Origin of the sequence: Streptomyces sp. NPDC028635 (assembly GCF_040637635.1) — a bacterium.
Taxonomy (GTDB): domain Bacteria; phylum Actinomycetota; class Actinomycetes; order Streptomycetales; family Streptomycetaceae; genus Streptomyces.
Genome location: NZ_JBEZWX010000006.1, coordinates 1 through 225,973, shown reverse-complemented (window position 1 = coordinate 225,973; position 225,973 = coordinate 1). Strand labels below are relative to the sequence as shown.

205 protein-coding genes, 4 pseudogenes and 1 riboswitch (1 of these 210 cut by a window edge) are annotated in these 225,973 nt (G+C 73.4%); of the genes and pseudogenes, 101 read left to right on the top strand and 108 right to left on the bottom strand.

Annotation, left to right across the window (positions count from 1 at the left end):
- The 3 genes from AB0E88_RS09580 to AB0E88_RS09570 form a co-directional block, all read right to left on the bottom strand.
- On the bottom strand, positions 1-670 hold the 5' portion of the coding sequence (locus AB0E88_RS09580; RefSeq protein WP_361626568.1) for an undecaprenyl-diphosphate phosphatase. 206 nt of this gene lie to the left of the window's left edge; 670 of the gene's 876 nt are visible here — the first part of the coding sequence; its start codon is at positions 668-670; its stop codon lies off the left edge, out of view.
- A 136-nt stretch (positions 671-806) separates the two neighbouring features.
- On the bottom strand, positions 807-1,583 hold the full coding sequence (locus tag AB0E88_RS09575; protein WP_361626565.1) for a VTT domain-containing protein: 777 nt from the start codon (positions 1,581-1,583) through the stop codon (positions 807-809).
- 56 nt (positions 1,584-1,639) lie between these two features.
- A complete protein-coding gene (locus AB0E88_RS09570) occupies positions 1,640-1,774 on the bottom strand; it encodes a hypothetical protein (protein ID WP_361626562.1) in 135 nt (44 codons plus the stop codon).
- A gap of 36 nt (positions 1,775-1,810) precedes the next feature.
- Here AB0E88_RS09570 and AB0E88_RS09565 point away from each other — a divergent pair.
- The 3 genes and pseudogenes from AB0E88_RS09565 to AB0E88_RS09555 all read left to right on the top strand — a co-directional run.
- A pseudogene (locus AB0E88_RS09565) lies at positions 1,811-2,377 on the top strand (DNA alkylation repair protein); the annotation flags it as partial.
- 288 nt (positions 2,378-2,665) lie between these two features.
- On the top strand, positions 2,666-3,835 hold the full coding sequence (tuf, locus tag AB0E88_RS09560; protein WP_361626559.1) for an elongation factor Tu: 1,170 nt from the start codon (positions 2,666-2,668) through the stop codon (positions 3,833-3,835).
- A 149-nt stretch (positions 3,836-3,984) separates the two neighbouring features.
- Entirely contained in the window at positions 3,985-4,830 is an 846-nt protein-coding gene (locus tag AB0E88_RS09555) for a fused MFS/spermidine synthase (protein ID WP_361626556.1), read from the top strand.
- Here the strand turns inward: AB0E88_RS09555 and AB0E88_RS09550 are convergent.
- Together AB0E88_RS09550 and AB0E88_RS09545 are read right to left on the bottom strand one after the other, a co-directional pair.
- Complete coding sequence (locus AB0E88_RS09550) at positions 4,792-6,087, bottom strand: MFS transporter (protein ID WP_361626553.1); 1,296 nt, start codon at positions 6,085-6,087, stop codon at positions 4,792-4,794. The two genes, AB0E88_RS09555 and AB0E88_RS09550, sit on opposite strands and share 39 nt — an antisense overlap.
- A gap of 119 nt (positions 6,088-6,206) precedes the next feature.
- Positions 6,207-7,274, bottom strand: coding sequence for a hypothetical protein (locus AB0E88_RS09545; RefSeq protein ID WP_361626550.1), 1,068 nt, complete (start codon positions 7,272-7,274; stop codon positions 6,207-6,209).
- A 152-nt stretch (positions 7,275-7,426) separates the two neighbouring features.
- On the opposite strand from AB0E88_RS09545, the gene AB0E88_RS09540 reads away from it, so the two are divergent.
- From AB0E88_RS09540 to AB0E88_RS09525, 4 genes are all read left to right on the top strand, one after another.
- On the top strand, positions 7,427-7,879 hold the full coding sequence (locus AB0E88_RS09540) for a DUF4442 domain-containing protein (RefSeq protein ID WP_361626547.1): 453 nt from the start codon (positions 7,427-7,429) through the stop codon (positions 7,877-7,879).
- A 393-nt stretch (positions 7,880-8,272) separates the two neighbouring features.
- Positions 8,273-10,087: an RICIN domain-containing protein gene (locus AB0E88_RS09535; protein WP_361626544.1), complete on the top strand. Its 1,815-nt coding sequence runs from the start codon at positions 8,273-8,275 to the stop codon at positions 10,085-10,087.
- A 214-nt stretch (positions 10,088-10,301) separates the two neighbouring features.
- Complete coding sequence (locus tag AB0E88_RS09530; protein WP_361626541.1) at positions 10,302-12,776, top strand: beta-glucosidase; 2,475 nt, start codon at positions 10,302-10,304, stop codon at positions 12,774-12,776.
- Between the two features lie 140 nt (positions 12,777-12,916).
- Positions 12,917-13,561 (top strand): DedA family protein, encoded by a 645-nt coding sequence (locus tag AB0E88_RS09525; RefSeq protein ID WP_361626538.1) that lies wholly within the window; start codon positions 12,917-12,919, stop codon positions 13,559-13,561.
- Positions 13,562-13,621: 60 nt separating this feature from the next.
- Here AB0E88_RS09525 and AB0E88_RS09520 read toward each other — a convergent pair whose 3' ends face one another.
- Entirely contained in the window at positions 13,622-14,149 is a 528-nt protein-coding gene (locus AB0E88_RS09520; RefSeq protein WP_361626535.1) for a gamma carbonic anhydrase family protein, read from the bottom strand.
- 107 nt (positions 14,150-14,256) lie between these two features.
- Between AB0E88_RS09520 and AB0E88_RS09515 the strand changes: the two genes are divergently transcribed.
- Positions 14,257-15,054 carry a DapH/DapD/GlmU-related protein gene (locus AB0E88_RS09515; protein ID WP_361626532.1) on the top strand — a complete coding sequence of 266 codons (798 nt, stop codon included), beginning with the start codon at positions 14,257-14,259 and terminating at the stop codon, positions 15,052-15,054.
- Positions 15,055-15,222: 168 nt separating this feature from the next.
- Here the strand turns inward: AB0E88_RS09515 and AB0E88_RS09510 are convergent, their stop codons facing one another.
- A complete protein-coding gene (locus AB0E88_RS09510; RefSeq protein WP_361626529.1) occupies positions 15,223-16,080 on the bottom strand; it encodes an EamA family transporter in 858 nt (285 codons plus the stop codon).
- A gap of 109 nt (positions 16,081-16,189) precedes the next feature.
- On the opposite strand from AB0E88_RS09510, the gene AB0E88_RS09505 reads away from it, so the two are divergent.
- Both AB0E88_RS09505 and AB0E88_RS09500 read left to right on the top strand, forming a co-directional pair.
- Positions 16,190-16,762 (top strand): XRE family transcriptional regulator, encoded by a 573-nt coding sequence (locus AB0E88_RS09505; RefSeq protein ID WP_361626526.1) that lies wholly within the window; start codon positions 16,190-16,192, stop codon positions 16,760-16,762.
- A gap of 43 nt (positions 16,763-16,805) precedes the next feature.
- Entirely contained in the window at positions 16,806-17,363 is a 558-nt protein-coding gene (locus AB0E88_RS09500) for a YbaK/EbsC family protein (RefSeq protein WP_361626523.1), read from the top strand.
- Between the two features lie 60 nt (positions 17,364-17,423).
- Here AB0E88_RS09500 and AB0E88_RS09495 read toward each other — a convergent pair whose 3' ends face one another.
- Positions 17,424-18,554, bottom strand: coding sequence for a cation diffusion facilitator family transporter (locus AB0E88_RS09495; protein WP_361626520.1), 1,131 nt, complete (start codon positions 18,552-18,554; stop codon positions 17,424-17,426).
- Positions 18,555-18,615: 61 nt separating this feature from the next.
- On the opposite strand from AB0E88_RS09495, the gene AB0E88_RS09490 reads away from it, so the two are divergent.
- Complete coding sequence (locus tag AB0E88_RS09490; RefSeq protein WP_361626517.1) at positions 18,616-18,975, top strand: metalloregulator ArsR/SmtB family transcription factor; 360 nt, start codon at positions 18,616-18,618, stop codon at positions 18,973-18,975.
- 48 nt (positions 18,976-19,023) lie between these two features.
- Here AB0E88_RS09490 and AB0E88_RS09485 read toward each other — a convergent pair whose 3' ends face one another.
- Together AB0E88_RS09485 and AB0E88_RS09480 are read right to left on the bottom strand one after the other, a co-directional pair.
- Positions 19,024-20,232, bottom strand: a complete 1,209-nt coding sequence (locus AB0E88_RS09485; protein WP_361626514.1) for a 4-hydroxybenzoate 3-monooxygenase — start codon at positions 20,230-20,232, stop codon at positions 19,024-19,026.
- Positions 20,233-20,260: 28 nt separating this feature from the next.
- A complete protein-coding gene (locus AB0E88_RS09480; RefSeq protein ID WP_361626511.1) occupies positions 20,261-20,668 on the bottom strand; it encodes a CoA-binding protein in 408 nt (135 codons plus the stop codon).
- A 115-nt stretch (positions 20,669-20,783) separates the two neighbouring features.
- On the opposite strand from AB0E88_RS09480, the gene AB0E88_RS09475 reads away from it, so the two are divergent.
- The 5 genes from AB0E88_RS09475 (at position 20,784) to AB0E88_RS09455 (ending at position 27,115) form a co-directional block, all read left to right on the top strand.
- Positions 20,784-21,518: a hypothetical protein gene (locus AB0E88_RS09475; protein ID WP_361626508.1), complete on the top strand. Its 735-nt coding sequence runs from the start codon at positions 20,784-20,786 to the stop codon at positions 21,516-21,518.
- A gap of 16 nt (positions 21,519-21,534) precedes the next feature.
- Positions 21,535-22,080, top strand: coding sequence for a histidine phosphatase family protein (locus AB0E88_RS09470; protein ID WP_361626505.1), 546 nt, complete (start codon positions 21,535-21,537; stop codon positions 22,078-22,080).
- Positions 22,081-22,120: 40 nt separating this feature from the next.
- Positions 22,121-22,747: a YigZ family protein gene (locus AB0E88_RS09465; protein WP_361626502.1), complete on the top strand. Its 627-nt coding sequence runs from the start codon at positions 22,121-22,123 to the stop codon at positions 22,745-22,747.
- A gap of 107 nt (positions 22,748-22,854) precedes the next feature.
- Entirely contained in the window at positions 22,855-24,015 is a 1,161-nt protein-coding gene (locus AB0E88_RS09460) for an exonuclease SbcCD subunit D (protein ID WP_361626499.1), read from the top strand.
- Positions 24,016-24,133: 118 nt separating this feature from the next.
- A complete protein-coding gene (locus AB0E88_RS09455; RefSeq protein WP_361626496.1) occupies positions 24,134-27,115 on the top strand; it encodes an SMC family ATPase in 2,982 nt (993 codons plus the stop codon).
- Between the two features lie 22 nt (positions 27,116-27,137).
- Here AB0E88_RS09455 and AB0E88_RS09450 read toward each other — a convergent pair whose 3' ends face one another.
- A complete protein-coding gene (locus AB0E88_RS09450; protein WP_361626493.1) occupies positions 27,138-27,584 on the bottom strand; it encodes an Lrp/AsnC family transcriptional regulator in 447 nt (148 codons plus the stop codon).
- A 145-nt stretch (positions 27,585-27,729) separates the two neighbouring features.
- Here AB0E88_RS09450 and AB0E88_RS09445 point away from each other — a divergent pair, with 145 nt between their 5' ends.
- Positions 27,730-28,209: a rhodanese-like domain-containing protein gene (locus tag AB0E88_RS09445; protein ID WP_361626490.1), complete on the top strand. Its 480-nt coding sequence runs from the start codon at positions 27,730-27,732 to the stop codon at positions 28,207-28,209.
- 21 nt (positions 28,210-28,230) lie between these two features.
- Here AB0E88_RS09445 and AB0E88_RS09440 read toward each other — a convergent pair whose 3' ends face one another.
- Together AB0E88_RS09440 and AB0E88_RS09435 are read right to left on the bottom strand one after the other, a co-directional pair.
- Entirely contained in the window at positions 28,231-29,919 is a 1,689-nt protein-coding gene (locus AB0E88_RS09440; protein ID WP_361626487.1) for a DUF885 domain-containing protein, read from the bottom strand.
- 117 nt (positions 29,920-30,036) lie between these two features.
- The gene (locus AB0E88_RS09435) at positions 30,037-30,525 is read right to left on the bottom strand and encodes an Lrp/AsnC family transcriptional regulator (protein WP_361626484.1); all 489 of its coding nucleotides are present in this window, start codon (positions 30,523-30,525) and stop codon (positions 30,037-30,039) included.
- On the opposite strand from AB0E88_RS09435, the gene AB0E88_RS09430 reads away from it, so the two are divergent.
- On the top strand, positions 30,487-31,857 hold the full coding sequence (locus AB0E88_RS09430; protein ID WP_361626481.1) for a PLP-dependent transferase: 1,371 nt from the start codon (positions 30,487-30,489) through the stop codon (positions 31,855-31,857). The genes AB0E88_RS09435 and AB0E88_RS09430 overlap by 39 nt on opposite strands.
- 293 nt (positions 31,858-32,150) lie before the next feature.
- On the opposite strand, the gene AB0E88_RS09425 is transcribed toward AB0E88_RS09430, so the two are convergent.
- The 3 genes from AB0E88_RS09425 to AB0E88_RS09415 form a co-directional block, all read right to left on the bottom strand.
- On the bottom strand, positions 32,151-33,620 hold the full coding sequence (locus AB0E88_RS09425; RefSeq protein ID WP_361626478.1) for a GNAT family N-acetyltransferase: 1,470 nt from the start codon (positions 33,618-33,620) through the stop codon (positions 32,151-32,153).
- Between the two features lie 213 nt (positions 33,621-33,833).
- The gene (locus tag AB0E88_RS09420; protein ID WP_361626475.1) at positions 33,834-35,417 is read right to left on the bottom strand and encodes an alkaline phosphatase D family protein; all 1,584 of its coding nucleotides are present in this window, start codon (positions 35,415-35,417) and stop codon (positions 33,834-33,836) included.
- A gap of 213 nt (positions 35,418-35,630) precedes the next feature.
- Positions 35,631-36,464 (bottom strand): alpha/beta fold hydrolase, encoded by an 834-nt coding sequence (locus AB0E88_RS09415; RefSeq protein WP_361626472.1) that lies wholly within the window; start codon positions 36,462-36,464, stop codon positions 35,631-35,633.
- Positions 36,465-36,695: 231 nt separating this feature from the next.
- Between AB0E88_RS09415 and AB0E88_RS09410 the strand changes: the two genes are divergently transcribed.
- Complete coding sequence (locus AB0E88_RS09410) at positions 36,696-37,457, top strand: GntR family transcriptional regulator (RefSeq protein WP_361626469.1); 762 nt, start codon at positions 36,696-36,698, stop codon at positions 37,455-37,457.
- Between the two features lie 174 nt (positions 37,458-37,631).
- Here AB0E88_RS09410 and AB0E88_RS09405 read toward each other — a convergent pair whose 3' ends face one another.
- The 4 genes from AB0E88_RS09405 to AB0E88_RS09390 form a co-directional block, all read right to left on the bottom strand.
- Positions 37,632-38,414, bottom strand: a complete 783-nt coding sequence (locus AB0E88_RS09405) for an endonuclease/exonuclease/phosphatase family protein (protein WP_361626466.1) — start codon at positions 38,412-38,414, stop codon at positions 37,632-37,634.
- Between the two features lie 143 nt (positions 38,415-38,557).
- A complete protein-coding gene (locus tag AB0E88_RS09400) occupies positions 38,558-39,715 on the bottom strand; it encodes an ROK family transcriptional regulator (RefSeq protein ID WP_361626463.1) in 1,158 nt (385 codons plus the stop codon).
- A 108-nt stretch (positions 39,716-39,823) separates the two neighbouring features.
- Entirely contained in the window at positions 39,824-40,486 is a 663-nt protein-coding gene (locus tag AB0E88_RS09395; protein WP_361626460.1) for a response regulator transcription factor, read from the bottom strand.
- A gap of 14 nt (positions 40,487-40,500) precedes the next feature.
- Complete coding sequence (locus AB0E88_RS09390; RefSeq protein WP_361626457.1) at positions 40,501-41,682, bottom strand: histidine kinase; 1,182 nt, start codon at positions 41,680-41,682, stop codon at positions 40,501-40,503.
- Between the two features lie 109 nt (positions 41,683-41,791).
- Here AB0E88_RS09390 and AB0E88_RS09385 point away from each other — a divergent pair, with 109 nt between their 5' ends.
- The 3 genes from AB0E88_RS09385 to AB0E88_RS09375 all read left to right on the top strand — a co-directional run bounded on the left by AB0E88_RS09385 (position 41,792) and on the right by AB0E88_RS09375 (position 43,972).
- A complete protein-coding gene (locus AB0E88_RS09385) occupies positions 41,792-42,712 on the top strand; it encodes an ATP-binding cassette domain-containing protein (protein ID WP_361626454.1) in 921 nt (306 codons plus the stop codon).
- A 2-nt stretch (positions 42,713-42,714) separates the two neighbouring features.
- Positions 42,715-43,437 carry an ABC transporter permease subunit gene (locus AB0E88_RS09380; protein WP_361626451.1) on the top strand — a complete coding sequence of 241 codons (723 nt, stop codon included), beginning with the start codon at positions 42,715-42,717 and terminating at the stop codon, positions 43,435-43,437.
- Between the two features lie 88 nt (positions 43,438-43,525).
- Positions 43,526-43,972 carry a hypothetical protein gene (locus tag AB0E88_RS09375; RefSeq protein ID WP_361626448.1) on the top strand — a complete coding sequence of 149 codons (447 nt, stop codon included), beginning with the start codon at positions 43,526-43,528 and terminating at the stop codon, positions 43,970-43,972.
- 212 nt (positions 43,973-44,184) lie between these two features.
- Here AB0E88_RS09375 and mug read toward each other — a convergent pair whose 3' ends face one another.
- The 9 genes from mug to AB0E88_RS09330 all read right to left on the bottom strand — a co-directional run bounded on the left by mug (position 44,185) and on the right by AB0E88_RS09330 (position 54,902).
- Complete coding sequence (mug, locus tag AB0E88_RS09370) at positions 44,185-44,730, bottom strand: G/U mismatch-specific DNA glycosylase (RefSeq protein WP_361626445.1); 546 nt, start codon at positions 44,728-44,730, stop codon at positions 44,185-44,187.
- 13 nt (positions 44,731-44,743) lie between these two features.
- Positions 44,744-46,186, bottom strand: a complete 1,443-nt coding sequence (purB, locus tag AB0E88_RS09365; RefSeq protein ID WP_361626442.1) for an adenylosuccinate lyase — start codon at positions 46,184-46,186, stop codon at positions 44,744-44,746.
- 425 nt (positions 46,187-46,611) lie between these two features.
- A complete protein-coding gene (locus AB0E88_RS09360; protein WP_361626439.1) occupies positions 46,612-47,394 on the bottom strand; it encodes an SGNH/GDSL hydrolase family protein in 783 nt (260 codons plus the stop codon).
- A gap of 159 nt (positions 47,395-47,553) precedes the next feature.
- Positions 47,554-48,567, bottom strand: a complete 1,014-nt coding sequence (locus tag AB0E88_RS09355) for a hemolysin family protein (protein WP_361626436.1) — start codon at positions 48,565-48,567, stop codon at positions 47,554-47,556.
- Entirely contained in the window at positions 48,564-49,907 is a 1,344-nt protein-coding gene (locus AB0E88_RS09350; protein WP_361626433.1) for a hemolysin family protein, read from the bottom strand. Before AB0E88_RS09350 ends, AB0E88_RS09355 begins: the two co-directional genes overlap by 4 nt.
- A 143-nt stretch (positions 49,908-50,050) precedes the next feature.
- Entirely contained in the window at positions 50,051-50,476 is a 426-nt protein-coding gene (locus AB0E88_RS09345) for a GNAT family N-acetyltransferase (RefSeq protein WP_361626430.1), read from the bottom strand.
- Positions 50,477-50,588: 112 nt separating this feature from the next.
- A complete protein-coding gene (locus AB0E88_RS09340; RefSeq protein ID WP_361626427.1) occupies positions 50,589-51,479 on the bottom strand; it encodes an LLM class F420-dependent oxidoreductase in 891 nt (296 codons plus the stop codon).
- A 36-nt stretch (positions 51,480-51,515) separates the two neighbouring features.
- Positions 51,516-54,083, bottom strand: a complete 2,568-nt coding sequence (locus AB0E88_RS09335; RefSeq protein WP_361626424.1) for an ABC transporter permease — start codon at positions 54,081-54,083, stop codon at positions 51,516-51,518.
- A 3-nt stretch (positions 54,084-54,086) separates the two neighbouring features.
- Positions 54,087-54,902: an ABC transporter ATP-binding protein gene (locus tag AB0E88_RS09330; RefSeq protein ID WP_361626415.1), complete on the bottom strand. Its 816-nt coding sequence runs from the start codon at positions 54,900-54,902 to the stop codon at positions 54,087-54,089.
- A gap of 146 nt (positions 54,903-55,048) precedes the next feature.
- Here AB0E88_RS09330 and AB0E88_RS09325 point away from each other — a divergent pair, with 146 nt between their 5' ends.
- A complete protein-coding gene (locus tag AB0E88_RS09325; protein ID WP_361626412.1) occupies positions 55,049-55,315 on the top strand; it encodes an antitoxin in 267 nt (88 codons plus the stop codon).
- A gap of 4 nt (positions 55,316-55,319) precedes the next feature.
- Complete coding sequence (locus AB0E88_RS09320) at positions 55,320-55,694, top strand: fic family toxin-antitoxin system, toxin component (RefSeq protein WP_361626409.1); 375 nt, start codon at positions 55,320-55,322, stop codon at positions 55,692-55,694.
- A 9-nt stretch (positions 55,695-55,703) separates the two neighbouring features.
- On the opposite strand, the gene AB0E88_RS09315 is transcribed toward AB0E88_RS09320, so the two are convergent.
- The 4 genes from AB0E88_RS09315 to bioB form a co-directional block, all read right to left on the bottom strand.
- Positions 55,704-56,384, bottom strand: coding sequence for a class I SAM-dependent methyltransferase (locus AB0E88_RS09315; RefSeq protein WP_361626406.1), 681 nt, complete (start codon positions 56,382-56,384; stop codon positions 55,704-55,706).
- A gap of 214 nt (positions 56,385-56,598) precedes the next feature.
- Positions 56,599-57,315 (bottom strand): dethiobiotin synthase, encoded by a 717-nt coding sequence (bioD, locus tag AB0E88_RS09310; RefSeq protein ID WP_361626403.1) that lies wholly within the window; start codon positions 57,313-57,315, stop codon positions 56,599-56,601.
- Between the two features lies 1 nt (position 57,316).
- Complete coding sequence (locus tag AB0E88_RS09305) at positions 57,317-58,597, bottom strand: adenosylmethionine--8-amino-7-oxononanoate transaminase (protein ID WP_361626400.1); 1,281 nt, start codon at positions 58,595-58,597, stop codon at positions 57,317-57,319.
- Positions 58,590-59,846, bottom strand: a complete 1,257-nt coding sequence (gene bioB / locus AB0E88_RS09300; protein WP_361626397.1) for a biotin synthase BioB — start codon at positions 59,844-59,846, stop codon at positions 58,590-58,592. The genes AB0E88_RS09305 and bioB overlap by 8 nt, the downstream gene beginning before the upstream one ends.
- A gap of 147 nt (positions 59,847-59,993) precedes the next feature.
- Between bioB and AB0E88_RS09295 the strand changes: the two genes are divergently transcribed.
- Positions 59,994-61,121 carry an 8-amino-7-oxononanoate synthase gene (locus AB0E88_RS09295; RefSeq protein ID WP_361626394.1) on the top strand — a complete coding sequence of 376 codons (1,128 nt, stop codon included), beginning with the start codon at positions 59,994-59,996 and terminating at the stop codon, positions 61,119-61,121.
- Positions 61,122-61,163: 42 nt separating this feature from the next.
- Here AB0E88_RS09295 and AB0E88_RS09290 read toward each other — a convergent pair whose 3' ends face one another.
- The gene (locus tag AB0E88_RS09290) at positions 61,164-61,394 is read right to left on the bottom strand and encodes a DUF397 domain-containing protein (protein WP_361626391.1); all 231 of its coding nucleotides are present in this window, start codon (positions 61,392-61,394) and stop codon (positions 61,164-61,166) included.
- Between the two features lie 9 nt (positions 61,395-61,403).
- Positions 61,404-62,261: a helix-turn-helix transcriptional regulator gene (locus AB0E88_RS09285; RefSeq protein WP_361626388.1), complete on the bottom strand. Its 858-nt coding sequence runs from the start codon at positions 62,259-62,261 to the stop codon at positions 61,404-61,406.
- A 212-nt stretch (positions 62,262-62,473) separates the two neighbouring features.
- Here AB0E88_RS09285 and AB0E88_RS09280 point away from each other — a divergent pair, with 212 nt between their 5' ends.
- Positions 62,474-62,947, top strand: coding sequence for an ATP-binding protein (locus AB0E88_RS09280; RefSeq protein ID WP_361626385.1), 474 nt, complete (start codon positions 62,474-62,476; stop codon positions 62,945-62,947).
- Positions 62,948-63,445: 498 nt separating this feature from the next.
- Here the strand turns inward: AB0E88_RS09280 and AB0E88_RS09275 are convergent, their stop codons facing one another.
- Positions 63,446-63,919, bottom strand: coding sequence for a C40 family peptidase (locus tag AB0E88_RS09275; protein WP_361626382.1), 474 nt, complete (start codon positions 63,917-63,919; stop codon positions 63,446-63,448).
- 3 nt (positions 63,920-63,922) lie between these two features.
- Positions 63,923-64,134, bottom strand: a riboswitch (cyclic di-AMP (ydaO/yuaA leader).
- Positions 64,135-64,755: 621 nt separating this feature from the next.
- Between AB0E88_RS09275 and AB0E88_RS09270 the strand changes: the two genes are divergently transcribed.
- The 7 genes from AB0E88_RS09270 (at position 64,756) to AB0E88_RS09240 (ending at position 71,141) form a co-directional block, all read left to right on the top strand.
- A complete protein-coding gene (locus AB0E88_RS09270) occupies positions 64,756-65,058 on the top strand; it encodes an urease subunit gamma (RefSeq protein ID WP_361626379.1) in 303 nt (100 codons plus the stop codon).
- A 13-nt stretch (positions 65,059-65,071) separates the two neighbouring features.
- Positions 65,072-65,383: an urease subunit beta gene (locus AB0E88_RS09265; protein ID WP_361626376.1), complete on the top strand. Its 312-nt coding sequence runs from the start codon at positions 65,072-65,074 to the stop codon at positions 65,381-65,383.
- Complete coding sequence (locus tag AB0E88_RS09260; protein WP_361626373.1) at positions 65,376-67,097, top strand: urease subunit alpha; 1,722 nt, start codon at positions 65,376-65,378, stop codon at positions 67,095-67,097. The genes AB0E88_RS09265 and AB0E88_RS09260 overlap by 8 nt, the downstream gene beginning before the upstream one ends.
- A gap of 11 nt (positions 67,098-67,108) precedes the next feature.
- Positions 67,109-67,783, top strand: coding sequence for an urease accessory UreF family protein (locus tag AB0E88_RS09255; RefSeq protein WP_361626370.1), 675 nt, complete (start codon positions 67,109-67,111; stop codon positions 67,781-67,783).
- 73 nt (positions 67,784-67,856) lie between these two features.
- Entirely contained in the window at positions 67,857-68,534 is a 678-nt protein-coding gene (gene ureG / locus AB0E88_RS09250; RefSeq protein WP_361626367.1) for an urease accessory protein UreG, read from the top strand.
- A 74-nt stretch (positions 68,535-68,608) separates the two neighbouring features.
- Positions 68,609-69,415, top strand: coding sequence for an urease accessory protein UreD (locus AB0E88_RS09245; protein WP_361626734.1), 807 nt, complete (start codon positions 68,609-68,611; stop codon positions 69,413-69,415).
- 130 nt (positions 69,416-69,545) lie between these two features.
- Positions 69,546-71,141: an alpha/beta hydrolase gene (locus AB0E88_RS09240; RefSeq protein WP_361626364.1), complete on the top strand. Its 1,596-nt coding sequence runs from the start codon at positions 69,546-69,548 to the stop codon at positions 71,139-71,141.
- Between the two features lie 53 nt (positions 71,142-71,194).
- Here AB0E88_RS09240 and AB0E88_RS09235 read toward each other — a convergent pair whose 3' ends face one another.
- Positions 71,195-72,223, bottom strand: a complete 1,029-nt coding sequence (locus AB0E88_RS09235) for an NAD(P)-dependent oxidoreductase (RefSeq protein ID WP_361626361.1) — start codon at positions 72,221-72,223, stop codon at positions 71,195-71,197.
- A 58-nt stretch (positions 72,224-72,281) separates the two neighbouring features.
- Positions 72,282-72,998: a lysophospholipid acyltransferase family protein gene (locus AB0E88_RS09230; protein WP_361626731.1), complete on the bottom strand. Its 717-nt coding sequence runs from the start codon at positions 72,996-72,998 to the stop codon at positions 72,282-72,284.
- 264 nt (positions 72,999-73,262) lie between these two features.
- Between AB0E88_RS09230 and AB0E88_RS09225 the strand changes: the two genes are divergently transcribed.
- The 3 genes from AB0E88_RS09225 to AB0E88_RS09215 are packed head-to-tail and all read left to right on the top strand — an operon-like array spanning position 73,263 to position 75,690.
- Positions 73,263-74,066 carry an alpha/beta hydrolase gene (locus AB0E88_RS09225; protein ID WP_361626358.1) on the top strand — a complete coding sequence of 268 codons (804 nt, stop codon included), beginning with the start codon at positions 73,263-73,265 and terminating at the stop codon, positions 74,064-74,066.
- Entirely contained in the window at positions 74,066-75,355 is a 1,290-nt protein-coding gene (locus AB0E88_RS09220; RefSeq protein WP_361626728.1) for a SpoIIE family protein phosphatase, read from the top strand. Before AB0E88_RS09225 ends, AB0E88_RS09220 begins: the two co-directional genes overlap by 1 nt.
- Positions 75,352-75,690 carry an STAS domain-containing protein gene (locus AB0E88_RS09215; RefSeq protein WP_361626355.1) on the top strand — a complete coding sequence of 113 codons (339 nt, stop codon included), beginning with the start codon at positions 75,352-75,354 and terminating at the stop codon, positions 75,688-75,690. Before AB0E88_RS09220 ends, AB0E88_RS09215 begins: the two co-directional genes overlap by 4 nt.
- A 41-nt stretch (positions 75,691-75,731) precedes the next feature.
- Here the strand turns inward: AB0E88_RS09215 and AB0E88_RS09210 are convergent, their stop codons facing one another.
- From AB0E88_RS09210 to AB0E88_RS09165, 10 genes are all read right to left on the bottom strand, one after another.
- Positions 75,732-76,958 (bottom strand): SpoIIE family protein phosphatase, encoded by a 1,227-nt coding sequence (locus AB0E88_RS09210; RefSeq protein WP_361626352.1) that lies wholly within the window; start codon positions 76,956-76,958, stop codon positions 75,732-75,734.
- Between the two features lies 1 nt (position 76,959).
- The gene (locus AB0E88_RS09205) at positions 76,960-79,422 is read right to left on the bottom strand and encodes a SpoIIE family protein phosphatase (protein WP_361626349.1); all 2,463 of its coding nucleotides are present in this window, start codon (positions 79,420-79,422) and stop codon (positions 76,960-76,962) included.
- Positions 79,423-79,655: 233 nt separating this feature from the next.
- A complete protein-coding gene (gene rocD / locus AB0E88_RS09200) occupies positions 79,656-80,876 on the bottom strand; it encodes an ornithine--oxo-acid transaminase (protein WP_361626346.1) in 1,221 nt (406 codons plus the stop codon).
- Positions 80,873-81,694, bottom strand: a complete 822-nt coding sequence (ddaH, locus tag AB0E88_RS09195) for a dimethylargininase (RefSeq protein ID WP_361626343.1) — start codon at positions 81,692-81,694, stop codon at positions 80,873-80,875. Before ddaH ends, rocD begins: the two co-directional genes overlap by 4 nt.
- A gap of 123 nt (positions 81,695-81,817) precedes the next feature.
- A complete protein-coding gene (locus AB0E88_RS09190) occupies positions 81,818-82,321 on the bottom strand; it encodes an Lrp/AsnC family transcriptional regulator (protein WP_361626340.1) in 504 nt (167 codons plus the stop codon).
- Between the two features lie 56 nt (positions 82,322-82,377).
- The gene (locus AB0E88_RS09185) at positions 82,378-82,560 is read right to left on the bottom strand and encodes a hypothetical protein (RefSeq protein WP_361626337.1); all 183 of its coding nucleotides are present in this window, start codon (positions 82,558-82,560) and stop codon (positions 82,378-82,380) included.
- Positions 82,561-82,692: 132 nt separating this feature from the next.
- Positions 82,693-83,643: a cytochrome c oxidase assembly protein gene (locus AB0E88_RS09180; RefSeq protein WP_361626334.1), complete on the bottom strand. Its 951-nt coding sequence runs from the start codon at positions 83,641-83,643 to the stop codon at positions 82,693-82,695.
- Positions 83,644-83,745: 102 nt separating this feature from the next.
- Positions 83,746-84,771 (bottom strand): 6-phosphofructokinase, encoded by a 1,026-nt coding sequence (locus AB0E88_RS09175; RefSeq protein WP_361626331.1) that lies wholly within the window; start codon positions 84,769-84,771, stop codon positions 83,746-83,748.
- A gap of 190 nt (positions 84,772-84,961) precedes the next feature.
- Positions 84,962-85,690, bottom strand: a complete 729-nt coding sequence (locus AB0E88_RS09170) for a glutamine amidotransferase (protein WP_361626328.1) — start codon at positions 85,688-85,690, stop codon at positions 84,962-84,964.
- A 17-nt stretch (positions 85,691-85,707) separates the two neighbouring features.
- Positions 85,708-86,946 (bottom strand): MurT ligase domain-containing protein, encoded by a 1,239-nt coding sequence (locus tag AB0E88_RS09165; RefSeq protein ID WP_361626325.1) that lies wholly within the window; start codon positions 86,944-86,946, stop codon positions 85,708-85,710.
- A 162-nt stretch (positions 86,947-87,108) separates the two neighbouring features.
- On the opposite strand from AB0E88_RS09165, the gene def reads away from it, so the two are divergent.
- A complete protein-coding gene (gene def, locus AB0E88_RS09160; protein WP_361626322.1) occupies positions 87,109-87,648 on the top strand; it encodes a peptide deformylase in 540 nt (179 codons plus the stop codon).
- Between the two features lie 46 nt (positions 87,649-87,694).
- On the opposite strand, the gene AB0E88_RS09155 is transcribed toward def, so the two are convergent.
- Positions 87,695-88,342 carry a TetR family transcriptional regulator gene (locus tag AB0E88_RS09155; protein ID WP_361626319.1) on the bottom strand — a complete coding sequence of 216 codons (648 nt, stop codon included), beginning with the start codon at positions 88,340-88,342 and terminating at the stop codon, positions 87,695-87,697.
- Positions 88,343-88,514: 172 nt separating this feature from the next.
- On the opposite strand from AB0E88_RS09155, the gene AB0E88_RS09150 reads away from it, so the two are divergent.
- From AB0E88_RS09150 to AB0E88_RS09140, 3 genes are all read left to right on the top strand, one after another.
- A complete protein-coding gene (locus AB0E88_RS09150; RefSeq protein WP_361626316.1) occupies positions 88,515-89,741 on the top strand; it encodes an acyl-CoA dehydrogenase family protein in 1,227 nt (408 codons plus the stop codon).
- 181 nt (positions 89,742-89,922) lie between these two features.
- Positions 89,923-91,026, top strand: coding sequence for a hypothetical protein (locus AB0E88_RS09145; protein WP_361626313.1), 1,104 nt, complete (start codon positions 89,923-89,925; stop codon positions 91,024-91,026).
- 34 nt (positions 91,027-91,060) lie between these two features.
- The gene (locus tag AB0E88_RS09140; protein WP_361626310.1) at positions 91,061-91,723 is read left to right on the top strand and encodes a transcriptional regulator; all 663 of its coding nucleotides are present in this window, start codon (positions 91,061-91,063) and stop codon (positions 91,721-91,723) included.
- Between the two features lie 25 nt (positions 91,724-91,748).
- Here AB0E88_RS09140 and AB0E88_RS09135 read toward each other — a convergent pair whose 3' ends face one another.
- The 5 genes from AB0E88_RS09135 to AB0E88_RS09115 all read right to left on the bottom strand — a co-directional run bounded on the left by AB0E88_RS09135 (position 91,749) and on the right by AB0E88_RS09115 (position 96,671).
- Entirely contained in the window at positions 91,749-91,982 is a 234-nt protein-coding gene (locus AB0E88_RS09135; protein ID WP_361626307.1) for a DUF6213 family protein, read from the bottom strand.
- Between the two features lie 16 nt (positions 91,983-91,998).
- Entirely contained in the window at positions 91,999-93,393 is a 1,395-nt protein-coding gene (locus AB0E88_RS09130) for an NADP-dependent succinic semialdehyde dehydrogenase (RefSeq protein WP_361626304.1), read from the bottom strand.
- A 75-nt stretch (positions 93,394-93,468) separates the two neighbouring features.
- Positions 93,469-93,933, bottom strand: a complete 465-nt coding sequence (locus tag AB0E88_RS09125) for an NUDIX domain-containing protein (protein WP_361626301.1) — start codon at positions 93,931-93,933, stop codon at positions 93,469-93,471.
- Positions 93,930-95,468, bottom strand: a complete 1,539-nt coding sequence (locus tag AB0E88_RS09120) for an ATP-dependent DNA ligase (protein ID WP_361626298.1) — start codon at positions 95,466-95,468, stop codon at positions 93,930-93,932. Before AB0E88_RS09120 ends, AB0E88_RS09125 begins: the two co-directional genes overlap by 4 nt.
- 240 nt (positions 95,469-95,708) lie before the next feature.
- Positions 95,709-96,671 (bottom strand): NAD(P)/FAD-dependent oxidoreductase, encoded by a 963-nt coding sequence (locus AB0E88_RS09115; RefSeq protein WP_361626295.1) that lies wholly within the window; start codon positions 96,669-96,671, stop codon positions 95,709-95,711.
- Positions 96,672-96,756: 85 nt separating this feature from the next.
- On the opposite strand from AB0E88_RS09115, the gene AB0E88_RS09110 reads away from it, so the two are divergent.
- The 6 genes from AB0E88_RS09110 (at position 96,757) to AB0E88_RS09085 (ending at position 102,026) form a co-directional block, all read left to right on the top strand.
- Positions 96,757-97,329 carry an XRE family transcriptional regulator gene (locus AB0E88_RS09110; RefSeq protein ID WP_361626292.1) on the top strand — a complete coding sequence of 191 codons (573 nt, stop codon included), beginning with the start codon at positions 96,757-96,759 and terminating at the stop codon, positions 97,327-97,329.
- Positions 97,330-97,413: 84 nt separating this feature from the next.
- A complete protein-coding gene (locus AB0E88_RS09105) occupies positions 97,414-98,379 on the top strand; it encodes an NADPH:quinone oxidoreductase family protein (RefSeq protein WP_361626289.1) in 966 nt (321 codons plus the stop codon).
- Positions 98,376-99,572, top strand: a complete 1,197-nt coding sequence (locus AB0E88_RS09100; RefSeq protein ID WP_361626286.1) for an acyl-CoA dehydrogenase family protein — start codon at positions 98,376-98,378, stop codon at positions 99,570-99,572. The genes AB0E88_RS09105 and AB0E88_RS09100 overlap by 4 nt, the downstream gene beginning before the upstream one ends.
- Complete coding sequence (locus AB0E88_RS09095) at positions 99,569-100,651, top strand: acyl-CoA dehydrogenase family protein (RefSeq protein WP_361626283.1); 1,083 nt, start codon at positions 99,569-99,571, stop codon at positions 100,649-100,651. Before AB0E88_RS09100 ends, AB0E88_RS09095 begins: the two co-directional genes overlap by 4 nt.
- 177 nt (positions 100,652-100,828) lie before the next feature.
- Positions 100,829-101,692 carry a phosphatidylinositol-specific phospholipase C/glycerophosphodiester phosphodiesterase family protein gene (locus AB0E88_RS09090; RefSeq protein WP_361626280.1) on the top strand — a complete coding sequence of 288 codons (864 nt, stop codon included), beginning with the start codon at positions 100,829-100,831 and terminating at the stop codon, positions 101,690-101,692.
- A gap of 139 nt (positions 101,693-101,831) precedes the next feature.
- Positions 101,832-102,026, top strand: coding sequence for a hypothetical protein (locus AB0E88_RS09085; RefSeq protein ID WP_361626277.1), 195 nt, complete (start codon positions 101,832-101,834; stop codon positions 102,024-102,026).
- A 13-nt stretch (positions 102,027-102,039) separates the two neighbouring features.
- On the opposite strand, the gene AB0E88_RS09080 is transcribed toward AB0E88_RS09085, so the two are convergent.
- A complete protein-coding gene (locus AB0E88_RS09080; protein WP_361626274.1) occupies positions 102,040-103,278 on the bottom strand; it encodes a phosphodiester glycosidase family protein in 1,239 nt (412 codons plus the stop codon).
- A gap of 158 nt (positions 103,279-103,436) precedes the next feature.
- Positions 103,437-103,859, bottom strand: a complete 423-nt coding sequence (locus AB0E88_RS09075) for a PaaI family thioesterase (protein WP_361626271.1) — start codon at positions 103,857-103,859, stop codon at positions 103,437-103,439.
- A gap of 68 nt (positions 103,860-103,927) precedes the next feature.
- Between AB0E88_RS09075 and AB0E88_RS09070 the strand changes: the two genes are divergently transcribed.
- Positions 103,928-104,353: a MarR family winged helix-turn-helix transcriptional regulator gene (locus tag AB0E88_RS09070; protein ID WP_361626268.1), complete on the top strand. Its 426-nt coding sequence runs from the start codon at positions 103,928-103,930 to the stop codon at positions 104,351-104,353.
- Between the two features lie 121 nt (positions 104,354-104,474).
- Here AB0E88_RS09070 and AB0E88_RS09065 read toward each other — a convergent pair whose 3' ends face one another.
- From AB0E88_RS09065 to xylB, 3 genes are all read right to left on the bottom strand, one after another.
- Positions 104,475-105,074, bottom strand: coding sequence for an N-acetylmuramoyl-L-alanine amidase (locus AB0E88_RS09065; protein ID WP_361626265.1), 600 nt, complete (start codon positions 105,072-105,074; stop codon positions 104,475-104,477).
- A 420-nt stretch (positions 105,075-105,494) separates the two neighbouring features.
- Positions 105,495-106,703, bottom strand: a complete 1,209-nt coding sequence (locus tag AB0E88_RS09060; RefSeq protein ID WP_361626262.1) for an ROK family transcriptional regulator — start codon at positions 106,701-106,703, stop codon at positions 105,495-105,497.
- Between the two features lie 28 nt (positions 106,704-106,731).
- Positions 106,732-108,171: a xylulokinase gene (gene xylB / locus AB0E88_RS09055; protein WP_361626259.1), complete on the bottom strand. Its 1,440-nt coding sequence runs from the start codon at positions 108,169-108,171 to the stop codon at positions 106,732-106,734.
- Positions 108,172-108,361: 190 nt separating this feature from the next.
- Here xylB and xylA point away from each other — a divergent pair, with 190 nt between their 5' ends.
- Positions 108,362-109,528 carry a xylose isomerase gene (xylA, locus tag AB0E88_RS09050; RefSeq protein WP_361626256.1) on the top strand — a complete coding sequence of 389 codons (1,167 nt, stop codon included), beginning with the start codon at positions 108,362-108,364 and terminating at the stop codon, positions 109,526-109,528.
- Positions 109,529-109,723: 195 nt separating this feature from the next.
- Here the strand turns inward: xylA and AB0E88_RS09045 are convergent, their stop codons facing one another.
- From AB0E88_RS09045 to AB0E88_RS09035, 3 genes are all read right to left on the bottom strand, one after another.
- The gene (locus AB0E88_RS09045) at positions 109,724-111,064 is read right to left on the bottom strand and encodes an esterase-like activity of phytase family protein (RefSeq protein WP_361626253.1); all 1,341 of its coding nucleotides are present in this window, start codon (positions 111,062-111,064) and stop codon (positions 109,724-109,726) included.
- Positions 111,065-111,355: 291 nt separating this feature from the next.
- Positions 111,356-112,576, bottom strand: coding sequence for an SWF or SNF family helicase (locus AB0E88_RS09040; RefSeq protein ID WP_361626250.1), 1,221 nt, complete (start codon positions 112,574-112,576; stop codon positions 111,356-111,358).
- A complete protein-coding gene (locus AB0E88_RS09035) occupies positions 112,573-115,506 on the bottom strand; it encodes an SNF2-related protein (protein ID WP_361626247.1) in 2,934 nt (977 codons plus the stop codon). Before AB0E88_RS09035 ends, AB0E88_RS09040 begins: the two co-directional genes overlap by 4 nt.
- Positions 115,507-115,744: 238 nt before the next feature.
- Here AB0E88_RS09035 and AB0E88_RS09030 point away from each other — a divergent pair, with 238 nt between their 5' ends.
- A complete protein-coding gene (locus AB0E88_RS09030) occupies positions 115,745-115,927 on the top strand; it encodes a hypothetical protein (protein WP_361626244.1) in 183 nt (60 codons plus the stop codon).
- A 33-nt stretch (positions 115,928-115,960) separates the two neighbouring features.
- On the opposite strand, the gene AB0E88_RS09025 is transcribed toward AB0E88_RS09030, so the two are convergent.
- The 3 genes from AB0E88_RS09025 to AB0E88_RS09015 all read right to left on the bottom strand — a co-directional run bounded on the left by AB0E88_RS09025 (position 115,961) and on the right by AB0E88_RS09015 (position 119,064).
- Positions 115,961-117,346 carry a tannase/feruloyl esterase family alpha/beta hydrolase gene (locus AB0E88_RS09025; RefSeq protein WP_361626241.1) on the bottom strand — a complete coding sequence of 462 codons (1,386 nt, stop codon included), beginning with the start codon at positions 117,344-117,346 and terminating at the stop codon, positions 115,961-115,963.
- Positions 117,347-117,624: 278 nt separating this feature from the next.
- Positions 117,625-118,620 carry a hypothetical protein gene (locus AB0E88_RS09020; protein ID WP_361626239.1) on the bottom strand — a complete coding sequence of 332 codons (996 nt, stop codon included), beginning with the start codon at positions 118,618-118,620 and terminating at the stop codon, positions 117,625-117,627.
- A gap of 147 nt (positions 118,621-118,767) precedes the next feature.
- Entirely contained in the window at positions 118,768-119,064 is a 297-nt protein-coding gene (locus AB0E88_RS09015; protein WP_361626237.1) for a hypothetical protein, read from the bottom strand.
- 115 nt (positions 119,065-119,179) lie between these two features.
- Between AB0E88_RS09015 and AB0E88_RS09010 the strand changes: the two genes are divergently transcribed.
- Positions 119,180-120,076: an oxygenase MpaB family protein gene (locus tag AB0E88_RS09010; RefSeq protein ID WP_361626234.1), complete on the top strand. Its 897-nt coding sequence runs from the start codon at positions 119,180-119,182 to the stop codon at positions 120,074-120,076.
- On the opposite strand, the gene AB0E88_RS09005 is transcribed toward AB0E88_RS09010, so the two are convergent.
- A complete protein-coding gene (locus AB0E88_RS09005) occupies positions 120,062-120,586 on the bottom strand; it encodes a PadR family transcriptional regulator (protein ID WP_361626231.1) in 525 nt (174 codons plus the stop codon). The genes AB0E88_RS09010 and AB0E88_RS09005 overlap by 15 nt on opposite strands.
- Before the next feature lie 120 nt (positions 120,587-120,706).
- On the opposite strand from AB0E88_RS09005, the gene AB0E88_RS09000 reads away from it, so the two are divergent.
- Complete coding sequence (locus AB0E88_RS09000) at positions 120,707-121,462, top strand: alpha/beta hydrolase (RefSeq protein ID WP_361626228.1); 756 nt, start codon at positions 120,707-120,709, stop codon at positions 121,460-121,462.
- A gap of 4 nt (positions 121,463-121,466) precedes the next feature.
- Here AB0E88_RS09000 and AB0E88_RS08995 read toward each other — a convergent pair whose 3' ends face one another.
- Positions 121,467-122,066: a class I SAM-dependent methyltransferase gene (locus AB0E88_RS08995; protein WP_361626225.1), complete on the bottom strand. Its 600-nt coding sequence runs from the start codon at positions 122,064-122,066 to the stop codon at positions 121,467-121,469.
- 160 nt (positions 122,067-122,226) lie between these two features.
- Between AB0E88_RS08995 and AB0E88_RS08990 the strand changes: the two genes are divergently transcribed.
- From AB0E88_RS08990 to AB0E88_RS08970, 5 genes are all read left to right on the top strand, one after another.
- A complete protein-coding gene (locus tag AB0E88_RS08990; RefSeq protein ID WP_361626222.1) occupies positions 122,227-123,000 on the top strand; it encodes an MHYT domain-containing protein in 774 nt (257 codons plus the stop codon).
- Between the two features lie 102 nt (positions 123,001-123,102).
- Positions 123,103-125,649: a nitrate- and nitrite sensing domain-containing protein gene (locus AB0E88_RS08985; RefSeq protein WP_361626219.1), complete on the top strand. Its 2,547-nt coding sequence runs from the start codon at positions 123,103-123,105 to the stop codon at positions 125,647-125,649.
- Positions 125,646-126,083: a roadblock/LC7 domain-containing protein gene (locus AB0E88_RS08980; RefSeq protein ID WP_361626216.1), complete on the top strand. Its 438-nt coding sequence runs from the start codon at positions 125,646-125,648 to the stop codon at positions 126,081-126,083. The genes AB0E88_RS08985 and AB0E88_RS08980 overlap by 4 nt, the downstream gene beginning before the upstream one ends.
- Positions 126,084-126,105: 22 nt before the next feature.
- Complete coding sequence (locus AB0E88_RS08975) at positions 126,106-126,516, top strand: DUF742 domain-containing protein (protein WP_361626213.1); 411 nt, start codon at positions 126,106-126,108, stop codon at positions 126,514-126,516.
- 61 nt (positions 126,517-126,577) lie between these two features.
- The gene (locus AB0E88_RS08970; protein WP_361626210.1) at positions 126,578-127,177 is read left to right on the top strand and encodes an ATP/GTP-binding protein; all 600 of its coding nucleotides are present in this window, start codon (positions 126,578-126,580) and stop codon (positions 127,175-127,177) included.
- Between the two features lie 165 nt (positions 127,178-127,342).
- On the opposite strand, the gene AB0E88_RS08965 is transcribed toward AB0E88_RS08970, so the two are convergent.
- Positions 127,343-127,771 (bottom strand): PPOX class F420-dependent oxidoreductase, encoded by a 429-nt coding sequence (locus AB0E88_RS08965; RefSeq protein WP_361626207.1) that lies wholly within the window; start codon positions 127,769-127,771, stop codon positions 127,343-127,345.
- 93 nt (positions 127,772-127,864) lie between these two features.
- On the opposite strand from AB0E88_RS08965, the gene AB0E88_RS08960 reads away from it, so the two are divergent.
- Both AB0E88_RS08960 and AB0E88_RS08955 read left to right on the top strand, forming a co-directional pair.
- Positions 127,865-128,278 carry a roadblock/LC7 domain-containing protein gene (locus AB0E88_RS08960; protein ID WP_361626204.1) on the top strand — a complete coding sequence of 138 codons (414 nt, stop codon included), beginning with the start codon at positions 127,865-127,867 and terminating at the stop codon, positions 128,276-128,278.
- 126 nt (positions 128,279-128,404) lie between these two features.
- A complete protein-coding gene (locus tag AB0E88_RS08955; RefSeq protein ID WP_361626201.1) occupies positions 128,405-129,289 on the top strand; it encodes a DUF6397 family protein in 885 nt (294 codons plus the stop codon).
- 1 nt (position 129,290) lies between these two features.
- Here AB0E88_RS08955 and AB0E88_RS08950 read toward each other — a convergent pair whose 3' ends face one another.
- Positions 129,291-130,157 carry an acyl-CoA thioesterase II gene (locus AB0E88_RS08950; protein WP_361626198.1) on the bottom strand — a complete coding sequence of 289 codons (867 nt, stop codon included), beginning with the start codon at positions 130,155-130,157 and terminating at the stop codon, positions 129,291-129,293.
- A gap of 19 nt (positions 130,158-130,176) precedes the next feature.
- Positions 130,177-132,690, bottom strand: a complete 2,514-nt coding sequence (locus tag AB0E88_RS08945; RefSeq protein ID WP_361626195.1) for a DUF3516 domain-containing protein — start codon at positions 132,688-132,690, stop codon at positions 130,177-130,179.
- 145 nt (positions 132,691-132,835) lie between these two features.
- Here AB0E88_RS08945 and AB0E88_RS08940 point away from each other — a divergent pair, with 145 nt between their 5' ends.
- Positions 132,836-133,630 (top strand): metal-dependent hydrolase, encoded by a 795-nt coding sequence (locus AB0E88_RS08940; RefSeq protein WP_361626192.1) that lies wholly within the window; start codon positions 132,836-132,838, stop codon positions 133,628-133,630.
- 71 nt (positions 133,631-133,701) lie between these two features.
- On the opposite strand, the gene AB0E88_RS08935 is transcribed toward AB0E88_RS08940, so the two are convergent.
- The 4 genes from AB0E88_RS08935 to AB0E88_RS08920 all read right to left on the bottom strand — a co-directional run bounded on the left by AB0E88_RS08935 (position 133,702) and on the right by AB0E88_RS08920 (position 138,794).
- A complete protein-coding gene (locus AB0E88_RS08935) occupies positions 133,702-133,956 on the bottom strand; it encodes a type B 50S ribosomal protein L31 (RefSeq protein WP_361626189.1) in 255 nt (84 codons plus the stop codon).
- 78 nt (positions 133,957-134,034) lie between these two features.
- Entirely contained in the window at positions 134,035-134,505 is a 471-nt protein-coding gene (locus AB0E88_RS08930) for a DUF5709 domain-containing protein (RefSeq protein ID WP_361626186.1), read from the bottom strand.
- A 537-nt stretch (positions 134,506-135,042) separates the two neighbouring features.
- On the bottom strand, positions 135,043-136,824 hold the full coding sequence (locus AB0E88_RS08925; RefSeq protein WP_361626183.1) for an ABC transporter ATP-binding protein: 1,782 nt from the start codon (positions 136,822-136,824) through the stop codon (positions 135,043-135,045).
- Positions 136,821-138,794 carry an ABC transporter ATP-binding protein gene (locus tag AB0E88_RS08920; protein ID WP_361626180.1) on the bottom strand — a complete coding sequence of 658 codons (1,974 nt, stop codon included), beginning with the start codon at positions 138,792-138,794 and terminating at the stop codon, positions 136,821-136,823. Before AB0E88_RS08920 ends, AB0E88_RS08925 begins: the two co-directional genes overlap by 4 nt.
- A 225-nt stretch (positions 138,795-139,019) precedes the next feature.
- Here AB0E88_RS08920 and AB0E88_RS08915 point away from each other — a divergent pair, with 225 nt between their 5' ends.
- Together AB0E88_RS08915 and AB0E88_RS08910 are read left to right on the top strand one after the other, a co-directional pair.
- On the top strand, positions 139,020-139,760 hold the full coding sequence (locus AB0E88_RS08915) for a L,D-transpeptidase family protein (protein ID WP_361626177.1): 741 nt from the start codon (positions 139,020-139,022) through the stop codon (positions 139,758-139,760).
- Between the two features lie 394 nt (positions 139,761-140,154).
- Positions 140,155-141,675 (top strand): annotated as a pseudogene (locus AB0E88_RS08910) (peptide-N4-asparagine amidase); the annotation flags it as partial.
- A 14-nt stretch (positions 141,676-141,689) separates the two neighbouring features.
- Here the strand turns inward: AB0E88_RS08910 and AB0E88_RS08905 are convergent.
- A complete protein-coding gene (locus AB0E88_RS08905) occupies positions 141,690-142,139 on the bottom strand; it encodes a MarR family transcriptional regulator (RefSeq protein WP_361626174.1) in 450 nt (149 codons plus the stop codon).
- Between the two features lie 176 nt (positions 142,140-142,315).
- Here AB0E88_RS08905 and AB0E88_RS08900 point away from each other — a divergent pair, with 176 nt between their 5' ends.
- Positions 142,316-144,145, top strand: coding sequence for an ABC transporter ATP-binding protein (locus tag AB0E88_RS08900; RefSeq protein ID WP_361626171.1), 1,830 nt, complete (start codon positions 142,316-142,318; stop codon positions 144,143-144,145).
- A gap of 52 nt (positions 144,146-144,197) precedes the next feature.
- Positions 144,198-145,112: an endolytic transglycosylase MltG gene (mltG, locus tag AB0E88_RS08895; RefSeq protein WP_361626168.1), complete on the top strand. Its 915-nt coding sequence runs from the start codon at positions 144,198-144,200 to the stop codon at positions 145,110-145,112.
- A gap of 24 nt (positions 145,113-145,136) precedes the next feature.
- Here the strand turns inward: mltG and AB0E88_RS08890 are convergent, their stop codons facing one another.
- The 5 genes from AB0E88_RS08890 to AB0E88_RS08870 form a co-directional block, all read right to left on the bottom strand.
- Positions 145,137-146,222: an NAD(P)-binding domain-containing protein gene (locus tag AB0E88_RS08890; protein WP_361626165.1), complete on the bottom strand. Its 1,086-nt coding sequence runs from the start codon at positions 146,220-146,222 to the stop codon at positions 145,137-145,139.
- A gap of 161 nt (positions 146,223-146,383) precedes the next feature.
- Positions 146,384-147,535, bottom strand: coding sequence for an LLM class flavin-dependent oxidoreductase (locus tag AB0E88_RS08885; protein ID WP_361626162.1), 1,152 nt, complete (start codon positions 147,533-147,535; stop codon positions 146,384-146,386).
- 1 nt (position 147,536) lies between these two features.
- The gene (locus AB0E88_RS08880; protein ID WP_361626160.1) at positions 147,537-148,565 is read right to left on the bottom strand and encodes an ABC transporter substrate-binding protein; all 1,029 of its coding nucleotides are present in this window, start codon (positions 148,563-148,565) and stop codon (positions 147,537-147,539) included.
- A gap of 42 nt (positions 148,566-148,607) precedes the next feature.
- Positions 148,608-149,348 (bottom strand): ABC transporter ATP-binding protein, encoded by a 741-nt coding sequence (locus AB0E88_RS08875; RefSeq protein ID WP_361626157.1) that lies wholly within the window; start codon positions 149,346-149,348, stop codon positions 148,608-148,610.
- A complete protein-coding gene (locus tag AB0E88_RS08870; RefSeq protein ID WP_361626154.1) occupies positions 149,321-150,196 on the bottom strand; it encodes an ABC transporter permease in 876 nt (291 codons plus the stop codon). The genes AB0E88_RS08875 and AB0E88_RS08870 overlap by 28 nt, the downstream gene beginning before the upstream one ends.
- Before the next feature lie 314 nt (positions 150,197-150,510).
- On the opposite strand from AB0E88_RS08870, the gene AB0E88_RS08865 reads away from it, so the two are divergent.
- Positions 150,511-150,933: a secondary thiamine-phosphate synthase enzyme YjbQ gene (locus AB0E88_RS08865; RefSeq protein WP_361626151.1), complete on the top strand. Its 423-nt coding sequence runs from the start codon at positions 150,511-150,513 to the stop codon at positions 150,931-150,933.
- A gap of 161 nt (positions 150,934-151,094) precedes the next feature.
- Positions 151,095-152,420, top strand: coding sequence for a glycoside hydrolase family 3 N-terminal domain-containing protein (locus tag AB0E88_RS08860; protein ID WP_361626148.1), 1,326 nt, complete (start codon positions 151,095-151,097; stop codon positions 152,418-152,420).
- 145 nt (positions 152,421-152,565) lie between these two features.
- Here the strand turns inward: AB0E88_RS08860 and AB0E88_RS08855 are convergent, their stop codons facing one another.
- From AB0E88_RS08855 to AB0E88_RS08845, 3 genes are all read right to left on the bottom strand, one after another.
- The gene (locus tag AB0E88_RS08855) at positions 152,566-153,267 is read right to left on the bottom strand and encodes a triacylglycerol lipase (RefSeq protein WP_361626145.1); all 702 of its coding nucleotides are present in this window, start codon (positions 153,265-153,267) and stop codon (positions 152,566-152,568) included.
- 185 nt (positions 153,268-153,452) lie between these two features.
- On the bottom strand, positions 153,453-153,656 hold the full coding sequence (locus AB0E88_RS08850) for a cold-shock protein (RefSeq protein WP_361626142.1): 204 nt from the start codon (positions 153,654-153,656) through the stop codon (positions 153,453-153,455).
- A gap of 179 nt (positions 153,657-153,835) precedes the next feature.
- A complete protein-coding gene (locus tag AB0E88_RS08845) occupies positions 153,836-154,435 on the bottom strand; it encodes a TetR/AcrR family transcriptional regulator (protein ID WP_361626139.1) in 600 nt (199 codons plus the stop codon).
- A 315-nt stretch (positions 154,436-154,750) separates the two neighbouring features.
- On the opposite strand from AB0E88_RS08845, the gene AB0E88_RS08840 reads away from it, so the two are divergent.
- From AB0E88_RS08840 to AB0E88_RS08825, 4 genes are read left to right on the top strand one after another with little or no spacing between them, the layout of a single operon-like run.
- The gene (locus AB0E88_RS08840) at positions 154,751-155,338 is read left to right on the top strand and encodes a 2Fe-2S iron-sulfur cluster-binding protein (protein ID WP_361626136.1); all 588 of its coding nucleotides are present in this window, start codon (positions 154,751-154,753) and stop codon (positions 155,336-155,338) included.
- Entirely contained in the window at positions 155,335-156,327 is a 993-nt protein-coding gene (locus AB0E88_RS08835; RefSeq protein WP_361626133.1) for a xanthine dehydrogenase family protein subunit M, read from the top strand. Before AB0E88_RS08840 ends, AB0E88_RS08835 begins: the two co-directional genes overlap by 4 nt.
- Entirely contained in the window at positions 156,324-158,450 is a 2,127-nt protein-coding gene (locus AB0E88_RS08830; RefSeq protein WP_361626130.1) for a xanthine dehydrogenase family protein molybdopterin-binding subunit, read from the top strand. The genes AB0E88_RS08835 and AB0E88_RS08830 overlap by 4 nt, the downstream gene beginning before the upstream one ends.
- On the top strand, positions 158,443-159,735 hold the full coding sequence (locus AB0E88_RS08825) for an XdhC/CoxI family protein (RefSeq protein WP_361626127.1): 1,293 nt from the start codon (positions 158,443-158,445) through the stop codon (positions 159,733-159,735). Before AB0E88_RS08830 ends, AB0E88_RS08825 begins: the two co-directional genes overlap by 8 nt.
- 89 nt (positions 159,736-159,824) lie before the next feature.
- On the opposite strand, the gene AB0E88_RS08820 is transcribed toward AB0E88_RS08825, so the two are convergent.
- The 4 genes from AB0E88_RS08820 to AB0E88_RS08805 all read right to left on the bottom strand — a co-directional run bounded on the left by AB0E88_RS08820 (position 159,825) and on the right by AB0E88_RS08805 (position 164,533).
- The gene (locus AB0E88_RS08820) at positions 159,825-161,342 is read right to left on the bottom strand and encodes a glycoside hydrolase family 3 protein (protein WP_361626124.1); all 1,518 of its coding nucleotides are present in this window, start codon (positions 161,340-161,342) and stop codon (positions 159,825-159,827) included.
- Positions 161,343-161,348: 6 nt separating this feature from the next.
- Entirely contained in the window at positions 161,349-162,179 is an 831-nt protein-coding gene (locus AB0E88_RS08815; RefSeq protein ID WP_361626121.1) for a carbohydrate ABC transporter permease, read from the bottom strand.
- On the bottom strand, positions 162,176-163,171 hold the full coding sequence (locus AB0E88_RS08810; RefSeq protein ID WP_361626725.1) for a sugar ABC transporter permease: 996 nt from the start codon (positions 163,169-163,171) through the stop codon (positions 162,176-162,178). Before AB0E88_RS08810 ends, AB0E88_RS08815 begins: the two co-directional genes overlap by 4 nt.
- 87 nt (positions 163,172-163,258) lie before the next feature.
- Positions 163,259-164,533 (bottom strand): extracellular solute-binding protein, encoded by a 1,275-nt coding sequence (locus AB0E88_RS08805; protein ID WP_361626118.1) that lies wholly within the window; start codon positions 164,531-164,533, stop codon positions 163,259-163,261.
- A gap of 316 nt (positions 164,534-164,849) precedes the next feature.
- Between AB0E88_RS08805 and AB0E88_RS08800 the strand changes: the two genes are divergently transcribed.
- The 8 genes from AB0E88_RS08800 to AB0E88_RS08765 all read left to right on the top strand — a co-directional run bounded on the left by AB0E88_RS08800 (position 164,850) and on the right by AB0E88_RS08765 (position 175,953).
- Positions 164,850-165,617, top strand: coding sequence for a GntR family transcriptional regulator (locus tag AB0E88_RS08800; protein ID WP_361626115.1), 768 nt, complete (start codon positions 164,850-164,852; stop codon positions 165,615-165,617).
- 213 nt (positions 165,618-165,830) lie between these two features.
- Positions 165,831-167,111, top strand: a complete 1,281-nt coding sequence (locus AB0E88_RS08795; protein ID WP_361626113.1) for an amidohydrolase family protein — start codon at positions 165,831-165,833, stop codon at positions 167,109-167,111.
- A 225-nt stretch (positions 167,112-167,336) separates the two neighbouring features.
- A complete protein-coding gene (locus AB0E88_RS08790; protein ID WP_361626110.1) occupies positions 167,337-168,818 on the top strand; it encodes an NCS1 family nucleobase:cation symporter-1 in 1,482 nt (493 codons plus the stop codon).
- Positions 168,819-168,865: 47 nt separating this feature from the next.
- Positions 168,866-169,591, top strand: a complete 726-nt coding sequence (locus tag AB0E88_RS08785; protein WP_361626107.1) for an aspartate/glutamate racemase family protein — start codon at positions 168,866-168,868, stop codon at positions 169,589-169,591.
- Positions 169,592-169,707: 116 nt separating this feature from the next.
- A complete protein-coding gene (locus AB0E88_RS08780; protein ID WP_361626104.1) occupies positions 169,708-170,358 on the top strand; it encodes a GntR family transcriptional regulator in 651 nt (216 codons plus the stop codon).
- A gap of 25 nt (positions 170,359-170,383) precedes the next feature.
- Positions 170,384-170,569 carry a hypothetical protein gene (locus tag AB0E88_RS08775; RefSeq protein ID WP_361626101.1) on the top strand — a complete coding sequence of 62 codons (186 nt, stop codon included), beginning with the start codon at positions 170,384-170,386 and terminating at the stop codon, positions 170,567-170,569.
- A 221-nt stretch (positions 170,570-170,790) separates the two neighbouring features.
- Positions 170,791-172,344 (top strand): MFS transporter, encoded by a 1,554-nt coding sequence (locus AB0E88_RS08770; protein WP_361626098.1) that lies wholly within the window; start codon positions 170,791-170,793, stop codon positions 172,342-172,344.
- Between the two features lie 234 nt (positions 172,345-172,578).
- Positions 172,579-175,953, top strand: coding sequence for a pyruvate carboxylase (locus tag AB0E88_RS08765; protein ID WP_361626095.1), 3,375 nt, complete (start codon positions 172,579-172,581; stop codon positions 175,951-175,953).
- 140 nt (positions 175,954-176,093) lie between these two features.
- On the opposite strand, the gene AB0E88_RS08760 is transcribed toward AB0E88_RS08765, so the two are convergent.
- Positions 176,094-178,265 carry a TerD family protein gene (locus tag AB0E88_RS08760; protein ID WP_361626092.1) on the bottom strand — a complete coding sequence of 724 codons (2,172 nt, stop codon included), beginning with the start codon at positions 178,263-178,265 and terminating at the stop codon, positions 176,094-176,096.
- Positions 178,266-178,351: 86 nt separating this feature from the next.
- Positions 178,352-178,738 (bottom strand): DUF5997 family protein, encoded by a 387-nt coding sequence (locus tag AB0E88_RS08755; protein WP_361626089.1) that lies wholly within the window; start codon positions 178,736-178,738, stop codon positions 178,352-178,354.
- 59 nt (positions 178,739-178,797) lie between these two features.
- Here AB0E88_RS08755 and AB0E88_RS08750 point away from each other — a divergent pair, with 59 nt between their 5' ends.
- A complete protein-coding gene (locus AB0E88_RS08750; RefSeq protein WP_361626086.1) occupies positions 178,798-179,634 on the top strand; it encodes a LysR family substrate-binding domain-containing protein in 837 nt (278 codons plus the stop codon).
- Between the two features lie 300 nt (positions 179,635-179,934).
- Here the strand turns inward: AB0E88_RS08750 and AB0E88_RS08745 are convergent, their stop codons facing one another.
- Entirely contained in the window at positions 179,935-180,411 is a 477-nt protein-coding gene (locus AB0E88_RS08745) for an Lrp/AsnC family transcriptional regulator (protein ID WP_103785646.1), read from the bottom strand.
- A gap of 262 nt (positions 180,412-180,673) precedes the next feature.
- On the opposite strand from AB0E88_RS08745, the gene AB0E88_RS08740 reads away from it, so the two are divergent.
- Positions 180,674-182,170: an FUSC family protein gene (locus AB0E88_RS08740; protein ID WP_361626082.1), complete on the top strand. Its 1,497-nt coding sequence runs from the start codon at positions 180,674-180,676 to the stop codon at positions 182,168-182,170.
- A 273-nt stretch (positions 182,171-182,443) separates the two neighbouring features.
- On the top strand, positions 182,444-183,472 hold the full coding sequence (locus AB0E88_RS08735; RefSeq protein ID WP_361626079.1) for a lactonase family protein: 1,029 nt from the start codon (positions 182,444-182,446) through the stop codon (positions 183,470-183,472).
- 183 nt (positions 183,473-183,655) lie between these two features.
- On the opposite strand, the gene AB0E88_RS08730 is transcribed toward AB0E88_RS08735, so the two are convergent.
- From AB0E88_RS08730 to AB0E88_RS08715, 4 genes are all read right to left on the bottom strand, one after another.
- Positions 183,656-184,579, bottom strand: a complete 924-nt coding sequence (locus AB0E88_RS08730) for a hypothetical protein (protein ID WP_361626076.1) — start codon at positions 184,577-184,579, stop codon at positions 183,656-183,658.
- A gap of 152 nt (positions 184,580-184,731) precedes the next feature.
- Positions 184,732-185,751: a BadF/BadG/BcrA/BcrD ATPase family protein gene (locus tag AB0E88_RS08725; RefSeq protein WP_361626073.1), complete on the bottom strand. Its 1,020-nt coding sequence runs from the start codon at positions 185,749-185,751 to the stop codon at positions 184,732-184,734.
- A gap of 407 nt (positions 185,752-186,158) precedes the next feature.
- On the bottom strand, positions 186,159-186,836 hold the full coding sequence (locus AB0E88_RS08720) for a uracil-DNA glycosylase (protein WP_361626070.1): 678 nt from the start codon (positions 186,834-186,836) through the stop codon (positions 186,159-186,161).
- Positions 186,837-186,948: 112 nt separating this feature from the next.
- Entirely contained in the window at positions 186,949-188,034 is a 1,086-nt protein-coding gene (locus AB0E88_RS08715; RefSeq protein WP_361626067.1) for an exo-alpha-sialidase, read from the bottom strand.
- Between the two features lie 268 nt (positions 188,035-188,302).
- On the opposite strand from AB0E88_RS08715, the gene AB0E88_RS08710 reads away from it, so the two are divergent.
- Positions 188,303-188,872, top strand: a complete 570-nt coding sequence (locus AB0E88_RS08710) for a hypothetical protein (RefSeq protein ID WP_361626064.1) — start codon at positions 188,303-188,305, stop codon at positions 188,870-188,872.
- Positions 188,873-189,199: 327 nt separating this feature from the next.
- Here the strand turns inward: AB0E88_RS08710 and AB0E88_RS08705 are convergent, their stop codons facing one another.
- Complete coding sequence (locus AB0E88_RS08705) at positions 189,200-190,864, bottom strand: acyl-CoA dehydrogenase family protein (RefSeq protein WP_361626061.1); 1,665 nt, start codon at positions 190,862-190,864, stop codon at positions 189,200-189,202.
- Positions 190,865-190,937: 73 nt separating this feature from the next.
- Between AB0E88_RS08705 and AB0E88_RS08700 the strand changes: the two genes are divergently transcribed.
- The 3 genes and pseudogenes from AB0E88_RS08700 to AB0E88_RS08690 all read left to right on the top strand — a co-directional run bounded on the left by AB0E88_RS08700 (position 190,938) and on the right by AB0E88_RS08690 (position 196,930).
- Positions 190,938-191,702, top strand: a complete 765-nt coding sequence (locus AB0E88_RS08700; protein WP_361626058.1) for a PaaX family transcriptional regulator C-terminal domain-containing protein — start codon at positions 190,938-190,940, stop codon at positions 191,700-191,702.
- Positions 191,703-191,883: 181 nt separating this feature from the next.
- A pseudogene (locus tag AB0E88_RS08695) lies at positions 191,884-192,138 on the top strand (hypothetical protein); the annotation flags it as partial.
- A 487-nt stretch (positions 192,139-192,625) separates the two neighbouring features.
- Positions 192,626-196,930: a cation-translocating P-type ATPase gene (locus AB0E88_RS08690; protein ID WP_361626055.1), complete on the top strand. Its 4,305-nt coding sequence runs from the start codon at positions 192,626-192,628 to the stop codon at positions 196,928-196,930.
- A 265-nt stretch (positions 196,931-197,195) separates the two neighbouring features.
- Here AB0E88_RS08690 and AB0E88_RS08685 read toward each other — a convergent pair whose 3' ends face one another.
- Positions 197,196-198,275, bottom strand: coding sequence for an NADH:flavin oxidoreductase/NADH oxidase (locus AB0E88_RS08685; protein WP_361626052.1), 1,080 nt, complete (start codon positions 198,273-198,275; stop codon positions 197,196-197,198).
- A 121-nt stretch (positions 198,276-198,396) separates the two neighbouring features.
- Between AB0E88_RS08685 and AB0E88_RS08680 the strand changes: the two genes are divergently transcribed.
- A complete protein-coding gene (locus AB0E88_RS08680; protein ID WP_361626049.1) occupies positions 198,397-198,756 on the top strand; it encodes a helix-turn-helix domain-containing protein in 360 nt (119 codons plus the stop codon).
- A 225-nt stretch (positions 198,757-198,981) separates the two neighbouring features.
- The gene (locus tag AB0E88_RS08675; protein ID WP_361626046.1) at positions 198,982-199,467 is read left to right on the top strand and encodes a DUF6214 family protein; all 486 of its coding nucleotides are present in this window, start codon (positions 198,982-198,984) and stop codon (positions 199,465-199,467) included.
- 64 nt (positions 199,468-199,531) lie between these two features.
- On the opposite strand, the gene AB0E88_RS08670 is transcribed toward AB0E88_RS08675, so the two are convergent.
- Positions 199,532-200,185, bottom strand: a complete 654-nt coding sequence (locus tag AB0E88_RS08670) for a DUF305 domain-containing protein (RefSeq protein ID WP_361626043.1) — start codon at positions 200,183-200,185, stop codon at positions 199,532-199,534.
- 120 nt (positions 200,186-200,305) lie between these two features.
- Between AB0E88_RS08670 and AB0E88_RS08665 the strand changes: the two genes are divergently transcribed.
- Positions 200,306-201,805 (top strand): hypothetical protein, encoded by a 1,500-nt coding sequence (locus AB0E88_RS08665; RefSeq protein WP_361626040.1) that lies wholly within the window; start codon positions 200,306-200,308, stop codon positions 201,803-201,805.
- On the opposite strand, the gene AB0E88_RS08660 is transcribed toward AB0E88_RS08665, so the two are convergent.
- A complete protein-coding gene (locus AB0E88_RS08660; protein ID WP_361626037.1) occupies positions 201,793-202,467 on the bottom strand; it encodes a helix-turn-helix domain-containing protein in 675 nt (224 codons plus the stop codon). The genes AB0E88_RS08665 and AB0E88_RS08660 overlap by 13 nt on opposite strands.
- Positions 202,468-202,733: 266 nt before the next feature.
- On the opposite strand from AB0E88_RS08660, the pseudogene AB0E88_RS08655 reads away from it, so the two are divergent.
- Positions 202,734-202,983: pseudogene (locus tag AB0E88_RS08655) on the top strand (DUF2630 family protein).
- A 15-nt stretch (positions 202,984-202,998) separates the two neighbouring features.
- On the opposite strand, the gene AB0E88_RS08650 reads toward AB0E88_RS08655, so the two are convergent.
- The 4 genes from AB0E88_RS08650 to AB0E88_RS08635 all read right to left on the bottom strand — a co-directional run bounded on the left by AB0E88_RS08650 (position 202,999) and on the right by AB0E88_RS08635 (position 205,992).
- Positions 202,999-203,688, bottom strand: coding sequence for an HAD-IA family hydrolase (locus AB0E88_RS08650; protein WP_361626034.1), 690 nt, complete (start codon positions 203,686-203,688; stop codon positions 202,999-203,001).
- Positions 203,689-203,721: 33 nt separating this feature from the next.
- The gene (locus tag AB0E88_RS08645; RefSeq protein WP_361626031.1) at positions 203,722-204,393 is read right to left on the bottom strand and encodes a phosphatase PAP2 family protein; all 672 of its coding nucleotides are present in this window, start codon (positions 204,391-204,393) and stop codon (positions 203,722-203,724) included.
- Positions 204,394-204,442: 49 nt separating this feature from the next.
- Positions 204,443-205,378, bottom strand: coding sequence for a M56 family metallopeptidase (locus tag AB0E88_RS08640; RefSeq protein ID WP_361626028.1), 936 nt, complete (start codon positions 205,376-205,378; stop codon positions 204,443-204,445).
- A gap of 71 nt (positions 205,379-205,449) precedes the next feature.
- Positions 205,450-205,992: a DUF5134 domain-containing protein gene (locus AB0E88_RS08635; protein ID WP_361626025.1), complete on the bottom strand. Its 543-nt coding sequence runs from the start codon at positions 205,990-205,992 to the stop codon at positions 205,450-205,452.
- A 147-nt stretch (positions 205,993-206,139) separates the two neighbouring features.
- Between AB0E88_RS08635 and AB0E88_RS08630 the strand changes: the two genes are divergently transcribed.
- On the top strand, positions 206,140-207,753 hold the full coding sequence (locus tag AB0E88_RS08630; protein ID WP_361626022.1) for an FUSC family protein: 1,614 nt from the start codon (positions 206,140-206,142) through the stop codon (positions 207,751-207,753).
- A complete protein-coding gene (locus tag AB0E88_RS08625; protein WP_361626019.1) occupies positions 207,750-208,280 on the top strand; it encodes a MarR family transcriptional regulator in 531 nt (176 codons plus the stop codon). Before AB0E88_RS08630 ends, AB0E88_RS08625 begins: the two co-directional genes overlap by 4 nt.
- A gap of 470 nt (positions 208,281-208,750) precedes the next feature.
- On the opposite strand, the gene AB0E88_RS08620 is transcribed toward AB0E88_RS08625, so the two are convergent.
- Positions 208,751-211,843, bottom strand: coding sequence for an NPCBM/NEW2 domain-containing protein (locus tag AB0E88_RS08620; RefSeq protein ID WP_361626016.1), 3,093 nt, complete (start codon positions 211,841-211,843; stop codon positions 208,751-208,753).
- A gap of 172 nt (positions 211,844-212,015) precedes the next feature.
- Positions 212,016-212,780: a VOC family protein gene (locus AB0E88_RS08615; RefSeq protein ID WP_361626013.1), complete on the bottom strand. Its 765-nt coding sequence runs from the start codon at positions 212,778-212,780 to the stop codon at positions 212,016-212,018.
- A 137-nt stretch (positions 212,781-212,917) separates the two neighbouring features.
- On the opposite strand from AB0E88_RS08615, the gene AB0E88_RS08610 reads away from it, so the two are divergent.
- Positions 212,918-213,373, top strand: a complete 456-nt coding sequence (locus AB0E88_RS08610; RefSeq protein WP_361626010.1) for a MarR family transcriptional regulator — start codon at positions 212,918-212,920, stop codon at positions 213,371-213,373.
- Between the two features lie 30 nt (positions 213,374-213,403).
- Here the strand turns inward: AB0E88_RS08610 and AB0E88_RS08605 are convergent, their stop codons facing one another.
- The gene (locus tag AB0E88_RS08605; protein WP_361626007.1) at positions 213,404-213,796 is read right to left on the bottom strand and encodes a VOC family protein; all 393 of its coding nucleotides are present in this window, start codon (positions 213,794-213,796) and stop codon (positions 213,404-213,406) included.
- 137 nt (positions 213,797-213,933) lie between these two features.
- Between AB0E88_RS08605 and AB0E88_RS08600 the strand changes: the two genes are divergently transcribed.
- Positions 213,934-214,473, top strand: a complete 540-nt coding sequence (locus tag AB0E88_RS08600; RefSeq protein WP_361626004.1) for a GNAT family N-acetyltransferase — start codon at positions 213,934-213,936, stop codon at positions 214,471-214,473.
- Between the two features lie 219 nt (positions 214,474-214,692).
- On the opposite strand, the gene AB0E88_RS08595 is transcribed toward AB0E88_RS08600, so the two are convergent.
- On the bottom strand, positions 214,693-215,376 hold the full coding sequence (locus AB0E88_RS08595) for a glycerophosphodiester phosphodiesterase family protein (protein WP_361626001.1): 684 nt from the start codon (positions 215,374-215,376) through the stop codon (positions 214,693-214,695).
- A gap of 197 nt (positions 215,377-215,573) precedes the next feature.
- On the opposite strand from AB0E88_RS08595, the gene AB0E88_RS08590 reads away from it, so the two are divergent.
- The 4 genes from AB0E88_RS08590 (at position 215,574) to AB0E88_RS08575 (ending at position 219,482) form a co-directional block, all read left to right on the top strand.
- On the top strand, positions 215,574-216,971 hold the full coding sequence (locus tag AB0E88_RS08590) for a DUF6421 family protein (RefSeq protein WP_361625998.1): 1,398 nt from the start codon (positions 215,574-215,576) through the stop codon (positions 216,969-216,971).
- Positions 216,972-217,009: 38 nt separating this feature from the next.
- Positions 217,010-217,765, top strand: coding sequence for an SDR family oxidoreductase (locus AB0E88_RS08585; RefSeq protein ID WP_361626722.1), 756 nt, complete (start codon positions 217,010-217,012; stop codon positions 217,763-217,765).
- Positions 217,762-218,832: a low specificity L-threonine aldolase gene (locus AB0E88_RS08580; protein WP_361625995.1), complete on the top strand. Its 1,071-nt coding sequence runs from the start codon at positions 217,762-217,764 to the stop codon at positions 218,830-218,832. The genes AB0E88_RS08585 and AB0E88_RS08580 overlap by 4 nt, the downstream gene beginning before the upstream one ends.
- Positions 218,833-218,909: 77 nt before the next feature.
- Positions 218,910-219,482: a transglutaminase domain-containing protein gene (locus AB0E88_RS08575; RefSeq protein ID WP_361625992.1), complete on the top strand. Its 573-nt coding sequence runs from the start codon at positions 218,910-218,912 to the stop codon at positions 219,480-219,482.
- 22 nt (positions 219,483-219,504) lie between these two features.
- Here the strand turns inward: AB0E88_RS08575 and AB0E88_RS08570 are convergent, their stop codons facing one another.
- Complete coding sequence (locus tag AB0E88_RS08570; protein WP_361625989.1) at positions 219,505-220,233, bottom strand: lysophospholipid acyltransferase family protein; 729 nt, start codon at positions 220,231-220,233, stop codon at positions 219,505-219,507.
- A 207-nt stretch (positions 220,234-220,440) separates the two neighbouring features.
- Positions 220,441-220,857 (bottom strand): DUF4395 domain-containing protein, encoded by a 417-nt coding sequence (locus AB0E88_RS08565; RefSeq protein WP_361625986.1) that lies wholly within the window; start codon positions 220,855-220,857, stop codon positions 220,441-220,443.
- Between the two features lie 76 nt (positions 220,858-220,933).
- Between AB0E88_RS08565 and AB0E88_RS08560 the strand changes: the two genes are divergently transcribed.
- The 5 genes from AB0E88_RS08560 to AB0E88_RS08540 all read left to right on the top strand — a co-directional run bounded on the left by AB0E88_RS08560 (position 220,934) and on the right by AB0E88_RS08540 (position 225,583).
- Entirely contained in the window at positions 220,934-221,347 is a 414-nt protein-coding gene (locus tag AB0E88_RS08560; RefSeq protein ID WP_361626719.1) for a thioredoxin family protein, read from the top strand.
- 207 nt (positions 221,348-221,554) lie between these two features.
- Positions 221,555-222,064, top strand: coding sequence for a flavin reductase family protein (locus AB0E88_RS08555; RefSeq protein WP_361625983.1), 510 nt, complete (start codon positions 221,555-221,557; stop codon positions 222,062-222,064).
- A gap of 220 nt (positions 222,065-222,284) precedes the next feature.
- Complete coding sequence (locus AB0E88_RS08550; RefSeq protein ID WP_361625980.1) at positions 222,285-223,073, top strand: electron transfer flavoprotein subunit beta/FixA family protein; 789 nt, start codon at positions 222,285-222,287, stop codon at positions 223,071-223,073.
- Positions 223,074-223,154: 81 nt separating this feature from the next.
- Positions 223,155-224,117, top strand: a complete 963-nt coding sequence (locus AB0E88_RS08545; RefSeq protein ID WP_361625977.1) for an electron transfer flavoprotein subunit alpha/FixB family protein — start codon at positions 223,155-223,157, stop codon at positions 224,115-224,117.
- A 170-nt stretch (positions 224,118-224,287) separates the two neighbouring features.
- A complete protein-coding gene (locus AB0E88_RS08540; protein ID WP_361625974.1) occupies positions 224,288-225,583 on the top strand; it encodes an aldolase/citrate lyase family protein in 1,296 nt (431 codons plus the stop codon).
- Positions 225,584-225,973 lie beyond the last annotated feature (390 nt).

Below are 225,973 nucleotides of genomic sequence, written 5' to 3'. Positions count from 1 at the left end.
TCTCCATGGCGTCCTTCAGCTCGAACACCCCGGAGGCGAGCACCGCGGGGACGGCGAGAAGGAAGGAGTAGCGGGCGGCGGCCTCGCGCCGGTAGCCCATGAACAGGCCGCCGCTGATGGTCGCGCCGGAGCGGGAGACACCCGGGACGAGCGCGCACGCCTGGCACAGGCCGAAGATCAGGCCGTCCTTCACACCCAGGTCCTGCAGCGTCTTGCGCTGCTTCGGCGCCCGGTGCCGGCCGCCCGTCTCGTCGCGGGCCGCCAGCCGGTCGGCTATGCCGATGACCACGCCGACGACCACGAGCATCGTCGCGGTGACCCGCAGATCGCGGAACGGCCCCTCGATCTGGTCCTTGAGCGTCACACCCAGCACGCCGATCGGGATCGAGCCGACGATGACCAGCCAGCCCATCTGGGCGTCATGGTCGCGCCGCATGGTCCTGTCGAACAGCGAGCGGAACCAGGCGGACAGGATGCCCGCGATGTCCTTGCGGAAGTAGATCAGCACCGCCGCCTCCGTACCGATCTGGGTGATCGCCGTGAAGGCCGCGCCCGGGTCGTGCCAGCCGGAGAAGGCCGCGGTCAGCCGCAGATGCGCGCTGGAGGAGACGGGAAGGAACTCGGTCAGCCCCTGGACGAGTCCGAGGACGAGCGATTCAAACCAAGACATGAAGTTACGTCAGTCCAAGTGCCGGTCGTGGAGGGGCGACGGGGCACCGGGCCGCCGTACGCGATGATCATGTGTCGAGGGCAGCGTAGCGCCCCCGGATGACGGGCTCCTGGCGGGGGCGGCGGGCCCGGACGCGTCAGCCGCGGCGCAGCTGGTGCCGTTTGCGCCAGGCCACCACGGCCCCCGCGACGGCCGGCAGCGCGATGCCGGCCATCGCGACCAGGAAGGCCGGGGAGGTCGGGGAGCCGGCCCGGGCGCCGGCGAGGGCGTACGCGGCGGTGTTCGGGACCGAGCCGATCCCCGTCGCGAGCAGGAACGGCAGGCAGCGCATCCGGGAGACGGCGGCGCAGTAGTTCGCGGCCCAGAACGGCACCCCCGGGAACAGGCGGGCCATCAGCATCGAGCGGAATCCGTGCCGGCTGAGCTGGCCGTCCGCCGCCTTCAGCAACCGGCCCCGCAACAGCGGGCGCAGCGCGTCCTGGCCGAGGGCCCGGCCCAGGCCGAAGGCGATCCCGGCGCCCAGCACGGTGCCCGCCAGCGAGGTGGCGAGCCCCATCGACGTGCCGAACAGCGCGCCGGCCGCCAGGTTCAGCAGCGGCCGCGGCACGAACGCCACCGTGCACAGCCCGTACGCCACCGTGAACACCACGGCCGCCGCCGCACCGCCCAGCTGGGGTGGCCAGCCGTGCGCCAGCAGCCGCTGCGGCTCGAACAGCAGCACCGTGCAGCCGGCCGCCGCGAGGAGCGCGACCAGCAGGGAGAAACGGGACCAGGGTGAGCGCAGGACACGGGTGCAGCGCGCGCCGAGCGTGCCGGGCACGGGCACGGGCGGCGCGGGGATCGCGAGCTCCATGGCGGGGGCCGGGGGAGAGGCCACAGCGGTGCCCCCAGAGCGGTTGGGTGCATCGGGCATCCGGCGACAGTAACCGACGCGGGTGTCTGATCGCCGTATGGTCTGTCTCATGACCGTCACAGGTACGCGCCGATGACCGTGACAGACAGGGGCGCGGCCACCGGGCCGCACAGCGGGCTCGCCGACATCGTCCTGCCGCGGCTCATCGAGGTGTACGGGGCCGCGGCCGACCCCGAACGCGCCCGGGTCATGCGCGCCTACATGAAGAACGTCGCCCCCTTCCTCGGCATCGCCCCCCCGAGCGGCGAGCGCTGTCACGCACTGTTCTCGCGGGCACCGCACGCCCCGGCGAGGACGACTGCACGGCGATCGCCCTGCGCTGCTGGGCCCTGCCCGAGCGCGAGTACCACTACTTCGCCGTCGACTACCTGCGCCGCCACGTCGGCCGCTGTTCCTCCGCCTTCCTGCCGGTGGTCCGGCGGCTGATCACCACCGTTCCCTGGTGGGACACCGTCGACCTGCTCGCCGTCCATGTCGTCGGCCCGCTCGTCGCGGCCGACCCGGCCCTCGCGGCCACGATGGACGTCTGGATCGCCGACGACGACCTGTGGCCGGCCCGCGCCGCGCTGCTGCACCAGCTGCGGTTCCGGCAGGACACCGACTCCGAGCGGCTGTTCGCCTACTGCCTCCGGCGCAGCGGCCACCCCGACTTCTTCATCCGCAAGGCCATCGGCTGGGCCCTGCGCGAGTACGCCAGGACCGACCCCGACGCCGTGCGCGACTTCCTCGCCCGCGAGCGGGACCGGTTCGCGGCGCTGACGGTGCGTGAGGCGCTGAAGAACACCGGCGCCTGAACCGTCGTCGGAACACGTCGCGAGGACCTCCCGGCACCCACCGTACGGCGATAAATCGTTCGACGGCGGGCCGTGGCCCGGCGATGATCGACGCCATGTTCCGGTACGCCTTCCCTCTCGCGGCATCCGCGCTCGCGGATGCGCCGAAGGCTGCCGTTCCCGTCCTCCTGGCCGCTGTCGACGGCGCCCGAAGCTGACCCTCCCCGGATCGTCCCGCGGACCCCGCAGGGGGAGGGTCGGCGGTTCTCCGGGGTTCCCTTCCCTCCTACGAGGCTTCGAGGTACCGCCATGCCCAAGACGGCTTACACGCGCACCAAACCGCATCTCAACATCGGCACCATGGGCCATGTCGACCACGGCAAGACGACGCTGACCGCCGCCATCACCAAGGTGCTGGCCGAGCGCGGCACCGGCACCTTCGTGCCGTTCGACCGCATCGACCGGGCCCCGGAGGAGGCCGAGCGCGGCATCACCATCAACATCGCGCACGTCGAGTACGAGACCGACACCCGCCACTACGCCCACGTGGACATGCCGGGTCACGCCGACTACGTCAAGAACATGGTCACCGGCGCCGCCCAGCTCGACGGGGCGATCCTCGTCGTCTCCGCGCTCGACGGAATCATGCCGCAGACCGCCGAACACGTGCTGCTGGCCCGTCAGGTCGGCGTGAACCACATCGTGGTCGCGCTCAACAAGGCCGACGCCGGCGACGAGGAGCTGACCGACCTGGTCGAGCTGGAGGTCCGCGACCTGCTCACCGCGCACGGCTACGGCGGCGACGCCGCGCCCGTCGTACGGGTCTCCGGGCTGAAGGCGCTCCAAGGCGACCCGCGCTGGACGGCGTCCGTCGAGGCGCTGCTCGACGCGGTGGACACCTATGTGCCCGTCCCGGAGCGGTATCTGGACGCGCCGTTCCTGCTGCCGGTGGAGAACGTGCTCACCATCACCGGCCGCGGGACCGTCGTCACCGGCGCCGTCGAGCGCGGCACGGTGCGGGTCGGCGACCCGGTCGAGGTCCTCGGCGCGGGTGTCGACACGGTCGTGACCGGCCTGGAGACCTTCGGCAAGCCGATGGAGGAGGCGCAGGCCGGGGACAACGTGGCGCTGCTGCTGCGCGGGGTGCCCCGGGACGCCGTGCGGCGCGGGCACGTGGTCGCCGCGCCGGGCAGCGTCGCCCCGAGCCGGCGGTTCACGGCACGGCTGTACGTGCTCTCGACGCGTGAGGGCGGCCGTGCGACGCCGGTCACCACCGGGTACCGGCCGCAGTTCTACGTCCGTACCGCCGATGTCGTCGGCTGCCTCGACCTCGGCGAGGCGGCACTCGCGCGGCCCGGGGAGACGGTCGAGGTGACCGTGGAGCTGGGGCGCGAGGTGCCGCTGGAGCCGGGGCTCGGGTTCGCCGTCCGTGAGGGTGGCCGCACGGTGGGCGCGGGGACGGTGACCTCGGTCGGCTGAAGTGCCGGCTGAGGTGCCCGCCGGGGTGGGGCGTGAGGTGACGGCGGAGGCGCCGGCCGGGGTGAGGCGTGAGGTGACGGCGGAGGCGAGGGGGTGACGTGGCGGCCGGAGGTGACGGATGCGGTGGCGGCCGAGGTGACAATGGTGTCGTGAGCGATGCCATACCCGTCACCCGGACCACCGACCACGGGACCGCCAAGCTGATGCCCGACGTCGACCGTGAGCGGGCCTGGCTGCTCACGGTCGACGGCGCGCCCCAGTCGTACGTCGACCTCGACGACCCCGCCCACCTGGAGTTCGAGTACGCGCGGCGGCTCGGGCACGTGCTGGACACCGTCGCGGAGCCGGGGCGTCCGATGGACGTGCTGCACCTCGGCGGCGGCGCGCTCACCCTGCCGCGGTACGTCGCCGCGACCCGGCCCGGCTCCCGGCAGGACGTCGTCGAGGCCGACCGGGGGCTGCTGGAGCTGGTCGTGGAGCACCTGCCGTTGCCGGCCGGTTCGGGCGTCGCGCTGCACACGGCGGACGCGCGGGCCTGGCTGGAGGCGGCGCCCCCGGACAGCGCCGACGTGCTCGTCGCCGACGTCTTCGGCGGCTCGCGCATCCCCGCGCACCTGACGACTGTGGCCTACGCCCGCGAGGCCGAGCGGGTGCTGCGCGCGGACGGCGTCTACGTCGCCAATCTGGCCGACGCGGCGCCCTTCCCCTTCCTGCGCTCCCAACTGGCCACTTTGGGCGCACTCTTCGAGGAGACGGCACTGATCGCCGAGCCGGGCGTGCTGCGCGGACGCCGCTTCGGCAACGCGATCCTCGTCGCCGCGCACCACTCCCTCGACACGGCCGCGCTGGCCCGGCGGGCCGCAGCGGACGCCTTCCCGGCGCGGGTGGAGCACGGGCGGGCGCTGCGCGACTTCACCGGCGACGCCCGCCCGGTCACGGACGAGGACGCGGTGCCCTCACCCCTCCCGCCCGACGGGGCTTTCGGCATCGGCTGAGGCGGTGCTCACCGTCACGGGCCTGCCGCGACGGCGCAGGGTGCGTACGTCCTTGACGCCGAGCACGGCCGCGGTGACCGCCACGACCAGGGCCGCGCACCCCCACAGGGCCGCGGTCCGCCCGAACGCGCTCTCCGCGGGGCCCGCCAGGGCCATGGCGAGGGGGACCAGCGCGATGGACCCGAACCAGTCGTAGGCCGACACCCGCGACAGCTTCTCCTCCGGGATCTCCTGGTGCAGCGCCGTCATCCACGACACGCCGAAGACCTCCAGGGCGATCCCGGTGGCGAACATCACCGCGCACAGAACGCCCAGCGGCACCGGTACGGCGAGGGCGGCCGAGGGCAGGGCCAGCGGGAAGACGCACAGGGTGCCGGCGAGCAGCAGCCGGCGCGGCCTCCACCGGGTCATCAGCAGCGCGCCGGCGACCGTGCCGGCGCCGAAGAAGCCGAGCGCCACGCCCCAGGGGCCCGGCCCGCCGAGGTGGTCGCGGGCGACGAGGGGACCGTAGACCGCGTCGGCGGCGCCGACGACGGCGTTGGCGACCGAGAACTGCGCGACGACGCCCCACAGCCAGGGCCGGCCGGCGAACTCCCGCCAGCCCTCCCGCAGATCGGCGACGATGCCGCCGCCCGGAGCGCGCGGCGGGATGTGGCGCACGTCGAGGAAGGAGCGCAGGGCACCGGCGAGGGCGAAGGCGGCCGCGTCGGCGGCGAGGACCCAGCCCGGGCCGACGGCGGCGACCAGCGCGCCGCCCGCCGCCGCGCCGCCCAGGGCCGCGCCCTGCATCGCCATCCGGAACACGGCGAACGCGCGCCCCGCGTGCTCACCCTCCACGGAGGACATCAGCATGCCCTCGGCGGCCGGGCTGAAGAACGCCTGCCCGGCGCCGCCGAGCGCGGTCAGCAGCATCATCTGCCACAGCCGGGGCTCGCCGGTCAGTACGAGGACGGCGAAGGCGCCCTGGGAGACGCAGTTCACGGCGTTGGCGGCGACCATCACCCGGTGCCGCGGCAGCCGGTCCGCCACCGCACCGCCGATCAGCAGGAACACCACCAGCGGCACGGTCCGGGCGGCCGCCACCAGACCCACGTCACCCCCGTCCCCGCCCGCGCCGAGCACGGCGAACGCGGAGGCGATGAGAGCGGCCTGACTGCCGCCGTTGGTGAGGAAGGCGGCAGCGGTCAGCAGCCGGTAGTTCCGCCCGGCCCACACGGGCCGGCGCGGGGGACGGGGGGTGTCGGAGGGGGTGGTCACCGGGTGACTATGACCCACCGGCTCCGCGCACGCCAAGTCGCCGCCGGGCGTCCCCGCCCGCCGCGGGGCGGGCGGGGAACGCGCCGGTCAGCTCGCGATCGGGTCAGCTCGCGATCGGGTCAGCTCGCGATCGGATCGCCGTGCAGGCGCACGGTGCTGAGGATCTGCTGGATGGTGGCGTCCGGCAGCTCGCCCTTGACGCCCTTGGCGGCGTACATGCTCCAGGAGACGAAATTGCCCGCGGAGTTCTTGAACGCGAACGTGATCGCCTTGCCGTCGCTGTCGCACGTGCCGTGCTTGGGCACGCCCTGCGTGTAGGAGACGGCCACGCTGCCCTGCACACCGGACTTCGTCTTGTACGGCTTGGCCTGGCCGATCTTCAGGTACTTGCGGGAGGTCTTCTCGTTCTGGTCGGTGTAGCCGCCGAACGCGAACGCGGCCGCGTCACCGCGGGCGACGCTCGCGGTGTCCTTGGCGCCGTTCTCGCCCTTGGTGCCGGTGGCCGCGAGCTTCGTCGAATCCTTGCGGCCGTCCTTGTCGTCGTCGGACACGCACCAGTCCGGCTTGAGGACGGCGGGCGCGGAGAACCCGATGTACGGCGAGCCGTCGCCCTTCTGCGTGTCCTCGAAGCCCATGAAGGTGCCGGGGTCCTCCACGTGCCAGTCCGCGGGTACGTCGAAGGCCGTGCCGTACTTGGGGTTCACGACGACCTTCCACCCCGGGACGGTCGCCTTCTCGGCCTCGCCGCCCCGCGGGTTGTCGCCCCCGCCGGACGCCGGCGGCTGCGTCGACGGCGTCGGCGACGGGGACACCGACTGCGCGGTCGTGGGCTTGTCCGAGCCGCCCTTCGCCGTGTCGTCCTCGTCACCGCCGAGCACGAGGAACCCGGTGACGGCGGCCGTCAGCACCACCGCGCCGGCCGCGATGATCGCGACGAGCTTGGTCCGGTTCCCGCCACCGCCGTTGCCGCCGCCGAGGTTCCCGGGCGGCGGCGTCACCGGCTGCGGAACACCGGCCGGCGTGGGCGTCCCCCACTGCTGCTGCGCATAGGGGTTGGGCTGCTGGTAACCGGCCTGCTGATACGGATTCGGCTGCTGGTACCCCGGCTGACTCGGCTGCTGATACGGGTTGTTCTGCGCGTTCGGGTTCGGCTCGCCCCCGGGCGGCTGCTGCTGTCCTGGCCACATGGCGCCCCACCCTAGTGCCGCCCCGGACACGAATCGGTCACCGGGCCTTGTCAGGGACGTACCGAAAACCGTCGCCGGGGGACGACCGGGGGAGACCGAGTTGCCGGGCCGGATGCCTGGCCCCGAAGGCTACTCATGGGTAACATGTCGCCATGAGCGCAGATCAGATGTCGATCGGCGAGATGCTCGCCGCCACCGTGCCGATGGCCCGGACCTTGAAGCTCGAGTTCGTCGAGACCACTGCGGAGCGGGCGGTGGTGGCCCTGCCGGATCAGGGGGAGTTCCACAACCACGTGGGCGGGCCGCACGCCGGTGCGATGTTCACGCTCGGGGAGTCGGCCAGCGGGGCGATCGTGCTCGCCGCGTTCGGGGAGCAGCTCGCGCGGGCCGTGCCGTTGGCCGTGCGGGCCGAGATCGCCTACAAGAAGCTGGCCATGGGTGCCGTCACCGCGACCGCGACGCTGGGCCGGCCGGCCGCCGAGGTCGTCGCGGAGCTGGACGCGGGGCAGCGCCCCGAGTTCCCGGTCGCCATCGAGATCCGGCGCGAGGACGGAGCCGTCACCGGGGAGATGACCGTCGTGTGGACGCTGCGGCCCAACGGCTGAACGGGCGTTTCCCGGACTGCGGCCGAGGCCCCGCGTTGGTGCGGGGCCTCGGCCTTTGTCGTGCCCGACCGGCGGCCGGCCAACGCCCGGACGGCGCCCCGCCGGTGGCCCGCCGGCCGTCGTTCGAGGCCTTTGCCGCCCATCGCAGGCGAATTCGGAAAGTGATACCGGCGGTAACCGATAACGAATCGCTGTCTTCTGAGGGGACGTCATGCGAACTGCTTGTTTCCCCTGAGTCGCCTGTGCGAAAGTGAGCCCCCCCGCGGGAACGCAGTGCCACCCTTCAGCTCGGAAGGAATTGGTTCCGTGCAGTCCCCACACCCCCCACGCCCCCCATATCCGCCCCGCCCGGGAGGGACGCCCGGAGAGTCGGACCGCGCCCTCGTCGCCCGGTTGGCCACTCCGGACGGGCACGGCCGCGCCGTCGCCCTGCTGCTCGCCCGGCACTGGTCCGCCGCCCGCGACTACGCCGCCGTCTGCCTCGCCTCGCCCGGCGAAACCGCCCAGCTCGTGGCCACCGCGGCGGTCCATCAGGTGCTCGACCGGCTCGCCGTCGGCGGGGCCGGCGGCGCCCTGCGCCCCCTCGTCCTCGTCGCCGTGCGCGACACCGTCCGCGCCTGGGCCGCGGACCACGGTATTTCCGTACTCCTGCCGGAATTGCGCAAAACCACCGGTGGTCGCGGTCTGCGTGCGACCGGAGGCGGAACCCCGGAAAAGCGACAACTCGCCGAACGCGCATTCCGCGCCCTTCCCGGCGCCGCCCAATGCCTCTTGTGGCACACCGAGGTCGAGGCCGAACCGATATCCATACCCGCCGGTCTGCTGGCCGTGTACCCCGCCACCGCCGCCGCCTCTCTGGAACAGGCCAGGGAACAATTCCGCGCCGGCTGCGTCCGCGCCCACCGCGAACTCGCCCCCACCGACGAGTGCCGCTTCCACACCCGCCTCCTCGACGTCCCGCTGCGCCGCGGCGGACAACTGCTGCCGGACGTCCGCCGGCATCTCGCGGAGTGCCGCTACTGCCGTCACGCCGCCGAACAGCTCAGCCACTTCGACGGCGCGCTCGACGTCCTGCTCGCCGAGACCGTGCTCGGCTGGGGCGCCCGGCGCTACCTCGACTCCCGGCCGGGGCGCGGCACGAGCACCGGTGCCGTGCACGCCCGTCCCGGCGGGCGGCACCGCGGGGCACCGCCGCCCGGCCGTCCCGCCGCCTCCGCGCGGCGCACCACGGCCGTGGTGGCCGGCGTCGGACTGGCCGCCCTGGCCCTGCTCGCCACGGTGCTCGCCATGCAGAGCCGCTCCGCCGACAACGCTGTCCCCGGTTCCGGACCCGGCCGCCGGTCCGTGCGTACATGGGGTCCGCCCGCCGCCGGGACCGGGGCCTCAAGCCGCACGCTCGGGCCCGTGGCCACCCCGCCGGCACCCGGTTCGCCCTCCGCCGCGCGCCCGCTCCCGGCCCCGCTCCTGAAGGGCCGGCTGCGCAGCGCCGCCACCGGCCGCTGTCTCGACGCCGACGCCGGCCGGGTGCGGCCGCAGGCTGCCGCCGAGCTCGCCGACTGCTCGCCGGCCGCCTCCCAGCGCTGGACGTACGGCGCCGACGGCCGGTTGCGCAGCACCGCCGACCCCGCCCTCTGCCTCCGCGCCGACCCGTCCGACGGCCGCGTCACCCTCACCGACTGCGCCGAAGCGACCGTGTACGACCTCACCGTCCGCGGCGAGTTGCTCCTGCGCGGACGGACCGGACTCGGCCTCGCCTCCCCGGAGGGCTTCGCGACCACGGTCACCGTCGCGCCACGGGACGCGTCGGCGCGCGGGCGATGGGTGTTCGACACCGGGACCGCGGACGGCCCGCGGCGGCCGCGGTCGGACGGCGACGGTGCCGTCCCGCCCGGCGCACCGGCCGAGCCGGCCGAGCCGGGTGAGCCGGGTGAGCCCGGCGGGACCGGCGGGACGGCCGACCGGCCGCTGCCCTTCTACGTCCCCGGCGCCCGCCCGGCCACGCCACGGTTCGCCCCGGTCGGCTGCTGCGCCGGCCCCTCACCGGGCGTGCCCTCGCCGGTCACGCTCGGCCGGCCGCCCGCCCCCGTCGCCGCGGTGGCCTCCGCCCTCTCCGGTGTGACCACCGTCGTGTCCGTCACCGCCGCCGCCCCGCGCCTCACGTCGGCGGCCGCAGCGACCGCCCCGCTCCCTCTCACACCGGCGCCCTGACCCGACCACCCCTCGCGGGGGCCACCCGTCCGGCGGCCCCCGCCCCTCCTTCCCTCCCCGCCCCGCCGTCGCCATCCGGCGTCGACCCGCCTCGCCTCGTTGACTCGGTCCATCCCGAGCCGTACGTTGCCGACGCGCACGGCATTTCTGACGGTTCGTCACCATGCGTACCGGACGCCCTCGTCGTGCCCGTGCACCGAAGGAGCGACGGCCCATGTCCGACACGGTCCCCCGGCGGTCCGCCCTGACCCTGCTGAGCGGCACGATCGCGGTCGTCGCCGCGGCCGCCGGATCCCTCTCCCTCGCCCCCCGCGCCGCCGCGCGGAACAGATCCGGCGCCCGCACCCACGGCCGCCGCGTCGACCACCTCCTGGGCGCGCTCACCCTCGACGAGAAGATCAGCCTGCTGCACGGCGCCACCGACCCCGACACCCTCGGCGAGGCCGGCTACGTCCCCGGCGTCCCCCGCCTCGGCATCCCGCCGCTGCGCCTGGCCGACGGCCCGGCCGGGGTCCGCGTCACCCGGCACGCCACCGCGCTGCCCGCCCCCGTCCTCCTGGCCTCCGCCTTCGACCCCGAGCTGGCCCGCCGCTACGGCCGGGTCATCGGCCGCGAGGGCCGCGCCCTCGGCCAGGACGTCCTGCTCTCCCCGATGGTCAACCTCATCCGCACCCCGTACGCCGGGCGCAACTTCGAGACGTTCAGCGAGGACCCGCTGCTCGCCTCCGACCTCGTCGCCGCCGAGATCGAGGGCATCCAGCGCGAGGGGCTCATCGCGACGGTCAAGCACCTCGCGCTGAACAACCAGGAGAAGGACCGCATGTCCGTCGACGTACGCGTCGACGAACGCACCCTGCACGAGGTCGAGCTGCGGGGCTTCGAAGCCGCCGTACGGGCCGGCGCCGGAGCCGTGATGGGCGCCTACAACAAGGTCGACGGGACCTGGGCCTGCGAGAACAAGACCCTGCTCACCGACATCCTGCGCGAGCGGTGGGGCTTCGACGGCTGGGTGATGACGGACTGGTACGCCGCGCACAGCACGGAGAAGGCCCTCACCGCGGGGCTCGACATGGAGATGCCGAACGGCGCGTACTTCGGTGCGGCGCTGCGGACGGCGGTCCGCGACGGCCGGGTCTCCGAGACGTACGTCGACCGCGCCGTACGCCGGGTCCTGGCCGTCATGGACCGCTTCGGGCTGCTCGACGGCAGCGCGCCGCCCCGCCCCGAGCGGGACGCCCCGGCGGGCGCCGCCGTCGCCCTGGAGGTCGCCAAGGCCGGGGCCACCCTGCTGCACAACCCGCACGGCACCCTCCCGCTCGCCGCCGGCAGCGTCGCGGTGATCGGCCCGACCGGCGCCCTGCCCTTCGTCAGCGGCGGTGGCAGCGCCCACGTCGCCCCCGACCATGCCGACAGCCCGCTGGCCGCCCTGCGGTCCCGGGCCGCCGGGGAGGTCACGTACGCCCTCGGCGAGGACGTGTTCGGCAAGCCGCTCCCGGCACACGCGCTCACCCCCGGCTTCACCACCGAGGGCACACAGGTCGACGCCGGGAAGGCCTGGACGTACGACGGGACCCTGAGCGTCGCCGAGGACGACGAGTGGACCTTCGTGCTCCACTTCTCCGGGCCCCCCACCGGCCGGCCGAAGGTGCGGCTCGACGGCGCCGAACTGTTCCCGATCGCGTCCGGCTGGGGTGAGGCCTTCGTGGGCGGGCTGCTCGGCACCGCCCCCGACGGCCTCGCCGTACGCCGCGCGACCCTCCGCCTCACCGCCGGCGCCCACCGGCTGCGCATCACCGCACAGGGCGGAACGGCCGGCCTGCGGTTCCGGCTGCGGCACAGCACCGGCGCCACCCGGGCCGCGGACGTCGCCGAGGCGGAACGGGCCGCGCGCGCCGCCCACCAGGTCGTCCTGTTCGCCTACGAGGACGCCACCGAGGGCCAGGACCGGACCACCATCGCCCTGCCCGGCCACCAGGACCGGCTGATCGAGGCCGTGACCGCGGCCAACCCGCGCACCACCGTCGTCCTGAACACCTCCGCCGCCACCGCGATGCCCTGGCTGGAGCGCACCGGCGCGGTGCTCCAGATGTACTACCCCGGCCAGGAGGGCGCGGCCGCCACCGCCGCCGTCCTCTTCGGCGACTGCGACCCCGGCGGCCGGCTCACCCAGTCCTTCCCGGTCGACGACGACCACCATCCCGTCGCCGGCGACCCCCGCCGCTACCCGGGCGCGGACGGCGTCGAGGAGTACTCCGAGGGCGTCCACGCCGGCTACCGCTGGTACGACGCCGCGGGCGTGCGCCCGCTCTTCCCCTTCGGCCACGGACTGTCGTACACGTCCTTCGTCTACGGCGATCCGGCCGCGCGCTGGACCGGCGACGGTCTCGAGGTGGTCTTCACCGTCCGCAACACCGGCCGGCGCAGCGGGATCGACGTGCCGCAGGTCTACGTCGGACCGTCCCGGGACCTGTCGCTCGACCAGCCGGTGCGGCTGCTGGGCGGCTACCGGCGGCTCACCCTGGCGCCGGGGGAGCGGCGCCGGGTCACCGTGCGCGTCGCCCCGCGCACCCTGTCGTGCTGGGACACCGCCCGCCACGACTGGGTGCTCGGCACCGGCCGCCGCACGGTGTGGATCGGCGCCTCGTCGCGTGACCTGCGGCTGCGCACCAGCGCGGTGGTCAGCGGGTGAGAGCGCCGGTGCCCGCCCGGTGCCGCGGGCGCGATCCCACGGCTCGACGCCGTCGCCCGCCGACCCGGTAGGCTTCCCGACGTGCGCCTTCGCGGCGCGCACGGGGACAGGCAGGGCAGCGGAAACGGGAGGGACCGGCAGTGCACGTCCAGGAATGGCTCGACACGGTACCGGCCGGCGCCGTCTATGCGATGGTGGCCCTCGTCATCGGCCTCGAGAGTCTGGGCATCCCGCTGCCCGGCGAGATCGTCCTCGTCTCGGCGGCGCTGCTGTCCTCGCAGAGCGGCGGCATCAACCCCGTCGTGCTCGGCGCATGCGCCAGCGCCGGAGCCGTGATCGGCGACTCCATCGGCTACGCGATCGGCCGCAAGGGCGGACGCCCGCTGCTGGCCTGGCTCGGGAAGAAATTCCCGAAGCACTTCAGCGAGGGCCACATCGCGACCGCCGAGCGGTCCTTCGAGAAGTGGGGCATGTGGGCGGTCTTCTTCGGCCGCTTCGTGGCCCTGCTGCGCATCTTCGCCGGGCCGCTCGCGGGTGTGCTGCACATGCCGTACTGGAAGTTCCTCACGGCGAACTTCCTCGGCGGGGTCGTCTGGGCGGGCGGCACGACCGCCGTCATCTACTACGTCGGTGTCGTCGCCGAGTCCTGGCTGAAGAAGTTCTCCTGGCTGGGCCTCGTCCTCGCGGTACTGATCGGCCTGGCCTCGATGCTGATCCTCAAGCGCAAGGCGCGGGTCGCCGCGCGGGACGCCGAGGCGGAGAAGGCCGTGGTCACGGTCGACTGACGCCGGCCCAGGGCCGCCTGTGGCTCTCGCGCGGTTCCCCGCGCCCCCGGATGTCCCGCCCTAGCCGTGCACGTCCCCGTGCGCCCTCGCCAGCTCGGCGTACATCGTTCCGTTGAGCGTCACTCCCTGCCGCTCCTCCTCGCTCAGCTCCCGCCGCACCTTCGCCGGGACGCCGGCCACCAGGGACCCCGGCGGTACGACCATCCCCTGCGGTACCAGAGCCTGCGCCGCGACCAGCGAGCCGGCGCCGATCACCGCGCCGTTCAGGACCGTCGCGCCCATGCCGATCAGGCAGTCGTCCTCGACGGTCGCGCCGTGCACGACGGCGTTGTGGCCCACCGAGACGCGCTCGCCGATCGTGACCGGGAAACCGGGATCGGCGTGCAGGGTGCAGTTGTCCTGGATGTTGCTCTGCGCGCCGACGCTGATCCGCTCGACGTCGCCCCGCAGCACCGCGCCGTACCAGACGCTCGCCCCCGCCCGCAGCGTGACGTCGCCGATCACCGAGGCCGTCGGCGCCACGAACGCCTCGTCCGCGACCTTCGGTTCCTTGCCGCCGATGCCGGTGATCAACGCCTGGTGCGTCATGGGTGCCTCCTCGATCGTCGTCCGGGAGCACCGTACGCCACCCGGTGGGGTGAAGATCACAGGGCATGGACGTGAGGGGCGCCCGGCGCGAGGTTTACGGTGAGCGGGTGCTTATGCGCAAGAACACGTTCTCGTCCTGGCGGCGCCGCGTCGCGCAGCGCGCCGTCCACGCCGGCTGGGCCTGGGTCCAGCGCACCGGCTCGGTGACGGCGGAGCACCCCGGGCGCTTCCGCTTCGGCGCGATGGGAACAGGTACCAGGCTGGCCTTCCCCCTGGGTACGGTCTTCGGTGAGCCGTGGATCCATCTGGGCTCCCACTGCATCATCGGTGAGCAGGTCACCCTCACCGCCGGTCTGATGCCCGACCTCGACCTCGGCCCCGAACCGATCCTGCGCCTCGGTGACGGCGTGGTGCTGGGCCGCGGCAGCCACGTCATCGCCGACACCACCGTCACGATCGGCAGCGACTGCTACTTCGGGCCGTATGTGTACGTGACGTCCACGAACCACTCCTACGACGACCCGCACGAGCCCATCGGACGGCAGTGGCCGCGGATGGAGCCGGTGCAGATCGGACCGGGCTGCTGGATCGGCACCGGCGCGGTGATCCTCCCGGGCGCACGGATCGGCCGCAACGTCGTGGTCGCGGCGGGCGCCGTGGTCCGCGGCACGGTCCCCGACCACGCGGTGGTGGCGGGCGCGCCCGCCCGGGTCGTACGCCGCTGGACGCCCGAGGACGGCTGGCAGCCGCCGCTGCGCACTCCGGCCCCGGTGCCCATACCGGAGGGGGTCACGCCGGAGCAGCTACGCGCACTGTCCGGCATGGACGAGGAGACGGCGGCGCGCCTCGCCGAACTGGACGAGGAAGAGGCGGCGGGCCTGGCGCGTCTGGAGACGGACGCCTGAGCGCGGGCGCCCTGCGGATGCCTGAGCCGCGGGCGGCCCGCTGATCGCGGACGGCCCGCGGGCGGCCTGCTGGTGCCCGCGCCGGAGCAGGCGCCCTGCGGGTTGCGGATGCCCGCGCCGGTGCGCGCGGCCTGCCGGTGACGGGTGTCCGACGTCGTGGCGACGGGTTCAGCCCGTCGCCAGCAGCAGCGTGCCCAGCAGTGCGAGTCCCGCTCCCGCCGTCTGTATGCCCCGCAGGCGTTCGCGCAGGAAGCCGCGGGCGGCGAGCGCGGTCACCACCGGGTAGAGCGAGGCGAGCACCGCGGCCACGGTGACCGGGCCGTGCTGGGCGGCGACCGAGTAGGTTCCGTTGGCGGAGACGTCCGCCAGTCCGACGAAGGCCAGCGCAGGCAGCGCACCCCACGGAAAGCGGCCCTCGGGCAGCGCGGGCGCGCCCCGCTTGACCGAGACGTACAGCGCGGCGCCGCCCGCGGCGACGTTGGTCAGCCGCTGGACGAACAGCGCGAGGAACAGACCGGTGACGGTGGTCGACGCCTCCGCGATCAGCGCGAACACCGCGCCGAAGCCGAGCGCCGCGACCAGCGTCAGCACGATGGTCTGCCGCTGCACCGGTGCCCCCTTGCGCTGGGGTCCGCCCGCCAGGACGACACCGGCGACGGCGACGGCGGCACCCGCCGCCTGCATCCAACCGGGCCGCTCGCCGAGTGCCAGCCCGACGCCGATCGGCACGGCAACGCTCAGCGACGCGAGCGGGGAGACGACGCCCATCGGGCCGCGGGCGAGCGCCTGGTAGAAGCAGATCATGGCCACCGGACCCACCAGCCCGGCCGCGAAGGCGAACCAGAGCCGCGGTCCGGCCTCGCTCCAGCCGCCCGTGGCGACCACGATCGCACCGAGAACGGCTGCCGCGACGGTCTGCGAGACCACCACCACGGTCAGGGCGGGTGCGCGTCGCGTCAGCACGCCGCCGCCGAAGTCGGCCAGGCCCCACAGGAGGCTGGTGGCCAGGGCGAAGAATGCTGTCACGGGACGCCTCGCAGTACAGTTCGGTGAACGATCGGGTGCAACCCACCGTAGTTCAGCGCAGTGAACTCTGTCATTCAGAATATTTGACTTCTCGGATATTGGACGGAATGTGTCGGACCTCGACCTGCTGACCCAGTCCCTGGCGCGCAACGTCAAGCGCTGGCGCACCGAGCGCGGATTCACCCTCGACGCGCTCGCCGCACGGGCCGGCGTCAGCCGCGGCATGCTCATCCAGATCGAGCAGGCCCGCACCAACCCGAGCATCGGCACGGTCGTCAAGATCGGCGACGCGCTGGGCATCAGCATCACCACCCTGCTCGACTACGAGCAGGGCCCGACGGTGCGGATCGTCCCCGAGGAGCAGGCCGTACGGCTGTGGCACACCGAGGCGGGCAGCTACAACCGCCTCCTCGCCGGTGCCGAGGCCCCCGGCCCGCTGGAGATGTGGGACTGGCGGCTGATGCCGGGCGAGTCCAGCCCGTCCGACCCGCACCCGGCCGGCACGGTCGAGCTGGTACACGTCACCGCGGGTGAACTGACCCTCACCGTGGACGGTGTCGCCCACCGCGTTCCGGCCGGAGCCAGCGCCTCCTTCGAGGCCGACACCCCGCACACCTACGGCAACGACGGCGACGAGCCGATGGAGATGATCATGGCCGTCTCGGTGCCGCCCGTGCGCTGAGACGCCCCCGCGCCGCGGCCGCCCCACTTGCTAGCGTGCGGTCATGCAGGCACCCATCGGACACTTCGACCAGGCCACCCCCGCCCCCGACTGCCTCGACGAGCTGGTCCGCCCCGTCGCCGACGCCGTACGGAACTGGCGCGGCAGCGTCCCCGCCGAGCAGATCGTCCACGTCGACACCGACCCGCAGTGGGCCGACACCGCCGTCTTCGTCGAGCACTACGGCCGTGAGCTGCTGGAGCAGAGCGCGAACTGCGTCGTCGTGGCCGGCAAGCGCGGCGGCGAGACCACGCTCGCCGCGTGTCTCGTCCTGTCCACCACCCGCGTCGACGTCAACGGCGTCGTCCGCCGCCACCTCGGCGTGCGCAAGGCGTCCTTCGCGTCCATGGACACGGCGACCGGGGAGACCGGCATGGAGTACGGGGGCATCACGCCCGTCGGACTTCCCGCCGACTGGCCGCTGCTGGTGGACGCGGCCGTCGTCGACCTGCCGTACGTGCTGGTCGGCAGCGGGCGGCGGCGCGGCAAGCTGCTGGTACCGGGCAAGGCGTTCGCCGAACTGCCCGGCGCGGTGGTGCTGGAGGGGCTGGGCGTCGCCTGAGCCGCCGCTGCCCCGGTGTCAGGCGGCCCGGACGTCGCCTGAGCCGCCACCGCCCCGGTGTCAGGCGGCCCGGGCGTGGTGGGCCAGCGCCAGGTGCGGGTCCGCCTCGCCCGGCACCGGCGCGGGATCCGCGTGCACCAGGGCCGCCGTCAGCCGCGGCACCGCGTGCAGCAGCGCGTGTTCGGCGTCCACGGCGATCGCGTGCGCCCGGCGCACCGACACCTCGCCGTCCACCACGACCGCCACCTCGGCCCGCAGCCGGTGCCCGATCCAGCGCAGCCGCAACTCGCCCACCTCACGTACGCCGGACACCGTGCGGAGCGCCGCCTCCGCCCGGTCCACCAGGGCCGGGTCGACGGCGTCCAGCATCCGCCGGAACACCTCGCGGCCCGCGTCCCGCAGCACCAGTGCGATCGCGGCCGTGATCGCCAGTCCCACGAGCGGGTCGGCCAGGTCCCAGCCCAGCGCCGAGCCCCCGGCACCCGCCAGTACGGCCAGCGACGTGAACCCGTCCGTGCGGGCGTGCAGCCCGTCGGCGACCAGCGCGGCCGAGCCGATCTCCCGTCCCACCCGGATCCGGTACCGGGCCACCCATTCGTTACCGGCGAACCCGACCAGGGCGGCCACCGCCACCGCACCGACATGGGACACGGGCCGCGGATCGAGCAGTCTGCCGAGCGCCGCCCACCCGGCGAACGCCGCCGACGCCGCGATGGTCAGCACGATCACCAGTCCGGCCAGATCCTCGGCGCGCCCGAAGCCGTAGGTGAAGCGCCGGGTGGCGGCGCGGCGGCCCAGCACGAACGCGATCCCGAGCGGTACGGCCGTCAGCGCGTCCGCCGCGTTGTGCACCGTGTCGCCGAGCAGCGCCACCGACCCGGACACCGCCACCACCAGCGCCTGCGCGAGCGCCGTCACCCCGAGCACGGCCAGCGAGACCCACAGCGCGCGCATCCCGCGGGCGGAGGACTCCAGGGCGGCGTCCACCTTGTCGGCGCTCTCGTGGGAGTGGGGGGTGAGGAGATGGGCGAGGCGGTGGCGGAGGCCGGGGCCCGGGTGCCGGTGAGGTGCGTGCCCCGCCTGCGGGTGGCCCGCGTGCCCCTCGTGGCTGTCGCCGTGGCCGTGGCCGTGGTGGTGGGGGTGCTCGCCGTGCCGCTCGGGCCGGTGCTCGTGGTGGTGCCGGTCGCTCACGCCTGTCCCCTTCCGGTGTGCGGAGGTGGACGTACCCCGTCCACGGCGCCATTATGTGCGTATGAGCGCACGCATGCACCTCTCATCTGCGAACGATGCGCACCCGCGCACCCCCGGCGAGGAACAGTTCGCGCTCGCGGCCGAGTTGCTCGCGCTGCTCGGGGACCGCACCCGGCTGGCGCTGCTGCACGCCCTGGCGACCGAGGAGGCCGACGTCACCACGCTCACCGAGGCGTGCGGGGCCGCCCGCCCGGCGGTCAGCCAGCATCTGGCCCGGCTGCGCCTGGCCGGACTGGTGACCACCCGCAAGGAGGGACGCCGGGTGATCTACGCCCTGCGCGACGGCCATCTGCGGCGCCTGGTCGACGAGGCGCTCAGCGTCGCCGACCACCGGCTCACCGACCGGCCCCCGCACGACTGAGCCACAGAAGTCGGCAGCGCTCCGCGGGGTGAGCGGCGCTGGGCCGCTTCAGTAGTGCTCCGCGCCGCCCAGGTACTGCTCCGCGAACGCGGCGGCCGCCACCGGCGAGCGGAACAGACGCCGCAGCCGGGCCAGCGAGGTGCCCGCGCGGAACGCGTCGCCCGCCGCCGCTCCGTGGTACACCTCGGACAGCCACTGCGAGAACTCCTGGTAGTCCCACACCCGGCGCAGACACGCCTCGGAGTAGCCCGCGAGCCCGCTGTCGTCGCCCCTCATCAGCCGCGCGACCAGCGCGTCGCCGAGCAGGAACGCGTCGTGCAGCGCGAGGTTCATGCCCTTGGCGGCGATCGGCGCGACGAGATGGGCGGCGTCCCCGGCCAGGAACAGCCGGCCGGACGCCATCGGCTCCACCACATAGTCGTGCATGTCCAGCACGCGCTTCTCGATCAGCGGCCCCTCGACCGGCTCCGGCGCCCCCTCGGCCGCCAGCCGCAGCCGCAACGCGTCCCACACGCGCGCGTCCGACCAGTTCCCCGGGTCGTCGCCCGGCGGGCACTGCAGGTAGTAGCGGGTCATCCGCGGGCTGCGCGGCATCTGCCCGGCGAATCCCTCAGGGTGGACGCCGAACAGCACGCAGTCCGTGGACGGCGGCGCCTCGGCGAGCAGTGCCAGCCAGCCGATGCCGTAGTCGTGCCGGGCCACCCGGGCCCGGCCGCCCGCCAGTGCCGCCCGCGTCACCCCGCGCGCCCCGTCGCACCCGGCGACGAAGTCGCAGCGCAGCAACCGGCGTTCACCCGTGTCGCCACAGGTGTACGACACCGACGGCCGGTCGGAGTCCACGTCGTGGACGGCGACGTCGCGCACCGCGAACCGGACATCCCCGCCGCGCTCGTCGGCGTAGGCGCGCAACAGGTCACTCACCAGCATGGGCTGCGGATACACCCAGTGATGACGCCCGGTCAGCTCACCGTAGGCGAAGCGGTGGCGGCCGCCGTCGAAGCGGAACTCGCACGCCGTGTGCCGCTGGGCACCGCCCAGCAGCCTCTCGCCGAGGCCTCGCTTGTCCAGCTCCCGGACCGCCCACTCCTCCAGGACCCCCGCTCTGGGCCGCCGTTCGACGAACTGCCGGGTCTCGGTCTCCAGCACCACGCAGCGCACGCCCGCCGCCGCGAGGAGGTTGGCGACCGTCAGGCCGGCGGGTCCGGCGCCCACGACGACGACGGGAACGTGCTGTATGTCAGGGGAGTCGGGGGTCACGCCGTCATTATGGCGGGGGCCCCGACGGTCAGCGCAGCCTGGGGATCTCGATGGCGGGGCAGCGGTCCATCACCATCTCCAGGCCCGCGTCGCTCACGCGCGCGTAGGCGGCCTCGTCGATCACCCCCAGCTGGAACCAGACCGCCCGGGCGCCCTTGGCGACGGCCTCGTCCGCGACACCCCCGGCCAGGTCGCTGTTGACGAAGACGTCGACGACGTCCACGTCGAAGGGGATGTCCGCGAGCGTGGCGTACCCCTGCTCGCCGTGCACCGTCTCCGCCTTCGGGTGCACCGGCACGATCCTCTTCCCGAACCGCTGGAGCACCTGCGCCACGCCGTACGCGGCGCGGTCGCGGTTCGCGGACAGGCCGACGACGGCCCAGGTGTCGCCCAGCTCGGTGAGGATCGTGCGGATGGTTGCCTCGTCGCCGTGCACCGGCGGCCTCCCTCGGTCTCGGAAAGGGAAAGGAAACGGTTCTGCGAACGACAACCGACGAGGGGCGGCCGGGATTCCACCTGCGCGCGGACGGCGACGGGCCTAGGCTCGCTGCGTGCTGCGCATCACCGACGCCCGAACCGGCAGGACCCTCGAGGCCGCGCCCGTGCGCCGCGGGCTGACCCGCATCGAGGCGCACGCGCCCGCGCACGACTCCGCGTCCCTGCGGGTCCTGCTCGTCACCGACCTGCTCGTGCGCGCCCTCGAACTGGGCGGCACGCCCGTGTGGGCGCTGCTGGCCGGCCGCGGCGGGCAGGCGGAGCTGCGTGCGAGCGCGTCGGCCCTGGGGATCAGACCGCTGGAGGACAGCCACGACGTGGGGGCCGGCCTGGGCGAGGCCCAGGTCATCCATGTCGTGGCGGAGGGCGGTGACGCACCCGACGGCGTCCGGCTCGCCGTCGGACCCGTGACGCCGGCGGCCCTGCCCGCCGACTGCCTGCGGAGCGACGGCGACCCCGCGGCTGTACGCCTCGCGCTGCTGTCCGAGCCACGCACCGCGCCGGCCCGGCTGGACCCGGACACCCTGGCCGCCGCCCGCGGCACCCTCACCCGCTGGCGCCGCGCCGTCGCCGACTGGGCGCGCCACCCCTCGCGGCCCGTCCCCGAGGACGTGCGCGGCGACCTGCGCACCGCGTGGGAGGACGACCTGGACATGCCCGCCGTGCTGGACGTGCTGCGCCGGGTGGAGGCGGCCGGGCCCGAGCTTCCGGAGGGCGCCCGCTTCGAGACGTACGTCTACGCCGACCGGCTGCTCGGCCTCGACCTCGCCCGCGATCTGGGGGCGGTGTGAGCGCGCGGCGGCCGGGGTGACCGCCGCGCGCTCCGGTGCCGGGCCGCTGCGCCGGCTGGTCGTCCTGCGGCACGCGAAGTCGGCGTGGCCGGAAGGCGTCCCCGACCACGCCCGCCCGCTCGGCAAGCGCGGCCGGCGCGACGCCCCCGCCGCCGGCCGGGCGCTCGCCGAGGCGGACCTGCTGCCGGACCTCGCCGTGTGCTCCACCGCGCTGCGCGCCCGGCAGACCTGGGAGCTCGCGGCCACCCAGTGGGGCACCCCACCGCCGGTGCGCCACGACGAACGCCTCTACGCGGCCGACGCGGCCGACCTGCTCGCGGTCGCCCGCGAGACCCCGCCCGACGTTGAGACCCTGCTGCTCGTCGGGCACAACCCGGGCCTCGAGGACCTCGTCCTGGCGCTGGCCGCGGACTGTGTCGACGACACCCTGGAGCGGGTCCGGGTGAAGTTCCCCACCTCGGCGATCGCCGTCCTGACCTGGCACGGCCCCCACTGGTCCCGCCTCGCCCCGGGCATCGCCCTGCTCACCTCGGTGACCGTGCCCCGGGGCGCGGGGAAGTAGCGCGGCCGAGCGCGTCCCGCCGTGCGCATAGGCTGGCCGGATGCAGGACGAGTACCGCACGATCGGCCGCGCCGGGGTGCACGAGACCGAGGTCAACCGCTCCCGCTTTCTGTGTGCGCTGGCCCCGGCGGCCACCGAGCAGGAGGCACAGGCCTTCATCGCCGCGGTCCGCAAGGAGCACGCCGACGCCACCCACAACTGCTGGGCGTACGTCATCGGAGCCGACGCCTCCACCCAGAAGGCGAGCGACGACGGGGAGCCCGGCGGGACCGCGGGCGTGCCGATGCTCCAGATGCTGCTGCGCCGCGACATGCGCTATGTCGTCGCCGTCGTCACCCGGTACTACGGCGGCGTCAAGCTGGGCGCCGGCGGACTGATCCGCGCCTACGGCGGCGCGGTCGGCGAGGCCCTGGACACGCTGGGGACGATCACCCGCCGGCGGTTCCGCCTGGCCACCGTGACCGTCGACCACCAGCGGGCCGGCAAGGTGCAGAACGACCTGCGGGCCACCGGCCGCGAGGTGCGGGACGTGCGCTACGGCGAGGAGGTCACGATCGAGATCGCTCTGCCGGACGCGGACGTGGACGCCTTCCGCGCCTGGCTGGCGGACGTGACGGCGGGCACAGCCGGGTTCGAACTGGGCGGGGAGGCGTACGGGGACGCCTGACAATTCGGGCAAAAAGGATGTAACTGGCCTGCTGGGGAACGGTCATGGCGGGCCGTTACGGGAGTAACCGCCCGTGATGTCAGACCCGGCCGTTAGTCTCGGGGATCATGAGGCTGCTGCACACTTCCGACTGGCATCTCGGCCGGGCGTTCCACCGGGTGAACATGCTCGACGCCCAGGCCGCCTTCGTCGGTCACCTGGTCGCCACCGTGCGCGAGCGCGGCGTCGACGCGGTGGTCGTGTCGGGAGACGTGTACGACCGCGCGGTGCCGCCCCTCGCCGCGGTCGAGCTGTTCGACGACGCCCTGCACCGGCTCGCCGGTCTCGGCGTGCCCACGGTGATGATCTCCGGCAACCACGACTCCGGCCGCCGCCTCGGCGTGGGCGCCGGACTCATCGACCGCGCCGGCATACACCTGCGCACCGACCCGGCGGGCTGCGCCGTCCCGGTGGTGCTGCGCGACGCGTTCGGCGACGTCGCCCTCTACGGGCTGCCGTACCTCGAACCGGCCCTGGTCAAGGACGAGTTCGGGGTCGAGAAGGCGGGTCACGAGGCGGTGCTCGCCGCCGCGATGGACCGCGTCCGCGCCGACCTCGCCGGCCGCGCGCCCGGCACCCGCTCCGTCGTCCTCGCGCACGCCTTCGTCACCGGCGGCCAGGCCAGCGACAGCGAGCGGGACATCACCGTCGGCGGGGTCGCCGCGGTGCCCGCAGCCGTCTTCGACGGGGTGGACTACACGGCCCTCGGCCATCTGCACGGCTGCCAGACCATCACCGAGCGGGTGCGCTACTCCGGCTCACCGCTCGCGTACTCCTTCTCCGAGGCCGACCATCGCAAGAGCATGTGGCTGATCGACCTCGGCGAGGGTGGCGCGCTCACCGCCGAGCGGATCGACTGCCCGGTGCCGCGCCCGCTCGCCCGGCTGCGCGGCACCCTGGAGGAACTGCTCGCCGACCCCGGCCTCGAGCGGCACGAGGAGGCGTGGGTCGAGGCCACCCTGACCGACGCGGTCCGCCCCGCCGACCCCATGGCCCGGCTCACCGAGCGCTTCCCGCACACCCTCAGCCTGGTCTTCGCACCCGAGCGGGTGCCCGAGGACCAGGTGACCTATGCCCGCCGGCTCGCCGGACGCAGCGACCAGCAGATCGCGGAGGACTTCGTCGCCCATGTGCGCGGCGCGGGGCCGGACGCCGACGAACAGGCCGTCCTGCACGAAGCGTTCGACACCGCGCGCGCCGACGCGACGGTGCGCGAGGCCGCACGATGAGCGAGCGTGCGGTGACGGCCGGAACCCATGCCGCGACGGGCGGCCGGCGCGCGGAGACGGGTGGCCGGCCCGTGGTGACGGCGGGCTTGTGTGAGGCGATGGCGGGGGAGGGGGCCCGGTGAGACTGCACCGGCTGGACATCACGGCCTTCGGGCCGTTCGGCGGCAAACAGAGCGTCGACTTCGACGCCCTCTCCGCGGCCGGTCTCTTCCTGCTGCACGGCCCGACGGGCGCCGGCAAGACGTCGGTGCTCGACGCCGTCTGCTACGCCCTGTACGGCTCCGTGCCGGGGGCCCGCCAGGGCATGGCCCTGCGCAGCGACCACGCCGACCCGCGCACCCGCACCGAGGTCACCCTCGACCTGACGGTCGCGGGCCGGCGGCTGGAGATCACCCGGCAGCCGCCGTGGGAGCGCCCGAAGCTGCGCGGCAAGGGCAGCACGGTCGACAAGGCGCAGACCTGGCTGCGCGAGTACGACTCCGTGGCCGGCGCCTGGAAGGACCTCAGCCGCTCCCACCAGGAGATCGGCGAGGAGATCACCCAGCTGCTCGGCATGAGCCGCGAGCAGTTCTGCCAGGTCGTCCTGCTGCCCCAGGGCGACTTCGCCCGCTTCCTGCGCGCCGACGCCGAGGCCCGCGGCCGCCTGCTCGGCCGGCTCTTCGACACCCAGCGCTTCGCCGACGTCGAGAAACGGCTCGCCGAGCGCCGCCGTACCACCGAGGCGCGCGTGCGCGACGGTGACGCGGCGCTGCTCGCCGACGCCCACCGCATGCAGCAGGCCGCCGGCGACGCCATGGAGCTGCCCGAGCTGACGCCGGGCGAGCCGGGCCTGGCCGACGCCGTGTTGAGCGCCGCCGCCGTCGCCCGCTCCACCGCCCGCGAGCAGCTCGCCGTGGCCCGCTGCCGCCTGGCGGCCGCCGAGTCCGCGCAGGCCGCCGCCGGCCGCGCACTGGAGGACACGCGCGAACTCGCCCGGCTCCAGGCCCGGTTCACCCAGGCCCGCGAGCGGGCCCGGCTGCTGGAGGAGCGGGCCGGGGCCTACCACGCGGCACAGGCGCGCATGCAGCGCTCCCGCAAGGCGGAGGCAGTGGCCCCGGCGCTGCAGCTGCGGGACGACGCCGAGGCCGAGCACGACCGCTGCGCCCGCCAGGAGACACACGCGCGTGCCCTGCTGCCCGAGACGTACGCGGACGCCGGGGCGGCCGGGCTCGCCGCCGCGGCGCGCCGGGCCGCCGAGGAACTGGGCGGGCTGGAGTCCGCCCGCCGCGCCGAACAGCGCCTGGCCGCACTCCTCGCCGAACGCGCCGGGCTGGACCGCCAGGAGCGCGCCGACGACGACGTCCTCGCCGACGCCGAGCAGTGGCTCGCCGGGTGGCAGCAGACCCGGGCCGGCCTGCAGAGCCGTATCGACGCCGCCCAGGAGGCCGCGACCCGGGCCGAGCAGCTCGCCGAGCGGCGCGAGCCCGCCCGGCGCAGGCTGCGCGCCGCCCGCGAACGCGACCGGCTCACCGAGGAGACGGCGACGGCGGCCGACCTGGCCCGCCGGGCCGGGCAGGCCGTGCTCGCGGCCAAGGAGCACTGGCTCGACGTCAAGGAACAGCGGCTCGAGGGCATCGCCGCCGAACTCGCCGCCCGCCTCACCGACGGCGAGCCCTGCGCCGTGTGCGGCGCCACCGAGCACCCCGCGCCCGCCCGCAAGGACGCCGGGCACGTCGACCGGGAGGCCGAGGAGGCGGCGCTGGCCGCCTACCAGCAGGCACAGCAGCGGCAGGGCGACGCCGAACGGCACCTGGCCGCCGTACGCGAGGCGCTGGCCGCCGCCACCGCCGAGGCGGGCGACGACCCGGCCGACCGGCTCGCCCGGGAGGCCGACGAGGTGGAGCGCCTCTTCGCCACGGCCCGGCGGGACGCCTCCGCGCTGCACGCCGCCCAGGAGGAACTGCGCGCGGCGGAGCAGGAACGCGAGCGCCGCAGCGCCGACCGGCAGGAGGCAGCCGTGCGCGCCGCCGCCCGTGTCGGCCACCGCGAGCGCCTGGAGCGGGAACGGGCGCTGCTGGAGGAGGAGCTGGCGCAGGCCCGGGGCGCCGCGGGCAGCGTCGCCGCGCGCGCCGCGCAGCTGGAGCGCCGGGCCGCCCTGCTCACCGACGCCGCCGAGGCCGTACGCGCCGCCGAGGACGCCGCCCAGCGGCTCAAGGACGCCGACGCGCGACTCGCGGACGCGGCGTTCCGCGCCGGGTTCGACACCCCGCAGGCCGCCGCCGAGGCGCTGCTCACCGACCTCGAGCACCGCGAGCTGCAACGGCGCCTGGACGCCTGGCAGGCCGAGGAAGCCGCCGTCCGCGCGGTGCTCGCCGAGACCGACGCCGCGGCCGCCGACCGTCGGCCGCCCGCCGACCTCGCCACCGCCGAGCGAGCCGCCGCCGCGGCCGCCGAACGGCTGCGCGCCGCCGCCTCCGCGTGCGACGCCGCCGCCCGCCGCTGCACCGAACTGGACCGCCTCTCCGCGCGCGCCGCGCAGGGCGTGCGCCGGCTCGCCCCGCTGCGCGAGGAGTACGACCGGGTCGCCCGGCTGGCCGCCCTCGCGGCCGGCACCTCCGCCGACAACGAACGCCGGATGCGCCTGGAGTCCTATGTGCTCGCCGCCCGGCTGGAACAGGTCGCCGCCGCGGCGACCGCACGGCTGCGGCGCATGTCGTCCGGCCGCTACACCCTCGTCCACTCCGACGACCGCACCGGGCGCGGCCGCAGCGGTCTCGGCCTGCACGTGGTCGACGCCTGGACCGGCCGCGAACGCGACACCGCGACCCTGTCCGGCGGCGAGACCTTCTTCGCCTCCCTCGCGCTCGCGCTCGGCCTCGCGGACGTCGTCACCGACGAGGCGGGAGGAGTGCGGCTGGACACCCTCTTCATCGACGAGGGCTTCGGCAGCCTCGACGACCAGACCCTGGACGAGGTCCTGGACGTGCTCGACTCGCTGCGCGAGCGGGACCGCAGCGTCGGCATCGTCAGCCATGTCCCCGATCTGCGCCGCCGCATCCACGCCCAGCTCGAGGTGGTCAAGGGCAGATCCGGCTCGGTGCTGCGGCGGCGCGGTCACTGACCGGGCGCGCGGAGGGGCGCGGCTACCGGCCGAGCGCGCGGCGGGCGAGCGGCGACGAGTACACCACGCTCGTCGTCACCGAGCCGAGTGCGCCGATCCGGCCCGACACCTCCTCCAGGTGCTGCATGGACCGGGCGGCGACCTTGATGACGAAACAGTCGTCGCCCGTCACGTGATGCGCCTCCAGGATCTCCGGCGTCGCGGTGACCAGGTCGTGGAACGGCTTGTAGTTGCCGTTGGGATAGCGCAGGCGCACGAACGCCAGGATCCCGAGCCCCAGCCGCTCGGGGTCCACGACCGCGGCGTACCCCTTGATCACCCCGGCCTCCTCCAGCCGGCGCACCCGCTCGGTGACCGCGCTCGCGGACATGGAGACGGCGCGGGCCAGCTCGGCGAAGCTGGCGCGCCCGTCGCGCTGGAGGACGTCGAGGATGCGCCAGTCGGTGGCGTCCGGGGAAAACGCGGTCATCCCCGAGGGATAGCAGGGGAATCGACGGTCGCACAAGGTGCACACCGGGGAACGCCCCTTCAGGAAGATGATTGACCAGCCGTAGATTTCAGGACATCGACGACCGTTGCCGTCGCCTCGACCTCCTTCGCTGAAAGGCCGGCCCATGACCACCACGACGACCGCCAATCCCGTCCTGCGCGTCGCGCCCGCCGCCCCCGCCGAGGCGGCCGCCTACTTCCGTGCCTCGCTCGTCTTCCACGCCGACGTCTCCGACGTCGCCGCCGCACTCGCGGCCGGCGGCGACCCCGGCTTCGTGGTCCTGGACTCCCGCTCCACCGCCTCCTGGGACCAGGGCCACGTGCCCGGCGCGGTCCACCTGCCCACCGCGCTGATCGCCGAGCAGGCCGAGCAGCTCCTCGACAGGAACACGCCGGTCGTGACGTACTGCTGGGGCCCCGGATGCAACGGCGCGACCCGCGCCGCGCTCGCCCTCGCCGAACTCGGCTACCAGGTGAAGGAGATGCTCGGCGGCTTCGAGTACTGGGTGCGCGAGGGGTTCGCGTACGAGACCTGGGAGGGCGGCGAGCAGCGCGCCGCCGACCCGCTCACCGCGCCGGTGGACGGCGACGACTGCGGCTGCTGACGCCGCCCCCGCGGCGGCCGGTCACAGCCGGGACAGCTCCTCGACCAGGTCGTCCAGGCCCAGCGAGCCCTGGGAGAGGGCGGCCATGTGCCACGCCTTGAGGTCGAAGGCGTCACCGTGCCGCGCGCGGGCGTTCTCCCGGCCGGTGAGCCACGCCCGCTCACCCAGCTTGTAGCCGATGGCCTGGCCCGGCATCGTCAGATAGCGGGTCAGCTCGCTCTCCACGAAGTCCGCCGGCCGGCTGCTGTGCGCGCCGAAGAACTCCTGTGCCAGCTCCGGCGTCCAGCGCTCACCCGGGTGGAACGGCGAGTCCGCCGGGATGTCCAGCTCCAGGTGCATGCCGATGTCCACGATGACCCGCAGGGCCCGCATCATCTGCGCGTCCAGGTAGCCGATGCGCTCCTCGGCGTCCTTGAGGAAGCCCAGCTCGTCCATCAGGCGCTCCGCGTACAGCGCCCAGCCCTCGGCGTTGGCGCTGACCATGCCGACCGAGGACTGGTAGCGGGACAGGTTCCCGGCGACGTGCGTCCACTGGGCGAGCTGCAGATGGTGGCCGGGGACGCCCTCGTGGTACCAGGTCGACACCAGGTCGTACACCGGGAAACGGGTCTGGCCCATCGTCGGCAGCCAGGTGCGCCCGGGGCGGGAGAAGTCCTCGGACGGGGACGTGTAGTACGGCGCCGCCGCACCGCCGGGCGGCGCGATGCGGGACTCCACCCGCCGCACCCGCTCGGCGAGTTCGAAGTGGGTGCCGTCCAGCGCGTCGATGGCCTCGTCCATCAGCCCCTGCAGCCACGCCCGGACCTCTTCGACGCCCTCGATGTGCCGGCCGTGCTCGTCGAGGTGCGCGAGCGCCACCCACGGGGTCGCGGCGCCGGGCAGGATCTTCTCCGCCTCCTGCCGCATCTCGCCCAGCAGGCGGTGGTACTCCGCCCAGCCGTACGCGTACGCCTCGTCCAGATCGATGTCGGTGCCGTTGAAGGAGCGCGACAGGACGGCGTAGCGCTCGCGGCCCACCGTGTTCGGTGCGCCCTCGACGGCGGGGGCGTACACGTCGCGCATCCAGTCGCGCAGTCCGGCGACGGCGGCGGTCGCCTCGCGGGCCGCCGCATCCAGTTCCGCGCGCAGCGCGTCCGGCCCGGCGGCCGCGAAGTCCTCGAACCAGCCCCGGCCCTGCCCGGTGTCCGCCCACTCGGTGAGCTGCCCGGTGAACGTGGCGGTCGGACGGGGCGCGGCGTACAGCTTGCGCTCCAGGCCGAGCGTCAGGGACTCGCGGTACCCGGCCAGCGCGCGCGGCACCGCCCGCAGCCGTTCGGCGATCGCCGCCCAGTCCTCCTCGGTCTCCTGCGGGGTCACCGTGAACACCTCGCGCACCTGGTGCGGCATGGTGTGCAGGTTGCCGACGGCGCGCAGGTGCTCGTCCGCCTCGTGCACGGCGAGTTCCGCGGTGAGCCGCTCGCGCAGCAGCCGCGCGCAGCGCCGCTCGATGTCGCTGTCGGCGCCGGGCCGGCGCTCCGCCTCGTCCAGCTTCGCCAGGGTGGCCCGCGCCAGATCGGCCAGCGCGTCGGCGCCCGCCGGGGACGTGTCGGGCATCCGGCGCGAACTCTCCGGTACGCCGAGGTAGGTGCCGGTGATCGGGTCGAGGGCGATGAGCTCGTCGACGTAGGCGTCGGCGACCTCGCGGGGCAGCGGGCTCTTGGTCTCTGACATGCCGCCATCCTCGTACGCGTGCCGCCACCGCGTCTGCCGGGTTTCCCCTACGGCTGCCGGCGTCGGCCGGATTCCGACCGCCGGGACACCGGAGCCCGCCGCCTCCCCGGCCCCACGTCAGGGCGTCCCCGGGCGCTCCGGCGGCAGCAGAGGTCCGCAGTCCCACTGCTGGAAGATCAGCCGGGTCTCCACGCGGGCCACCTCGCGGTGGGCCGTGAAGTCGTCCAGGACCAGGCGCTGCAGATCCGCCATGTCCGCGACCGCGACATGGACGAGGTAGTCGTCGGGGCCCGTGAGATGGAAGACGGTCCGGGATTCCGGCAGCGCCCGGATCCGCTCGACGAACGGTCCCACCAGCTCCCGCCGGTGCGGTCTGACCTGCACCGACAGCAGCGCCTCCAGCCCGCGGCCCAGCTTGGCCGGGTTCAGCCGCAGCTGATGGCCGAGGATCACGCCGGAGCGGCGCAGCCGCGTCACCCGGTCCAGACAGGTCGACGGCGCGACCCCGACCTGCGCGGCGAGGTCCCGATAAGTGGTCCGGGCGTCGTTCTGCAGCAGCCGCAGCAGATGCAGATCGACCGGATCCAGTACGACGGATTCGGCCATGCGCCGAACGTAGCACGGCTTTCGGCCACACAAACCCGGCCGGTGTTCACCCTTCCCGTCAGGGCCGAGCTGATCGAGAGCCGTCCCGCCCGGGGGACCCCTGGAACGGCCAGGGGTGCCCGCGTGGACCCCGAGGAGATCCCTGTGGAGGCGCCCGTGGACACCGCCCGTACGACGCGCAGAGCACTGGCCACCGAGGCCGTGCACGCCGGCCGTGACGACCTCGCCCGCCAGGGCCTGCACGCCCCGCCCATCGACCTGTCGACCACGTACCCGTCGTACGACAGCCGTGGTGAGGCCGCTCGGATCGACGCCTTCGCGACGACCGGCGCCGAGCTGGACGGCCCGCCCGTGTACGCCCGGCTCGGCAACCCGACCGTCGCCCGCTTCGAGACCGCGCTGGCGAAGCTGGAGGGCACCGAGGCAGCGGTCGCGTTCGCCAGCGGCATGGCCGCGCTGAGCGCCGTGTTGCTGGTGCGCGCCTCGATGGGCCTGCGGCACGTCGTCGCCGTACGGCCGCTGTACGGCTGCAGCGACCACCTGCTCACCGCCGGACTGCTCGGCACCGAGGTGACCTGGACCGACCCGGCGGGCATAGCCGACGCGCTGCGCCCCGACACCGGCCTGGTCATGGTCGAGACCCCGGCGAACCCCACCCTCGCGGAGATCGACCTGAGGGCCGTCGCCCACGCCTGCGGCTCGGTGCCGCTGCTCGCCGACAACACCTTCGCCACCCCGGTGCTCCAGCGGCCTGCCGAGCGGGGCGCGCGGCTAGTGCTGCACAGCGCCACCAAGTACCTCGGCGGCCACGGCGATGTGATGGCGGGCGTGGTGGCCTGCGACGAGGAGTTCGCCGGGCGCCTGCGGCAGGTGCGGTTCGCCACCGGTGGTGTGCTGCATCCGCTGGCCGGCTATCTGCTGCTGCGTGGCCTGTCCACCCTGCCGGTCCGGGTGCGCGCCGCCTCCGCGAACGCCGCCGAACTCGCCGGCCGGCTCGCCGCCGACCCGCGCGTGGCCCGCGTCCACTACCCGCGCATCGGCGGCGCGATGGTCGCCTTCGAGGTGCACGGCGACCCGCACGAGGTCATCGCCGGCGTACGGCTGATCACCCCTGCGGTGAGCCTGGGCAGCGTCGACACGCTCATCCAGCACCCGGCGTCCATCAGCCACCGCATCGTGGACGAGGGCGACCGCCGCGGCGCCGGCGTGAGCGACCGGCTGCTGCGGATGTCGGTGGGCCTGGAGGACGTGGACGACCTGTGGGCGGATCTGGACGGGGCGCTCGCCGGGGCGTCGGACCGGTCCCGGACGAGCGCGGCCGCCGCGCACTGACCTGGGCGGCGCGAGCGCGCGCTGACGCCGAAGGCCGCCGGGGAGGCTCGGCGGCGCATGGCGCAGGCCGTCGGGGGTGGCTGGGCGGTGCACGGCGGAGGCCGCCGGGAGCGGCTGGGCCGCGCATGGCGCAGGCCGTCGGGGGGCGGCTGGGGGTGCGCGGCGCAGGCCGTCGGGGGCTGCTGGACGGTGCGCGGCGCAGGCCGTCGGGGGGCGGCTCAGACGTGCACCGCGGCGGCTGTCGGGGATGCGGCCCGGCGGGGGACACCGCCGGGCCGCATCGCCGGGGGGCCTCAGTCCCGTGTCACGCTCGCGTCGTACCGTGCGACGCTCCCGCCGTACGACTCCACGCCCGGCCGCTGCCGGTCGTACGGCCGCCGGGAGCCGGCCGGGATCGCGTCCAGGCGGGCGGTGATGACCAGGGTGCCCTCTTCGATCTGGTAGTCGAGGGGCAGCCCGAGGCCGCGCATCGCGGCGACCATCCCGGTGTTGGAGGCCTGCGTGACCGCGTACACGCTCTCGCAGCCCGCCTCGACCGCCATGGCCACCAGCCGGCCGAGCAGTTCGCCGCCGATGCCGCGCCGCTGCCACTCGTCCTCGACGAGCAGGGCGACCTCGGTCTCGTCGCCGTCCCACAGCAGATGGCCGAGGCCGACGATGCGGCCGGAGGCGGTCTGCACGGCGAGCGTGCGCCCGAAGCGCGGGCTGAGCAGGTGGTTCAGATAGCGGTCCGCGTCCCGGACCGGCCCGTGGTAGCGCAGGGACAGCGTCCGCGCCGAGCACCGCTCGTGCATCGCCTTCGCCGCCCTGAGGTCCCCGGTGCCGGCCCGCCGCACGGTGATCGGGTTGCCCTCGGGCAGCGTCAGCACGTCGGTGCCGACCGGGACCCGCGGCCCGAGCCGCGCGTCCAGCTCCACCAGGGCGCGGGCCCGCGCGAACTCCGTCGGCGTGAACGGCAGATACGGCCGCTCGACGGTGAGGACGCCGCCCTCGGGCGCCCGCAGCCGCAGCACGGTGTCCTCCAGCACGCCCTCTTCCGGGACGGCGTCGGCGCCGCCGGCCGAGGCCGCGGGCAGCGACCGGATGGTGCAGCGGCCGAGCAGCTGGCGCAGGGCCAGGGGCAGTTCGGCGGTGTCCAGGGCGGTACGCGTGGCCAGGGCGAGGACCCGGGTGGGCGCGTCCACCAGATCGTGGGCGTCGGCGCGCTCGAGCCAGGTGCCGGTGCCGCCGGCCAGGGCCACCACCCGGGTCAGCTCGGCGGCCGTCAGCGTGCCGGGGGAGCGCAGCAGGAACTCGTCCACGGCCGTGTCGCCCAGTGGGTGCGCCTGCAGGCTCAGGATGTCGACCCGGTGCCCGGCCAGGGCCGTGCACAGCGCGGCCAGCGAGCCGGGCTGGTCCCGCACGGTCGTACGCATCCGCCACAGGGTGCTCTCGGCGCCCGCCGGGTCCGCGTTCCGCTGTGCCGGGGAGTCCTGCCCGGCCGGCGGCTCGGCGGAGCCCGGCCGGGCGCCGGTATCACCGGTCGGCGGCGCGTGTCCGTGCCTGCGTGACCACCATGTGTGGAAGCCGGCCGTGGCCGTCAGCACCACCGCCGACGCCACCAGCAGCACCGGTCCGTCGGGGCCGTGCCCGATCAGGTTCGCCACGCCGTCGGCCACCGCCACGGCCGTGAACATCGCTGCCAGCTCCACCACGTCGCGTCGCCAGTGGTGGACGGGCCGGCCGTGCCGGGCACGCTTCACATCGGGAATCTCTCTCCTCATGCACCCACTGTGAAGGAACGGTGTTGCGTGATCACGAACGTCTTGTGACCGATGGGTAAAGCGTGCTTCCAGGGATTTTGTCCGTTATGTCACAACCGTGTTGCACCGGCGCCGACGGCCGCCCGCCACCGGCGAGTTGACCGCGCCGCGCTCCGGGGGATGACGCCGGGGCGCGGCGCGGACACCGAGGGTACGCGAGACCTCACACCGTCCTCACTGGCCGACGCGGCCCGGCTGGAGGACCTGTGTGAACAGCACGGTGCCGTCCTGCTCGCGCAGCCGGACCGTCAGCTCGCCGCTGTCGCCGTCGATGTCGACCTCGCCGAAGAACTGGTAGCCCTCGGCCGGCGAGACGTTCCCCCTGGCCGGCGCCTTGACGAACACCCGGTCGGGGCCGAAGGTGCCGTCGAGCGCGCTGGCCGGGAAGGCGCCCGCGTTCAGCGGCCCGGAGACGAACTCCCAGAACGGCTCGAAGTCCTTGAACGCGGCCCGCGACGGGTCGTAGTGCTGGGCCGAGGTGTGGTGCACATCCGCGGTCAGCCACACCGTGCCCGTGATCCGGCGGTGCTTGACGAACCGCAGCAGCTCGGCGATCTGCAGCTCACGGCCGAGCGGGGCGCCCGGATCGCCCTGCGCCACGGCCTCGAAGTTCGGCCTGCCCTCCACTCCGTCCGGCACGACCAGGCCGAGCGGCATGTCCGCGGCGATCACCTTCCACACCGCGCGCGAGCGGGCCAGCTCGCGCTTGAGCCACTCCAGCTGCTCACGGCCGAGGATGCCCTGCGGGTCCGTGGTCTGGTCGTCGGGGGAGTTGGCGTTGCGGTAGGTCCGCATGTCCAGCACGAACACGTCCAGCAGCGGGCCGTGGTGGACGACCCGGTAGATGCGGCCGTCGCCGCGTGCGCCCACGGTGGAGACCGGGAAGTACTCGGCGAAGGCACGCCGGGCGCGCTCCGCCAGGTCGTCCAGCCGGGTGCCCGCCGGGTAGGGGGTGCCGGAGGCGATGACCTCGCCCGGGTACCAGTTGTTGCGGACCTCGTGGTCGTCCCACTGGATGATGTTGGGCACCTGCGCGTTGAACCGGCGCAGCGCCGCGTCGAGCAGGTTGTAGCGGAAGTTGCCGCGGTAGTCGTCCAGTGTCACGGCGACGTGGGACTTCGCCTCGCTGGTCACGGACCGGTACACCGAACCGTCCGGGAGCGCTGCCGTGGCCGCGATGGGTCCGTCGGCGTAGATGTTGTCGCCGCTGCACAGGAAGAAGTCCGGGTCCAGCTTCGCCATCGCGTCGAAGATGCGGTAGCCGCCGATGGACTCGTTGATGCCCCAGCCCTGGCCGGCCAGATCGCCGGACCACACGAACCGCACGCCCTGCCGCCGCCGCACGGGCGCCGTACGGAAGGTTCCGGCCACCGCCTCGCCGGTACGGCGCGGGTCGTCGGGGTCGGCGAGCCGCACCCGGTAGTGGATCTGCTCGCCGGGCGGCAGGCCGTGCAGCCGGGTCGTGCCGGTGAAGTCGCTGTCCGGGCCGAGCAGCGGGCCCTGCCAGCGGCGCGGGTTGCGGAACGACTCGGTGGGGGACGTCTCCACGATCATGCGGGCCGCGCGGTCCGAACGCACCCAGATCAGCCCGGAGTGCGAGGTCACGTCTCCCGCCTGCACGCCCCAGCCCGCCTCGGGGCGCCCGGAGAGGGCGAAGGCCGGCGCGGCGCCGAGCCCGGCCGGCAGGGACAGGGCCGCGGACGCGGCCAGCGAACCGCGCAGCACGCTGCGGCGGCCGGGATGCGGACGGTGCGACATGGAGGGCCTCCAGGGGCGTCAATCAGCCGATGTGCACGCACACACCTACTGGCGCTCCCCGGCGCACACGGAAACCACAAGTGAACAACTGACCGTGGCGCGGCGGCGGCAGGCGACGCCGAGGCGGGTTCGACCGTTCGTGACGCGGCCTTTCCCTGGGCACGGAAAAGGGGCTGACGTCGTGTCAGCCCCTCAGCCGGTGCCCGTGTGACGTCAGTCTCGGCTGCCGTCGAGGATGACCCGCGCGACCAGGGCCGGGTCGTCGTTCATCGGGCAGTGCCCGCAGCCGGGCAGCCGCACCAGCCGGGCCCGCGGCATCACCTGCTTGGCGCGCACACCCTGACGGGGCACCAGCAGACGGTCCCGGCTGCCCCAGGCCACGGTGACCGGGATGCCGGGGATGTCCTCGTCGAACCGGACCGTCGCGCCCGCCGCGAGTGTCGCGGCGAACCCCGTCGCCTCGGCCAGCGCCCGGGTCTCGGCGAGCACGGCCTGCGGGGCGCGGCGGCCGGGCCGGGCGTAGATCGTGCTGGTCAGGACCGTGCGGCCGGCCGCCGAGCGGGACAGCTGCTCGACCAGCGGCAGGGGCAGCCGGCGGGAGATGCCGCGCATGGCCAGCAGGACGCCGAACGCGTACCGCCGCTCGGCCTCGGACCAGAAACCGGCCGGGGACAGCGCGGTGACCGACCGCACCAGCCGCTCGCGGCCGAGTTCCAGGGCGATGAGCCCGCCCAGGGAGTTGCCCGCCACGTGCGGGCGGTCCAGTTCCAGCGCCTCGCACAGCGCGCCGAACACGGCGGTCGTCGTCGTCAGGTCGTACGCCAGCGTCCGCGGCAGCGCGGGGGAGGCGCCGAAGCCCGGCAGGTCCACGGTGATCACGTCGCGGTCGGCCGCGAGGATGTCCACCACGGGGTCCCAGGCCTGCCGGTGATGGCCGATGCCGTGCAGCAGGAGCAGCGGTGCGCCGCGGCCCACGCGCGCGTAGGAGACGGTCACCGGCTGCGGGCCGTGCGGGGAGGGGACCTTGAAGGAGAGCGTGGCGGACATGCGGGGCTCCTCGGGGACTCACGGACGGACGCCGAGTAGACAGCTTGTCAGCAATTACTACTGACCGGTAGCCCCTGCGGGCGGCTCCGCGGCGCGCCGATGGGCCCGGCGAGAGATCGAGGATTGGTCTTGACCAAGGGTGTGGGCCGTCCTATGGTCGCAGACAAGTGCAACAACCTTTAATAAACAAGGGCGCCAAAACGCCGCCGAGCAGGCATCGCGGAGGACAGGGTGGGGACCACGCAGCTGGAGACGGTGCCGGAACCCAAGTACTGGCATCTCAAGACCGTGCTCACCGAGGCCCTCGACTCGGAGTTCGCGGTCGGTGAGATCCTGCCCAACGAGCGCGAGCTGGCCGCCCGCTTCGGCGTCGCCCGCGCCACCCTCCGGCAGGCCCTGGAACAGCTCGAGCTCGAAGGCCGGCTGCAGCGCCGCCGCGGTGTGGGCACCACCGTCGCGCCGCCCCGCATGGGTGTGGCCGTGGGTACCGAGGAACACGCCTGGCCGAGCGTCGGCGGCGACGCCTGGCAGCCGGCCGACTGCGACCTGGCCGTGCCGCCCGCCGCGGTCGCCGACGCCCTGGAGACCGGCCGCGACGAGGCGGTGCACATCGTGCGCCGCACCCGCGTGAACAACGGCCAGACGGTCGCCGCCGAGCTGCTCTACATCCCGCGGGCCTCGGTGCCCGAGCTGAGCGGCATCGACGCGCCCTCCGGGCCCGCCCGCGCGCGTGCCGTGCTGCGCGAACTGCAGCGGCGGGAGGCGGCCGGCCAGGACCGAGCCGTCGAGCTGGGCTCCGCCGGGGCCGACGACGCAAAGGCGCTGGACCGGCTCCCGGGGGCGCCCGTCCTCGTCGTCACCACCCGCTACTTCGCCGAGGGCCGCACCGCCGCGCTGTCCGTCGCCACATACCGCGCCGACACCTGCCGGCTCACCTTCGGCGACTCGGGCGGCGTCGAGATCCACCACGACCCGGAGCGCCGGGCGTCCTGACCCACCGTCACCGCACGCGCGCCCGGCCGCACGGGGAGTGCCGGCCGACCGGCGCGCGCCGGATCGAGCCCGGTGGGGTGCGCGCCGGCGCGTGGTGCGTGCCGTCATGGCCGGCCGGGCTGTGAGGGCGCGCGGTTAACTGCTCGGCGACGAGGCGTTCCCCGGGGGCCCGCGTCACGCGGCGGGCACGCGCAGCGCTGCCAGCACCGGAAGATGGTCCGTGGCTGCCCGCAGGTCCCGTTCGGCGATCCCGGGCAGCCCCATCGGCACTCCGCAGCCCAGCACCTGGATCCCGGCCGTCGCGAAGACCGCGTCGATCCGCTGCAACGGATCGCCCAGCCGGGTGGTGTGCTCCCGCCCCCACGGCTTCGTCGCCCAGCAGTCCTGCAGGGCATCCGCGAGCAGCCCGAACGTGCGGCCGTCGGGCCGGTCGTTGATGTCGCCCGCGGCGACGGCGTGCGGCACGTCCAGGGCGGACAGCCGCTCGAGGAGCAGCCGGCCCTGCTCGTAGCGCTCCTGGTCCTGGATGCTCAGGTGACAGCTGAGCACTCCGAGCCGCGCCCGTCCGAACCGCAGGACGGCGGTGGCGAAGCCGCGCTGGTGCAGGCCGGGCGTGCGGGGCAGCAGGACGGCTTCCGCGTGCTCCACATGGGCGCGGAGCGAGGAGAGAATCATGGGGCCGGAGGCCGTGGCGCCGCCCGAGACGTACACGAGTCCGGAGGAATGGGCGAGGCGGGCCGCGGCCTTGCGCCAGCGGAAGAACCTCGGTGCCTCCTGAACGCAGACGACGTCGGGCCGGCAGGCCCGGATCACCCGGGCGAGGGCCGCGACGTCGTCGCGCATGGAGCGGACGTTGTAACTGAGGACGCGCACGACCGCGGAGCCGTCGGGCTCCGTGGCGGACTCGGGCAGATCCCGCACGCTTCCCCTTTCGCCGTGCACCAGGACGTCTTTCATCCTGAGGTCTCCACGGTGAAGTCTCGCACCGACACGTCTTCCACTTGGACGTCTTCCACTTGGATGTCTTGCACCTGGGCGTCTTTCACGCGGACGTCTTTCACGGGGCAGTCTTCCAGCGGGACGTCGCCTTCACCCAGGGATCACCGGCGGGCGGTCACCGTGCCGTCCACGGCGAACAGCTGCTCCTCCACGTGGTCCAGTGCGAGCCGCAGCGCGCCCGTGGCCACCGCCGCCTCACCGAGCAGCGACAGGGTCACCTTCGGCGGCCGCAGACAGTAGCGGGAGAGTTCCTGGCTCAGCGGCGCGAGCACCCCGTCCAGGCCGGCCGCCCAGCCGCCGATGACGACCAGCTCCGGGTCCAGGGCCAGCACCAGCGCGGCGACGTCGTGCACCAGGCGCTGGATGAAACGGTCCACCGCCGCACGGGCCCGGCGATCGCCCTCGCGGGCCTGCGTGAACACCGCGGCCACGGCCCGCTCGTCCAGCGGGTGCAGCGGCTCGTCGGTCGTCGACAGCAGCGTCTCCGGCGTCGCCTCACGCCCCAGCAGATGCAGCGCGCCGATCTCACCGGCCGCGCCGCCGTACCCCCGGTGCAGTCGCCCGCCGATCAGCGCGCCCGCGCCCGGGCTCAGTCCCGCCAGGACGAACACGATGTCGTCGGACTCGGTGGCGGCGCCCTTCCAGTGCTCGGCCACGGCGGCCGCGTTGGCGTCGTTCTCCACCAGCACCGGGCACTTGAAGGAACGGCTCAGCCGCTCACCCAGCCGCAGTCCCGTCCACCCCGGCAGCGCGGTGCCCAGCCGTACCGTCCCGCCGGCCTCCACGATCCCCGGTGTGGCCACGCCGACGGCGCGCAGCGAGCTGCGCGGCACCCCGGCGCGGCGCAGCAGCTCCGCCACGGTCGTCCGCAGCCGCTCCAGCCGCTCGTCCGCCCCGGCGGACTCCTCCACGTCCTTGGCCTGCGCGCCGACCACCCGTCCGTCGAGGTCCGCCAGCAGCGCGGCCACCCGGTGCGCACCGATCTCCACGCCCAGCAGATGCCCCGCCTCCGCACGGAACCGGAACCTCCGCGCGGGACGTCCCTGGCGCCGTGCCGTGCCCTCCTCGGCCGCCTTCTCGACGACCAGGCCCGCCTGGATGAGATCGTCCACGACGCCCTCGACGGTCGGCCGGGACAGCCCGGTCACCCGCGTGACCTCCGTCAGCGTCGCGCAGTCCGTGGCCCGCAGCGCGTGCAGCACCACCGCGGAATTGATCCTTCGCAGCAGCGAGGGATCCCCGCCGGTCAGCCGCCCCACCGTCCGTCCTCCCAGCTCGTGCGCGTGTTGGCGGGATCGTACTCGGCACGGCGGGCACCGGCGAGACGCGGGCCGCAAGGGATCGGACCCGCAGTGCCCCGGCCGGACTCAGCCCGGGGTGACGAAGCCCGACTCGTAGGCGAGGATCACCGCCTGCGTGCGGTCCCGCGCCCCCAGCTTCGCGAGGACGCCGCTCACATGCGATTTCACGGTCTCTGTGCCGACGACCAGCCGTGCGGCGATCTCCGCGTTCGACAGCCCGCGGGCCATCAACCGGAGCACCTCGCCCTCCCGCTCGGTCAGCCGCGCCCGCTCCAGCAGATCGCGGGCCGCGCGGTTGCCGCCGCTGTCGCCGTACTCGGCGGCCATGCGCCGCACCGAGGCGGGGAAGAGCAGTGACTCGCCCTCCGCCACGAGCCGCACGGCGTGCACGATCTCCGCCGGCCGGGCCCGCTTCAGCAGGAAGCCGTCCGCGCCCGCGCGCAGCGCCCCGTACACGTACTCGTCGTTCTCGAACGTCGTCACCACGAGGATCTTCGGCGGATCGGTCACGGTGCGCAGCACCGCGCGCGTGGCCTCGATGCCGTCCAGCAGAGGCATCCGCACGTCCATGGCGACCACGTCGGGCCGCAGCTGCCGCACCAGCGGGATCACGGCCGCCCCGTCGGCCGCCTCCCCGACGACCTCGATGTCGGACTGGGCCTCCAGCACGGCCCGCAGACCCGCGCGGACCAGGGGTTCGTCGTCGACGAGGAGAACGCTGACCGGCATCCGGCCAGCCTAGATCACCCCACCGGCAACTCGACGTGCACCTGCCAGTCGGGTCCGTCGGGGCCCGTGCGGGCCCGGCCGCCGAGCAGGGCCGCACGCTCGCGGATGCCGCGCAGGCCGCTGCCGCGCACACCGCTGCCCCGGCCGGGCCCGGGTATCTCGCCGGGCAGTGGATTGCGCACCTCCAGCAGGAGCCGGGCGTCGTCCGCGGCGACCCGCACCCGGACCGGCACCGAGCCCGCGTGGCGCAGCACGTTCGTCAAGGACTCCTGCAGCATGCGGTACCCCTCGCGGGAGACCGGGCCGGGCACCGTCTCCAGCGGGCCGCTCAGCTCGGCGTCGACCTCGGCGCCCGAGGCGCGGGCGGACTCCAGCAGCCGCCCGGCGTCCACGAGCGTCGGCCGGCCGCTCACCGGTCGCTCCTCCTCCCGCAACACACCGAGCACCCGCTCCAGGTCCTCCAGCGCCGCCCGGCCGGTGTCCTCGATCGCGGCCAGCGCCCGGCCGGTGAACTCCGGATCCCCCGCCGCCCGGGCCGCGCCCGCCTGGACGACCGCCACGGTCAGGGCGTGCCCGATCGAGTCGTGCAGCTCGCGGGCGATGCGGTTGCGTTCCAGCAGTTGCTCGGTGCGTTCCTCCAGCGCGGCGAGCCGCTCGGCGGGGGAGGGCCCGAGCAGGCGCAGCGCGACCCGGGTGATGAGCTCGCCACCGGCGAGCACGACGGCCGGCAGCAGGAGCAGGGGGACCGGCGCGAGGGCCGCGTACCACCAGTGGTGGCCGGTCACGGGCAGCCATCCGCCGCTGTCCGGCCGGCCGCCCAGCGCCGCCCGGACCAGGTCCAGGGTGATCAGGGGCAGTTGGAAGGTGAGCTGGGAGACCACGGCACCCAGCAGCAGCCGCGTCTCCAGCCAGAGCACCGTCCGCCCGCGGTCGCCCCACGTCCTCGCAGGACCGGTGACGATCACCGGCGCCTCGCCGTCCCGGCGGCCGAGAAGCAACAGCCGGGCCTGGAAGCCCTCCACGGTCCGCATCGCGGGGATCAGACCGGACAGACCGAGCACCACGGCCGCGCCGGCCGGCGCCCACCAGGCTTCGTCGATGAACAGCCACATCGCCGGCCACACGACGGCCACGAACAGATGCAGCCACCGTGTGTACGTGACCGCCCGAGCGAACGGGCGCAACCAGCGGATCATGACGTCATCGTGCCAGCCACCACTGACAACGGACCTCCCCCGCACGGGGGAGACGATCTCCACCGGCGGGGGAGGAGCCCGACCCCGACGCCCCGTCAGGGTGGGGGACATGACCCGCATCGACGTCCTCGACCTCACCAAGGAGTACGGCTCCCGGCGCGCCGTCGACCACCTCACCTTCCGCGTCGAACCCGGCCGTGTGACCGGCTTCCTCGGCCCCAACGGCGCCGGGAAGTCCACCACCATGCGGCTCGTCCTCGGCCTGGACCGGCCGACCTCCGGCACCGCGATTGTCGGCGGCCGCCCCTACGCCACGCTCGGTGAACCGCTCCGCGAGGTCGGCGCGCTGCTGGACGCACAGTCCGCGCACGGCTCCCGCACCGCCCGCGCCCACCTGCTCGCCCTCGCCGTGAGCAACCGCATCGCGCCGCGCCGGGTCGAGCAGGTGCTGGAGGAGACCGGGCTCGCCCCGGTCGCGCACCGCCGGGTGAAGACGTACTCCCTGGGCATGCGTCAGCGCCTCGGCATCGCCGCCGCGCTGCTCGGCGACCCACCGGTGGTGATGCTCGACGAGCCCGCCAACGGCCTCGACCCCGAAGGGATCGTCTGGATCCGGCACCTGCTGCGCCGGCTCGCCGACGAGGGCCGCACCGTCCTGGTCTCCAGCCACCTGATGAACGAGACGGCGTCTTTCGCCGACCATCTCCTGGTGCTCGGCCGGGGGCGGCTGCTCGCCGACATGCCGATGCGCGCGTTCATCGACGCACGCGTACAGCCCCGCGTGCGGGTGCGCACCTCGGACGGCGTCGCGCTGAAGGAGGCGCTCGCCCGGCACGGCCACGACGCCGCCGAGACGGACGACGGGGCGTGGAGCGTGGCCCACGCTCGCGTGGAGGACATCGGCCGGATCGCGTCCGCGGCGGGCGTACCCCTCCTCGAACTGGCCGCGGAGGCGGGCACGCTGGAGCAGGCCTACCTCGATCTGACCGCGTCCGAAGCCGAGTTCACCGCACCCCGACAGGAGGCCTGACCATGGGATTCGCCCCCGCCCTGCACGCCGAGTGGATCAAGATCCGGACGCTGCGCTCGCAGCTCGCGAGCCTCGGCGCGGTCCTGGCCGCCACCGCCGCCTTCTCCGCGCTCGCCGCGCTGGACACCGGCGGATCGGACTTCGACCCCCTCTTCTCGGCCTTCTTCGGCGTCAGCTTCGGCCAGATCGCCGCCATCGCCTTCGGTACGACGGCCATGGCGGCGGAGTTCCAGGGCGGCGCGCTGCGCGTCTCCCTGGCCGCCGTGCCCCACCGGGGCCGGTGGTTCACCGCGAAGGCGACCGCGGTGGCCGTGCCCGCGCTGGCCGTCGGCCTGGTCACCGGGCTGCTCACCCTGGCGGTGGGCCGGGCCGCCCTGGGCGACAAGGCGGCAGGGCTGTCGGCGGGTGAACAACTGCGCGCCGTCGTCGGCTGCGGGCTCTATCTGACGCTCATGGCCCTGTTCGCGACCGGGCTCACCGCGGTGCTGCGCAGCGGGGTCGCGACCCTGAGCATTCTCATCCCCTTCCTGCTCATCGTCTCCTTCGTCGTCGGCGACGTGTCCGGCGGTGTCGCCGACTTCCTGCCCGACCGCGCCGGTCAGGCCGTGCTGCACCACGGTTCCGACGGGCTGCTCGGCCCCTGGCCGGGGCTCGCGGTGACGGCGGCGTGGGCGTCGGCCGCGCTGGGAGCGGGCGCCTGGAGCGTGCTGCGCCGGGACGCCTGAGGCTGAAGGGCCCTGTGCGCGGCCTCCGCAGCCGGGCCGCGTACTGACGCCCCGCCAATTGTCAGTGGGGGCCGCTTTACTGGATCACATGGACAGCGCGCAGCACCTCGCCGTGATCGACCGGCTGCGCTGCCGGGTGTTTCCCGGGCAGCGCGGCCGGACGGACGTGGGCACGGCCGGGCCGGGGTACTTCATAGCGGAGTTGATGACCAGCCACGGGCTGCGGGAGGGCGACCCGGCGGAGCGGGCGCCGACGGCCGCGGACTTCCATGCCCTGAAGGACCGTGTGGCGCGGGAGCTGGACGAGCGCAGGGGCGCGCATCCGCCTCCCCTGGGCATGCAGGGCCTGCGGGTGCGGGCCGCGCGGGGGGAGGAGATACCCGAGCCCTGGGGCACGGTCAGTGTCCGGGTGGACGAGCTGGACCTGTGGGACCCGGACGAGTCGGGCCGCTGGGTCGCCCTCGGGGTGGCCGACCGGGACGCGCACGACGAGATCCAACTGCTCGCCGTCGTCACCGAAGTCGACCCGCCGTGACCGACGGGCGCGGCACCGGAGCGTCGTGACCGAGACCGAGACCGAGACCAAGACCGAGACCAAGACCAAGACCGACCCGCCTTGACCGGCCGGGCGGCCACCGGCGCCTCGCCTCCGCCGGGACGCCGGTCACCGGTGCTGTGCCCTCGTCGAGACGGGCCGGACGGCCACCGGCGCTTCGCCTCCGCCGAGACGGGCCGGGCCGTCAGTGGTTACTCCTCGGCGGCCCGCCGCAGCCGGGCGAACTCCTCGGCCATCGTCGCCACGGTCCAGTGCGCGTTCAGCCCGCTCGGATTGGGCAGCACCCACACGCGGGTGTCCCCGATCGTGCGCTCCTGCGGGCCCACCCGCGCGGTGCGGTCCGCGAAGGCGGCGCGGTAGGCGGTGATGCCGACGACGGCCAGCCAGCGCGGCCGCAGCCGCTCGACCTTGGCGGTCAGCAACCGGCCGCCCTCCCGGTACTCCTCGGCGCTCAGTTCGTCGGCGCGCGCAGTCGGCCGGGCGACCACGTTGGTGATGCCCAGCCCGTACTCCGGCAGTTCGTGCTGCTCGGCGGGCTTGAGCAGGCGGGGTGTGAAGCCGGACAGGTGCAGCGCGGGCCAGAAGCGGTTGCCGGGACGGGCGAAGTGATGGCCCGTCGCGGCGCTCATCAGCCCGGGGTTGATGCCGCAGAAGAGGACACGGAGGCCGTCCGCGACCACGTCCGGTACGGGACGGTCGCGGGCGGCCTCCAGCTCCGCCTGAGTGAAACGGGGCATCGTGCGGCGCAGGTCAGAGGATCGCGCCGGGCGTGTAGCCCGCGGCCTCGGGGTGCTGCTTGACGATCTCCTCGATGCGGCCGACGACCGCGGCGACCTGGTCGGCGGCGGCGCCCGTGAACGACAGCTTGTCCGCCATCAGGGCCGCGAGCTGCTCGCGGTCCAGCGGCAGGCGCTCGTCGGCGGCGAGCTTGTCCAGCAGGTCGTTGCGCTCGGCGCCCTGCTCGCGCATCGCCAGCGCGGTGGCGACCGCGTTCTCCTTGATCGCCTCGTGCGCGACCTCACGGCCGACGCCCCCGCGCACCGCGCCCATCAGTACCTTGGTGGTGGCGAGGAACGGCAGGTAGCGGTCCAGCTCGCGGGCCACGACCGCAGGGAAGGCGCCGAACTCGTCGAGGACCGTCAGGAACGTCTCCAGCAGGCCGTCCAGCGCGAAGAACGCGTCCGGCAGCGCGACGCGACGCACCACGGAGCAGGACACGTCGCCCTCGTTCCACTGGTCGCCGGCCAGCTCGCCGGTCATCGAGGCGTAGCCGCGCAGGATCACCATGAGGCCGTTGACGCGCTCGCAGGAGCGGGTGTTCATCTTGTGCGGCATCGCGGAGGAGCCGACCTGGCCCGGCTTGAAGCCCTCCGTGACCAGCTCGTGCCCGGCCATCAGGCGGATCGTCTTGGCCAGCGAGGACGGCGCGGCCGCCAGCTGGACCAGCGCGGTGACGACCTCGTAGTCCAGCGAGCGCGGGTAGACCTGGCCGACGGAGGTGAAGGCCTGCGCGAAGCCGAGGTGGCCGGCGATGCGGTTCTCCAGGTCGGCCAGCTTGCCGGCGTCACCGCCGAGGAGGTCCAGCATGTCCTGCGCGGTGCCCACCGGGCCCTTGATGCCGCGCAGCGGGTACCGGCCGAGCAGCTCCTCGAGGCGGCCGTGGGCGACGAGCAGTTCGTCGGCGGCCGTCGCGAAGCGCTTGCCGAGGGTGGTGGCCTGGGCGGCCACGTTGTGGGAGCGGCCGGCCATGACCAGCTCGCCGTACTCGCCCGCGAGCTTGCCGAGGCGCGCCAGCACCGCCACCGTGCGGTCGCGCATCAGCTCCAGCGAGAGCCGGATCTGCAGCTGCTCGACGTTCTCGGTGAGGTCGCGGGAGGTCATGCCCTTGTGCACGTGCTCGTGCCCGGCGAGGTCGTTGAACTCCTCGATACGGGCCTTCACGTCGTGCCGCGTGACCTTCTCGCGCTCGGCGATGGAGGCCAGGTCGACGGTGTCGAGGACGCGCTCGTAGTCGGCGATCGCCTCGTCCGGAACCTCGATCCCGAGGTCCTTCTGGGCGCGCAGCACGGCGAGCCAGAGCTGACGCTCCAGCTTCACCTTCTGCTCGGGCGACCAGAGCGTGGCGAGCTCGGCGGAGGCGTAGCGTCCGGCGAGGACGTTGGGGATGCGGGGCTTGGCGGGCGCAGAAGTCACGTGTCCAGATTCTACTGGCGATTCCTGCAGGCCAGCGCCGCGGTACCGCTAGGCGGAACCTACGAGACGCCGGTCACGCCCGCGCGCCACGCCGCGCCCGGCCATCCCGGCCGACGACACCGGGGCGAGGCGCGGCCGCGAGCAGGTCAGGCAGGGTGCGGGGCGGCCCCGCGCCTCCTCGCCGCCCAAGCCGCACGGAACCGTCCAACACCGGGCGCGGTGGCCGACCAAAAAGGGGCGCGGGGAACTGCGCGACCAGGCCCCACCGGGCCGCACCCGGAAGACCACCTCACGCGGCAGGACCGTCGCCGGAGCGGGCGGCACCCTCCGGTGCCGGGCGCGGTGGCCGACCAAAAAGGGGCGCGGGGAACTGCGCGACCAGCCCCCACCGGGCCGCACCCGGAAGATCACCCCGGCGGAGCCGCCTACGATCCCGTCTCGTCGTACGGCAGCAGCTCCGGACGCTTCGGGGGGCGGCCGTCGCCCGAGGAGCGGCCGGTGAGGCGGCGGCCTATCCAGGGGAGCAGGTGCTGCCGCGTGAAGCGGGCGTCGGCGATGCGGCGGGCGACCCAGTTCGGGGGAAGCGCCGTGGGCAGCGCGGCGTGCCAGTCGGGGTCCTCCGCCTCGTGACCGAGGGCCTGCCACACCGCCTCCGCGACCCGCCGGTGCCCCTCGGCGGTGAGGTGCAGGCGGTCGACGTCCCACATCCGCTGGTCGCCCAGCCCGGGCGCCCGGTACAGATCGACCACCAGCGCGCCGTGCCGCGCGGCCAGGTCGTCGACGCAGGCGAAGAGTTCCTCCATGCGCGGCCGGAAACGCTCCAGCACCGGGCCCTGGCGGCCGGGGCTGTGCATCAGCACGAGCTGCTTGCAGGACGGCGCGAGGCGCTCCACCGCCTCCGTCAGCAGCCCCTTGACCCGCCCCATGTCGCACTTGGGCCGCAGCGTGTCGTTGAGGCCGCCGACCAGGGTGATCACGTCGGCGTCCATCGCGGCCGCCACGGGCACCTGTTCCTCGACGATCTGCCCGATGAGCTTGCCGCGCACGGCCAGGTTGGCGTACCGGAAGCCGGGCGTGCGCGCGGCCATCCGGGCCGCGAGGAGGTCGGCCCAGCCGCGGTAGGAACCGTCCGGCAGCAGGTCCGACATGCCCTCGGTGAAGGAGTCGCCGACGGCGACCAGGCTGGTGTAGGCGGGGTTCGTGTCCATGGCGTCAGCGATGGTAACCCGCGCGGCATACCCAGCGGTCGGTCACCCTCCCCCCGGGGACGCCGCTCCGGCGCCCCGGGGTGGCCAGGTGCCGGCCCCGCTGTCCGAACAGCGGGCACGGCCGGCCCGGCGCCACCGGCGTCCGCGCCGCCCCATGAGTCAGGCCCGCTGGCCGAACAGCTCCCTCAGGACGTCCTCCATCGTCACCAGACCGGCCAGCCGCCCGTCCGCGCCCAGCACCGCCGCCAGATGGGTCCGGCTGCCCCGCATCGCGGTGAGCACGTCGTCCAGCGGCGTGGTCTCCCGCACCCGGGCGATGGGCCGCATGTCCCGCAGCCGGAACGGCAGGTCCCGGGGTGAGGCGTCCAGCGCGTCCTTCACGTGCAGGTAGCCGACGATCCGCCGCCCCTCGTCCACGACCGGGAAGCGGGAGAACCCGGACTCGGCCGACAGCCCCTCCAGCTGCTCCGGCGTGACGCCCACGCGCGCGTAGACGACCCGTTCCAGCGGCATCACCACGTCGCGCACCGGGCGGCTGCCCAGCTCCAGCGCGTCGTGCAGCCGCTCCGTGGCGCGGTCGTCGAGCAGACCGGCCTCACCGGCGTCCTTGACGATCTGCGCCAGCTCGGCGTCCGAGAAGGTCGCGGTCACCTCGTCCTTGGTCTCGACCCGCATCAGCTTCAGCAGCGCGTTCGCGAAGGCGTTGATGGCGAAGATCACCGGCTTCAGCGCCCGTGCGAGCGCGACCAGCGGCGGCCCGAGCACCAGCGCGCTGCGCACCGGCTCCGCCAGCGCGATGTTCTTCGGCACCATCTCACCGAGCAGCATGTGCAGGTAGGTCGCGAGGGCCAGCGCGATCACGAAGGACACCGCGTGGCCGGCACCCTGCGGCACGCCCAGCGCGTGGAACACCGGCTCCAGCAGATGCGCGATCGCCGGCTCGGCGACCACACCCAGCACCAGCGTGCACAGGGTGATGCCGAGCTGCGCGGCGGCCATCAGCGCCGACACGTGCTGCAGCCCCCACAGCACGCTGCGCGCGCGCCGGTCGCCGGCCTCCGCGTGCGGTTCGACCTGCGAGCGCCGGACCGAGATCAGGGCGAACTCGGCGCCGACGAAGAAGGCGTTGACCACCAGCGTCGCCAGACCGATCAGCAACTGCACCGCGGTCACCGCGGCACCTCCTTCTCGCCGTGCGGCTTCTCGTCGTCCAGCGGCGCGTGCAGCAGCACCCGCGCCGCCCGGCGCCCGGAGGCGTCCACCACGTCCATCCGCCACCCGGCCACGTGCAGGACGTCGCCCACGGCCGGTATGCGGCCCAGCTCGGCGGCGACGAGCCCGGCCAGCGTCTCGTACGGCCCGTCCGGTGCCCTGAGGCCCACCCGGGCCAGCTGGTCGATGCGGGCGGCGCCGTCGGCGGAGAACACCGCGCGCCCTTCCTCGTCGGTGCCGGCCGGGGCCAGGTCGGGCGTCTCGTGCGGGTCGTGCTCGTCGCGGACCTCGCCGACGACCTCCTCGACGATGTCCTCCAGCGTCGCCACCCCCGCCGTACCGCCGTACTCGTCGATGACCACGGCCATCGTCCGCTTGCCGGACAGCCGGTCCAGCAGCCGGTCCACGGTCAGCGACTCGGGGACGAGCAGCGGCTCGCGCATCAGTTCCGACACGGGGACCCGGTGGCGCCGGTCGGCCGGGACGGCCAGCACGTCCTTGACGTGGGCGGTGCCGACGACCGTGTCGAGGCTGCCGCGGTAGACCGGGAAGCGGGACAGGCCCGTCGCCCGGGTCGCGTTCGCCACGTCCTGGCAGGTCGCCTGCGCGTCCAGGGCGATGACCTGCACGCGCGGGGTCATGACGTTCTCCGCGGTGAGGTCGGCGAGGTTCAGCGTGCGCACGAACAGCTCGGCGGTGTCCGGCTCCAGGGCGCCCGCCTTGGCGGAGTGCCGGGCCAGCGCGGCCAGCTCCTGCGGCCCGCGCGCCGAGGCCAGCTCCTCGGCCGGTTCGATGCCGAAGCGGCGCACCACGCGGTTGGCGGTGTTGTTCAGATGGGTGATGAACGGGCGGAACGCGGCGCTGAACAGTCGCTGCGGGGTCCCCACCCGCTTGGCCATGGCCAGCGGCGCGGAGATCGCCCAGTTCTTGGGGACCAGCTCGCCGACGACCATCAGGAACACGGTGGACAGGGCCGTGCCCACCACCAGCGCGACCGAGCTCGCCGCCGACCGGGACAGGCCGAGCGCCTCGATCGGCCCTGCGAGCAGCTTGGCGATCGAGGGCTCGGCGAGCATGCCGACGACCAGGTTCGTGACCGTGATGCCGAGCTGCGCCCCGGACAGCTGGAAGGTGAGGTTCCGTACGGCCTTCAGCGCGCCGGCGGCGCCCCGCTCGCCGCGCTCCACGGCCCGCTCCAGCTCGCTGCGTTCAACGGTGGTCAGCGAGAACTCGGCCGCCACGAAGGCACCGCAGGCGAGCGACAGCAGCACGGCGACGAGCAGCAGAAGCACTTCGATCATCGGGTCACCTCCGTCCCATGGTCGGACAGGGCAGGAAGGATCGCGCGATGTCGGCTACTGGGGGGCTCGCCCATGGGCGGACGCTCACAACCTTTCATGGAGGACCGAGTGGTCCACCAATAGTAAAGGATGGGCAAAAACGCTCAGGAGGGGAGTGGCTTGACCCAGCGCCGCCACTGTTCCTGCGGCCCGTACCCGGCCGCGCCCCACGCGTGGTGGGCGGTCTCGTTGCGCACCAGCACCATCGCGTCCGCGCGCCGGCCGCCCAGCGCCGTGAACCGCTCCTCGGCCGCCGCGAGCAGCGCCGAGCCGATGCCCCGGCGCCGCCGCTCCGGGTGGACCGCGAGCCGGTACAGATGGCAGCGCCAGCCGTCGAAGCCCGCGATCACCGTGCCGACCAGCTCGCCGTTCTGCTCGGCCAGGATCAGCGCCTCGGGGTCGCGGGTGACGAGCCGCTCCACACCGTCCCGGTCGTCGCTGATGCTCGTGCCCTCGGCGGCCGCCTTCCAGAAGGCCAGCACGGTGTGCACATCGTCGGGCGTCGCGGCCCGTATCCGGAGATCAGACATGCGGTGATCACATCAGGCAGCGGGGCGCCTCGACCCGGAATTCCACCATCCGGACCGTCACCGGGCCGCACGGCAGGACCGCCGGCAGCCGTGCACCCCGCAAGCCCCCTCCTCACCGCCCCCGCAACCGCGCCATGACCGGTGCGAGTGCCTCCATGGACGGCTCCAGCACCGTCAGATAACTGAAGCCGTACCGCTCCCGCAGTGCGAGGATCCGCGCGACGATCTCCTCCTCGGTGCCGAAGAGGAAGATGGGCAGCGCCAGCAGCTCCTCCACCGTCGTCCCGGGTATCCGTTCCAGCAGCGGCCGGGCCGCCGCCTCCGGGTCGTCGGTGATCACGACCGACTGGATCAGCAGGTTCAGCTCCGCGGGCTCCTCGCGGCCGGCCGCGAACGCGTGGTAGCGCGCGACCCGTTCGTCCAGCTCCTCGGCGCCGACCGGCGCCAGCTGCCCCGTCGTGCTGCCCGGCACGGTCCGCGAGCCCGTGAACGCGGCCACGTCGGCGTGCTCGGCCGTCAGCCGCAGCATCCGGTCGCCGTTGCCGCCGATGAGCAGCGGCACCCGCGGCTGCTGCGCGGGCCGCGGCCGGTGCCCGGCCGAGCCCAGCAGCCGTTCCAGCTCCTCCACCGTCCGCCGCAGGTGGTCCACCCGCTCGCGCGGCGAGCCGAACGGCAGCCCCGCGCTCTCGTGCTCGGACTGCACATATCCCGTGCCGAGGCCCAGTTCGAGACGGCCGCCCGTGAGCGCGTCCGTCGTCGCCACCTCCCGCGCCAGCAGCGCCGGGTTCCAGAAGCCGGCGTTGAGGACGAAGGTGCCGACCCGGGGCCGTTCGGTGGCCTCGGCCGCCGCGACCAGCGCCGGGAACGGCGCGACCATGCCGAGGTGATCGGGGACGAGGATCACGTCGTAGCCGGACTCCTCGGCGCGGCGGCACTTCGCCCGCCACTCGCCGGCGGACGACGGATCGAGCAGATTGACACCGAAGCGGAACGGACGGGACACGAACTCTCCTCAAGATCACGGGACTTCGTGATTCCATCACTCGTGCGCGATCGCCGCCAGCACATTCATGCGTGAGGCACGCAACGCCGGGAGCAGCGCCGCGACGACCCCGACGACCGCCGAACCGATCACCACCGCGACGATCGTGGACCACGGCACCGCCAGCGCCTTCATGCCCTGCAGGGCCAGCACCCGCTGCATGCACAGCCCCCACACCAGCCCGAGCCCCAGCCCCAGCACCGCACCGAACACCGCGATGACCACCGACTCCAGGCGGATCATCCGCCGCAGCTGACGCCGGCTCAGCCCGATCGCCCGCAGCAGCCCGATCTCCCGGGTGCGCTCCACCACCGACAGCGCCAGCGTGTTCACCACACCCAGCACCGCGATGACGATCGCCAGCCCGAGCAGCGCGTACACCAGGTACAGCAGCACCGCGATCTGGTCGTGCACCAGCTTCTTGTAGTCGGCCTGATCGCGCACCTGCACCTGCGGATACGGCGTCAGCGCCCGCTCCAGCCGGGAGCGCAGCTGGTCGGGGCCCGTTCCGGGGGCGGCGTTGACGTACAGCGCGGCGTCCTGCCCGCCGGGCACGTACCGCTCCACGGTGCCGATGCCGAGGAACAGTCCGCCGGTCATGCCGAAGCCCTCGGTGGCTTCCTGTTCGGTCAGCGCGCCGACCCGCAACCGCGCGCGCTGCCCGCCCGGGAACTCCACCGGCAGCACACTGCCCAGCCGGACACCGTGGTCGCGGGCGAACCCGGCGTCCATGCCGATGCCGCCCGGGGCCAGCGCGCCCGCCGTGCCGCCCGCGCCGTACGTCAGGTGCGCGACGTCGTCGAGCCGCGGGTCGTACCCGGAAGCGGTCGAGACGACGCGCCGCCCGTCCGGCAGCCGCACCGCGACCGGCGCGAAGCGCTGCCGCACCACCAGGCCCACGCCCTGCGTGGCACGCACCTGGGCGGTGACGTCCTTGGAGAACGCCGTGTACCGGCCGCTCTGCACCACGAAGTCGGCGCCGAGCGTCTTGTCGATCCGCTCGTCGAACGAGCGGGACATGGAGGCGCTCGCCACCGACAGCCCGCCCACCAGGGCCAGCCCGACCATCAGCGCGGCCGCGGTCGCCCCCGTCCGGCGCGGGTTGCGCAGGGCGTTGCGCTGGCTCATCCGGCCGACGGAACCGAACACGGCCGGGAAGGCCGCGCCGAGCACCCGGATCACCGGGCGCACCAGCAGCGGCCCCGCGACGACGGTCGCGATCAGGGTGAGGACGACCCCGAGGCCGAGCAGCGAGGCCGCCGTCGCCGTCCGGGACGCCGCCGCGCAGCCCGCGAGCGCCGCCGCGCCCAGCGCGCCCACCACCGCCCCGGCGATCGCGCGCGCCTTCAGCGGCCGGCCCACCCCGGCGACCTCGGCGTCCTGCAGCGCCGCCATCGGGGAGACGGCGGAGGCCCGCCGCGCCGGGAGATACGCGGCGACGAAGGTGACCCCGACCCCTACGGCGTACGCCGTCACCGGGGTCACCCAGCCGATGGCCATCTCGGCCGTCGTCAGACGCATCCCGAAGGCGGCCATGAGATGGATCAGCCCGGCCGCGAGACCGATCCCGGCCGCCAGACCCAGCGTGGAACCGACCAGGCCGAGCAGCACGGCCTCGGTCAGCACCGAACGGCGCACCTGCCGCCGGTCGGCGCCCAGGGCGCGCAGCAGCCCCAGTTCGCGGGTGCGCTGGGCGATCAGCATCGAGAACGTGTTGACGATCAGGAAGACGCCCACCAGCACGGCGACCCCGGCGAAGCCCACCATGACGTACTTGATGACCTTCAGGAAGGTGCCGAGTTGCTGCGCCGCCGACTTCGCCTGCTCACCGGCCGTCTTCACGGTGTACGGCCCGGTGCCGAGCGCCGCCGCGACCCGGTGCTTGAGCACGGTGTCCGACACGCCCGGGGCCGCCGTGACGGAGATGGCGGTGGCGCGGGCGGCGGACCCGAGCAGCAACCGGGCCGCGTGCGCCGGGTCGAGGTACAGCAGGGCCGAGCCCGGGTTGGTCGTCGTGAACGTGGCGATGCCGCTCACCCGGACCGTGAAGGTGCCCGGCTGGGCCAGCACGGTCAGCGTGTCGCCGATCCGCACGTGCCTTGTGCGGGCGGTGTCGGCGTCCAGCAGCGCCTCGTGCGCTCCGTGCGGGGCGTGCCCGGAGGTCAGCTCCACCGGGCTGCGGTCGGTGAGGTGCCAGTCCCGCGCGAGGGTGGGCGCGCCGGTGGTCGGGCTCACCGAGCGGCGCCGGCTGTCGACGACGGTGATGTTCTGCACGCTCACGTCCGCGTGCGCCGAGGCGGCCCCGGGGGCCTTCGCCGCGCGGGCCGCGAGCGAGGCCGGCAGGGTCTGGACCGCGCCGCTGGGGCCCGATGTGCGCAGGTCCTCCTTCGGCGCCACGGTGACGTCGGCGGCGGTGGAGGCGAAGAGCCGGTCGAAGGTGCGGGTGACCGTGTCGGAGAAGATCAGGCTGCCCGCGACGAACGCGACGGACAGCACGACCGCCAGCGCGGACAGCAGCAGGCGGCCCTTGTGGGCGAGGAAGCTGCGCAGGGTCGCGCGGAGCACGCGTCAGCCCTCCTCGACGGGAAGGGCGGCGCCGTCGGCCTGGGCGCGCAGCACGTCGAACCGCTTCATGCGTTCGAGCACCGCCTCCGCCGTCGGATGCTCCATCCGGTCCACGATCCGTCCGTCGGCGAGGAAGAGCACCACGTCGGAGTGGGCGGCCGCGCCCGGGTCGTGGGTGACCATGACGACCGTCTGCCCGAGGGAGTCGACGGCCTCCCGCAGGAATCCCAGCACCTCCAGGCCGGCCCGTGAGTCGAGATTGCCCGTCGGCTCGTCCGCGAAGATCAGCTCCGGCCGGGAGAGCAAGGCCCGCGCACACGCGACGCGCTGCTGCTGCCCACCGGAGAGCTGTGCCGGACGGTGGCCGAGCCGGTCGCGCAGGCCGAGGGTGTCCACGACCCGGTCCAGCCACTCCCGGTCCGGACGGTGGCCCGCGATGTCCATCGGCAGGGTGATGTTCTCCAGCGCGTTCAGTGTCGGGATCAGGTTGAACGACTGGAACATGAACCCGATCCGGTCCCGCCGCAGCCGGGTCAGCTCCCTCTCCCGCAGGCCCGTGATCTCGGTGTCGCCCAGCCACACCCGGCCGGCCGAGACGGTGTCGAGCCCCGCCAGGCAGTGCATCAGCGTGGACTTGCCGGAACCCGAGGGGCCCATCACCGCGGTGAAGCGGCCCCGGGCGATGTCGACATCCACCGCGTCCAGGGCGAGCACGGCGGCCTCGCCCTGGCCGTACGCCTTGGTGAGCCCGCGGGCACGGGCCGCGGTGACGTCGGCCGGGGCGGAGCCGGGCGGGTGCTCCGCAGCAGTTCTGGACACGCTGCCTCCTCGTGGGTCCCGGAGCGGCGGTACGGCCCGGGCGGTCGTCCCCGGCCGAGCGTAGTGTGACCCGGCGCACACGCGGTACACGTGCGGCCTTCCGCGCGCCCTTGCCGCTGCTAGCGCATCGGCGCTAGCGTCGAGGCATGGCGAAGACCCAGCTGAACGTGCGGGTGGACGAGGACACCGCCCGCGCCGCCCGGGAGCGCGCGCTCGCGCGCGGGATGAGCGTCAACCGCTACATCGAGGAACTGGTCCGGCAGGACGCCGGTGAGGCGGGGCGCACGTTCGTGGAGGCCGCCGCCGACTTCATGAAGAGCTACGCGTCGGTGTTCGCGGAGGAGTTCGGCGCCGACCGGGACGGCGCGCGGCGGGAGGGCCCCCTGGACGGGGCCCGGGACGGACGCAGCTGATCCGTTGAGCAGCCTCCGCATCGATCTCGCCTGGCTGCTGATGCTCGCCGAGCAGCACACACCGGGAGACCCGCAGGTCACCGACTGGGGCGCGCTGGTCGCCGCCGTCGCCCGCCATCAGGCCGAGATCTTCGACGTCCCCGTCTACGACACCCCGTACGACCGCGCCGCCGCCCTGCTGCACCTGCTGATCCACGTGCCCGCGCTGGAGCGCTCCAACGCGCTGTTCGCCTCCGCCGTGGCCTACGCCTACCTGGTCGCGAGCGGACTGAAGGTGGTCACCTCGCCCGAGCAGGTCCGCGAGCTGGCCCGGCTCGCCAAGAGCGGTGAGGCGTCCGTCGACGACATCGCGCGCGAGCTGCGGCAGTGGAGCGCGTGAGTCACTCCGTCACTCCAGCGGCCGCCACGCGGTGCCCAGCACGCAGTACGACGGAGGCAGCCGCAGCCCCTGCTCCGGCATCAGCACCCGCCGGTACGGGCCCAGTTCGAACCCGGCGGCGCGCAGCGCGGCCACCGGGTCGCGCGAGAGGTGGCAGCCGCCGTTCACCGCAGGCCACACCGTGCGGTCCAGGGCCCGCTGGGTCAACCGCATCGCCGTACCGCCGCCGGCGCCGTGCTCGAAGAACCGCACCACCCCGCCCGGGCGCAGCACCCGCCGCACCTCGGCCAGTGCGCGCGGCACGTCCCGCACGCTGCACAGCACCAGCGAGACCACCGCTGCGTCGAAGGCCTCGCTCTTGACCGGCAGCGCCTCCGCCGCGCCCGGCGCCACGTCGACCGGCACCTCGGCCCGCAGGGCCGCCTGCTGCGCCAACTGCCGCAAGGTGCGCTCCGGTTCGATGGCGACGACTTCCGCGACCGCCGCCGGGTAGTGCGCAAAGTTCAGCCCGTTGCCCGCGCCGACCTCGATCACCCGCCCGGACAGCCCCGCCAGCAGCCGCCCGCGGATCCCGGCCATACCGGCCCGGGACTCCATGGCGACGCTCACGCGGGCGTAGTAGCGGGCGAACAGCGGATGGTGGACGGCGTCCGGTGGCGCCTTGCCGGAGCCGGCGGCTCGCAACGGCATGGGAGACCTCCTCGGCAGGACGGGCCTTACGCCGATTCTCCCCCGCCCCGCCCGGACCCACCCCTTCGTGAACGCGGCGACAGCAGCACCCCGGAAAGGGACGCGGGGACCTGCGCGACCGGCCACACCGGGCCCGGGCCGGAACCACGCCCGGACGTGGTGAAGACCCGGGCCCGAACGACGACCGGACGTCGTGAAGACCCGGGCCCGCCCGTCAGGGCGCCTGGTGCGCGCGGAACGCCTCCGCGTCCCACGTGCCGTCCAGGCGCGGGGCCAGCCAGCCGGGGGCCGTCGTGCGGAATTCGGCCGGGGGCAGGGCGCCCGCGCCCTCCGGCAGGGCGCCGAGCAGGGGGGCGCCGGCCACGACCGGCAGGTCCTCCAGATTGCAGCGCATGGCCAGGTCGGGCGTGCGCGGCCAGCTGCCGATCACCACGCCGAGCAGCTCCACGTCCCGTCGCCGCAGTTCCCGCGCGCTCAGCTCCGCGATGTTGAGTGTGCCGAGCGCCGGCGAGGCCACGAGCAGCACCGGCGCGCGCAGCAGCGCCGCCGCGTCCACGAGCGTGCCGCCCGCCGTGTCGAACCGCACCAGCAGCCCGCCCGCGCCCTCCACCAGCACCAGATCGTGCTCGGTGGCCAGCTTGGCGGCCGCCTCGGCGATCTCCTGCGGATGCAGCGGCGCCCGTCCGGACCGTCGCGCGGCGGTGGCCGGCGCCAGCGGCTCGGGGTAGCGGGCGAGTTCGGCCACCGTCACGCCGCCCGAGAGCCGCGCCACCTCGTCGGCGTCACCGCGCTCGTCGGGACCCACCCCGGTCTGCGCGGGCTTCAGCACGGCCACCGAGCGGCCGGCCCTGAGCGCCGCGGTCGCCACCGCGGCGGTCGCGACCGTCTTGCCGACATCCGTGTTCGTGCCCGAGATCACCAGTACCGGCATGTCATCCCTCCTCGGCCGCCGCGTACACCGCACGGCAGATCCGTGCCACGTCCGCGTCCGACGTGACGTACGGCGGCATCGTGTAGATCAGGTCGCGGAACGGCCGCAGCCACACGCCCTCCCGCACCGCCGCACGGGTCGCGGCGGCCATGTCCACCGGGTGGTCCAGCTGGACGACGCCGATCGCGCCGAGGACCCGCACGTCCCGCACGCCCGGCAGGTCCGAGGCCGGCGCGAGACCCTCGCGCAGTCCCGACTCGATCCGCTTGACCTCGGCGAGCCAGTCCTGCCCGAGCAGCAGCTCGATCGAGGCGCAGGCGACGGACGCGGCGAGCGGGTTGCCCATGAACGTCGGCCCGTGCGCCAGCACCGGCACCTCGCCCCGCGAGATGCCGTCCGCCACGCGCGCGGTGCACAGCGTCGCCGCCATCGTCAGATAACCGCCGGTGAGCGCCTTGCCGACGCACATCACGTCCGGGGACACCGCCGCGTGGTCGGCGGCGAAGAGCGCGCCGGTGCGGCCGAACCCGGTCGCGATCTCGTCGAACACCAGCAGCACGTCGTGCGCGTCGCACGCCTCGCGCAGCACCCGCAGATAGGCGGGGGAGTGGAACCGCATCCCGCCCGCGCCCTGCACCACCGGCTCGACGATGACGGCGGCGAGCTCGTGGGCGTGCCGCGCGACCGTCGACCGCAGGTGCTCCGCGTACGCCTCGTCGTACTCCGCGGGCGGCGCGTCGGCGAAGACCTGGTGCGGGAGCACCCCGGTCCACAGCTCGTGCATGCCGCCCTCGGGGTCGCACACCGACATCGGCGTCCACGTGTCGCCGTGGTAGCCGCCCCGCCACGTCATCAGCCGCTGCTTCTCCGGGCGGCCGAGCGAACGCCAGTACTGCAGGCACATCTTGGCCGCGACCTCGACCGACACCGAGCCGGAGTCGGCGAGGAAGACGTGCTCCAGGCCGTCGGGCGACATGTCGACAAGGAGCTTCGCCAGCCGCACGGCCGGCTCGTGCGTGAGCCCGCCGAACATCACATGGCTCATCCGGCCCAGCTGTTCGCTCGCGGCCTCGTTGAGCACCGGGTGGTTGTAGCCGTGGATGGCCGACCACCACGACGACATGCCGTCGACGAGTTCACCCGAGCCGTCCGCAAGCTTCAGCCGGACCCCGCTCGCCGCCTCCACGACGAGCGGTTCGACCTGCCCGGGCATCGGGCCGTACGGGTGCCACACATGCCGCCGGTCCAGTTCCAGCAGCTCGGGCACGCTCAGGTCAGGCATTGGGCGCGAGGTCCGTTCCCGCGCCGCGCCGGCGCACGGCGACCAGGTCGGTACGGGGCTCGCTCGCCGCGGGCGCGGGGGCGGCGGTGCCGCAGATCCCGGCGTCTTCGTGCGATCCGCAGCCGCCGGCCGAGCCGTGCGACCCACAGCCCTCCGCGCCCTCGTGGCCGCCGCAGCCGCCCGCCGATCCGTGCGACCCGCAGCCACCGGCCGACTCGTGCGACCCGCAGCCACCGGCCGTGCCCGCCCGGTGCTCCGGCAGGGTCACCTCGCTGGTGCCCTCCACCTCGAACCCGGCGTCCGCGATCATCTCCAGGTCGGCCTTGCCGGCCTGGCCCTCGCTGGTGAGGTAGTCGCCGAGGAAGATCGAGTTGGCCAGGTGCAGCGCCAGCGGCTGCATCGTGCGCAGATGGACCTCGCGGCCGCCCGCGATACGGACCTCCACGTCCGGGCAGACGAAGCGGACCATCGCCAGGATGCGCAGGCAGCGCTGCGGGGTGAGGTTCCACTCCTTGGCCAGCGGGGTGCCCTCGAAGGGGATCAGGAAGTTCACCGGAACGGAGTCCGGGTCCAGCTCGCGCAGCGAGAAGACCACGTCCACCAGGTCCTCGTCGCTCTCGCCCATGCCGGCGATCAGGCCGGAACACGCCGACAGGCCCGCCGCGTGCGCCTTGGTCACCGTGTCGACACGGTCGGCGTAGGTGTGCGTGGTCGTGATGTCCGCGTACGTGCCCTCGGACGTGTTGAGGTTGTGGTTGTAGGCGTCCGCGCCCGCCTCGCGCAGCCGCTCGGCCTGGCCGTCGGAGAGCAGGCCGAGGCAGGCGCACACCTCGACGCCCTCGTTCTGCTCCTTGATGGTCTTGATGGTCTCGGAGACCCGGTCCACGTCCCGGTCCGTCGGGCCGCGCCCGCTGGCCACCAGGCACACCCGCTTGGCGCCGCCGGCCAGGCCCGCGGCGGCGGCCTGGGAGGCCTCGTCGGGCTTGAGCCAGGTGTACTTCAGGATGTCGGCCTTGGACCCCAGGCGCTGCGAACAGTACGAGCAGTCCTCGGGGCACAGACCGGACTTGAGGTTGACCAGGTAGTTGAGTTTCACCCGTCGGCCGAACCAGTGCCGGCGCACCTTGCCGGCCGCGGCCACCACATCGAGCAGTTCGTCGTCGGTCGTGGCGAGGACGGCCAGGGCTTCCTCGCGGGTCGGCAGCTCGCGCCGCAGTCCCTTGTCCACCAGCGTGTTCAGCAGGTCCATGGGAGCTGATCCTGTCCTACGGGGGCAGGCCAGGCCAAGGAGACTTCGCACAAACAAGGCCGTTCGAGGTGTGGGTATTGCCACATCCTGAGCTGCGGTGTGTCCCGCTAGTGTCTGTGCACTGCCTACAAAATCCCCGGAGGACCCATGGCGTTCGGCTGGATCGACGAGCAGGCGGACACGCGCCGCCGCGCGGGACTCGTGCGCACGCTGCGTCCCCGCCCCGCCGACACGCCGCTGCTGGACCTGGCGAGCAACGACTACCTGGGTCTGGCCCGTCATCCGGAGGTCACCGAGGGCGCGGCCCGGGCCGCCAGGACGTGGGGCGGCGGCGCCACGGGCTCCCGCCTGGTCACCGGTACGACCGAGCTGCACACCGAGCTGGAACGCGAGCTCGCGGACTTCTGCGGCTTCGAGGCCGCGCTCGTCTTCTCCTCCGGCTACGCCGCCAACCTCGCCGCGGTCACCGCGCTCGCCCCGCACGGCTCGCTGATCGTCTCCGACGCGGGCAACCACGCCTCCCTGATCGACGGCTGCCGGCTGGCCCGCGGCACCACGCAGGTCGTCGCGCACGCCGAACCGGACGCCGTGCGCAAGGCGCTCGGCACCCACGAGGGCACCGCGATCGCCGTGTCCGACACCGTGTTCTCGGTGGACGGCGACGCCGCGCCGCTGGCCGGACTGGCCGCCGCCTGCCGGGAAGCCGGCGCGGGCCTGGTGGTCGACGACGCCCACGGGCTGGGCGTCCTGGGCGACGGCGGGCGCGGCGCGCCGTACGCGGCGGGGCTCGCCGGTGCGGACGACGTGGTCGTGACCGTGACGCTGTCGAAGTCGCTCGGCAGCCAGGGCGGCGCCGTCCTGGGGCCCGCGCGGGTGATCGACCACCTGGTCAACGCGGCCCGCACCTTCATCTTCGACACCGGACTCGCCCCGGCCGCGGCGGGCGCCGCCCTCGCGGCCCTGCGGCTGCTGCGCCGCGAGCCGCAGCGGGCGGCGCGGGCCCGCGCGGTGGCCGCCGAGCTGCACGCCCGGCTGACGGCCGCGGGTCATCAGGCGGTACGGCCGGACGCCGCCGTGGTCTCGGTGCGCGCTCCGTCCCCGGAGCAGGCCGTGCGCTGGGCGGCCGACTGCCGGACGGCCGGCCTGGCCGTGGGCTGCTTCCGACCTCCTTCCGTGCCCGACGGCATCTCACGGCTCAGGCTGACCGCCCGTGCGGACCTGACCGGGGATCAGATCGAACGCGCTGTACGGGTGATCGGCGAGACGCGGCCATGAGTCGGCGTGCACGGCCGTGCCCTCGCCCGGGGTGTGCCGTGCTCAGTCGGGTCGCACGGCGGCCGTGAACGCCGCCCAGCTGCCGGGGGAGAAGAGCAGCGCGGGGCCGTCCGGGGCCTTGGAGTCGCGTACGGCGAGCAGCCCGGCCCAGGGTCCGGAGGCCGGCCGGGCCGTCTCGACGCAGTTGTTCGCTCCGGTGCTGTAGCTGCTGCGCAGCCAGCGCACGCCGTGCAGATCGGTACTGAAAGGGATGGTGCGAGGCAGTGCGGTCATGGTGCCTCCTTACGCGCCGTCACCTAGTGAGGCGATGAAATCCAACGAGTCCTCGGGGGAAAGGGCGTGGATCCGAAGGGAGTTGAAGGCCTCCGCGTAGGCCCGGAGGTCTTCTTTCCGTTCGAGGTAGAGGCTACTCGTCATGTGGTCGAGAACAACCACGTCCAGATCAGAAGTGCTCGGAAATGAGAAAATAACGAAAGGCCCGGTGATGCCGACATGCGCCCCCGCGGAGAACGGCAGCACCTGCAACCGCACCTGGGGGAGGCGCGCCGCCTCAAGCAGCCGACGCAGCTGCTCCGCCATCACCTCGGGACCGCCCACCTCCCGCCGCAGCACCGCCTCGTCCAGCACCGCGCTCAGCTTCAGCGGACGCGGCGCGTGGAGCACGTCCTGGCGGGCCAGACGCACCTCCACCAGGGCGTCCAGCCGTTCCTCGTCGACGGTGCCGACGGCCGCCCGGGTCACCGCGCGGGCGTAGGCGGGCGTCTGCAGCAGCCCCGGCACGACCGAGGTCTCCAGCGTGCGCATCGCGCCGGCCTGCGACTCCAGGCTGATGAAGTCGCGGTACGTGGGTGGCAGTACCCCGCGGTAGGCGTGCCACCAGTGCTCCCTGCCGCCGACCTGGGAGCCGGCCAGCACCAGCAGCAGGTCCCGCAGTTCGTCGTCGTCGACGCCGTACGCGTCCAGCAGTAACCGCACGTCGGACGGTTTCGCGCCACTCGAGCCGGTCTCGATCCGGCTGACTTTCGACTGGTGCCAGCCCACCAGCCGGGCGGCCTCCCCGCTGGTGAGCCCCGCCCGGGCGCGCAGCGCGCGCAGTTCGGCGCCCAGCTTCCGGCGGCGCACCGCGGGACCGTGCTGCATGCGCCCCTCCTTACTCCGTCCGAGCCGCCCGGATACGGTCTGCCGTGGCAGAGTTCACCGCTTCGAGCGACAGATATATGCATATCTTGGTGGATCGCCTCCGTGACCGGCGTGGTGATGGCAGTCTGGCGGCTGAGCACCAGTCCGGGACCGTACTCGAACCACCGGCTCCGTGCCGGACTGCGGTCCCGTGGGAAAGGGACGACGTCGCCATGGCAGACCATCTGGAAGCATCCGTCACTCTGCCGAGCGATCCAGCCTCGGTGTCCGCCGCCCGCGGCTTCGTGGCCGGCACCCTGGCGGAATGGGGTCTGCCGTCGGACGCGGAGCTGGCGGACAGCATCCGGTTGATCGTCTCCGAACTGGCCACCAACTCCGTGCAGCACACGTTCGGGCAGTCCCCGACGTTCACGGTGGACGTCACCCTGGACCGCGACGAGCTGCTGCGCATCGGCGTCACGGACAGCCACCCCCGCTTCCCCAAGCGGCTGCCCGCGGCCGTTCAGCAGGACAACGGCCGCGGCATGGTCATCATCCGCTGGCTGGCCGCCGAGTGCGGCGGCAGACTCCGCGTCCGCCCCACCCGCGAGGGCGGCAAGACGGTCGCCATCGAACTGCCGTGGGCACTCCCGCCCGAGCCGGCCCCCTCGACCCCACAGACGGAACCGAAGCCACAGCCCTGCTGAACCGCCCGGCTCCACGAGCGTTCCTGAGCGCCCGTCACACCGCGCCCACCGCCGCACCGCGCCCGGCGGCACACCGGAAGCCGCGGCGACGGGGTGTCCTCGGCGGGGCGCGCGCCCCCGCTCGCGCCGTGGCGCGGCCGACGGCGGACGGCGCCGCTCGGGCCGGGGCGGCCGACGGCGGGAACGACCGCCCTCACCGTCACCCGGGCGGGGGCCCGTTCACCCGTACGGCCGACCCGGCCGACCGGCGTCAAGCGGCAGCGTGCCCCCTGGCGGATGACCGGCCCCTGGCGCCGGGGGCCCGTTCACCCGTTCACCCGTACGGCCGACCGGCCGGCCCGCGTCAGCCGAAGCCTGTTGTCCCCGCAGCCGCCGTCGAGAGCCCGCCTGCGGCCCTCCTCGGCCGGGCGGCGGCCGAGGAGGGCCGTGTCGGCGGTCCGTGGCCGCCTGAGGGCCGTGGGCCCCGAGGAGGGGCGTGGGCCCGAGGAGGGGCGTCGGTCAGCTCACGCGGCCGTACCAGACGCTCTTCGTCCAGATCTTCTGCAGGCGCACCACGTCGCCCGTCTTCGGGGCGTGCCAGATCTTGTTCTTCCCGGCGTAGATGCCGACGTGGTAGACGTTCGACCCCGAGTGGAAGAACACCAGGTCACCGGCCTTACGGCTGCCGGCCGGGATGTGGTGCGTCTTGTTGTACTGCGCGGCGGCCGTGCGTGGCAGCTTCTTGCCCGCCTTCTTGAACGAGTACAGCGTCAGTCCCGAGCAGTCGAACCGGCGCGGCCCGGTGGCGCCCCACTGGTAGGGCGCGCCCTTCTTGGACGCGGCGATCTGCAGTGCCTTCGTCGCCGTCGTCGCGGCGGAGGCCTCCGAGGCGAGGCCCGGGACCACGATCGAGCCGCCCACGGCGGCGATGGTCAGGGCGGAAGCCGTACCGGCCCGGGCCATGAGCGACGGGACACGATTGAGCGCAGTCATGCGCAACCCTTCGTCAGCCGCCTGTGAAGGATGACCTGTCGGATTCGGGCTGGCGAAGTAGCCCGGCCGCTGACGCGGCTTCACCCCAAGGGCTGCTCGGCCCGGTCGTGGCATGACCGTTCCGGCGACCCGTCGTGCTTGGGTCCTCCACTCCTGCCGATCCACTCCTGTCGACCGGTCATCCGGGCGGCGGCAGGACTCGGCGTCCGCCCGGATCGCCCCGCCGCTGTGGCGGGGGCTTGTCGTCAGTCAGGGATCTTGGCCCACAACTGTCCGAAAATCCCAACGGAAACGGGTATTTGTGGGGTTCCTCACCACTCACCCGTTCGGGTGGACAGCCCTGTGTTCGATGGGGTGTTCACCGATCCGGCGAGCCCCGGACCAGCGGCGGAACGCTTCACTCCGGCCCCTCGTCCCGCCGGTCGCGCAACTCGGACCCCCCGAAAAAAGGGCGTTGGGATAGGCCGATGGGGGGTAAGCCGTCCGGCCCGTTTGAACTCGTTCGGCCCTCGGCTCAACTCCCGGCCCACGGGGGCGGGGTGACCCGAGTCGCGCGGCGCTCACCCTCGGCAGGGCCCCGGCGGCCCGAGACACGCTGTCCCGGCGCTCCTGTCACGAGTATGAGGAAGGTCTGCTGCCGGTCATGTGATGATCAAAGGCTGGTTAACGTCGTTGAAACTCCGACGGGCTAGCCTCCCGACCCACGCCACCAGGGGCTTTTCTGCCCGCAATTGAGCGCGGTAGGGAAATTTGTCTGTGTGTTACACCTGTCCCCGTCGCGGTGGCTGCGGCAGCCGGACCCCGCACGGTCCGGAGCAAGGACTGTGAGGTGGCACGTGCAACTGACCCCGCACGAGCAAGAGAGACTGCTCATTCATGTCGCGGCCGATGTGGCCGAGAAGCGTCGCGCGCGCGGACTCAAGCTCAACCACCCCGAGGCGGTCGCCATCATCACCTCGCACATCCTCGAGGGCGCCCGTGACGGCCGCACCGTCGCCGAACTGATGGCCACCGGACGCAAGCTGCTCACCCGGAACGACGTCATGGACGGCGTCGCCGAGATGATCCACGACGTGCAGGTCGAGGCCACCTTCCCGGACGGCACCAAGCTCGTCACCGTCCACGAGCCGATCATCTGACGGGGGGCGCGCCATGATTCCCGGAGAGATCCTCTTCGCCGAGGACCCCGTCGTGTGCAACGAAGGGCTCGAGGTCACCCGGCTGACCGTCCTCAACGCCGCCGACCGGCCCGTGCAGGTCGGCTCCCACTACCACTTCGCCGAGGCCAATCCCGGTCTGGACTTCGACCGCGCCGCCGCCCACGGCAAGCGGCTGAACATCGCCGCCGGCACCGCCGTACGCTTCGAGCCCGGGCTGCCGGTCGACGTCGAACTCGTTCCCCTCGCCGGTGCCCGTGTGGTGTCCGGTCTGCGCGGCCGGGTCGGAGGTGCCCTCGATGCCTGAGATCTCCCGCGGCGCCTACGCCGACCTGTTCGGCCCCACCGCGGGCGACCGCATCCGGCTCGCCGACACCGACCTGCTGATCGAGATCGAGGAGGACCGCTCCGGTGGTCCCGGGCGCTCCGGCGACGAGGCCGTCTTCGGCGGGGGCAAGGTCATCCGCGAGTCCATGGGCCAGTCCCGGGCGACCCGCGCGGACGGCACCCCCGACACCGTCATCACCGGTGTCGTCGTCGTCGATTACTGGGGCGTGGTCAAGGCCGACGTCGGCATCCGCGACGGCCGCATCACCGGCATCGGCAAGGCCGGCAACCCCGAGACCATGGACGGCGTCCACCCCGACCTGGTGCTCGGCCCCGAGACCGAGATCATCGCGGGCAACGGGCGCATCCTGACCGCCGGCGCCATCGACGCACACGTGCACTTCATCTGCCCGCAGGTCGCCGACGAGGCGCTCGCCTCCGGCATCACCACCCTCGTCGGCGGCGGCACCGGGCCCGCCGAGGGCTCCAAGGCGACCACCGTGACGCCCGGACCCTGGCATCTCGCCCGCATGTTCGAGGCGATGGAGGCCTACCCGGTCAACGTCGGCTTCCTCGGCAAGGGCAACACCGTCTCGCACGAGGCGATGCTGTCCCAGATCCGCGGCGGCGCCGCCGGCCTGAAGATCCACGAGGACTGGGGCGCCACCCCCGCCGCCATCGACGCCGCGCTGACCGTCGCCGACCTCACCGGCGTGCAGGTCGCCATCCACACCGACACCCTCAACGAGGCCGGTTTCGTCGGTGACACGCTCGCCGCGATCGCCGGGCGCGGCATCCACTCGTACCACACCGAGGGTGCGGGCGGCGGGCACGCGCCGGACATCATGACGGTCGTCTCCGAGCCGCACGTGCTGCCCAGCTCGACCAACCCGACCCGGCCGTTCACCGTCAACACCGTCGAGGAGCACCTCGACATGCTGATGGTCTGCCACCACCTCAATCCGGCCGTCCCGGAGGACCTGGCGTTCGCCGAGTCCCGCATCCGGCCCTCCACCATCGGCGCCGAGGACGTCCTGCACGACCTGGGCGCGATCTCGATCATCTCCTCCGACTCGCAGGCCATGGGCCGGGTCGGCGAGGTCATCATGCGCACCTGGCAGACCGCGCACGTGATGAAGCGCCGGCGCGGCGCCCTGCCCGGCGACGGCCGCGCCGACAACCAGCGGGTACGCCGCTACGTCGCCAAGTACACGATCAACCCGGCGCTCGCCCAGGGCATGGCCCACGAGATCGGGTCGGTGGAGACCGGCAAGCTCGCCGACCTGGTGCTGTGGGAGCCGGCGTTCTTCGGCGTCAAGCCGCTGCTCGTCATCAAGGGCGGCCAGATCGCCTACGCGCAGATGGGCGACGCCAACGCCTCCATCCCGACCCCGCAGCCGATCCTGCCCCGCCCGATGTACGGGGCGATCGGCCGGGCGCCCGCCGCGAACTCGGTCAACTTCGTCGCCCCGCTCGCTCTCGAGGACGGGCTGCCGGAGCGGCTGGGGGTCGGCAAGCGGTTCACCGCGATCGAGTCCACCCGAGGCGTGACCAAGGCGGACATGCGCAACAACGACGCCCGCCCGCGCGTGGACATCGACCCCGACAGCTTCGCCGTACGCGTCGACGGTGAGCTGGTGGAGTCCACGCCCGCCGCCGAACTGCCCATGGCACAGCGGTACTTCCTCTTCTGACGGCCCGGGCGATGACACGAGCAGCACTACTCGTCCTGGCCGACGGCCGGTTCCCCGCCGGAGGGCACGCGCACTCCGGCGGGGCCGAGGAAGCCGTCCGCGCGGGACGCATCACCGACGCGGCCGGTCTGGAGCGGTTCTGCCGCGGCCGGCTGCACACCACGGGCCTGGTGTCCGCCGCGCTGGCCGCGGCGGCCGCCGTCGGCGCCGACCCGGCGGCACTGGACGCGGCCGCCGACGCCCGTACCCCGTCACCGGCGCTGCGCACGGCCGCGCGCAAGCTCGGCCGGCAGCTCATGCGGGCCGCGCGGGCGACCTGGCCGTCCGCCGACCTCGACGCCCTCGCCGCGCGCTTCCCCAAGGGCGCGCACCAGCCGGTCGTGCTCGGCCTCGCGGCGCGCGCGGCCGGCTGCGCACCGGACGACGCCGCCTACTGCGCGGCCTACGAGAGCATCGGCGGACCGGCGACCGCGACCGTGCGGCTGCTCAGCCTGGACCCCTTCGACGCCACGGCCGTGCTCGCACGGCTGGCACCGGAGCTGGACCAGGCCGTCGAGCGGGCCGTCCGCGCCGCCCACCGCGTCGCCGACGAGGGTGTCGACGCCCTCCCGGCGGCCTCCGCCCCGCTGCTGGAGATCGGCGCCGAGGCCCACGCCGGCTGGCCGGTCCGCCTCTTCGCGTCCTAGCACCCGGGCACCACAGCACTGCGCGCCCGGCCGCCCCACCGTGCCGACGCACCCCGAACCACAGGAGTCGTACATGCATCTCGACCACTCCCACGACGGCCCGGCCGCGGTCAGTGCCGACGCCCGCCGCCCCGACGGCAGCCGCCGCGCGCTGCGCGTCGGACTCGGCGGCCCCGTCGGGTCCGGCAAGACCGCAACCGTCGCCGCGCTGTGCCGCGTCCTGCGCGACGAGCTGTCCCTGGCCGTCGTCACCAACGACATCTACACGCGGGAGGACGCCGAGTTCCTGCTGCGCGAAGCGGTCCTGCCGCCGGAGCGGATCGCCGCCGTCGAGACCGGCGCCTGCCCGCACACCGCGATCCGCGACGACATCTCCGCGAACCTGGAGGCCGTGGAGGATCTGGAGGACGAGGTCGGCCCGCTGGATCTGATCCTCGTGGAGTCCGGCGGCGACAACCTCACCGCGACCTTCTCCAAGGGCCTGGTCGACGCGCAGATCTTCGTCATCGACGTGGCCGGCGGCGACGACATCCCGCGCAAGGGCGGTCCCGGCGTCACCACCGCCGACCTGCTCCTCGTCAACAAGACCGACCTCGCGCCCCATGTGGGCTCCGACCTCGCCCGGATGGCGGCCGACGCCAAGGCGCAGCGCGGCGACCTGCCGGTGGTCTTCCAGTCCCTGCGCGGTGAGAAGGGCGTCGGCGACGTCGCCGCATGGGTGCGCGGCCGTCTCGCCGCGTGGACGGCGTGAGGACCCTCGGGGCCGAGACGGCCACGCGGGCGCGGGACGTGTCCGGGGCGGCCGTCCTCCCGGACGGCGCCCCGCTGCCAGGCGCGAACCCGGCCGGCCACGGCAGCGCCTACCGGGTCCGGGCCGTCGCCCGGGTCCACGCCCGGCCCGACGGCCGGGGCGGTACCGCGCTGCCGGTGCTGGAGGGCGAGGGCCCGCTGGCCCTGCGCCGCACCCGCGGCACCGGCGCCGAGGCGCGCGTCCTGCTGGTCGGCGCGATGAGCGCCCCGCTCGGCGGCGACCACCTCACCGTCACCGCCGAGGTGGCCGCCGGGGCCCGGCTGAGCGTGGGCTCGGCCGCCGCCACCATCGCGCTGCCCGGCGCCGCCGGCGGCGAGGCCCGCTACGACGTGCGGCTGCGCGTGGCCGACGGCGGCGAGCTGGTGTGGCTGCCCGAGCCGCTGATCTCGGCCGCCGGCAGTGAACTGGCCGTCACCACCCGGCTCGACCTCGCCCCGGGCGCCCGGCTGGTCTTCCGGGAGGAACAGATCCTCGGCCGGGCCGCCGAGCAACCCGGGCGGCTGCGCAGCCGTCTCACCCTGCGGATCGGCGAGCGCACCGTCCTCGACCAGGAACTGGCCTGCGGTCCCGGCGCACCGGGCGGCTGGGACGGTCCGGCCGTGCTGGCCGGGCACCGTGCCGTCGGGCAGCTCCTCGTGGTGCGGCCGGAGTTCGCCGACGCGCCGGCGGCCGCCACGACGGTGGGGGAGAACTGCGCGATCGTCCCCCTGCCCGGGCCGGCCGCGCTCGTCACCGCCGTCGCCCCCGACGGACTGCTGCTGCGCCGCACCCTGGACGCGGCACTGGCGCTCATTGAAAGGCCTGTGTCCCCGGTCCGCTGAGCGGTACACGATTTTCCGGTTATCGGATTGGCAAAGAAGGTCAACCAACCCTGTTCTCAGGCCCCTCACAGCAGCAAGGATCCCCGTACCTGTCGTCACGAGGTACTCACAAGGTACGGGGAGGCCCTACTTGAGGGACATCAGACCGAAGAAGCGGACCGCGACACTCGGTTCGGCGGGCGTCATCGCCGCAGCCACCCTGATAGCCGGCGCGGTCACCGCGCCCACGGCGAGCGCCAGCGCCGGGCACGGACAGGACCGCGAGGCCCGCGGCGCCGCCATCGCCGCCGCGCGGGCCGCCCAGGCCGGCATCGACTGGCAGGACTGCCCGGCCGACTGGGGCTTCGCCAAGCCGATCCAGTGCGGCTGGGTCAGTGTGCCGCTCGACTACGCGCACCCCTTCGGCAAGCAGATCAAGCTCGCCGTCGACCGCATCGGCAACACCGGGACCAAGCAGGAGCGCCAGGGCGCCCTCGTCTACAACCCCGGCGGCCCCGGTGGCTCGGGCATGCGCTTCCCGACGCGCGTCACCAACAAGAACCCGATCTGGGCCAACGTGGCCAAGGCGTACGACTTCGTGGGCTTCGACCCGCGCGGCGTCGGCCACTCCGCGCCCATCTCCTGCGTCGACCCGCAGGAGTTCGTCAAGGCACCCAAGATGGACCCGGTGCCCGACTCGGAGGCCGACAAGCTCGCCCAGCGCAAGCTGGCCCGCGAGTACGCCGACGGCTGTTACGAGCGCAGCGGCGAGATGCTGCCGTACATGACCACGCCGAACACCGCGCGCGACCTGGACGTCATCCGCGCCGCGCTCGGCGAGAAGAAGCTCAACTACCTGGGCGTCTCCTACGGCACCTACCTCGGCGCCGTCTACGGCACGCTCTTCCCGGGCCACCTGCGCCGCATGGTCGTGGACAGCGTGGTCAACCCCGCGCGCCAGAACATCTGGTACCAGGCCAACCTGGAGCAGGACGTCGCCTTCGAGGGCCGCTGGAAGGACTGGGAGGACTGGGTCGCCAAGAACGACGCCGCCTTCCACCTCGGCACCACCCGCGACGCCGTCCAGGCCAAGTGGCTCCAGCTGCGCGCCACCGCGAAGAAGAGCCCGATCGGCGGGGTCGTCGGCCCGGCCGAGCTGATCTCCTTCTTCCAGAGCGCCCCGTACTACGACTCGTCGTGGGTGCCGGTCGCCACGGTGTTCAGCAAGTACGTCGCGGGCGACACCCAGGCCCTCGTCGACGCCGCCGCCCCCGACATGTCGGACACCGCGGGCAACATCTCCGCGGAGAACGGCAACGCCGTCTACACGGCCGTCGAGTGCGCCGACGCCAAGTGGCCCACCAGCTGGCGCAAGTGGGACCGCGACAACACGCGGCTCAACAAGGACTACCCGTTCATGACCTGGGCGAACGCCTGGATGAACCTGCCGTGCGCCACCTGGCACACCAAGCAGCAGACCCCGCTGGACGTCAAGACCGGCAAGGGCCTGCCGCAGGTGATGATCGTGCAGTCCACCAACGACGCCGCCACCCCGTACGCCGGCGCCGTCGAGCTGCACCGGCGGTTCCAGGGCTCCCGCCTGATCACCGAGCAGGGCGCGGGCTCGCACGGTGTGACCGGCCTGGTCAACCCCTGCATCAACAGCCGGGTCGACGCCTACCTCCTCGAGGGCAAGCTGGACGCGGCCGACGTGACGTGCGGCCCGCACGCCACGCCCAAGCCGTAACCGTCTGCGGACACGGCACAGGGGCGGCCCCTCTCACGGGGGCCGCCCCTTCGTCATGCCTCCTCGAACCAGGCGTCCTCCGCCGCGTAGTCGAACAGCTCGGGGTAGGCCCGGGCCAGCAGCGGGAACTCCTCCCGCCAGTCCCGGCCCGTCAGCCGCTCCACCAGCCAGTCGACCGACGCGCCCACGCTCTCCGCGTACGGGACGCCGCCGCCGTACCCCAGCTCCCGTGCGGCGGCGGACATGTCGCACACCACCGGCCACTCGGTCGACCACGGCGTGCGGCCCACGGACGGCGACGGCGGCGGGTCGTCGAGGAGGACCGTCTCGGTCCGCACCCCCATCGCCGCGTCCACCGCCGCTCCGATCTCGGCCACCGTGGGAGCCCCGGGATCGCAGGCGTTGAGCACGCGCGAGCCCGGCCGGGCCGCCGCGAGCCGCACCAGCTCGGCGATCGTGCCCGTGCTCGACGGATGGAACCGGCTCTCGCCCCGATGGGCCAGCACCCTGCGCCGCCGCCCGTCCAGGTTCCGCTTCACGAAGTACAGCTCGCGCGGGAGCGGACTGTACGGGCCGTGCACCGCGGCCGGACGCAGCACCGTGGTCGGCAACTTCTCCCCGGCGGCGAGCAGTTCGCGCTCCAGTGCCGCCTTCCCCGTGCTGTAGGAGGCCTCGCCCGGTGCCACCGTCGGCTGGTCCTCGGTCAGCGGCACCGGGTAGCGCGGGAAGCCGTCAGGCGCGTCCTGGGTGTCGAAAGAGCGGCCCCGGTCGTCCTCGCACACCACGACGCTGGAGACCACCACCGCCGCACCGACCCGGCCGGTCAGCGCGGTCAACTGCCGTGCGTGCCGCGCCCCGTAGGCGACCAGGTCGACCACCAGCTCGCAGCCGTCGCCGACGGCCGTGGCCAGCGCCGCGTCGTCCTCGCGGTCCAGCCGCAGCGGCCGCACCCCCTCGGGCCACCCGGCGTCCCCGCCGCCACCGCGCGAGGCGGCCAGCACCTCCCAGCCGTCCTCGGCCAGCGCCCGTACCGCCGGCCGTCCGATCTGGCCCGTCGCTCCGATCACCAGTGCACGTTTCATGACCCGACCGTAGGGCCCCGGGCCCGCCCCGGGAGGCCTGTTCTGCCCAGGGCAGAGGTCAGCTCAGCGGCATCCGCGGAAAGCGGCGCTCACCGCTCTCGGCCTGCCGCTCCTTCACCACGGCCGCGTACTCGTCGACGTACTCCTGCTGCGACAGCGACAGGATCGCGTACATGATCTCGTCGGTGACGGCGCGCAGGATCGCCTTCTCGTTCTCCATGCCGGCGTACCGGGAGAAGTCCAGCGGCTCCCCGAAGCGGATCACCACCGGGTGCAGGCGCGGCACCTTCCGGCCGGGCGGCTGCGCCTCGAACGTGCCGATCATCGCGCACGGTACGACCGGCACCCCCGCCCTGAGCGCCATCACCGCCACGCCCACCTTCCCCTTGTACAGCCGGCCGTCGTGCGAGCGGGTGCCCTCCGGATAGATGCCGAGCAGTTCGCCCTTGCGCAGTACGCCGAGCCCCTCCCGGATGGCGGCCTTCCCGGCCTCCTTGCCGGAGCGGTCGACCGGGATCTGCCCGGCGCTGCGGAAGAAGCCCGCGGTCAGCTTCCCCTTGAGCCCCGAGCCGGTGAAATACTCGGCCTTCGCGAGGAACGTGATGCGCCGCTTGAGTACGGCCGGCATGAGGAAGTGGTCCGAGAACGACAGATGATTGCCCGCGACGATCGCCGCGCCGTTCTCCGGGACGTGCTCCAGCCCCTCGATACGCGGCCGGAACAGCACTCTCAGCAGCGGACCCAGCAGCACGTACTTGAGCAGGAAGTAGAACACGGCTCTCTCCTCCGCAGCCGGCCCGTGCGCACCTGTACTCATCTGTAACCATGTTCGGCGGCACTCATGCTGATCCGGCGCGTCGGCTGATTGACCGTCAGCTGCCGTGAGGCGGCGGCGCCGCATCACCATCGGGGCAGCCGCAGCAACCACAGGGATAGGCGGCCCCGAATGCCCCTTTTTGTGCGCTTTATCACATTCTTTCGTTCGCTGCCGTCCGAGGTTCGCCGGAGCACACCATTCCGGGTTGAGAGACTGGGGGGTATGGACGTCGCCCGCAGGAACAACGTGACCGTCACCGGCAACCCGCAGGGACCCGCGGTGGTGCTCGCGCACGGCTTCGGCTGTGATCAGAACATGTGGCGGCTCACGGTGCCCGCGCTGGCCGAGAACTACCGGATCGTGCTCTTCGACTACGTCGGATCCGGCCGCTCGGACGCCTCGGCGTTCTCGGCGGAGCGGTACTCCTCCCTGGACGGGTACGCCCGGGACGTCGTCGAGGTGTGCGAGGCGCTCGACCTGCGGGACGCGGTGTTCGTGGGGCACTCGGTCAGCGCGATGATCGGCGTACTGGCCGCCTCGGCGGCCCCCGGACGCATCGGCGCGCTGGTCATGGTCGCCCCGTCCCCGCGGTACATCGACGACGACGCCTACCGCGGCGGGTTCAGCGCCGAGGACATCGACGAGCTGCTCCAGTCGCTGGAGGCGAACTATCTCGGCTGGTCGGCGGCGATGGCCCCGGTGATCATGGGCAACGCCGACCGGCCCGAGCTGGGCGACGAACTGAAGAACAGCTTCTGCGCCACCGACCCGGACATGGCCCGCGTCTTCGCCCGCACCACCTTCCTGTCGGACTCCAGGGACGACCTGAAGGGTGTGAGCGTGCCCACGCTGATCCTGGAGTGCACCCAGGACGTCATCGCCCCCCGCGAGGTCGGCGCCTTCGTCCACCGGGCGATACCCGGCTCCACCCTGGTCACCCTCGACGCCACCGGTCACTGCCCGCACCTGTCCGCGCCCGAGGCCACGAACGAGGCGATCACCACCTTCCTGGCCGGCCTGCGATGATGTGCCGCGCCGGCCAGCAGCCGGAGCCCCACGGAGCCGACCACCACCATGCCGAGGCCGCGGCTTTCGCCGCGCTGCTGGAGGACAGCGCCGAGGACCTGTACGAGAGCGCCCCGTGCGGATACCTCTCCACCTTGATGGACGGCACCATCGCCAAGATCAACGCCACGCTGCTGGACTGGCTCGGCCTGGACCGGGAGACGGTGGTGGGCCGGATGCGGTTCACCGACCTGCTGACCGTCGGGGGCAAGCTGTACCACGAGACGCACTTCGCGCCGCTCCTGCGGATGCAGGGCGAGATCAGCAGCATCGCCCTCGACATCAAGCAGAGCGGCGGCGGCCGGATGCCCGTGCTGGTCTCCTCCGTCGTCAAGCACGGCACCATGGGCGAGCCGCTGCTGATCCGCACCACCGTCTTCGACGCGCGGGACCGCCGCGCCTACGAGGAGGAACTGCTGCGCCGCCGGGAAGCGGCCGAAGCGGCCCGCCGGCAGGCGGAGGCCGACCGCGCCCGCCTCCAGGAGGCCCTCGCCGTACTCCAGCGCTCACTGCTCCCGGACACCCTGCCGGCGGTGCCCGGAGTGGAGACGGCCGCCCACTACCACACCGCCTCGCCGGACCGGCTCGGCGGCGACTTCTACGACGTCTTTCCCGTCGACGGCAAGCGCTTCGCCTTCTTCCTCGGCGACGTGTGCGGCAAGGGACCCCAGGCGGCCGCGGTCACCTCGCTGACCCGCTACACCCTGCGCGCCGCCGCCATGCACGACCCCGACCCGGTGTCCGCCCTGTCCACCCTGAACAAGGTGCTGCACGAGCGCTACTCCTCCGGCGGCGATCCGCGCTACTGCACCGCGATCTTCGGCACCCTCGAACCCGGCCCCGAGACCGGACAGGTCACCGTTCACCTCGCCTCGGGCGGCCACCCTCCGGCCGTCGTCCTGCGCGCCGACGGCACGGCCGGCTTCCTGCCCACGCCGGGCGGCCTCCTCGTCGGCGTCCTGCCCTCGGCACCCTTCACCCCCGCCACGACCGTCCTCGACCCCGGCGACACCCTCCTGCTCTACACCGACGGGCTCACCGAAGCCCGGATCGGGGACGACCGCACGAGCCTGTACGGGGACGAGAACCTGCTCGGCTTCGCCGCTCGCCACGCCGGCCGGCCCGCACCCGCCCTGATCCAGGCCCTCACCGGACTGCTCGACAGCTTCGGCGACGGCCTCGACGACGACACCGCCCTCCTGGCCCTCGGCGCCCCCGCCACCGACTCCCACCCCGCGGACAGACGATGAGCCCGCTGAAGATCATGACCGAGACCGCCGCGACCGGCCCCGTGCTGGCCGTCCGCGGCGAACTGGACTACGCCAACGCCGGCGAGCTGCGCGAGCTGGTCGCCGCGCTCGCGCTGCGTCCCGGCCAGCGCCTCGTCCTGGACCTCACCGGCCTGGAGTTCTGCGACTCCAGCGGCATCACCGCCCTGATCGCCGCACGCCACCACGCCCAGGCCGCCCGGGCGGACGTCGCCCTCGCCGCCGTACCCGCGCACACGCTGCGCGTCCTCAAGATCGTCGGACTGGACCAGATCTTCGCCATCCACCCCGACCGGGAGACCGCCGTCACCTCGTGACGCGTCCCCGGGCTCCGGTCCGCCCCCAGGGGGACGGACGATCACAGCCGCACGATGACCAGCGCCGTGTCGTCGGTGGCGCCGCCCCGCGGCAGGCATTCCAGCAGGACCGCGTCGGCGAGGCGGTCCGGAGGGTCCCCGTGGTGGCGGCGCAGGCTCTCGGCGAGGCGGCCCAGACCGGTGTCGATGTCCTCCCGGCGGCGCTCGATCAGCCCGTCGGTGTACAGCACGAGCGTGGCGCCCTCCGTGTAGGTGGTGGCGGCCTGGACCCGTGGCACCGGGTCGGGCCGGGCGTCCAACGGCGGATCGGTGGCCCGGTCGAGGAACTCCACCCGCCCGCCGTCGTGCACGAGGACCGGCGGAGGATGGCCGGCGCTGCTGTAGGTGATGGTGCGGGTGTCGAAATCGACGAACGTAGTGACCGCCGTGGCCGACTCCGCGCCGTTCACGACGCCCGCGTACCGGCCCAGCACGTCCAGCGCCTGCGCCGGCCCCGCGGCGACCCGGGAGGCGGCGCTCAGCGCGCTGCGCAGCTGCCCCATCACTCCGGCCGCCTCCAGCCCGTGGCCGACCACGTCGCCCACCGAGACGCCGAGACGACGGCCGCCGACCAGGTCGACGAGGTCGTACCAGTCCCCGCACACGTTCAGCGCGCCGACCGCCGGACGGTAGCGCACCGCCGTGCCCTGGTGCTGGATCTGCCTCGGCGCCGGCAGCATCGCCTCCTGGAGCGCGAGCGCCACCTCACGCTCCCGGGCATGAGCGTCCCTCAGCCGCTCGTTGAGCGCCTGAAGCTCCCGGGCCCGGCTGTACAGCTCGGCCTCCAGCACCCTGCCCCGGCTGCCCGCGTTGCCGCCGCGCGCCCTGATCAGCTCCGTGACCTCCTCCACCCGGTGCACGAGCAGCACCACCTCACCGTCCGGGCCGAACACCGGAGCGTTGACCGGGCTCCAGTAGCGCTCGTCCCACTCGCCCGGCCGTTCGGTGCTCTCCAGGTCGTACCGTTGCAGCGCCATCGCGTCGCGCTCACCGGTGGCGAGCACCCGGTGCAGCGACGCGGCCAGATTGCGCTGCCCGTTCGCCGACGGGTCGTTGGGGTTGTCCGGGAAGACCTCGAACAGGTGACGGCCCACGACCTGCTCACGGGTACGCCCGGCGCCGCGCAGGAACTCCCGGTTGGCGTCGGCGAACAACAGCTCGGGCGTCAGGATGGACACCGCTCCCGGCAGGGCCTGGAAGACAGCCTTGTAGTCGATCGCGTCCGGCACGTCACGCCTCCGCACCCGCCAGGGGCTGCTCGGCCCAGATGATCTTTCCATTGGGCACGAACCGGGTGCCCCAGCGCTGCGTGAGCTGCGAGACCAGCAGCAGCCCCCGCCCGCCCTCGTCCGTGGTGCGCGGATGCCGCAGATGCGGCGCGGTGGCACCGCCGTCGAAGACCTCGCAGACCAGCGTCCGCTCCCGGATCAGCCGCAGCCGGATCGGACCCCCCGCGTACCGGATGGCGTTGGTGACCAGCTCGCTCACGACCAGTTCCGTGGTGAACGCCAGCTCGTCCAGGCCCCAGTCCGCCAGCTGCCGGCACGCCGTGCGGCGCGCGTCGGCGACCGCCGCCGGATCGCGGGGCAGCTCCCAGCCGGCCACCTGCCGCCCGCTCAGCCGCTTGGTGCGGGCCATCAGCAGCGCCACGTCGTCGTGCGGGCGGGTCGGCACCAACGCGTCGACCAGGGCCTGGCAGCGTACGTCGAGGGAGGGCGCCGCCGCGCGCAGGGCCTGCCGCAGCCGGGCGCGGTCGGCCCGCCCCGCACCCCGTCGGCCGTCGGTCAGCAGGCCGTCCGTGTGCAACACCAGCGTGCTGCCCTCGGGGAGCATCATCTCCACCGACTCGAACGGCGGACCGCCCGCCCCCAGCGGCGGCCCCTGCGGCAGATCGACGAAGTACACCGCGCCGTCCGGCAGCACCACCGCCGGTGCCGGATGCCCCGCGGCGGCCATCGCGCACCGCCCGTCCACCGGGTCGTACACCACGTAGACGCAGCCCGACCCCACGGACTGCGCGCTGTCCCCGGCCTCGATGCCCGCATCACCGCCCTCCTCGCGGACCGGGTGCGGCGCCACCAGGTCGTCGAGATGGGCCAGCACCTCCTCCGGCCGCAGATCCAGCGCGGCCAGCGTCCGTACGGCGGTACGCAGCCGGCCCATCGCGGCGGCCGCGTCGATGCCGTGTCCGGGCACCTCGCCCACCACCAGCGCCACCCGGGCGCCGGACAGCGGGATCAGGTCGTACCAGTCGCCGCCGAGCCCGGTCAGCTCGTCGGCCGGGCGGTAGCAGGCGGCCACGTCCACCGCGTCCAGCTCGGGCAGCCGGTGCGGGAGCAGGCTGCGCTGCAGGGCGAGGGCCGCGTCACGCTCGCGGGTGTAGCGGCGGGCGTTGTCGAGGCAGACGGCGGCCCGGGAGACGAAGTCCTCCGCGAGGCTGAGGTCGGCCGTGTCGAAGGAGTCGGGGCGGTAGCGCCGGTAGAACGTCGTGATGCCGAGGGTGACGCCCCGCGCGCGCAGCGGCACCACCATCCCGCTGTGCAGCGCCAGCTCGCCGAAGGTGGCCTCCCGGCTGCCGGGCGCCTCCGCCGCCCACGGGCGGTCGGCCGGGTCGAGCCGTTCCTCCCGCCACGAGCGGCCCGTCGCCAGGCACCGCACCGGCGCGGAACCGGGCCGGTAGGAGGCGACGTGCCCGATCTCGACGACGGCCTCGGGGGCATTCGGGGAGGAGACCGAGCGGTGCGCGGCCCGGCGCAGCGTCACCGTCTCCTGTCCGGGCGCCGGCGCGCTCGCCGGTTCCCCGCCGTGCAGCACGTCCTCCAGCAGGTCCACGGCGACGAAGTCGGCCAGCGCCGGCACCGCCACGTCGGCCAGCTCCTGCGCCGTGCGCATCAGGTCGAGGCTGCGGCCGATCTGCTCGCCCGCCCGGTCCAACAGGGCGAGCCGCTGCTGGGCGCGGCGCCGCTCGCTGATGTCGACGACCGTGTAGTACACGCCCATCGGGCGGCCGTGCTCGTCCTCGAGCCGGGTGAACGACATCATGTGCGCGGTCTCGCGCAGCGGGGCGGCGCGGACGCTGCCGACGTGCTCGTAGCCGGTGACCGGCTCGCCGGTGGCCAGCACGCGCCGCATCTGTTCCTCGATCGCCGCCGCGTCCAGGCCCGGCTGCGCCTCGGCCAGGCGCAGCCCGAGGCGCTGCTCGGCGGGGAGGCCGCCGTACCGGGCCAGCGCCTCGTTCGACCACACGAAGCGCAGATCGGTGTCCACGATGGCGATGCCGATGGGGGAGCCGGTGACCATCTGTTCCAGGACCGTGCGGCTCATGTCCCAGCCGAGGCCCGACACCTCCGACAGCAGGGCCAGCCAGCGGGAGGGGCCGCGGGACTCCTCGGCGGCGGTGACGCGCACCATGAGCCGGGTCACGGGGCCGCCCTTGCAGCGGGCGGTGAGCAGCCCGGCCCAGCCGCCGTCCACCCGGCAGTGCTCCAGCACCTCGGGTGCGCGCTCGGCGTCCGCGCCGGTCAGCAGGTCGGCGAGCTGCTTGCCGACCACTTCCGGAGCCGCATATCCGAGCAGCCGTTCGGCGCCGCGGGTCCACCCGGTCACGAGGCCCTGGGCGTCGAGCAGCACCGGCGCGGCATCCGCCACGTCGAACCGCCGGCCGGCCACGTCCGGCTCCTCGTCAGCACCCACGGGCGACCTCTCCGTCGCTGACAGTGGTCCACCACCTCGCGCCCCGTTCCCCTTCACCCTGCCTGAAAGGGGGTGCCGGGGCCACTGCGGAAGGAACGGGGACGGCTGCCCGTGCCGCCGGGCGAGGGGCCGCCCGCTGAAGCGGGCGACCCCCCGACACCGGCGGGCCCGGTCACCGGCGGGCCCGGTCACCGTGCGCGTCGGGCCCAGGTCACCGCGCGTGCCGGGTCACGTCACTGCGCGAGGACCTTCTCCAGGGCGCCGAGCGCCGAGTCCAGCTCCTCACGGGTGATCGTCAGCGGCGGCGCCAGCCGGATCGTGGAGCCGTGGGTGTCCTTGACCAGGAACCCCTCCCGCATCAGCCGCTCGCTGATCTCGCGCCCGGTGCCGATCGCCGGGTCCACGTCGACCCCGGCCCACAGCCCGCGGGCGCGGAAGCCGAGCACCCCGCGCCCGACCAGCGCGGACAGGCCCGCCCGCAGCACCTCGCCGAGCTCGGCGGCCCGGCGCTGGAACTCGCCGGACTCCAGCAGCCCGATCACGGCCGTGCCGACCGCCGCCGCGAGCGGGTTGCCGCCGAAGGTCGAGCCGTGCTCACCCGGATGCAGCACCCCGAGCACCTCACGGGTGGCCACCACCGCCGACACCGGCACGATGCCGCCGCCGAGCGCCTTGCCGAGCAGCAGCACGTCGGGCATGACGTTCTCGTGCTCCACGGCGAGCGTGCGGCCGGTGCGGCCCAGGCCCGACTGGATCTCGTCCGCGACGAAGAGGGTGTTCGTCCGCCGGGTCAGCTCCCGCACGCCGGCCAGATAGCCGTCGTCCGGGATGATCACCCCGGCCTCGCCCTGGATCGGCTCGATCAGCACCGCCGCCGTCGTCTCGTCCACGGCCGCCTCGATCGCGGCGAGATTGTTGTAGGGCACGATCCGGAAGCCCGGCGCGAAGGGCCCGAAACCATCGCGGGCGGTCTCGTCCGTGGAGAACCCGACGATCGTCGTCGTCCGCCCATGGAAGTTCTCCGCCGCGACCACGATCGTGGCCCGGTCGGCCGGGACGCCCTTCACGTCGTACGCCCACTTGCGGGCCACCTTGATGCCACTCTCCACGGCCTCGGCGCCGGTGTTCATCGGCAGCACCATGTCCAGGCCGGTCAGCGCCGTGAGCCGCTCGGCGAACTCCGCCAGCTGATCGTTGTGGAAGGCCCGGGAGGTCAGCGTCAGCCGGTCCAGCTGCCGGTGCGCGGCCTCGATCAGCGCCGGATGACGGTGACCGAAGTTGAGCGCCGAATAGCCGGCCAGCATGTCGAGATAGCGGCGCCCCTCGACGTCCTCCACGAAGGCGCCCTCGGCGCGGGCGACGACCACGGGCAGCGGGTGGTAGTTGTGCGCGAGGACGGGCTCCTCGGCGCCGATCAGCTCGGCGGAGGTACGGACGCGGGCGGGTGCGCTCATGAGCGGATCTCCTGGGTGCAGCACTTGATGCCGCCGCCTGCCTTGCGGAACTCCGACAGGTCGACGGGAACGGGGACATAGCCGTGCTCGTCCAGCCGGGCGGCGAGCGTCTCGGCCTGCGGGGCGATGAAGACGTGGCGGCCGTCGGACACGGAGTTCAGACCGAAGGCGAGGGCGTCCTGCTCGGTGGCGAGCACCGCGTCCGGGTACAGCCGCTGCAGCACCTCACGGCTGCCCGGCGAGAACGCCTCCGGGTAGTACGCGATGTTGTCCTCGGGACCGTCGTCCAGCACGAACAACGCCGTGTCCAGGTGATAGAAGCGCGGGTCCACGAGCGTCAGGCTGATCACCGGGTGCCCGAAGAACTCCTGCACCTCGCGATGCGCCTCCCGGGTCGTGCGGAACCCGGTGCCGGCCAGCACGTGGCGGCCGGTCCAGACGAGGTCGCCCTCGCCCTCGCAGACGTTCTCGGGCCGGTACACGTCGTAGCCGGCCGTCTTGAACCATGTGTCGTAGTGGGTGGACTCCGGGCGGCGCTCGGCCGCGTGGAAGAGCGAGCCGAAGACGCGGCCGCCGACGACGACCGCGGAGTTCGCGGCGAAGACCATGTCGGGCAGGCCGGGGACTGGGGCGACCGCCTCCACGGTGTGCCCGTGGGCGAGGTAGGCGCCGATCAGGTCCTGCCACTGCCGCTGGGCGAGGTCGACGTCGACGGGTGTGTCGGGATGCATCCAGGGGTTGATCGCGTACTGCACGGCGAAGTGTCTGGGTTCGCAGACGAGAAAGCGCCGCCGGCGCGGCACACGGCTGTCGGTCACAGAGGGGTCCCTCCGCTTCCTGGGTGTCGACTGAGGGTTGACACCAAGGTAGAAACTGACGCGGACGGCCGACAAGCAACAACGGCTGCGTGTTCACGCAGGATCACTGCGTTGTGGAGCCGCTCAGCGCACGTCTGCTGCGCCGTCCGGGGCGACCTGGCTGGCGCCCGCTTCGGGAGACTCCGGGATGAGATGGGACAGCACCATCACGCTGATCGTCTTGCGGATGAACGGCTCCGTACGGATCCGCTCCAGCACCTCCTCGAAGTGCTCCACGTCGCGGGCCCGCACGTGCAGCAGGGCGTCCGCCCCGCCGGTCACCGTCATGGCCGCCGTGATCTCCGGGTGGTTGCGCACCACCTCCGCCAGCCGCCGCGGCGGGGCCGCGCCCTCGCAGTACACCTCGACGTACGCCTCCGTGCGCCAGCCCAGCGCCGACGGCTTCACCGTCGCCGTGAACCCGGTGATCACCCCGGTCTCGCGCAGCCGGTCCACACGCCGTTTCACCGCCGTCGCCGACAGCCCGACGGCCGCGCCGATCTCGGCGAAGCTCGTGCGCGCGTTGTCCATCAGCGCGGTGATGATCTTCCGGTCGAGGTCGTCGAACGGGGTGGGCCTGCTGTTCATGTCCGCACTGTATCCAGCGGGTGCCAAGCGGCCGGGGGTGCGCCGCCGGAGGGCGCTCAGGTGGTGCGGGTGGCGGCCATGCCCAGGGTGATCAGGCCCAGCACGACCCAGCCGAACCACAGCCAGCCGTTGCTCCCGAGGGCCACCGTGTACGCCGTCACGACGACCAGCCCGCCGAGGGTGACGGCCCCCATGGCCTTGGTGGAACCGGGCGTGGAACCAGGAACGGAACCGGGCATCGCGACACCCTCCTCGAGGTCGGCTCCCCTCAATGGTGCCCCCGATCGGCGCAACGGTGCCCGGCGCTGCACCGATCAGATCGGTGCGCACAGTCCGGCTCGCGTCAGTCGGTGCGCACGGTCCGGCTCGCGTCAGTCGGTGCGCGTGCTGAGCGACGCCAGATAGGCGTTGTACGCCTCCAGCTCCTTGTCGCCGTCCCGGTCGGCGGCGCGGTCCGTGCGGCGGGCCTGCCGCTGCTCGGAGCCGTACCACTGGAACAGCAGCGCGATCAGCACCAGCACGGAGGGGATCTCGCTGAACGCCCAGGCGATCCCGCCCGCCGCGTTCTGGTCCGACAGGGCGTCGATGCCGAGCGAGGCCGGCGGGTTCTTGAAGGTCTCCACCATCGGCGCCGACGCCATCATCAGCGCGATGCCGAAGAACGCGTGGAACGGCATGCCGGCGAACAGCTCCAGCATCCGCATCAGGTGCCCCGGCCGGTGCGGACCGGGGTCCACGCCGATGATCGGCCAGAAGAACACCACGCCGACCGCGAGGAAGTGCACCATCATCGCGACGTGCCCCGTCTTGGAGCCCATCAGGAAGTCGAACAGGGGCGAGAAGTACAGCGCGTACAGGCTGGCGATGAACAGCGGGATCGTGAACGCCGGGTGCGTGATGATCCGCATGTACCGGCTGTGCAGCAGCATCAGCAGCAGCTCACGGGGCCCCTTGCGGCCCCGCCCGGCCGTCGGCAGCGCGCGCAGGGCCAGGGTGATCGGCGCGCCGAGCAGGACGAGGATCGGCGACAGCATGCTGATCACCATGTGCTGCACCATGTGCACGGAGAACATGACCATGCCGTAGTCGTTCAGCTTGGTGCACATCACCAGGCCGACGGTGAGCACACCCAGCACGTACGACACGGTGCGGCTCACGGGCCAGGCGTCGCCGCGCCGCTTCAGCCGCAGGACTCCCCAGCCGTACAGCGCCAGCCCGAGCAGGCAGGCCACGAGGAAGAAGGGGTCCGCCGACCACTGAAGACCACGTCCCAGCGTGAACGGCGGCAGATCCATGACCATGCCGTGCCCGCTGTGCTCCATCCGCCGGCTCCTGATTCGTGGGGGGTTGTGCGCTTTGAGTCGGCTCTCAGGGTACGGCGGACCCCGGCCACGCTCGTGACCGGGGTCGGGAAAGCCGTTGTCCTACAGAACGCACTCCGCCTCGGCGTACCGGCCCTCCGGCACCGTCTTCAGCGTCTCCACGGCCTCGGCCAGCGGCACCATCACGATGTCGGTACCGCGCAGCGCCGTCATCTGCCCGAAGCGCCCCGCGTGCACCGCCTCCACCGCGTGCCACCCGAAACGCGTGGCCAGCACCCGGTCGTACGCCGTCGGCGTCCCGCCCCGCTGCACATGCCCGAGGATCACCGGCCGCGCCTCCTTGCCGAGCCGCCGCTCCAGCTCGACCGACAGCTGACGGGCGATGCCGGCGAACCGCTCGTGCCCGTAGATGTCCTTGCCGCCCTCGTCGAAGTCCATGGAGCCGGCCCTGGGCTTGGCGCCCTCCGCCGCGACGACGATCGCGAACCGCTTGCCCGCGTCGAACCGCTCGCCGACCCGCGCCGTCAACTCCTCGATGTCGAAGGGGCGCTCCGGGACGACGATCGCGTGCGCGCCGGCCGCCATGCCGGAGTGCAGGGCGATCCACCCGGTGTGACGGCCCATGACCTCCACCACCAGCACCCGCTGGTGCGACTCGGCGGTGGTCTTCAGCCGGTCCAACGCCTCCGTCGCCACGCCGACCGCCGTGTCGAAGCCGAACGTGACGTCCGTGACAGCGATGTCGTTGTCGATGGTCTTCGGCACGCCGACGATGGGCAGCCCGCTGTCGGACATCAGCCGCGCCGCCTTGAGCGTGCCCTCGCCGCCGATCGGGATGATCGCGTCGAGGCCCAGCTCGGCGACATGCCCCTTCGCCCGCTCCACACCGTCGCGCAGATGCGAGGGCTGGACCCGGGAGGAGCCGAGGATGGTGCCGCCGCGGGCGAGGATGCCGCCCACCGCGTCAAGATCCAGCTTGAGGTAGTCGCACTCCAGGAGGCCCTTCCAGCCGTCCCGGAAACCGATGACCTCGTCGCCGTGATCGGCGACGGCGCGGTGCACGACGGACCGGATGACGGCGTTCAGACCGGGGCAGTCACCGCCGGACGTGAGGACACCAATGCGCATAGCCCGAAACAACCTTCTCCACCAGGGCTGGACCGGACCGCGCTGTCCGGCTCGATCCCCGCCACCCTAGCGGCTCAGGGGGGCGGGCGAGCACCACGCGTCCGCCTGCTGGAACGCCCCGCTCACCTGTGCGGACGAGGCGTCAGACGGGCTGGTGAACCCCGGCCGAAGCCGGGGTGTCGCACGCGGGCTACGCGGGCTGCTGCGCCGCCGCGATGCGCTCGCCGCGCAGCGCCTCGTACCAGCGGTCGTCGACCGGCGGCAGCGCGTTGACGTCGAGCGCCAGCTTCAGCAGCAGGTCGGCGATGAGCGGGTTGCGCGCCAGCACCGGCCCGTGCATGTACGTACCGAAGACGGTGCCGTTGTACGCGCCCTCCGTGCCGTCGCCCGTGCCGTTGCCGTTGCCGAAGCGGACCTGCGCGAGGGCGCGGGCGGTGGGGCCGAGGTGCGTGACGCCCTGGTGGTTCTCGAAGCCCGTCAGCTGCGGCAGGCCGAGCTGCGGATCGATGTCGCCGAGCACGTCGCCGACGCACCGCGCGCCCTCGCCGCGTACCGAGACCACGTCGAGCAGGCCGAGGCCCGGCTCGCGCTGGCCGAGGTCGTTGATGAACTCGTGGCCGAGGATCTGGTAACCGGCGCAGACCGAGAACACGATCGCGCCGTTGTCCACGGCCCGGGTCAGCCCGCCGTCGCGGCGCAGCCGCTCGGCCGCGAGCCGCTGCGGGCGGTCCTCGCCGCCGCCGACCAGGTAGATGTCGCCGGAGGTCGGGATCGGCTGGTCGCTGCGCACGTCGAGCCGGGCCACGTCCAGGCCGCGCTGGCGCGCCCGGCGCTCGACGACGAGAACGTTGCCCTGGTCGCCGTAGGTGGAGAGCAGGTCGGGGTAGACCCACACGACCCGCAGGCTGTTGTCGCTCACAAAAGTCCCCTGAACTCTCAGTTGCCGACGCGGCGGCGCAGGTCCTGGAAGGCGGTGTAGTTGGCGATGACCTCGATCCGGCCCGGCGGGCACAGCTGCACGGCCTGGTCGAGGTTGTCGCAGACCTGGAACTGCTGGTTGGCCACCTCCAGGCGCACCGCGAGGTCCAGGCGCCGGTCGCCGATCACGACGATCGGGTGGCCCGTCAGCCGCGTGTAGTCGACGTCCCACAGCCAGGAGGTGTCGGTGCCGTCGGCGCCGCGGGCGTTCACGGACAGGATCACCGGGGTCGGCGGCGGGTCGATCAGCGAGAACGTCTCCAGCCAGCCGGCCGGGTTCTTCGCCAGCAGCAGTCGCAGGTCGCGGCCCTCGAACTGGACCACGTCGTAGCGTCCGGCGACCGCCTGCACCTGGTACATGCGCTCCAGCGCCACCTGCGGCGGCACCCCGAACACGGCGGCGACGGCCGCGGAGGAAGCGGCGTTGGCCTTGTTGGCGCGTCCGGGCAGCTGCAGATGGATCGGCCAGGCGGAGCCGTGCGGGTCGAGCACGTGCTCGCCGTGCAGGGCCCAGCTGGGCGCGGGGCGGCGGAAGCCGCACTCGCCGCAGAACCAGTCGTCGCCGGGACGCTGCATCACACCGCCGCAGGACGGGCAGGACCAGGCGTCGTCCTTCCACATCTGCCCGGCCGCGACCCAGATCACGTTGGGGGAGGAGGACGCGGCCCACACCACCAGCGGGTCGTCGCAGTTCGCGACGACGACGGCCTTGGTGCCGGCCAGCCCCTCGCGCCAGTTCTCCGCGAGCATCCGGGTCTCGGCCGCGCGGTCCAGCTGGTCGCGGGAGAGGTTGAGCAGCGCGATGCACTTGGGCTCGGTGTCCCGGGCGACGCCCGCGAGGTACTTCTCGTCGACCTCGATCACGGCGTACCGGGCGTCCGAACCGCCGGCGAGGGCGGAGGTGATGCCGGCCGGCATGTTCGCGCCGAGCGCGTTGGAGACGACCGGACCGGCCGCGCGCAGCGCCTCGGCGATCAGCCGGGTGGTCGTGGTCTTGCCGTTGGTCGCCGAGACAAGGATCACGTCCAGGTTCTGGGCGAGCTTGGCGAGCAGGTCGGGGTCGAGCCTGAGAGCGACCCGGCCGCCGATCACCGAACCGCTGCCGCGCCCCGCTGCGCGCGATGCCGCCGCGACCGCCTTGCCCGCGGTCACGGCCAGCTTGGCCCGCGGCGTGAGCGGGTCCGAGTTGCCTGCCATCAGTTCTCGATCCTCCTTGCGTACGCGCCGCGCCTCGAAGCCTTTGAAGCCTGACGGCCACGTGGTGTGTGCATCAGCCTATCGAGATCCATTCGCACTCCCGAACCACGGCCCACACCTGCGCGGCGGGCGGGGGCTACCGGTGACCGTACCCTTTCCGCCATGCGACACGGCTCGATCCCGGGCGCCCGCGGGCGCGTCCGGCCCCTGACCCTGCTCTCGGACCCGGTTCTGCGCCGGCCGTGCCGGGAGGTCACCGGCTTCGGCCCGGAACTGGCGGCCCTGGTGGAGGACTTGTTCGCCACGATGTACGCGGCGCGGGGGGTGGGACTGGCCGCGAACCAGGTCGGGGAGGACCTCACGGTCTTCGTGTACGACTGCCCGGACGACGACGATGTCCGGCATCTGGGACATGTGGTGAACCCGCGGCTGGTCGAGGCCGACGGGATCGCGCTGCGCGGCCCGGAGGGGTGTCTGTCCCTGCCGGGTCTCGAGGCGGGGGTGGAACGGTACGACCACGCGGTGGTCGAGGGGTTCACGGTGACCGGGGAGCCGGTCACCGTGCACGGGACGGGCTTCTTCGCCCGGTGTCTGCAGCACGAGGTGGACCACCTGGAGGGAACGCTCTACGCCGACCACCTGACAGGGTGGCGCAAGCGCAGGCTGATGCGCCAGGTGGCCCGTGCCCCCTGGCACCGCTGACGGGCGGTTCCTCCGGCATCGCCGACGGGTCGTTCCTCCGGCGTCGTCAGAAGCCGGGCCCGCCCGCCTTGTCCCCCGCCGCCGCCAGCCGGCCCCACAGCAGGTCGGCCAGGGAGCGGACCAACTGCCGCCGGTCGCAGGGGCGTTCGCCGAGCCACCAGTCGCCGGCCGCGTGCATCATGCCGACGATGCCGTGGCCCCAGACCCGGGAGAGCTGCCGGCTGTCCGGACCGAGGTCGACGCGCTCCTCGATGACCTGGGCCAGCTCCTCGCCCATCCGCCGCAGCAGGGGCGCCGAGTGCTTGCCGACGTCGAAGCCCTGGTCGCCCTGGGCGCCGCCGCCCTCCGCCGGATGCATCAGGAACCGGTACACCTGCGGGCGGGCCTCGATCGCCGCCAGATAGGTGTCGAGGGTGGACTCCACGCGCTCCCGGCGCTCGGCCGGGGCGTCCAGGGCCGCCCGCAGCGAGTCGAGGAGGGCGTCCGTGTGCCGCTTGGCCAGCGCCGCGTACAGGCCGCCCTTGTCGCCGAAGTGGCGGTAGAGAATGGGCTTGGTGATCCCGGCCTCGGCGGCGATGGCGTTCATCGAGGCCTGGGGCCCGTCGCGCAGCACCACCCGGTCGGCTGCCTCCAGCAGCTCCCGCCGCCGGCGGTCGGCGGACCGCTGCTGCTCGGTCCGCTGCGTGGTGTCCATGTGCTCTCCCCACCCGTCCTGAATCGGTGACGCCTGCGCAAACTAACACTGTCCGCGCGCATCCCCTCGAACGGGCTGCCGAGGAGTCATCGGGAGTTGACTTTTCCTACCCGCCGGTAACAGACTCCGGTTACCGCAAGTAACACGCACGTGCGCCGCCGCTGGAGGGGACATGGCCGAGTTCACCATGGAGCTCAACGACGAACAGAAGGAGGTCCGGGACTGGCTCCACGGCTTCGCCGCCGACGTGATCCGCCCCGCGGCCGCCGAATGGGACGAGCGTGAGGAGACTCCCTGGCCGGTCATCCAGGAGGCCGCCAAGGTCGGCATTTACTCCCTCGACTTCTACGCCCAGCAGTACTTCGACCCCACCGGCCTCGGCATCCCCATGGCCATGGAGGAGCTGTTCTGGGGCGACGCCGGCATCGCCCTGTCGATCGTCGGCACCGGCCTCGCCGCCGTGGGCGTCCTCGCCAACGGCACGGAGGAGCAGATCGGCACCTGGATCCCGCAGATGTACGGCGACGCCAGTGACGTCAAGGTCGCCGCGTTCTGCTCCTCCGAGCCCGACGCCGGTTCCGACGTCGCCTCGATGCGCACCCGGGCGGTCTACGACGAGGCCAAGGACGAGTGGGTGATCAACGGCACGAAGACCTGGGCGACCAACGGCGGCATCGCCAACGTCCACGTCGTCGTCGCCGTCGTCGACCCGGACCTGGGCTCCAAGGGCCACGCGTCCTTCATCGTCCCGCCGGGCACCCCGGGCCTCGCCCAGGGCCAGAAGTTCAAGAAGCACGGCATCCGCGCCTCGCACACCGCCGAGGTCATCCTCGACAACGTGCGCGTGCCCGGCTCCTGCCTGCTCGGCGGCAAGGAGAAGCTGGACGAGCGCCTGGCCCGGGCCCGGGAGAGGGCCAAGCAGGGCGGCGAGCGCGTGAAGAACGCGGCCATGGCCACCTTCGAGGCGTCCCGCCCGGCCGTGGGCGCCATGGCCGTCGGCACCGCCCGCGCCGCCTACGAGGTCGCCCTCGACTACGCGAAGACCCGCGAGCAGTTCGGCCGCCCGATCATCGACAACCAGGGCGTCGCCTTCCAGCTCGCCGACATGCGGACCCGGATCGACGCCGCCCGCCTGCTGGTGTGGCGCGCCTCCTGGATGGCGGTCAACGGCAAGCCCTTCACCGCGGCCGAGGGCTCCATGTCCAAGCTGTTCGCCAGCGAGACCGCCAAGAAGGTCACCGCCCAGGCCATCCAGATCCTCGGCGGCAACGGCTACACCCGGGAGTACCCGGTGGAGCGCATGCACCGCGACAGCGCGATCTACACGATCTTCGAAGGCACCAGCGAGATCCAGCGCCTGGTCATCGCCCGCACCCTCGCCGGGATGCCGATCCGCTGACCACCCGTCACCGCGCGCCCCTCGACAGCCCCTCGGCACACCGCCGGGGGGCTCTCCCGGTTTCCGGGTCCCTGGCCACTCAGGTCCGGGCCCATCGCTGGAACGGGTGCAGTTGCCGGTTCATGACGATCAGTCAGTGATCTCCGCCGGTAGGGTCGGGCCTCCCGAAAGGAGGTCAGGCGTGCCCGCTCGTGTCCGCGCCATCCTGGCCACGGTCATCCTCGCCGCCGCCGCGCTCCTCGGCGCCGGTTCCCCGGCGCTCGCCGGTGCAGCCGCCCCCCGCCCCTTCGTGATCGAGGGCCTCGACCTGCACGACGCCACCGTCAAACGCTTCGGCAACCGGTACTACATGTACGGCTCGATGTACGCCTGCGGCTTCGAGTGGTACGTGAACAACACGCCCTGGTGCGGGTTCGGCGTCTCCACGGCGAGCCGCCCGCAGGGCCCGTGGAGCGCGCCCAAGCCGCTGTTCGCCCCCGACTCCGAGGACCCGTACGCCAAGCGCAGCTGGCAGGCCACGTGCGGCGGGACCGGGCAGGGCTGCTTCAACCCGCGCATGATCCAGCGCACCGGCTGGGGCCTGAACGACGGCGCCTTCCTGCTGTGGTTCAACGCGCCGCGCCACCACACCCAGTACAAGGTCAACGCGTACAACGTCATGACCTGCGCCGGCCCGGCCGGTCCCTGCGGCCCGGCCGCCGCGAACGGCACCTACACCAAGCCGGTGCTCGACGTCTGCGCCGGCAACGGGGATTTCGGCATCATCGAACGGGCCGGGACCCGCCCGGCGATCGTGTGCACGATGCCGGGGGAGACCGCCCTCAACATCGAGGAACTCAACACCCGGGGCGACGGCGGCACCGGCGTCGGCGTCCAGGGCGTCGCCGGCCTCACCCACATCGAAGGCCCCGGCGGCTTCTGGAACGCCGCCCACCGCACGTACGTGCTCACCTACTCCGACCAGGGCTGCGGCTACTGCGCCGGCACCCCCACCAGCTACGCCACCGCGCCGTCCCTGTACTCCGGATGGACCGCGCCCGGCAACGTCGGCTGGGGCGCCCCCGTCTACGGCCGCCGTGTCATCAACGGCACGTCCTGCGGCGGCCAGCCCCGTACCGTCACGGTCCTCGACGGGCAGCCCTGGCAGATCGTCGACCTGTGGCGCGGCACCCGCAACGAGGCCCAGGCCGGAACGCTGCTGGCCCCGCTGTCCTACCACCCCACCCCGGGCACACCCGGTGACGGCAAGCGCTGGATCCCGCCCGTCAGCTACTCGTGCAGCTGAGCGGCTCCCTCGCGAGCCCTCGGGAAAGGACGCCATGACCAGCACCGCCCGGGACCTGCTGGAGACCACCACGCGCGCGCTCGCCCCCGACCGGGCGTCCAACGCGCTGGTGCCGCTGATCGCCCGCGGCGAGGCCGGCCGCGACACCCTGGCCGCGCTCGCCCTGGAGCAGGCCCTGGTGGTCCCCGCCGACCGCCGCGCCTTCGGTCATCTGGCCGGACGCGCGGCGGACGATCCCGAGTCCGCGGCCTTCTTCGGGCTGCTCGCCGACGGCGAGGCCCTGGCCGGGCAGCGGCTCCCGGCGTTCGCCGAGGCGTGCGGCGTGGACCCGGCACGATCGGCCGCGTACCGGCCCAGGCCCGGCTGCCAGGCCTACCCCGCCTACGTGGCCTGGCTCGCGCTCAACGCCGAGCCGGCCGACGCGGTGCTGGCGCTGAGCGCCAACTTCTCGGCGTGGGGCGGCTACTGCGCGGCCATCGCCGAGGGGCTGCGGCGGCATTACGGCTTCGGGGACGAGGCGTGCGGCTTCTTCGACTTCTTCGCCGCGCCGGCTCCGGATCTGGACCGGCGGGCCGAGGCCGCCGTGCGGGCCGGGCTGGCCGCGGGGCGCCTGGACCCCGACCGGGCACAGCGCCACGGCCGGCTGCTCCAGGCGTACGAGGCGATGTTCTGGACGGCGCTCGGACAGCCGGCCTGACCGGCCCGGCCGACGGGAGGAATCCTTACGGCGCGCCGCTGCTGTGTGCGATGCACGCCACGTCGATGCGATCGGCGAGCTTCGCCAGCTCGATCGTCAGCGCCGCCACCGTGTCCTCGTCCAGCCCGCTCTCCCCGGCCTCCACGAGCCGCACCCACCGCGTGCCGACCGTGCGGAGCAGTTTGCTCACGTCGGCGGCGGTCACCTGGAGGTTCCCGCGGTCGTCGACGATCAGAGGCAGAGTCACTTCGCGGTTCACATCCGGGATCGTAGCCTCACGCACCCTGCCACACGGTGGTGATGTTGCAGAACTCGCGGATTCCGTGCCCGGACAGCTCACGCCCGTACCCCGATCGTTTGATCCCGCCGAACGGGAACGCCGGGTGCGAGGCCGTCATGCCGTTGACGAACACGCTGCCCGCCTCCAGGTCCCGGACGAACCGGTCGACGTCGGACTCGTCGCGCGTCCACACGTTCGAACTCAGCCCGAACGGTGAGTCGTTGGCGATCAGGACCGCCTCGTCCAGGTCGCTCGCCCGGTACAGCGTGGCGACCGGCCCGAACGCCTCCTCGCGGTGGATGCGCATCTCCCGGGTCACCCCGGCGAGCACGGTCGGCGGGTAGTACCAGCCGGGCAGCTCGGGCCGGCGCAGCCGATGACCGCCGCACAGCGCGCTCGCCCCGCTGCGGGTGGCGTCGTCGACCAGTTCCTCCAGGTCGGACCGGCCCTGTTCGCTGGCCAGCGGCCCCACGTCGGTGTCCTCGTCCATCGGGTCGCCCACCTTCAGCGTCTGCATGGCGGCGACGAACTTCTCCGCGAACGCGTCGTAGACGTCCGTGTGCACGATGAACCGCTTGGCGGCGATGCAGGACTGGCCGTTGTTCTGCACCCGCGCGGTGACGGCGACCTCGGCCGCCCGGTCCAGATCGGCGGACGGCATCACGACGTAGGGGTCGCTGCCGCCCAGCTCCAGCACCGTCTTCTTGATCATCTCGCCGGCGGTGGAGGCGACCGCCCGGCCCGCCGGCTCGCTGCCGGTCAGCGTCGCCGCCCTGACCCGTTCGTCCCGCAGGACGTCGTCGACCTGCGCGGAACCGATCAGCAGCGTCTGGAAGCAGCCTTCCGGGAAGCCGGCCCGGTGGAAAAGGTCCTCCAGGTACAGGGCCGTCTGGGGGACGTTCGAGGCGTGCTTGAGCAGTCCGACGTTGCCCGCCATCAGCGCGGGCGCCGCGAAGCGCACCACCTGCCACAGCGGGAAGTTCCACGGCATCACCGCCAGCACCGGACCCAGCGGCCGGTAGCGCACCCGCACGCGCGTCGCCCCGGAGTCCTTCACGTCCGTCTCCCCGGGCTCCTCGTCGGCGAGGAGGGACTCCGCGTGCTCGGCGTACCAGCGCATCGCCTTCGCGCACTTGGCGACCTCCGCGCGGGCCTGCTTGACCGGCTTGCCCATCTCCGTGGTCAGCATGCGACCGGCGTCCTGCTGGTCGGCGTCCAGGAGGTCGGCGGCCTTGGTCAGCAGGCGGGCACGGTCGGCGAAAGAGGTGGTGCGATAGGTGCGGAAGGTGGCCTCGGCGAGCTGGAGCCGGCGCTCGATCTCCTCCTCGTCCATGGCCTCGTACGTCTTGAGCGTCTCACCGTTCGCAGGATTCACCGTTGCGATGGGCATGACCGACCTCCCTGGGAGCTGGTGTGCTTCGACCTTCGCGCGCGGCCGGGGCGACCGCAACGCGTACGCATCTGCTCAGGTCGAGTGCTCCGCCAAGCGGTCGAGAAACGCCGTCTGCGCGCGGACGATCACCTCGCGCGCCCGCTCCAGCCCGAACCACTCCACCCGGTCCAGCTCCGGGAACTCCTGCGTCCGCCCGGAGCGCGGCGGCCACTCCATGACGAACGTCCCGGGCGTGACGGCGTCCGGATCGAGGTCTGCCTCGACCGCCCACGCCGTGACGACCTTCCCGCCGCTCTGCCGCACCTCGCCGAGCGGAACGGCCTCCCCGTCGGGCGGGGCGATGCCCAGCTCCTCCAGGAACTCGCGGCGCGCGGCGTCCCAGGCGGGCTCGTCGGGGTCGTACTCGCCCTTGACGACGGTCCACGCGCCGGCGTCCTTCTTCGCGAAGAACGGGCCACCCATGTGCCCGAGCAGCACCTGGAGTCCGCCGGGCGAGCGGCGGAAGAGCAGCAGGCCCGCGCTGTGCCTCGCCGTCACGGGTGCACCTGCGGGTGGGCGGCGAGCAGGGTGTCGACGGTGTCGGCGTCCTCGGGGCGTTTGTCCTCGCGGTAGCGCAGCACGCGGGCGAAGCGGAGCGTGACGCCGGCCGGGTAGCGGGTGGAGCGCTGCAGGCCGTCGTAGGCGATCTCGACGACGAGTTCGGGGCGTACGGTCACACCCCAGCCCTTGTGCTCCACGGCCAGCTCCGTCAGCCGCTCGGTCTGCCAGGCGAGCATCGCGTCGGTCATGCCCTTGAACGTCTTGCCGAGCATCGCGAAGCCGCCGTCGGCGGTGCGGGCGCCGAGGTGCAGGTTGGACAGCTTGCCGGTGCGGCGGCCATGACCCCACTCGGCGGCCAGTACGACCAGGTCCAGGGTGTGCACGGGCTTGACCTTCAGCCAGGAGGCGCCGCGCCGTCCCGCGCTGTAGGGGGCGTCGAGAGCCTTGACGACGACGCCCTCGTGACCGCGCTCCAGGGTCTCGGCGAGGAAGGCTTCCGCTTCCGCGACGTCCTCGTCCCCCCGTGCCAGGGTCCGCCGCACCCGCATCGGCTCGGGCACCAGCCGCGCCAGCTCCGCGTGCCGTTCGGCGAACGGAAGGTCCAGCAGATCGCGGCCGTCCACCGCGAGCACGTCGAAGAAGACGGGGGAGACGGGCACCGCACCGGCGGCCGTCGCCACGTCCACGCGGGAACCGACGCGCCCGGCGATCTCCTGGAAGGAGCGCGGCCGGCCGTCCGCGTCGAAGGCGATGACCTCCCCGTCGAGCACGAACCGCTCGCCGCGCAGCTCCCGCGCCGCCCGTGTCAGCTCAGGCAGCCGGTCGGTGATGTCGTCGAGGGTGCGGGTGTACAGCCGTACGTCGTCGCCGTCGCGGTGCACCTGCACCCGGATGCCGTCCAGTTTCTCCTCGACGGCGCAGGCGCCCAGCTTGCCGACCGCCTCGGCGACCGACGACGCGGTGTGCGCGAGCATCGGGTGCACCGGACGGCCGACGGTCAGCCGGAACCGCTCCAGCGCGCCCGGACCTTCGGTCAGCAGCGCCTCGGCGACCGTCTGCAGCGACCCGGCCAGCATCACCGCCCGCCGCACGTCCGCCGCCGGCGCGCCCGTCGCCTCCGCCAGTCCCTCCACGGCGAGCGCGTCGAGGGCGCCCTGACGGACCTCGCCGGTGAGCAGCCCGATCAGGAAGCGCTGCTCGTCCTCGGTGGCCGCGCCCATCAGCTCCCCGACCAGCCGGGCACGCTCGGCCTGCGATCCGGCCCCGGACACCTTGCCCAGCTCGCTGAGCCGAGCGTCGACCTCGCGCACGGTCAGGCTGGGCTCGGCGGCCGGTTCGACGGCCCGGCTCAGCACCTTCCAGCCGATCCCGAGCCGCCCCTGCGGCAACCGCCCGGCGAGGTAGGGGATGACGATCGGCACGTCCGCCGCCTCCGCGTCCCGGAACAGCCCGGCCAGCAACGCGGTCTTCCGCGACCGCGCGGCCGTGGCGGCAACCTCCTGGGACACCTGGGCGAGCCGGTGCAGCAGCATGCAGTCATGGTGCACCGGGGAGGGCCGGCTCACACCTGGGAACCTGCCGGACAGGCACCGATCGGCGCCTCCCCGACCCGGCCCCGACCCGGAAACCGGCCGTGGGCGAGACCGCGGCCCGCCACCCGCCGGTGACGGGCCGCCGCGGGCAGAACCGGGGCCGCGGGGAACGGCGCGACCGGCCACCACGCAACCCGCCCCCGAACGACAGCCCGGCGCCGCGGGAACTCCGCGCCGGTCTCACGCCACGACCGCCACCGCGTCCAGGTCCGCGAACAGGAGTTCCCCGTTGATCGCCGCGCCCGCCCGGTACCCACGGCTCGCCGCGTTGATCACCTGCTCGGCGAAGCCGGACGCGTTCCCGGCCGCCCACACGCCCGGAACCGTCGTCAGACCGCGCTCGTCGATCACCGGATAGCAGCCGAACGGTGTCTCCCGCAGCTCGGCCCCCAGCCGCCGGAGCAGATCCGTGCGCGGCACCGCGCGCGGCGCCACGAAGAGCACCGACCGTTCGTACACGGCACCGCCCACGAGCCGCACGCCCGTCAGCCGGTCGTCGCCGACCACCAGCTCCGCCACCTCGCCCGGCACCACCGTCACCCCGGCCGCCGCCAGCCGGCGCACGTCGTCGGCGGACAGCTCCTCCTCGGCCACCCGGTGCAGGAAGAGGGTCACGTCCTTGGACCACTGGGACACCATCAACGCCTGGTGAGCGCTCAGCGCACTCGTCGCCAGCACGCCGAACGGCTGGTCGCGCACCTCCCAGCCGTGGCAGTACGGGCAGTGCAGCACGTCCCGCCCCCAGCGCCCGGCGACGCCGGGAACGTCCGGCAGCTCGTCCCGCAGACCCGTCGCCACCACCAGGTGCCGGGCCCGGACCCTGCGCCCGCTCGCCAGCCGTACGGCGAACCCGCCCTCCTCACGCGTCGCGTCCACCGCCCGCTCCCGGACCAGCTCGACGCCGTACCGGGCGATCTCCTCACGGCCGACGGCCAGGAACTCGGCGGGCGGCATCCCGTCCCGGGACAGGAAGCCCTGCATGTGCGCGGCGGGCGCGTTGCGCGGCTCGCCCGCGTCGACGACGAGCGTGCGGCGCCGGGCCCGGCCCAGCACCAGCGCGGCGGACAGCCCGGCCGCGCCGCCGCCGACGACGACCACGTCGTACGCCTCGGCCATCCCGTTCCCGGTGACTGTCTCGGTCATGGTGACCACCTCCGGCCCCGACAGTGACCCGGACGATCCGGAAACGACAAACGTCTTTGCCGGTTCGGCAAGCCACAATGGAGGCATGACGACGGACGAGGTTCTCGCGGGCGTCGGCCCGAGACTGCGCAGGATCCGCAAGGAGCGGGAGGTGACGCTGGCGGCGCTCTCGGAGGCGACCGGCATCTCGGTCTCCACGCTGTCCCGGCTGGAGTCCGGCCTGCGCCGGCCCAGCCTGGAGCTGCTGCTGCCGATCGCGCAGGCGCACCAGGTCCCGCTGGACCAGCTGGTCGGCGCACCGCCGGTCGGCGACCCCCGGGTACGGGCGAAGCCGATCACCCGCGGCGGCCGGACGCTCTACCCGCTGAGCCGGCAGCCGGGCGGGCTCCAGGCCTACAAGATGGTCGAGCCGCAGCGCGCCGAGCAGCCCGAACCGCGCACGCACGAGGGCTACGAGTGGCTGTTCGTGCTCTCCGGGAAGCTGCGCCTGGTGCTGGGTGAGCACGACGTCGTGCTCACGCCGGGGGAGGCCGCCGAGTTCGACACCCGGGTGCCGCACTGGTTCGGTTCGACGGGGGAGGGGCCGGTGGAGTTCCTCAGCCTCTTCGGCCCGCAGGGCGAGCGGATGCACGTCCGGGCGCGGCCGAAGCGGGGGTGACGCACGCGACTGTTCCCTGAACGGCAAGCGACCGCTTAGTATGCGGTGAACCCGTCGGACGACGCAGTCTTGTGGAGGCCCCGCATGCAGGCATGGCAGGTGCACGAGAACGGTGAGCCGAGCGAGGTGATGCGCCTGGCTGACGTCGAGCGCCCCACGCCCGGCGAGGGCCAGGTCCTGCTCAGGGTGCGTGCCGCGAACATCAACTTCCCGGACGCCCTGCTGTGCCGGGGCCAGTACCAGATCCGGCCGCCGCTGCCGTTCACGCCGGGCGTGGAGATCTGCGGCGAGACGGACGACGGCCGCCGCGTCATCGCCAACCCGGCCCTGCCGTACGGCGGTTTCGCCGAGTACGCCGTCGCGGACGCCGCCGCCCTGCTGCCGGCGCCCGACGCGCTGGACGACGCGGAGGCGGCCGCCCTGCACATCGGCTACCAGACCGGCTGGTTCGGCCTGCACCGCCGGGCCGCCCTCCAGGCCGGTGAGACCCTGCTCGTGCACGCCGCCGCGGGCGGGGTGGGCAGCGCGGCCGTGCAGCTCGGCAAGGCCGCCGGCGCCACCGTCATCGGTGTCGTGGGCGGCGCCGAGAAGGCCGCCGTCGCCCGGGAGCTGGGCTGCGACGTGGTGATCGACCGCCGCGCCGAGGACGTCGTCGCCGCCGTCAAGGCGGCCACCGGTGGCCGCGGCGCCGACGTGATCTACGACCCGGTCGGCGGCGAGGCCTACACCCAGTCCACCAAGGTCGTCGCCTTCGAGGGCCGGATCGTCGTGGTCGGCTTCGCGAGCGGCACGATTCCCAGCCCCGGTCTCAACCACGCGCTGGTGAAGAACTACTCGATCCTCGGCCTGCACTGGGGCCTGTACAACACCAAGAACCCCAAGCTCGTCCAGCAGTGCCACGAGCAGCTCACCGAGCTGGCCGCCCGGGGCGCGATCAAGCCGCTGGTCAGTGAGCGGGTGCCGCTCGCCGAGGCCGCGGCGGGCGTGCAGAAGGTGGCGGACGGCCGCAGCACCGGCCGGATCGCCGTGGTGACGGAGGGAGCGGCATGACCGACGCCGAGGAACTGCGCCGCCGTACCCGCGACCTGCTGGACGCGCACCCGCCCGCGACGACGGACCGCCTGGACTTCCTGCGCGCCCGCTTCGACGCCGGTCTCGCCTGGGTCCACTACCCCGAGGGCCTCGGTGGCCTCGGGGCCCCGCGCTCCCTGCAGGGCGTGGTGGACGCCGAGCTGGCCGCCGCGGGCGCCCCGGACAACGACCCGCGCCGCAACGGCATCGGCCTCGGCATGGCCGCGCCGACGATCCTCAAGTACGGCACCGAGGAGCAGAAGCGGCGATTCCTGAGGCCCCTGTGGACCGGCGAGGAGGTCTGGTGCCAGCTGTTCAGCGAGCCCGGCGCCGGCTCCGACCTGGCCGCACTCGGCACCCGCGCCGTACGCGAGGACGGGGGCCCCTCCGGAGGACAGTGGGTCGTCAACGGGCAGAAGGTGTGGACGTCCGGCGCGCACAACGCCCGCTGGGCCATCCTGATCGCCCGCACCGATCCGGACGTGCCCAAGCACGCCGGCATCACCTACTTCGCCTGCGACATGACCGACCCCGGTGTCGACGTCCGGCCGCTGCGCCAGATCACCGGTGAGGCCGAGTTCAACGAGGTCTTCCTCACCGACGTCCGCATCCCCGACGCGCACCGCATCGGCGAGGTCGGCGAGGGCTGGCGGGTCGCGCAGACCACGCTCAACAACGAGCGGGTGGCCATCGGCGGCATGGCACTGCCCCGCGAGGGCGGCATGATCGGCAAGGCCGCGACGACCTGGCGTGAACGCCCCGAACTGCGCACCCACGACCTGCATCAGCGGCTGCTGAAGCTGTGGGTCGAGGCCGAGGTCTCCCGCCTCACCGCCGAACGCCTGCGCCAGCAGCTCGTCGCCGGCCAGCCCGGCCCCGAGGGCGCCGGCATGAAGCTCGCCTTCGCCCGGCTCAACCAGGAGATCAGCGGCCTGGAGGTCGAACTGCGCGGGCCGGAGGGCCTGTTGTACGACGACTGGACCCTGCGCCGCCCCGAGCTGGTCGACTTCACCGGCCGGGACGCCGGGTACCGCTATCTGCGCTCCAAGGGCAACAGCATCGAGGGCGGGACCAGCGAGGTCCTGCTCAACATCGTCGCCGAGCGCGTCCTCGGGCTGCCCTCCGAGCCGCGCACCGACAAGGACGTCGCCTGGAAGGACCTGTCCCGATGAGCACACAGCCCGACCTGCTGTACTCCGAGGAGGAAGAGGCGCTGCGGGCCGCCGTCCGGGACCTGCTCACCGACCACTGCGCCCCGGCCGACGTGCTCGCCCGTGTGGAGAGCGACACCCCGCACGACCGCGCCCTGTGGAAGTCCCTCGCCGAGTCCATGGGCCTGGCCGGGCTGCTGGTGCCCGAGGAGCAGGGCGGCCAGGGCGCCTCACACCGCGAAGCCGCCGTCGTGCTGGAAGAGCTGGGCCGCGCCGTCGCGCCGGTGCCGTACCTGACCAGCGCCGTCGTCGCCACCGAGGCGCTGCTGGCCTGCGGTGACGCGGAACTGCTCGGCGCCCTGGCCTCCGGCCGCACCATCGGTGCCCTCGCCGTCGGCCTGCACCTCGCGCCGGGCGCCGCCTTCCCCGCCGTAAGCGTGCGGGACGGGCTGCTGCACGGCGAGCTGACGGGCATCGCCGACGCTGTTGCCGCCGACGTCCTGCTCGTGCCGGGCGAGGACGGCGCGCTGTACGCCGTGGCCGCGGACGCCGCCACCGTCACCGCCCAGGTGTCGCTGGACCTGACCCGTCCGGTGGCGACGGTACGGCTGGACGGCGCCCCCGGCCGACGTGTCGGCGACGCCGGGCCCGCCGTACGACGGGCCCTGCGTGCCGCGGCCGGGCTGCTCGCCTCCGAGCAACTGGGCCTCGCCGAATGGACGCTGACCGAGACGGTGCGCCATCTCAAGGAGCGCAAGCAGTTCAACCGGCCCGTCGGCGGCTTCCAGGCGCTCAAGCACCGCCTCGCCCAGCTGTGGCTGGAAGTCGTCAACCTCCGGGCGGCCGCCCGAGGTGCCGCCGACGCCCTCGCGACCGACACGGACGTCGACGTGGCGGTCGCCGTCGCGCAGGCGTACGCGGCGCCCGTGGCCGTGCACGCCGCCGAGGAGGCGCTGCAACTGCACGGCGGCATCGGCATGACCTGGGAACACCCCGTCCACCTGTACCTCAAGCGGGCCAAGGCCGACGCGATCGCCTACGGCACGGCCGGGGCGCACCGCGAGGCGCTGGCCGCACTCGTGGACCTCCGGGCACCCTGACGCACCACCCCGAAAGAGCCCGCCCCGCCAGGGGCGGGCTCTTTCGTGTGCGCCGAGGGAAGCCGGTGAACCAGGGACGGCGGTTCGGCCAACTCCTCGGCCGGACAGGGCCTTTGACGCATGCCTGACCTCATACTCACGGAGGTTTTCCGATCCGGTCCTCCTGGGAGGCAGAGCATGGCCCTCACCACCCGCCGCGCAGCCCTCACCACTCTCGGCGCCGCCCTCGCCGGCGCCGTCGCGCTGCCCGCGAACCGGTCGCTCGCCGCCGGGCGACGCCCCGGCGCGCACCCGTTGTGGAACGCTCACGCCCACAACGACTACGAGCACCCGCGCCCCCTCCTCGACGCGCTCGACCACCGCTTCGGCAGCGTCGAGGCCGACATCTTCCTCGTCGGCGACCAGCTCCTCGTCGCCCACGACTCAGTCGACCTCGACCCGTCCCGCACCCTGGAGTCCCTCTACCTGGCCCCGCTCGCCGCCCGCGTCCGCGCCCAGGGCGGATCCGTCTACCGCGGCGACCGCAAGCCGCTCCAGCTGCTCATCGACATCAAGACCGAGGGTTCCTCCACCTACCGGGAACTCGACCGCCACCTCAGCCGCCACCGGCACCTGTTCACCACGTACGCCCACGGCCGCGTCCACCCGGGACCCGTCACCGCGGTCGTCTCCGGTGACCGGGCGGCGCGCGCCCCGATGGAGGCACAGCCCGTCCGGCACGCCTTCTACGACGGACGGCTCGCCGACCTCGGCAGCGCCGCACCCGCCTCCTTCATCCCGCTGATCAGCGACAACTGGACGCTGAACTTCACCTGGCAGGGAGCCGGCGCCTTCCCCGACGCCGAGCGCGCCAAGCTGCGCGGCATCGTGGCCCAGGCGCACGGACGCGGGCAGCGGGTGCGGTTCTGGGGCACCCCCGACACACCCGGCGCCGCCCGGGACGCGCTGTGGACGGAACTGCTCGCCGCCGGCGTCGACCACCTCAACACGGACGACCTGGCCGGCGCCGAAGCCTTCCTGGACGCCCACCGGGCGCGGTGACACCACCCGTTCGGGGGACATGTCAGCCACCCGGGCCAACCCTCGCCTACGCCACACTTGCGGCCGAACGCCGTGAAACGGACGGGCGTGCACGGGCGTGGCGTCGCGTCGTGCGGCGTCGTGGCGGAGGAGGCCGACGATGGCGATTTCCATCTCAGTGGTGCTGCTGCTCCTGGTCCTGGCGGTGATCTTCATCCGCAACGGCGGACTGAAGATCACCCATGCGCTGGTCTGCCTGCTGCTGGGCTTCTACCTCGCGAGCACGAGCATGGCTCCGACCATCCAGAGCGGGCTCACGGCCACCGCCGACATCGTCGGCAGCCTGCGGCCGTGAGCCCGCCGGTCCCTCACCGGCCGGCGAACACACCGATGCCGTTCGGGACGGGCCGCTCCGCGCCGCCGGTCGGGTGGTTGCGCACGGACACGGCCGTCTCGCCCGGGGCCCGGGCCACCAGCGTGGTGGAGCCGCCGCCGTCCAGGCTGAACCCGTCGCGGGCACCCAGCCCGCGCAGCGCCTCGGCCACCTCGGCGACGGTCAGCCCCGTGCGGTACTCGGCGGCTCCGTCCAGGGCGAACAGCAGCACCCGCCGCCCGCCGTCGGCCAGCCCCACAGCGGTGCGCACGGCAGCCGTGGAGTCGTCCAGTCCCGGCAGCGGCCGCCCGCCGGTGAGCAGCGGATAACCCCCGAGCGCGAAGTGGTACGGCACCCCGCTCCCGGCGGCGACCAGCCGGTGCGTCACGCTCACCCGCTCGCCCTCGGCCAGCTTCCGCAGCCACTGCGCACCGGCCTCCCGGCCGACCAGCACGGTCGTCCCGCGTGCGACGGGCCCGCCGCCCGGTGTACCGGACGCGGCGACCACCCGCCCCTGACGGACGGTCACCTCGTAGGTGTCGCTACTGCACGGTGCGGCCCGCTCGGTGTCCGTGCCGCAGGTCGCCCGCTTCCGTGAGGCGCTGCCCCACTCGGCGGTGAACGCGCCCACGGAACCCGCCGGCAGGGCGTACTGGTTCAGCCCGCCGAGCGACAGCGTGCCGTGCGCGGTGCGGACCGAGCCGCGCAGGCGCAACCGCCCCATCCGCGCCCGCCGGTCGGTCCCCATGCCGAGGACCTCCTCGGTGGTGGTGCCGGGCGGCAGTGCGGGCCCGAACCGCTGCCCGTCCGGTACCGCCGCCTTCAGCGCGTGCCCGGCCGCGATCTCCGGGCCCACGCTCGCCCCGGTCGCGTCCACGCCCGGGTGCTGCGTCTCGGTGATGTTGAAGAAGTCGCCGTTGACGCCCGCGACGGCACCCTCGGCGTCGGCCAGCCGCGAGACGGGCGCCCGCGCGGCCACCGCGCCCGGGTACAGCAGCCCGAGGTGCACCTTGGCGTTGCGCAGGTCCACGCTCAGCACATGGGCGTGCGCGGGCCCCTTGGCTCCCTTGATGTCGAACTCCTCGTACACCACGCCCGGCGCGACCGGCGTCCCCCGCTCGGCGGCACCGGCCGGCGCCGCGCCCGCCAGCGCCGCTCCCGTCAGTGTGCCGAGCGCCGCGAGGAGCGTCAGCGCCGATCTGCCTCGTGCTCTGTGTTTCCGACGTGCCGTCACCGAGCCCCCTGAAGTCGCGTCAACTGTCCCAGGACACCAGGGAAGTGCACCAGATGACGCCTGCCCGCGCGGCGTACACGGGGCGACTGCACGAGATCGGGTGAGAAAACAGGGCCTGTCGGGGGCTGCCGCTCAGGGCAGAGGCCACGCGTTCGGTGTCACGGCCCGCCGGTCACCGAGATCGTGCCCTGGGCCACCGCGCACAGCGTCTCGGTGCCGTCCTCACCGGTGGTGGTGAGATCGCACCGGCACACCACCCGGGTCCGCCCGGCCCGCACCACGCGGGCGTGCGCCCGCAGCACCGCACCCTGGGCCGGACGCAGATAGTCGATGGTGAACCCGGCGGTGATCACCCCGGTGCCCACCGCGCTGCCGGCGGCGAAGGTCAGGGCGTTGTCCGCGGCGTAGCTCAGCACGCCCCCGTGGACGAAGCCGTACTGCTGGCGCAGTTCCTCGCGGATGTCCAGCTCCAGCGTCGCCTCGCCGCCGCCGAAGGCGACCAGCCGGGCGCCGAGCAGCGCGCTGAAGGGCTGCTCCGCCAGCACCTTCCGCGCCTCTTCCAGACCGGACGGATCATGCACGCGTGGCTCCTCACTTCAGTAGTGAAGTGAGCCTGGCGGCGGCCCCGTCCCTCTGTCAAGATCACTCCATGGCCGAGCCCGACCTGCGTCTGTTCTTCCTGCTCCAGCGGGCGGCCCACCAGCTGCGCACCGGCGCCGACCGGCGCCTGCTGGAGGCCGCCGGCATCACGACCGCACAGCTCGGTGCCCTCTTCGCCGTCCATGATCGGCCGGGCCTCACCCAGCGGGAACTCGCCACCACCCTCGGCCTGCGCGAGTCCGCCGTGACCGGCCTGGTCGGACGGCTCACCGCGGCCGGCCTCGTCGAGCGCCGAGCACATCCCGGCGAACACCGCGCGGTCGTCCTGGACCTGACGGACACCGGACGCGCGGCGCTGCGGGCCGCCCGGCCGGAGATCGACCGCACCAACGCCGAACTGCGCGAACTGCTCGGCGAGGAGGGCTTCGCGGGGACCGCGGCGGCGCTGGCGCGGCTGATGGAGTGGGGGAGGTGAGGCGCGCGCCGCCGGGGAGGGTGCTGTCCCGGAGTGTGCCGCCCGGGCCGGGTTCCGTCCCGGGAAACGGCCGCCGAGCCGGGTCCTGTCCGGGATGTGCCGCTGTCCTGGTGTCGGCCCGTCAGGCGAAGTTGACCAGCCGGATGTAGCGCACCCAGTCCCAGTTCGGTCCCGGGTCCGTGTGGTCGGTGCCGGGCACCTCGTAGTGGCCGAGGATGTGCGCACGGTCCTTCGGGATGCCGAAGCGGTCGCAGATCGCCGCCGTGAGTCTCGCGGACTGCTCGTACAGCGCGTTCGTGAAGTAGGCCGGTTGGTCGACCCACCCCTCGTGCTCGATGCCGATGCTGCGCGTGTTGTAGTCCCAGTTCCCCGCGTGCCAGGCGATGTCCTTCTCCCGGACGCACTGGGCCACGTGCCCGTCGGAGGAGCGCACGACGTAGTGGGCGGACACCTTCTTCTGGGGGTTCTGGAAGATGGACAGGGTCGTGGCGTACGTCTCCTGGGTGACGTGGATGATCACGTAGTCCAGCGGATAGGAGACCGGCCGACTGGACGCCGTGTAGTTCGAGCTGCTCGCCGGCTGCCACTCGGCGGGCGGGTAGTCCACGGCCTGCGCCTGGGCGCCGGCCCGCGCGACCGGGAGAAGGGCGGAGGAGGCGGCGGCGAGGGCGGCGCCGGCGAGGAGTCGTCGCCTGCTGGGCAGCGGTCGTGACCGTTCCATGAGCGGATGCCTTTCGGTGGGGGGAGGGTGCCCGGCCGCCGTACGGCAGGCCGGGGTGGGCGCTCAGGATCCTGGGGTCGTGCGGGGGCATTCAGGGGGCGTACATGGGTCGTTCCTGGGTGGTTCCGGGTCGTTCCTGGGTGGTTTCCCGGGGTCGTTCGTGCGTCGGGTCACGACCCGTCAGGCGCGCGGCTGGGAAGGCGAGTTCACCGCGAGGGGCGGGCGACGACCGACTTCACGGTACGACCGTCGCGGGGCCGGCAGAAGAGGACGGCGCCGGGTCGGTGGACGGTGCGGGCATTGGGGACAACGCGATCACCCGTTCGGGCGAACTGCGGTGGGGTGGAGAGGCGTTGAGGAGTGCGGGTGCGGGTGCGGGTGCGGGTGCGGGTGCGGGTGCGGGTGGGGGTGCGCCGTGGGTCAGGCGCGTTCCGCCACCCGGGCCGGGTCGTCCAGCACCGCGCGCACCACCGAGTGCGCCGCGCCCAGCAGCGGTCCCTGCGGACCGAGCCGGGACACCGAGACCGGGCAGCCGCGTCCGGCCGTGCGCCGGTCGAGTTCCTCCCGCAGCGCCGGCAGCAGCCACGGCGCGAGACCGGCCAGCGCACCGCCCAGCACGACGGCTTCGGGGTCGAGCAGATTGACCGCCCCGGTCAGGGCGATGCCGAGCGCCACGCCGGCCTCCCGCAGGGCCCGCCGCACCGCCTCGTCGCCGCCCGCGGCCCGCTCCGCGAGCAGCCCCACCCGGTCCTCGCCCGCCTCGACGCCGGCCGCCCGCAGCACCGCTTCCTCACCGGCGTACTGCTCCAGGCATCCGTGGCCGCCGCAACCGCAGGCCGGGCCGTCGGGGTGGACCGGCACATGCCCCAGCTCGCCCGCGAAGCCGCGCGCCCCGCGCAGCAGCCGCCCGTCCACGACCACCGCCGCACCGATGCCGATCTCGGCCGAGACGTGCAGGAAGTCCCGGGGTGTGCTCGCGCCGAGCCACAGCTCGGCCAGGCCGCCGAAGTTGGCCTCGTTGTCCACGACCAGCGGGACGTCGCCCGGCAGCAGCGGGCCGAGGTCGGTGTCGCGCCAGCCGAGGTTCGGGGCCCGGACGACCGTGCGCCCGTCCGGAGCGACGAGGCCGGGCACCGCCACGGCGAGTCCCGCGGGCCACAGGCCCTCGCCCTCCGCCTCGGCGACGACCTGCCGGACCAGTTCGGCCAGCTCGGTCAGGACGGGCTCGGGGGAGCGGTCCCGGTTCGTGCCGTGCCGTTCGGCCCGGGCCCGCACCTGGCCGCGCAGATCCACGGCGCAGACCGCCAGATGGTCGACGCCGACCTCCGCGCCGATCCCGGCCGGACCGCGGTCGCTGACGGCGAGCGCGGAGCCCGGCCGGCCGACCCGTCCGGGCCGCTCGGGGCCGAGCTCCTGCAGCAGTCCGGTGCGTATCAGCTCGTCGACGAGGGTGGACACCGCCGCACGCGTCAGGCCGATGCGGGAGGCGACCGCGGCGCGGGAGAGCGGGCCCTGGGCGCTGACCGTGTGCATCACCCGGGACAGGTTGCGGCGGCGCATGCCCTGCTGCGTGTCGGGCAGCGCGCGCCCCGGGGACGCCGGGTGGGTCTCGTGCAGCGGTGCGGTCATGCCGGAAGCCGGTCCTCGGTCGATGTCGTCAGCGATCCCCCCGCCCGAGCAGCGGGGACGCGTCGGAGAGTACCCCGGAGATCCTGTTCAGCGTCTCCTCGTCCCGTTCCACGGCCTCCAGCACCGGCCCCCGGGCGGTGTCCCAGCGTCGGGCGACGGCAGCGGCGTCCTCGCCGGTGAGCAGGCCGGCCGCCTGGGCCGCAGCGCCGAGCGCCACCAGTTCCCGGGCCTCCGGCACCTGCACGGGGCGGCCCGACAGCCGCCGTACCGTCTGCTGCCAGGCCGTGCCGCGGGCGCCGCCGCCGATCAGCAGGAGCGGAGCGGTGGGGTCCGCGTCCTCGTCGAGGACCAGGTCGAGCGCGCCGAGCAGGGCGTGCACGGCGCCGTCGTAGGCGGCCTGCAGCAGCTGGCCGGCGGTCGTGTCGTGGCGCAGGCCCAGCAGCAGGCCCGAGGCGTCCGGGAGGTTCGGCGTGCGCTCGCCGTCCAGGTAGGGCAGCAGGGTGACGTCGGCGGCGGGCTCGACGGCCTCGCGGTCCAGGCCGAACAGGGCGGCGACGCGGTCGACGGCGAGCGTGCAGTTCAGGGTGCAGGCCAGCGGCAGCCAGTCCCCGCGGGCGTCGGCGAAGCCCGCCACGGTACCGGTCGGGTCGGCGGGGCGGCGCCGGGACACCGCGTACACCGTGCCGGAGGTGCCGAGGCTCATCACCGGCGTACCGGGACGCAGGCCGAGCCCCAGCGCGGCGGCCGCGTTGTCGCCGGTGCCCGCCGCGACGAGGGTGCCCTTGGAGAACGGCAGGTCGTGGTGTTCACGCACCGTGCCCGCGACCTCTCCGGGATGCACCACGCGCGGCAGCAGCGCCGGGTCCAGGCCCACGCGCGCGAGGATCTCCTCGTCGTACGCCTCGCTCGCGGAGGACCACCAGCCGGTCCCCGACGCGTCACCGCGGTCGGTGGTGCCCTGGCCGGTGAGCCGCTCCGTCAGGTAGTCGTGCGGCAGGCGCACCGCGCGGGTCGCCCGCACCGCCTCCGGCTCGTGCTCGGCGAGCCAGGCCCACTTCGTCACCGTGAACGACGCGGTGGGCACGCTTCCGGTGCGCTCGGCCCAGAACTTCGCCCCGCCCAGCTCCTCGGTGAGCCGGCGCGCCTGCGGTGCCGAGCGGACGTCGTTCCACAGCAGGGCCGGCCGGACCGGCTCCCCGCGCTCGTCCAGGGTGACCAGACCGTGCTGCTGCCCGCCGATCGAGACCGCGGCGGCCTCGTGCGCGGGCTCGCCGCACTGGCGCAGCGCCTCGCACAGCGCGTCCCACCACTGCCGGGGATCACTCTCTCGGCCCGCGCCCGAGGAGACCGTGTGCGGCGCCTGGCCGTCGGCCACGACCCGGCCGGTGGACGCGTCGACGACCAGCGCCTTGGTGGACTGCGTGGACGTGTCCACGCCGACGACGAGCGGACCCTCGGCTGCTGACATCGTGCTCTCCCTCTCGGTGCGACTGGGGACGGCGTGCCCCTTGTCTTTTCCCCCTGGTGCGTGGGCATACTAATTTGTAAAGCGCCATGACGAAATAGTCGCGAGCACGAGACAAGAGCCCGCGACGAGGGCACGCGACAAGAGCCCGCGACAAGGGCACGCGACAAGAGCAACAGCAAGGAGCCGTGGCATGAACTACCAGCCCACCCCCGAGGACAGGTTCACGTTCGGTCTGTGGACCGTCGGCTGGCAGGGCAGGGACCCCTTCGGCGACGCCACCCGCGCCGCCCTGGACCCGGTCGAGACGGTGCAGCGCCTTGCCGAGCTGGGCGCGTACGGGGTGACCTTCCACGACGACGACCTCATCCCCTTCGGCTCCACCGACACCGAGCGCGAGGCGGTCGTCAAGCGCTTCCGGCAGGCGCTGGACGCGACCGGCATGAAGGTCCCGATGGCGACCACGAACCTGTTCACCCACCCGGTGTTCAAGGACGGCGCCTTCACCGCCAACGACCGCGACGTGCGCCGCTACGCGCTGCGCAAGACCATCCGCAACATCGACCTCGCCGTCGAGCTGGGCGCCGAGGTCTACGTCGCCTGGGGCGGCCGCGAGGGCGCCGAGTCCGGCGCGGCCAAGGACGTGCGCGTGGCGCTGGACCGGATGAAGGAGGCCTTCGACCTCCTGGGCGAGTACGTCACCGAACAGGGCTACGACCTGCGCTTCGCCATCGAGCCCAAGCCCAACGAGCCGCGCGGCGACATCCTGCTGCCCACCGTCGGTCACGCGCTCGCGTTCATCGAGCGCCTGGAGCGCCCCGAGCTGTACGGCGTGAACCCCGAGGTCGGGCACGAGCAGATGGCCGGGCTGAACTTCCCGCACGGCATCGCGCAGGCCCTGTGGGCGGGCAAGCTGTTCCACATCGACCTCAACGGCCAGTCCGGCATCAAGTACGACCAGGACCTGCGCTTCGGCGCCGGCGACCTGCGGGCCGCGTTCTGGCTCGTCGACCTGCTGGAGAGCGCCGGGTACGCCGGTCCGCGGCACTTCGACTTCAAGCCGCCGCGCACCGAGGACCTCGACGGTGTGTGGGCCTCCGCCGCGGGCTGCATGCGCAACTACCTCGTCCTCAAGGAGCGCGCCGCCGCGTTCCGCGGTGACCCGGAGGTGCAGCAGGCGCTGCGCGCCGCCCGGCTGGACCAGCTCGCCCAGCCCACCGCCGGTGACGGCCTCGCGGCGCTGCTCGCCGACCGCGCCGCCTTCGAGGACTTCGACGTCGAGGCGGCGGCCGCCCGCGGCATGGCCTTCGAGCACCTCGACCAGCTCGCCATGGACCACCTGCTGGGGGCGCGCGGCTGATCGGCGGGTGTGACCGGCGGGTGCGTCCGAGGGGCACGCGCGGGTCCCCCCTCGGCGGATGCGTCGTGGAGAGGGCCCGTGTGTGCCCCGTCGTGGGGGCCCGCGTGTGCCCCGTCGTGGAGGGGGCCTACGTGTGCCCCCTCCACGGTGCGTACCGGGTACTGCTCACAGGCGTGTCGTCCTCGCCCGCGCCGCCTACAGCGAGTGCGGCAGGCGCACGTGGATCACGGTCGTCTTCACGCCGCTGTCCACCAGCCGGCCCTGCGCGTCGAAGGCGCCGGTGCCGTCGGTCATCCCGAAGTCGTTGTCGTTGATCAGGGCGAGCGTGTCGTGGTCCACGCGCGCGACGCCCTCGATCTTCCCGGGCACACCGGCCACCGTGCCCAGGTCGACCACGAGACGCTTGCGCAGCACCGGGACGCCCGCGGACGCCGGGTCGTCGAGCTGCTCCAGCGACGGCGACGTCGTGTCGTCGTCCCAGCGGCCGCCGAGGATGTCCGCCGAGCGATCCAGACGGACCAGTTGCAGTCGGGCCGTCCGGTCGGTGCGCTCCTCGACCAGCAGCCGGTCACCGCCCACGGCGACCACAGAGGAGATCTTCAGTTCCGAGGTGTCGTCCTCGCCCGGGTCCACCACGCCGACCGGGTCGAAGCGGTAGGCGTACTCGGCCGTCACCGCCTGCTTCCTCGGCGAGAAGCGCAGCAGCCGCGTGGTGCGGGACGACTCGCCCGCGGCCGTGTCCGGCAGCGACAGCGGGCTCTGCAGCGCCATCACCAGGTCACCGCCCGGCAGTTGCGCCAGCCCCTCGAACCCGCGGTTGGTCTTCCGGTGCAGCAGGACCGACGGCAGGGCCTCCACCACGGGATAGTCGGTCCCGGTCAGGTGCAGGCCCCTGGGCACGTACCGGGTGAGGACCTCGCCGACGGCGGAGACGTGGACCAGCGAGGGCCCGTACTCGTCGACGAGCCAGAAACTCCCGTCCGCCGCCCGCACGATCCCTTCGGTGTCCAGACCGTTCGGGTCGTAGGACAGCGGCGTCTTCGCGTCGTAGGAGTACGGCGCCTCGTCGCGGCCCCGCTGGTTCGGCAGACCGGTGACGGGACGGCCCGACGCCGTGGTGACCGGGACGGCCTTCAGCACCCGCACCGTGCCGCCCTGCACGCGGATCTTCACGATCGCCGGGTCGAAGCCCGGGACCGGGAACGTGCGGCGCTTGCTGCCGTCGACCTTGATCTGTCCGTTGGGCCCGCGGTCCGTCACCGTCCAGAACTCGCCCTGGTTGCCAGCCGGGTAGATGTCGCTGCCGATGCCGCCGAGCTTCACGCCGCGATCGTCGTCCACCGTGCCCGGCAGCAGCGCGTTGCTGAACTCACCGAGCGGGAGGTCGCCGAGCGTCGCCGTACGCGTGACGCGGGCGTCACCGGAGGGAGCGGACGCGGCCGGATGGGCCGCGGCGAGGGCGGCCAGCACGGCGAGGGGGACGCCCGCCGCGAGGGAGCGGTGGACACGGCGCCGGCCGGCGGCGTACGGGGACATCGGGCCTCCTGGGGGCAAGTTCACTGACTGTCGCCAGCGTTGGGGCCCTTGCCCAACGGTGCGCGACCGTGGGGTGAACTCCGGGGGGCGGGCGCTCGTCGGGCGGGGCGCTGCGGCCCGGGTGGCTCTCTCTCGGGGGGACCGTCCTCGGTCCGGCCGGCCGTGTTCCGGTCTGTGCCGTTGCCCGGGGCCGGACGCTGCGGACGGACACCCGCCGCCGTGACCCCTGCTCGCCGTGCGCGGCGGGCAGGGGGCACGGCCCGCCGCGCCCGGCTGCGGGTCGTGTGCCGCCTACGTGGCGTCGGATCGGGCCGTCGTGAGGGCGGTTGCCGGGTCCGCGGCGGGTGGGCCCGCCGGGATCCAGTGACCGTGGGCCCGGCGGAACGGCCACCAGTGGCCGTCCCGGCCCAGCCGCACCTGTGCGTCCGTGACCGTCCAGCGGTTGCCCTCGGCCTTCAGCGGGAGCTGGTCGTCGTCGTCCCACGCGGCGTCCAGGGCGGCACGTGCGCGTGCCAGTGCCTCCGCTGGAGGCGTCCACTCCTCTTCCAGTGCGGACAAGCCGGCTGTCCCGCCCAGCTGCCACGCGAGCGCGGCCCGGGCCAGTGCTTGCGGTGACCTCCCCGAGGCGGCCGCCAGTCGATGGGCGATCTCCGGCGGTGGATCCCCGGCGGCCAGCCGTACGGCGTCCTGCGCGGTCGTCAGCTCGCGATCCGCAGGCGTCGACGGAAGGGCCAGCGCGTGTGCCAGGAGCCGGTGAGCGGCGTCGGCGGCTCGGGCGGCCAGGAACTCCAGTGCGGCCGGGTCGGGGCCGGCCGTCTCGGCGTCCAGGGAGGGCGGCTGCCCGGGCTCCCCGGGAAGCCCGGGCGGGGCGGGCAACGGCGGCAGAACGGCCCCGGCGGCGAACGCCTCCGCCGCGTCCACCCCTTCCGGCTCCTCCGCGGGCGCCGCGTCACGGGACTGGAGGGCCTCCAGCACGGCCCCTTCGGTCCGGCCGCGCATCAGCAGCAGTACGAACGGATCCTCGTCGAGCAGCCGGGCCACCTGATGGCACAGGGCCGCCGTGTGTCCGCAGTGGTCCCACGCCCCGCACTCGCACCGCGGCTCCAGATCACCGATCCCCGGCAGCAGGTCGACACCCGCGTGTGCCGCGTCCTCGACCAGCTGCGGCGGCATCTCCCGCTCCAGCAACTCCGCCACGTGCCCCGCGCGCTCGACCGCCATCCCGAGCAGCCGGTCCCACGCGTCCTCGGACAACTGCGCCAGCAGCACATCGGCCCGGTACCCGACGCCGTCCCGGTCCCGTACGACGGCGGTGAGCCGGCCCGGCCGTACCGACACCGCGCCGACCGCGCCCGCCCGCGCGAGCCTGCGCCCCGTCTTCACCTGCCCGGCGTCCAGGGCGGTGTCCTCCAGAGCCTTCAGCCAGGCCAGCCCCCACCAGGTCCGGGCGAAACCCCGTCCGTGCACCGGCGGCAGCGCGGTGAAGACCCGCTCGGTCGCTTGGCGGTTCATCGCTCTCCGTCCCTCAGTTCGACCAGTTCGGCCAGTTCCGCGTCCGTCAGCTCGGTCAGGGCCGCCGCCTCGCCGTCGCCGAGGACCGCCTCGGCCAGCTCACGCTTGCGGTCCAGCAACTGCGCGATGCGGTCCTCGATGGTCCCCTCGGCGATCAGCCGGTGCACCTGCACCGGCCGGGTCTGGCCGATGCGGTGCGCCCGGTCGGTGGCCTGCGCCTCGACCGCTGGGTTCCACCACCGGTCGACGTGGACGACATGCTCGGCGCGGGTCAGGTTCAGCCCCGTGCCGGCCGCCTTCAACGACAGCAGGAACACCGGCACCGCACCGTCCTGGAAGCGCCGCACCATCGCCTCCCGTGCGGCCACCGGGGTCCCGCCGTGCAGGAACATCGTCGCCACGCCGCGGTCGGCCAAGTGGCGTTCGACGAGCCGGGCCATGCCCACGTACTGCGTGAAGACCAGGACGCTCGCCTCTTCGGCCAGGATGGTGTCGAGCAGCTCGTCCAGCAGTTCCAGCTTTCCCGACCGCCCGGCGATCCTCGGGTCCTCCTCCTTGAGGTACTGCGCCGGGTGGTTGCAGATCTGCTTCAGCGCCGTCATCAGCTTCACGATGAGTCCCCGGCGGGCCATGTCGTCGGCCTCGGAGATCCGTGCGAGGGTCTCGCGCACCACGGCCTCGTACAGGCCCGCCTGTTCCGGGGTGAGGGCGACCGCGCGGTCGGTCTCCGTCTTGGGCGGCAGCTCGGGCGCGATCCCCGGGTCCGACTTGCGGCGGCGCAGCAGGAACGGGCCGACCAGCCGGGCCAGCCGCTGGGCGGCGGCCGCGTCGCGACCGCCCTCGACGAGGTGCGCGTAGCGGGTGCGGAAGGTGCCGAGGCCGCCGAGCAGACCGGGGGTGGTCCAGTCGAGGATCGCCCACAGCTCCGACAGGTTGTTCTCCACGGGGGTGCCGGTGAGCGCCACGCGTGCGTGCCCGCCGAGGGTGCGCAGGGCGCGCGCCGTGGCGGAGTGGGCGTTCTTCACGTGCTGGGCCTCGTCCGCGACGACCAGACCCCAGGACACCGCGGCCAGCCTCCCGGCGTCCTGCCGCAGGGTGCCGTACGTGGTGAGCACGAACTCGCCGTCCTCCACGGCGTCCAGATCGCGTCGCGGACCGTGGAAGCGCCGTACCGCCGTGCCCGGCGCGAACCGCTCGATCTCGCGCTGCCAGTTGCCCATCAGGGACGTCGGGCACACCACCAGGGTGGGGCCGGCGCTCGCCGGGTCGGTCTGCCGGTGCAGGTGCAGCGCGATCAGGGTGATCGTCTTGCCGAGCCCCATGTCGTCGGCCAGACAGCAGCCGAGGCCCAGGGCGGTGTTCCGGGCCAGCCAGGTCAGCCCGCGCCGCTGGTAGCCGCGCAGGGTGGCGGCCAGCGCGGCCGGCTGGGCGATCTCCTGTGTGTCGTCCGGAGCGGTGAGCCGGTCGCGCAGAGCGGCGAGCCACCCGGTGGCCCGGACCTCCACACGGCGGCCGTCGATCTCCGTCGCGCCGGTCAGGGCCGCACCGAGGGCGTCGATGGGGGTGACGGTGCGCTTCTGCCGCGCGCGGGCCCGCCGCACCTCCTGAGGGTCGATCAGGACCCACTGGTCGCGCAGCCGCACCAGAGGGCGGCCGGCCTCGGCGAGGCGGTCCAGTTCGTCGCGCGTGAGCTGCTGCTCGCCCAGACCGAACCACCAGGAGAGCGAGAGCGCCGCCCCACCGGCCAGGAGCGACGGCACGCGCGTGGAGCCGTGACCGGGGCCGTGCGGGGCGTCGGACGCTTCGACGACGGCCCTGGTGGTCAGCGTGCGGGCCAGCGACCGGGGCCAGTGCACCTCCACCCCCGCCTGCGCCAGGGCACGCGCACCCGCGCCGAGCAAGTCGGTGACCTCCTCGTCGGCCAGCTCCACGGCATCCGGGACGGCCGTCGACAGCAGCGGAGCGAGCGGCGGCCAGGCCCTGGTCGCGCGGCGCAGCGCGACCAGGGCGTCCATGCGGGCACCCGGGCCGAACGCCTCGTCGGCGGACTCCGGAGCCGCCCACAGGCCGGCGGCGTCGACCACGCGCGCGGGATCACGCACGCTGTGCACCTGCGGGACGGCCCGGAAGCGCAGCGCCTTCCCGTCCCGGGCCGCGTCGGCCGGCCCCGGCGTGGCGGAGAGCGGTGCCTCGGTGCCGTCCGGTGTCGCCTCCGTGAGCCCAGGCACGTCGACGCGCAGGGACAGCCGCAGCCCCGCGTCGTGACCTGCGGCGATGTCGGCCGCCCAGGCACGCAGTCCGGGCACGTGCTGTGGTTCCCGCACGGCGAAGGCCGGCCCGTCGGTCACCGCGGCGGCGGCCGGCGAGCGGGGCAGCGTGTCGGCGACCGCGTCGAGGAAGGCCCGCAGGAGTTCTTCCGGATCGTGCAGTCGCAGCGGCCGTGCGGAGCCGAGAGGGACGGCGTGGGCCTCCGGCGGCATCGAGGCGGCCAGCCGGCGGATGTCCTCGAGGTCCCGGGTGGTGTGCGGACCCGAGCGCCAGGCGTCGTGGCCGGTCGCGGACAGGCCCGGCAGCAGCAGTCCGCGCGCTGCGAAGTGCAGGGCCAGAACGGCGGCCGAGCCCCAGAAGGAAGCGGCGCGATGTCCGTGTCCGGTGACACGCGCGTGGGTGAGGACCGGCAGCGCGGTGCGCACCGGCAGCAGCAGCGCGGGCACGGCCACCCGTTCCACGCCGTGCTCTGCGGGCTGCACGACGGTCAGATCCGTGACGGAGCCCGGCGCCGGGGCCGCGAGCGCGGCACCGTCCGGCCGCCAGAAAGCGACGGCACCGGTACGAGGCGGGTCGCCGGGCACGAACACGACGCTGCACCGGGCGAGTTCGTCGGGGTCGGGCGAGGTCGCCGGCGGGGTGGCCGAGGGAAGACGCAGCACGACGGAAGCGCACTCCTCAAATTTGACTACTGAGACGGAGTCGCCGAGGGTACAGCACGACCGCGACCGATCGGTGTCGCGAGGGTGTGAGCCGGGTCACCATGGGTGCGGTGGCCTGGCGCGCGCCCCGTAGGGGGCGCGTCTCAGGGCTTTGTCAGGGTCGGCGACCGGAACTGCGGGAGACGCGGGGCCGTTTCCACCACAGACAGCGGCAGCGGCCGCGAAGGAGGCGACGTCCATGTCGAAGAACGCGAAGATCGCCGCAGGGGGTGTGGCGGTCGGGATCCTCTTGCTGATCTGGCTGCCCTGGTGGGCAGCGCTGCTGATAGTCCTCGGCGTCCCGACCGCCGCCTACCTGACCCTGGACCCCTCCCAGCGCCGCAGGCTGCGCCGGGTCTCCCGCAAGGAGCTGGGCCGCTGACAGCCACCCGCAAGGAGCTGGGTCGCTGACGCTCTACCGGGCCGCGGTGTCCGCACCGCTCAGGGCACACGAGCCGACCAGGTCACCGCTCGCGGCCCTCGCCACCGTGTGGTCCGCGGGCGGAGCGGTGCCCCGCTCCACCCAGGAGACCAGCGCGTCGAAAGCCGACCGGTAGCAGGGCAGGATGGGCCGCAGCCGGTCCGGATAGCTGTCGAAGAGCCCGTCGACGTGCGTACCGCCCGCGATCGTGTAGTACCGGTGCAGCGCGCCACGTCCGCTCCTGTCCACCATCCGCGCGTAGACGTCCGAGTCGGCCGCCTTGGGCAGCAGCGCGTCCAGGTCGCCGTGCAGCGTGATCAGCGGCCTGCCGATACGGCCGGTCAGTGCCACCCGGGCCACCGCGCGATGCACGGCCGCGGGCCGCGAGGCGTAGTCGTACGTGGTGTCCGAGGCGCACGGTGAGAGGATCTGCTCCGCGGTGCTCCCGGCCGACGGCCCGGGGCAACCGGGGTCGTAGGCGGGGTCGAACTCCGCGCGGTAGATCTTCTGCGTCACACCCCAGTACGCCTTCTCGTGATACGGCCACAGGAACTCCGACCCCCGCGCGAAGCCCGCCGCGTACAGATCCTCGTCCCGTGCCGCGCCGAGCGTCCGGGCCACGGCCGCCGGCAGAGAGGTGAGCAGGCTGGGGCCGCGCGTGGTCCACAGTGCGCCCTCCCAGTCCACCCCGCCGTCGTACAGCTCGGGATGGTTCTCGAGCTGCCAGCGGGTGAGATAGCCGCCGTTGGAGATACCCGTGACGTAGGTGCGCCGGGGCGCGTGGCCGTACCGCTGGGCGACTACCCGGCGGGCGGCGCGGGTGAGCTGCGTGGTGCGCGTGTTCCACTCGGCGACCGCGTCGCCCGGACGGGTGCCGTCACGGTAGAAGTCGGCCCCGTTGTTGCCCTTGTCGGTGGCGGCGTAGGCGTACCCGAGGGCGAGGACCTGGTCGGAGATCGCCTTGTCGGTCGCGTACTGCTTGCGGGTGCCCGGTGCGCCCGTGACCACCAGGCCGCCGTTCCAGTGGTCGGGCAGCCGGATCACGAACTGGGCGTCGTGGCGCCAGCCGTGCGTGGTGTTGAAGTGGGAGGAGTCCGGGAAGTAGCCGTCGATCTGGGCCCCCGGCACCCCGGTCGGCGTGCGGGTGGCCGCGGCCGTGAGCCCGGCCTGGTCGGCGGTGTCGGTGTAGGGGGTGCCGGCGAGCGCCGCCGTGGTGAGATCGGGCAGACAGGCGCTGCGCTGGAGTTCGGCGCCGGGCACCCGGACCGCCTCCAGCCCCGCGCAGTGCAGGGGTGTCTGCGCGTGGGCGGCGGGCACGGGACCGGTGACGGTGGCCGCCAGCAGGGCGGCGGCGAGTGGGATCGCTCGGGACGGACGCATACGGCCTCCGGGGCAGCGGGGACGACGGGGACAGGGGAGACAGGCGGGCGGCAGCGGCTGCCGTACCCGCCCGCGGCTGCCCCATCGTGGTGGCCCCGTGGCCCACCGGCCATGGTGTGGAACCCCAGGGAAAGCCTCTGCTTCATGGGGTGCCACACCATGCTTGGGGGGCCTGTGCTCCATAGGGCCCCATCGTGCTTGGTGAGGCCTCGACCAGTGAGTCGCCTCCGCCGCCGGGGGCGCTGTCGCCCTGCCGTCGCCCTGCCCGTCGAGCGCTGTCACAGAGGGCGCACGGCCACCTTGTCGAGGGCCTCCAGCAGACCAGGCAGTTCCGGCCCGCGTCCAACGGGTACGACCTCGCCGGGCCGCTCGTCGAACAGCACGAACGCGATGTCGTCGGTCCGGGCCACCAGCGACCACCCCGGCCCGTCGGCGCGCAGGGTCCGCGCGTCACCCGGGGCGAACGACGACCGCACCCTGCCCAGCGGCGGCGGGCTGTCCACGTAGGCACGGACCTCGTCCAGCACACGGCGCACGCCGCTCGGCGCGGAGTCCTCCCCGGACACCTCCTCGGCGGGCCGTGCGTCCGGCTGCGCTTGTCCGTCGGCTTCACCGGCGCCGCCGGTTTCACCGGCACCATTCGCTCCACCGGATCCACCCGTTCCACCAGCTCCACCGGCTTCACGGGCGACGGAGACAGCGTCCGTCGGTGCCTCGTCGTCCGCGCTGTCCCGCGCCGCGCTCTCCTCGCCGCCGCCGTCGGGCCGGGCGAAGCTGCCGTCGTCGACCTGGTCCCGCCAGGCCGACCACTGCAGAGCGACCTCGTCCGCGCCGAGCCGGCGCTGTGCGGGGCCCCAGATCGAGGTGTCCGGCGGGGCGAGCACCGGCCCGTCGCCCTCCTCCCGTTCCGGATCGTGCGGCTCGGGGAGACCGGGTGCGGCGACGGCGACGTACAGCGGCCAGCCGGGGAGCGCGGTGACGACCGACCGCTCGTCCGGCGACAGGTCGTACTCCATGCCGCAGTCCCACGAGGCGATGGCGACGGCGACCAGCGACACGTCGTCCGTCACGACGGTCCAGCGCGCGCCGGCACCGTCCTGGCCGAGCACCAGGCCGTAGCCGTCGGCGAGCGGCGCGAGACCCAGCGCGGCGCACGCCTCCGGATAGTCGTCGCCGAGCACACTCGGGAACTGCGCCGGCGTCAGCAGCACCGCTGTGAGTACATAGAGCGCATCGTCCGCGGCGGCGACGGCGTCCTCGTCGGTCCCGGCCATCACAGCCTCCCCATCGGTTTCGTCCAACGGCGCGCACCCTAGTGCGCCCCCGAGCCGCTTGTCACGACTCCCAAGGGCACCCGGAGCTGCAGTTTTCCACCTGGACGGGGGCGAATCGACCGCCACGGACGAGCGCGCGCGGAAGCGTCAGGACGCAGGCAGTCCGAGCAGCGCCCGCGCCACCTCCCGCGGCGACTCGCCGCGCTCCCGGGCCAGCGCGACGACCGCGCGGTACGCCAGCTCGCTCACCCCGAACGACAGCGCCTCCGGCGACACCCAGCCGGCCGCCTCGTCCACCCGCTCCTGGTCGTCCTCCGCCCTGGCCGAGACGTATACGGCGGCCGCCTCGAACAGGTTGTGCGGGCGAGCGTCGCGCGCGGTGTCACTCCGTGTCCGCACCGAGCCGAGGAGCGTGGCACCGGCCTTGCGCACCTTGCCGAACATGGTGACCGTCCTTCCCTGGGAGTGCTTCCCGACCGACCGGCCGTTCCCTTCATGCCCGTCATCTGCTGCTGTTGAACGTAGAGTTGGAGCCCGGCGGCAGGAGAGGAACGGTGCGGTGAAGCGCTACGAACGACTTCGGCAGATCCGGCGCATGGACCCGTACCGTGATGCGACGCAGATCCTCCGCCTGGTCTCGGCCTACGAGTTCCCCTGGGACTACACCCGCGCCCTGGAGCTGGCGCTCTACCGCACCTACGCCGTACCGAGCATCGGGCGGCTCCTCGCGGAGACCGGCGAACTGACGGACCGCACGCAGAAGCGCTACGACGACACCGCGCTCCTGCTCGACGCGATCGTGGAGCACGGCTTCGCGAGCACGCCGGGCCGCACGGCGATCCGCCGCGTCAACCAGATGCACCGCAGCTACGACATCAGCAACGAGGACATGCGCTATGTGCTGTGCACCTTCGTCGTGATGCCACGACGCTGGATCGACGCCTACGGCTGGCGCAGGCTGTCCCGCCACGAGACCGTCGCCTTCTGCGAACACTTCCGCACCCTCGGCCGGCACATGGGCATCAAGGACCTTCCCGCCGACTTCGAGGAGTTCGAAGCCTGCCTCGACGCCTATGAGGAGGCGCACTTCGGCTGGGACGAGGCCGCGCGCCGGGTGTCCGACGCCACGCTCGACCTGATGGCCTCCTGGTATCCACGTCCGCTCGCCCCCGTTCTGCGTGCCGCCACGCTCGCCCTGCTCGACGAGCCGCTGCTGCACGCCTTCCGCTACACGCCGCCCGGCCCCGCCGCCCAGGCGCTGGTGCGCCGCGCGGTGCGGACCCGGGGACGCCTGGTCCGACTGCTGCCGCCGCGACGCGCCCCGCACTTCGCGCGCCAGAACTGGGAGATCAAGAGCTACCCCGGCGGCTACCGGTTGAACGATCTGGGCACTCAGCCGGTTCCCGGCCTGCGTGGCTGCCCCGTACGGCACACGGGCGGCTCAGTCCCCCAGTGACGCCAGTGTCTCGCGCAGCCAGGTGAGTTCCGCCTCCGACGTGGCGCGCGCGATGGTGAGCACACCCCGCCGGAAGGGGTCCGGCAGTTCCTCGGCGCTCACCGGCCGGTCACCGTCGTAGAAGAAGCTCGCCGGCTGCTGAAGGAAGGTCAGCCTGCGGCGCAGGACGACCGCCTGTGCGGTGGGGTCGTCGAGGTGCCGCAGGAAGGCGAGCACCGTGAACCAGCGGTTCTCGTCGGTGATGTCCTGCTGTTCCGGCTCCGCCAGGCGGTCGCGCAGTGCACGCCTGCCCTCGTCGGTCAGGGTCAGGACGTGGCGGGGCGCGGCGACCGCCCCGGGTTGCGTGGTGCGCGCCAGGAGCCCCGCCTTCTCCAGGCGCTTGATCGCCGGGTACAGGGTGCTCTCGGCCACGGGACGGACGTGTCCGGTCAGTCCGGTGATGCGTTTGCGCAGTTCGTAGCCGTGCAGCGGGGCGTCGTAGAGGAATCCGAGGATGGCGAGCTCCAGCATGCCCGCATTCTCTCCCATGGACGCGGTACATCGGCAGAGCAATACATCGCTTTCTCTATACCTCGATGACGATGTATGGTCCGCGGGTGTGCCGAGCAGCGGCGATCGAGGGAGGACTTGATGAAGCAGGCCGAGTTCGACGGCAGGGGCAGCCACATCCGCTGGACGGAGACACCGGGTGCGGAGCCCGCACGCGTGTACGTGCACGGGCTGGGCGCGGCGTCGTCCGTCTACCACGCGCACATAGCGGCCCGGCCGGAACTGGCAGGGCGTCGCAGCCTGTTCGTCGACCTGCCCGGGCACGGCATCAGCGATCGGCCCGAGCACTTCAGGTACACCCTCGAGGATCACGCGGGAGCGCTCGCCGCCGCCCTGGACGCGGCGGAGATCACCGGCGCGGAGCTGATCGCGCACAGCATGGGCGGCTCGGTCGCCCTGGTGCTCGCCCACCGCCGCCCGGACCTGGTCTCCCGGCTGGTCCTCACCGAGGCCAACCTCGACCGCCACCCGCCGTCCGGCGCCGGCAGCAGCGGCATCGCCTCCTACGACGAGGACGCCTTCGCCGACGGCGGCCACGCGCGCGTGCTGCGGACGGTGGGCCCCGTGTGGGCCGCGACGATGCGGCTGGCCGATCCGCGTGCGCTGCACCGCAGCGCCGTCGGTCTGCGACGCGGCTCGGACCCGGTGATGCGCACGCTCCTGGAGGAGCTGCCGATGGAGCGGCTCTACCTCCAGGGTGAGCGCAGCGGAGAGCTGGCGGACGCCGCCGGGCTGCGGGCCGCGGGCGTCCGCGTGGTGTCCGTGCCCGACGCCGGCCACAACGTCATGTTCGACAACCCCGACGCCTTCGCCGCCGCGGTCGCCGGGCGGCTGTGACCGCTCAGCCCTCCTTGACCGCCAAGGCCAGGAAGCGGTCGTCCCGGTCGGCGTAGGACGTCATGTGCCAGCCCGAACCGGTCAGCAATGCACGCAGATTGGGCTCCGCGCGCAGATCGTCCGGGGTGATCCGCCGTCCCTGCCGGGCCGCCAGGGCGGCCCGGCCGATGGGGTGGAACAACGCCAGCACGCCGCCGGGCCGCACCACGCGGGCCAGCTCCCGCAGGTTGTCGGCCGGTCGCGGCAGGTGCGCGATGAGCCCCGCGGCGAACACCGCGTCGAAGGACGCGGAGCGCAGCGGCAGCGCGGACACGTCGGCGAGGAGCAGCAGGCCGTCCCGGTCCCGTCCCGCCTGCGCCGCGGCCCGCAGCATGGCCGGCGTGAGATCGGCGCCGACGACGACGCCCGCGGGGCCCACGGCGGCCCGCAGCGGGGTCAGCGCACGCCCCGTGCCGCACCCCGCGTCCAGCACCCGGTCACCCCGGCGCAGCCCGAGATCGGCGACCGCTGCGGCGTAGGCCGGTCCGTCGTCGGGAAAGCGGCTGTCCCAATCGGCCGCACGTGCGGTGAAGAACTCCTGAACACGCGTGTGGTCATCGCTCATGCATCGCATGATTCCTCATCGCCTCTCACCGACACGGATGACGCAGCTGTGCGCATGTTCGAGTCCGATGCGATCGTTCCGGCACACCTCTGCGTCATATTCCAGCACTTTCGAAATGCGCCCCCTTTGTGCGCCCGTGTCCCCCTAGCGTCCCGGGGCCATGGGACACCTGGACCACGCCGCCTTCGGCTGGCTTACCCCCGTGCTGTCGTACGTGATGGCCTGCCTCGGCGCCGCCCTCGGGCTGCGCTGCACCGTGCGCGCGCTCGGCGCCACCGGGCGCGCCCGGCGCAACTGGCTCGTCACCGCCGCCTCCGCCATCGGCACCGGCATCTGGACCATGCACTTCGTGGCCATGCTCGGCTTCGCCGTCAGCGGCACCGACATCCGCTACGACGTGCCGCTGACCGTGCTCAGCCTGCTCGTCGCCATGCTCGTCGTCTGCGGCGGCGTGTTCGCCGTCGGCTACAGCCGCGACCGCACCCGCGCCCTGCTGCTCGGCGGGCTCACCACCGGCCTGGGCGTCGCGAGCATGCACTACCTGGGCATGGCCGCCGTACGGCTGCACGGCGAGGTGCACTACGACCCGCTGCGCGTCGCCCTGTCCGTACTGATCGCCGTCGTCGCGGCGACCGCGGCCCTGTGGGCGGGACTCAACATCAAGTCACCCCTCGCGGTCTCCGTCGCCTCCCTCGTCATGGGCGCGGCCGTCACCAGCATGCACTACACCGCGATGTTCGCGGTCAGCGTGCGTGTCACGCCCTCCGACACCGCGCTGCCCGGGGCCACGGCGATGCAGTTCATCTTCCCCCTCGCCGTCGGCCTCGGGTCCTACCTCTTCATCACCTCGGCCTTCGTCGCGCTGTCCCCGACGGCGGGGGAGCGCGAGGCATCCGCCTCCGCCCAGCGACCGGTCGAGAGCGTCACCCCCTAGCCACCACCCCCGCCTGGCCAAGACGCCCCCCGGCCCACGAGCCACGCCCGGCCACGACGACCTCCGCGCCGCCCGCCCGACCCACTCCCGAACGAGGAGGCCATGCGTACACCCCGTAGGACCCTCACGGCCGGCGCCGACGCGCCGCCCCGGGCGCGCGGCCGCCGCGCTCACGCCGGGCCACCCGCCCACGAGCGCCCCGCCGCGTCCGCGAGCACCACGACGCCCGACGCACGCGCTGCCGCCGCGACGATCGACGCACCCGCGCGGGGCGGGCGCCGGCTGATCCGGCCGCGCACCGTGCGCGCCAAGATCGTCTGCCTGCTGATGGTGCCGGTGGTCTCCCTGCTCGCCCTGTGGGCGTACGCCACGGTCAGCACCGCCCAGGACGTCTCCCGGCTCCGCCAGTTGCAACGCGTGGACGCCCAGGTCCGCGCCCCCCTCACCGCGGCGGTGACCGCGCTGCAGGCCGAGCGCACCGCGGCCGTGCGCTGTGCGACCGGCCCCGCGGCCGGCGACGCCGCCACCCTCAAGGACCTCGCCGCCCGCACCGATTCGGCCGTGGCGCAGCTCAGGCTCGGCGACCACAACACCGTCGCCGACGGCCAGGAACTCCCCGCGGGCGTCTCGCGGCGCCTCGACGTCTTCGTCCGCGGCACCGAAGGGCTGCGCTCGCTGCGCACCGGGGTGCTCGACGGGAAGGCCGGATGGACCGAGGCCTTCCGGCGGTACACCGACACCATCAGCGCGGCCTTCGCCGTGGACGGCGCCCTGACCGGCTTCCAGGACGCCGATCTCGGCTCCGACGCGCGCGTGCTGCTGGAGTTCGCCCGCGCGGGCGAGGCACTGGCCCAGGAGGACGCCGTGCTCTCCGTCGTGCGGACCACGGGCCGCCTCGACGCGGAGCGACTGCGGCTCTTCACCGGCGCCGCCGCCACCCGCCGTACCCTCACCGAGTCCGCGGCAAGCGACCTGCGGGGCTCTGAGGCCACCGCCTGGCGCGCCCTCGCCGGAGGAAGCGCCTACACCGCCCTCGACGCCGCCGAGGAGAGGATCCTCGCCGCGAAACCCGGCGCCCGTGCCGACAGCCTGCCACCGGCCGCCACCTGGAACGGCGCGCACACGCGCGTGCAGGAGGGCATGCAGGCCCTCGAGACCCGGGCCGGCCGCGAGGTCGCCGACCGGGCCGATCCGTTCACCCGGGGGCTGCTCACCCCGGCCGGGGCCGCCGTCCTGCTCGGGCTGCTCGCCGTGATCGCCTCCCTGGTCATCTCCGTGCGCATCGGCCGGGGTCTCGTCGTCGAACTGGTCAGCCTGCGCAACGGCGCTCTGCGGATCGCCCGGCGTGACCTCCCCGAAGCCATGCGCCGGCTGCGCGCCGGTGAGGAGATCGACATCCGTGCCGAGGCCCCGCCCGGGCCCCCCGCCGAGGACGAGGTCGGGCAGGTCGCCGAAGCGCTCGGCACGGTGCACCGCGCCGCCCTGCGGGCCGCCGTGGAACGCGCCGAACTCGCCAGCGGCATCTCCGGTGTCTTCGTCAACCTCGCCCGGCGCAGCCAGATCCTGGTCCACCGTCAGCTCGCCCTCCTCGACAGCATGGAACGGCGGGCCGAGGACCCGACCGAACTGGGCGACCTGTTCCGGCTCGACCACCTCACCACCCGGATGCGACGCCACGCGGAGAGCCTGATCATCCTCTCCGGCGCCGCACCGGGCCGGGCCTGGCGGATGCCCGTCTCGCTGACCAACGTGGTCCGGGCGGCCGTCTCCGAAGTCGAGGACTACGCGCGCGTGGAGGTACGCCGCCTTCCCGAGACGTCCGTCGCCGGCGCTGCCGTCGCCGACCTCACCCACCTGCTCGCCGAGCTCATCGAGAACGCCACCCAGTTCTCGCCGCCCCACACGCGTGTGCGCGTCACCGGCGAACCCGTCGGCAACGGGTACGCCGTCGAGGTGGAGGACCGCGGCCTGGGCATGGGCAAGGAGACGCTCGCCGACGCCAACCGTCGCATCGCGCAGTCCGAGGCCCTCGACCTGTTCGACAGTGACCGGCTCGGCCTGTTCGTCGTCAGCCGCCTCGCCGCCCGGCACGACATCAAGGTGCACCTGCGGACATCCCCCTACGGAGGCACCACCGCGGTGGTCCTGCTGCCGAAACCCCTCCTGCACGACGCCACGCCGGACCGCTCCGCCGGACAGGCCACGCACACCGAGCAGCCCGCCGCACGCGACTACGCGCGCGTGAGCGACACCGCCCCGCGCACCCCTCACGAGGCGGTTCCCCCGCCCGGCCGGCCCGCCCTGGCCGCGCCCGAACCGCTCGCCACCGAGACCGCCGGCGACACCCCTCCGTTGGGAGTGACCACCTTGCGCCCGCACCGCCCACGGGACACCTCCGAGCAGTCCGGCGCGACCGACGACCTCCCGCGCCGGGTACGCCAGGCGAGCCTCGCGCCCCAGCTGCGCGAACGACTGCGCCAGGACCCGCCGGGGGAGGAGCCGCCCCAGGACGAGCGGCGCACCCCCGAACTCGTCCGGGACCGCATGGCCGCCTACCGCGCCGGATGGGCGCGCGGCGGTGGAAGACAACCCGGCCGCCCGGCCGGCCGTACACCGGGCACCGACAGCAGCGAAGGAGACCGCGCATGATCCAGGACCCGACCACGGCGAGCGGCCGGCACTCCGGCGAACTCGACTGGCTGCTGGACGATCTCGTGATGCGCGCCGGCGACGTACGGCACGCCGTGGTGCTGTCCAACGACGGTCTGGCCGTCGGCGCCTCCAGCGGCCTCAGCCGGGAGGACGCCGAGCACCTGGCCGCCGTGTCGTCCGGCTTCCACAGCCTCGCCAAGGGCGCGGGCCGGCACTTCGGTGCCGGCGGCGTGCGCCAGACGATGGTGGAGATGGACGACGGCTTCCTGTTCGTGGCCGCCGCGGGCGACGGCTCCTGCCTGGCCGTCCTGACCGCCGTGACCGCCGACATCGGTCTGATCGCCTATGAGATGGCGCGGCTGGTCAAACGCGTCGGCGAGCACCTCTACACGGCGCCGCGCGTCGCGGCACGCCCGCCGGCCGCCGGATGAGAGCGGAAAGCGACCACCGCCCATGAGCCAGGACAGGCACGGCGCCCCGGCAGAACCGGGCAGCCAGTGGTACGACAACGAGGCGGGCCCCCTCGTACGGCCGTACGCGATGACCGGCGGCCGCACCCGGCCCGGCCCCAGCGGGGTCCGGTTCGACCTGATCGCCCTCGTCACCCTCGACCCCGCGGGCCCGGGCGCCGACGACGCCCCCCTCGGCCCCGAGCACCGTGCCCTGATCGATTTGTGCCGCATCGAGACGCAGTCCGTCGCCGAACTCGCCGCCGGTGCCGACCTGCCCGTCGGCGTGGTCCGGGTGCTGCTCGGCGACCTGCTGGAACTCGGCTGCGTCACCGTGCACCGTCCCGTGCCGCCGGCGCAGCTGCCCGACGAGCGGATCCTGCGCGAGGTCATCGCAGGGCTGCGCGCGCTGTAACCGTCCCGCACCATCCACCCCGAACGTCGACCGTTGCCGGTCCTCCCGAGAGAAGTGATCGATGGTCACCGAACACCCCGACCTCTCCGACGAGTCCGCTCTGGCGTTGAAGATCCTGGTCGCCGGCGGATTCGGCGTGGGCAAGACCACCCTGGTCGGCGCGGTCAGCGAGATCAGGCCGCTGCGCACCGAGGAACTGCTCAGCGAGGCAGGCCAGTCGGTCGACGACACCGACGGCGTGGACCACAAGGTGACCACGACCGTCGCCATGGACTTCGGCCGCATCACCATCCGCTCGGGGCTGTCGCTGTATCTCTTCGGCACCCCGGGCCAGAACCGGTTCTGGTTCCTGTGGGACGAACTGTCCCAGGGCGCGCTCGGCGCCGTGGTCCTCGCGGACACCCGGCGGCTGGAGGACTGCTTCCCGGCCGTGGACTACTTCGAGCACCGCGGCATCCCGTTCGTGGTGGCCGTCAACTGCTTCACCGGCGCCCGCAGCTACGGCTGCGACGACGTCTCGCGCGCCCTCGACCTGGACCGTGGCGTTCCCGTGGTGCTCTGCGACGCCCGGGAGCGGGACTCCGGCAAGGAGGTGCTGATCCGGCTGGTCGAGTACGCCGGGCGGATGCACACCGCCCGGCTGCTCGATTCCGTGGGCTGAGCGCCACCGGCGCGACGCGGTTCGTCCCACCCGGCCAGGGCCCCGGCCCTCCGGCCCGTGCCGCCAGGGCCCCGGCCCTCCGGCCCGTGCCCCTCTCACCCGGCCAGGGCCCACCGAACCCGCGCCCGGCTCACCCGGCCCGGCTCCACCGAACCAGCGTCCGGCTCACCCGGCCACGGCTTTCTGCGCCAGCACCTTGTCGATGCTGACCCGTACGAGGAGTTCCCCCGGCACGCCGTTGCGCGCCCCGAACTCCTCGGCACGGTCCTCGCCCATGTAACGGGCCGCGAGACGGGTCGCCCAGGCGCGCACCTCGGTGAGGTCCTCCGACAGCCGGGCCCGCCCCTGCACCACCACGAAGGCGTACGGCGGACGGTCGTCGTCGACGCACAGCGCGACCCGACCGTCCCGGGCCAGGTTGCGTCCCTTCACGCTGTCACGGTGCGTGTTGAACACCACTTCGTCACCGTCCAGCAGAAACCAGATCGGTGTCAGGTGCGGGCTGCCGTCGGCCCGGACGGTGGACAGTTTTCCGGTGCGGGTGCCGTGGGAGACGAACGTCCGCCACTCCTCGTCGGTCATCTTCTGTGCCATGACCCCATCCTGCTTGCCGGGCGGCCGGTCCTGGGGAAGGCTGGCGGGCAGATCCCCCAGCCAGGGGGAGACACCACACGGGGAGAAGTGAACATGGCGCAGAACCAGGGACTTGGCTGGCTGCTGGACGACCTGACCGAGCGCGTGAATGATGTGCGCCACGCGCTGGTGCTGTCCAACGACGGCCTCGTCACGGGGGCCAGCACAGGGTTGCGACGGGAGGACGCGGAGCACCTGGCCGCCGTCTCGTCGGCCCTGCACAGCCTCGCCAAGGGCTCGGGACGGCACTTCGGCGCGGGCGGGGTCCGGCAGACGATGATCGAGTTCGACGACGCGGTGCTGTTCGTCACCGCCGCCGGCAGCGGCAGCTGCCTGTGTGTCCTCAGCGGCGCGGAGGCCGACTTCGGTCAGATCGCCTACGAGATGACCCTGCTCGTCAACCGGGTCGGCGAACATCTCGACGTCGACGCCAGGCAACCCGAACGCAAACCCATCACAGAGCCGTGACCTGCAGTTTTCGCTGACGTCGTGGAGTTATCCACAGGCCCCCCGGAAAGTCGGTCCCGGCGGCTACGGTTTTTCCCACGGCGAGCGCACCGGGCGTGAGCCACCGGCTCCACGGGGGAGACCACCATGACCGGCACCACCCTGACCACGGCGGACCGGCAGAGCCTGACCATCGGCCGGGCCGCACGGGAAGTGGGAATCAAGCGCAGCGAGTTCGACCTGGCGGTGCACCTCGGCCACATCCGCACCGTGCCCGACGAAGGAGGCGGAGGCCGACGGGTGCCGGCCGAGGAGATCGAACGGGTCCGCGGCCAGGAGGGCTTTCCCGGCGCCCTCACCGCGTCCGTGCGGACGGTCGGCACCACGGAGGGCGCGGCCCTCATGGGTATCGCGCCCACCCGGTTCACCCGCCTCGCGCGGGCCGGCCTGCTCGTGCCCGTTCGCTTCTACCTCAACCGCTACAGGGCCGTCGTCTGGCACTACCTCGCCGACGAACTGAGCCGGTTCGCCGCTGAGGAGGGCAACGCCTCCCTGCTGAAGGGACGCACTCTACCCCCGGACCTGCTCGCCCGGCTCAGGGATGGCGTCGACCTGCGCGCCCGCAACTGGCGGGGCCGGTACGGAGGTTTCCTGCGTCGCCAGGCCGGCGACGACTCCTGGGAGCGGGCCGGCGCGGTGGCGGCCCTGCTCGGTCCGGAGCAGATCGCGGAGATCGTCCCGGACCCCCACGAGCGCGCCCACCTGTACCGCTTCCGGCCGGGACCGCCCGTGCACGGGGCGCCGGGTTCACCCGCCGTGCTGCTGGCGGAGCGCCTGATGACCGCGGACGACCCGGACGAGATCGGCTGGCTTCGGTACGACCTGACCGTGGCCGTGAATGAAGCCCGCGACCTTCGTCCGGTCCCCAGCCCCGTCCCTGCGCCCAGCCCCGTCCTGGCGCCGCCGGCCCCCGCTCGGCAACCGTCCCGGGAGCGCGGCCTGCTGGGCAGGCTGCTGCGCAGAGGGCAGTGAGTCACAGCGCGCGGAACAGGCCCTCCTGCACGACCGACACCAGCAGACGGCCCCGGACGTCGTAGATCCGGCCCCGGGCCAGACCCCGCCCGCCCGTCGCGATCGGTGACTCCTGGTCGTACAGGAACCACTCGTCCGCCCGGAACGGCCGGTGGAACCACATGGCGTGGTCCAGTGAGGCCATGTCGAAGTTGCGCTCACCCCACAGCGGTTCGACCGGCAGGCGCACGGCGTCCAGGAGGGTCATGTCGCTGGCGTAGGTCAGCGCGCAGGTGTGCACCAGCGGGTCCTCGCCCAGCGGGCCCACCGCGCGCATCCACACCGCGCTGCGCGGCTCGGCGTCCTTGACCTCCTGATCCGTCCAGCGCAGCCGGTCCACGTACCGGATGTCGAAGGGCTGGCGGCGCGCGAAGCGCTCCCACTGCTCGGGCAGCTCGCCCAGATGCTCCCGGATCTCCTGCGCCACCGTCGGCAGGGACTCCGGAGCGGGCACCTCACGGGCCGGCGGCAGCTGGTGCTCGAAGGGCCCTTCCTCAGGCTTGTGAAAGGAGGCGGTGAGATTGAAGATCGTGCGGCCCTGCTGCACGGCGGTCACCCGGCGGGTCGTGAAGGACCGCCCGTCCCGGACCCGCTCGACCTGGTACACGATCGGAACGCCCGGCCGGCCCGGGCGCAGGAAGTACGCGTGCAGCGAGTGCACGGGGCGGTCGCCGTCCGTGGTGCGGCCCGCGGCGACCAGCGCCTGGCCGGCCACCTGGCCGCCGAAGACCCGCTGCAGGGACTCCTGCGGGCTGCGGCCACGGAAGATGTTGACCTCGATCTGCTCCAGGTCGAGCAGGTCGACCAGTCTCTCGGCCGGGTTCGTCATCGGTGGCAGTCTCCTGTGGTCACAGCTGGCCGACGTCGGTGACGCGGACGACGGCGCGGCCCTCGGCGTCGGAGGCGGTCAGGTCGACCTCCGCGCTGATGCCCCAGTCGTGGTCGCCGTTCGGGTCGTCGAAGATCTGACGGACGCGCCACAGCGCGTTCTCCGGCTCCTCCTGGATGACGAGGAGCTTGGGTCCGCGGGCGTCGGGGCCGGTGCCGAGGTCGTCGTACTCGTCCCAGTACTTGTCCATCGCCTCGCCCCAGGCGTCCGCGTCCCAGCCGGACTCGGCGTCCATCTCGCCGAGCTCCTCCACCTGGTCCAGGGCCGCCAGCTCGACCCGGCGGAACATGGCGTTGCGGACGAGCACACGGAAGGCGCGCGCGTTCGTGGTGACCGGCTTGACCTCGTCGGCCTTCTCCTGGGCCTCCTCGGCGGTCATCTCCGCCGGGTTGGCGAGCTGCTCCCACTCGTCCAGCAGGCTCGAGTCGACCTGGCGCACCATCTCGCCGAGCCATTCGATCAGGTCCTGAAGGTCCTCGGACTTCAGGTCGTCCGGGATGTTGTGGTCCAGGGCCTTGTAGGCGCTCGCGAGGTAGCGCAGCACGATGCCCTCGGTGCGGGCCAGCTCGTAGTAGGAGACCAGTTCCGTGAAGGACATCGCCCGTTCGTACATGTCGCGCACGACGGACTTCGGCGACAGCGGGTGGTCGCCGACCCACGGGTGGCTCTTGCGGTAGGTGTTGTAGGCGTGGAAGAGCAGCTCCTCCAGCGGCTTGGGGTAGCTGATGTCCTGGAGGCGCTCCATGCGCTCCTCGTACTCCACGCCGTCGGCCTTCATGGCGGCCACGGCCTCGCCGCGGACCTTGTTCTGCTGGGCGGCGAGGATCTGGCGCGGATCGTCCAGCGTGGACTCCACGACCGACACCATGTCCAGCGCGTACGACGGCGATTCCGGGTCGAGGAGCTCGAACGCGGCCAGCGCGAAGGTGGACAGCGGCTGGTTGAGCGCGAAGTCCTGCTGGAGGTCCACGGTGAGGCGGACGATCCGGCCCTCGGCGTCCGGCGCGTCCAGCTTCTCGACGATGCCGCCGTCCAGCAGCGAGCGGTAGATCGCGATCGCCCGGCGGATGTGCCGCAGCTGCTGCTTGCGGGGCTCGTGGTTGTCCTCCAGCAGCCGGCGCATCGCCTCGAAGGCGTTGCCGGGCCGGGCGATCACCGACAGCAGCATGGTGTGCGTGACCCGGAAGCGGGAGGTCAGCGGTTCCGGCTCGGAGGCGATGAGCTTCTCGAAGGTGTTCTCCGTCCAGCCGACGAAGCCCTCCGGCGCCTTCTTGCGGACGACCTTGCGGCGCTTCTTCGGGTCGTCGCCCGCCTTGGCGAGCGCCTTCTCGTTCTCGATGACGTGCTCCGGCGCCTGGGCGACGACGAAGCCCGCCGTGTCGAAACCGGCCCGCCCCGCCCGTCCGGCGATCTGGTGGAACTCACGCGCGCGCAGCGTACGCACCCGGTTGCCGTCGTACTTGGTCAGGGCGGTGAACAGCACCGTGCGGATGGGCACGTTGACGCCGACGCCGAGGGTGTCCGTGCCGCAGATGACCTTCAGCAGGCCCGCCTGGGCGAGCTTCTCCACCAGGCGCCGGTACTTGGGCAGCATGCCCGCGTGGTGCACGCCGATGCCGTGCCGCACGTACCGGGAGAGGTTGCGGCCGAACTTGGTGGTGAAACGGAAGTTGCCGATCAGCTCGGCGATCCGGTCCTTCTCCTCGCGCGAGCACATGTTGATGCTCATCAGCGCCTGCGCCCGCTCCACCGCCTGCGCCTGCGTGAAGTGCACGATGTACACCGGAGCCTGCTTGGTCTCCAGCAGGTCGGTGAGCGTCTCCGTCAGCGGGGTGAGGCAGTACTCGTAGGAGAGCGGCACGGGCCGGGTCGCCGAGCGGACCACCGCCGTGGGGCGCCCGGTGCGGCGCGTGAGGTCCTTCTCGAAGAAGGACACATCGCCCAGCGTGGCCGACATCAGGATGAACTGCGCCTGCGGCAGCTCCAGCAGAGGGATCTGCCAGGCCCAGCCGCGGTCCGGTTCCGCGTAGAAGTGGAACTCGTCCATGACGACCTGGCCGATGTCCGCGTCCTTGCCGTCGCGCAGCGCGATGGAGGCGAGCACCTCCGCCGTGCAGCAGATGACGGGGGCGTCGGCGTTGACGGAGGCGTCGCCGGTCAGCATGCCGACGTTCTCCGTGCCGAAGAGCTTGCACAGCTCGAAGAACTTCTCCGACACCAGCGCCTTGATCGGAGCGGTGTAGAAGGTGACCTCGTCGCGGGCCAGCGCCGCGAAGTGCGCGCCGGCGGCGATCATGCTCTTGCCGGAGCCGGTGGGCGTCGACACGATCACGTTCGCGCCGGAGACCGCCTCGATCAGCGCTTCCTCCTGGTGCGGATAGAGCGTGAGACCGCGCTCCTGGGCCCAGGACTCGAAGGCTTCGTACAGGGCGTCGGGGTCGGCGGTCTTCGGCAGCTGATCGATGAGGGTCACGCCCCCATCTTGCCTGGCCCGGCACCCGATGCGGGAATCGGATGTTCCCGCCAAGATCACGACCGCTACGCTGTGTCGCCGACGGAACGTCATCGCGCCCGCTCAACTGGACGGCGCGAGAAGAGGAATGGGGCGGGCAACGGCCATGATGGGACCAGCACACTCACTGTCGGGCGCCGCGGCCTGGCTCGGCGTCGGTGCGGCGGCCGCCGCGGCCGGGCATCCGATGCCCTGGCCGGTGGTGCTCTCGGGTGCGCTGATCTGTGCCGGTGCCGCGCTCGCACCGGATCTGGACCACAAGGCGGCCACGATCTCCCGCGCCTTCGGCCCGATCTCGCGCGGGCTGTGCGAGATCGTCGACAAGCTGTCGTACGCGGTCTACAAGGCGACTCGCAAGAAGGGGGACGCGCGCCGCTCGGGCGGCCACCGCACGCTCACCCACACCTGGCTGTGGGCGGTCCTGATCGGAGCGGGCACCTCGGCGCTGGCGATCACGGGCGGCCGCTGGGCGGTGCTGGCGATCCTCTTCGTCCACATGGTGCTGGCGATCGAGGGGCTGCTGTGGCGGGCGGCCCGCGGGTCCAGCAGCGACGTGCTGGTGTGGCTGCTGGCCGCCGCGAGCGCCTGGATCATCGCCGGGTGGCTGGACAAGCCGGGCAATGGCTCCGACTGGCTGTTCACGGCACCGGGCCAGCAGTACCTGTGGCTGGGACTGCCGATCGTGCTGGGTGCGCTGGTGCACGACATCGGGGACGCGCTGACCGTGTCCGGCTGCCCGATCCTGTGGCCGATCCCGGTGGGCCGCAAGCGCTGGTACCCGATAGGGCCGCCCAGGATGATGCGGTTCCGGGCCGGCAGCTGGGTCGAGCTGAAGGTGCTCATGCCGGCGTTCATGCTGCTCGGGGGAGTGGGCGGGGCGGCGGCCCTCAACTTCATCTGAGCGGCCCCAGCCGGTCCGGCCCGCGTCGTCGGCCCCGCCGCCCTGCGGTGCCACGGCCGGGCGGCGCGCCGCTAGGAGGCCTCGCCGCCGCCGTAGCGCCGTTCGAAGCGGGCGATGCGGCCCTCGGTGTCCACGGTGCGGGCCTTGCCGGTGTAGAAGGGGTGGCTCTCGGAGGAGATCTCGACGTCCACCACCGGGTAGCTCTCCCCGTCGTCCCAGTCGATGGTCTCGTCGCTGGTCGCGGTGGACCGGGTCAGGAAGGCGTAGCCGGCGGCACGGTCGCGGAAGACGACCGGGTGGTACTCGGGGTGCTTGTCCTGCTGCATGGCGGCTCCTCGGGGTGGGCCTGCGGGGGTCGGGGGAAGCGGGGCGCGGCGGCGCCGGAGCCGGCCGGGCCGCGGGGGTCAGCCGGAGAGGGCGTCCTCGTCGACGATGTGCATCGCGGCCTCCTCGGCGGAGGCGGCGGCGCCGTCGATCCCGACGTCCGAGGCGACCAGGGCGGCCTCGTCGTCCTCGTGCGCGCCCTCGTCCGGGGCGACGAGCCGGCCGGAGCGGGCGGCACCGACCTCGTTGTCCAGCGCCTCGCCGTCGGTACCGTCGGTGTCGCCGATGCCGTCGCCGTCGGGCACCGGCGGATCGGGCAGCTCCTCGGCCAGACGCTGGTCGAGGGTCTCGCCCGCATGGCGCTCCGCGGCCGTCACGCCGGTGTGCTCCACCGCCCAGGGCCGCTCCGGAGGGGACCAGCCGCGGTCCAGCGGATCGTCGACGCCGTCGTACTCCAGGGTGTCCTCGGAGTCGAGCACGCCCGTGTCCTCCCGCTGGTCGGACGCGTCGGGCTGGTAGACGTCGTCTCCCCATCCATCGGCGCTGTTCACGGGTACCTCCTGGGGGTGGGGACGGGCCCGCTGTCACGACGGCCGGTCGTGGCCCGCCGGGGTGCGGGACACAGGCCGTGTACGGCACGAGCGGGACGGTCCCCGGGCCTTTCCCTAGCCGGTGCCGCTATCCAGCGTTCCACCCCCGCTTGCCACCGCGCAACGCCAGACGCCCTCCTGTCGGGCCGCGTGGGCGACCCCGGCCGGGCGCGGGCCCGGGCCCACCCCGGTCCGGGGAGCCCTCGAACGGCAGGGCCACCCGTGGAACCCTCGTCCAGCGTCAGGCGGCGGTGGCCCTCGGCGACAGGGCATCCCCGGCGACCGTCACCCGGCAACCAGCCGCGCCGATCACCTGTCGCCCGGCTGCTCGGGTCAGCCCTGCCACGTCCGCTTCGATCAGCTGCCGCACGACGGCTCGGGTCGGCCGCCGCACGACAGCTCGGGTCGGCCGCCGCACGACTGCTCGGCTCTGCCTCCGCGCGCCGGTTCGGGCCGGCCGCCGCGCGCCGGTCCGGATCAGTGGCACGGCCGCTCCGGTCAGCCGTGCCACGACCGCCACAGCGCCGCGTACGCGCCGTCGGCGGCGACGAGGGCGTCATGACTGCCGAGCTCGCTGATGCGGCCGTTCTCGACGACGGCGATGACGTCGGCGTCGTGCGCGGTGTGCAGCCGGTGCGCGATGGCGACGACCGTGCGCCCGTCCAGTACCCGGGCCAGGGACCGCTCCAGATGACGGGCCGCACGCGGGTCGAGCAGGGACGTCGCCTCGTCCAGCACCAGCGTGTGCGGGTCGGCCAGCACCAGCCGGGCGAGCGCGATCTGCTGGGCCTGCGCCGGGGTGAGCGCGAGTCCGCCCGAGCCGACCTCGGTGTCCAGACCGTCCTCCAGGGCGCGGGCCCATTCGCCGGCGTCGACCGCGGCCAGGGCGGCCCACAGTTCGGCGTCCTCGGCGCCGGTACGGGCCAGCAGCAGGTTGTCGCGCAGCGAGCCGACGAACACATGGTGCTCCTGGTTCACCAGGGCCACGTGGGAGCGGATCCGCTCGGCCGGCATCCGGGACAGTTCCGCGTCGCCGAGGGTGATCCGGCCGGCGCGGGGCCCGTAGATGCCGGCCAGCAGCCTGCCCAGGGTGGACTTGCCCGCACCGGAGGGCCCCACCAGGGCCAGCCGGGTGCCGGGCGCCACCCGCAGCGACACCCGGCGCAGCACGTCCACGCCCTCCAGGTAACCGAAGTGCACCTGGTCGGCGTGCACCTCACGGCCGTCCGGGGTCAGCGACGGGTCGCCGGCGTCCGGTTCGATGTCGCGGACGCCGACCAGCCGGGCCAGCGACACCTGGGCGACCTGCAGCTCGTCGTACCAGCGCAGGATCAGGTTGACCGGGTCGACGAGCATCTGGGCGAGCAGCGCGGCGGTCGTCAGCTGACCCACCCCGATCCAGCCCCGCAGCACGAACACGCCGCCGATCATCAGGACCGAGCCCAGCACGGTGACGTGGACGGCGCTGATCACCGGGAAGAGGACCGAGCGCAGCCACAGGGTGTACCGCTCCCACGCGGTCCATTCGGTGATCCGCTGCTCCGACAGCGCGGTGCGGCGCTCGCCCAGCCGGTGCGCCTCGACGGTGTGCCCGGCGTCCACCGTCTCCGCCAGGGCGGCGGCGACGGCGGCGTACCCGGCGGCCTCGGAGCGGTACGCGGACGGTGCCCGGCGGAAGTACCAGCGACAGCCGACGATCAGCAGCGGCAGCGCCAGCAGCACGGCCGGCGCCAGCGGCGGCGCGGTGACGACGAGGCCGCCGAGCAGCAGCACCGTCCACATCACGCCGATCGCCAGCTGGGGTACGGCCTCGCGCATGGCGTTCGCCAGCCGGTCGATGTCGGTGGTGATCCGGGAGAGCAGGTCGCCGGTGCCGGCGCGTTCGAGCACGCCGGGCGGCAGGGCGACCGAGCGGACGAGGAAGTCTTCACGCAGGTCGGCCAGCATCCGCTCGCCCAGCATGGCGCCGCGCAGCCGTACCTGCCGGACGAAGACGGCCTGCACGGCGAGGGCCACGACGAACAGAGCCGCGACGCGGGTGAGATGCAGGTCGGCCGTCTTGTGGGAGACGCGCTCGACGAGGTCGCCCAGCAGCCACGGGCCCACCATGGAGGCGACGACCGCGACCGTGTTGACCCCGATGAGCAGCAGGAAGGCGCGGCGGTGCCGGCGGAACAGTTCGGCCACGTAGGCGCGGACGGTGGCGGGGGCGCCGACGGGCAGGGTGGTCGCCGTCGTCGGGGCCGACGGGTCGTACGGCGGTGGCGCCACGCCGATCATGCGGTCTCCTCGATCTCTTCGATCTCTCGCAGTTCTTCCAGCACGTCCAGATCACCCTCGAGCGTCGTGCCGAGTGCGCCGAGCGCCACGGTCTCGCCGGCGGTCTCCCGCGGCACCACAGCCTCCGTCTCGCCGGCGGTCTTCTGCGGCACCACGGTCTCGCTCTCGTCGGTGGTCTCGCGTGTCACCACCGCCCGGTACCGCGGCTCGCTGTGCACCAGCTCGCGGTGCGTTCCGACCGCCGCGACCCGGCCCTCGTGCACCAGGACGACCTGGTCGGCACGGTCCAGCAGCAGGGGGGAGGAGGTGAACACCACCGTGGTGCGGCCGGCGCGCAGCCGGCCCACGCCCTCGGCGATGCGTGCCTCGGTGTGCGAGTCGACGGCCGAGGTCGGCTCGTCAAGGACGAGCACCTCGGGATCGGTGACCAGGGAGCGGGCGAGGGCGAGGCGCTGGCGCTGGCCGCCGGACAGGGACCGGCCGCGTTCGGTGATGCGGGCGTCCATCGGGTCCGCCGCGTCGAGCGACCCCTGCACCAGCGCCTGGAGCACGTCGTCGCACTGCGCGGCCGTCAGCGCGGCCCGCGCCGAGACGGCACCGGAGGACGGCACGCCCAGCAGCTCGCGCAGGGTGCCGGAGAGCAGTACCGGATCCTTGTCCTGCACGAGCACGGCCGTACGGGCGGCGGCGAGCGGGAGGTCGTCCAGGGGAACACCGCCCAGCCGTACCGATGGACCCTCCTCGGTGGCGTGCCCGCCGAGGCGTTCCGCGAGCCGGCCCGCCACGTCAGGGTCGCCGCACACCACAGCGGTGAGCCGGCCGGCGGAAGCGGTCAAGTCGCTCGCGGGGTCGTGCAGATCACCGGTGGCCGGGACTCGCACATCTCCGGCGGCCGGGACACGCAGGTCACCGGTGGCCGGGGCGTGCGGGTCCCCGGCAGGCGGTCGGGGGGTGCGCGATCCGCCCCCGCCGACGGCCCGCTCCAGGGACAGCACGCGGGCGGCGCGTTGCGCGGACGGCTTGGAGAAGGAGTACGCCATGGCGATCTCCTCGAAGTGCCGCAGCGGGTAGGCGAGAACCATGACCGAGCTGTAGACGGTGACGAGTTCGCCGACGGTGATCCGGCCCTGGCGGGCGAGGTGGACGCCGTAGGCGACGACGCCGATGAGCAGCAGGCCGGGCAGCAGCACCTGCAGAGCCGCGATCAGCGACCACATGCGGGCGCTGCGCACGGCGGCGCGGCGGACTTCCTGCGAGGCGCGGCGGTAGCGGCGCAGGAAGAGTTCCTCGCCGCCGATGCCACGCAGCACGCGCAGTCCGGCCACGGTGTCCGAGGCCAGCTCGGTGGCGCGCCCCGCCTTCTCACGTTGCTCGTCCGCGCGCCGGGTGGCCGCGGGCAGCAGGGGAAGCACGGCCAGCGTGAACACCGGCAGGCCGACCGCGACGGCCACACCGAGCGCGGGCTGGTAGACGGCCACGCCGACGCAGACCGCCACGACGGTGAGCGCCGCCGCGGTGAACCGGGACACGGCCTCCACGAACCAGCCGATCTTCTCCACGTCCGCGGTGGACACGGTGACGACCTCGCCGGCGGCGACTCTCCGGGTCAGCGCCGCGCCCAGCTCGGCGGCCTTGCGGGCCAGCAGCTGCTGGACGCGGGCGGCGGCCGTGATCCAGTTGGTGACGGCGGCCCGGTGCAGGAAGGTGTCGCCGAGCGCGGTGGCCACCCCGCACAGGGCGAGCACCCCGCCGGCCCACGCCAGCCGCGCCCCGGAGCGGTCGACGACGGCCTGGACGGCGAACCCGACGCAGAACGGCAGCGCGGAGACGGCCATGAAGTGCACCAGCCCCCAGGCCAGTGCCTTCAGCTGACCGCCCAGCTGGTTCCGGCCGAGCCACCACAGGAATCGGGGCCCCGAGCGCACGTCGGGCACGCCCGGGTCGGAATACGGAAGGTCGTGAATCTGCATGACGTTCCCAGTGGCTCGTGGCTAGTGGCTCGTGGCTCGTGTCAGGAGGCGGATGGTCGCGGAAGAGGTGAAGGGTGGTGCGGCTGGCCGCAGCGGGCGGTCGGCGGGCGGCGCAGCAAACCGTGACAGGTTGACGCCACAGCGTGCTCGGAATCAAACGGTTTTCCACGCCGCCGAACACCCCCGGCCAGGGGGCCCGCACAACGGCGGTGCCATCATGGACCGATGCGAGACAGCGCCAATGGAGTGATTCGGCGTACGACGGCGGCGACCGCCGCGGTGTGCGCGCTGGCCCTCGGAGTGCTGACCGCGTGCGGCGGTCAGGGATCGGGTGGCGGCCATGACGCGAGGTCAGGCGCACCGGCGGCCCGGCCCAGCGCGGACCCGACCCGTGTCCCCGGAGTCGGTGACCGCCTGTGGCGCCGGATTCCGGCCGAATCCCGCCAGGTGGTCGCGGTCTACGGCGACGGCAAGGACGCGCCCGGTGCCACGGTCGTCCTGTACGACCGCCGTGGTTCCGTCTGGGAGCGGGTGCGCAGCTGGCCGGCGCACAACGGCAAGAGGGGCTGGACGCTCGACCATCACGAGGGCGACAACCGCACCCCGGTGGGTGTGTTCACGCTCAGCGACGCCGGTGGGGTGCTGCCCGACCCCGGCGCGAAACTGCCGTACAGCCGTTCCGCCTCCTTCGCCGCGCCGCACACCTGGGGCAAGAGCGCCTGGCACGACTTCGACTACGTCATCGCCATCGACTACAACCGCGTCAAGGGCACCTCGCCGAACGACCCGACCCGGCCGCAGGGGGAGAAGAAGGGCGGCAGCATCTGGCTGCACATGGACCACGGCAGCGGTACGTCGGCGTGCGTCACGCTGTCCCAGGCGGCCATGGAGTACCTGCTGCGCACGATCGACCCGGCCCTTCATCCGGTGGTGGTCATGGGGGACAAGGCAGACCTGCTCGCCTAGGCGACGGCGTTCGTCGGTCAGAGCGGGCTCGCCGAGACGCCAGGCCCCCGGGGGCCCGCCCAAGGCACCACTCCCCGGGACCCGTCGAAGGCGCCACTCCCCGTCGACCCGTCGAAGGCGCTACCCCCGGGGACCCGTCGACGGCGCTACCCCCCGGGACCCGCCAAGGAGGCCGAGGCCCCATTGCGGGGTGACCGCGCACCCCGTAGAAAGACCGGCCATGAGATGTCGGATCATCATGTCCATGCTCACCGGAGCGACCCTCCTGGCGAGCACCCTCCTGGCGGCCACCCCCGCAGGCGCCGCGCCACCCACCGGCCGGCATGCCGCGCAACCCACCGGCCAGCGGGCCGTACAGCCCACCGGCCGGCAGGCCGCGCAGGGCACCGGCGCAGCACAGAACCCCGACGTGCCCGCCGAGTTCGGCACCGACTGGCACGACCCGGTCACCGCAGCCCCGCCCGTCACCCGGCCGCACTCCCGGTCCTGCCAGGTCACCCTCGCCGAGACGCAGTTCCGCGACTTCACGCCCTACCGGGGCCGCTACGCCCCGCCCGCCGGGTGCGGGAAGCGCTGGAGCAAGGTCGTGCTGCGGCTGGACGGCAAGGTCAAGGGGCGGCAGTTCGACCGGCTGGGATATCTGCACGTCGGCGGGGTCGAAGTCCTGCGGACCTCGACGCCGGAGCCCTCACCCGACGGCATCACATGGTCGGTCGAGAAGGACGTCACGCGCTACAGCGACACCTTCCGCAGCGCACAGGACGTCGAGATGCTCATCGGGAACGTCGTCGACGACACCTACACCGGCGTCATCGACGTCAAAGTGACCCTCACCTTCTACACCGGCGTTCCCGCCGAGCGGGCCCCCGACCGGGTCCTCACCCTCACCGACGGCGCCACGCTCACCGCGCCGCGCAACAGCGAGCGCGTCCTCGCCGAGGTGTACGCGACCGGCTCGGGCGGCGGCTGCGAGGAGTTCTGGTACCTGACGGTGCCGGACGCGGCACCCTACTCCTGCAAGGCGGGCGAGGGGCCGTACCGCGAGGTGCAGATCTCCGTGGACGGACAACTGGCCGGGATCGCCGCCCCGTTCCCGACGGTGTGGACCGGCGGCTGGTCCAACCCCTTCCTCTGGTACGTCGTCCCCGGCCCGCGCGCCTTCGACGTCAAGCCGATCACGTACGACCTGACGCCGTTCGCCGGTCTGCTCGACGACGGGCGTCCGCACCGCGTGGAGGTGAACGTGGCCGGGGTGCCCGCGGGACAGGCCGGCTGGAGCACGCCGGTCAACGTCCTCGTCTGGCAGGACGCCGGCAGGGCGCGGCTCAGCGGGGGACTCACCGCGCACCGGGCGGGTGACCTCGCCAACTCATCGGTCTACACGCCCGGTTCCGAGCACCGTGTGGACTCCCGGGGCGGTCACCGCCTCACCGTCGCCGGCTACCTCGACACCTCGCACGGCCGGGTGACGACCACCGTCGACCGCGTCCTCACCGGCACCTCCGCACACCGCTGGAACGACGGCGAGACCGTGGACGGCCTGGACGCGACCTGGACGGACGACGAGAGTGTGACCGTGGACGGGCGCGGACCGGCCCGCACCACGCACACCCGGCGGACGTACACGATGAACGGCACCATCACGATCGGCGCGGACGACCGGCTGCGCACCGTGCTCACGATGGGCGACCGCGCGGCCGTGGACGAGACGCGGGGCGGACGGCGCACGGCGTGGTCCCGGTTCGACGACACCTACGCCGGGGACGCCGCGTACACGATGAACGTGCCGCGCGACCAGCGCCACGCGGTCGGGACGAGCCGCGAACGCTACCGGCTGTACGGCTCCGGCGGCTGCTACGACAAGACCCTCGTGACCCGTCAGGGGGTGCTCGTGGAGGACGGCGACGGCTGCTGAGCGGGACCCGCCCCTCAGCAGCGCTCCGCCGGCCCGCCGTCGATCAGCGTGTCCAGCAGGTCCCCGAACACCGCGCGCTGTTCCTGCGTCAGCGGGGCGAGGATCTCCTCCGCCGCCGAGCGGCGGGCCGTGTGGAGTTCGCGGAGCGTCGCGCGGCCCTGGTCCGTCAGTTCGATGCGGGTCACCCGGCGATTGGCCGGATCCGGGGCCCGGCGCACCTGGCCGCTTCCCTCCAGTGCGTCCACGAGCGTCGTGACCGCGCGCGGGACGACCTCCAGCCGCTCGGCGAGGTCGGCCATGCGCGGCGGCGTGCTGTAGTGCGCGAGGGTGCGCAGCAGACGGGACTGGGCCGGGGTGATGCCCAGGTCGCGCGTGTGCAGATGGCGCTTCTGGATGCGGTGCACCCGGCGGGTGAGCCGCAGCAGCTGCTCGGCGAGCAGGCCGTCGGAGTCGGGCGAGGTCATGCGGGAACAATATCAGGACGTAGTTCATTGTGAGTTTAGGTAACAATGAGCTATGGTCCGTCCGGCCGGTGGTGGTGCGCGTGCGCCGTGCCGCACGCGCACCGCCCACCCGCGGCACCATCCCCGCGGCACCGTCCACCCCGCAGGCCCGCCCGCCCCACACTCCGTAGGAGCCCATGCATCCCGATCACGCCCCCACCTGGACCCCACCCGCCGACGCGGCGTCGCAGCCCCGGCAGGTCCGCCGGATCCTGCGCCTCTTCCGCCCCTACCGTGGCCGGCTCGCCGTCGTCGGCCTGCTCGTCGGCGCCTCCTCGCTCGTCTCCGTCGCCACGCCCTTCCTGCTGAAGGAGACGCTGGACGTCGCGATCCCCGAGGGGCGCACCGGGCTGCTCAGCCTGCTCGCCCTCGGCATGATCCTCAGCGCCGTCCTCACGAGCGTCTTCGGCGTGCTGCAGACCCTGATCTCCACCACCGTCGGCCAGCGCGTCATGCACGATCTGCGCACCGCCGTCTACGGCCGTCTGCAGCGCATGTCGCTCGCCTTCTTCACCCGCACCCGCACCGGCGAGGTGCAGTCCCGCATCGCCAACGACATCGGCGGCATGCAGGCGACGGTCACCTCGACCGCCACCTCCCTCGTCTCCAACTTCACCAGCGTCGTCGCCACCGTCGTCGCGATGATCGCCCTGGACTGGCGGCTCACCGTCGTCTCCCTGCTCCTGCTGCCGGTGTTCGTGTGGATCAGCCGCCGCGTCGGCAAGGAGCGCCGCAAGATCACCACTCAGCGGCAGAAGCAGATGGCCGCCATGGCCGCCACGGTCACCGAGTCCTTGTCGGTCAGCGGCATCCTGCTCGGGCGCACCATGGGCCGCTCCGACTCTCTGACCGCGTCCTTCGCCGAGGAGTCCGCGGCTCTCGTCGGCCTGGAGGTGCGGTCCAACATGGCCGGACGCTGGCGCATGGCCGTCATCACGATCGTCATGGCCGCGATGCCCGCCGTCATCTACTGGACCGCCGGTCTCGCCCTCCAGGCGGGCGGCCCCGACGTCTCCATCGGCACGATCGTCGCCTTCGTCTCCCTCCAGCAGGGGCTGTTCCGGCCGACCGTCAGCCTGCTGTCCACGGGGGTGCAGATCCAGACCTCCCTCGCGCTCTTCCAGCGCATCTTCGAGTACCTGGACCTGCCCATCGACATCACCGAGCGCGACGAACCGGTCCACCTCGACCAGATCAAGGGCGAGGTCCGCTTCGAGGACGTCACCTTCCGCTACGACGACAAGGCGGAAAAGGGCACCGAGGGCGGCAGCACCCGTCCCGTCCTCGACGGCGTCGACCTGACGGTCCCGGCCGGCGGCAGCCTCGCCGTCGTCGGACCGACCGGAGCCGGCAAGTCCACCCTCGGCTACCTGGTGCCCCGGCTGTACGACGTGACCGACGGCCGGGTGACCCTCGACGGCGTCGATGTGCGTGACCTCGACTTCGACACCCTGGCCCGGGCGGTCGGCGTCGTGTCCCAGGAGACGTATCTCTTCCACGCCTCCGTCGCCGACAACCTCCGTTTCGCCAAGCCGGACGCCACCGAGGACGAACTGCACGCCGCGGCGCGCGCGGCGCAGATCCACGACCACATCATGTCCCTGCCCGACGGCTACGACACGGTCGTCGGCGAGCGCGGCCACCGCTTCTCCGGCGGCGAGAAGCAGCGCCTGGCCATCGCCCGCACCATCCTGCGCGACCCTCCGGTTCTCATCCTCGACGAGGCGACCAGCGCGCTGGACACCCGCACCGAGGCCGCCGTGCAGCAGGCGATCGACGCCCTGTCCGCCGACCGCACCACGCTCACCATCGCCCACCGGCTCTCCACGATCCGGGGCGCCGACCAGATCGTCGTCCTGGACTCCGGCCGGGTCGCCGAGCGCGGTACGCACGACGAACTGCTGGCACGGCAGGGGCGGTACGCGGCCCTGGTCCGCCGGGACGCCCGTCTGGAGCCGACGAGCTGACGCCCGGGAGGGTTTGCCGGGTTTGTGGTGATATGCGGGATACCGTGCCCGCATGCAGATGAACACTCGGCGACGCAGGACGGGGAGCGCGAGGGCGGCGAGGGGCACCGGGGGCAGGACGACCGCACCACGGACGGGCGGGGGGAACACCGGCGGAGCGATCCGGCTGACCCGTCGCGGCCGTCTCGTCCTCATCGCCGCCGGAGCCGTCGTCGCCGCCACGGCCGTGACGGTACCGCTGCTGATCCTGGGGGGCGGGGCGGGCCGGACGGCGACCCTGGTCGTTCCCGAGGGCTGGCGCGCCGCGCAGGTCTACGACGCCGTGGACAAGGCGCTCGCCCTGCCGCCCGGCAGCACACGCAAGTCTCTCGCCAAGGCCCGTCTGAAGCTGCCGAGCGATGCCGGCGGCAACCCGGAGGGCTACCTCTACCCGGCGACGTACCCGCTGGGCGACAAGGACACGACGACGCCGGAGCAGGTGCTCGCGGCGATGGTCGACACCGCGAACCGCAGGTTCAACGGCGCCCCCGTCGCCGCCGGCGCCCAGCGCAACGCGATGAACGCCTACCAGGCGGTCACCATCGCCAGCATCGTGCAGGCCGAGGCCGCGACCAAGGAGGACATGGGCAAGGTGGCCCGGGTCGTCTTCAACCGGCTGGAGCGGGGCATGCCGCTGCAGATGGACTCCACCCTCAACTACGCGCTCGGCCGCTCCACCCTGCGCACGACGACCGCCGACACCCGCCTGGACAGCCCCTACAACTCCTACCAGCGCATGGGTCTGCCCCCCACGCCGATCGACAACCCGGGCGCCGACGCGATGCGGGCGGCGATCAACCCGCCGCCGGGCGACTGGCTGTACTTCGTCACGGTCAAGCCCGGCGACACCCGCTTCACCGCCGACTACGCCGAACACCAGCGCAACGTCGCCGAGTTCAACCGCGCGCAGCGGGCCGCCGGGCACTGAGCGATGGGGGCCGGGCCCGGGACGTCAGGCCGCCACCGGCTCCGGGTCCCGCCGCGCCAGCAGCCGCCGGATGTCCCGTACGGCCGCGCGTCCGGCCCGGTTCGCGCCGATGGTGCTGGCCGACGGGCCGTAACCGACCAGGTGGATGCGCGGATCGGCGACGGCGCGCGTGCTCTCGACGCGGATCCCGCCGCCCGGCTCGCGCAGCCGCAGCGGTGCCAAGTGGTCGATCGCCGGGCGGAACCCCGTCGCCCACAGGATGACGTCCGCCTCCACCCGCCGCCCGTCCCGCCACTCCACGCCGTCCGAGGTGATCCGGTCGAACATCGGCTGCCGGTCCAGGACGCCGTCGGCGATGCCCTGCCGTACCGCGTCGTTCAGCGGCAGCCCGGTGACCGACACGACACTGCGCGGCGGCAGCCCCTGCCGCACCCGCTCCTCCACCAGCGCGACCGCCGCACGGCCCGCCTCCTGGTCGAAGGGGCCCTCGCGGAACACCGGCGGCCGCCGGGTGACCCAGGTGGTGGCCGCGGCACCGGGGGCCAGCTCCAGCAGGTGCTGGGTGCCGGAGGCGCCCCCGCCCACCACCACGACGCGCCGCCCGGCGAACCACTGAGGCCCCGGGTACCGCGCCGTGTGCACCTGCTGCCCGCGGAAGGTCTCCTGCCCGGGGTAGCGCGGCCAGAACGGCCGGTCCCAGGTGCCGGTGGCGTTGATCAGGGCGCGCGTCGCCCACACGCCGTCGGAGGTCTCGACGAGCAGCCGCCCGTCCGGCCCCTCCCGCACGGCCGAAACGTCCACCGGGCGCCGCACCCGCAGATCGAAGGCGCGCTCGTACGCCGCGAAGTACTCGCCGATCACCTGCGACGACGGCCGCGCCGGGTCCGCTCCGGTCAGTTCCATACCGGGCAGCGCGTGCATCCCGTGCACCTTGCCGTACGTCAGCGACGGCCACCGGAACTGCCACGCGCCGCCGGGGCCGGGGGAGTGGTCCAGCACCACGAAGTCCCGCTCCGGTGCGAAACCGGTGCGGCGCAGGTGGTAGGCGCCGGCCAGACCCGCCTGCCCCGCGCCCACGACGACGACCTCGACCTCGCGCAGTTCGTTCACGTTTCTACCAACGCCCGCACGGCCGTGGATCTTCCCCGGACCTGCCCCGCGTGGATCTTCGCCGGACGGTCCGGATGCGTGGATCTTCTCCCAGCGGCCCGGAAGCGTGGATCTTCTCCGAGCGGCCCGGAAGCGTGGATCTTCCCTGCACCCGGTACGCCCTACCGCCCGCTCGCCACCGCCAGCGGCACCCGTGCGTCGGGCGCCGCCGCCGCGCCCGCCAGCAGCCCCCGCGCCGCCAGCTCCGGTATCACCCCCTCCCCGAACCAGTACGCCTCCTCCAGGTGCGGATAGCCGGACAGCACGAAGTGCTCCACGCCCAGCGCGTGATACTCCTCGATCAGGTCGGCGACCTCGGCGTGGCTGCCGACCAGCGCCGTCCCCGCACCCCCGCGGACCAGCCCGACCCCCGCCCACAGATGGGGGTGGATCTCCAGCTTGTCCCGCGAACCCCCGTGCAGGGCCAGCATCCGCTGCTGCCCGACCGACTCGCTGCGCCCCAGCGCCGCCTGCGCGGCCGCGACCGTGTCCGCGTCGAGGTCGTCGAGCAGCTGGTTCGCCGTCGCCCACGCCTCGGCGGCCGAATCCCGGGAGATCGTGTGCAGCCGGATCCCGAACCGGACGGTGCGCCCCTCCCGCTCCGCCAGGCCACGGATCCAGTCGATCTTCTCCTTCACCTGGGCCGGAGGCTCGCCCCAGGTCAGGTACACGTCCGCGTGGCGGGCCGCGACCGGCCCGGCGGCCGGAGAGGACCCGCCGAAGAACAGCTGCGGCACCGGGTCGGGCGGCAGCGCGGTGAGAGCGCCGTCGACCTGGTAGTGCTCGCCCCGGAAGTCGTACGGTCCGCCACGCCACACCCCGCGCACCACGGACAGGAACTCGTCGGTGCGCGCGTAGCGCCCGTCGTGGCCGAGCCGGTCGCCGAACCGCCGCTGCTCGGTCGAGTCGCCACCGGTGACCACGTTGAGCAGCAGCCGCCCGCCCGTCAGCCGCTGGTAGGTCGACGCCATCTGCGCGGCCAGCGTCGGTGACAGCAGCCCCGGCCGGAACGCCACCAGGAACTTCAGCCGCTCGGTGTGCTGGGCGAGGGCCACGGTGGTCAGCCAGGCGTCCTCGCACCAGGTGCCGGTCGGCGTCAGCACCGCCTCGAAGCCGAGGCGTTCGGCCGCCTTGGCGATCTGCGCGAGGTAGTCCAGGTCGGGCGCACGCACCCCGCTGACCCTGCCGGTTGTGTCCGGGCCGTAGGCGTGCCGGTCCACCAGGGTCCGGCCGTCCCCGCCCGTCGGCAGGAACCAGTGCAGTCGGACGGTCATCTCAGGACTCCTTCGAGGGGCGGGGCGCCGACGTCGACGCCGGCAGGGTGCCGTTGAACCGGGTGTCGGTGAAGGCGCCGAAGTCCACCTTCCGCGGGATCAGCTTCAGACCGGCGAAGGTGTCCGCGATCTGCTGCTCGGAGGCGATCAGCGGCCCGTCGACGGCGACCGGAACCCGGGTTCCGTAGGTGCGCTGCACAGCGGCCAGCGCCACCTCGTAGGGCAGCCCGGTGTCCTTCGCCCACACCTTGGCCCACTCCTCGGGATGCGCGGACACCCAGTCCTGGGCCCGCCGCAGCCGCTGCAGAAAGTCCTTGATCGCGGCGGCCTTCTTCGTGTCCTTCAGTGCGGCCGGCGCGGCGACCTGGAACGTCAGCCCGTTGGTGATGCCGTCCCCGGTGGTCAGCACCCGCCCCTGCTTGCCCTGGAGCACCTGGGAGGAGTACGGGTCCCACACCGCCCACGCGTCGACCTTGCCGGAGGTGAACGCGGCCAGCGCGTCGGCGGGCTGGAGATACTTGACGTGCACGTCGCCGAGGGTGAGCCCGGCCTTCCGCAGCGAGGCGACCAGCTGGTAGTGCGCGGAAGAGCCCTGCGCCACGGCGACGGAGTGCCCCTTGAGCTGCTGGGGGCTGCTCAGCTTCGAGTCGTTCGGCACCAGGATGGTGTCGCCCTTCGACGTGCCGTGCCAGGCCGCCACCACCGTGATCTTCGACCCGGCGCCGGCCGCGAACACCGGTGGGGTGTTGCCGACGCCCCCGATGTCGACCGCGCGGGCGTTGACGGCCTCGAGCAGCGGGGGGCCGGAGGTGAAGGTGGACCACTTGATCTTGTAGTCGAGGTCCTTGAGTTCGCCGGCCGCGCGCAGGACGGCCTCGGAACCGCCCTTCTGGTCACCGACGTTCAGGGTCAGGGAGCCCTTGCCGTCGGTGCCGCCACCGCCCGTCTGCGCGGCGGAGGTGCCGCCGCAGGCGGAGAGCAGGAGTGCGAGGGGCAGGAGCAGCGCGGCGGGGACGAGACGTCGTCGCATCAGGGTTCCGTTCTGGGACGTGGTCGGGAGAGGGAGCGTGGTTCAGGCGGCTTCGGCGGCGGTGTCGACGCCGAGTCGTTCCAGGAGCGCGGCGCGCAGTTCGGCGAAGCGCGGGTCGGTGATGTCACGGGGACGGTCGAGACCGATGCGGTGCTCGTGCGCGATGACACCGTCGTCCATGACCAGGACGCGGTCGGCCAGCAGGACCGCCTCCTCGACATCGTGCGTGACGAGCAGCACCGCGCAGCCGCGCCGCTGCCACAACTCGCCGACCAGGCGCTGGGCCTTGATGCGGGTCAGCGCGTCGAGCGCGCCGAAGGGCTCGTCCAGCAGCAGCAGATCGGGCTCGCGCACCAGGGCGCGGGCGAGCGAGGCGCGCTGGGCCTCGCCTCCGGAGAGCGTCTTGGGCCAGGCGTCCGAGCGATGGCCGAGGCCGACCTCCTCCAGCGCCTTGTCCGCCAGCGCCCGTTCGGGCTTGCCCGGCAGTCCGAGCAGGACGTTGCGCCACACCTTCTTCCACGGCATCAGCCGGGGCGCCTGGAAGGCGACGGCCTTGCGGCGCGGCACCAGCACGGTGCCCTCGATGTCGCGGTCGAGGCCGGCGAGGATGCGCAGCAGGGTGGACTTGCCGCAGCCGCTGCGCCCGAGCAGGGCGACGAACTCGCCGGGGGCCACATCCAGACGCAGGTCGTCGATGACCTTGCGGCCGTCGAAGGAGCGGGTGAGCCCCTCGACGCGGATCGCCGAGCGCGCGGTCAGCGGCCCGTGAACGTCGGTCGCCATTGCAGCAGCAGCCTTTCGAGGGAACGGATGACGAAGTCGGCGAGCAGGCCGAGGAAGGCGTAGACGACGAGGCAGACCACGATCACGTCGGTGCGCAGGAAGTCGCGCGCCTGCACCATCAGGAACCCGATGCCGGAGTCGGCGTTGACCTGCTCGGCGAAGACCAGGGCGAGCCAGGCGATGCCGAGGGAGTAGCGCAGTCCGGTCATCGCCCCGGGCAGCGCGCCCGGCAGCACCACATGCCGCACGAGCCCCCGGCGCGAGAGGCCGAGGGACTCACCGGCTTCGATCAGCTGGGCGTCCACCCCGCGGATCCCGGCGTACACGTTGAGGTAGAGCGGGAAGGTCACGCCCAGCGTGATGATCGCGATCTTCGGGGCCTCGCCGATGCCGAACCAGATGATGAACAACGGGATGAGACCGACGAACGGCACGGTCCGCAGCATCTGCACCGGCGCGTCGACGAGGTCCTCGCCGATCCGGAACAGCCCGGAGAGCAGGGCGAGTCCGGTACCGACGACCGCGCCGAGCAGCAGTCCGGCGGCGACGCGCTGGAGGGACGTCCCCATCGCCGAGGGAAGCGAGCCGTCGGCGACCAGATCCCGGCCGACCTGCGCGATGCGCCCCGGGGAGGCGAGCACGTCGGCGGGCAACGCGCCCGTCGCGCTGGCCAGTTGCCAGAGCGCCAGCAGCAGGAGCGGTCCGGCGGTGCGGCGCAGCCAGCGGGGCACTCGGGTGCGCCGGGAGGAGGAGGGGACGAGGGGGACGAGGTCGAGTGGGGCTGAGTCGACGGATATGCCGGAAATATCCGTTTCTACAGAGCTGGGTGGGGCATGGCTGATGCTCATGGGTGCTCCAGGGCAGGCAGCGGTGAGGCGGCAGGGAGGTGTGCGCGGGCGCGCCTGACTCGGCGCTCCGCTTCAGCGGAGCGTCAGGCGGTGGCGAGGTGAGAAGGCGTCAGCAGCCGCGGCGACACGCGGCGGAGGCCACCCGCAGCAGGTCGATGTGACCGCGCGTGGTGAGCAGGGCTGTACGCAACATGCGCACGAACGTATCCAGCCGGCATGCCGAGGTCAACGGGCGTCTCGCCGACTGGACGGCGGTTCCATCAGGCGGGCGGTTCATTCGGCATGAAAGCGCGGCGATGGGTGAGGATGACCCCATGTCCGATGCCTTCACCACCCGAGTGCTGAACGTGTCCTCCGGTTCCCGGGAGGCCGTCGTCGACCTCACCGGCGACTGCGAGTCCTTCCTGCGCGAGGCGGCCGCCGGCCGCGACGGCCTGCTCAACGTGTTCGTGCCGCACGCGACGGCCGGGATCGCCGTGATCGAGACGGGCGCCGGCAGCGACGACGACCTCCTCGCCGCGCTGCACACTCTGCTGCCCGCCGACGACCGCTGGCAGCACCGCCACGGCAGCCCCGGCCACGGCCGCGACCACGTCCTGCCGGCCCTCGTTCCGCCCCACGCCACGCTCCCCGTCGTCGCCGGCCGGCTGGAGCTGGGCACCTGGCAGTCGGTGTGCCTGGTCGACACGAACAAGGACAACCCGCACCGGCAGGTGCGGTTGTCGTTCCTGGGGTAGACACCCGCCGGGGGGCGAACGCACCCCCGGCAGCGTACGGTGTGACGGAGGCAGCAAGCCGGGCTCGCCGTGTGGAAGCGGCTGCGCAGCCCCGGCCGGAGGCGGCGACGCAGCACGCGGCCGGAGGCGGCCCGGACTGGTCCAGGCCGGGAGACGAAAACATGACACTACGCGTCCGGCAGCGGCCCACGGGCCGCCGCGGCACAGCCCTGCGCACCGGAGTTTCGCTGGTCACCCTGGCGCTCGCCGTCACAGGCTGTGGTGCGTCGTCCACACCCGGGGCGAGAGCCGACTCCCCCCGGTCCGTCACCTCCGGTCCGGGCACACCCGCCCCGACCGGCGTCAGCCCGGCGCCCAGCCGTACCGGCACCGGTACGCCCCCGTCCACGCCGAGAGAGGCGCCGTCGGCCTCCGCGGCGCCGTCGGCGTCCGCCCCGGCCTGCACCGACCGCTACCTGTCCGCCATGACCGCGGCGCAGAAGGCCGGACAGCTCCTCATGGGGGGCATCCCCGCCACCGGCGCCGACCAGGCCCAGCTGGCCACGCTCCGGGCCAACCACGTGGGCTCCGTCATGCTGACCGGCCGCAGCACCGCGGGTACGACGGCCACCAGAAAGCTCGTCGACGGTCTCCGGGGCCAGGCGGACCGGGTCGCCGGCCGGCAGGTCGGCCTCCTGGTCTCGACCGACCAGGAAGGCGGCCAGGTGCAGGTGCTCAAGGGCCCCGGTTTCTCCGCCATGCCGAGCGGCCTGACCCAAGGCAGTTGGCCGACGGGAACGCTGCGTACGCAGGCCGCCGTGTGGGCCGGGCAGCTCAAGGCCGCCGGTGTGGACCTGAATCTGGCCCCGGTCGCCGACGTGGTCCCGGCATCCCTGGGCACCCGTAACATCCCCATCGGCTCCTTCCACCGGGAGTACGGCCACACCGCGGACACCGTGACCACCCACACCGGCGCCTTCGCCGCCGGTTTCGCGCAGTCCGGCGTCCTGATCACGCTCAAGCACTTCCCGGGCCTGGGCCGGGTGATCGGGAACACCGACACCACCGCCCATGTCGTGGACTCCGTGACGACCAGCACCAGTTCGAGCCTCACGCCCTTCCGGGCGGGGATCCGGGCCGGGGCACCCTTCGTGATGATCTCGTCGGCCATCTACAGCAGGATCGACCCGGGGCACCTGGCGGCCTTCTCGCCGACGGTCATCGGTCACCTGCTGCGCGGCCAACTGGGCTTCAAGGGCGTGGTCATCTCGGACGACCTCGGGAACGCGGTCGCGGTCCGCTCGTTCACGCCCGGTCAGCGGGCCGTGAACTTCGTCGAGGCCGGGGGAGACATGGTCCTCACGGTGCGGCCGAGCACCGTGCCCCCGATGGCGCAGGCCCTCCAGGCCCGTATGCGGCAGGACGCCTCGTTCCGGGCCAAGGTCGACGCCGCCGTACGCCGGATCCTGGACGCCAAGCGCAAGGCGGGCCTGCTCGACTGCCGTTGAGGGGGGTGACGCGGGCAGCGGGGTCTGCTCGACTGCCGTCGAGGCGGCCTGCGCCGGCGGTTGGCCGTCCGTACTGCCGCGGAGCGAGAGCTCGGGGGACGGGAGGGCGGAAGGTGCCCGCGGGCGCCTTCCGCCCCGCCTGCCGTCAGGAGTTGATCATGTCCCTGATCTGGGCGTAGACGGTGGCGTCCGAGAGCAGGCCGGTGTGGCTCAGGCAGGCCGTCCGGGTGTTGGTCGCTCCGGAGAGGGCGACGGAGCTGTCGGGGTTGATCACGGTGTCGCAGGGCGACCACCAGGTCGCGTACCGGGGGGAGCCCGGAGTCTCGTCGCCGGCGTTCAGGGCGGCGAGGAAGTCGGAGCCGGCGCGCATCTCGGTGCAGGACGGGTCGAAGCAGGTGTTCGCGCTGTCGGTGCCGTGGTTGGGGCCGCCCAGGGACACCCAGGCGTCGACCTTGCCGGTCCCGCCGAAGTTCTTCAGGTAGGAACGGGAGGACAGCCCGCCCATGGAGTGGCTGACGATGTCCACCTTCGTGGCGCCGGTGGCCGCGAGCAGCCGGTCGACCTCGGCGGAGAGCTGCTGGGCGGTCGTGGTGTTCGACTGGTGCCAGTCGTAGGTCCACTGGTCGAGGTAGGAGGACGGCCAGCCGTCGGCGCGGAAGCGGCCGGCCATGGTGTTCCAGTTGCTGCCGTCCCCGGTGTAGCCGTGCACGAAGAGGACGGGGTTGCTGCCGGCGGAGGTGAAGGTGGAGGCGGTCGACGCCTGGGCGGGGACGGCGGTCATCGCGGCGAGCAGAGCGACGACGGCGGCCAGGGCGGCGGTCACGAACGGTCTGTTCGCGGCGGTCATGAACGGTCTGTTCACTGGGGGGCCTCACAGGAGCGGTATGGGGAGGGGTACCGGTGTGAGGGGGTGGCGGCGCGAGCCTACTGGTCGGTAACCGCCGGGGGTCAAGAGGCGTGCACGAGGTTTCGCGCCGGTACGCCGAAGGGCCCGCACCCGGAGTGGGTGCGGGCCCTTCAAAGGCGTGGGCGTCAGGCCGGGAGGATGTTCTCCGCCTGCGGGCCCTTCTGGCCCTGCGTGACCTCGAAGGTCACCCGCTGGCCTTCCTGGAGCTCACGGAAGCCCTGGGTGGCGATGTTCGAGTAGTGCGCGAACACGTCCGGGCCGCCGCCGTCCTGCTGGATGAAGCCGAAGCCCTTTTCCGAGTTGAACCACTTCACGGTGCCGCTGGCCATGTTTTTCTCCTCTGCATGGGGTGTGACGGGCGCCCCCGCACCGTGCGGAGGACCCGGTCGCCGCAATGACCCCATCCGGAGAAATCCGGACACCGGAGAGACCCCGGCAACACAACGCGCCTGAAGGTCACAGACCGTCAGGCGCGCACAAAGTCATGGGTACCAAAACTGCAACGCATTCAGCCTAGCACAGATGTCCCGGGAGCCCCGGAACGCAGTCCGTCCATGACGAGGTCCAGCAGGCGGGCGGCGCGGGCCCGGCCGTCCTCGTCGGGCCCCACCTGCCACAGCCCGGCGATGGCGAGCAGGAAGTCGTCCGAGCTCACCCCGGGGCGGATGGTGCCGGCCCGCTCGCCGGCGCGCAGCAGGCGCTCGGCCGCCTCGGCCAGGGCGGTGGGAGCCGGCTTCTGCGGGGCGCCCGGCGCGCCGGCGGCCTGGCGCAGGGCGTCCGCGAGGCCCGCCTTGGTCATCGCGAACCGGGCCAGACGGTCCATCCAGACGCGCAGCGCCCGCTCCGGGGCATGGTCGCGCAGCAGCTCGTCCGCGCTGTCGGCGACCTGCCGCATCTCGTGCCGGTAGACCTCCAGGACGAGCGCCTCCCGGCTCGGGAAGTTGCGGTAGAAGGTGCCCTGTCCGACGCCCGCCTCCTTGGCGATCCGGCTCAACGGGGCGTCGGCGTCGCGGGTGAGTTCGGCCAGGGCGACCTGCAGGATGCGCTCGCGGTTGCGCTGGGCGTCGGAGCGGCGGGGCGCGCCGGGCGCCTCCTTGTTCGGCTGCACTGGTCCTCCTCACGGGTCCGGGGCGCGAACCCGGCCTTGCTAAGCGGACAGCTGTCCGTTAGGTTCGGATGGTCTAGTGGACAGCTGTCCGGTTAGCGCCACCGTCACCATAGCGCCTGCCTGCACCGACGTCTCCTCAGCCCGCTCCGTCGACCGCCCTCCCGCCGCCGCTCGCGACCCGCTCCGACGCTCCCGCGCCACCTCTCGGAAACCGCTTCTCACGGAAATCGCCTCCACGGAAACCGCTTCCCGGGAAGGACTGTGCCCCCTCCCCGGTGAGGCCCCCGCCTGCTCTTCGTGAAAGAAGGCTCGACCATGGCCACAGCCCCGTCGCCCACCCACAGCGACGTCACCCTGCACATCAACGGCGAGAAGCACACGCTGTCCGTCGATCACCGCACCACCCTGCTCGACGCCCTGCGCGAGCGCCTGGATCTCACCGGCACGAAGAAGGGCTGCGACCAGGGACAGTGCGGCGCCTGCACCGTCCTGGTCGACGGGCGGCGCACCGTGGCCTGCCTGCAGCTCGCGGTGGCGGCCCAGGGCCGGGAGATCACCACGATCGAGGGGCTGGCCGACGGCGAGCACCTGCACCCCGTCCAGCAGGCCTTCCTCGACCTCGACGGCTACCAGTGCGGCTACTGCACCCCCGGCCAGATCTGCTCCGCCGTCGCGATGATCGACGAGCACGCCCGCGGCTGGCCCAGTGCCGCCACCGGCGACATACGGCCCGAAGCGGGACCGCCACCGCTCACGCCCGAGGAGATCCGCGAGCGGATGAGCGGCAACCTGTGCCGCTGCGCGGCCTACGTCTCCATCGTCCAGGCGATCACCCGCGCCGCGCAGGAACAGTCCACAGGTGACCGGGAGCAGTCCACCGGTGACGAGGAGGCGGCGGCATGAAGGAGTTCGGCTACCAGCGCGCCGCGGACGTCGCCGGCGCCGTCGCCCTGCTCGGCACCGACCCCGACGCCCGCTACCTCGGCGGCGGTACCAATCTCGTCGACCTGATGAAGACCGGCGTCGAACGCCCCGGCCGTCTCGTCGACATCCGCGAACTCCCTCTGGACGACGTCGAGTCGACGCCCGGAGGCGGCCTGCGCATCGGCGCCACCGTCACCAACAGCGACCTCGCCGCCCACCCCGAGGTGCGCAGCCGCTACCCGGCCCTCGCCCAGGCCGTGCTGGCCGGCGCCTCCGGGCAGCTGCGCAACATGGCGACGGTCGGCGGGAACCTCCTCCAGCGCACCCGCTGCGCCTACTTCACCGACGTCACCCAGCCGTGCAACAAGCGCCTTCCCGGCAGCGGCTGTCCCGCCCGCACCGGTGAGCACCGCAACCACGCCGTCCTGGGCGCCTCCGAGCACTGCGTCGCCGTCCACCCCTCGGACATGGCCGTGGCCCTGGCCGCCTTCGACGCCGTCGTGTCCTACACCACCGCCGACGGACCGGGCGAGATCCCGCTCGCCGACCTCTACCTGCCCGTCGGCGACACCCCGCACCGCGAGACCGCGCTGCCTCCCGGCGCGCTGATCACCGCCGTCACCCTGCCGCCCGCGCCGGTCGCCGCCCACTCCCGCTACCGCAAGGTGCGTGAACGGGCCTCGTACGCCTTCGCGATCGGTTCGATCGCCGCCGCGCTCGACGTCCGCGACGGCGTCGTGCACGACGTACGCATCGCCCTCGGCGCCGTCGCCCCCCGGCCCTGGCGGGCCCGCACCGCCGAACGCGCGCTGATCGACGCTCCCGCCGGCCCCGACGCCTTCGCCGCGGCCGCCGACGCCGAACTGGCCGCGGCCGCTCCGCTGCCCGACAACGGATACAAGGTGACCCTCATGCGCAACCTCGTGGTGGCGGTGCTCGCCGAACTCGCCGAGGAGACCGCCCGATGACCACGACCACCCCCGCCACCACCCCGCGGTCCGTCGGCACCGCCCACACCCGCGTCGAGGGCCGCGCCAAGGTCACCGGCGCGGCCCGCTACGCCGGCGAGATCCCCTTCGCCGACCTCGCCCACGGCTGGCTGGTCACCTCGTCCGTCGCGCGGGGCCGTATCACCTCGATCGACACCGGCCCCGTGCTGGCGATGCCCGGCGTGCTCACCGTCCTGCACCACGGCAACGCCGCGCGCCTGGACACCGAGTACACCGGCCTGCTCGGCACTCCGGACCGCACGTCCGCGCTCTTCCAGCACGACCGTGTGCCCCATCTGGGCTGGCCGGTCGCGCTCGTCGTCGCCGAGACCTCCGAGCAGGCCAGGGAAGCCGCCGAAGCACTCGTCGTGCACTACGAACAGCAGCCGCACGACGTCGATTTCACGCACGCGGGCGCCGACGCCTACGGCCCGCAGGCCCACACGCCCGCCGAGAAGGGCGACCTCGCCGCCGAACTCGCCGCCTCCGAGGCGGTCGTGGACGCCGAGTACACCACCCCCGAAGAGCACCACGCGATGATGGAGCCGCACGCGGCGACCGCGCACTGGGACGGTGGCCGGCTCGAGATCGTCGACTCCAACCAGGGCACCATGTGGGTCGCGCACGAACTCGCGCTGCTCTTCTCCCTCGACCCCGCCTCGGTGCACGTCCGCTCCGAGCATGTCGGCGGCGGCTTCGGCAGCAAGGGGGTGCGCGCCCACCAGGTGGCCGCCGCGCTCGCCGCCACCGCCCTCCACCGTCCCGTACGCGTCGTCCTGACCAGGCGTCAGATGTTCTCGCTGGCCGGCTACCGCAGCCCGACCCGGCAGCGGGTCCGGCTCGGCGCCGGCCCGGACGGGCGGCTGCGCGCCCTGGAGCACAGCTGCCTCAGCGTCACCTCGACGGTGCACGAGTTCGTCGAGCCCGGCGCCGGACCGTCCCGGGTGATGTACGACGCCGACGCCCACCACACGGCCAACCGGATCGTACGGCTCGACGTGCCGACCCCGACCTGGATGCGCGCGCCCGGCGAGGCACCCGGCTCGTTCGCCCTGGAGTCGGCGTTCGACGAGCTCGCCGAACAACTCGGCCTCGATCCTGTCGAGTTGCGGGTGCGCAACGAACCCGAGGCCGGACCCGTGTCCGGGCTGCCGTTCGCGAGCCGCCACCTGATCGCCTGCTTCGAGGAAGGCGCCCGCCGGTTCGGCTGGGCCGACCGCGACCCGCGCCCCGGCCTGCGCCGCGAGGGACGCTGGCTGCTCGGCACCGGCACGGCGGCCGCCTCCTTCCCGGCCGGGTCCGCCCCCTCCACGGCGGCCGTGACCGCCGAGGCCGACGGCACCTTCACCGTGCGGATCAACGCCGCCGACATCGGCACCGGCGCCCGCACGGCACTGACCCTGATCGCCGCCGACGCCCTCGAGGCGACGCCGGACCGGGTGAGGGTGCTCATCGGCGACAGCGACCTCGGGCGGGCGTGGATCGCCGGCGGGTCCATGGGCACCCGCTCCTGGGCGTGGGCGGTCACCGCGGCGGCCGCCGAACTGCGCGAACGGCTCGCCCTCGGCACCGGCGTCCCGCCGGAGGGCATCACCGCGCGCGCCGACACCACCGACGCCGTCGGCGCCCTCACACCGAGCGAACGGCACTCCTTCGGCGCCCAGTTCGCCGAGGTCGCCGTGGACGTCACCACGGGCGAGGTGCGCGTGCGGCGCATGCTCGGCATCTTCTCCGCCGGCCGGATCGTCAATCCGCTCACCGCGCGCAACCAGCTCGTCGGCGGCATGATCTGGGGCCTGTCCATGGCCCTGCACGAGGAGGCCGCCCGCGACCGGGCCTCGGGCGGGGTCGTCGGCGCGGACCTCGCCGGCTACCACGTCGCCACCCACGCCGACGTTCCCCTGGTCGAGGCCGACTGGATCGAGGACGTCGACCCCGACGACCCCGTCGGCATCCGCGGCGTCGGCGAGATCGGCATCGTCGGAGCGGCGGCCGCGGTCGCCAACGCCGTCTGGCACGCCACCGGCGTGCGCCAGCGCCATCTGCCGATCCGGCCCGACCGCGTCATCCAGGTCATCCAGGGAGAGGGGTCGCGTGCTTGACATCGCCGCCGAGCTGCACCGCTGGGCCGAGGAGGGCCGCGACTTCGCCGTCGCCACGGTCGTCGCCGTGGGCGGCAGCGCCCCGCGCGGCCCCGGCGCGGCGCTGGCGGTCGACGGCGACGGCACCGTGATCGGGTCGGTCTCCGGTGGCTGTGTCGAAGGCGCGGTGTACGAGCTGTGCGTGCAGGCGCTGGCCGACGGCCGAAGCGTCCTCGAACGCTTCGGATACGACGACGAGGACGCCTTCGCCGTCGGGCTGACCTGTGGCGGCGTGATCGACGTCCTGGTCACACCGGTCCGCGCGCGGGACGCGGACCGGGCGGCGCTGGGACCGGCGCTCGCCGCCGCCGGACGCGGTGAGCCGGTCGCCCTGGCCCGGGTCGCCCGCGGCCCGGCCGACCTGCTCGGCCACGCCCTGCTGGTCCACGGCGACGGCACGGCCCGCGGCACCCTCGGCGGCCACCCGGAACTGGACCGTACGGCGGCCGCGCAGGCCCACGCCCTGCTGGAGGCCGGCCGGACCGGCACCGTCGAGCTCGCCGAGGACGGGACGCACTGCCCGGGCGGGCTCACCCTGCTCGTCGAGTCGACCGTGCCGCCGCCCCGGATGATCGTCTTCGGTGCGGTCGACTTCGCCGCCGCCCTGGTCAGGGTCGGCAAGTTCCTCGGCTATCACGTCACCGTGTGCGACGCCCGCCCGGTCTTCGCCACCGCGGCCCGGTTCCCCGATGCCGACGAGGTCGTCGTCGACTGGCCGCACCGCTATCTGCAGTCCACCCGCACCGATCCGCGTACGGTGCTGTGCGTGCTCACCCACGACGCCCGGTTCGACGTACCTCTGCTGACCGTGGCGTTGCGGATGCCGGTCGCGTTCGTCGGTGCGATGGGCTCGCGCCGAACCCACGACGACCGCGAACGGCGGCTGCGGGAGGCCGGGTTGGGCGACCGGGAACTGGCCCGGCTGCGTTCCCCGATCGGCCTCGACCTCGGCGCCCGTACGCCCGAGGAGACCGCGCTGTCCATCGCCGCGGAGATCGTCGCCGCGCGCCGCGGCGGCACGGGGGTACCGCTGACGGCGACCGACGCACCGATCCACCGCACGAGCGCGCCGGACGGCCGGCCGTCTCAGGCGAGCGCGCCGGACGACCGGCCGTCTCCGGCGAGCGCGCCGGACCACCGAACGGGCCGAACGGGCGCGCCCGACGACCGAACGAGCCGAACGGGCGCGCCGGACGAGCGGTTGCCCCCGGTGAGCGCGTCGGACGGCCGTACGGCGGCGGCCTGAGCGCTCCGCCGCCGTACGGCCGTGCTGTCGGGGCGGGGACGGGGGCCGTTGCCGCCCGCCCCCGCCCTGTTCCGTTCGCGGGCGGCCGGTCAGGCCCCGGTGATCCGTTCCGCCGCCGCGATCGCGCACACCCGGGCCGCGCCGTGGGTGGCGAGGTGCACGGCGCCGCGCGGGGCCGCCTGGGCGACGCCCATCTCGACCACGATCGTGTCGGGGCGGGCGGCGAGCAGGGTGTCCAGGGCGGACCCCATCCACGCGTGCCGGTGCTCGTCGCGCACCACGGCCACCGGCCGCCGGCCCCGCGCCGCGGCGAGCGCCGCCTCGCCGGCGCCGTCACCGGTGAACACACCGGTCGCGGTGCCGGGCAGCAGGCGGGCCAGCTCGGCGCCCACACCCCACGGTGTCTCGTCGCCGACGGCGATGTTGGGCGTCGGGCTGAACGTCGCCACGTACACCGGCTCGGTCACCGGGCCCGCATCGGCCGCACCCCGCGTCACGGTCACCGCGCGGCGGGCGGCGCTGAGTCCGATCTCCGCGTCGGACGCCTCGCCCGGATCCGTCTCGCGGGCCGCCTTCGCGGTCCACCCGGCCAGCTCCCGCACCCGGGCGGCCGCGTCGGCCAGCCGCTCCTCGGGCAGCTCGCCGGAGCGGACGGCGGCGACCAGCGCGTCCCGCAGCCGCAGCACGATGTCCTCGTCGCACAGCCCGCCCCCGACGCAGATCGCGTCCGCGCCCGCCGCGAGAGCCAGGACGGTGCCCCGCTCGATGCCGTACGTCCCCGAGATGGCGCGCATCTCCATGCCGTCGGTGACGATCAGGCCCCGGTAGCCGAGTTCGCCGCGCAGCAGGTCGGTCAGGATCGGCCGGGAGAGGGTGGCCGGGTGCTCCGGGTCCAGGGCGGGCACCAGGATGTGGGCGCTCATCACCGCGCGCGTGCCTGCCGCGATCGCCGCCCGGAAGGGCGCCAGTTCCCGGGCGTGCAGCGTGTCCGCGCCGACGTCGATGCGCGGCAGGGCGAGGTGTGAGTCGACACCGGTGTCGCCGTGGCCGGGGAAGTGCTTGGTGCACGCCGCGACGCCCACCGACTGCAGGCCCTCGACGTAGGCCGCGGTGTGCCGGGACACCAGGTCGGGGTCGGCGCCGAAGGAGCGCACGCCGATCACCGGGTTGTCGGGGTTGGCGTTGACGTCGGCGGACGGCGCCCAGTTGAAGGTGACCCCGCACGCGGCGAGCCGGCGGCCGAGCTCGCGGGCCACGCGCCGGGTCAGTTCGGTGTCGTCGACCGCGCCGAGGGCGTTGTTGCCGGGGAAGGAGGAGCCGGTGTGCACCTCCAGACGGGTGACGTCGCCGCTCTCCTCGTCGATCGCGACCAGCACGTCGTCGCGCTCCGCCCGCAGCTGCGCGGTCAGCTCGCGGACCTGCTCGGCGGTCGTGACGTTACGGCCGAACAGGCCGACGGAGACCAGGCCCTCGCCGAGCCGGCGGCGCACCCAGTCCGGCGCGCTGGTGCCGGCGAAGCCCGGTTGCAGCACGGCGAGCGCGTCCCGGGTGAGGGCGTCGCCCGCGGCGGAACCGCTGCCGGACGCGGTGCTGGTGAATGTCGTCATCGGGCGTTATCCCTTCACGGCGCCGTCGGTGAGGCCGCTGACGGCCTTGCGCTGCAGGAAGACGAAGAGGACCAGGATCGGGAGGGCGAACAGGGTCGAGGCGGCCATCGTGGCGCCCCAGTCGTCACCGAAGGCGGTACGGAACTGGGAGATCCACAGCGGGAGCGTCTGCTTCTCGATGCTCTTGTTGAGGATCAGGACCAGCGGGAACTCGTTCCAGGCGGTGATGAAGCCGAACAGCGAGGTGGCCATCAGGCCGGGGGCGAGGAGCGGGAAGATCACCTTGACGAAGGCCTGGGCGCGGGTGCAGCCGTCGACCATCGCGGACTCCTCCAGCTCCTTCGGTACGGCGGCGACATAGCCGCGCAGCGTCAGGATCGTGAACGGCAGCACCATCATCATGTAGAAGACGGTGAGCGGCACGAGGCTGTCGAGCATGTCGCTGTCACGGACCAGCATGTAGTTGGCGATGATCATGACTTCCCAGGGCGCCATCTGGGCCAGCATGAAGGTCACGACGAACACCCCGCGCCCCTTGAACCGCATCCGCGCAAGGGCGAACGACGCGAACAGGGCGATGACCAGCGACATCAGCACCGCGAGCACAGTCACGGTGACGGAGTTGCGCACCAGCGTCCAGAAGTGGTCGGCGTGCACCGCCTTGTCGAAGTGCGCGAACGTGATGTCGGTGGGGAACCACACCGGGTCCTCGGCGATGATGTCGCCGGTCGGCTTCAGGGCCGTGGCGAACATCCAGTAGACGGGGAACGCGAAGGCCACGAAGAGGATGACGGCGGTCGCGTTGGGCCAGATCCGGCCGAAGATCGAGCGCTTCACAGCTCGTCCTCCTCTTGCTTGAGCACCATGCGCAGGTAGTACGAGGTGAGGGCGAGCAGGACCAGGACGGTCAGGAACGAGATGGCGGCGCCCATGCCGAAGTGCTGGTTGCCGACGCCCTCGACGAACGCGTAGACCGGCAGGGTCTCGGTGAGCCGGTCGGGGCCGCCCTCGTTCATCGCGAAGACCTGCGGGAACGCCTTGAAGACCCAGATGACCTCGAGGAAGGTCGTGGAGTAGAGGAAGGGCCGCAGGAAGGGGAACGTCACCGAGGTGAAGCTCTTCCAGGAGCCGGCGCCGTCCAGGGAGGCCGCCTCGTACAGTTCGCGCGGGATGGTGGTCGTGGCGGCGTAGAGGTTGATCGCCACGAACGGGATGGACTGCCACACGATCAGCAGCGTGATCACGGAGAACGTCGAGAACTGCGTGCCGAGCCAGTTGTAGTCGGCCATGCTGTGCCAGCCGAGCTTGTCCAGCACCCAGTTGACGACACCGAAGCGCTGGGCGAACAGCCACTGGTAGACGGTGGTCGCGGCGATGACGGGCATCGCCCAGGCGAGCACCAGGCCGAGCAGGAGGAGCAGCCGCATCTTCCTGCCGAGCCGGGCGAGCAGCAGGCCGGTCAGGGTGCCCAGCAGCATGATCAGTGCGACGTTGGCGAGCGTGAACAGGACCGAGCGTTTGACGACCCGCCAGAAGTCCGAACCGGTCAGCACGTCCCGGTAGTTGTCGATGCCGTTCCACTCGGTCAGGTGGAGGATCAGCTGGCGCGGGTTGAGGTTCTGGAACGACAGCATGCCGTTCTTGACCAGGGGCACGCCGAGCAGGATCAGGGTGGCGAGCAGCGCGGGCAGCAGGAGCAGATAGGGGGCGGCCTTCCGCCGGCCGCGTGCGGGTGCGGTGGTGGTGCGTGCCCCGTCGCGCGGGGGCGAGGGAGCCTGGACCTTGCGGACACCGGGCCCCCCGGCCGTGTCCGTGCCTTCGGTCTGCACTGGCATGGCTTGCCGTCTCTTCCGTGGCCGTACGAGCAACACAAGCGGAGCCGGGGGCGGCGCGGTGGCCGCCCCCGTCACCGTCCGTCAGTTCTTCTGTCCCAGACGCTTGTTGATCTCGGACTCGACGTCCTTGGCCGCGTCCGCGGGCGCCTTGCCGTTCAGCACCGCCGTCATGTAGCTCTTGATCGGGTTCGGGGTGTTCTCCACCGCCGCCCACTCCGGGATCAGCGGCGTGGTGCCACCGGCCGCGGCGGCCGGCGCTGCGGCCTCGGCGACGGCGTTGCCCTGCAGGTTGCTCTCCAGGGACTGCTTGTTCGGCACGATGCCGTTGAGCTTGGCCAGCTCGCCCTCGAACTTGTCCGACAGGGCGACCTTCAGGAACTCCTTGGCCAGCGACTGCTTCTTGCTGCCCGCGGCGACCGCGAAGTTGGAGCCGCCGAGGAAGACGCTCTCGGGCTTGCCCGCACTGGCGCCGGGGATGGTGAAGTAGCCGAGGTCCTTCTCGATGGCCTTGTTGGCCGTGACCGCGGTGCCGGCCTCCCAGCCCATGCCGATGAACGCCCCGGTCTTGCCCTTGGCGAACACCTCGGCCTGCTGCGGGGTGGCCTCGTCCTTGTCCTTGGGGGCCTTGGAGTAGGAGGCGTACTTCTTGTAGATCTCCATGGCCGCGGAGACCTTCGGGTCGCCGAGGTTGGAGACGTACTTGTCGCCGTCCTTCTTCACCAGATCGGCGCCCTGACCGATGATCAGGCCGTCGAGGAAGTACCAGTTCTGGCCGGGCATGTAGATCGGCTCGGCGTCGGTCTTCTTGCCGATGGTCTCCAGGTCCTTGAAGAACTCGTCCCGCGTCTTGGGCGTGTCCTTGATGCCGGCCTGCGCCCAGATCTTCTTGTTGTAGATGACGATGCGGTTCGCGAAGTACCAGGGGGCGGCGTACTGCTTGCCCTCATACACGGAGGAGGCGGACACGGACGGAGTCCAGTCGGCGCCGATCTCCTGCTTCAGGTCGCCGAGTTCGGCGAGACCGCCGGTGGCGGCGTAGGCCGGGGTCTGGGTGTTGCCGACCTCGATCACGTCCGGCGGGTTGGACTCCGACAGAGCGGTGGTGATCTTCTGCTGGATCCCGTCCCACTTCTGGATCTCGAACTTGACCTTGGCGCCGGTCTTCGCCTCGAACGCCGCCTGCACGTCCTTGGTCCACTGGGCCGGGGCCGAGCCGTCCATCGTCCACACGACCAGCGTCTGGCCCTTGGAGCTGTCCTGCCCGGTGTCCTTGCCGTCGTCGCTGTCGCCCCCGCACGCCGCGATGGACATCATCATGCCCGCGATACCGATCGCGGCAACCAGCTTGCGCTTCACGCCACCCCTCCTAAGGAATACCTCTCACCCACGCCCTCGGCGGTGACCTGCGGAAAACGGCGCTCCTGCACGGTGGGCTGGGGAACCTGGCCCCAATGGTGTAGACCAGCACCGCGAGCTTGGCCTAGACCTATGGGGCTGTCAAGGGGGGTTCAAGGAGGTGATGTCCGTCGTGACCGGAACGTCACCGGCCGCATCACACTGCGGTGCTCGAGGGTTGGACTAGACCAAGTCCGGATCCCTCGCTATAACGGAGAACCGCCGAGCGGCCCGCTGCCGTCGGCCGTATCGGGCACCGGAGCCGGGAAGGCGGGTCATGAGTACCGACGTCAGCAGTGCCCAGGGGGAGCGACGGGGCGGGCCCGGAGGCGTCGCACGGGTGCCCAAGTACTACCGGATCAAGAAGCGGCTGCTGGAGATGGCCGAGGTGCGGCCGCCCGGCGCGCCCATGCCGGCGGAGCGCCTGCTCGCCCTGGACTTCCGCACGTCCCGCACCACCGTCCGCAAGGCCCTCCAGGAGCTGGTCGGCGAGGGAAGGCTGGACCGGGTCCAGGGCAAGGGCACGTTCGTCGCCCGCCCCAAGGTGTCCCGGACGCTGGATCTGACCTCCTACACCGAGGACATGGAGGCCCAGGGCATGCGCCCGGCCTCCCGGGTGCTGGACATCGGCTATGTCAGCGCCGGCGTCGAGCTGGCCGGGCTGCTCGACGTCGCGACCGGTGAACGCGTGCTGCGGGTGGAGCGGCTGAGGCTGGCGAGCGGCGAGCCGATGGCGATCGAGGCGACCCATCTGCCGGACCGCCGCTTCCCGGGGCTGCGCCGCAACCTGGCGAAGTACACCTCCCTGTACACGGCCCTCGCCGAGCAGTACGGCGTGCGGCTCGCGGAGGCCGACGAGACGATCGAGACCTCGCTCGCGACCCCGCGCGAGGCCGGGCTGCTCGGTACGGACGTCGGCCTGCCCATGCTGCTGCTGTCCCGTCACTCCCGTGACGCGGAGGGCAGGCCGGTGGAGTGGGTCCGCTCGGTGTACCGCGGCTCCCGCTACAAGTTCACGGCCACGCTGACGCGCCCCGCGCACTGACGGAAGGCGCTCGTCGTTGCGACGGAAGCGCTGGTCACGGCGACGGGCGGTGCTCGGCACGTGCGGAGGAGGTGCTCGCAGCGGCCTGAAAAATTGGATACCAAAATCCGGACCGCGCCTGTCCTGTGAGGCAAGAACCCTTGTGGCGTGGCCGAATTTTGGTATACAAAACGGGGACCTGCTGAACGCCCGCCCAGGTCTCAGGAGCCACCCATGTGTCTGGAGTCCGTCCCCCCGCCCCCCAGCCGGCTGACCCGGCGAGGTGTCCTCGCGGGCGCCGCGGCACTCGCCGGGACGGCCGCCGTCCTCGCCGGTCCGGCGCCCGGGGCGGCCGCCCGCCCGGCGGACCGGCCCGAACCCGACGCGTCCGGTGACCTGGTCATCGAGGGCGGCACCCTGCTGGACCCGGCCACCGGTGAGGTCACCGAGGACGCCGTCGTCGTGATCCGCGGCGGCAGGGTGCGGTGGGCAGGGCGCCGCGGCACGGGGTCCGTCCCCGCCGGACTGCCGCAGCTCGACGCGCACGGTCACTGGGTGCTGCCCGGCCTGGTCGACGCCCACATCCACCTCCAGACCGTCGCCGAGGCGCGCACGGCGCTCACGCACGGCGCCACCAGTGCCCGCAGCGGCTCCACCACCTTCTTCCAGGACATCGCCGTCCGCGAACTCGCCCGCCGGCTGCCCACCCGGGCGCCGCGGCTCACCGCCGCGGGTGTCTTCGTCACCCCCGACCTCGGCGAGTCGGTGCTCGCCGACCCCGAACTGGCGCCCCTGACCGCGCTGAAGGACGGCGTGCGGTCCGCCGAGGCGCTGCGGCGCGTCGTCGAGGTCAACCTCGCTCGCGGCGCCGACGTGATCAAGACCCGGGTCAACGAGCGCGCCGGACTGCCCGAACAGGACCCGCTCACCCAGGTCTACTCCTACGAGCAGCTCGCCGAGGTCGTCGCGGCCGCACGGCGCGGCGGCCGGGGAGTGCTGTGCCACAGCTACAGCGCCAAGGGCTGCGACGACGCGGTCCGCGCCGGCATCCGCTCGCTGGAGCACGGGGTGTTCGTGGCCGAACGCACACTGCACGACATGGCACGGCGCGGGACGTACTTCACGCCCACCCTCACCGCCATCGCGGGCATGGTGGGCGACCCGGACCCGGTGCTCGACGAGCGGGGCCGCACGTTCCTGCCGGTGCTGAAGGAGGCCGTACGGACCGCGCACGCGCTCGGTGTCCCGCTGGCCGCCGGCACCGACTCCTCCGGCGGTGCGGTCGACCCCGTCGGCGGCGAGGTCGTACTGATGCACCGCGCGGGTCTGGCGCCCCTGGACGCCATCCGCACGGCGACGACGAACGCGGCCCGGCTGCTGGGGCTCGAGGGAGCTGTCGGCCGGCTGGCCCCCGGCTTCGCCGGCGACGCCGTTCTGCTGGCCGGTGACCCGCTGGCCGACCTGTCGCTCCTCACCCGCCCGGCGCGCGTCGTCCGCGCGGCCCGACCGGTCTGACGGTACGTCAAGGCACCTTTCCGCAGCGCGAATCGTCCCGTGCGGGGTCTCCCGCAGGGGCGCTTCGCGCTGCCCTTTTTGGTCGAGAATAACCGGATTGGCGCGAGTTGCTCCTCACCCCTTGACGGTGGTCTTCGGCGAAAACTACGTTCATTGGCGCGGAAGTTACCTTCCACTTTGTGGAAACCTCTGAAAGTTCCCGCCCTCCCCCTCCCGGAGTCCCGTATGACTGCGCTGGACAACCGGTCGGACGTGGAGACCAGCAGCACTCCCAGCCCTGGTCTCTACACGTACGATCTCGCCCCCACGAAGAAGGAAGGGCGCCGCTGGGGCGCCTACAACGTCTTCACCCTGTGGGCCAACGACGTGCACAGCCTCGGAAACTACGCCTTCGCCCTAGGGCTGTTCGCGCTCGGCCTGAACGTGTGGGGCATCCTGGCCGCCTTCGCGCTGGCCTCCCTGCTGCTGTTCCTGCTGCTCACCCTCTCCGGCTTCATGGGACACAAGACCGGCGTGCCCTTCCCGGTCATGAGCCGCATCGCCTTCGGCATCCACGGCGCGAAGATCCCGGCCGGGGTGCGCGGACTGGTCGCCATCGCCTGGTTCGGCATCCAGACCTACCTCGCCTCGTCCGTCCTCAGCACCCTGCTCGTCGCGATGTTCCCCGGTCTCGCCCGGCTGGACGGCGACTCCCTGCTCGGCCAGTCCACCCTCGGCTGGATCACCTTCCTGGCGCTGTGGGGCCTTCAGGTCCTCATCGTCAGCTACGGCATGCAGATGATCCGCCGTTACATGGCGTTCGCGGCGCCCACCACCCTGATCACCATGTGCGCCCTCGCCGCCTGGATGTTCTTCCGCGCCGGCGGATCGATCTCGCTCTCCGACGGCGACCCGCTCACCGGCGGCGCGATGTGGCTCCAGGTCCTCCAGGCCGCCGCGCTGTGGGTCGTCATCTACGGCACGTTCGTGCTGAACTTCTGCGACTTCACCCGCTCCGCCCGCAGCCGCGGCGCCATCGTGCGCGGCAACGTCATCGGCATCCCGGTGAACATGCTCTTCTTCGCGGCGATCGTCTCCATCCTCAGCGGAGCCCAGTTCAAGCTCGACGGGCACATCATCACCAGCCCGACGGACATCGTGCGGACCATCCCGAACATGGCCCTGCTGGCCGTTGCCTCCCTCGCGCTGATCGCCCTCACCGTCGCCGTCAACCTGCTGGCCAACTTCGTCGCACCGATCTACGCCCTGGTCAACCTGTTCCCGCGCAGCCTGAACTTCCGCAAGGCCGGCCTGGTCAGCGCGGTCCTCGGTCTGATCATCACGCCCTGGAACCTCTACAACAGCCCGATCGTCGTCAACTACTTCCTCGGCGGCCTGGGCGCCCTCCTCGGCCCCCTCTTCGGTGTCGTCATGGCCGACTACTGGCTGCTGCGCCGCTCCCGGGTGAACGTGCCCCACCTGTACAGCGAGGACGCCGGCGGCGACTACCACTACCGGCGGGGCTACAACCCGCGCGCCGTCGCCGCCTTCCTGCCGAGCGCCGCGATCGCCGTCACCGTCGCGCTGGTGCCCTTCTTCCACGCCGCGGCCGGGTTCTCGTGGTTCATCGGCGCGCTCCTGGCCGCCGCCGTGTACACCGTCGTCTCCGACCGCTCCGCCCTCGTCCGGGACGTCGACGGCGAGGCCATCGCCGTCGCCGCCGAGTGAGCCGTCCCCGCCGAGCGAACCGGCCACACCACCGAGAAAGCCGACCCATGCGCATCCTCGTCGTCAACGTCAACACCACGCAGTCCCTCACCGACGCCATCGGCCGCACGGCCGCCGCCGCGGCCTCACCCGGCACCGAGATCGTCCCGCTGACCCCGGCGTTCGGCGCGGAGTCCGTCGAGGGCAACTACGAGAGCTACCTCGCCGCCATCGCCGTGATGGAGACGGTGCTCGCCTACGAGGGGCCCTACGACGCCGTCATCCAGGCGGGATACGGCGAGCACGGCCGCGAGGGACTGCAGGAGCTGCTCGACGTGCCCGTCGTCGACATCACCGAGGCGGCCGCGAGCACCGCCCAGTTCCTCGGCCGCAGCTACTCCGTCGTCACCACCCTCGACCGCACCGTCCCGCTCATCGAGGAGCGTCTGCACGCCGCCGGACTGAGCGCGCGCTGCGCGTCCGTGCGGGCCAGCGGGCTCGCCGTGCTGGATCTGGAGGAGGACGAGAAGGCGGCCGTGGACGCCATCGTCGAGCAGGCCGCGTACGCCGTCGCACACGACCGGGCGGAGGTGATCTGCCTGGGCTGCGGCGGCATGGCCGGCCTCGCCGAGCGCGTCGTGGAACGCACGGGGGTTCCCGTCGTCGACGGGGTGGCGGCGGCCGTCACCGTCGCCGAGTCACTGGTCCGCCTGGGCCTGAGCACATCAAAGGTGCGCACCTACGCCCGCCCGCGGCCCAAGCTCATCGCCAACTGGCCGCCCAAGGCGTGCTGACCCCCGCTCGGCCCGTCCTCGTAACCGGCTAAGGTCACTGTGGCCTGGTCCCACGGCCCGCCGGCACCCGCACAGCGCCGGCCGGCCGCCGGGGACGTGACGAGAGAAGGACGACCATGACGGGGTCAGAAGGGTTCACGCCCGAGTCGGAGCGCGTGACCGGGCAGCTGCGGGACGAGATCCTCGACGGGGTGCGCAAGCCGGGCAGCCGGCTGGTCGAACGTGAGCTCGCCGAGTCCCTGGGGGTCAGCCGGCTGCCCGTCCGCGACGCCCTCAAGACGCTCGTCGCCGAGGGCCTGGTCACGCCGCGGCCGCGCAGCTGGGCGGTGGTCCGCGAGTTCACCCCGTCCGACCTGGCCGACCTCGACGAGGTGCGCGGCGCCCTGGAGACCCTGGCCTTCCGCCTGGCCGCGCAGCGCCACACCCGCGAAGGGCTGCAGCGGCTGCGCGCCGACCTCGACCGGGAACTGCGCGCGGCTCGCGCGGGTGACGCCGTGGGGGCGCGCCGCGCCGCGGCCGACTTCCACCAGACGGTGATCTGGCTGGCCGCCAACGACCTGCTGAGCGAGCTGGAACGCGTGATGCGCAGCCGGGTGCGCTGGCTGCTGGGCCGGCACGACGACCTCCTCGGCATCGCGCAGGAACACGAGACCCTCTACCAGGCCATCGCCGACCGGGACGTCAGCCGGGTCGAGTCCCTGGTGCTGAACCACCTGGCCACGAGCCGTGCCGCGGTCCAGGCCCACCGCACGGGGGACACCGGCTGACGGCCCGCCCCGGGGAGCCGCTCGCATGACGGTCGTGCACGAGATCAACACCCTGGTGCGGCTGGGCGAGTTGACCGAGCGGTACGGCCGCCCGGTCACCCCGGGCGACGTGCCCGGCGAGGCATGGGACACCGTCGCCCGGCCCGCCGAGCCGCCCGACGAGGACCCGCGGGGCACCCGCCGCCGACGGACGGACCTGCTCACCCGGTAGTCGTACGACCGCGAAGGCGACGAACCGGCCGACGCCGGCCTCTGCGTCGACCTGCCCGCCCGGCAGCCCCATGTGCTCAGCGTGCCGGTGCCCGGACCGGCACCCGGGAACACCCTGCGTACCGCCGCTGTCACCACCTGACGCGACCCGTCCGGCCGAGTGGTGACCGCGCACCGGCGGGCGTAGCGTCGACGACGGACCCGGCACCCTGGGGCAGCCCTATGAGCACCAGTCCACAACCGATCTCCGCGACGCAGCCCGCCACCGACCGGCGGGGCGGCGGCGGGAACGCGATGGCCCTGCTGGTCATCGCCTCCTGCCAGCTGATGGTGGTCCTCGACATCACCATCGTGAACATCGCCCTGCCGCACATCCAGAGCGCGCTCGCCTTCTCCACCACCAGCCTCGCCTGGGTGGTCAACGCCTACACCCTCACCTTCGGCGGTCTGCTGCTCCTCGGCGGCCGCACCGGCGACATCCTCGGCAGACGGCGCGTCTTCATGTTCGGCGTCGCCCTGTTCGCCGTCGCCTCCCTGCTCGGCGGCCTCGCGCAGAACCCCGGCGAACTGCTCGCCGCCCGCGCGTTGCAGGGCGTCGGCGGGGCGATCGCCTCCCCGACCGCGCTGTCGCTGGTCAGCACCACCTTCAAGGAGGGACCGGAGCGCAACCGGGCCTTCGGCGTGTTCGCCGCGGTCTCCGCCGGCGGCGGCGCGATCGGACTGCTCATGGGCGGCATCCTCGTGGAGTGGCTGAACTGGCGCTGGGTGCTGTTCGTCAACGTGCCCATCGGCCTGCTCATCGTCCTCGCCACACCCCGCTTCATCCGGGAGTCCGAACGCCATCCCGGCCACTTCGACATCGCCGGGGCGCTGACCTCCACCGCGGGCATGGTGCTGCTCGTCTACGGGTTCATCCGGGCCGCGCAGGAGGGCTGGCGGGACGCGCTGACTCTGGCCTCGTTCGCCGCCGCGGTCGTCGTCCTGGCACTGTTCGTGCTGATCGAGCGGCGCTCCAAGCAGCCGATCACACCGCTGCACATGTTCGCCGACCGCAACCGCGCCGGCACCTACGGCATCATGCTCTGCCTGGCCGCGGCGATCTTCGGCATGTTCTTCTTCCTCACCCTGTTCGTGCAGGACGTGCTGGGCTTCAGCCCCCTGCGCGCCGGGCTCGCCTTCCTGCCGGTCAGCGCGGTCATCGCGGTCGGCGCGGGGCTGGCCTCGCGGTTCCTGCCACGCTTCGGACCCAAGCCGTTCATGGTGACCGGCGCGGTCCTCGCGGCGGCGGGCCTCGCCTGGCTGACGCTGACCGACGTGCACTCCACCTACGCCGGCAGCATCCTCGGCCCGATGCTCGTCTTCAGCCTCGGCATGGGCATGGAGTTCGTGTCGCTGACCCTGATGGCCCTGTCCAACGTGTCGCCCCGGGAGACGGGCGCGGCCTCGGGACTGCTGAACGCCACCCAGCAGGTCGGCGGCTCCCTGGGCCTGTCCATCCTGGTCACCACCTTCGGCACCGCCAGCACGAACGAGGCGCAGAAACAGATCCCGCGCTTCCTCGCCCAGGCCACCCCGCTGGAGCGGCTGCGCTTCCAGCGCACCGGAGTCCTGCCCAAGCCGTTCTCCGACGAGGTCCTCACCTCCGGCGTGTCCGCCGCGTTCGTCGTCGCCGCGATCTTCACCGCCCTCGCCGCGCTGATCGCCGTCGTCGCCATCCAGGTCCGCTCCTCCGACCTGGAACGGCTGCAGGGCCAGACGGGCCTGCCACCGGGGTAGCCGCTGCGGGGCCGGCCGGACGGACTGGCCACCGGGCCGGCCGCTGCGTGCCGGACGGGCGCGCCGCCCGGCAGCGGGGGCGGGAGCCGGGCAGGCAAGCACCGGGGTGCCCCGCCGTTGCGCGGGATGTCGCATCCTGAGACCGTCGCCTGAAGGGTGACCCGCGTCTCATGGCCGGCCGGGACGGTTGCCGCGACCATGGGGGGAATCACCCGCAGGCCGAAGGGATCGGGGATGCTCCGCAAGGTACTGGTCGCCAACCGTGGCGAGATCGCGATTCGCGCCTTCCGTGCCGGATACGAACTCGGCGCGCGCACCGTGGCCGTCTTCCCGCACGAAGACCGCAACTCCCTGCACCGGCTCAAGGCCGACGAAGCCTATGAGATCGGCGAACCCGGGCATCCGGTGCGCGCCTACCTCTCCGTCGACGAGATCATCCGCGCCGCCCGGCTGGCCGGCGCCGACGCCGTCTACCCCGGTTACGGCTTCCTGTCCGAGAACCCCGAGCTGGCCCGCGCCTGCGAGGAAGCGGGCATCACCTTCGTCGGCCCGAGCGCGCAGATCCTCGAACTGACCGGCAACAAGGCCCGCGCCGTGGCCGCCGCCCGCGAGGCCGGCGTGCCCGTCCTCGGCTCCTCGCAGCCCTCGGGCGACGTCGACGAACTCGTGCGGGCCGCCGACGACATCGGCTTCCCCGTCTTCGTCAAGGCCGTCGCCGGCGGCGGCGGGCGCGGCATGCGCCGCGTCGAGGACCCCGCCCAGCTGCGCGAGGCCATCGAGGCCGCCTCCCGCGAGGCCGCGTCCGCGTTCGGCGACCCGACGGTCTTCCTGGAGCAGGCGGTCGTCGAGCCCCGCCACATCGAGGTGCAGATCCTCGCCGACGGCGAGGGCGACGTCATCCACCTCTTCGAACGCGACTGCTCGGTGCAGCGCCGCCACCAGAAGGTCATCGAGCTCGCGCCCGCACCCAACCTCGACCCGGCGCTGCGCGAGCGGATCTGCGACGACGCCGTGAAGTTCGCCCGGCACATCGGCTACCGCAACGCCGGCACCGTCGAGTTCCTCCTCGACCGCCAGGGCCGGCACGTCTTCATCGAGATGAACCCGCGCATCCAGGTCGAGCACACGGTCACCGAGGAGGTCACCGACGTCGACCTCGTCCAGTCCCAGATGCGCATCGCCGCCGGCCAGACCCTCGCCGACCTCGGCCTGTCCCAGGACACGGTCACCCTGCGCGGCGCCGCCCTGCAATGCCGTATCACCACCGAGGACCCCGCCAACGGCTTCCGCCCCGACACCGGCCGGATCAGCGCCTACCGCTCGCCCGGCGGCTCCGGCATCCGCCTCGACGGCGGCACCACCCACGCCGGCACCGACATCAGCGCGCACTTCGACTCCATGCTGGTCAAGCTGACCTGCCGCGGCCGCGACTTCACCACCGCCGTCAACCGGGCCCGGCGCGCGGTCGCCGAGTTCCGCATCCGCGGCGTGGCCACCAACATCCCGTTCCTCCAGGCCGTCCTCGACGACCCGGACTTCCAGAACGGCAACGTCACCACGTCGTTCATCGAGCAGCGCCCGCACCTGCTCACCGCCCGGCACTCCGCCGACCGCGGCACCAAGCTGCTCACCTACCTCGCCGACGTCACCGTCAACAAGCCGCACGGCGAGCGCCCCGAGCTGATCGACCCGGTGACCAAGCTGCCCGCGCTGCCCGCCGGCGAGCCGCCCGCCGGCTCCAAGCAGAAGCTCACCGAGCTGGGTCCCGAGGGCTTCGCCCGCCGGCTGCGCGAATCGCCGACCATCGGCGTCACCGACACCACCTTCCGCGACGCCCACCAGTCGCTGCTCGCCACCCGCGTGCGCACCAAGGACCTCCTCGCCGTGGCCCCCGTCGTCGCCCGCACCCTGCCCGGGCTGCTGTCGCTGGAGTGCTGGGGCGGCGCCACCTACGACGTCGCGCTGCGCTTCCTCGCCGAGGACCCCTGGGAGCGGCTGGCCGCCCTGCGCGAGGCGGTCCCCAACATCTGCCTCCAGATGCTGCTGCGCGGCCGCAACACCGTCGGCTACACCCCGTACCCGACCGAGGTCACCGACGCGTTCGTGCAGGAGGCCGCGGCCACCGGCATCGACATCTTCCGCATCTTCGACGCCCTCAACGACGTCGGCCAGATGCGCCCCGCCATCCAGGCGGTCCGGGAGACCGGCACCGCGATCGCCGAGGTCGCCCTCTGCTACACCGGCGACCTCGGCGACCCCGCCGAGCAGCTCTACACCCTCGACTACTACCTGCGCCTCGCCGAGCAGATCGTCGACGCCGGCGCCCACGTCCTCGCCGTCAAGGACATGGCGGGCCTGCTGCGCGCCCCGGCCGCCGCGAAGCTCGTCTCCGCGCTGCGCCGCGAGTTCGACCTGCCGGTCCATCTCCACACCCACGACACCGCGGGCGGCCAGCTCGCCACCTACCTCGCCGCGATCCAGGCGGGCGCCGACGCGGTCGACGGGGCGGTGGCCTCCATGGCGGGCACCACCTCGCAGCCGTCGCTGTCGGCGATCGTCGCCGCCACCGACCACTCCGAGCGGCCCACCGGACTCGACCTGAAGGCGGTCGGCGACCTGGAGCCGTACTGGGAGAGCGTCCGCAAGGTCTACGCCCCCTTCGAGGCGGGCCTCGCCTCTCCGACCGGGCGCGTCTACGACCACGAGATCCCCGGCGGCCAGCTGTCCAATCTGCGCACCCAGGCCGTCGCCCTCGGGCTCGGCGACCGCTTCGAGGACATCGAGGCGATGTACGCCGCCGCCGACCGCATCCTGGGCCGCCTGGTGAAGGTCACCCCGTCCTCCAAGGTCGTCGGCGACCTCGCCCTGCACCTGGTCGGCGCCGGGGTGAACCCCAAGGAGTTCGAGGAGAGCCCGGACCGCTTCGACATCCCGGACTCGGTGATCGGCTTCCTGCGCGGCGAGCTGGGCACCCCGCCCGGCGGCTGGCCCGAGCCGTTCCGCACCAAGGCCCTCAAGGGCCGCGCGGAGCCCAAGCCGGCGCCGGAGCTGAGCGCCGAGGACCGCGAGGGCCTGGAGAACGACCGCCGCGCCACTCTCAACCGGCTCCTCTTCCCCGCCCCCACCCGCGAGTTCGAGACGCACCGCCACTCCTACGGCGACACCAGCATCCTCGACAGCAAGGCCTTCTTCTACGGCCTGCGCCCGGGCAAGGAGTACGCCGTCGACCTGGAGCCCGGTGTGCGTCTGCTGATCGGCCTGGAGGCGATCGGCGAGGCCGACGAGCGCGGCCTGCGCACGGTGATGTCGACACTCAACGGCCAGCTGCGGCCGATCCAGGTCCGCGACGCCGCCGCCTCGGCCGGCATCCCGGCCACGGAGAAGGCCGACCGCGCCGACCCCGGCCATGTCGCGGCACCCTTCGCGGGCGTGGTCACCCTCTCCGTCGCCGAGGGCGACCAGGTCGAGGCGGGCGCCACGGTCGCCACCATCGAGGCGATGAAGATGGAGGCCTCGATCACCGCGGCGAAGGCCGGCACCGTGTCCCGGCTGGCGATCAACCAGGTGCAGCAGGTGGAGGGCGGCGACCTGCTCGTCGTGATCGGCTGAGCCCTGCGACGGCAACGGCCCCCCGGCACGGGGGAGGTGCCGGGGGGCCGACGTCGAGGGCGAGGAGAGCGAAAGGGCTGATTCAAGGAGGTTTTGAGAAGGAAGCCCCTTCATGGCCTCGCCGCGGCCCAAGGTAGCAGTCACGCCGGGATCAGGTCGCGCAGATTTTCCGGCGTGATGATCCGGGAGCCGGGGTGCAGGCCGTCGGGCCGCTCCAGACCGATGTAGGTGACCGGGCCGTCCGGGACCGCCGTACCGTCCCAGCGGGTCACCGTCGTACCGCCGCCGGCCAGCAGATCGGCCAGGTGGCCCACGGTGAGGTAGTCCCGCTCCACGACACCGCGCAGCAAGGTCGCCACCGACACCTGGTTGCCCTCGACCTGGTTCGCCGAGGGATGGCCCTTCAGGTACAGGTGCAGCCACTTGGCGCGCCAGCGCCCGTCCTCGCCCCGCAGGAACGCCAGCGGCAGCGCCACCCGGCCGGGGCCCCGCAGCTCCGACTTCATCCGTACCGTGCGCGGCTCGAACGGCCGGCCCGCCTGCTCCGCCTCGCGCAGCATGAACCCGAAGAAGGACTCCTCGACCTCCTCGAAGCCCTCCCCGGAGAAGATGTTGACCTGCGGGACGATGTACGTGCCGCGCACGGCGCCGAGCCGCAGGTTGATGAACTCCGAGGCGCCGTCGGGGGCTTCGGTGATGTCACCGGAGTGCTCGCCCTCCACCGCGGACAGCGCGGTGTACGACAGCCAGCCCTGCGTCCGGTAGTCCGAGTCGAGCAGCAGCGCCGACAGGTCGAAGTCGGTGCGCTGCGCCCGCTCCTTCCAGTAGACGAAGAAGCGCAGCAGTTCACCGTCGACGGGGGAGAGGGACCCGCGCGGCAGCACGCCCAAACCGGACGCGGTCGCCTTGCCGCTGAGCGGGAGCGCCACGTCCAGCACGTCCGGGTCGACCAGGAGATGCCCCACCTCGGGCAGCCGGCGGCGCGTCTCCTCGTCGATCAGGGCGATCAGCCGCTCGCGCTCGGGCGGCAGCACCGGCGGGCGGGTGTCCTCGGTGACCCAGGCGCGGCCCGTGCGGCCCACGAACACCCGCCGCTCCCCGGTCGCCCAGGCGCGGTTGCGCAGATGCTCGGCCACCGACAGCAGTACGCGCCCCGACACCTCGCCGACGACCTGCTCGGCCGCGCCGGCCACCGCGTCCCGCTCGTCCTGGTCGAGCGCCATGCGCAGCAGCCGGTCCAGGGACCGGAACAGCTTGCCCGGCGCGGCGGCCAGCAGCTTCACCGCGCCGGTCACGTCGTGCATGGCGAGCAGCTCCTCGACCCGGCTGTCGAACGAGCGCGCCTCCTTCTCGCCCCGGGCGACGGCGAACACGTCGGCGGCGTGCGGCCACCGCGGATACTCGTGCGGGTGCAGCCGCTCCCCGAGCCGCTTGAACGCCTCCCGGTGCGCGGTGACGTCGGCGAGCTTGGCGGGCGAGGCGGCCACGACCGCGTCAAGGCCCGCGAGGAGCGCCCGGCGCACCGGCCGCAGCAGCGTCCGGAACCGGGTCGGCCCGGTCAGGGTCACATCGCCGTCGGACAGCGCGCAGGCCAGGCGCAGCACGTCGGTGACGGTGTCCAGCAGCAGCGGTGCGCCCGCCGCGAGCCGGGCCCGGTTCAGCACGGCCCGGTTCTCGCGCACCGGGATCGTCTCCGGCTGCGGCCCGTCCGCACAGGCCCCGGCGAGCAGCTCCAGGTCGCGCAGCCCGTCCTCACCCAGCGGGGTGCTGCTTCCCGCCAGCGCCAGGTACAGGGCGCCGGCCTCGTCCCGGAGCGGGCCGCCGAGGTGCAGCACGGTGAGGCGGTCGCCCGCGGCCGGGACCAGCTCGTCGTGCGCGGCGAGCATCTCGGTATAGGTGTGCCGGTAACGGCCGTAGGAGGGCAGGGTGAGCAGGTCCACCACGCCGTCGCTCAGCTGCTCCAGCGTGCTCGCACGGGTGCTGTCGTCGGCCAGTGCCTCGGCGATGCAGCGCATCCAGAAGTCGAGGGTGTCCGGGACGTTCGCCGGGAAGTCGACGAAGTAGACGTTGTGCCGGACGTGGTCGCCGACCATGGCACGGACCGTCGTCAGCACCCGGCGCGCCGTGCCGACGACCGTCGTCCCGGACAGCGACGACAGGTGCTCCAGTGCCGGCCCGGAGAGTTTGAACCCCACCGACATCAGCGCGGCGTCGAACTGCCGCGCCGCGACCTCGCCCGACCCCGCCGGTCCGGCGGGGGAGGGGATGCGGTGGGTGTGCCGTACGACCAGCTGTTCGAGGGTGTCACGCATTGCGGCATGATCGCAGCGCGCCACGAGCCGCCGCACCGGGTTTTCGCGGCCCCCGCCGATCCCTGGCGCCGGTCTCCCGCCCCCGGTCAGCCCTGGTCGCGCTCCGCGTCCCGCTGCTTCAGGCGGGCCGCCTCCTTGCGCACCTCGGCCTGGGTGGCGCGCTCCTTCACCAGCCACTCCGGCATCTCCTGCCGCAGCGCCTCGATCTCCTCGGTGGTGAGGGCGCCGGTGATCCCGGCACGCAGGAGACCCGCGTTGGACACGCCGAGCTTCGCCGCGACCACGGGACGCGGGTGCGGGCCGGTGCGTCGCAGCTCGCGCAGCCACTCCGGCGGGTCGGCCTGGAGTTCGTCGAGCTCGGCACGCGAGACGACACCCTCCTGGAACTCCTTGGGGGTGGCGGGGAGGTACACACCCAGCTTCTTCGCCGCCGTGGCCGGCTTCATCGTCTGGGTGTTCGCTTGCGACTTCATGCAGTCCAGACTATCCGCCCGGGCTGAGGCCTCCGACCACAGCCGGTAGCCTTGCGGGCGTGACAGGCTCCGAAGACTCCCCATCGTTCCGGCTCGCCTACGTCCCGGGGGTGACGCCCGCGAAGTGGGCGCGGGTCTGGAACGAGCGCCTGCCCGACGTCCCCCTCACCCTGCTCCAGGTCCCGGCCGCCCAGGCTCCGGACGTGCTGCGCGAGCAGGGCGCCGACATCGGCCTGCTGCGGCTGCCGGTGGACCGGACGTTCTTCAGCGCGATCCCCCTCTACACGGAGACGACGGTCGTCGTGGTCCCCAAGGACCACGTGGCGACCGCGGCCGACGAGGTCACTCTCGGTGATCTCGCCGACGAGGTCGTGCTGCACCCCCTCGACGACGTCCTCGGCTGGGACGGGGCGCCGCCCGGGGAGCCCGCCTTCCAGCGCCCGGAGACCACCGAGGACGCGATCGAGCTGGTCGCGGCCGGGATCGGTGTGCTGTTCGTGCCGCAGTCGCTGGCCCGGTTGTACCACCGCCGGGACCTCACCTACCGGCCGGTCACCGACGCGCCGTGTTCGAGCGTCGTCCTGTCCTGGCCGGAGGAGGCGACCACGGACCTGGTCGAGGAGTTCATCGGCATCGTGCGCGGCCGCACGGTGAACAGCACCCGGGGGCGTGGCCGGACCCAGCAGGCCGCCCAGCAGACACCGGCCAAGGGGGAGCGACGCAAGGCCGCGGGTGAGCGCAAGAGCGGGAGTGCTTCCCGCAGCGGCGGCTCGCGCACGGCCGGTTCTCGCGGCGGCGGCACGGGCGGCTCTCGCGGCGGCGGCACGGGCGGCTCTCGCGGCGGCGGCACGGGCGGTCGGCGCGGCAGCTCGGGCAAGCCCCGCCGCCGCTCGTAGCGGCATCTCGCCGATCAGGGTCGCCACCCGGACCACGTCCCCGTCCCGCCAGGTCGGCGCCACACCGTGAGGTGGCTTCCCGGGACCGGAGTGCCGCCCACCGGGCGCCCGTTGACCGTGACCCGGAAGCCGGGGCCGTCGCCCACGCCGGCCCCGGCGGCCGCAGCGCGAAGGCGGCGGTGCGGCCCCGCCGCCACCCCGGCGGCGAGGTCGTGCGCGCGGGCGTCGCCGCGGCCGCGAGGAATCCGGGGCGGCCCGGACCGCCCCAGGTGCGCCGCAGGCCACAGGTCGAAGCCGCGGTCAGGGCGCGCTCTGCCGTCCGATCGACTCGACGAGGGGCAGCAGGCGGTGCGGGACGCGTTCGCGCAGGGCGACCTCCGTGCGGGTGCGCACCACGCCGGGCAGGCTGATCACTTTCTGGATCACGTCCTCCAGGTGCGCGTTGTCGCGTGCCACGACCCGGGTCAGCATGTCCCCGCCGCCGGTGATCGAGAACGCCTCCACGATCTCCGGTACGGCCGCCAGGGCGTCACCCACGTCGTCGAGGTGGCCCTGTGTGACCTCGATGTGCACGAACGCCAGCACCGGGTGGCCCAGCGCGGCGGGGGAGAGGGTGGGGCCGGTGCCGGTGATGACGCCGTCCCGCTCGAGGCGGTCCAGCCGCGCCTGGAGCGTGCCGCGGGCCACGCCGAGGATGCGGGCGTACTCGCGCACGCTCGTGCGCGGCTGTTCGAGCAGCAGCCGCAGGATGCGGGTGTCGAGCTCGTCCACGGTCATGGTTCCACCGGTCTTCCGGATCGTGCGGTGATCACTGCCGACTGTACCAATGGCTCAGCGGCGCGAGGGCTGAGCCGACCAGCGAGGCTGGTCCGTTGGCCTGGCCTCGGCCGAGACGGAGCGGCTTCTCCTGAGCCAATGGTCCAGTGTTCAGGGACAGACTTGAGCCACCAGCCGCCTTGATGCTCTCATATTGAGGTCGATGGCGCTGCGGACCTCCGCGGCGCCTTTTTCGTGCGAGTGTGCCAGGGGGCGGTAGGCAGTGCTGAAGCGGGTGTTCGTGGCTCCGGACCCGGGACGGGTACGGCTGCGCTTCGCGGCGCGGGCCGTGCTCGGTATCGGGCTGGCCGTGATCGTGTGCGGCCTGGCCGGACATGCCCTCCCGGGCGCCGTCACCGGCGGACTCGCCGCGCTGCTCGCCCTGTTCACGGTCGCCGACGCCACCGTGCGCCGCCAGGCCGTCACCACGGCCCTGCTGCCCGTCGTCGGACTGCCGGTGCTCGCTGCCGCGGCCGTCCTGCACGACCTGCCGGTCCTGCGCGACGTCACGTTCCTCGCCGTCGTCGGCGCGGGCGTGTACGCGCGCCGGTGGGGGCCGCGCGGTCACAGCCTCGGTGTGTTCGCGTTCATGATGTTCTTCATCGCGCAGTTCCTGCACGCGGGCCCCGGACAACTGCCCGAGCTGTTCGCGGCACTGCTGCTGTCCGTGGCGTCCGCGGCCGTGGTGCGCTTCGGGCTGTGGTGCTACGAGCGACGCCTGCCCCCGGTCGCGGCTCCCGCGCCGCCCGGCGGCGGCGTACTGGCCCGGGTGACCACCCGGCAGGCCGTTCAGGCGTTCACCGGCGCCGGCTTCGCCCTGGTCGCCGGCCAGCTGGTCAGCGGGCAGCGCTGGTACTGGGCCGTCGGCGCCACCTGGTGGGTCTTCGTCAACACCACCTCGCGCGGGGAGACCCTGGTGCGCGGCTTCCGCCGGGTGCTCGGCACCGTCATCGGCATCGGGCTCGGCCTGCTCGTCGCCGTGCCCGTGCACGGCGCGCCCGTCCCCACGGCCGTCCTCGTCGCCGCGTGCGTCTTCGGCATCTTCTACTCCGCGGCCGTCTCCTACACCTGGATGATGCTCTGCGTGACGCTGCTGGCCGAGCTGCTCTACGGCCTCCTCGGCGTCCTCACCCCCGGGCTGCTGGCGCTGCGGCTGACGGAGACCGCCGTGGGGGCGCTCGGCGCCGTGCTCGCCGTGCTGTTCGTGCTGCCGGTCACCACCCACGCCGTCACCGACGCGTGGATCCAGCGTGCCCTGCGCTGCGTGCACGCCTGCACCGCCGAGGCCGCGGCGCGCCTCGCTGGCACGCCCGACGCCGACCCGGCGCCGCGGGCGGCCGAGCTGGAGCAGCTGCTCGGCCGGGTCCGGCTCTCCATCGCGCCGCTGGTGCACCCGCTGAACCCGATGCGCGGCCGCAAGGAACGCGCCCGGACCGTCCTCGCCCTCCTCGACGACTGCGCCCGCGAGATCCGCGGCCTGGTCGCCGTCGCCGCCGACCCCGAGGCCTCCCACGACGCCCGGCTGGCCGCGGCGTGCTGGCGGGTGCAGGCGGCGGTGGAGGCGCTGACCGAGGGCGAAACCCGCGAGCTCGCGGTCAGCGCCCACCCTCCGGCCACCGAACCGGCCGCCCTCGCCCACCTGCACGGCCTGGAGCGCGCCCTCGCCGAACTGGCCACCCCGCTGCGCGCCCCGTCGGGCTCACCCCTGGTGGGTGCCTGAGGGCGGTCGACGCGGCCGCGGGGGCGCCCCGGCGGCGACCGCAGCCCCTGCTGACCGGGCACGGCCGGTGGATGGCTCACCTTCCGATGGGCCGCGTACCTCGCAGCCGGTCCGCGCGGCTTCCTCGCAGCCGGTGGGCCTCGCGCCTTCTCCGCCCTCTCCCCTCCCGGGGGCCCGGCCGGGATCTGGCGGGGATCTGGCCACGTCTGGTCTAGACCGGGCCCGTCGACTGCTAGCGTCGCACCCGGTACCGGGTGACGAGAGGGGACAGCGGTGGCGAACAGCGGGCGGCGGGCGTTCATCGGGTCGTTCACGGCGGCCGGCGGCCCCGGCATCCTCACGGCGGCCGTCGCGGCCGGCAGCGGCGCGCTGACGCCCCTGAGCCGCGTCGACGGTCTTCCCGACCCCTCCTACCTCGCCCTGTCGCCCGACGGCAGCACGCTCTACGCGGTGAGCGAGACCTCCGAGGGCGGCATCGCCGCGTTCCGGGTGGACGGCGACAAACCCGAGCCGGTGGGTCCCCGCGTCGCGGTCGGCGGCGGCCCCACGTTCCTCAGCCTGTACGACGGCCACGTCCTGACCGCCGACTACGGCTCCGGCAGTGTCACCGCCGTCCCCGTCCGCGCCGACGGGACCCTCGCGCCCGCCGCCTCCGGCGTGCTGCGGCACACCGGCTCCGGGCCGCACAGCAAGCGCCAGCAGGGCCCGCACGCCCACCAGGTGCAGCCCGACCCGAGCGGCCGCTGGGCGGTCAGCGTCGACCTCGGCACGGACTCGGTGCGGGTGTGCACCCTGGTGGACGGCAGTCCGTCGGTGCACCGGGAATTCGCGATGCGGCCCGGTTCCGGCCCGCGCCACCTGGAGTTCCACCCGTCCGGCGGGTACGCCTACCTCGTCAACGAACTGACGCCCACGGTCACCGTGTGCCGCTGGGACGCCGTCGGCGGCGCCCTCACCCCGCTGGCCGAGACGCCCGTGCTGCCGCACGCCCCGGCCGGCGACGCCTACCCGTCCGGGATCGTCGCCTCGCCCGACGGCCGCTTCCTGTGGATCGCGACCCGCGGCGAGGACGTGCTGTCCGTCTTCGCGGTGGAGGGCGGCGGCGAGGTGCTGCGGCTCGCCGGGACGGTGCCGTGCGGCGGTCACTGGCCGCGGGCGCTGACCGAGGCCGACGGCGTCCTGTACGTCGCCAACGAACGCTCCGGCGACGTGACCTGGTTCGCGGTGCAGCCGGCCACCGGGATGCCCCGGCGCGGCGGCTCGATCGCGGTCCCGGCCGCGTCCTGCGTGGTCCTCGGCTGACTCCCGCCGCCGGATCGTCCGCCCCCGTCGGCCTCGTCCCTCCCGTCGGCCTCGTCGGCCCCGTCCGTCCCGTCCCGGCTCGTGCCGGCTCGTGGGGCCGTATGCCGAAGGGCCCGCTCCCTTGTGGGGAACGGGCCCTTCGGCATGGATCCGGGTGTCTCCGGGTGGTGTCGTACGGGTGGGTCAGCGGACCGGGGCGCCCTGCGCCTGCGGCGGGGTGATGCCCAGCGCCGTCGTGTACTTCGCCAGGGCCAGCTTGCCGATCGCCGGGTACGGGCCGAGCGCCTCGGCCGCCGGACAGCCCGCCTCCTTGGCCGCCCCCTCGACCAGCGAGGCGTCGATCTCCGGCCCGATCAGGTACGGCGCGAGGGCCAGCTGCTGGGAACCGGAGGACCGCAGCTGCTCGGCCACGTTCGCGATCGAACCCTCCTGGTCGAGGGCGGCCGCCATCACCGGCACGGCGAGGCGCGCGGCGAGCAGCATGCCCGTGATCCCGGCGGCCTGCACCGCCTCCTCGCCGCCCACGGCCGCGAGGATGATGCCGTCCGCGGCCGTCGCCACGGTGAACAGGCGGGCACGGTCCGCGCGGGCCAGACCGGCCTCCGACAGGCGCACGTGCAGCGCCTCGGCGAGCAGCGGGTGCGGGCCGAGCACGTCGGTCAGCTCGGCGGCGACCCGGCTGTCCATCAGGGCCTGGCGGATCCGGCGCAGCAGCGCGTTGTCCGGACCGGCCAGCAGCGGCACGACGACCGCGACCGGGCCCTCGGGTTCCTTGACCTCGAGACCTGCGGCGAGGGCGTGCTCGTAGCGGGCGGTGCGCTCCTCCGCGGCGTACACGAGCACCGACTGCAGCGTCGGGAACTCCGCGTCGTCCCCGTCCACGTACCCGATCCGCGCGTCCAGGCCGGGCAGCTCGGAGCGCGCGATGCTCACGACCTCCTCGGCGAGGCTGCGCGTGGCGGTGCCGGTCGTGCCCGGAACCGCGAGGACGAGCGCGGGCGCGCCCTCGGGAGCCGCCAGGGGCTCGGGTCGGCGGTGCCGCCCGGGCTGGCGGGGGCGCGGCATTCGTACAGGCAGGCCGGACGCGGGCCCAGTGGGGGAGCTCATGGCGCCGCATGTTACTGGTTTCCTGGGCTCCCCTGTTCGGGGAGGGTGCAGGTGAGCGGTATCCGTCCGGATTTGTCTGATGAGTTACGTACGGTTTGGAAGTGATCGGCGTCTGTTCCGGGCGACTTGTCCCGTGCGGGCGGATTGCCGGGTCATGACCCCGCCGTCTCCAGTACGTGCAGCATCGTGCCGTCGGCGGGCAGCGCAAGGGAGTCCAGGGCGAGAGCGGTGGCGACGCGGACCGCGCCGTGCAGGGGGTCGCCCTCGGCGGGCACCCGGCGCGCGTGCGGCAGCCGTGCGGCCAGTTCCTCCTCCAGGGGGACGAGCAGAGGGTCGCCCGTCTTGAACAGGCCGCCCGTGAGAGCCACGCACGGTTCGCCCGAAGGGGGGCACACGGCGGCCGCCGAGTCGGCGATGTGCCGGGCCGCCTCGCGCAGCACGGCCACGGCCACCGGGTCGCCGTCGCTCGCGCACGCCGCCACCTGCGGCGCGAACGAGGCGAGGACGGCCGGGCGGTCGGGGCGCGGGTACAGCGCGCCGGGCAACCCGGCGACCGGCCCGAACGTCTTCTCGGCGCAGGCCAGCAGCGCCGCCGAACCGCCGGGCCTGCCGTCGTGGGCGCGCAGCGCGGCCTCCAGACCCGCCCGCCCGATCCACGCGCCGGAGCCGCAGTCGCCGAGCAGATGACCCCAGCCGTCGGCCCGCCGCCAGCCGGTCAGGTCCGTGCCGACGGCGATCAGACCCGTACCGGCCGCGATCACCGCGCCGGGGCGCGAGCCCAGAGCGCCGGTGTACGCCGTGACGGCGTCCGCGGCCAGCGCCAGCCGTCGCACCTCCAGCTCCCGCCGCAGCGCGCCCGGCAGTTCGGCACGCAGCGCCTCACCGAGGGTGGCGAGCCCCGCCGCCCCGACGGTCGCCGCGACCGGCGCCGGCAGCCCGCTCTCGGTGAGCAACGCCCGGGCCAGCGGCAGCAGTTGCGCCAGCAGATGGTCCGCGTCGATGCCCCGGTCGCCGGTTCGCACCGGCTCACGCGAGGCCCGCTGCGCCAGCACCCCCCGCGCGACCGTCCCGACGGCCACGCGCAGCCCGGAACCTCCCGAGTCGACGGCGAGCACCACCGGGTCGTTCTCGCCGGGAGGCGTCTCGACGCGGCCGAGCAACTCGTGTCCCACCGCGCCGACGGCGTGGTGTGCGGCCGCACGCCCACTGGGGCCGGCGGCAGGCCTACCGGAACCGGCGGCACGCCCGTCCGGACCGGCGGCACGCCCGCCAGGACCGGTGGCCCGTCCCTCGGAACTGGCGGCACGCCCGCCAGGCCCGATGGCCCGTCCTTCGGAACCGGCGGCACGCCTGTCCGGGCCGGCGGCACGTCCACCAGGGCCGGTGGCACCGGCAGGCGGCGTGACGGGTCCGGGGGATCCGGCGGTCCCACGGGCGCCGGCCGTCCCGAGGGCACCGGCGCGCTCGGCGGCACCGGCATCGGCATCGGCACCGGCGTGCGCGTCGGGCGCCGTGGCGCCCCCGTCGGCGGAGTCCGCCGTGGACGGGGAGGAGTTGCCGCGCGCCGCGTCGGCCGGGGTCACGGCAGGCGCCAGTCCACCGGCTGGCCGCCCTGGCGGATCAGCAGGTCGTTGGCCCGGCTGAACGGACGCGAGCCGAAGAAGCCGCGGTCGGCGGACATGGGGGAAGGGTGCGCCGACTCCACGCTCGGCAGGTCGCCGAGCAAGGGACGCAGATTGCGCGCGTCCCGTCCCCACAGGATGGACACCAGCGGCTTGCCCCGGGCCGCCAGCGCCCGGATCGCCTGCTCGGTGACCTCCTCCCAGCCCTTGCCGCGGTGCGCCGCGGGCTTGCGCGGCGCCGTGGTGAGCGCCCTGTTCAGCAGCAGCACCCCCTGCCGGGTCCACGGGGTCAGATCACCGTTGGACGGGGCCGGCAGCCCCAGATCGGCCTGCAACTCGCGGTAGATGTTGATGAGGCTGCCGGGCAGCGGCCGCACGTCCGGCGCCACCGAGAACGACAGCCCCACCGCATGCCCCGGCGTCGGATAGGGATCCTGCCCGACGATCAGGACGCGGACCTCGTCGAACGGCTGCTGGAACGCCCGTAGGACGTTGGCGCCCGCCGGGAGATAGGTGCGCCCCGCGGCGATCTCCGCGCGGAGGAAGTCACCCATCGCGGCGATCTGCCCGGCCACGGGTTCCAGGGCCTTCGCCCAGCCTGCTTCGACGATTTCATGCAAGGGTCGTGGTGCCACGGGCGTCACCCTACTGCCGTACACAAGGTGACGATCAACCGGTGGCCAACACCCGCCTGCCACACCGTGTTCACTGTGTTCCCCCCTCGATCCCCCGTTCCCCCCGTGGACCTCATCCGATCACGGCCGCCCGCACACACAGCACGTCCGGCAGATGCGACGCCAACTGCCGCCAGCTGTCGCCGTCGTCGGCCGAGGCGAACACCTCGCCGTTGCGGTTGCCGAAGTAGACACCCGCCGGGTCGGCGTCGTCGGTGCACAGCGCGTCCCGCAACACCGTGCCGTAGTGGTCGTCCTGCGGCAGGCCCGCCGTGAGCGGCTCCCAGCTCTTGCCCGCGTCCGCCGTGCGGTAGACCCGGCAGCGCCGGCCGGCCGGCACCCGGTCGGCGTCGGCGTTGATCGGGAACACGTACGCCGTGTCACCGCGGTGCGGATGCGCGGCCACGGCGAAGCCGAACGTCGACGGCAGCCCCTCACCGATGTCCGTCCAGTGGGCGCCCGCGTCGTCGCTGCGGTACACCCCCCAGTGGTTCTGCAGATACAGCCGGTCCGGATTGGCCGCGTCCCGCGTCACCTTGTGCACGCACTGGCCGAACTCCGGGTGGGGATCCGGCAGGAAGACCGCGGAGACACCGGAGTTGGACGGGACCCAGCTGGCGCCGCCGTCGCTGGTGCGGAACACGCCGGCCGTCGACACGGCCACCGTCACCGCCCGCGCGTCCCGCCGGTCGGTGAGCACCGTGTGCAGGCCCTCCCCGCCGCCGCCCGGTACCCACTTCGACCGCGTGGGGTGCTCCCACAGCGGGCGGACCAGCTCGAAGGTCTCCCCGCGGTCCTCCGAGCGGTACAGCGCCGCCGGTTCCGTGCCCGCGTACACCACGTCGTCCTCGGCCGCCGCCGGGTGCAGCTGCCACACCCGCTCCAGTGAGGCACCCGTGTCCTTGGGGAACTTGACCGCCGGCGCGGACGGCTCCGTCCAGGTGCGGCCCAGGTCGTCGGAGTGGAACACCGACGGCCCCCAGTGCGCGCTGTCGCCGGCGGCCAGCAGCCGTGGCGTGTCGCCGCGCGTGTCGATCGCGACCGAGTACACGGCCTGTGCGTTGAAGTACGGACTCTCGTCGAATTCCCAGCCGCCGTCCCGCCCGCGCCCGATGAACAGGCCTTTTCGGGTGCCCACGGCCAGTAGTACCTCGGTCATGCCGAACACCTCCGCGACGTCTTTGTCCCAGACATCGGCCAGTGTGCACCCCACCACTGACAGCGGCCTCTCCTGACGGTGTCGCCGCAGGTCAGAGCGGCGATTGTGGCAGACACGGGCGGTGCGCGGGGCGTTTTCCCGACAACGCGTGCGGGGCGTGGACGACCGTGGGACCGTCGAAGCGCAGGGCTCGTCCTGAGCACCGGGCGGCCGTCCGCCGTACTGGAGGGCGCCGGGGATGCTCGCGCTGATGAGGAGGGTGCCGTCGATGGCGGTCCGTGGTCCCGAGGTCCGGCTGTGGCGCTGGCGGCGCAATCCGCTCAGGCGCCGCGCCGACAAGGTGGAGGCCTGGGTGGTGCTCGCGGTGTGGACGTGCACCGTCGTGGCCGGAGTGCTCGCGGGGCTCGGAGCGTCCCGGTCGGTCGAGCAGGGACTGGCCCGCGAGCGCGCCGAATGGCGTCCCGTCGTCGCCCGCCTCATCCAGCGGGCCCCCACGGCCGGCACCGGCTCCGACCACGTGTGGGCGGACGTCTCGTGGCGGGCGGCGGACGGCTCCGCGCACACCGGTCAGGTCCGGGTACGGCCGGGCAGCGCGACGGGCGGCCAGGTGACGGTGTGGACCGACCCGCGGGGCCGCCTCGTGTCCCGCCCCGCCACCGCCGGGCAGGCCCACCTGCGTGCCGTCCTGCTCGGCGCCCTGGCCGGAGTGAGTTCCGCGGTCGTCCCCTTCGTCGCCGGCCGCGCCCTGCGCGGCCGTCTCGAGCAGCGCCGGCTGGACCAGTGGGAGGCGGAGTGGGCCCGCTTCGGCCCGCTGTGGGGGAGGGGCAGGACGGGCTGACACCGGACGCACGGCCCGCGTCGGCCCGCGGGCCCGGCCCCGCTGTCGGCGTCCCGCCACCGCACTCGACGCCCCCGACGTCCTCGGCGTCATCCGGGCCCGGCGCCCCCGCCCGACGCCCCGCCGTCACCCGCGCCCGACGGTCTGGACGGCCACGCCACGGCGCCGCTCCCCGGCCCGCGCCGGGCCCCGGGCCTGCCCCGGCCCTCGCCGTTCCCCGGCGCCCGTTGCCGCTCCCGCCCTCACCCGCCCGTCACCGCGTCCGCCGTCACCCCGTCCCGCCCTCACCCGCCCGTCACCGCATCCGCCCTCCCCCCGTCCACGCCCTCACCCCCCGACCGGCAGCCCGCGTCGCAGGATTCCGTCGAGGTCCGCCGTGTCCGGAAGGGTGCCGAAGGCGAGGCCCCAGTCGCCGCCGAGGCGGGTCGCGCAGAAGGCGTCGGCCACCGCGGGCGGTGCGTGACGGACCAGGAGCGACGCCTGAAGGGTGAGTGCCATCCGCTCCACCAGGCGGCGCGCGCCGACCGGTGACGCCTTCCGCAGGTCGTCCCGCAGCCGCGTAACGGCGGCGTCCAGGCGCGCGTCCGCGCCCCGGGCGAGGGCGAACTCGCCGAACAGGGCCTCCTCAGTCGCCGGTTCGCGGACCAGGGCGCGCAGCACGTCGAGCGCGTTGACGTTGCCGGACCCCTCCCAGATCGACAGCAGCGGCGCCTCACGGTAGTGCCGCGGCATGCCCGAGTCCTCGACGTAGCCGTTGCCGCCCAGGCACTCCAGCGCCTCCGCGGTGAAGGCCGGGCCCCGCTTGGTCACCCAGTACTTGCCGATGGCCGTGGCGATCCGTCGGAACGCCCGCTCGCCCTCGTCGCCGCGCACCGCCCGGTCGGCCGCTCCGGCCAGCCGCAGCGTCAGCGTCGTCGCCGCCTCGGACTCCAGCGCGAGATCGGCCAGCACATTGCGCATCAGCGGCTGGTCCAGCAGCCGCGCCCCGAAAGCGCTGCGGTGCCGGACGTGGTGACCGGCCTCCACCAGCGTCTTGCGCATCAGCGTCGCGGAGGCCATCACACAGTCGAGCCGCGTGCAGTTGACCATCTCGATGATCGTCTTGACGCCCCGGCCCTCAGGCCCGACCAGCCAGGCCACGGTCCCGTCGAACTCCGGTTCCGAGGACGCGTTGGACCGGTTGCCGAGCTTGTCCTTCAGCCGCTGCACCCGGAACGGGTTGCGGCTGCCGTCCGGCAGGATGCGCGGCACCAGGAAGCACGACAACCCCTCCGGTGCCTGGGCGAGCACCAGGAACACGTCGCACATCGGCGCCGAGGTGAACCACTTGTGCCCACGCAGCGTGTACACGCCGGGTTCGGCGGTCGGCGTGGCCGTCGTCGTGTTCGTCCGGACGTCGGAGCCGCCCTGCTTCTCGGTCATCCCCATGCCCGCGAGCAGCCCGCGCTTCCGAGTCGGCACCCGCAGCCCGGGGTCGTACTCGCGGCTGGTCAGCAGCGGTTCGTACACCTTGGCCAGTTCCGGTTCGCGGCGCAGCGCGGGCACGGCGGCGTACGTCATCGACGTCGGGCAGCCGTGCCCCGCCTCGCTGTGCCCCCACACCAGTCCGCCCGCCGTCCGAGCGACGTGCGCGCCGGGACGTCCGTCCGCCCACGGCGCCCCGGCCAGACCCTCGGCGACCGCCACCCGCATCAGCTCGTGCCACGCCGGATGGAACTCGACCTCGTCGATCCGGTCGCCGTACCGGTCGTGGGTGCGCAGTTCGGGCTCGTGCCGGTTGGCCAGGTCGCCCCACTCCTGGGCCTGCACACCGCCTGCCCGCTCTCCGAGCCGCCGGATGTCCGCCTCGGCCCAGCCGGCGCCCTCCCGGCGCAGCCCCTCCAGCAGCGCCACGTCGTCGGACGCGTCGTACGGCGCGAGCGGTGGCGGCTGGTTGGTGACGTCGTGCGTGCGGTACGGCTGCGGCCACGCGGGACCCGGGAGCGAAGTCATGCCGCCATGTTGCACTCTGTCTGCGACCGTAGCAATAGTGCAACAGCGGGCGGCGCGGTTACAGTACGTCCCCATGCGCAGCACGCACGTCTCGGAGGATCCGCCCGGCGGTGGACTCGCCCTGCGCCCGCTCTCCGCCCGTTCGGTCGTCCTGAGCCTCCTGCTCGGCGCGCATCCGCCGGAGCTGCCGGTCAGGGAGCTGACCCGCGCGGTCGAGCCGTTCGGTGTCGGCGGCTCCACGCTGCGGGCGGCGCTCAGTCGCATGACCGCGGCAGGTGATCTGCGGCGCACCGGAACGGGCTACCGCATCGGCGACCGCCTCCTGGAACGCCAGCGCCGCCAGGACGAGGCGGTCCGGCCGCGCACGCGCGCGTGGCGCGGTGACTGGGAGATGGTCGTGATCACCGCGACCGGCCGTGGGCCAGCCGAACGGGCCGAACTGCGCAGCCGGCTGACCGCCCTGCGCCTGGCCGAACTGCGCGAGGGGGTCTGGCTGCGCCCGGCCAATCTCGACCGGCCGCTGCCCGCCGGACTCGCCGAGGTCGCCCAGTCCTACACCGCCCGCCCGGACCGCCCCGCACGGGAACTGATCGCGGACCTGTGGCCGTTGCACGCCTGGTCCGACACCGCCCGGGCCCTGCTCGTCCACGCGGACGAGGCCGCCCGCCCGGCCGACCGGCTCGCCGCCTTCGCCGCCCTCGTACGGCACCTGCTCGCCGATCCGGTCCTGCCGTCCGAGCTGCTCCCCGAGGACTGGCCGGCCCCGGCCCTGCGGACCGCCTACGCGGCGTACCAGGCGGAGCTGGCCGCCTCGGTGGGCCACGCCCGCACGGGCTGACGGCACCGGCGGCGGCCGTACGAGGACGTCGAACGCCACGTGAGCGTTCCGGCGCCGTCGGCAGGGGCACTGTCAGCCACCGACGCGCCGCCGCTACTCCTCCACGGAACCGCGTGATGACGAGGCGCTTTGCGGGAACCCGGCCCTCCGGAAAGCGGGGTCACGCGAGGTGAGGACAGTCATGGCAATGCAGCAGTCGCCCCCGGCGACGCTCCCGCAGCCGCTGCGCACCGCCGCCTCGGCGCTGCGGCGGGTGCCGGGTGCGGGGCTGGTGGGCCGGGCGGCCGGCGGGGCGCTGGACAGAATCGGGGCCGTGTCGCCGCGTGGCCGGCGGCTGGCGGTGTACACCGGCGCCGGAGTGCTCGGCGTCGCGGGCGTGGTGGAGTGGCCCGTCGCCCTCACCGGCGCGGCGGTGGCCTGGCTGACCCAGCCGCGGTCCGGGGACCGGGAAGGAGTCACGGCGACCGCCGGGGCACCGGCGTCCGAGACGGCGGGCCGGGCCGAACCGAGGACGGGCGGCCCGGAGCATGCGGCGGGCGGTATGCCCACATACGCCACGACGGGCGCCACGACGCACGAGGGCGCCGCCACCTCGCCCGGATCCGGGCCCGCAGGCCCGTCCGAGCCCGTGGGCACCGACACCCCCGCCCGCGCCCCTTCGTCCGAGTCCGCGGGCACCGGCGATCCCGAACCCCGCCCCGCAGCCTCGCGGCACCAAGGCGCGGTCGCGAAGAGCGCCGCCAAGCAGGTGGCGAAGAACGCGGCGCTCCACGCCTCCAGGGGGGCGAGCGCGCACTACTCCGGCACCCGGGCGCGACGGACCACGGCGTCTCCCACACGGGCCACGGCCTCTCCCACGAGGACCAGGCTGGGAGCGTCCACCCCCGACGTCCGGCCACGACACGGCGAAGAGTGAGGATTCCATGGCGCTGGGCTTGCTGAAGCTCCCCGCGGCGGCCGCCGCCGTACTGCCGGCCGCCGCCCCCCGCCTGCTGGCGCGCGGTGTCGCGCCCGCCGCCGACCTGGCCGCCGGAGCCGTCGGACTGGCCGCGGGCGCGGCCGCCGGGGTGGCCCGGGCCGGCGTCCGCGGGGCGGATGCCGCGGTCCGTGCCGGCCGCGTCAGCCGCGGTGCGCTGCCGGGCGCGGGCAGTCACTGGCGGGCCGGCCGGCGGGCGCACCTCGCGCTGCGGCCGGCCGCCGAGGAACACGTACGACGGGCGGGCGGGCTGGAGGAGACGGCGCGGCGGGTGGCGCGCATCCTCGCCGAACGGCCCGACGTCGCCTTCGCGTACTGGGACGGCGGGCTGGCCCGGCTGGTGGTGGCCGCGACCGAGGACGCCCTGACCGACCGGGTCGTCGAACACGCCACCGCGCTGGCCGAACGGCACGGCCTGGGCGCGGCGGACGCCTCCGACATCGACATCGAGGAGTTCCCGCACCCGGGCGACCCGGCCGGCGTGCGCACCGCCACGGCGGCACTGCTGACCGACGTGGCCGGGACCGGGGCCGCGCTGACCGCCTACGCGCTGCGCCTTCCGCCCTCCCCGCGCCTGGTGACGGCGTGCGTGACCCTGCTGCGCGAGAACCCCCGCGTGCGGGCCTGGCTGCGCGGGCGCTTCGGCCGCTCCCGGATGGATTTGCTGCTGGCCGCCGCCAACGCGGCCGCGCACGGCGCCGGGCAGACACCGACCGCGCTGGTCCTCGACGGCACACTGCGCGCCTGCCAGCTGGCGGAGACGGTGGCCCGCTCGGCGGCGTTCGACGCCGTCCACGACCGTTTGTGCACACCCGACCGCACCGGCGTGCACCCGAGCGCCCGGCCGCGCCCGCCGCTGCGCAGCACCCCGGCCCAGCAGTACGCCGCACACGCCGGCACCGGCAGCATGCTGGGCGCCGTGGCGGCCCTGCTCGTCAAGCACGACGTGAACGAGGCGGCCGAGGCCGTCCTCGCCGGCTCCCCGAAGGCCGCCCGCTACGGCCCCGCCGCCTTCAACGCCTTCCTGGGCATGGCCCTCGCCCGCACCGGCGTCCTCGTACGGGACAGCGAACGGCTGCGGCAGCTGGAGACCGTCGAGTCGGTGCTGCTGCATCCGAGCGCGCTGCGCACTCCGGGCGCGGGCGCCGACCCGTGGGCCGAGGCCGTCCTGGACGCCGCCCGCGCCGCCGGACTGCGGGTGGTGATGGTGGACGATCCCGCGCTCGCGGACTTCACCGGACTCGCCGACCACCTCGTTCCCGCGGACCGGCCGCTCGGGGAGGCCGTGGAACGGCTGAGGGAACGCGGCGCGGTACTCACCGTGGCCCGCGCGGCCGCCGCCGAGGACGACGACGTGCTGACCGGACTGCTCGCCGGCGATGTGGCCGTCGCGCTCGCGGACGGCGACGCCACGGTGGTGTGGGGCGCGGATCTGGTGGCGCCCGGTGGCCTGCCCGACGTGTGGCGGCTGCTGCGGGCCGTGCCCGTGGCGCGGGACGTGGGCCGCAGGTCGCAGACGCTGGCCCGGTCCGGCGCCGCCCTGTCGGGCCTGCTGGTGGCGATCGGCGACGCACGCCGTGGCCGCCGCTCCCCGATGATCCCCGGACTGCGGCACGCCCCGGTGGACGTGAGCGCGACCGCCGCGCTGCTGAGCGGCGCCCGGGCGGCACTCGGCGTCGCCGTGGCCCGCTCACCGCACCCCAGGGAACGCGTCGCCTGGCACGCCCTGGACGCCGACGCCGTACGGGAAAGGCTGGCGCGGCGCCGTGAGGACCGGCCGACCCTCAGGGAACAGACCGAGGGCCGTATGCACCAACTGTCCAAGCGGGCCGAGAAGATCCCCGTGCTCGCGCCGGTGCGCTGGACCCTCCAGCTGGCCCGTGCGGTGCGCGGCGAACTCCAGGACCCGCTCACTCCCGTCCTCACGGTCGGCTCGGCCGCCGAGGCGATCCTCGGCTCGGCCGCGGACGCGCTGCTGGTGGTCGGCGCGCTCGATCTGAACGCCCTGGTCGGGGGCGTCCAGCGGCTGCGCGCCGAGCGGGCGCTGTCCGGGCTGCTCGCCGAGCACAAGCGCAAGGCGCGCCTCACCTCGGAGGAGTGGCGCGAACCCCGTACGGTCGACGCCGCCAAGCTGCACCCCGGCGACGTCATCGACCTCAAGGCGGACGACGTCGTCCCGGCCGACGCCCGGCTGCTGTGGGCCGACGGCCTGGAGGTCGACGAGTCCGCGCTGACCGGCGAGTCGCTGCCGGTGGACAAGGTCACCGACGCCTGCCCGGCCGCCGCGGTCGCCGAGCGGCGCTGCATGGTCTTCGAGGGGACGACCGTGGTGGCAGGCAGCGCCCGCGCCGTCGTCGTCGAGACCGGTGAGCGCACCGAGGCGTCCCGCGCGGTCCACCTGGCCGCCCGGCGGCCGCCTTCCGCGGGCGTCCAGGCCCGGCTGCAGGAACTCACCCGCAAGGCGCTGCCGCTGACCCTGGCCGGGGGCGCCGCCGTGACCGGCCTGTCGCTGCTGCGCGGTACGCCGATCCGCGAGGCGGTCAGCGGGGGAGTGGCGGTCGCCGTGGCCGCCGTACCCGAGGGGCTGCCGCTGGTGGCGACCGTGGCGCAGCTCGCCGCGGCCCGCAGGCTCAGCCGGCGCGGGGTGCTGGTGCGGGCGCCGCGCACGCTGGAGGCCCTCGGCCGGATGGACACCATCTGCTTCGACAAGACGGGCACCCTCACCGAGAACCGGCTGCGCCTGGTGCGGGTCACCGACGCCGACGGCACCGTCCGCAAGCGCGACGAGGCCCGGGACAGCCGCACCCTCGTGCAGGCGGCGCGCGCCTGCCCGCAGCTGAACGGCGGCTCCGACCGGCCGGTGCACGCCACCGACGAGGCCGTTCTGGAGGCCGCCGCCGACGATCCGCAGTGGACGCAGGAGGAAGCCCTGCCGTTCGAGGCCGCCCGCGGGTACGCCGCCGCGGTGGGACACGCTCCGGACGGCGGACGGGTCCTGGTCGTCAAGGGCGCCCCCGAGAACGTCCTGCCCGCCTGCGGCGACGGTGCAGACGAGGCGTCCGACACCGCGCACGCGCTCGCCGCCGACGGACTGCGCGTGCTCGCGGTCGCCGAACGCCGCCTGGAGGACGGCGAGTCGGGCGCGGACGCCCTCGAAGAGGCGCTGCGCGATCTGGAGTTCACCGGCCTCGTCGCACTGGCCGACGTGGCCCGCGACACGTCCAACGCGCTCGTGCACGGGCTGCGCGAGGCGGGTGTACGACCCGTCATGCTGACCGGTGACCACCCGCAGACCGCGCGGGCGATCGCCGTCGAGCTGGGCTGGCCGGAGGACACCGGCGTGGTCACCGGCGACGAGCTGGCCGCCGCCGACCGCGCCGAACGCGCCCGCATGCTGGGCGGCTGCGGTGTCGTGGCCCGGGTCGCGCCGGAACAGAAGCTCCAGGTCGTGGAGGCGCTGCGGGACGCGGGCCGGGTGGTCGGGATGGTCGGCGACGGCGCCAACGACGCCGCGGCCATCCGTGCCGCCGACATCGGGGTCGGCATCAACGCGCGCGGCTCGGCGGCCGCCCGCAACGCCGCCGACCTGGTGTTGACCAGCGACGACCTCGGGGTGCTGGTCGAGGCGGTCGGCGAGGGCCGCGCCCTGTGGCACAGCGTCGCCGACGCCATCGCCATCCTGATCGGCGGCAACGCCGGTGAGGTCGGCTTCGGCATCGTCGGCACCCTGCTGGGCGGCCGGGCGCCGCTGTCCACACGGCAGATGCTGCTGGTGAACCTCTTCACGGACCTGTTCCCGGCGATGGCCGTCGCCGTCACCCCGCACCAGGACGTGATCGACGAGGCGAGCGGGCCGCTGGGCTCGTCGATGCTGGGCGAGCCGCTGATCGAGCAGATCCGGCACCGCGCGCTGACGACCTGTCTGGGCGCGGTGGTGGCCTGGCTGTTCGGCCGGTTCACCCCGGGCACGACCCGCCGTTCCACGACGATGGCGCTGTGCGCGGTGGTCGGCACGCAGCTCGCGCAGACACTGGCCGACCGCCGGGGCAGCCCGCTGGTGCGGGCCACCGTGCTCGGATCGGCGGCGGCGCTGGTGCTGCTGGTCCAGACACCGGGCGCCAGCCAGATGTTCGGCTGCACCCCGCTCGGCCCGCTCGCCTGGACCGGCGTGGCCGCGGCGATCGCCCTGGCCCTCGCGGGCCAGCGAGCCCTGCCGCGCCTGGAGCAGACGGTACTGAGGCTGACGCGGTGAGCGCGGGGGCGCCGGGCGGGACCGTGCCGAGACCGGGTGCGGCTTCGGCCGCCCCCTGACCGCCACGGCGTCGCGGTCCGCGGACCGGCCGGTCCCGGGAACCTGCCGGTCAGGGGCTTGTCGGTCACGGGTCCGGCCGGTCCCGCGGTTTCACCGGCCGCCGGTACGCGCCGGCGTCACCCCGCCCCGCCCCACCCCCGGCACCCGCCCGCGGTCACCCCGCACCCCCGGCAACCGGCGCCACCGACAAGGCTGACGCCCCCCGTCACACCGACCGGTGGTACTGGTCCGGGACGTGGACCTCGCCGCCCAGCCGGCGTGCCGCGTGCCGGGCCCAGGACGGGTTGCGGAGCAGTTCGCGGCCGAGGAGGACCGCGTCCGCCTCACCGTTGGCGAGGATCTTCGCCGCCTGCTCCGGCTCGGTGATCAGGCCGACGGCGGCCACCGGCAGCGGCGTCTCCGCCTTGACCCGCGCGGCGAACGGCACCTGGTAGCCGGGCTCGGTCGGGATGCGCACGCCGGAGGCGTTGCCGCCGGTGGAGACGTCGAGCAGATCGACGCCGTGGGCGTGCAGCTCCCGCGCGAAGCGGACGGTGTCGTCGGCGGTCCAGCCGCCTTCCTCGAGCCAGTCGGTCGCCGAGATGCGGAAGAACAGCGGCTTGCCGTCCGGCCACACCGCCCGTACGGCGTCGACGACCTCGAGCGGGAAACGGGTCCGGTTCTCGAACGAGCCGCCGTAGGCGTCGGTGCGACGGTTGGAGTGCGGGGACAGGAACTCGCTGATCAGATAGCCGTGGGCGCCGTGGATCTCGACGATCTCGAAGCCCGCGGCCAGCGCGCGCCGGGCGGCGTCAGCGAACTGGCCGACGATGTCCCGGATCTGCTCGACCGTCAGCTCGGTGGGCACCGGGTGCCGTTCGTCGAAGGCGACGGCGCTCGGGGCCAGCGGCTGCCAGCCGTGCGCGTCGGGCCCGACCGGCGCCCCGCCCTTCCACGGCTGGTCGGTGGACGCCTTGCGCCCACCGTGACCGAGCTGGATCGCGGGCACCGTCCCCTGGCCGGCGAGGAAGCGGGTGATGCGGCGGAAGGCCTCGACCTGCCTGTCGTTCCACAGACCGAGGTCGTACGGCGAGATCCGGCCCTCGGGCGAGACGGCGGTGGCCTCGACGATGATCAGGCCCGTGCCGCCGGCCGCACGGGCCGCGTAGTGCGCGAAGTGCCAGTCGTGCGGCACCCCGGCCTCGGGACCCTCGGGCGCGGCCGAGTACTGGCACATCGGCGGCATCCACACGCGGTTGGGGATGGTCACTTCGCGCAGGGTGTAGGGCTCGAAGAGCGCACTCACGGCGGACTCCATTCGTCACGGGACCGGTGGTCGACTCGTACGATAGCCATCGTAGTACGGTGGATGTCAAACTACGAGAGCCTTCGTACAATGGAGGACATCCGACGAACTGGAGCCCGCCGTGACCCCCGCCCCCGCCACCCCCGCCGTCAGCGGCCGTGAGCTCCCGCATCCGGCGCGCGAGGAGATCCGGCTGGAGAGCGTGCTGCACGCCTTGTCCGACCCCATGCGCCTGCGTATCGTGCGCGAACTGGCAGGCGCCACGGACGAGTTGTCCTGTTCGCATTTCGACCTGCCGGTCACCAAGTCGACCACCACGCACCACTTCCGGGTGCTGCGCGAGGCCGGGGTGATCCAGCAGACCTACCGGGGCACCGCCAAGATGAACGGCCTGCGCCGCGAGGACCTGGAAGACCTCTTTCCCGGTCTGCTCGACGCCCTCCTGGACGCCGCGGCCCGCCAGGCCGCCCGGCCCGCCTGACCACTCGCCCCCCGCCGCCCTCTTCGAACCGGCCGGTTCCCCTCACCCCGCCGTGTCCGCGCGCCCCGGCGGCGCGCCCCGGCGGCTGCGCTGACAGGGTGCTGTCCGGGCGGACGGATGCGTGTCCGTTCGTATGGAATGTGATCATGCGGTTACGTTGCGTGTGTGCTTGAAGCATCCTTTCTTAATCTTTCCGATCGATCGGAGGCGGACGGCGCGGTCACCGTGTCGCCCGCGTGGGAAGTGCAGGAGGACGCCGGTGCGACCAGGTGGTTCCACGTCCTGCTGGCCTTCCCCGACGGCGCCGGTGTGGAGGCGCTCGCCGTGGTGACCGAAGGGTGCGTGTCCATCGAGGACGTCCGGGCCGAACCCGCGCTGTCCCTGGACGACCTGTCCGTGCTCGCGGACTGGATCGAGGGCCCGCTGTTCGAGGCGTGCGGGGTGGACGCCGACGACGACGAGGACGGGGCGGACGCGGGCGACGACGAGCGGTCCGGCGGGCGCCGGGCCCGTCCCGCCTGGCCGCGCGGCATCGAGGGGCGATGGCAGGTCGCCCAGGAGTACCGCGCGGCCCAGGAGGAGGGCGTCGACCCGGTCCTCGCGGTGATGTGCGCGACCGGCCACAGCCGCCGCAAGTCCCTGCGCCTGATCGCCCAGGCTCGCGACGCCGGCTTCCTGACCCCGCGTCACGCCCGTCGCAAGGCGGACTGAGCCGGGTCGTCCGGACCGGACCGGCCGCGACGCCCGGACGACCCGCGTGGCAGGGCCCGGGCCGTCACGACATCTGCCGCATCCGCGTGATCTCGCTCGTCTGCTGTGCCACCACGTCGTCGGCCATCTCCTCGATGCGGACGTTGTTGCCCTGCGCCTTGACGTCCGTCGCCATGGTGATCGCGCCCTGGTGATGAGTGATCATCAGCGTGAGGAAGAGCGCGTCGAACGCCGTGCCGCGCGCTGCCCCCAGCTGCTTCAGCTGCGCCTCGGTCGCCATGCCAGGCATCCGGCCGTGCACGTGCCCGCCGCCGGCCTCCTCCTTGCCGTACTCCTTCAGCCAGGCCCGCATGGTCGCGATCTCCGGCCCCTGGGCGGCCGCGATCCGGGCCGCGAGGCGCTTGACGTCCTCCGAACGGGCATGGTCCGGGGCGAGTTCCGTCATCCGCAGCGCCTGTTCGTGATGAGAGATCATCATGCGCGCATACGACACGTCGGCCGCGTTGGGCGTGTCGTCGTCCGCCCGCTGCTGTGCCGCCTCCCCGGCCGAGAGCGTGCGGTTGGCCTCGCCGGGCATGCCCGGCACCAGTACCGAAGGACCGCCGGCGGCAGGGGACTTGGTGTCCGCGCCGGAGTCACAGCCCCCGAGGGTGAGCGCGGCGAGGGCGGTCAGCGAGACCGTGGCGAGGGCCGGGCGCGATCCACGGCGCAGGAGCAAGGCGACCTCCCGGGTGCTTCATGACGATCCCATTGCCATCTGTTGATCTGGGCATGATGAAGACGATACTGCGGGGAAGCGTGAACCGTTCCGACCGGAACGGTGCCGAGGGAGGAAACAGTGACCCTGCACGATCCCCGAACACGACGCAGACGCCTGGGCGTTGCCGCAGCCGCGGCCGGACTGCTGGCCGCGCTGCTCACCGCCGCGCCCGCCGGCGCCATCCCCGACCCGGGCGATCACCCGTCCGCGCCGAAGGAGGTCTCCCGCAGCGCCCGGGCGCAGGCGGCCGAGGCGATCGCGGCCGGCGAGATACCCGGCCAGGACCAGATCGTCCACTCCGCCAACGTCCGCCACCTCGCCAACATCCCCAAGGACGCGCTGCCCGGCACCAATTCGGACCTCGCCTTCCAGGGCCGGTACGCCTTCGCCGGCAACTACGACGGCTTCCGCATCTTCGACATCGCCGACCCCGCGTCACCCAAGACCGTCGCGCAGGTGCTGTGCCCCGGTTCGCAGAACGACATCTCCGTCTCCGGCAACCTGCTGTTCCTGTCCACCGACTCCTCGCGCAGCGACAGCAGTTGCCACAGCACCACGCAGCCGGCGACGGAGAAGTCCTCCTGGGAGGGCATGAAGGTCTTCGACATCAGCGACAAGCGCAACCCCCGCTACGTGGCCGCCGTCGAGACGGCCTGCGGCTCGCACACCCACACGCTGGTGCCGAAGCGGGACAACGTCTACGTGTACGTCTCCTCCTACTCGCCCAGCGCGAGTTACCCCGACTGCCAGCCTCCGCACGACGGCATCTCCGTCATCAAGGTGCCGCGCGACGCTCCCGAGAAGGCGGCCGTGGTCAACTTCCCGGTGCTCTTCCCCGGTTCCGGCCCGGACGGCGGCGGAAACCCCGGCGCCCCCACCAACCCCGGCGTCTCCAAGACCACCGGCTGCCACGACCTGACCGTGCTGCCCTCCGCGGACCTGGCGGCCGGCGCCTGCATGGGTGACGGCATCCTGTTCTCCATCAAGGACCCCGAGCACCCCAAGGTCATCGACCAGGTCCAGGACAACGTCAACTTCGCCTTCTGGCACTCGGCGACCTTCAACCAGAAGGCGAACAAGGTCGTCTTCACCGACGAGCTCGGCGGCGGCGGTGCGGCCACGTGCAACGCGGCGACCGGCCCGAACCGCGGCGCCGACGGCATCTACGACATCGTCGGCAAGGGCGAGAAGCGCAAACTGGTCTTCCGCGGCTACTACAAGATCCCGCGCCACCAGGCCGACACCGAGAACTGCGTGGCCCACAACGGCTCGCTGATTCCGGTCAAGGGGCGCGACATCATGGTCCAGGCCTGGTACCAGGGAGGCGTCTCCGTCTGGGAGTTCACCGACTCCGCGCACCCGAAGGAGATCGCCTACTTCGAGCGCGGCCCGCTGACCACCGACACGCTCACCGTCGGCGGTGCGTGGTCGGCGTACTACTACAACGGCTACATCTACTCCAACGACATCGCCAAGGGCTTCGACGTGCTGAAGCTCAGCGACCGCCGTACCGACCCGGCCCGCCGCGTCCATCTGCGGGAGCTCAACGTCCAGACGCAGCCGGACTACTTCGGCTGATCCTCCGGCCGCGCGCCGGTCGCGAAGAAGCGGGACAGATCCTGCTCGCAGCCCCCGCCGGACGCCTCGGCGTCCGGCGGGTTCCCCGCGTCCCATGCCAGGCCGTAGCGCCTGAACAGCTCGGCGCGCATCGCCGTGATACGCATCGCCACGTTCGGCAGCACCATCGCGTACACGGCGCCCATCAGCACCGAGCGCAGTATCGGGTAGTCGCGGTCGATGTCGCATGAGCCGTACCCGGCGACGGTGGAGCGCAGCAGCTCCGCGAGCCGCTGCTGCTCCGGGCACTGCACGAAGCCCTCCGCCTGCAGCAGGCCCGCCATGTGCTGGCGCATCAGCACCGGTTCGTCCCGGGCCAGCCCCAGGATCGCGTCGATCGCCCGCGCCATGCGCTCGCGGCCGTCGTCGGCGCGCGGCTCGCGCTCCAGGGCCTCCTCGAGCGTGCGGTGCATCAGCCGGTGCACGGCGGACTGCACCAACTGGCGCTTGCCGGGGAAGTAGTACGACACCAGTCCGCGGGCGGAGCCGGCGCGATCGGCGATGCCGGCGAGCGTCGTCGCCTCGTAGCCGTGCTCCCTGACCAGCTCGAGTGCCGCCTGCAGCAGCCGCTCCCGGGAGCGCCGCCGCAATTCCTCATTGACCGAGGCGCTGCGCGGGGACATGCTGTAACTCCTGCGTTGACTGGCTGCCAGCCAACTATACTCAGCGCGTGTCGACCAGCCCGTGCGCGGGCCCGGTCGGCGTTGCCGTCCGCTCTGGACGACGCGGGGGATCGTCCAGAGCGGACCCCTTCCGCCCGCATGGTCGCCTGAGGCAATCGGGCGGAGGACTGCCGGCCGACGGCGACGAGCCGGCCGCCATCGGTCGCAGGCGCGCTCCGGGCTCCCTAGAGTGATGCGGAGAGAGCCGGCCGAGGAGGCGTGGGCCCATGGAACAGGACCAGGAGATCCTGGCCAGGATCACGGAGATGGTCGAGCGCGAGCACCGGCTGCGCGCGGACCTGGCGTCGGGGCGGATCGACGGCGTCACCGAGCGGCAGCACCTCACCGAACGGGAGCACGAGCTCGACCGGTGCTGGGACCTGCTGCGCCGGCGGCGCGCGAAAGCGGAGTTCGGGGAGAACCCGGGACGAGGCCGAGGCCCGTTCGTCCTCGCAGGTCGAGGGCTACCGGGAGTGACTCCGGGCCCGGGAGTCAGCCCACCAGGGCCGGTACCGGGCGCAGCGCGTCGGGTCGCTCGTGGGCCGGCAGATGGTCCACGAAGTGCACCCGGCAGCCCAGAGCCGCCGCGCCGCCGTCGGCGTGCCGGCTGTCGCCGACCATGAGCGTCCGCGCCGGTTCGGCGTCCAACGCGGCGCAGGCGAGGGCGAACAGCCGCGGGTCCGGCTTGCGGATGCCGTGCTCGTAAGACAGCACATAGGCGTCGACGAACGCGTCCAGGCCATGGGCGCGGAAGACGGGGCGCAGATCCCAGCCGATGTTGCTCACCACGCCGATCCGCACCCCGCGCTCCCGCAGGGCGCGCAGCACATCTGCCGCGTCCGGGTACGGCGTCCAGGCCGCCGGCGTGCGATGCCGCTCGTACAGGGCGTCGTACAGCCCCGGATCGGGCAGCGGCACCTGGCGGGCCAGGCCGGTGTAGGCGGCCCGGTGTCCGGCGCCGCTCTCGTCGCGGCTCTCCCACAGCTCGGCGAGACGGCCGGGCACCTGCTGCGGTTCCGGGCCGCCGGGCAGCGCGCCCGCCGCCTCCAACGCGCCGACCGTGCGGGCCAGTTCGTCCTCGGGGAGCGTGATCCCCGCGTCCGCGAGAACGGCGCGCAACCACGTGTCGACGGACTCGATCCGGAAGAGCGTGCCGGAGAAGTCGAAGAGAACGGCGGTCATGGTGATGATCCTAGTGACCGCCCTCCGGCCGGTTCACGGCCGCCACCGCAGATGCGCCGCCACCGCGGCCGCGACCAGCGCGGCGCCCAGCAGCCAGCCGCCGAGCACGTCCGAGGGCCAGTGCACGCCGAGCCACACCCGGGTCACACCGACCCCGATCACGCTGACGAGCGCGGCGCCCAGAGCCGTGCGGCGCAGGGCAGGCCCCGCCCCGTAGGCGTGCACCAGCCACACCAGCAGGCCGCACACCACCGTGGCGGTCAGGGCGTGGCCGGACGGAAAGGCCGCGTAATGGGCGGAGTCGACCGGGTCGGGCCACACGGGGCGGGGCCGGTCGACCGCGGCCTTCAGCGCCTGCTGCACCACCGTCGCGAGCGCCGTCACCGTCACCAGCCACACCGCCGTCCACCACGCGGCACGCCGCCACAGCAGCCATACGGCGACGGCCGCGCACAGGACACGCATCGTCGTGGGATCCCACACCCAGTCGGTCAGGACGCGGAAGGCGTGCGTGACGCCGGGGTCGCCGACCGCCCAACGGTGGGTGGTCCGCGCGATGTCACCGTCGGTGCCGGTGAGCGGCCGCCATCTGATCGCGACCAGCGCCGTCAGCAGCCCCGAGCACAGGGCGAGCACGAGGGCCCAGCGCAGCGCGGAGCGAGGGGCGGGGGAGCGGGAGGGTGCGTCGGCGGACGGAGGGTGCATGGGGCGATCCTCGCCGACGCGCGGTGCCCGAGGCCAACTCCGGTCCCAGTCAGCCCAGCGCCCGCAGCCCCGGACCGAACGCCACCAGCACCGGGATCACCGGCACGAGCGCGGCGGCGGCCGTCAGCCGCAGCCTGCGGGCCGCGGTGAGCCGGGCCGGCGCGGTGAGCAGCCGGTTCACCCGCTGCGGCACCTGTCCGTGCCCGCCGGGACAGGGCCCGAACACGCCGCGGTCCTCGTTGAGTTCGACGAGCGCGAGCGCGGTGGTGAGCCGGCCGAAGCGGCGCGAGGCCGTGTCGTCGGCGGCCAGTTCGACCAGCCGGTGCATCTCGTCGCGGAACGCGGCGAACACCGGCACCTGCGGAAAACCGCCGGCCAGCGCGGAGGAGCAGTGCAGCAGCCAGTCGTGCCGGGCGCGCGCGTGCCCCTGTTCGTGCGCGAGCACGGCGTCCAGCCGGCGACCCTCGAGCCGGCGCAGCGCGGCCGTGGTGACCACCAGCCGGGCCGGTGTGCCGGGCAGCCACCAGGCGTCCGGGCGCTCTCCCTCGAGGATGACCAGCCGCCCGCGACGCGTGCCCTCACCGGGCAGCCGAGGCGCGCGGGCGAGGAGTTCGGTCCGGCGCAGCCTGCGCCGCGCCCGCGCCCGGGCCACCTCGCGGACCAGCATCGCCGCGGTCCACACCCCGCCCAGCGCCAGCGTCACGGCGGTCGTCGCGGCCCAGGGAGCGCCCACCCCCAGCTCGTACGCCTCCACCACGGCACGCGGCGCCGACGCGAACACATGGCCGCGCACCGCCTGCCAGGCCGCGGCCGCGCTGAGCGTCATCGACAGGGCGCAGCACAGCAGGACGGCCGCCACCACGCACTGCCACACCCACAGGGCGACGACCGGTTCACGGTCCGGCCAGTCGGCCCGGGCGAGCAACCGCGGCGCGACCACCGCGGTCAGGGCGCCGAGCAGCATCAACGTCGCGGGCACCAACATGGGCGGCAGCCTATGAGGCGGGGGCTACCGGGCGGTACGGGCAGCGCGGGCAAAGTGACACACCCCACGCGTCACAGCGCCAGCAGCATCGCCACCATGGCGATGCCCATCGTCAGCCGGCACGCCCGCGCCAGCTCCGGCCGGTCGCCCCAGCCCGCCGCGGGCGGCGCACCGGCCACCGCCGCGACCGGCACCAACCGCGCCCCGGACAGCAGCACATACCCCGCGAAGTAGAGCAGCAGGGTCCCCGTCACGAGCGGGACACCACCGCCCGTGTGATGGTGGGCCGGCGCGCCCGCCATCACCACGGCCATGTAGACCATGGCCCCGGCCCCCACCAGATGGTGCAGGTGATGGGCGCTGCGACGGGCCGCCCACAGCGCGTGTACGGCGGCCAGTCCGAACACCACCGCGTATCCCGGCCAGGCCCACCCGGGCGGCGAGTACACCGCCGCCGGCACCGCCATCGCGGCCATCCCGAAACCCATCAGCGCCTCACTGCCGGCGGCCCGGCGCTGCTCGCGTGTCCCGCTGCGCATGCGCAGCAGGCAGTAGGCGCCGGTCGCCGCGCACAGCGCGACCAGGAGCCAGCCGGACGAAGCCGGTCCGTGCACGCGCGCCTCCCCCCTCGACGTCGGTCCAGGGAGAGCGATGCCCGGGCCACCCGGAGCGCACGCAAGCGCAGAGGTGTACACGGGGCGCGCAAGCGGGAGCGCGCCCGGAAATATTTCACAGGTAAAACACCTGTTAAACTATCTCCCATGCGCATCCGTCCCCTCCCTCTCGCCGGAGCCCTGAGGCTCGGCCGCCCCTCTCCGATCTGGTTCAAGCCCGCGCTGAGCGCCGTCGTCTCGGTGGCGCCGCCGAACCTGATCCTGCTGGCGCTCGGCCGGCTCGACCTGGCGATGTACACGATGGCCGGATCCCTGTGCGCCCTGTACGCCCACAACCGCCCCTACGCCGCCCGGGCCCGGACGCTGGCCTGGGTGGTCCTCGGCATGACCGGCGGCCTCGCCGCCGCACTGACCGCCGCGTCGCTGGCCACCGGCGCGGCCGTCCTGGTCACCGTGGGCGCACTGCTGGCCGCCGTACAGAAGGCGGTGTGCGACGCCACCCGCGTCGGCCCGCCCGGCAACGTCGTCCTCACCTTCATCAGCTCCGCGGCCCTCTTCGTCCCCCAGACCCTCGCCCAGATCCCGGGACACCTCGGGCTGGCCCTCGCGGCGGGCGCCTGGGCGTGGCTGGTCGGCATGGCGCCCGGCCTCGTGCGCCCGCACGGCCCGGAACGGCGCGCCACCGCGCAGGCCCTCAACGCCGCCGCGGCCCACGCCACCACCGGCGACGCCCACACCCGCGGCGCGGCGGCCGCCGCCGTCCAGGCCGCCTGGCAGACCCTGCTCACCGCGGGGCTGCGCTCCGACCGCACCCGGCGAGGCCTGGAGCGCCTCCTCGTCCGCGCCGAGGTCGCCCTGGCCGCGCCCGCCGACAGCGACCCCGGCCGTCTGCGCGCCTGGGCCCGCGACCTGCGCGGCAACGGCCCCGTTCCCCGCGTGGACGACCTGCCCGGCGAGGCGGAGGAACTCCTGGGCGTGGAAGCGGAGCGGACCGCCCCCACCCCCCACCGCCACCTGACCCCCGTCGCCGTGCGCACCTTCGTCGGCTGCGCACTGGCCGGGTACGCCTCCCTCGCGCTCGGCGTCGGCCGCCCCTACTGGGCCCTGGTCACCGCGGCGAGCCTCTACCAGGCCAACCTGACGCTGACCTGGAGCCGGGCCGTGCAGCGCGTGGTCGGCAACGTCATCGGCGTCCTCGTCTTCGCCGCGGTCGTCCCGCTGGCCCACCTCCACCAGGCGGCGCTCGTCCTGCTGTGCCTCGCCTTCAACTTCGGCGCGGAGGCGCTGATCGGCCGCAACTACTGGCTCGGCACGATCTGTGTGACCCCGATGGCACTGCTGATCACCGAGTTCGCCCGCTTCCAGGACTCCGCCGAACTGATCACCGAGCGCACCGTCGACACGCTGGTCGGCGCCCTCGTCGGGTTCGTGGCCGCCGTGGCCGTCACCAACCGACGCTCCGGCGACCGCCTGGAACACGCCCTGACCACCGCGGAGCAGGCCCGCGAACGGGCCGCCCGCCTCGTCAGCGAACCGCACACCTCGCCCGCCGCCCTCGAAGCGGCCCGCCGCGCCCTCGCCGGCGCGCTGGTCGACCTGCGCGCCACCGCCGAGGCCGCGTCCGGCGAGTGGTGGCAGCGTGCCCTGCCGCACGACCGGGTGGTGCTCACCGAACAGGCGGGACACCGTACGCTCGCGGCGACGGTACGAGCCCAGGGCCTGACCCCGGGACGCACGCGAGCGGAGGACGTACGGCCATGACGGCGACCAAGCAAAGAGACGACAGGGGTGACACCGTCGCCGCCGTCGTCCGGCAGTGGCGGGCGGTCCACCCGGACCTCGACACCGGCCCCATGGAGATCATCGGCCGGGTCAACCGCTGCGCCGCACTCCTCCAGCAGGCGGAGGACGCGCCGCTGCGCCGGGCCGGGCTGAGCCGCGCCGAGTTCGACCTGCTCGGCGCGCTGCGCCGCACCGGGCACGAGCTGACGCCCGGCGACGTGGCCCGCGAGACCTTCTCCTCGGGCGCGGCCGTCACGAAGCGACTGAAGCAACTCACCGAGCGCGGCCTGGTCGAACGCCGAACCGACACCCGCGACCGCCGCGTCGCCCACGTCCGCCTCACGGCCGCCGGCCGCGACCTGGTCGACGCGATCCTGCCGGAACAACTGGCCTACGAGACGGCGGTCCTCTCCGCCCTGGACGACACCGACCAGAACGACCTGGCATCCCTCCTGGCCAACCTGCTCTCCCGCCTGGAGGGCCACCTGGAGTCCCTCCGCACGTGACCCGGCCGGTGCGGGCGCGTCGTGGCTGATCGCGCAGTTCCCCGCGCCCCTTGGGTGTCGGACGGTCGCCGTCGGCCTGCTCGGACCGTTCGAACGACGACCCGCAGCCGCCGACGGCGGGAAGGGGACGGGGCGGGGGGTGTCCGCCCGCAGCGGCCGGCACCGGCACACGGTACGGCCGTCGGGAACGGGCGGCCGGACCGAGGACGGACACCCCCCGCCCCGGCCCCGACTCACCCACCGGCCGTAGGCGACGCACGCCACGACGCGACCGCAACGGGCCGCCGCAGGCACAAACAGGGGCGCGGGGAACGGCGCGCCCAGCCACGACGAGCCCCGCAGCGGGCCAGCAACCGCCGCCACGACGAGCCCCGCAGCCGGCCAGCAACCGCCGCCACGACGAACCCCGCAGCCGGACAACAACCGCCCCCACCCCCACCCTCACCCCCGCTCACCCGGAGCGAAACGCCTCACGCGCAGTGAAACGCGGCCCCCGCCCAATCCCCGTGATCCCCGGACTTCGACCCGTCCGTATCCGTCACCACGAGGTGCACATGCCGAGCCCCGCTCACCGGCACCTTCACCTCCACCGGATCCGATTTCCCGGACACGGTCGGCGACGACCACAGCGTCTTCCCGTCCGCGACCACGGAGAACGACACCCCGCCGTACCCGTTGATCTCGTCGTCCACGCCCACGGTGGCCGTGAACGCGGAGCACGCCCCGCCCAGCCAGAACTCGACGTCGGAGTTGGCGTGCGCCCCGATGCCCTTGGCGTACGTGGTTCCGTTCAACGTGAGCGTACGGCCGTCACCGGCCCCCGACTCCCCGTTGCTCCGGTCCCGTTCGGCCGGCCCCCAGCCGTTGGAGGAACTCAGCCAGGGCAGATCGCTGGCCCAGGCATCCCCGGCCGGCGGCTTCGGCATGGTTCGCACCGCGGCCCGCTGCACGGCGACCTTCTGCTCCCCGGCGGCCCGGTACCGCGCGGTGGCGCCGACCACCGCCTCGCCCACCGCGGCGTCTCCCGGCGGCGTCACCGTGAACTCCGCGCGCACCCGCTGACCGGCGTCCACGCTTCCCAGAGCGCGCGCGGGCGACACGGTCCACCCCTGCGGCGCGGTCAGGGACACCGCCGTGTTCTCGGCGCCCGCCCGCCCGGCGGTGAAGTCCACCGTCACCTTCCCGGGCACACCCGCGCTCATCTCCGCGTCGGCCGCGACGTCCAGCGTGCCCACGGCACCGGGCACCCGCCCGCCCACCGCGCTCGCCGCGTCGAGATCCACCCGGAACGCCCGCGCCGTACTGATCGCCCGGGTCTTCACCTGCACGACCCCGGCGCGGTCCCCGGCGTCGTACCACCATCCCTCCGCAGCCGCCTCGAACGCGGCCTTGGACGTCTGCCGGGGCAGCGCCCGCCCGTCCAGCCGCACCTGCGCGGGCGCGGAACCGGTGTGCACGGTGAACCGGTACGGCCGCGCGCTCTGCTTGCCCGCGAACGAACCCGCGCTCGCGCCGACGTCGATGCGCACCGCACCGGCCCCGCTGCCGGGCGCGCTCACGACGACCTTCTGTTCGGCGTACCGCCCAACCCGGTGCTGCCGGGTCACCCCGTCGTCCTCGTACAGGGTGAACGAGGACCGCCCCTGCGGATACACGTCCCACGCCAGCGGCGAAGAGGCGGTCCGCTCCCGGTACGACCGGATCCCGGGCCACATCGGCACCGCGGCGCCCGCCTTCACGAACAACGGCAGGGTGTCGAGGGGCGCCTGATAGCCGTTCACCGTCGTCGGCCCCTGGTACACCCGCCCCGACCAGTAGTCGACCCAGGTGCCCTTCGGCAGGTAGATCCCGTCGCGCACGCTCTCGTCCCGGTACACGGGTGCGACGAGGAAGTCCTCCCCGCTCAGGAACTCGTACTTCGCGGCGTCCGACGCGGCCACCGGATCGTCGGGGTACTCCAGGGCCAGCGGACGCACCGCTCCGACCCCGGTCCGGTTCGCCTGCGCCGCGTACGTGTACATGTACGGCAGCAGCGACTCCTTCAGCTTCAGGTACGTGCGGTTGATGCTCGTGTACGGCTCCCCGTACCGGAAGGGCTGCTTGTCCGAGGCCGCCCACCCGTCCATCGTCATCACGGCCGGCAGGAACGCCTTCCACTGCAGATCGCGCGCGTACGTCTTGGCGCTGCCGCCGAAGATCCCGTCCACGTCACCCGTGGTGTACGCGAGGCCCGACATCGTCGCGCCCGCGTACGTCGGGATCTGCCAGCGGATGTAGTCCCAGCTGCCGGACTGGTCCCCGCTCCACTGCACCCCGCACCGCTGCGCACCGGACCAGCTCTCCGGCGCCCAGGTGAACCCGCGGGCGTCGCTGTTGTCCTCGATCCCGCGGTAGGCGGCCTTGCAGCCGTCGAGCGCGAACTTGTAACCGTCGCCGACCCAGGCCACGTCCAGTTTGGCGACCCGCTGCCCGGCCTTGACCTGGTCCGCCAGCTTGTCCAGCCCGTCCTCGGTCCACAGCCCCATCTGCATGTCGCGGTCGCCCAGGCCCTTCGCCGTCTCGGCGAGGTTCTCGTACCCGCAGCCGTAGCCGTCGTTGACCAGCATCCAGCCCAGCGGCATGTCGTTCTTGACGTAGTCGTCGGCGACCTTGAGCGCGTCGAGGGTGTGCCGTTCGCCGCGGTTGGCGTTGTGCAGGTAGCAGTCGGAGTCGCCGATCTCCAGGCCGTAGACCGGCGGGAGCATGGGACGCCCGGTGAGCTCGGTGTACTTGCCGATGACGTCCTTGGCGCTCGACCCGGCGACGTAGTACGCGTCGAACCGTTTCTCCTGCTCGGTGGTGGTCACCGGATCGGTGAAGGCGTAGGTCCCCGGCGCGTAGGTGTTGCGGTAGACGCCGTAGCCCGCCGACGACAGGTAGAACGGCACCGAGTTGGGGTGGCCGCCCTCGTTCCAGTTGTAGTCGACGCCGACCTTCACGGTCTTGCCGCGATGCGAGGTGTTGCCGCTGCCGTTCTGCTCACCGGCGCCGTAGAACTGCTCGTCGGCGCCCCGCGCCAGCGTCTGCGTGGTGGAGGTGCCGTCCCAGCTGATGCCGCGGCTCTCCTCCCACAGCCGGGTGCCGTCGGCGCGGTACAGGGCGAACCGCAGCGGTGCCTTGTACGCCCGCAACGTGACCTGGCCGGTGGAGAGTTCGTAACGGTCCCCGCGGTCGGCCCACCGGGTGGCCGGCGGGGCCCCCTGCGGCAGCACGATGTCGGACCCCACCGGATCGGTGAACGTGCCGTCGGGCGCCGCCTCGATGCGGAAGGTGTCACCGGACACGAAGCTCACCCGTGCCTTGGCGGCCCCCGCGGTGAACGTGTACACGGCCCCTGACGCCGAGAAGCCGGTGACGTCCCCGAGGACGCCGGACGCCGCGGCCTCCGCGGCCGGGACGGAGGCCGCCGCGGGCGGGGCGGGCGTGCCGGCGACGGCGAGCGCCGCGCACAGAGCCGCAGCGGCCAGACCGGCCGCGCCGCGCCTGCGGCGCCGCGTGCGGGATCTGCTGGATGGAGCGGTCATATCGGTCCCTTCACATCCTGCGCGACCCGGCATCGGAAGGAGCGATGACGGAACCTGCTTGATAACGGGCCGCATCGAGCAGAATCAATCAAGCGCTGAAGGTATAGCGCACCGCACGCCCCCTTGAACAGAGGGCGTGCGGTGGTGAGGAGACCGTGGGGTCCGGGCGGTGTCAGCCCTCCTGGCCGGCCAGGTGCACGCCGAACACGGCCCCCTGGGGGTCGCGCAGCACCGCGATGCGGGGGCCGTCGGGCACGGAGGTGGGTTCCATCAGGACGGTGCCGCCCGCCCCGGCCGCGTCGGCCGCCGTGATGTCGACGTCGGTCACCGCGAAGTAGGGCAGCCAGTGCGGCGGCACCTCGGGCGGGAACTTGTCGTCCATCACCGTCATGCCGCCGAAGTCGTCCCCGGCGATGCCCCACTGGGTGTAGCGCTCCGAGGCGTTGACCGTCCAGCCGAACACCCTCGTGTAGAAGGCCTCGGCCTGCTTCGGCTCCCGGGTCATCAGCTCCACCCAGCCGAGCGAGCCCGGCGCGTTGAACAGCCCGGCGCCGGGGAAGGAACGCGCCTGCCACAGCTGGAAGAGCGCACCCGTGGGATCGGTGGCCACCGTGAAACGGCCGACGTCGAGCACGTCCATCGGGCCCAGCAGCACCATGCCGCCGGCCGCACGCACCTGCTGCGCCGCCGCGTCGGCGTCCGCGACCGCGAACGACACGTTCCAGGCCACCGGCTGCGACTCCTGGTACAGCGGCGACAGCGCGGCCACGGCCGCGTCACCGAGGTGCGCGACCGTGTACCCGCCGGCCTCGGAGCGCGGATCCGTCTCGGGCCGCCAGTTGAAAACGGCCGCGTAGAAGCGCTTCGCCGCCTCCACGTCGGGGGTTCCGAGCTCCGTCCAGCAGGGCCCGCCGGTCACTGGTCGGTCGAGCTTCATGGCGTTCCTTCCGGCGCGGGCCCCTCGTCAGCACGCTAATCCGGCCCGGTCGCGGCGGCCACCGCTGGCTTGATCTCAAGCGCGCTTGAGGTTCTACGGTGACCGCTGACCTGGTGATCACAGAAGGAGGAGGCGCCGTGGCGCTGAAGCAGTACGCGGCCGCAGAACTCGCAGCGCAGCCGATCGGGGCGTGGACCGGCGAGGCGTACCGCAGGGTCGTCGGCGCCCTGCGCGCTCAGCTGGCCGTCGAGAACCTGACCCAGCCGCACTGGTGGACGCTCAACCACGTCGCCGCCGAGCCCGGGAAGTGGACCCGTGCGGCCCTGACCGCGCGGCTGGCCCGCTACGAAGACCTCGGCATCGGCTTCGACGACGTCTACGACGACCTCGTGGACCGGGGCTGGCTCACCGAGGACGGCGGCATGCGGCTGACCGAGGCGGGGGAGGCGGGACGGCTGCGGGCGCGGGAGCGCAACCTCAGCGTGCACCAGCGGATGCACGAGGGCGTCGCCGAGGCCGACTTCGTCACCGCGATCGACGTCCTGCGGCGCGTCGTCGACAACCTCGGCGGCGACGGCAACCTGCCGGACTGAACCGCCACCCGACGGCCCCCGCGCGGGGGGTCAGATCCCGGGCCGGTACCGCAGCGGATGGTCCGCCGGGACCTCGACCAGGACGATCGGGACGCCGTCCGGGTCCTCGATCCACATCTCCACCAGCCCCCACGGCTCGCGCACCGGCGGCCGCACGACCGGCACGCCCCTGCCCCGCAGCTCCTCGTGCGCCGCCGCCGCGTCGGGGACCTGGAGCCAGAGGCGGACGGCGGGGGAGGGCGGGGTGTCGGAGCGGCCGGAGAGTTCCAGGAACCCGCCGCCGAGGAAGTAGACGGTGCCGCGCTCCGGGCCCGTGCCGAACTCGCGGTAGACGGCGAGGCCCAGCTGTTCGCCGTAGAAGGCGCGGGAGCGTTCGGGGTCGGTGGGACGCAGGAGCGTCCGGCTGCTGAGAACGTGCACCATACATCCGGAGCCTAGTGGCAGGGTTACCCTCGACCCGGCCGACCCGCCCGTCGGCCGGCTGTCCGGGCCGCCCCCGGGACAGCCGGACCCGTCCGGGACGGCCCCGACACAGCCCGAGACAGAGGGAGAAGCGCCCCATGGAGTCCCCCGCCACCGCCCTGACGTTCCGCGAGGCCACCGACGCCGACGTCGACGCACTGGTCGCGCTGATCGAGTCGGCCTACCGCGGAGACGCCAGCCGGGCCGGCTGGACCACGGAGGCGGACATCCTCGAAGGGCAGCGCACCGACCCCGAGGGTGTGCTGGAGGTCATCAAGTCGCCCGACAGCCGGCTGCTCACCGTCGAACAGGGCGGCGTGATCGTCGCCTGCTGCCAGCTCGAACACCGCGGCGACCACGCCTACTTCGGCATGTTCGCGGTGCGGCCCACCCTCCAGGGCGGGGGTGTCGGCAAGGCCGTCATCGCCGAGGCGGAGCGCCAGGCCCGCGCGGTCTGGGGCGTGACGGAGATGCACATGACCGTGATCTCGGTACGCGACGACCTGATCGCCTGGTACGAGCGCCGCGGCTACCGCCGCACCGGCCGGATGACCCCCTTCCCGTACGGCGACGAGCGCTTCGGTCTCCCTCAGCGCGACGATCTCCAGTTCGAACTCCTGGTGAAGCCCCTCGCCTGAGCCCACCGGCCCGCAGCACCCCGTCGCCGCGGCCTCGGCGGCCGAGCCACCCCGGGACCGCCCCGGGGCAGCCCCGGAACCCACCGCCCGGAGCCCCTTGGGCCCCGGCACGGGCCAGGACGGCCGGCACCCGGGCAAGGGCGGCCGGCCCCCTGGGGCCGTGGGCGCCCGGCGCCCGGCAGTGATCCGCCGGCCCGGGGGCTCGATCGCTCGGCGGCGCTACGCCGTGAAGCGGCCGGCGCGCTTGATCTCGGGCTGGTCGGTGGTCACGCCGTCCAGTTCCAGTGCGCGGGCCAGCCGCAGATGCTGCGGCGTGTTCACCACCCAGCTGAACACCCTGAGGCCGGCCTCGCGGGCCCGCTCGACGACCTCCAGGGTGAGCCGCTGGATGTCGAGGCAGACCGTCGCGGCGCCGGCCGCGACCGCGCGGTCGACGACCTCCGGGCCGTAGTGCTCGGCGACGAGCGCGGTCCGCACGCCCGGGACCAGTCGGGCCACCTCCCGGACCGCGTCGTCGTGGAAGGAGATCACCTCGACCCGTTCCACGAGATCCCGCGCCCGCAGCACCTCGGCCAGCACCCGCGCGGCGCGCACGTCCTTGATCTCGGCCTGCAGTGGCGCCCGCACCGCGTCCACGACCTCCTCGAAGACCGGCACCCGCTCGCCGAGACCGGCGTCGAGGGCGCGCAGCTCCTCCAGCGTCTTGTCGGCGATCGGCCCGCTGCCGTCGGTCGTCCGGTCCACCCGCTCGTCGTGCATGACCACGAGCGCGCCGTCCTTGCTCAGGTGCAGGTCGAGCTCGATGGCGTCGAGACCGGCACGCTCCGCGGCCGTGAAGGAGCGCAGCGTGTTCTCCGGCTCGACGCCCATCACACCGCGGTGTCCAATGGTGATGAAGTTCAAGGCCCGCTCACTTCCGTCGGCGACGGAGCCATCCGTACCCCGCTCAAGGGGAAGAAACCCCTCCTCCGCCACCGGACGGGAAATACTTCGGTGACCATGGGGGTCGCGCAGGATAATTTCCCGAGCTGCCCCTTGCTGGGAGAAACCATGTATGTATACGGTCTCCTTACGCGAGGTCTTCCAGTGGAGGATGGGACATGACGGAAATTCTTGTGCAGGCGGGTGCGGAGGAGAAGGTTCCTCCGGCGAGCAGGGTGGTGGAGCACCCGGCCTGGCCCCGGCTCAAGGATGCCGTGGAGCGCATCCGGCCCTGGCAGTCCAAGGACGGCTCCATAGACCTCACCGCCGAGGGCGCCCCGCAGCGCACCGAGGCCGAGGGCGCGGTCCACGAGGTGATCGACGCCGTGCGCGAGCTGTCCCCGCTGCTGCCGCACGACACCGCCTACCACGAGGCGCTGGTCAAGGACCTCCAGCGCTGGGCCGAGGGCGGCTTCGAGGTGCCGGACTTCCTGGACGCGCTGCTGGCCTTCCAGCCCGCGGCCGACCGCCGGGACGGCCTGCAGCACCTGGTCGTCTTCCCGATGTACACGCAGAACGGCAACCCCGACCGCAACCTCGAGGCGGTCGTGCTGCGCATGGTGTGGCCGGACTGGCTGGCCGAGCTGGAGCGCACGCGCTACGACAACCCGCTGTTCTGCGGCATCGCCTTCGAGGACTTCACCTCGGGCTACGACACCAACTCCGCGGTGCTCTTCCCGGAGACCATCGCCGTGCGCGAGGCGCCGGAACGATTCTCCTGGGGTGGCATCTTCTGTGACCGCGAGGCCGCCCGCTTCCGCCGGGTGACCGAGGCCGCCGTCGAGCTGCTCGGCATGGAGCTGCCCGAGGACATCGCCGCGATGGTCCACGACCAGAAGCGCTGCGAGGACGCCTTCGTCCTGTGGGACATGGTCCACGACCGCACCCACAGCCACGGCGACCTGCCGTTCGACCCGTTCATGATCAAGCAGCGCCAGCCGTTCTGGATGTACGGCCTGGAGGAGCTGCGCTGCGACCTCACCGCCTTCAAGGAGGCCGTGAAGCTCCAGGCGGACGGCGTCCCGCAGGCCCGTGACGTGCAGTACGCCGTGCTCTTCGACCGGATGTTCCGCTTCCCGGTCACCGGCGACCGCAACCGCAACTACGACGGCCTCGGCGGCCAGCTGCTCTTCGCCTACCTGCACAAGCACGACGTCGTGCGCTGGACGGACAACAAGCTCTCCATCGACTGGGAGCGTGCCCCGCAGGTCACCAACCAGCTGTGCGCCGACATCGAGAAGCTGTACCGCGACGGCATCGACCGCCCGAAGCTGGTGCACTGGTTCGCCGGCTACGAGCTGGTCTCCACCTACCTCGCCCCGCACCCCGGCTCCACGTGGGCCAAGGGCCCCGACGCCCTGGACCTGACCCAGCCGCCGCGCAAGCTGGTCGATGACGTGCTTCCGGACGAGTTTCCGCTGAGCATGTTCTATGAGGCGCTGTCCAAGAAACTCAAGAACGTGATTGCCTCGACCAAGGGCATCACGGCGGACGGCGCCGAGCGGATCGCCGCGTGAGCGACCGCGTCCAGAACACGCTTACGGAGGCGAAGAAGATGGGGAACGGGGCTCTCAGCGGTGCGGTGATCGCGGTCGCCGGCGCGGGCGGACCGGCGGGCCGGGCGGCGCTGCTGCGCCTCGCCGAGGCCGGTGCGACGGTCGTCGGCGCCGACAACGACCCGGAGCGGCTGTCCGAGGCCGTGGACGCGGCCCGCTACGCCCAGGGCGGCGCGACCGTCACCGGCGAGACCGTCGACCTGCTGAACCTGGAGGCGACCCGGGACTGGGCCACGCGCACCGAGAAGGAGTTCGGACGCGTCGACGGTGTGGTCCACCTGGTCGGCGGCTGGCGCGGCAGCGAGACCTTCATCAAGACCAGCCTGGACGACTGGGACTTCCTGGAGCTGCTGCTCATCCGTACGGTCCAGCACACCTCCCTCGCCTTCTCGGAGGCGCTGCAGCGCAGCGACCGAGGCCGTTACGTCCTGATCAGCGCCTCCGGTGCCACCAAGCCCACCGCCGGCAACGCGGCCTACGCCGCCGCGAAGGCCGCCTCCGAGGCGTGGACGCTGGCCATGGCGGACTACTTCCGCAAGGCCGGCATCGCCGAGGGCGCCGACGGGCCGACCTCGGCCGCTGTCATCCTGGTGGTGAAGGCGTTGGTGCACGACGCGATGCGCGCCGACCGCCCCAACGCGAAGTTCGCGGGCTTCACGGACGTCAAGGACCTCGCCGAGGCGATCGTAGGCGTCTGGGACAAGCCCGCCGCGGAAGTGAACGGAAACCGTCTGTGGCTGACCGAGAAGCCGTGAACCCACCCAAGACCGACGCGCGTCGTCATCACGACCCCGAGGTCCGCGGTTTCGCCAGTGACAACTACGCCGGCGCCCACCCCGAGGTGCTCGCCGCCCTGGCGCTGGCCAACGGCGGGCACCAGGTGGCCTACGGCGAGGACGACTACACCGAGAACCTCCAGCGGATCGTGCGCAGCCACTTCGGTGCCACGGCCGAGGCGTTCCCGGTGTTCAACGGCACCGGCGCCAACGTCGTGGCACTCCAGGCGGTCACCGACCGCTGGGGCGCGGTGATCTGCGCGGACAGCGCGCACATCAACGTCGACGAGGGCGGCGCGCCGGAGCGGATGGGCGGCCTGAAGCTGCTCACCGTCCCCACCCCGGACGGCAAGCTGACGCCCGAGCTGATCGACCGGCAGGCGTGGGGCTTCGAGGACGAGCACCGTGCGATGCCGCAGGTCGTCTCGATCACCCAGTCCACCGAGCTGGGCACCCTCTACACGCCCGACGAGATCCGCGCGATCTGCGAGCACGCCCACGCCCACGGCATGCGGGTGCACCTGGACGGCTCCCGGATATCGAACGCGGCCGCGTCGCTGGACGTGCCCCTGCGCACGTTCACCAACGCGGTCGGCGTGGACATCCTCTCCTTGGGCGGGACGAAGAACGGCGCGCTGTTCGGCGAGGCGGTCGTCGTCCTGAACCAGGACGCGGTGCGGCAGATGAAGCACCTGCGGAAGATGTCGATGCAGCTGGCCTCCAAGATGCGCTTCGTCTCGGTGCAGCTGGAGGCGCTGTTCGCCAAGGACCTCTGGCTGCGCAACGCCCGGCACGCCAACGAGATGGCCCAGCGTCTGGCCGAGGGTGTGCGGTCCCTGCACGGCGTGGAGATCCTCTACCCCGTCCAGGCCAACGGCGTCTTCGCCCGGCTGCCGCACGACGTCAGCGAGCGGTTGCAGAAGCGCTTCCGCTTCTACTTCTGGGACGAGGCCGACGGCGTGGTGCGCTGGATGTGCTCCTACGACACCACCGAGGACGACGTGGACGCGTTCCTGGCCGCGCTGAAGGAAGAGATGGCGCGCTGACACCCCGCGTTGCATAGATATGCGGTCATCCGAAAAGTCATTGACGCTCGGGTGATCGCATTTCTATGCTCTCGGGCATGGAGCTGATCCAGAACACCCCGGACCTTTCCGCCTACTTGGCGGCCGACGAGGTCATCGACCATCACCATCCGGTGGTGCGGCAGACGGCCGCGAGACTGGCCGACGGCGCCGCCGACTCGTATGAGTATGCGCGTGCGGCCTTCGAGTTCGTGCGGGACGAGATCCCGCACTCCCTGGACAGTGGTGACCCGCGCCAGACCTGGCGCGCCTCCGACGTGATCGAGCGGCGCACCGGCATCTGCTGCGCCAAGGCCCACGCCCTGGCCGCACTGCTGCGCGCCGAGGACATCCCTACGGCGCTGTGCTACCAGAAGTTCGAGGCGGTGCACGGCCTGGTCGCGGTCCGCTTCAACGGCGCCTGGCACCGCCAGGACCCGCGCGGCGGCAAGCCCGGCCAGAATGCGGCGTTCCGCCTGGACGGGGAGCAACTGGCCTTCGTACCCGACCCGCGGGCGGGGGAGGAGGACTACCCGGAGCTGTACGCCGCCCCGCACCCGGCGATCCTCGCGTCGCTGCGCTCCGCACCGGACGTCCCGTCGCTGTGGCCGGTCTATCCGACCGCGCTGTGAGCGAGAGCCGGCGGACGGGCGGTCAGTGCGCCTCGGCGGCCCGGACCTGCTCCGGCGTCGGCGCCGTACCGCCCAGGTGGGCCGGCATCCACCAGGTGTCGCTCGCGTCCTTCGGGCGGACCGGGTAGGCGCGCTGGGCGGCCTCCAGCAGCTCCTGGACACGCTCGCGCAGGCGGCGGGTGATCGCGCCGGCGTACTGGTCGCGCGGTGCCTCGACGGCCTCGCCCACGCGGATCGTGATCGGGGTGTGGCTGCGCTTGAAGTTGCGGGGGTGGCCCTTGGTCCACAGCCGCTGCGTGCCCCACACCGCCATCGGGATCAGCGGGACACCGGCCTCCTGCGCGAGGCGGGCGGCGCCCGACTTGAAGCTCTTCAGTGTGAACGACGGCGAGATGGTGGCCTCGGGGAACACCCCGATCACCTCGCCGGAGCGCAGTGCGTCCAGCGCGTGCGCGTACGCGGCCTCGCCCTGCTTGCGGTCCACCGGGATGTGCTTCATCCCGCGCATCAGCGGCCCGGAGATCCGGTGCCGGAACACCGACTCCTTCGCCATGAAGCGCACCAGCCGCTTCTGCGGGAGCGCCGCGAGACCGTTGAAGATGAAGTCGAGGTAGCTGATGTGGTTGCTCACCAGCACAGCGCCGCCCGTCCGCGGAATGTTCTCCGACCCCCGGCAGTCGATCTTGAGGTCCCATGCCTTGAACATGGTTTTGGCGAGACCGATGACGGGGCGGTAGACGAGTTCTGCCATGGGCGGGACGGACCCTTCCTTCTTCATCCGCTGTAGGGAATGCCAAGAAAGAAGGTTCCCGGCGGAAGTCAAGTTACGCAGCCGTAGGTTCACGGCTTGTCGCAGATCGTGCCCCAAACAACGGGCGGGGAGCCAGTCCTGGTGCCCGTCCGCCGCGAGATTCTCGTCACGTCCGCCCCATGATCGACCTGCGCCTTTATGTTTCCTTTACTCCGCGCGGACCGTCGTACGCCGCACCAGCAGGTACATCTCGCACCCCAGGCAGTACGCGAACACCGCGTTCAGGAACGCCGCCGCCAGGGCGGCGGCGGTCGCCGCCATGCCCAGCCACTGCGGGCCCAGCGTGTAGCCGGCCAGGCCGATACCGGCGAACACCAGCCCCACCGCCTGCGCGAACCGCGGCGGCTCGGGCGCCTCGAACGCCCGCGGCGGCCCCAGCCGCGGCCGCACCGCCGTCCGGAACACCCAGCCGTACGGCGAACGCTGCACCCCGCCCGCCGCGCCCAGCGCGAACGCCAGCGTCTGCCAGGCCAGCAGCCAGGGGTTGCCGGTGATCAGCACGACGGCCAGCACCGCGGTCGTCACGGCCGCCCCGAACCGCGGCCCCCTCACGTCGATGTCCATGGAGGCAAGCATTCCGCAGCGGATGGAGTTCCGGGAGCGGGGAATCTTTGCAGTCTGATGAATGCTGGTGCAGATGATGACCGGACTGGTGGTGTGCGTCGTGGTGCTCGCGCTGGCGAGCGCCTACGGCCTGGTGCAGCGACGGCGGAGCGGGAGAGTGCGGGTGCGGGTGCGCGATCAGGACAAGCGGCTCACGGCGGCCGACCTCGGCGGCGAACTGGGCGAGCGGGCCACCCTGGTGCAGTTCTCCAGCGCCTTCTGCGCCCCCTGCCGGGCCACCCGGAGGGTGCTGGGCGAGGTCGCCGGCCTGGTCCCGGGCGTCACGCACCTGGAGATCGACGCCGAGGCCCGTCTGGAACTGGTGCGCGCGCTCGACATCCTGAAGACCCCGACGGTGCTGGTCCTCGACGCCGACGGCCGTGTCGTGCGCCGGGCCACCGGTCAGCCCCGGAAGGCCGACGTCATCGCGGCCCTGGGCGAGGCGGTGTGACGCCCCCTTTCGTCACGGTGAGCTGTCTCCCACTCCACGGGACGTACTTGACTGCGCTCGCCACCTGTCGTCAGCCTGACCTCATGCCTTCGGAACTCCTTCTCCATGGACGGGTGCACGTCGACCTCGTCCGCACCGCGAGCGCGCGCTGTCCGGGGCGGTAGCAGCCCCGCGCCCCCTCGCCCCTCACTCCTGAAGGACAACGGCATGACGGCCTCGCCCGACCTGCGCATCCCCCAGCTCGCCTCGCCCGACCTCCTGCGCTCCGTCTTCCGGCGGCACGCGGCCGGGGTCGCCGTGATCACCGCGTACGGCGCGTCGGGGCCGGTCGGTTTCACCGCCACCTCCCTCACCTCCGTCTCCGCCGAGCCCCCGATGCTGTCCTTCGGGATCGGCACCGGCGCCTCCAGCTGGCCGGCCGTCGCCGAGGCCGAACACGTCGGCGTGCACATCCTCGGCGAGCACCAGCGGGAGCTGGCCGCCACCTTCGCCCGCAGCGGGGCCGACCGCTTCGGCGCACCCACGGCCTGGCGCGAGGGACCGGAGGGGGTTCCCGTGCTGGACGACGTCCTGGCCTGGGTGGTGTGCCGGGTGGTCGCCCGGGTCCCGGCCGGTGACCACCGCATCGTCCTCGCCGAGGTCGTCGTCGGCGACCCCGCCGGGCCCGGCCGCCCGCTCCTCTATCACCAGGGCGGCTTCACTGCTCTGCGCGATTAGTCACGCTCCGGCGCCCCTGCGAAGCGGTCGAGTTCCGGTTACGCTGCGTTGCAAAGGTCACAGTTCAAAGCGCTTGCTTAGCGGGCAGGAACTGGGTGTACTGACGAGTAATATTTCGGTCGGAGCGGGGACCGCCCCGTACCGGAATCGGCCGCTTGGGGCGCCTATGCTGCCTCTCAAGTAGGCAGCCGAGAAATGACGAGGCAGTAGGAGAGCCGGCGTGAGCTTGAGGATCGTTGTCACTGTGAAGTACGTGCCCGACGCCACTGGCGACCGGCACTTCGCCGATGACCTGACCGTCGACCGGGACGACGTGGACGGTCTGCTCTCCGAGCTGGACGAGTACGCCGTCGAGCAGGCGCTGCAGATCGCCGAGAACTCCGACGACGACGTCGAGGTCACCGTCCTGACCATCGGTCCCGAGGACGCCAAGGACGCCCTGCGCAAGGCGCTGTCCATGGGCGCCGACAAGGCCGTCCACGTCGAGGACGACGACCTGCACGGCACGGACGCCATCGGCACCTCCCTGGTGCTGGCCAAGGCGATCGAGAAGGCCGGTTACGACCTGGTGATCTCCGGCATGGCCTCCACCGACGGCACCATGGGCGTCGTCCCGGCGCTTGTCGCCGAGCGGCTGGGCGTCCCGCAGGTCACGCTGCTGTCCGAGGTCTCGGTCGAGGACGGCACGGTCAAGGGCCGCCGCGACGGCGACGCCGCCTCGGAGACGCTCGAGGCCTCCCTGCCGGCCGTCGTGTCGGTCACCGACCAGTCCGGCGAGGCCCGTTACCCGTCCTTCAAGGGCATCATGGCGGCCAAGAAGAAGCCGGTGGAGTCCTGGGACCTGTCCGACCTCGACATCGAGGCCGAAGAGGTCGGCCTGGAGGGCGCGTTCACCAAGGTCGAGGCCGCGAACGAGCGTCCCGCGCGCACCGCGGGCCAGATCGTCAAGGACGAGGGCGAGGGCGGCAAGCAGCTCGCTGAGTACCTCGCGAGCCAGAAGTTCATCTAAGGGACCCGTTCGTCCCTGGAGCAGGGACCGCCTCCCTGACCGCCCCTCAGACTTCGCAATCCCCGCAGGAGATGCATTCCCATGGCTGAAGTTCTCGTCTACGTCGACCACGTGGACGGTGCCGTCCGCAAGCCCACTCTGGAGCTGCTGACGCTGGCCCGCCGCATCGGCGAGCCGGTCGCCGTCGCGCTGGGCAACGGCGCCGGTGACACCGCCGCCACGCTCGCCGAGCACGGCGCGGTGAAGGTCCTCACCTCCGACGCCTCCGAGTACGCCGACTACCTGGTCGTGCCGAAGGTGGAGGCCCTGCAGGCCGCCGTCGAGGCCGTCTCCCCGGCCGCCGTCCTCGTGCCGTCCTCCGCCGAGGGCAAGGAGATCGCCGCGCGTCTGGCGCTGCGCATCGGCTCCGGCATCATCACCGACGCCGTCGACCTCGAGGCCGGCGACGAGGGCCCGGTGGCCACCCAGTCGGTGTTCGCCGCGTCCTTCACCACCAAGTCCCGTGTCATCAAGGGCACCCCGGTCATCACGGTCAAGCCGAACTCGGCCGCCGTGGAGGCCGCCCCGGCCGCGGGCAGCGTCGAGGCGCTGAACGTGTCCTTCTCCGACAAGGCCACCGGCACCAAGGTCACCGGCCGCACGCCGCGCGAGTCGACGGGCCGTCCCGAGCTGACCGAGGCCGCGATCGTGGTCTCCGGTGGCCGCGGTGTGAACGGCGCGGAGAACTTCTCCCTCATCGAGGGTCTCGCCGACCAGCTCGGTGCGGCCGTCGGCGCCTCGCGTGCCGCCGTGGACGCGGGCTGGTACCCGCACACCAACCAGGTCGGCCAGACCGGCAAGTCGGTCTCGCCGCAGCTGTACGTCGCCTGCGGCATCTCCGGCGCCATCCAGCACCGCGCCGGCATGCAGACCTCGAAGACCATCGTGGCCATCAACAAGGACCCCGAGGCCCCGATCTTCGAGCTGGTCGACTACGGCATCGTCGGCGACCTGTTCGACGTCGTCCCGCAGCTGACCGACGAGGTCAAGACCCGCAAGGGCTGATCCCCGCCCGGCTCGTCGAGGCCCCCGTGACCTGCGCGGTCACGGGGGCCTCGCCGTGTCGCGGCGACGGGTTCATGCTGTGGACAGGGTGTTGACCAGGAGGAAGATCCACGGATAACTTCACTCTACGGATTATTGATTCCATAGAGCGGAAAACAGGAGGGTGCGGGATGGGTCAGGGCCAGCAGGAGAAGGTGGCGACGAGCCTCGCGGGCGCCGTCAGCGAGGAGATCAGCGCCTCCCTCGCGCCGGTCGACGCCGAACTGGAGCGCCGCTACCCGGGCGACCCCGGCACCCGCCAGCCCGTACACACCGTCTACGTCCCCGGTGACGTCTTCGCCGCCGACACCATCCGCTCCTGGGGCGACCAGGCCCTCGCCGCGCTCGACGAGCACGCCCCGGACGCCGCCTCCTTCGCCCGCGTCCTCGGCCTCGCCGACGACCTCGCCGAGCCCGTCTACACGCGGGTGCGCGCCAAGCTGGAGCGCGAGCCCATCGAAGACCTGCGCGTCGACTTCGAGGACGGCTACCACGGCGAGGACGAGGACGAGGACGCAGCCCGCGCCGCCCGGCTCATCGCCTCGGCGTACGCCGAGGGCACGGCCGCGCCCTACATGGGCATTCGCATGAAGTGCATGGAGGCCGCGGTCCGCGACCGGGGCATCCGGACCCTGGACGTCTTCCTCAGCGGGCTGCTGGAGCACGGCGGGCTGCCGGACGGGCTCACCCTCACCCTGCCCAAGGTGACCTACCCCGAGCAGGTCACCGCGATGGTCCGGCTGCTGGAGGCGTTCGAGAAGGCCCGCGGTCTGGAGCCCGGCCGCATCGGCTTCGAGATCCAGATCGAGACCAGCCAGTCCATTCTGGCGACGGACGGCACCGCCACCGTCGCCCGTATGATCCAGGCCGCCGAGGGCCGCGCCACCGGACTGCACTACGGCACCTTCGACTACAGCGCCTGCCTCGGCGTCTCCGCCGCCTACCAGGCCAGCGACCACCCGGCCGCCGACCACGCCAAGGCGATCATGCAGGTCGCGGCGGCGGGGACCGGGGTGCGGGTGTCCGACGGCTCCACCAACGTGCTGCCGGTCGGGTCCACCGAGAAAGTCCACGCCGCGTGGCGGCTGCACTACGGGCTGACCCGGCGGGCGCTGTCCCGGGCGTACTACCAGGGCTGGGACATGCACCCCGGGCACATCCCGACCCGCTACGCGGCCGTGTTCGCCTTCTACCGCGAGGGCTTCGAACAGGCCGCCGCCCGTCTCGCCCGCTACGCCGGTCATGTCGACGGTGACGTGATGGACGAGCCGGCCACCGCGAAGGCGCTCAGCGGGTATCTGCTGCGGGGGCTGGACTGCGGTGCGCTCGACGTCGCGGAGGTGGCCGCGGCCACGGGGCTCACGCGGGGTGACCTGGAGGGGTTCGCGGCGCCTCGGCGAGGGGATCTGACCGCGTCGGCGCAGTAGCCCTCCGGGCGGTTGTGGATTGTCGGTCGTCGGTCGTCGGTCGTCGGTTGTCTGCGGGTGCGTGGGGCTTCGCGCGGCTTCCCGTGCTCCTGCGGTGCCTTGTCGTTCGTCTGCGGGTGCGTGGGGGCTGGTCGCGCCGTTCCCCGCGCCCCTTGGCGCCTGCGGCGCCTGGTCGTTGTTCGTCTGCGGGTGCGTGGGGGCTCGTCGCGCCGTTCCCCGCGCCCCTTAAATGCCTGCGGCGGCCCGTTTCCGTCCGGTGGCCGGTTGCGGTCTCGCCTGCGGCCGGTGGTCAGGGCGGGGCCGGGGCGGGGGGTGTCCGTCCTCGGTCCGGCCGGCCGTCACTCGATACGGCGCCCACCGCCGGTGCCGGACGCTGCGGGCGGACACCCC

Excerpts from the sequence above, each read along its gene's own strand:
- AB0E88_RS09575 (WP_361626565.1), bottom strand. The coding sequence starts at position 1,583 with ATGCCCGATGCACCCAACCGCTCTGGGGGCACCGCTGTGGCCTCTCCC.
- AB0E88_RS09570 (WP_361626562.1), bottom strand. The coding sequence starts at position 1,774 with ATGACCCGGGCGCGTTCGGGGTCGGCCGCGGCCCCGTACACCTCGATG.
- tuf (WP_361626559.1), top strand. The coding sequence starts at position 2,666 with ATGCCCAAGACGGCTTACACGCGCACCAAACCGCATCTCAACATCGGC.
- AB0E88_RS09545 (WP_361626550.1), bottom strand. The coding sequence starts at position 7,274 with ATGTGGCCAGGACAGCAGCAGCCGCCCGGGGGCGAGCCGAACCCGAAC.
- AB0E88_RS09540 (WP_361626547.1), top strand. The coding sequence starts at position 7,427 with ATGAGCGCAGATCAGATGTCGATCGGCGAGATGCTCGCCGCCACCGTG.
- AB0E88_RS09530 (WP_361626541.1), top strand. The coding sequence starts at position 10,302 with ATGTCCGACACGGTCCCCCGGCGGTCCGCCCTGACCCTGCTGAGCGGC.
- AB0E88_RS09520 (WP_361626535.1), bottom strand. The coding sequence starts at position 14,149 with ATGACGCACCAGGCGTTGATCACCGGCATCGGCGGCAAGGAACCGAAG.
- AB0E88_RS09500 (WP_361626523.1), top strand. The coding sequence starts at position 16,806 with ATGCAGGCACCCATCGGACACTTCGACCAGGCCACCCCCGCCCCCGAC.
- AB0E88_RS09490 (WP_361626517.1), top strand. The coding sequence starts at position 18,616 with ATGAGCGCACGCATGCACCTCTCATCTGCGAACGATGCGCACCCGCGC.
- AB0E88_RS09465 (WP_361626502.1), top strand. The coding sequence starts at position 22,121 with ATGCAGGACGAGTACCGCACGATCGGCCGCGCCGGGGTGCACGAGACC.
- AB0E88_RS09460 (WP_361626499.1), top strand. The coding sequence starts at position 22,855 with ATGAGGCTGCTGCACACTTCCGACTGGCATCTCGGCCGGGCGTTCCAC.
- AB0E88_RS09450 (WP_361626493.1), bottom strand. The coding sequence starts at position 27,584 with ATGACCGCGTTTTCCCCGGACGCCACCGACTGGCGCATCCTCGACGTC.
- AB0E88_RS09445 (WP_361626490.1), top strand. The coding sequence starts at position 27,730 with ATGACCACCACGACGACCGCCAATCCCGTCCTGCGCGTCGCGCCCGCC.
- AB0E88_RS09440 (WP_361626487.1), bottom strand. The coding sequence starts at position 29,919 with ATGTCAGAGACCAAGAGCCCGCTGCCCCGCGAGGTCGCCGACGCCTAC.
- AB0E88_RS09430 (WP_361626481.1), top strand. The coding sequence starts at position 30,487 with ATGCAGATCGACCGGATCCAGTACGACGGATTCGGCCATGCGCCGAAC.
- AB0E88_RS09435 (WP_361626484.1), bottom strand. The coding sequence starts at position 30,525 with ATGGCCGAATCCGTCGTACTGGATCCGGTCGATCTGCATCTGCTGCGG.
- AB0E88_RS09425 (WP_361626478.1), bottom strand. The coding sequence starts at position 33,620 with ATGAGGAGAGAGATTCCCGATGTGAAGCGTGCCCGGCACGGCCGGCCC.
- AB0E88_RS09420 (WP_361626475.1), bottom strand. The coding sequence starts at position 35,417 with ATGTCGCACCGTCCGCATCCCGGCCGCCGCAGCGTGCTGCGCGGTTCG.
- AB0E88_RS09415 (WP_361626472.1), bottom strand. The coding sequence starts at position 36,464 with ATGTCCGCCACGCTCTCCTTCAAGGTCCCCTCCCCGCACGGCCCGCAG.
- AB0E88_RS09405 (WP_361626466.1), bottom strand. The coding sequence starts at position 38,414 with ATGAAAGACGTCCTGGTGCACGGCGAAAGGGGAAGCGTGCGGGATCTG.
- AB0E88_RS09395 (WP_361626460.1), bottom strand. The coding sequence starts at position 40,486 with ATGCCGGTCAGCGTTCTCCTCGTCGACGACGAACCCCTGGTCCGCGCG.
- AB0E88_RS09390 (WP_361626457.1), bottom strand. The coding sequence starts at position 41,682 with ATGATCCGCTGGTTGCGCCCGTTCGCTCGGGCGGTCACGTACACACGG.
- AB0E88_RS09385 (WP_361626454.1), top strand. The coding sequence starts at position 41,792 with ATGACCCGCATCGACGTCCTCGACCTCACCAAGGAGTACGGCTCCCGG.
- AB0E88_RS09380 (WP_361626451.1), top strand. The coding sequence starts at position 42,715 with ATGGGATTCGCCCCCGCCCTGCACGCCGAGTGGATCAAGATCCGGACG.
- AB0E88_RS09375 (WP_361626448.1), top strand. The coding sequence starts at position 43,526 with ATGGACAGCGCGCAGCACCTCGCCGTGATCGACCGGCTGCGCTGCCGG.
- mug (WP_361626445.1), bottom strand. The coding sequence starts at position 44,730 with ATGCCCCGTTTCACTCAGGCGGAGCTGGAGGCCGCCCGCGACCGTCCC.
- AB0E88_RS09360 (WP_361626439.1), bottom strand. The coding sequence starts at position 47,394 with ATGGACACGAACCCCGCCTACACCAGCCTGGTCGCCGTCGGCGACTCC.
- AB0E88_RS09350 (WP_361626433.1), bottom strand. The coding sequence starts at position 49,907 with ATGATCGAAGTGCTTCTGCTGCTCGTCGCCGTGCTGCTGTCGCTCGCC.
- AB0E88_RS09345 (WP_361626430.1), bottom strand. The coding sequence starts at position 50,476 with ATGTCTGATCTCCGGATACGGGCCGCGACGCCCGACGATGTGCACACC.
- AB0E88_RS09325 (WP_361626412.1), top strand. The coding sequence starts at position 55,049 with ATGGCGAAGACCCAGCTGAACGTGCGGGTGGACGAGGACACCGCCCGC.
- AB0E88_RS09315 (WP_361626406.1), bottom strand. The coding sequence starts at position 56,384 with ATGCCGTTGCGAGCCGCCGGCTCCGGCAAGGCGCCACCGGACGCCGTC.
- bioD (WP_361626403.1), bottom strand. The coding sequence starts at position 57,315 with ATGCCGGTACTGGTGATCTCGGGCACGAACACGGATGTCGGCAAGACG.
- AB0E88_RS09305 (WP_361626400.1), bottom strand. The coding sequence starts at position 58,597 with ATGCCTGACCTGAGCGTGCCCGAGCTGCTGGAACTGGACCGGCGGCAT.
- bioB (WP_361626397.1), bottom strand. The coding sequence starts at position 59,846 with ATGGACCTGCTGAACACGCTGGTGGACAAGGGACTGCGGCGCGAGCTG.
- AB0E88_RS09295 (WP_361626394.1), top strand. The coding sequence starts at position 59,994 with ATGGCGTTCGGCTGGATCGACGAGCAGGCGGACACGCGCCGCCGCGCG.
- AB0E88_RS09290 (WP_361626391.1), bottom strand. The coding sequence starts at position 61,394 with ATGACCGCACTGCCTCGCACCATCCCTTTCAGTACCGATCTGCACGGC.
- AB0E88_RS09285 (WP_361626388.1), bottom strand. The coding sequence starts at position 62,261 with ATGCAGCACGGTCCCGCGGTGCGCCGCCGGAAGCTGGGCGCCGAACTG.
- AB0E88_RS09280 (WP_361626385.1), top strand. The coding sequence starts at position 62,474 with ATGGCAGACCATCTGGAAGCATCCGTCACTCTGCCGAGCGATCCAGCC.
- AB0E88_RS09275 (WP_361626382.1), bottom strand. The coding sequence starts at position 63,919 with ATGACTGCGCTCAATCGTGTCCCGTCGCTCATGGCCCGGGCCGGTACG.
- AB0E88_RS09265 (WP_361626376.1), top strand. The coding sequence starts at position 65,072 with ATGATTCCCGGAGAGATCCTCTTCGCCGAGGACCCCGTCGTGTGCAAC.
- AB0E88_RS09260 (WP_361626373.1), top strand. The coding sequence starts at position 65,376 with ATGCCTGAGATCTCCCGCGGCGCCTACGCCGACCTGTTCGGCCCCACC.
- AB0E88_RS09255 (WP_361626370.1), top strand. The coding sequence starts at position 67,109 with ATGACACGAGCAGCACTACTCGTCCTGGCCGACGGCCGGTTCCCCGCC.
- ureG (WP_361626367.1), top strand. The coding sequence starts at position 67,857 with ATGCATCTCGACCACTCCCACGACGGCCCGGCCGCGGTCAGTGCCGAC.
- AB0E88_RS09235 (WP_361626361.1), bottom strand. The coding sequence starts at position 72,223 with ATGAAACGTGCACTGGTGATCGGAGCGACGGGCCAGATCGGACGGCCG.
- AB0E88_RS09225 (WP_361626358.1), top strand. The coding sequence starts at position 73,263 with ATGGACGTCGCCCGCAGGAACAACGTGACCGTCACCGGCAACCCGCAG.
- AB0E88_RS09220 (WP_361626728.1), top strand. The coding sequence starts at position 74,066 with ATGTGCCGCGCCGGCCAGCAGCCGGAGCCCCACGGAGCCGACCACCAC.
- AB0E88_RS09215 (WP_361626355.1), top strand. The coding sequence starts at position 75,352 with ATGAGCCCGCTGAAGATCATGACCGAGACCGCCGCGACCGGCCCCGTG.
- rocD (WP_361626346.1), bottom strand. The coding sequence starts at position 80,876 with ATGAGCGCACCCGCCCGCGTCCGTACCTCCGCCGAGCTGATCGGCGCC.
- AB0E88_RS09190 (WP_361626340.1), bottom strand. The coding sequence starts at position 82,321 with ATGAACAGCAGGCCCACCCCGTTCGACGACCTCGACCGGAAGATCATC.
- AB0E88_RS09185 (WP_361626337.1), bottom strand. The coding sequence starts at position 82,560 with ATGCCCGGTTCCGTTCCTGGTTCCACGCCCGGTTCCACCAAGGCCATG.
- AB0E88_RS09180 (WP_361626334.1), bottom strand. The coding sequence starts at position 83,643 with ATGGAGCACAGCGGGCACGGCATGGTCATGGATCTGCCGCCGTTCACG.
- AB0E88_RS09175 (WP_361626331.1), bottom strand. The coding sequence starts at position 84,771 with ATGCGCATTGGTGTCCTCACGTCCGGCGGTGACTGCCCCGGTCTGAAC.
- AB0E88_RS09165 (WP_361626325.1), bottom strand. The coding sequence starts at position 86,946 with ATGGCAGGCAACTCGGACCCGCTCACGCCGCGGGCCAAGCTGGCCGTG.
- def (WP_361626322.1), top strand. The coding sequence starts at position 87,109 with ATGCGACACGGCTCGATCCCGGGCGCCCGCGGGCGCGTCCGGCCCCTG.
- AB0E88_RS09155 (WP_361626319.1), bottom strand. The coding sequence starts at position 88,342 with ATGGACACCACGCAGCGGACCGAGCAGCAGCGGTCCGCCGACCGCCGG.
- AB0E88_RS09150 (WP_361626316.1), top strand. The coding sequence starts at position 88,515 with ATGGCCGAGTTCACCATGGAGCTCAACGACGAACAGAAGGAGGTCCGG.
- AB0E88_RS09140 (WP_361626310.1), top strand. The coding sequence starts at position 91,061 with ATGACCAGCACCGCCCGGGACCTGCTGGAGACCACCACGCGCGCGCTC.
- AB0E88_RS09130 (WP_361626304.1), bottom strand. The coding sequence starts at position 93,393 with ATGCCCATCGCAACGGTGAATCCTGCGAACGGTGAGACGCTCAAGACG.
- AB0E88_RS09120 (WP_361626298.1), bottom strand. The coding sequence starts at position 95,468 with ATGCTGCTGCACCGGCTCGCCCAGGTGTCCCAGGAGGTTGCCGCCACG.
- AB0E88_RS09115 (WP_361626295.1), bottom strand. The coding sequence starts at position 96,671 with ATGACCGAGACAGTCACCGGGAACGGGATGGCCGAGGCGTACGACGTG.
- AB0E88_RS09110 (WP_361626292.1), top strand. The coding sequence starts at position 96,757 with ATGACGACGGACGAGGTTCTCGCGGGCGTCGGCCCGAGACTGCGCAGG.
- AB0E88_RS09105 (WP_361626289.1), top strand. The coding sequence starts at position 97,414 with ATGCAGGCATGGCAGGTGCACGAGAACGGTGAGCCGAGCGAGGTGATG.
- AB0E88_RS09100 (WP_361626286.1), top strand. The coding sequence starts at position 98,376 with ATGACCGACGCCGAGGAACTGCGCCGCCGTACCCGCGACCTGCTGGAC.
- AB0E88_RS09095 (WP_361626283.1), top strand. The coding sequence starts at position 99,569 with ATGAGCACACAGCCCGACCTGCTGTACTCCGAGGAGGAAGAGGCGCTG.
- AB0E88_RS09090 (WP_361626280.1), top strand. The coding sequence starts at position 100,829 with ATGGCCCTCACCACCCGCCGCGCAGCCCTCACCACTCTCGGCGCCGCC.
- AB0E88_RS09085 (WP_361626277.1), top strand. The coding sequence starts at position 101,832 with ATGGCGATTTCCATCTCAGTGGTGCTGCTGCTCCTGGTCCTGGCGGTG.
- AB0E88_RS09070 (WP_361626268.1), top strand. The coding sequence starts at position 103,928 with ATGGCCGAGCCCGACCTGCGTCTGTTCTTCCTGCTCCAGCGGGCGGCC.
- AB0E88_RS09065 (WP_361626265.1), bottom strand. The coding sequence starts at position 105,074 with ATGGAACGGTCACGACCGCTGCCCAGCAGGCGACGACTCCTCGCCGGC.
- AB0E88_RS09060 (WP_361626262.1), bottom strand. The coding sequence starts at position 106,703 with ATGACCGCACCGCTGCACGAGACCCACCCGGCGTCCCCGGGGCGCGCG.
- xylB (WP_361626259.1), bottom strand. The coding sequence starts at position 108,171 with ATGTCAGCAGCCGAGGGTCCGCTCGTCGTCGGCGTGGACACGTCCACG.
- xylA (WP_361626256.1), top strand. The coding sequence starts at position 108,362 with ATGAACTACCAGCCCACCCCCGAGGACAGGTTCACGTTCGGTCTGTGG.
- AB0E88_RS09045 (WP_361626253.1), bottom strand. The coding sequence starts at position 111,064 with ATGTCCCCGTACGCCGCCGGCCGGCGCCGTGTCCACCGCTCCCTCGCG.
- AB0E88_RS09040 (WP_361626250.1), bottom strand. The coding sequence starts at position 112,576 with ATGAACCGCCAAGCGACCGAGCGGGTCTTCACCGCGCTGCCGCCGGTG.
- AB0E88_RS09030 (WP_361626244.1), top strand. The coding sequence starts at position 115,745 with ATGTCGAAGAACGCGAAGATCGCCGCAGGGGGTGTGGCGGTCGGGATC.
- AB0E88_RS09025 (WP_361626241.1), bottom strand. The coding sequence starts at position 117,346 with ATGCGTCCGTCCCGAGCGATCCCACTCGCCGCCGCCCTGCTGGCGGCC.
- AB0E88_RS09020 (WP_361626239.1), bottom strand. The coding sequence starts at position 118,620 with ATGGCCGGGACCGACGAGGACGCCGTCGCCGCCGCGGACGATGCGCTC.
- AB0E88_RS09015 (WP_361626237.1), bottom strand. The coding sequence starts at position 119,064 with ATGTTCGGCAAGGTGCGCAAGGCCGGTGCCACGCTCCTCGGCTCGGTG.
- AB0E88_RS09005 (WP_361626231.1), bottom strand. The coding sequence starts at position 120,586 with ATGCTGGAGCTCGCCATCCTCGGATTCCTCTACGACGCCCCGCTGCAC.
- AB0E88_RS09000 (WP_361626228.1), top strand. The coding sequence starts at position 120,707 with ATGAAGCAGGCCGAGTTCGACGGCAGGGGCAGCCACATCCGCTGGACG.
- AB0E88_RS08995 (WP_361626225.1), bottom strand. The coding sequence starts at position 122,066 with ATGAGCGATGACCACACGCGTGTTCAGGAGTTCTTCACCGCACGTGCG.
- AB0E88_RS08990 (WP_361626222.1), top strand. The coding sequence starts at position 122,227 with ATGGGACACCTGGACCACGCCGCCTTCGGCTGGCTTACCCCCGTGCTG.
- AB0E88_RS08985 (WP_361626219.1), top strand. The coding sequence starts at position 123,103 with ATGCGTACACCCCGTAGGACCCTCACGGCCGGCGCCGACGCGCCGCCC.
- AB0E88_RS08980 (WP_361626216.1), top strand. The coding sequence starts at position 125,646 with ATGATCCAGGACCCGACCACGGCGAGCGGCCGGCACTCCGGCGAACTC.
- AB0E88_RS08975 (WP_361626213.1), top strand. The coding sequence starts at position 126,106 with ATGAGCCAGGACAGGCACGGCGCCCCGGCAGAACCGGGCAGCCAGTGG.
- AB0E88_RS08970 (WP_361626210.1), top strand. The coding sequence starts at position 126,578 with ATGGTCACCGAACACCCCGACCTCTCCGACGAGTCCGCTCTGGCGTTG.
- AB0E88_RS08965 (WP_361626207.1), bottom strand. The coding sequence starts at position 127,771 with ATGGCACAGAAGATGACCGACGAGGAGTGGCGGACGTTCGTCTCCCAC.
- AB0E88_RS08960 (WP_361626204.1), top strand. The coding sequence starts at position 127,865 with ATGGCGCAGAACCAGGGACTTGGCTGGCTGCTGGACGACCTGACCGAG.
- AB0E88_RS08955 (WP_361626201.1), top strand. The coding sequence starts at position 128,405 with ATGACCGGCACCACCCTGACCACGGCGGACCGGCAGAGCCTGACCATC.
- AB0E88_RS08950 (WP_361626198.1), bottom strand. The coding sequence starts at position 130,157 with ATGACGAACCCGGCCGAGAGACTGGTCGACCTGCTCGACCTGGAGCAG.
- AB0E88_RS08940 (WP_361626192.1), top strand. The coding sequence starts at position 132,836 with ATGATGGGACCAGCACACTCACTGTCGGGCGCCGCGGCCTGGCTCGGC.
- AB0E88_RS08935 (WP_361626189.1), bottom strand. The coding sequence starts at position 133,956 with ATGCAGCAGGACAAGCACCCCGAGTACCACCCGGTCGTCTTCCGCGAC.
- AB0E88_RS08925 (WP_361626183.1), bottom strand. The coding sequence starts at position 136,824 with ATGATCGGCGTGGCGCCACCGCCGTACGACCCGTCGGCCCCGACGACG.
- AB0E88_RS08920 (WP_361626180.1), bottom strand. The coding sequence starts at position 138,794 with ATGCAGATTCACGACCTTCCGTATTCCGACCCGGGCGTGCCCGACGTG.
- AB0E88_RS08915 (WP_361626177.1), top strand. The coding sequence starts at position 139,020 with ATGCGAGACAGCGCCAATGGAGTGATTCGGCGTACGACGGCGGCGACC.
- AB0E88_RS08905 (WP_361626174.1), bottom strand. The coding sequence starts at position 142,139 with ATGACCTCGCCCGACTCCGACGGCCTGCTCGCCGAGCAGCTGCTGCGG.
- AB0E88_RS08900 (WP_361626171.1), top strand. The coding sequence starts at position 142,316 with ATGCATCCCGATCACGCCCCCACCTGGACCCCACCCGCCGACGCGGCG.
- mltG (WP_361626168.1), top strand. The coding sequence starts at position 144,198 with ATGCAGATGAACACTCGGCGACGCAGGACGGGGAGCGCGAGGGCGGCG.
- AB0E88_RS08885 (WP_361626162.1), bottom strand. The coding sequence starts at position 147,535 with ATGACCGTCCGACTGCACTGGTTCCTGCCGACGGGCGGGGACGGCCGG.
- AB0E88_RS08880 (WP_361626160.1), bottom strand. The coding sequence starts at position 148,565 with ATGCGACGACGTCTCGTCCCCGCCGCGCTGCTCCTGCCCCTCGCACTC.
- AB0E88_RS08875 (WP_361626157.1), bottom strand. The coding sequence starts at position 149,348 with ATGGCGACCGACGTTCACGGGCCGCTGACCGCGCGCTCGGCGATCCGC.
- AB0E88_RS08870 (WP_361626154.1), bottom strand. The coding sequence starts at position 150,196 with ATGAGCATCAGCCATGCCCCACCCAGCTCTGTAGAAACGGATATTTCC.
- AB0E88_RS08865 (WP_361626151.1), top strand. The coding sequence starts at position 150,511 with ATGTCCGATGCCTTCACCACCCGAGTGCTGAACGTGTCCTCCGGTTCC.
- AB0E88_RS08860 (WP_361626148.1), top strand. The coding sequence starts at position 151,095 with ATGACACTACGCGTCCGGCAGCGGCCCACGGGCCGCCGCGGCACAGCC.
- AB0E88_RS08855 (WP_361626145.1), bottom strand. The coding sequence starts at position 153,267 with ATGACCGCCGCGAACAGACCGTTCGTGACCGCCGCCCTGGCCGCCGTC.
- AB0E88_RS08850 (WP_361626142.1), bottom strand. The coding sequence starts at position 153,656 with ATGGCCAGCGGCACCGTGAAGTGGTTCAACTCGGAAAAGGGCTTCGGC.
- AB0E88_RS08840 (WP_361626136.1), top strand. The coding sequence starts at position 154,751 with ATGGCCACAGCCCCGTCGCCCACCCACAGCGACGTCACCCTGCACATC.
- AB0E88_RS08835 (WP_361626133.1), top strand. The coding sequence starts at position 155,335 with ATGAAGGAGTTCGGCTACCAGCGCGCCGCGGACGTCGCCGGCGCCGTC.
- AB0E88_RS08830 (WP_361626130.1), top strand. The coding sequence starts at position 156,324 with ATGACCACGACCACCCCCGCCACCACCCCGCGGTCCGTCGGCACCGCC.
- AB0E88_RS08820 (WP_361626124.1), bottom strand. The coding sequence starts at position 161,342 with ATGACGACATTCACCAGCACCGCGTCCGGCAGCGGTTCCGCCGCGGGC.
- AB0E88_RS08800 (WP_361626115.1), top strand. The coding sequence starts at position 164,850 with ATGAGTACCGACGTCAGCAGTGCCCAGGGGGAGCGACGGGGCGGGCCC.
- AB0E88_RS08795 (WP_361626113.1), top strand. The coding sequence starts at position 165,831 with ATGTGTCTGGAGTCCGTCCCCCCGCCCCCCAGCCGGCTGACCCGGCGA.
- AB0E88_RS08790 (WP_361626110.1), top strand. The coding sequence starts at position 167,337 with ATGACTGCGCTGGACAACCGGTCGGACGTGGAGACCAGCAGCACTCCC.
- AB0E88_RS08785 (WP_361626107.1), top strand. The coding sequence starts at position 168,866 with ATGCGCATCCTCGTCGTCAACGTCAACACCACGCAGTCCCTCACCGAC.
- AB0E88_RS08780 (WP_361626104.1), top strand. The coding sequence starts at position 169,708 with ATGACGGGGTCAGAAGGGTTCACGCCCGAGTCGGAGCGCGTGACCGGG.
- AB0E88_RS08775 (WP_361626101.1), top strand. The coding sequence starts at position 170,384 with ATGACGGTCGTGCACGAGATCAACACCCTGGTGCGGCTGGGCGAGTTG.
- AB0E88_RS08770 (WP_361626098.1), top strand. The coding sequence starts at position 170,791 with ATGAGCACCAGTCCACAACCGATCTCCGCGACGCAGCCCGCCACCGAC.
- AB0E88_RS08765 (WP_361626095.1), top strand. The coding sequence starts at position 172,579 with ATGCTCCGCAAGGTACTGGTCGCCAACCGTGGCGAGATCGCGATTCGC.
- AB0E88_RS08760 (WP_361626092.1), bottom strand. The coding sequence starts at position 178,265 with ATGCGTGACACCCTCGAACAGCTGGTCGTACGGCACACCCACCGCATC.
- AB0E88_RS08755 (WP_361626089.1), bottom strand. The coding sequence starts at position 178,738 with ATGAAGTCGCAAGCGAACACCCAGACGATGAAGCCGGCCACGGCGGCG.
- AB0E88_RS08745 (WP_103785646.1), bottom strand. The coding sequence starts at position 180,411 with ATGACCGTGGACGAGCTCGACACCCGCATCCTGCGGCTGCTGCTCGAA.
- AB0E88_RS08730 (WP_361626076.1), bottom strand. The coding sequence starts at position 184,579 with ATGAGCTCCCCCACTGGGCCCGCGTCCGGCCTGCCTGTACGAATGCCG.
- AB0E88_RS08715 (WP_361626067.1), bottom strand. The coding sequence starts at position 188,034 with ATGACCGAGGTACTACTGGCCGTGGGCACCCGAAAAGGCCTGTTCATC.
- AB0E88_RS08710 (WP_361626064.1), top strand. The coding sequence starts at position 188,303 with ATGGCGGTCCGTGGTCCCGAGGTCCGGCTGTGGCGCTGGCGGCGCAAT.
- AB0E88_RS08705 (WP_361626061.1), bottom strand. The coding sequence starts at position 190,864 with ATGACTTCGCTCCCGGGTCCCGCGTGGCCGCAGCCGTACCGCACGCAC.
- AB0E88_RS08700 (WP_361626058.1), top strand. The coding sequence starts at position 190,938 with ATGCGCAGCACGCACGTCTCGGAGGATCCGCCCGGCGGTGGACTCGCC.
- AB0E88_RS08690 (WP_361626055.1), top strand. The coding sequence starts at position 192,626 with ATGGCGCTGGGCTTGCTGAAGCTCCCCGCGGCGGCCGCCGCCGTACTG.
- AB0E88_RS08660 (WP_361626037.1), bottom strand. The coding sequence starts at position 202,467 with ATGTCCCCGCGCAGCGCCTCGGTCAATGAGGAATTGCGGCGGCGCTCC.
- AB0E88_RS08650 (WP_361626034.1), bottom strand. The coding sequence starts at position 203,688 with ATGACCGCCGTTCTCTTCGACTTCTCCGGCACGCTCTTCCGGATCGAG.
- AB0E88_RS08645 (WP_361626031.1), bottom strand. The coding sequence starts at position 204,393 with ATGCACCCTCCGTCCGCCGACGCACCCTCCCGCTCCCCCGCCCCTCGC.
- AB0E88_RS08640 (WP_361626028.1), bottom strand. The coding sequence starts at position 205,378 with ATGTTGGTGCCCGCGACGTTGATGCTGCTCGGCGCCCTGACCGCGGTG.
- AB0E88_RS08630 (WP_361626022.1), top strand. The coding sequence starts at position 206,140 with ATGCGCATCCGTCCCCTCCCTCTCGCCGGAGCCCTGAGGCTCGGCCGC.
- AB0E88_RS08625 (WP_361626019.1), top strand. The coding sequence starts at position 207,750 with ATGACGGCGACCAAGCAAAGAGACGACAGGGGTGACACCGTCGCCGCC.
- AB0E88_RS08620 (WP_361626016.1), bottom strand. The coding sequence starts at position 211,843 with ATGACCGCTCCATCCAGCAGATCCCGCACGCGGCGCCGCAGGCGCGGC.
- AB0E88_RS08615 (WP_361626013.1), bottom strand. The coding sequence starts at position 212,780 with ATGAAGCTCGACCGACCAGTGACCGGCGGGCCCTGCTGGACGGAGCTC.
- AB0E88_RS08605 (WP_361626007.1), bottom strand. The coding sequence starts at position 213,796 with ATGGTGCACGTTCTCAGCAGCCGGACGCTCCTGCGTCCCACCGACCCC.
- AB0E88_RS08600 (WP_361626004.1), top strand. The coding sequence starts at position 213,934 with ATGGAGTCCCCCGCCACCGCCCTGACGTTCCGCGAGGCCACCGACGCC.
- AB0E88_RS08590 (WP_361625998.1), top strand. The coding sequence starts at position 215,574 with ATGACGGAAATTCTTGTGCAGGCGGGTGCGGAGGAGAAGGTTCCTCCG.
- AB0E88_RS08585 (WP_361626722.1), top strand. The coding sequence starts at position 217,010 with ATGGGGAACGGGGCTCTCAGCGGTGCGGTGATCGCGGTCGCCGGCGCG.
- AB0E88_RS08575 (WP_361625992.1), top strand. The coding sequence starts at position 218,910 with ATGGAGCTGATCCAGAACACCCCGGACCTTTCCGCCTACTTGGCGGCC.
- AB0E88_RS08570 (WP_361625989.1), bottom strand. The coding sequence starts at position 220,233 with ATGGCAGAACTCGTCTACCGCCCCGTCATCGGTCTCGCCAAAACCATG.
- AB0E88_RS08565 (WP_361625986.1), bottom strand. The coding sequence starts at position 220,857 with ATGGACATCGACGTGAGGGGGCCGCGGTTCGGGGCGGCCGTGACGACC.
- AB0E88_RS08560 (WP_361626719.1), top strand. The coding sequence starts at position 220,934 with ATGACCGGACTGGTGGTGTGCGTCGTGGTGCTCGCGCTGGCGAGCGCC.
- AB0E88_RS08555 (WP_361625983.1), top strand. The coding sequence starts at position 221,555 with ATGACGGCCTCGCCCGACCTGCGCATCCCCCAGCTCGCCTCGCCCGAC.
- AB0E88_RS08545 (WP_361625977.1), top strand. The coding sequence starts at position 223,155 with ATGGCTGAAGTTCTCGTCTACGTCGACCACGTGGACGGTGCCGTCCGC.
- AB0E88_RS08540 (WP_361625974.1), top strand. The coding sequence starts at position 224,288 with ATGGGTCAGGGCCAGCAGGAGAAGGTGGCGACGAGCCTCGCGGGCGCC.